General features: G+C 46.1%; 198 protein-coding genes, 1 pseudogene, 2 riboswitches and 1 other annotated feature (2 of these 202 cut by a window edge). Of the genes and pseudogenes, 182 read left to right on the top strand and 17 right to left on the bottom strand.

From position 1 onward, the window contains the following. The 12 genes from ACQE26_RS16505 to lpdA all read left to right on the top strand — a co-directional run. A protein-coding gene (locus tag ACQE26_RS16505; protein WP_500470085.1) for an SDR family NAD(P)-dependent oxidoreductase crosses the window boundary here: on the top strand, window positions 1-4,397 show its 3' portion. The gene continues 7,861 nt to the left of window position 1, outside the view; the window shows 4,397 of its 12,258 coding nt (coding positions 7,862-12,258); its start codon lies beyond the left edge, outside the window; it ends in the stop codon at window positions 4,395-4,397. Further along, complete coding sequence (locus ACQE26_RS16500; RefSeq protein WP_500470084.1) at window positions 4,397-9,160, top strand: type I polyketide synthase; 4,764 nt, start codon at window positions 4,397-4,399, stop codon at window positions 9,158-9,160. The genes ACQE26_RS16505 and ACQE26_RS16500 overlap by 1 nt, the downstream gene beginning before the upstream one ends. 47 nt (window positions 9,161-9,207) lie before the next feature. Continuing rightward, entirely contained in the window at window positions 9,208-17,916 is an 8,709-nt protein-coding gene (locus ACQE26_RS16495) for a type I polyketide synthase (protein WP_500470083.1), read from the top strand. Then, window positions 17,909-24,913: an SDR family NAD(P)-dependent oxidoreductase gene (locus tag ACQE26_RS16490; RefSeq protein WP_500470082.1), complete on the top strand. Its 7,005-nt coding sequence runs from the start codon at window positions 17,909-17,911 to the stop codon at window positions 24,911-24,913. The genes ACQE26_RS16495 and ACQE26_RS16490 overlap by 8 nt, the downstream gene beginning before the upstream one ends. Window positions 24,914-24,936: 23 nt before the next feature. Beyond that, complete coding sequence (locus tag ACQE26_RS16485) at window positions 24,937-30,648, top strand: type I polyketide synthase (protein ID WP_500470081.1); 5,712 nt, start codon at window positions 24,937-24,939, stop codon at window positions 30,646-30,648. Then, window positions 30,648-38,030 (top strand): SDR family NAD(P)-dependent oxidoreductase, encoded by a 7,383-nt coding sequence (locus ACQE26_RS16480; RefSeq protein WP_500470080.1) that lies wholly within the window; start codon window positions 30,648-30,650, stop codon window positions 38,028-38,030. The genes ACQE26_RS16485 and ACQE26_RS16480 overlap by 1 nt, the downstream gene beginning before the upstream one ends. Before the next feature lie 50 nt (window positions 38,031-38,080). After that, entirely contained in the window at window positions 38,081-41,932 is a 3,852-nt protein-coding gene (locus ACQE26_RS16475; RefSeq protein ID WP_500470079.1) for an alpha/beta fold hydrolase, read from the top strand. Between the two features lie 32 nt (window positions 41,933-41,964). Continuing rightward, window positions 41,965-43,056, top strand: coding sequence for a serine hydrolase domain-containing protein (locus ACQE26_RS16470; RefSeq protein ID WP_500470078.1), 1,092 nt, complete (start codon window positions 41,965-41,967; stop codon window positions 43,054-43,056). 467 nt (window positions 43,057-43,523) lie between these two features. Next, entirely contained in the window at window positions 43,524-44,639 is a 1,116-nt protein-coding gene (pdhA, locus tag ACQE26_RS16465) for a pyruvate dehydrogenase (acetyl-transferring) E1 component subunit alpha (RefSeq protein ID WP_060962879.1), read from the top strand. Window positions 44,640-44,642: 3 nt separating this feature from the next. Further along, window positions 44,643-45,620, top strand: coding sequence for a pyruvate dehydrogenase complex E1 component subunit beta (pdhB, locus tag ACQE26_RS16460; protein ID WP_003154528.1), 978 nt, complete (start codon window positions 44,643-44,645; stop codon window positions 45,618-45,620). Between the two features lie 124 nt (window positions 45,621-45,744). Further along, window positions 45,745-47,070: a pyruvate dehydrogenase complex dihydrolipoyllysine-residue acetyltransferase gene (gene pdhC, locus ACQE26_RS16455; RefSeq protein ID WP_438421843.1), complete on the top strand. Its 1,326-nt coding sequence runs from the start codon at window positions 45,745-45,747 to the stop codon at window positions 47,068-47,070. A gap of 4 nt (window positions 47,071-47,074) precedes the next feature. Then, window positions 47,075-48,487: a dihydrolipoyl dehydrogenase gene (lpdA, locus tag ACQE26_RS16450; RefSeq protein WP_489202368.1), complete on the top strand. Its 1,413-nt coding sequence runs from the start codon at window positions 47,075-47,077 to the stop codon at window positions 48,485-48,487. 49 nt (window positions 48,488-48,536) lie between these two features. Here lpdA and ACQE26_RS16445 read toward each other — a convergent pair whose 3' ends face one another. Next, window positions 48,537-48,911: a hypothetical protein gene (locus tag ACQE26_RS16445; RefSeq protein WP_016936259.1), complete on the bottom strand. Its 375-nt coding sequence runs from the start codon at window positions 48,909-48,911 to the stop codon at window positions 48,537-48,539. A gap of 248 nt (window positions 48,912-49,159) precedes the next feature. Between ACQE26_RS16445 and ACQE26_RS16440 the strand changes: the two genes are divergently transcribed. Next, window positions 49,160-49,963 (top strand): polysaccharide deacetylase family protein, encoded by an 804-nt coding sequence (locus tag ACQE26_RS16440; protein WP_500470077.1) that lies wholly within the window; start codon window positions 49,160-49,162, stop codon window positions 49,961-49,963. Between the two features lie 113 nt (window positions 49,964-50,076). Continuing rightward, window positions 50,077-50,196, top strand: coding sequence for a GapA-binding peptide SR1P (locus tag ACQE26_RS16435; RefSeq protein WP_076982563.1), 120 nt, complete (start codon window positions 50,077-50,079; stop codon window positions 50,194-50,196). Window positions 50,197-50,243: 47 nt separating this feature from the next. Here ACQE26_RS16435 and ACQE26_RS16430 read toward each other — a convergent pair whose 3' ends face one another. Then, window positions 50,244-51,716: an aminotransferase class I/II-fold pyridoxal phosphate-dependent enzyme gene (locus ACQE26_RS16430; protein ID WP_500470076.1), complete on the bottom strand. Its 1,473-nt coding sequence runs from the start codon at window positions 51,714-51,716 to the stop codon at window positions 50,244-50,246. 179 nt (window positions 51,717-51,895) lie between these two features. Here ACQE26_RS16430 and ACQE26_RS16425 point away from each other — a divergent pair, with 179 nt between their 5' ends. Continuing rightward, on the top strand, window positions 51,896-52,162 hold the full coding sequence (locus ACQE26_RS16425) for a UPF0223 family protein (protein WP_060962876.1): 267 nt from the start codon (window positions 51,896-51,898) through the stop codon (window positions 52,160-52,162). A gap of 34 nt (window positions 52,163-52,196) precedes the next feature. Here ACQE26_RS16425 and ACQE26_RS16420 read toward each other — a convergent pair whose 3' ends face one another. Beyond that, complete coding sequence (locus tag ACQE26_RS16420) at window positions 52,197-52,829, bottom strand: YktB family protein (RefSeq protein ID WP_060962875.1); 633 nt, start codon at window positions 52,827-52,829, stop codon at window positions 52,197-52,199. Window positions 52,830-53,067: 238 nt separating this feature from the next. Here ACQE26_RS16420 and ACQE26_RS16415 point away from each other — a divergent pair, with 238 nt between their 5' ends. The 3 genes from ACQE26_RS16415 to ACQE26_RS16405 all read left to right on the top strand — a co-directional run bounded on the left by ACQE26_RS16415 (window position 53,068) and on the right by ACQE26_RS16405 (window position 54,626). Then, the gene (locus ACQE26_RS16415) at window positions 53,068-53,256 is read left to right on the top strand and encodes a YkzI domain-containing protein (RefSeq protein ID WP_003154513.1); all 189 of its coding nucleotides are present in this window, start codon (window positions 53,068-53,070) and stop codon (window positions 53,254-53,256) included. Between the two features lie 133 nt (window positions 53,257-53,389). Further along, a complete protein-coding gene (suhB, locus tag ACQE26_RS16410; RefSeq protein ID WP_500470075.1) occupies window positions 53,390-54,187 on the top strand; it encodes an inositol-1-monophosphatase in 798 nt (265 codons plus the stop codon). Continuing rightward, window positions 54,174-54,626 carry a GNAT family N-acetyltransferase gene (locus ACQE26_RS16405; protein ID WP_500470074.1) on the top strand — a complete coding sequence of 151 codons (453 nt, stop codon included), beginning with the start codon at window positions 54,174-54,176 and terminating at the stop codon, window positions 54,624-54,626. Before suhB ends, ACQE26_RS16405 begins: the two co-directional genes overlap by 14 nt. A gap of 49 nt (window positions 54,627-54,675) precedes the next feature. On the opposite strand, the gene ACQE26_RS16400 is transcribed toward ACQE26_RS16405, so the two are convergent. After that, entirely contained in the window at window positions 54,676-56,241 is a 1,566-nt protein-coding gene (locus tag ACQE26_RS16400) for a M4 family metallopeptidase (RefSeq protein WP_500470073.1), read from the bottom strand. A gap of 370 nt (window positions 56,242-56,611) precedes the next feature. Between ACQE26_RS16400 and ACQE26_RS16395 the strand changes: the two are divergent. Further along, window positions 56,612-56,932, top strand: a pseudogene (locus ACQE26_RS16395) (sigma-70 family RNA polymerase sigma factor); the annotation flags it as partial. Beyond that, complete coding sequence (locus tag ACQE26_RS16390; RefSeq protein ID WP_500470072.1) at window positions 56,929-57,270, top strand: anti-sigma factor family protein; 342 nt, start codon at window positions 56,929-56,931, stop codon at window positions 57,268-57,270. The pseudogene ACQE26_RS16395 and the gene ACQE26_RS16390, both read left to right, overlap by 4 nt. Here ACQE26_RS16390 and ACQE26_RS16385 read toward each other — a convergent pair. Further along, window positions 57,255-57,872 carry a hypothetical protein gene (locus ACQE26_RS16385; RefSeq protein ID WP_500470071.1) on the bottom strand — a complete coding sequence of 206 codons (618 nt, stop codon included), beginning with the start codon at window positions 57,870-57,872 and terminating at the stop codon, window positions 57,255-57,257. The two genes, ACQE26_RS16390 and ACQE26_RS16385, sit on opposite strands and share 16 nt — an antisense overlap. A 308-nt stretch (window positions 57,873-58,180) precedes the next feature. Further along, window positions 58,181-58,369 (bottom strand): YlaF family protein, encoded by a 189-nt coding sequence (locus tag ACQE26_RS16380; protein ID WP_438421855.1) that lies wholly within the window; start codon window positions 58,367-58,369, stop codon window positions 58,181-58,183. Window positions 58,370-58,480: 111 nt separating this feature from the next. Between ACQE26_RS16380 and typA the strand changes: the two genes are divergently transcribed. Next, on the top strand, window positions 58,481-60,319 hold the full coding sequence (typA, locus tag ACQE26_RS16375; protein ID WP_016936244.1) for a translational GTPase TypA: 1,839 nt from the start codon (window positions 58,481-58,483) through the stop codon (window positions 60,317-60,319). A gap of 55 nt (window positions 60,320-60,374) precedes the next feature. After that, window positions 60,375-60,695 (top strand): YlaH-like family protein, encoded by a 321-nt coding sequence (locus tag ACQE26_RS16370; protein ID WP_015239793.1) that lies wholly within the window; start codon window positions 60,375-60,377, stop codon window positions 60,693-60,695. Between the two features lie 41 nt (window positions 60,696-60,736). Here the strand turns inward: ACQE26_RS16370 and ACQE26_RS16365 are convergent, their stop codons facing one another. Both ACQE26_RS16365 and ACQE26_RS16360 read right to left on the bottom strand, forming a co-directional pair. Then, the gene (locus tag ACQE26_RS16365) at window positions 60,737-60,946 is read right to left on the bottom strand and encodes a YlaI family protein (protein ID WP_016936243.1); all 210 of its coding nucleotides are present in this window, start codon (window positions 60,944-60,946) and stop codon (window positions 60,737-60,739) included. A gap of 102 nt (window positions 60,947-61,048) precedes the next feature. Continuing rightward, window positions 61,049-61,675 (bottom strand): YhcN/YlaJ family sporulation lipoprotein, encoded by a 627-nt coding sequence (locus tag ACQE26_RS16360; protein ID WP_500470070.1) that lies wholly within the window; start codon window positions 61,673-61,675, stop codon window positions 61,049-61,051. Window positions 61,676-61,831: 156 nt separating this feature from the next. On the opposite strand from ACQE26_RS16360, the gene ACQE26_RS16355 reads away from it, so the two are divergent. Next, window positions 61,832-63,160, top strand: a complete 1,329-nt coding sequence (locus ACQE26_RS16355; protein WP_438421857.1) for a PhoH family protein — start codon at window positions 61,832-61,834, stop codon at window positions 63,158-63,160. On the opposite strand, the gene ACQE26_RS16350 is transcribed toward ACQE26_RS16355, so the two are convergent. Further along, window positions 63,155-63,631 (bottom strand): peptidyl-prolyl cis-trans isomerase, encoded by a 477-nt coding sequence (locus tag ACQE26_RS16350; RefSeq protein WP_438421858.1) that lies wholly within the window; start codon window positions 63,629-63,631, stop codon window positions 63,155-63,157. The genes ACQE26_RS16355 and ACQE26_RS16350 overlap by 6 nt on opposite strands. Window positions 63,632-63,733: 102 nt before the next feature. On the opposite strand from ACQE26_RS16350, the gene glsA reads away from it, so the two are divergent. From glsA to pyc, 4 genes are all read left to right on the top strand, one after another. Further along, the gene (gene glsA / locus ACQE26_RS16345; protein ID WP_047475174.1) at window positions 63,734-64,663 is read left to right on the top strand and encodes a glutaminase A; all 930 of its coding nucleotides are present in this window, start codon (window positions 63,734-63,736) and stop codon (window positions 64,661-64,663) included. A gap of 107 nt (window positions 64,664-64,770) precedes the next feature. Next, window positions 64,771-65,052, top strand: a complete 282-nt coding sequence (locus ACQE26_RS16340; protein WP_016936238.1) for an Fpa/YlaN family protein — start codon at window positions 64,771-64,773, stop codon at window positions 65,050-65,052. A 204-nt stretch (window positions 65,053-65,256) separates the two neighbouring features. Then, window positions 65,257-66,468 carry an FtsW/RodA/SpoVE family cell cycle protein gene (locus ACQE26_RS16335; RefSeq protein WP_049628415.1) on the top strand — a complete coding sequence of 404 codons (1,212 nt, stop codon included), beginning with the start codon at window positions 65,257-65,259 and terminating at the stop codon, window positions 66,466-66,468. Between the two features lie 75 nt (window positions 66,469-66,543). Then, complete coding sequence (gene pyc / locus ACQE26_RS16330; RefSeq protein WP_500470069.1) at window positions 66,544-69,990, top strand: pyruvate carboxylase; 3,447 nt, start codon at window positions 66,544-66,546, stop codon at window positions 69,988-69,990. Between the two features lie 93 nt (window positions 69,991-70,083). Here the strand turns inward: pyc and ctaA are convergent, their stop codons facing one another. Continuing rightward, a complete protein-coding gene (ctaA, locus tag ACQE26_RS16325) occupies window positions 70,084-71,010 on the bottom strand; it encodes a heme A synthase CtaA (RefSeq protein WP_500470068.1) in 927 nt (308 codons plus the stop codon). A gap of 343 nt (window positions 71,011-71,353) precedes the next feature. Here ctaA and cyoE point away from each other — a divergent pair, with 343 nt between their 5' ends. From cyoE to ctaG, 6 genes are all read left to right on the top strand, one after another. Next, window positions 71,354-72,271: a heme o synthase gene (cyoE, locus tag ACQE26_RS16320; RefSeq protein WP_060962860.1), complete on the top strand. Its 918-nt coding sequence runs from the start codon at window positions 71,354-71,356 to the stop codon at window positions 72,269-72,271. Between the two features lie 217 nt (window positions 72,272-72,488). Continuing rightward, window positions 72,489-73,559, top strand: coding sequence for a cytochrome c oxidase subunit II (gene coxB / locus ACQE26_RS16315; RefSeq protein WP_438421863.1), 1,071 nt, complete (start codon window positions 72,489-72,491; stop codon window positions 73,557-73,559). 31 nt (window positions 73,560-73,590) lie between these two features. After that, window positions 73,591-75,459: a cytochrome c oxidase subunit I gene (gene ctaD, locus ACQE26_RS16310; RefSeq protein WP_500470067.1), complete on the top strand. Its 1,869-nt coding sequence runs from the start codon at window positions 73,591-73,593 to the stop codon at window positions 75,457-75,459. Then, a complete protein-coding gene (gene ctaE / locus ACQE26_RS16305) occupies window positions 75,459-76,082 on the top strand; it encodes a cytochrome c oxidase subunit III (RefSeq protein ID WP_013352146.1) in 624 nt (207 codons plus the stop codon). The genes ctaD and ctaE overlap by 1 nt, the downstream gene beginning before the upstream one ends. Before the next feature lie 2 nt (window positions 76,083-76,084). After that, complete coding sequence (gene ctaF, locus ACQE26_RS16300) at window positions 76,085-76,417, top strand: cytochrome c oxidase subunit IVB (protein WP_007409686.1); 333 nt, start codon at window positions 76,085-76,087, stop codon at window positions 76,415-76,417. A gap of 24 nt (window positions 76,418-76,441) precedes the next feature. After that, window positions 76,442-77,326, top strand: coding sequence for a cytochrome c oxidase assembly factor CtaG (gene ctaG / locus ACQE26_RS16295; protein ID WP_500470066.1), 885 nt, complete (start codon window positions 76,442-76,444; stop codon window positions 77,324-77,326). A 57-nt stretch (window positions 77,327-77,383) separates the two neighbouring features. Here ctaG and ACQE26_RS16290 read toward each other — a convergent pair. Together ACQE26_RS16290 and ACQE26_RS16285 are read right to left on the bottom strand one after the other, a co-directional pair. Next, window positions 77,384-78,534 (bottom strand): IS3 family transposase gene (locus tag ACQE26_RS16290; RefSeq protein WP_438420396.1). Its coding sequence is split into 2 segments (ribosomal slippage): window positions 77,384-78,261 and window positions 78,261-78,534, totalling 1,152 coding nucleotides; the frame shifts between segments, so codons are not numbered across the junction. 114 nt (window positions 78,535-78,648) lie between these two features. Further along, complete coding sequence (locus ACQE26_RS16285) at window positions 78,649-79,008, bottom strand: YugN family protein (RefSeq protein WP_016936230.1); 360 nt, start codon at window positions 79,006-79,008, stop codon at window positions 78,649-78,651. 140 nt (window positions 79,009-79,148) lie between these two features. On the opposite strand from ACQE26_RS16285, the gene ACQE26_RS16280 reads away from it, so the two are divergent. The 8 genes from ACQE26_RS16280 (at window position 79,149) to coaD (ending at window position 83,746) form a co-directional block, all read left to right on the top strand. Further along, a complete protein-coding gene (locus ACQE26_RS16280; protein ID WP_016936229.1) occupies window positions 79,149-79,592 on the top strand; it encodes a CBS domain-containing protein in 444 nt (147 codons plus the stop codon). Window positions 79,593-79,675: 83 nt separating this feature from the next. Further along, entirely contained in the window at window positions 79,676-80,716 is a 1,041-nt protein-coding gene (locus tag ACQE26_RS16275) for a CAP domain-containing protein (RefSeq protein WP_060962857.1), read from the top strand. Window positions 80,717-80,889: 173 nt separating this feature from the next. Next, window positions 80,890-81,300, top strand: a complete 411-nt coding sequence (locus ACQE26_RS16270; protein WP_047475165.1) for a YlbD family protein — start codon at window positions 80,890-80,892, stop codon at window positions 81,298-81,300. A gap of 15 nt (window positions 81,301-81,315) precedes the next feature. Then, window positions 81,316-81,555 carry a YlbE-like family protein gene (locus ACQE26_RS16265; protein ID WP_003154475.1) on the top strand — a complete coding sequence of 80 codons (240 nt, stop codon included), beginning with the start codon at window positions 81,316-81,318 and terminating at the stop codon, window positions 81,553-81,555. A 70-nt stretch (window positions 81,556-81,625) separates the two neighbouring features. Next, complete coding sequence (gene ricF / locus ACQE26_RS16260; RefSeq protein WP_016936226.1) at window positions 81,626-82,075, top strand: regulatory iron-sulfur-containing complex subunit RicF; 450 nt, start codon at window positions 81,626-81,628, stop codon at window positions 82,073-82,075. 58 nt (window positions 82,076-82,133) lie between these two features. Further along, window positions 82,134-82,406 carry a YlbG family protein gene (locus ACQE26_RS16255; RefSeq protein WP_016936225.1) on the top strand — a complete coding sequence of 91 codons (273 nt, stop codon included), beginning with the start codon at window positions 82,134-82,136 and terminating at the stop codon, window positions 82,404-82,406. 298 nt (window positions 82,407-82,704) lie between these two features. Beyond that, entirely contained in the window at window positions 82,705-83,259 is a 555-nt protein-coding gene (gene rsmD, locus ACQE26_RS16250; protein WP_045927180.1) for a 16S rRNA (guanine(966)-N(2))-methyltransferase RsmD, read from the top strand. A 4-nt stretch (window positions 83,260-83,263) separates the two neighbouring features. After that, a complete protein-coding gene (gene coaD / locus ACQE26_RS16245; RefSeq protein ID WP_016936222.1) occupies window positions 83,264-83,746 on the top strand; it encodes a pantetheine-phosphate adenylyltransferase in 483 nt (160 codons plus the stop codon). 17 nt (window positions 83,747-83,763) lie between these two features. Here coaD and spoVV read toward each other — a convergent pair whose 3' ends face one another. Beyond that, on the bottom strand, window positions 83,764-84,990 hold the full coding sequence (spoVV, locus tag ACQE26_RS16240; RefSeq protein ID WP_500470065.1) for a dipicolinic acid transporter SpoVV: 1,227 nt from the start codon (window positions 84,988-84,990) through the stop codon (window positions 83,764-83,766). Between the two features lie 178 nt (window positions 84,991-85,168). Here spoVV and ACQE26_RS16235 point away from each other — a divergent pair, with 178 nt between their 5' ends. Continuing rightward, entirely contained in the window at window positions 85,169-85,948 is a 780-nt protein-coding gene (locus ACQE26_RS16235) for a patatin family protein (RefSeq protein WP_014304961.1), read from the top strand. Window positions 85,949-85,953: 5 nt separating this feature from the next. Next, window positions 85,954-86,976, top strand: a complete 1,023-nt coding sequence (locus ACQE26_RS16230; protein WP_500470064.1) for a SepM family pheromone-processing serine protease — start codon at window positions 85,954-85,956, stop codon at window positions 86,974-86,976. A gap of 18 nt (window positions 86,977-86,994) precedes the next feature. On the opposite strand, the gene ACQE26_RS16225 is transcribed toward ACQE26_RS16230, so the two are convergent. Continuing rightward, a complete protein-coding gene (locus ACQE26_RS16225; protein ID WP_500470063.1) occupies window positions 86,995-88,242 on the bottom strand; it encodes a nucleotidyltransferase in 1,248 nt (415 codons plus the stop codon). A gap of 208 nt (window positions 88,243-88,450) precedes the next feature. Here ACQE26_RS16225 and ACQE26_RS16220 point away from each other — a divergent pair, with 208 nt between their 5' ends. The 3 genes from ACQE26_RS16220 to gerR all read left to right on the top strand — a co-directional run bounded on the left by ACQE26_RS16220 (window position 88,451) and on the right by gerR (window position 89,902). Then, window positions 88,451-88,969, top strand: a complete 519-nt coding sequence (locus ACQE26_RS16220; protein ID WP_500470062.1) for a YceD family protein — start codon at window positions 88,451-88,453, stop codon at window positions 88,967-88,969. Window positions 88,970-88,990: 21 nt separating this feature from the next. Next, on the top strand, window positions 88,991-89,170 hold the full coding sequence (gene rpmF / locus ACQE26_RS16215) for a 50S ribosomal protein L32 (RefSeq protein WP_003154457.1): 180 nt from the start codon (window positions 88,991-88,993) through the stop codon (window positions 89,168-89,170). A 156-nt stretch (window positions 89,171-89,326) separates the two neighbouring features. Next, window positions 89,327-89,902, top strand: a complete 576-nt coding sequence (gerR, locus tag ACQE26_RS16210) for a sporulation-specific transcriptional regulator GerR (protein ID WP_500470061.1) — start codon at window positions 89,327-89,329, stop codon at window positions 89,900-89,902. Window positions 89,903-89,942: 40 nt separating this feature from the next. On the opposite strand, the gene ACQE26_RS16205 is transcribed toward gerR, so the two are convergent. Beyond that, window positions 89,943-90,425 (bottom strand): N-acetyltransferase, encoded by a 483-nt coding sequence (locus ACQE26_RS16205; RefSeq protein WP_060962853.1) that lies wholly within the window; start codon window positions 90,423-90,425, stop codon window positions 89,943-89,945. A 163-nt stretch (window positions 90,426-90,588) separates the two neighbouring features. Between ACQE26_RS16205 and ACQE26_RS16200 the strand changes: the two genes are divergently transcribed. The 50 genes from ACQE26_RS16200 to ACQE26_RS15955 all read left to right on the top strand — a co-directional run bounded on the left by ACQE26_RS16200 (window position 90,589) and on the right by ACQE26_RS15955 (window position 147,652). Further along, window positions 90,589-91,470 carry a 2-dehydropantoate 2-reductase gene (locus ACQE26_RS16200; RefSeq protein ID WP_500470060.1) on the top strand — a complete coding sequence of 294 codons (882 nt, stop codon included), beginning with the start codon at window positions 90,589-90,591 and terminating at the stop codon, window positions 91,468-91,470. 86 nt (window positions 91,471-91,556) lie between these two features. Beyond that, window positions 91,557-93,176: a bacillithiol biosynthesis cysteine-adding enzyme BshC gene (bshC, locus tag ACQE26_RS16195; RefSeq protein WP_438421873.1), complete on the top strand. Its 1,620-nt coding sequence runs from the start codon at window positions 91,557-91,559 to the stop codon at window positions 93,174-93,176. Between the two features lie 125 nt (window positions 93,177-93,301). Then, on the top strand, window positions 93,302-93,733 hold the full coding sequence (gene mraZ, locus ACQE26_RS16190; RefSeq protein ID WP_013352164.1) for a division/cell wall cluster transcriptional repressor MraZ: 432 nt from the start codon (window positions 93,302-93,304) through the stop codon (window positions 93,731-93,733). Between the two features lie 66 nt (window positions 93,734-93,799). Further along, entirely contained in the window at window positions 93,800-94,735 is a 936-nt protein-coding gene (gene rsmH, locus ACQE26_RS16185; protein ID WP_500470059.1) for a 16S rRNA (cytosine(1402)-N(4))-methyltransferase RsmH, read from the top strand. Between the two features lie 38 nt (window positions 94,736-94,773). Then, complete coding sequence (ftsL, locus tag ACQE26_RS16180) at window positions 94,774-95,127, top strand: cell division protein FtsL (protein ID WP_016936212.1); 354 nt, start codon at window positions 94,774-94,776, stop codon at window positions 95,125-95,127. A 6-nt stretch (window positions 95,128-95,133) separates the two neighbouring features. Then, window positions 95,134-97,278 carry a penicillin-binding protein 2B gene (gene pbpB / locus ACQE26_RS16175; RefSeq protein ID WP_500470058.1) on the top strand — a complete coding sequence of 715 codons (2,145 nt, stop codon included), beginning with the start codon at window positions 95,134-95,136 and terminating at the stop codon, window positions 97,276-97,278. Window positions 97,279-97,390: 112 nt separating this feature from the next. Further along, the gene (locus tag ACQE26_RS16170) at window positions 97,391-99,310 is read left to right on the top strand and encodes a stage V sporulation protein D (RefSeq protein ID WP_003154438.1); all 1,920 of its coding nucleotides are present in this window, start codon (window positions 97,391-97,393) and stop codon (window positions 99,308-99,310) included. 195 nt (window positions 99,311-99,505) lie between these two features. Then, window positions 99,506-100,978, top strand: coding sequence for a UDP-N-acetylmuramoyl-L-alanyl-D-glutamate--2,6-diaminopimelate ligase (locus ACQE26_RS16165; RefSeq protein ID WP_016936209.1), 1,473 nt, complete (start codon window positions 99,506-99,508; stop codon window positions 100,976-100,978). 106 nt (window positions 100,979-101,084) lie between these two features. After that, window positions 101,085-102,059, top strand: coding sequence for a phospho-N-acetylmuramoyl-pentapeptide-transferase (mraY, locus tag ACQE26_RS16160; protein WP_007409707.1), 975 nt, complete (start codon window positions 101,085-101,087; stop codon window positions 102,057-102,059). Next, window positions 102,060-103,415, top strand: a complete 1,356-nt coding sequence (gene murD, locus ACQE26_RS16155) for a UDP-N-acetylmuramoyl-L-alanine--D-glutamate ligase (RefSeq protein ID WP_500470057.1) — start codon at window positions 102,060-102,062, stop codon at window positions 103,413-103,415. A gap of 58 nt (window positions 103,416-103,473) precedes the next feature. Beyond that, window positions 103,474-104,574, top strand: coding sequence for a stage V sporulation protein E (gene spoVE, locus ACQE26_RS16150; RefSeq protein ID WP_500470056.1), 1,101 nt, complete (start codon window positions 103,474-103,476; stop codon window positions 104,572-104,574). A gap of 116 nt (window positions 104,575-104,690) precedes the next feature. Further along, window positions 104,691-105,782 (top strand): undecaprenyldiphospho-muramoylpentapeptide beta-N-acetylglucosaminyltransferase, encoded by a 1,092-nt coding sequence (gene murG / locus ACQE26_RS16145; RefSeq protein WP_500470055.1) that lies wholly within the window; start codon window positions 104,691-104,693, stop codon window positions 105,780-105,782. Window positions 105,783-105,807: 25 nt separating this feature from the next. Continuing rightward, the gene (murB, locus tag ACQE26_RS16140) at window positions 105,808-106,719 is read left to right on the top strand and encodes a UDP-N-acetylmuramate dehydrogenase (protein ID WP_047475120.1); all 912 of its coding nucleotides are present in this window, start codon (window positions 105,808-105,810) and stop codon (window positions 106,717-106,719) included. A 129-nt stretch (window positions 106,720-106,848) separates the two neighbouring features. Continuing rightward, a complete protein-coding gene (locus ACQE26_RS16135) occupies window positions 106,849-107,640 on the top strand; it encodes a cell division protein FtsQ/DivIB (RefSeq protein WP_045926081.1) in 792 nt (263 codons plus the stop codon). A 546-nt stretch (window positions 107,641-108,186) separates the two neighbouring features. After that, window positions 108,187-109,500 (top strand): cell division protein FtsA, encoded by a 1,314-nt coding sequence (gene ftsA / locus ACQE26_RS16130; protein WP_003154425.1) that lies wholly within the window; start codon window positions 108,187-108,189, stop codon window positions 109,498-109,500. Window positions 109,501-109,535: 35 nt separating this feature from the next. Further along, window positions 109,536-110,684 carry a cell division protein FtsZ gene (ftsZ, locus tag ACQE26_RS16125; protein ID WP_060962844.1) on the top strand — a complete coding sequence of 383 codons (1,149 nt, stop codon included), beginning with the start codon at window positions 109,536-109,538 and terminating at the stop codon, window positions 110,682-110,684. Window positions 110,685-110,956: 272 nt separating this feature from the next. Next, a complete protein-coding gene (locus ACQE26_RS16120; RefSeq protein WP_500470054.1) occupies window positions 110,957-115,246 on the top strand; it encodes a S8 family serine peptidase in 4,290 nt (1,429 codons plus the stop codon). A gap of 215 nt (window positions 115,247-115,461) precedes the next feature. After that, window positions 115,462-116,391, top strand: coding sequence for a sigma-E processing peptidase SpoIIGA (gene spoIIGA, locus ACQE26_RS16115; protein ID WP_500470053.1), 930 nt, complete (start codon window positions 115,462-115,464; stop codon window positions 116,389-116,391). Window positions 116,392-116,448: 57 nt separating this feature from the next. Next, window positions 116,449-117,168: an RNA polymerase sporulation sigma factor SigE gene (gene sigE / locus ACQE26_RS16110; protein ID WP_016936200.1), complete on the top strand. Its 720-nt coding sequence runs from the start codon at window positions 116,449-116,451 to the stop codon at window positions 117,166-117,168. Between the two features lie 140 nt (window positions 117,169-117,308). Further along, the gene (gene sigG / locus ACQE26_RS16105) at window positions 117,309-118,091 is read left to right on the top strand and encodes an RNA polymerase sporulation sigma factor SigG (RefSeq protein ID WP_013352181.1); all 783 of its coding nucleotides are present in this window, start codon (window positions 117,309-117,311) and stop codon (window positions 118,089-118,091) included. A 127-nt stretch (window positions 118,092-118,218) separates the two neighbouring features. Continuing rightward, window positions 118,219-119,016 (top strand): ABC transporter ATP-binding protein, encoded by a 798-nt coding sequence (locus tag ACQE26_RS16100; RefSeq protein WP_438421882.1) that lies wholly within the window; start codon window positions 118,219-118,221, stop codon window positions 119,014-119,016. A 4-nt stretch (window positions 119,017-119,020) separates the two neighbouring features. Next, window positions 119,021-119,129, top strand: a riboswitch (TPP riboswitch). Window positions 119,130-119,201: 72 nt separating this feature from the next. Beyond that, the gene (locus ACQE26_RS16095; protein ID WP_500470052.1) at window positions 119,202-120,482 is read left to right on the top strand and encodes an acetylornithine deacetylase; all 1,281 of its coding nucleotides are present in this window, start codon (window positions 119,202-119,204) and stop codon (window positions 120,480-120,482) included. A 60-nt stretch (window positions 120,483-120,542) separates the two neighbouring features. After that, the gene (locus tag ACQE26_RS16090) at window positions 120,543-120,794 is read left to right on the top strand and encodes a YlmC/YmxH family sporulation protein (protein WP_003154415.1); all 252 of its coding nucleotides are present in this window, start codon (window positions 120,543-120,545) and stop codon (window positions 120,792-120,794) included. A gap of 152 nt (window positions 120,795-120,946) precedes the next feature. Next, window positions 120,947-121,783, top strand: coding sequence for a peptidoglycan editing factor PgeF (pgeF, locus tag ACQE26_RS16085; RefSeq protein ID WP_500470051.1), 837 nt, complete (start codon window positions 120,947-120,949; stop codon window positions 121,781-121,783). Between the two features lie 6 nt (window positions 121,784-121,789). Then, window positions 121,790-122,482, top strand: a complete 693-nt coding sequence (locus tag ACQE26_RS16080; RefSeq protein WP_500470050.1) for a YggS family pyridoxal phosphate-dependent enzyme — start codon at window positions 121,790-121,792, stop codon at window positions 122,480-122,482. Next, window positions 122,479-122,937: a cell division protein SepF gene (gene sepF / locus ACQE26_RS16075; protein ID WP_060962838.1), complete on the top strand. Its 459-nt coding sequence runs from the start codon at window positions 122,479-122,481 to the stop codon at window positions 122,935-122,937. Before ACQE26_RS16080 ends, sepF begins: the two co-directional genes overlap by 4 nt. 6 nt (window positions 122,938-122,943) lie before the next feature. After that, entirely contained in the window at window positions 122,944-123,222 is a 279-nt protein-coding gene (locus ACQE26_RS16070) for a YggT family protein (protein ID WP_016936193.1), read from the top strand. A gap of 61 nt (window positions 123,223-123,283) precedes the next feature. Beyond that, complete coding sequence (locus ACQE26_RS16065) at window positions 123,284-124,054, top strand: YlmH family RNA-binding protein (RefSeq protein ID WP_045926087.1); 771 nt, start codon at window positions 123,284-123,286, stop codon at window positions 124,052-124,054. A gap of 95 nt (window positions 124,055-124,149) precedes the next feature. Then, window positions 124,150-124,644, top strand: coding sequence for a septum site-determining protein DivIVA (gene divIVA, locus ACQE26_RS16060; RefSeq protein ID WP_500470049.1), 495 nt, complete (start codon window positions 124,150-124,152; stop codon window positions 124,642-124,644). A 61-nt stretch (window positions 124,645-124,705) separates the two neighbouring features. Next, window positions 124,706-124,933: a binding site (T-box leader), on the top strand. Window positions 124,934-124,984: 51 nt separating this feature from the next. Beyond that, complete coding sequence (ileS, locus tag ACQE26_RS16055) at window positions 124,985-127,750, top strand: isoleucine--tRNA ligase (RefSeq protein ID WP_060962837.1); 2,766 nt, start codon at window positions 124,985-124,987, stop codon at window positions 127,748-127,750. A 150-nt stretch (window positions 127,751-127,900) separates the two neighbouring features. Beyond that, on the top strand, window positions 127,901-128,272 hold the full coding sequence (locus ACQE26_RS16050; RefSeq protein ID WP_500470048.1) for a TraR/DksA family transcriptional regulator: 372 nt from the start codon (window positions 127,901-127,903) through the stop codon (window positions 128,270-128,272). 101 nt (window positions 128,273-128,373) lie between these two features. Beyond that, window positions 128,374-128,835, top strand: coding sequence for a signal peptidase II (lspA, locus tag ACQE26_RS16045; protein ID WP_060962835.1), 462 nt, complete (start codon window positions 128,374-128,376; stop codon window positions 128,833-128,835). A gap of 1 nt (window position 128,836) precedes the next feature. Then, on the top strand, window positions 128,837-129,751 hold the full coding sequence (locus ACQE26_RS16040; RefSeq protein WP_047475104.1) for an RluA family pseudouridine synthase: 915 nt from the start codon (window positions 128,837-128,839) through the stop codon (window positions 129,749-129,751). 188 nt (window positions 129,752-129,939) lie between these two features. Beyond that, window positions 129,940-130,485: a bifunctional pyrimidine operon transcriptional regulator/uracil phosphoribosyltransferase gene (pyrR, locus tag ACQE26_RS16035; RefSeq protein ID WP_003154392.1), complete on the top strand. Its 546-nt coding sequence runs from the start codon at window positions 129,940-129,942 to the stop codon at window positions 130,483-130,485. A gap of 153 nt (window positions 130,486-130,638) precedes the next feature. Next, a complete protein-coding gene (gene pyrP / locus ACQE26_RS16030; RefSeq protein WP_500470047.1) occupies window positions 130,639-131,949 on the top strand; it encodes a uracil permease PyrP in 1,311 nt (436 codons plus the stop codon). 141 nt (window positions 131,950-132,090) lie between these two features. Further along, a complete protein-coding gene (locus ACQE26_RS16025) occupies window positions 132,091-133,005 on the top strand; it encodes an aspartate carbamoyltransferase catalytic subunit (protein ID WP_500470046.1) in 915 nt (304 codons plus the stop codon). Beyond that, window positions 132,989-134,275 (top strand): dihydroorotase, encoded by a 1,287-nt coding sequence (pyrC, locus tag ACQE26_RS16020; RefSeq protein WP_500470045.1) that lies wholly within the window; start codon window positions 132,989-132,991, stop codon window positions 134,273-134,275. Before ACQE26_RS16025 ends, pyrC begins: the two co-directional genes overlap by 17 nt. Beyond that, a complete protein-coding gene (locus tag ACQE26_RS16015) occupies window positions 134,272-135,366 on the top strand; it encodes a carbamoyl phosphate synthase small subunit (RefSeq protein ID WP_500470044.1) in 1,095 nt (364 codons plus the stop codon). Before pyrC ends, ACQE26_RS16015 begins: the two co-directional genes overlap by 4 nt. Further along, window positions 135,351-138,566, top strand: a complete 3,216-nt coding sequence (carB, locus tag ACQE26_RS16010; RefSeq protein ID WP_500470043.1) for a carbamoyl-phosphate synthase (glutamine-hydrolyzing) large subunit — start codon at window positions 135,351-135,353, stop codon at window positions 138,564-138,566. Before ACQE26_RS16015 ends, carB begins: the two co-directional genes overlap by 16 nt. Beyond that, complete coding sequence (locus ACQE26_RS16005; protein ID WP_500470042.1) at window positions 138,563-139,333, top strand: dihydroorotate dehydrogenase electron transfer subunit; 771 nt, start codon at window positions 138,563-138,565, stop codon at window positions 139,331-139,333. Before carB ends, ACQE26_RS16005 begins: the two co-directional genes overlap by 4 nt. Continuing rightward, the gene (locus ACQE26_RS16000) at window positions 139,333-140,268 is read left to right on the top strand and encodes a dihydroorotate dehydrogenase (protein WP_500470041.1); all 936 of its coding nucleotides are present in this window, start codon (window positions 139,333-139,335) and stop codon (window positions 140,266-140,268) included. The genes ACQE26_RS16005 and ACQE26_RS16000 overlap by 1 nt, the downstream gene beginning before the upstream one ends. Further along, on the top strand, window positions 140,237-140,956 hold the full coding sequence (gene pyrF, locus ACQE26_RS15995; protein ID WP_047475090.1) for an orotidine-5'-phosphate decarboxylase: 720 nt from the start codon (window positions 140,237-140,239) through the stop codon (window positions 140,954-140,956). Before ACQE26_RS16000 ends, pyrF begins: the two co-directional genes overlap by 32 nt. Then, window positions 140,953-141,585, top strand: coding sequence for an orotate phosphoribosyltransferase (gene pyrE, locus ACQE26_RS15990; RefSeq protein WP_500470040.1), 633 nt, complete (start codon window positions 140,953-140,955; stop codon window positions 141,583-141,585). The genes pyrF and pyrE overlap by 4 nt, the downstream gene beginning before the upstream one ends. A 101-nt stretch (window positions 141,586-141,686) precedes the next feature. Then, a riboswitch (SAM riboswitch) is annotated at window positions 141,687-141,791 on the top strand. A gap of 126 nt (window positions 141,792-141,917) precedes the next feature. After that, window positions 141,918-142,619, top strand: a complete 702-nt coding sequence (locus ACQE26_RS15985; RefSeq protein WP_500470039.1) for a phosphoadenylyl-sulfate reductase — start codon at window positions 141,918-141,920, stop codon at window positions 142,617-142,619. 12 nt (window positions 142,620-142,631) lie between these two features. Continuing rightward, window positions 142,632-143,696: a sulfate permease gene (gene cysP / locus ACQE26_RS15980; protein ID WP_060962827.1), complete on the top strand. Its 1,065-nt coding sequence runs from the start codon at window positions 142,632-142,634 to the stop codon at window positions 143,694-143,696. 47 nt (window positions 143,697-143,743) lie between these two features. After that, window positions 143,744-144,892, top strand: coding sequence for a sulfate adenylyltransferase (gene sat / locus ACQE26_RS15975; protein ID WP_016936175.1), 1,149 nt, complete (start codon window positions 143,744-143,746; stop codon window positions 144,890-144,892). Between the two features lie 13 nt (window positions 144,893-144,905). Further along, entirely contained in the window at window positions 144,906-145,499 is a 594-nt protein-coding gene (cysC, locus tag ACQE26_RS15970) for an adenylyl-sulfate kinase (RefSeq protein ID WP_060962826.1), read from the top strand. 124 nt (window positions 145,500-145,623) lie between these two features. After that, window positions 145,624-146,397 (top strand): uroporphyrinogen-III C-methyltransferase, encoded by a 774-nt coding sequence (cobA, locus tag ACQE26_RS15965; RefSeq protein ID WP_500470038.1) that lies wholly within the window; start codon window positions 145,624-145,626, stop codon window positions 146,395-146,397. Further along, window positions 146,398-147,183, top strand: coding sequence for a sirohydrochlorin chelatase (locus tag ACQE26_RS15960; RefSeq protein WP_438421898.1), 786 nt, complete (start codon window positions 146,398-146,400; stop codon window positions 147,181-147,183). Next, window positions 147,164-147,652: a precorrin-2 dehydrogenase/sirohydrochlorin ferrochelatase family protein gene (locus ACQE26_RS15955; RefSeq protein ID WP_500470037.1), complete on the top strand. Its 489-nt coding sequence runs from the start codon at window positions 147,164-147,166 to the stop codon at window positions 147,650-147,652. The genes ACQE26_RS15960 and ACQE26_RS15955 overlap by 20 nt, the downstream gene beginning before the upstream one ends. Before the next feature lie 308 nt (window positions 147,653-147,960). On the opposite strand, the gene ACQE26_RS15950 is transcribed toward ACQE26_RS15955, so the two are convergent. Further along, a complete protein-coding gene (locus ACQE26_RS15950; protein WP_500470036.1) occupies window positions 147,961-149,667 on the bottom strand; it encodes an Rqc2 family fibronectin-binding protein in 1,707 nt (568 codons plus the stop codon). A 119-nt stretch (window positions 149,668-149,786) separates the two neighbouring features. Between ACQE26_RS15950 and ACQE26_RS15945 the strand changes: the two genes are divergently transcribed. The 17 genes from ACQE26_RS15945 to spoVM all read left to right on the top strand — a co-directional run bounded on the left by ACQE26_RS15945 (window position 149,787) and on the right by spoVM (window position 167,341). After that, window positions 149,787-152,459 carry a calcium-translocating P-type ATPase, SERCA-type gene (locus ACQE26_RS15945; protein ID WP_500470035.1) on the top strand — a complete coding sequence of 891 codons (2,673 nt, stop codon included), beginning with the start codon at window positions 149,787-149,789 and terminating at the stop codon, window positions 152,457-152,459. A gap of 81 nt (window positions 152,460-152,540) precedes the next feature. After that, the gene (locus tag ACQE26_RS15940) at window positions 152,541-153,416 is read left to right on the top strand and encodes a YicC/YloC family endoribonuclease (protein WP_500470034.1); all 876 of its coding nucleotides are present in this window, start codon (window positions 152,541-152,543) and stop codon (window positions 153,414-153,416) included. A gap of 76 nt (window positions 153,417-153,492) precedes the next feature. Further along, the gene (gene remA, locus ACQE26_RS15935) at window positions 153,493-153,762 is read left to right on the top strand and encodes an extracellular matrix/biofilm regulator RemA (RefSeq protein WP_003154355.1); all 270 of its coding nucleotides are present in this window, start codon (window positions 153,493-153,495) and stop codon (window positions 153,760-153,762) included. A 7-nt stretch (window positions 153,763-153,769) separates the two neighbouring features. Further along, window positions 153,770-154,384: a guanylate kinase gene (gene gmk, locus ACQE26_RS15930; protein WP_016936166.1), complete on the top strand. Its 615-nt coding sequence runs from the start codon at window positions 153,770-153,772 to the stop codon at window positions 154,382-154,384. A gap of 3 nt (window positions 154,385-154,387) precedes the next feature. Next, window positions 154,388-154,591, top strand: coding sequence for a DNA-directed RNA polymerase subunit omega (gene rpoZ / locus ACQE26_RS15925; protein ID WP_003154346.1), 204 nt, complete (start codon window positions 154,388-154,390; stop codon window positions 154,589-154,591). An 89-nt stretch (window positions 154,592-154,680) separates the two neighbouring features. Next, window positions 154,681-155,901, top strand: a complete 1,221-nt coding sequence (gene coaBC, locus ACQE26_RS15920; protein ID WP_500470033.1) for a bifunctional phosphopantothenoylcysteine decarboxylase/phosphopantothenate--cysteine ligase CoaBC — start codon at window positions 154,681-154,683, stop codon at window positions 155,899-155,901. Further along, the gene (priA, locus tag ACQE26_RS15915; RefSeq protein WP_500470032.1) at window positions 155,898-158,309 is read left to right on the top strand and encodes a primosomal protein N'; all 2,412 of its coding nucleotides are present in this window, start codon (window positions 155,898-155,900) and stop codon (window positions 158,307-158,309) included. Before coaBC ends, priA begins: the two co-directional genes overlap by 4 nt. Window positions 158,310-158,332: 23 nt before the next feature. After that, window positions 158,333-158,815, top strand: coding sequence for a peptide deformylase (gene def, locus ACQE26_RS15910; RefSeq protein WP_047475069.1), 483 nt, complete (start codon window positions 158,333-158,335; stop codon window positions 158,813-158,815). Between the two features lie 4 nt (window positions 158,816-158,819). After that, the gene (gene fmt / locus ACQE26_RS15905) at window positions 158,820-159,773 is read left to right on the top strand and encodes a methionyl-tRNA formyltransferase (protein WP_500470031.1); all 954 of its coding nucleotides are present in this window, start codon (window positions 158,820-158,822) and stop codon (window positions 159,771-159,773) included. Continuing rightward, window positions 159,760-161,103, top strand: a complete 1,344-nt coding sequence (gene rsmB, locus ACQE26_RS15900) for a 16S rRNA (cytosine(967)-C(5))-methyltransferase RsmB (protein WP_438421904.1) — start codon at window positions 159,760-159,762, stop codon at window positions 161,101-161,103. The genes fmt and rsmB overlap by 14 nt, the downstream gene beginning before the upstream one ends. 3 nt (window positions 161,104-161,106) lie before the next feature. Next, a complete protein-coding gene (gene rlmN / locus ACQE26_RS15895) occupies window positions 161,107-162,198 on the top strand; it encodes a dual-specificity RNA methyltransferase RlmN (RefSeq protein WP_016936160.1) in 1,092 nt (363 codons plus the stop codon). Between the two features lie 5 nt (window positions 162,199-162,203). Continuing rightward, complete coding sequence (prpC, locus tag ACQE26_RS15890) at window positions 162,204-162,965, top strand: protein-serine/threonine phosphatase PrpC (RefSeq protein ID WP_060962816.1); 762 nt, start codon at window positions 162,204-162,206, stop codon at window positions 162,963-162,965. Next, window positions 162,959-164,902 carry a Stk1 family PASTA domain-containing Ser/Thr kinase gene (pknB, locus tag ACQE26_RS15885; RefSeq protein WP_500470030.1) on the top strand — a complete coding sequence of 648 codons (1,944 nt, stop codon included), beginning with the start codon at window positions 162,959-162,961 and terminating at the stop codon, window positions 164,900-164,902. The genes prpC and pknB overlap by 7 nt, the downstream gene beginning before the upstream one ends. Window positions 164,903-164,917: 15 nt before the next feature. Next, on the top strand, window positions 164,918-165,808 hold the full coding sequence (gene rsgA / locus ACQE26_RS15880; RefSeq protein WP_500470029.1) for a ribosome small subunit-dependent GTPase A: 891 nt from the start codon (window positions 164,918-164,920) through the stop codon (window positions 165,806-165,808). A gap of 1 nt (window position 165,809) precedes the next feature. Further along, window positions 165,810-166,463 (top strand): ribulose-phosphate 3-epimerase, encoded by a 654-nt coding sequence (rpe, locus tag ACQE26_RS15875; protein WP_489202350.1) that lies wholly within the window; start codon window positions 165,810-165,812, stop codon window positions 166,461-166,463. Between the two features lie 66 nt (window positions 166,464-166,529). After that, entirely contained in the window at window positions 166,530-167,174 is a 645-nt protein-coding gene (locus ACQE26_RS15870) for a thiamine diphosphokinase (protein ID WP_045926108.1), read from the top strand. 86 nt (window positions 167,175-167,260) lie between these two features. Continuing rightward, window positions 167,261-167,341, top strand: coding sequence for a stage V sporulation protein SpoVM (spoVM, locus tag ACQE26_RS15865; RefSeq protein ID WP_003154329.1), 81 nt, complete (start codon window positions 167,261-167,263; stop codon window positions 167,339-167,341). Window positions 167,342-167,418: 77 nt separating this feature from the next. Here the strand turns inward: spoVM and rpmB are convergent, their stop codons facing one another. Then, window positions 167,419-167,607 (bottom strand): 50S ribosomal protein L28, encoded by a 189-nt coding sequence (gene rpmB / locus ACQE26_RS15860; protein ID WP_003154328.1) that lies wholly within the window; start codon window positions 167,605-167,607, stop codon window positions 167,419-167,421. Between the two features lie 258 nt (window positions 167,608-167,865). Between rpmB and ACQE26_RS15855 the strand changes: the two genes are divergently transcribed. From ACQE26_RS15855 to tsf, 69 genes are all read left to right on the top strand, one after another. Continuing rightward, complete coding sequence (locus ACQE26_RS15855) at window positions 167,866-168,228, top strand: Asp23/Gls24 family envelope stress response protein (protein WP_065521305.1); 363 nt, start codon at window positions 167,866-167,868, stop codon at window positions 168,226-168,228. A 15-nt stretch (window positions 168,229-168,243) separates the two neighbouring features. Further along, on the top strand, window positions 168,244-169,911 hold the full coding sequence (locus tag ACQE26_RS15850; protein ID WP_047475059.1) for a DAK2 domain-containing protein: 1,668 nt from the start codon (window positions 168,244-168,246) through the stop codon (window positions 169,909-169,911). Window positions 169,912-170,053: 142 nt separating this feature from the next. Next, window positions 170,054-170,716, top strand: a complete 663-nt coding sequence (gene sdaAB / locus ACQE26_RS15845) for an L-serine ammonia-lyase, iron-sulfur-dependent subunit beta (RefSeq protein ID WP_016936152.1) — start codon at window positions 170,054-170,056, stop codon at window positions 170,714-170,716. 20 nt (window positions 170,717-170,736) lie between these two features. Then, entirely contained in the window at window positions 170,737-171,639 is a 903-nt protein-coding gene (gene sdaAA, locus ACQE26_RS15840; RefSeq protein ID WP_013352227.1) for an L-serine ammonia-lyase, iron-sulfur-dependent, subunit alpha, read from the top strand. Further along, window positions 171,617-173,665, top strand: coding sequence for an ATP-dependent DNA helicase RecG (recG, locus tag ACQE26_RS15835; RefSeq protein ID WP_500470028.1), 2,049 nt, complete (start codon window positions 171,617-171,619; stop codon window positions 173,663-173,665). The genes sdaAA and recG overlap by 23 nt, the downstream gene beginning before the upstream one ends. A gap of 106 nt (window positions 173,666-173,771) precedes the next feature. After that, the gene (gene fapR, locus ACQE26_RS15830; protein WP_016936149.1) at window positions 173,772-174,338 is read left to right on the top strand and encodes a transcription factor FapR; all 567 of its coding nucleotides are present in this window, start codon (window positions 173,772-173,774) and stop codon (window positions 174,336-174,338) included. 13 nt (window positions 174,339-174,351) lie between these two features. After that, window positions 174,352-175,350, top strand: a complete 999-nt coding sequence (plsX, locus tag ACQE26_RS15825) for a phosphate acyltransferase PlsX (protein ID WP_003154319.1) — start codon at window positions 174,352-174,354, stop codon at window positions 175,348-175,350. Between the two features lie 18 nt (window positions 175,351-175,368). Continuing rightward, window positions 175,369-176,322, top strand: coding sequence for an ACP S-malonyltransferase (fabD, locus tag ACQE26_RS15820; RefSeq protein ID WP_016936147.1), 954 nt, complete (start codon window positions 175,369-175,371; stop codon window positions 176,320-176,322). Beyond that, window positions 176,315-177,055, top strand: a complete 741-nt coding sequence (gene fabG, locus ACQE26_RS15815; protein ID WP_016936146.1) for a 3-oxoacyl-[acyl-carrier-protein] reductase — start codon at window positions 176,315-176,317, stop codon at window positions 177,053-177,055. Before fabD ends, fabG begins: the two co-directional genes overlap by 8 nt. A gap of 84 nt (window positions 177,056-177,139) precedes the next feature. Beyond that, complete coding sequence (gene acpP, locus ACQE26_RS15810; protein WP_003154310.1) at window positions 177,140-177,373, top strand: acyl carrier protein; 234 nt, start codon at window positions 177,140-177,142, stop codon at window positions 177,371-177,373. Window positions 177,374-177,511: 138 nt separating this feature from the next. Continuing rightward, the gene (rncS, locus tag ACQE26_RS15805) at window positions 177,512-178,261 is read left to right on the top strand and encodes a ribonuclease III (RefSeq protein WP_003154303.1); all 750 of its coding nucleotides are present in this window, start codon (window positions 177,512-177,514) and stop codon (window positions 178,259-178,261) included. A gap of 101 nt (window positions 178,262-178,362) precedes the next feature. Next, window positions 178,363-181,923 carry a chromosome segregation protein SMC gene (gene smc / locus ACQE26_RS15800; protein ID WP_500470027.1) on the top strand — a complete coding sequence of 1,187 codons (3,561 nt, stop codon included), beginning with the start codon at window positions 178,363-178,365 and terminating at the stop codon, window positions 181,921-181,923. A 19-nt stretch (window positions 181,924-181,942) separates the two neighbouring features. After that, window positions 181,943-182,932: a signal recognition particle-docking protein FtsY gene (gene ftsY / locus ACQE26_RS15795; RefSeq protein ID WP_047475039.1), complete on the top strand. Its 990-nt coding sequence runs from the start codon at window positions 181,943-181,945 to the stop codon at window positions 182,930-182,932. Between the two features lie 81 nt (window positions 182,933-183,013). Continuing rightward, complete coding sequence (locus ACQE26_RS15790) at window positions 183,014-183,784, top strand: phosphotransferase family protein (RefSeq protein WP_500470026.1); 771 nt, start codon at window positions 183,014-183,016, stop codon at window positions 183,782-183,784. 119 nt (window positions 183,785-183,903) lie between these two features. Next, window positions 183,904-184,236, top strand: coding sequence for a putative DNA-binding protein (locus ACQE26_RS15785; protein WP_003154299.1), 333 nt, complete (start codon window positions 183,904-183,906; stop codon window positions 184,234-184,236). A 13-nt stretch (window positions 184,237-184,249) separates the two neighbouring features. Further along, window positions 184,250-185,590 carry a signal recognition particle protein gene (ffh, locus tag ACQE26_RS15780; protein WP_316100225.1) on the top strand — a complete coding sequence of 447 codons (1,341 nt, stop codon included), beginning with the start codon at window positions 184,250-184,252 and terminating at the stop codon, window positions 185,588-185,590. Between the two features lie 105 nt (window positions 185,591-185,695). Further along, the gene (gene rpsP, locus ACQE26_RS15775) at window positions 185,696-185,968 is read left to right on the top strand and encodes a 30S ribosomal protein S16 (RefSeq protein ID WP_003154296.1); all 273 of its coding nucleotides are present in this window, start codon (window positions 185,696-185,698) and stop codon (window positions 185,966-185,968) included. Beyond that, window positions 185,968-186,213, top strand: coding sequence for a KH domain-containing protein (locus ACQE26_RS15770; RefSeq protein ID WP_007611392.1), 246 nt, complete (start codon window positions 185,968-185,970; stop codon window positions 186,211-186,213). Before rpsP ends, ACQE26_RS15770 begins: the two co-directional genes overlap by 1 nt. A gap of 88 nt (window positions 186,214-186,301) precedes the next feature. Beyond that, the gene (locus tag ACQE26_RS15765) at window positions 186,302-186,688 is read left to right on the top strand and encodes a YlqD family protein (protein WP_060962806.1); all 387 of its coding nucleotides are present in this window, start codon (window positions 186,302-186,304) and stop codon (window positions 186,686-186,688) included. Between the two features lie 4 nt (window positions 186,689-186,692). Next, on the top strand, window positions 186,693-187,217 hold the full coding sequence (gene rimM, locus ACQE26_RS15760) for a ribosome maturation factor RimM (protein WP_500470025.1): 525 nt from the start codon (window positions 186,693-186,695) through the stop codon (window positions 187,215-187,217). Next, the gene (trmD, locus tag ACQE26_RS15755) at window positions 187,214-187,945 is read left to right on the top strand and encodes a tRNA (guanosine(37)-N1)-methyltransferase TrmD (RefSeq protein WP_045926117.1); all 732 of its coding nucleotides are present in this window, start codon (window positions 187,214-187,216) and stop codon (window positions 187,943-187,945) included. Before rimM ends, trmD begins: the two co-directional genes overlap by 4 nt. A 140-nt stretch (window positions 187,946-188,085) precedes the next feature. Continuing rightward, window positions 188,086-188,433, top strand: coding sequence for a 50S ribosomal protein L19 (rplS, locus tag ACQE26_RS15750; RefSeq protein ID WP_003154288.1), 348 nt, complete (start codon window positions 188,086-188,088; stop codon window positions 188,431-188,433). A 142-nt stretch (window positions 188,434-188,575) separates the two neighbouring features. Further along, window positions 188,576-189,424: a ribosome biogenesis GTPase YlqF gene (gene ylqF / locus ACQE26_RS15745; RefSeq protein ID WP_047475028.1), complete on the top strand. Its 849-nt coding sequence runs from the start codon at window positions 188,576-188,578 to the stop codon at window positions 189,422-189,424. Between the two features lie 72 nt (window positions 189,425-189,496). Continuing rightward, window positions 189,497-190,264 (top strand): ribonuclease HII, encoded by a 768-nt coding sequence (gene rnhB / locus ACQE26_RS15740; protein WP_060962804.1) that lies wholly within the window; start codon window positions 189,497-189,499, stop codon window positions 190,262-190,264. A 16-nt stretch (window positions 190,265-190,280) separates the two neighbouring features. Further along, a complete protein-coding gene (locus ACQE26_RS15735; RefSeq protein ID WP_500470024.1) occupies window positions 190,281-191,984 on the top strand; it encodes a glycosyl transferase in 1,704 nt (567 codons plus the stop codon). Then, on the top strand, window positions 191,981-192,262 hold the full coding sequence (locus ACQE26_RS15730) for a FlhB-like flagellar biosynthesis protein (protein WP_500470023.1): 282 nt from the start codon (window positions 191,981-191,983) through the stop codon (window positions 192,260-192,262). Before ACQE26_RS15735 ends, ACQE26_RS15730 begins: the two co-directional genes overlap by 4 nt. Before the next feature lie 174 nt (window positions 192,263-192,436). Continuing rightward, entirely contained in the window at window positions 192,437-193,594 is a 1,158-nt protein-coding gene (gene sucC / locus ACQE26_RS15725) for an ADP-forming succinate--CoA ligase subunit beta (protein WP_016936134.1), read from the top strand. 28 nt (window positions 193,595-193,622) lie between these two features. Continuing rightward, on the top strand, window positions 193,623-194,525 hold the full coding sequence (gene sucD, locus ACQE26_RS15720) for a succinate--CoA ligase subunit alpha (protein ID WP_060962801.1): 903 nt from the start codon (window positions 193,623-193,625) through the stop codon (window positions 194,523-194,525). Window positions 194,526-194,592: 67 nt separating this feature from the next. Then, complete coding sequence (gene dprA, locus ACQE26_RS15715) at window positions 194,593-195,492, top strand: DNA-processing protein DprA (protein WP_500470022.1); 900 nt, start codon at window positions 194,593-194,595, stop codon at window positions 195,490-195,492. Between the two features lie 181 nt (window positions 195,493-195,673). Then, complete coding sequence (topA, locus tag ACQE26_RS15710) at window positions 195,674-197,749, top strand: type I DNA topoisomerase (protein WP_489202343.1); 2,076 nt, start codon at window positions 195,674-195,676, stop codon at window positions 197,747-197,749. A 64-nt stretch (window positions 197,750-197,813) separates the two neighbouring features. Beyond that, entirely contained in the window at window positions 197,814-199,121 is a 1,308-nt protein-coding gene (gene trmFO, locus ACQE26_RS15705) for an FADH(2)-oxidizing methylenetetrahydrofolate--tRNA-(uracil(54)-C(5))-methyltransferase TrmFO (RefSeq protein WP_016936130.1), read from the top strand. Window positions 199,122-199,190: 69 nt separating this feature from the next. Continuing rightward, entirely contained in the window at window positions 199,191-200,108 is a 918-nt protein-coding gene (xerC, locus tag ACQE26_RS15700; protein WP_060962798.1) for a tyrosine recombinase XerC, read from the top strand. 15 nt (window positions 200,109-200,123) lie between these two features. Continuing rightward, complete coding sequence (gene hslV / locus ACQE26_RS15695) at window positions 200,124-200,669, top strand: ATP-dependent protease subunit HslV (protein ID WP_060962797.1); 546 nt, start codon at window positions 200,124-200,126, stop codon at window positions 200,667-200,669. Window positions 200,670-200,685: 16 nt separating this feature from the next. Continuing rightward, the gene (hslU, locus tag ACQE26_RS15690) at window positions 200,686-202,089 is read left to right on the top strand and encodes an ATP-dependent protease ATPase subunit HslU (RefSeq protein ID WP_016936127.1); all 1,404 of its coding nucleotides are present in this window, start codon (window positions 200,686-200,688) and stop codon (window positions 202,087-202,089) included. A 37-nt stretch (window positions 202,090-202,126) separates the two neighbouring features. Continuing rightward, window positions 202,127-202,906: a GTP-sensing pleiotropic transcriptional regulator CodY gene (gene codY / locus ACQE26_RS15685; RefSeq protein WP_013352252.1), complete on the top strand. Its 780-nt coding sequence runs from the start codon at window positions 202,127-202,129 to the stop codon at window positions 202,904-202,906. Window positions 202,907-203,258: 352 nt separating this feature from the next. Continuing rightward, on the top strand, window positions 203,259-203,648 hold the full coding sequence (gene flgB, locus ACQE26_RS15680; protein ID WP_016936126.1) for a flagellar basal body rod protein FlgB: 390 nt from the start codon (window positions 203,259-203,261) through the stop codon (window positions 203,646-203,648). Beyond that, window positions 203,648-204,100, top strand: coding sequence for a flagellar basal body rod protein FlgC (gene flgC, locus ACQE26_RS15675; protein ID WP_016936125.1), 453 nt, complete (start codon window positions 203,648-203,650; stop codon window positions 204,098-204,100). Before flgB ends, flgC begins: the two co-directional genes overlap by 1 nt. 10 nt (window positions 204,101-204,110) lie before the next feature. Next, window positions 204,111-204,431, top strand: coding sequence for a flagellar hook-basal body complex protein FliE (fliE, locus tag ACQE26_RS15670; RefSeq protein ID WP_060962795.1), 321 nt, complete (start codon window positions 204,111-204,113; stop codon window positions 204,429-204,431). Window positions 204,432-204,476: 45 nt separating this feature from the next. Next, window positions 204,477-206,087 (top strand): flagellar basal-body MS-ring/collar protein FliF, encoded by a 1,611-nt coding sequence (gene fliF, locus ACQE26_RS15665; protein WP_060962794.1) that lies wholly within the window; start codon window positions 204,477-204,479, stop codon window positions 206,085-206,087. A gap of 12 nt (window positions 206,088-206,099) precedes the next feature. After that, the gene (gene fliG, locus ACQE26_RS15660) at window positions 206,100-207,116 is read left to right on the top strand and encodes a flagellar motor switch protein FliG (protein ID WP_003154256.1); all 1,017 of its coding nucleotides are present in this window, start codon (window positions 206,100-206,102) and stop codon (window positions 207,114-207,116) included. Then, window positions 207,109-207,861 (top strand): flagellar assembly protein FliH, encoded by a 753-nt coding sequence (gene fliH / locus ACQE26_RS15655; RefSeq protein WP_489202340.1) that lies wholly within the window; start codon window positions 207,109-207,111, stop codon window positions 207,859-207,861. The genes fliG and fliH overlap by 8 nt, the downstream gene beginning before the upstream one ends. Further along, window positions 207,858-209,174 carry a flagellar protein export ATPase FliI gene (gene fliI, locus ACQE26_RS15650; RefSeq protein ID WP_500470021.1) on the top strand — a complete coding sequence of 439 codons (1,317 nt, stop codon included), beginning with the start codon at window positions 207,858-207,860 and terminating at the stop codon, window positions 209,172-209,174. Before fliH ends, fliI begins: the two co-directional genes overlap by 4 nt. A gap of 5 nt (window positions 209,175-209,179) precedes the next feature. Continuing rightward, on the top strand, window positions 209,180-209,623 hold the full coding sequence (gene fliJ / locus ACQE26_RS15645) for a flagellar export protein FliJ (protein ID WP_016936120.1): 444 nt from the start codon (window positions 209,180-209,182) through the stop codon (window positions 209,621-209,623). 11 nt (window positions 209,624-209,634) lie between these two features. Then, complete coding sequence (locus ACQE26_RS15640) at window positions 209,635-210,261, top strand: MotE family protein (RefSeq protein WP_500470020.1); 627 nt, start codon at window positions 209,635-209,637, stop codon at window positions 210,259-210,261. A 6-nt stretch (window positions 210,262-210,267) separates the two neighbouring features. Further along, the gene (locus ACQE26_RS15635; protein WP_500470019.1) at window positions 210,268-211,611 is read left to right on the top strand and encodes a flagellar hook-length control protein FliK; all 1,344 of its coding nucleotides are present in this window, start codon (window positions 210,268-210,270) and stop codon (window positions 211,609-211,611) included. Further along, window positions 211,612-212,043, top strand: a complete 432-nt coding sequence (gene flgD / locus ACQE26_RS15630; protein WP_047475006.1) for a flagellar hook assembly protein FlgD — start codon at window positions 211,612-211,614, stop codon at window positions 212,041-212,043. 24 nt (window positions 212,044-212,067) lie between these two features. Next, window positions 212,068-212,844 carry a flagellar basal body rod protein FlgG gene (flgG, locus tag ACQE26_RS15625; protein ID WP_016936116.1) on the top strand — a complete coding sequence of 259 codons (777 nt, stop codon included), beginning with the start codon at window positions 212,068-212,070 and terminating at the stop codon, window positions 212,842-212,844. 39 nt (window positions 212,845-212,883) lie between these two features. After that, a complete protein-coding gene (gene swrD / locus ACQE26_RS15620; protein ID WP_003154243.1) occupies window positions 212,884-213,099 on the top strand; it encodes a swarming motility protein SwrD in 216 nt (71 codons plus the stop codon). Continuing rightward, window positions 213,096-213,515 carry a flagellar basal body-associated protein FliL gene (fliL, locus tag ACQE26_RS15615; protein WP_016936115.1) on the top strand — a complete coding sequence of 140 codons (420 nt, stop codon included), beginning with the start codon at window positions 213,096-213,098 and terminating at the stop codon, window positions 213,513-213,515. Before swrD ends, fliL begins: the two co-directional genes overlap by 4 nt. A 33-nt stretch (window positions 213,516-213,548) precedes the next feature. Continuing rightward, window positions 213,549-214,547, top strand: coding sequence for a flagellar motor switch protein FliM (gene fliM / locus ACQE26_RS15610; RefSeq protein WP_047475000.1), 999 nt, complete (start codon window positions 213,549-213,551; stop codon window positions 214,545-214,547). Further along, a complete protein-coding gene (gene fliY, locus ACQE26_RS15605; protein WP_060962788.1) occupies window positions 214,537-215,673 on the top strand; it encodes a flagellar motor switch phosphatase FliY in 1,137 nt (378 codons plus the stop codon). Before fliM ends, fliY begins: the two co-directional genes overlap by 11 nt. 26 nt (window positions 215,674-215,699) lie before the next feature. Further along, on the top strand, window positions 215,700-216,062 hold the full coding sequence (gene cheY, locus ACQE26_RS15600; protein WP_003154238.1) for a chemotaxis protein CheY: 363 nt from the start codon (window positions 215,700-215,702) through the stop codon (window positions 216,060-216,062). 14 nt (window positions 216,063-216,076) lie between these two features. Then, window positions 216,077-216,730: a flagella biosynthesis regulatory protein FliZ gene (gene fliZ, locus ACQE26_RS15595; RefSeq protein WP_060962787.1), complete on the top strand. Its 654-nt coding sequence runs from the start codon at window positions 216,077-216,079 to the stop codon at window positions 216,728-216,730. Next, window positions 216,723-217,388 (top strand): flagellar type III secretion system pore protein FliP, encoded by a 666-nt coding sequence (gene fliP, locus ACQE26_RS15590; RefSeq protein WP_016936111.1) that lies wholly within the window; start codon window positions 216,723-216,725, stop codon window positions 217,386-217,388. Before fliZ ends, fliP begins: the two co-directional genes overlap by 8 nt. 14 nt (window positions 217,389-217,402) lie before the next feature. Next, complete coding sequence (fliQ, locus tag ACQE26_RS15585) at window positions 217,403-217,672, top strand: flagellar biosynthesis protein FliQ (protein ID WP_013352270.1); 270 nt, start codon at window positions 217,403-217,405, stop codon at window positions 217,670-217,672. Window positions 217,673-217,678: 6 nt separating this feature from the next. After that, window positions 217,679-218,458 (top strand): flagellar biosynthetic protein FliR, encoded by a 780-nt coding sequence (gene fliR, locus ACQE26_RS15580; RefSeq protein ID WP_016936110.1) that lies wholly within the window; start codon window positions 217,679-217,681, stop codon window positions 218,456-218,458. Next, window positions 218,458-219,537: a flagellar biosynthesis protein FlhB gene (gene flhB, locus ACQE26_RS15575; RefSeq protein ID WP_060962786.1), complete on the top strand. Its 1,080-nt coding sequence runs from the start codon at window positions 218,458-218,460 to the stop codon at window positions 219,535-219,537. The genes fliR and flhB overlap by 1 nt, the downstream gene beginning before the upstream one ends. A gap of 33 nt (window positions 219,538-219,570) precedes the next feature. Further along, window positions 219,571-221,604, top strand: coding sequence for a flagellar biosynthesis protein FlhA (gene flhA, locus ACQE26_RS15570; protein WP_500470018.1), 2,034 nt, complete (start codon window positions 219,571-219,573; stop codon window positions 221,602-221,604). Then, window positions 221,604-222,695 carry a flagellar biosynthesis GTPase FlhF gene (gene flhF / locus ACQE26_RS15565; protein WP_500470017.1) on the top strand — a complete coding sequence of 364 codons (1,092 nt, stop codon included), beginning with the start codon at window positions 221,604-221,606 and terminating at the stop codon, window positions 222,693-222,695. The genes flhA and flhF overlap by 1 nt, the downstream gene beginning before the upstream one ends. Further along, on the top strand, window positions 222,692-223,585 hold the full coding sequence (locus tag ACQE26_RS15560) for a MinD/ParA family protein (RefSeq protein WP_500470016.1): 894 nt from the start codon (window positions 222,692-222,694) through the stop codon (window positions 223,583-223,585). Before flhF ends, ACQE26_RS15560 begins: the two co-directional genes overlap by 4 nt. After that, complete coding sequence (locus tag ACQE26_RS15555) at window positions 223,582-224,649, top strand: protein-glutamate methylesterase/protein-glutamine glutaminase (RefSeq protein WP_489202334.1); 1,068 nt, start codon at window positions 223,582-223,584, stop codon at window positions 224,647-224,649. The genes ACQE26_RS15560 and ACQE26_RS15555 overlap by 4 nt, the downstream gene beginning before the upstream one ends. Before the next feature lie 5 nt (window positions 224,650-224,654). Continuing rightward, window positions 224,655-226,673: a chemotaxis protein CheA gene (gene cheA / locus ACQE26_RS15550; protein WP_500470015.1), complete on the top strand. Its 2,019-nt coding sequence runs from the start codon at window positions 224,655-224,657 to the stop codon at window positions 226,671-226,673. A 22-nt stretch (window positions 226,674-226,695) separates the two neighbouring features. Next, window positions 226,696-227,169, top strand: a complete 474-nt coding sequence (gene cheW / locus ACQE26_RS15545) for a chemotaxis protein CheW (RefSeq protein WP_016936103.1) — start codon at window positions 226,696-226,698, stop codon at window positions 227,167-227,169. Between the two features lie 15 nt (window positions 227,170-227,184). After that, window positions 227,185-227,814 (top strand): CheY-P phosphatase CheC, encoded by a 630-nt coding sequence (gene cheC / locus ACQE26_RS15540; RefSeq protein WP_014417781.1) that lies wholly within the window; start codon window positions 227,185-227,187, stop codon window positions 227,812-227,814. Continuing rightward, complete coding sequence (gene cheD, locus ACQE26_RS15535; protein WP_500470014.1) at window positions 227,811-228,311, top strand: chemoreceptor glutamine deamidase CheD; 501 nt, start codon at window positions 227,811-227,813, stop codon at window positions 228,309-228,311. The genes cheC and cheD overlap by 4 nt, the downstream gene beginning before the upstream one ends. 26 nt (window positions 228,312-228,337) lie before the next feature. Then, complete coding sequence (gene sigD, locus ACQE26_RS15530; RefSeq protein WP_003154217.1) at window positions 228,338-229,102, top strand: RNA polymerase sigma-28 factor SigD; 765 nt, start codon at window positions 228,338-228,340, stop codon at window positions 229,100-229,102. A gap of 27 nt (window positions 229,103-229,129) precedes the next feature. Further along, on the top strand, window positions 229,130-229,606 hold the full coding sequence (locus tag ACQE26_RS15525; protein ID WP_500470013.1) for a Swarming motility protein SwrB: 477 nt from the start codon (window positions 229,130-229,132) through the stop codon (window positions 229,604-229,606). A gap of 143 nt (window positions 229,607-229,749) precedes the next feature. After that, a complete protein-coding gene (gene rpsB, locus ACQE26_RS15520; RefSeq protein WP_500470012.1) occupies window positions 229,750-230,484 on the top strand; it encodes a 30S ribosomal protein S2 in 735 nt (244 codons plus the stop codon). A 99-nt stretch (window positions 230,485-230,583) separates the two neighbouring features. Continuing rightward, window positions 230,584-230,686, top strand: the 5' end (the start) of a protein-coding gene (tsf, locus tag ACQE26_RS15515; RefSeq protein ID WP_003154214.1) for a translation elongation factor Ts. The gene runs 779 nt beyond the window's last position; 103 of the gene's 882 nt are visible here — the first part of the coding sequence; it begins with the start codon at window positions 230,584-230,586; its stop codon lies beyond the right edge, outside the window.

The following is a 230,686-nucleotide window of genomic DNA, read 5'->3' as shown; positions in this document are numbered from 1 at the left end:
AAAATATTGAAATACACAGCGATGAAATTCAGTTACAGCTGAACACCGGTCTGCCTGAATTAAAAAACCTTGTGAAAGAAACAGTCACAAGCGATGATACTTCTTCAGAAATCAGATACAGAGATGGAATCAGGCAGGTGAAACACTCTGCAGAAATTGAAAGTGCAGAGCCCCCCAAAAAGATGGAAGTAAAAGAAGGGGGAGTTTACCTCATTACAGGAGGAACAGGCGGTCTGGGACTGATTTTCGCCAGACATCTTGTGCGAAAAGGGAGAATCAAGCTTGTGCTTATCGGCAGGTCAGAGCTTTCTGAGGAAGCCGTAAGCAATGTAAAAGAGCTCGAAAAAAACGGATCAGAGGTTTTTTATGTAAGAACCGATATTTCTGATAAGGAAAATGTCAACAACCTGATAAAACTCGTCAAAAGCAAATTAGGTCCTGTTAAAGGAATTATTCACAGCGCCGGTGTGATAAAAGATTCATTACTCATCAATAAGCGTGAAGAGGATCTCGATTCAGTCTTGGCCAGCAAGGTTTACGGAACGATATGGCTTGACCGGTATACAGACAGAGAACCTCTGGATTTTTTTGTTATGTTTTCATCTATCAGCGCAATAATCGGGAATGCCGGACAAACCGATTATGCTTATGCAAACCGGTTTATGGATTATTTTGCGGAAATGAGAGCGGCGGAAAATAAACCTGGAAAAACAGTCTCGATTAATTGGCCTTTATGGAAAGAAGGCGGTATGCAAATTGATATTCATTCAGAGAAGTTCCTTTATGACCGTTTCGGAATGCTGCCTCTGGAAAAACGAGAAGGCCTTGCAGCATTTGATCAAGCAATGACAGGGTGTGAACATCAAATAATGGTATTTAGCGGTAATGAATTAAAGCTGGAACGAATGATAACGATTGACAGCGGAAAAAGTGACCCGGCAATCGCCGACGAAAATCACGAACCGAAAGAGCTGTCAATAACTGAATCTTTAAAAAGCACTTTGACGCGCATCATCACCGGCGTATTAAAAATTGAAGAACGGGAATTTGATTTTGAACTGCCGATAAGTGAATACGGATTTGATTCAATTATGTTTACAATGCTGGGCAACGAATTAAACGAAACATTAGAAATATCAATGATGCCGTCAGATTTTTTCGGCCTTACTGATTTTAATGAACTTCTTGACTTTTTAAAGAGTGAGTATTCCGAAGAGCTTCATCTGTACGGCTCTTTTTCTTCGGAGGAATCTGAAGCGAAAGACCGGAGAGAAATGCTGATTGAGGGCATCGCAAAGATGATGTCAAGTATTTTAAAGATTGACAGAAAGGAAATAGAAGAAGAGACTTCATTCGGCGAGTACGGATTTGATTCTATTACGTTTACCAGACTCGGAAATGAAATCAATCAACAATATGGTACGGAATTATTGCCGTCCATTTTCTTTGAATGCAATTCACTGGCTGAATTTACTGATTATGTAATCGAGCAATACGGAGAAATCCTTTTTGCTGAGACAGAATCTTTTTCTGCAGCTGACGAAAAAACATTGTACAGCACGCCTCCGGCGGAATCCTATGAACATTCCCCTGAGCCTGAAAACAAAACCAGGCAAGAGGAAAGACATATGAATGAGCCGGTTGCAATAGTGGGAATAAGCGGCCGTTTCCCCCAAACAGATTCGCTGGAAGACTTTTGGGAAGGAATTGAAAAAGGGCGGGATATGATTACAGACATTCCTGAAGACCGTTGGAACTGGAAAGAGTTTGACGGCGATCCGATCAGGGACGTCAATAGAACAAAAATAAAAAAAGGCGGATTTATCAAAGGCGCGGACAGTTTTGATCCGTTGTTTTTCGGGATTTCTCCCGCCGAAGCAGAATTAATGGATCCCCAGCAAAGAATTTTTATGGAGACTGTATGGAAAACAATAGAAGATGCGGGCTATAAGCCGTCTGATTTGGCAGGGACGAAAACCGCGGTGTTTGCAGGGGTCGCCACAACGGATTATGCGGAACGTCTGAATGAAAATGGTGTCTCTGTTCAGGCGCAGACCGCAACCGGTTTAAATCATTGTATATTGGCAAATCGTATTTCTTACCAGCTGAATCTGACGGGTCCGAGCGAACCGATTGACACTGCCTGTTCAAGTTCGTTAGTTGCGCTTCATCGTGCGGCTGAGGGGATTCAAAGAGGCGATTTTGAAATGGCGATTGCAGGCGGTGTGCATATTATGACAAGCCCTACTCTGTTTATAGCTTTTGATAAAGCAGGTATGCTTTCCAAAGATGGAAAGTGCAAAACGTTTGATAAAAGCGCTGACGGCTATGTAAGGAGTGAAGGGGCGGCTGCAGTATTGCTTAAGCCGCTCAGCAAAGCACAGGCAGACGGTGATCATATATATGGTTTGATTAAAGGGTCAGCTGTAAATCACGGCGGCCGCGCCAATTCTTTGACAGCTCCGAATCCGAACGCACAGGCGGACTTATTAACCGAAGCTTGGCGGAAGGCGGGGGTCAGCCCTGCCACTGCGGGATATATAGAAGCGCATGGCACAGGGACAAGTCTTGGCGATCCGATTGAAGTGAACAGCATCATAAAGGCATTTAAAACGTTATATCATGAATGGGACATTCCCTTTGCGAAACAGAAATGCTGCGGAATCGGGTCTGTGAAAACAAACATCGGCCATCTCGAAACCGCTGCCGGAATAGCCGGAGTGATGAAAGTGTTACTGGCTTTTAAATATCGCAAACTACCGGGACTCGCCCATTTTTCAGAACTCAATCCATACATCAAACTGGAAAATACGCCATTTTATATCACAGAAACCGCTCAAAAGTGGAATCCGATAAAAGATGAAGAGAACAACGATCTGCCGAGGAGAGCAGGTGTCAGCTCATTCGGATTCGGCGGTGTGAACGCGCATATTGTTTTAGAGGAATATAGGGAACCTCAAAAAGAAGTGCCGGAAAACAACGGTAAAACACACATTTTTGTTTTATCTGCGAAAACCAAAGATCAATTACTTGAGTATATCCGGCTTATGGTTCAGTACTTGGATCGCGTGATTGCCGGTGACAGGACCGTTAATGCCAGTGACATGGAATTTACATTGCAAAACGGCCGGGAAGCAATGAACGAAAGAATTGCCGTATGTGCAGCGAGTCTGACTGAGCTGAGAGATAAGTACGTCAGCTTTCTTGATGACAGCAAGGTGCAAAAAGGCGTATTTATAAGCGAAAACACTGAAGAGCGTACAGCTGTTTCTGAATATATGATTCAGGAGGCTCTTCAAAGCGGAAAAGAGGAGCTGCTCGCACAATGGTGGGCCAATGGAGCCGAGTTTGAATGGAAGACAATCGGCAATCAGAAATTGAATAGAGTGCCGCTGCCAACCTATCCGTTTGCAAAAGAGAGTTATTGGTTTACTCCGAAAAAGAACAAAAGCGAGGTTAATAGCAAAAGTCTTCACCCATTAATCAGCGAGAATGTCTCAACATTAAAGAAACAAGCATTTAAAACTGTTATTTCCGGAACTGAATTTTTCGTCACTGATCATCTTGTTTCAGGAGACTATGTGTTGCCGGGAGCCGCTTCGCTTGAAATGGCTCTTGTTTGTGCGGAAATAAGCGGAGAAAGTAAAGTATATAAAATAAAAGACGTGATGTGGAACAGACCTATATTATATAAAGGAAAAACGCTGCACATTTATACCGACTTGGAAATGAAACAAGATAAGTTGAACGTAACGATATGTAAAGAGGATCCGGATGGCGTGCAGCAAATCTGCACACAAAGTGAAACAGTATTCGGAGACATAAACAGCAATCCTGAGTATGTCGATATTGATAAGTTCAAACGCAGCAGTAAGGCTGCCATAACCCGGGAAGAGTGTTATCACCGCTTCAGTCGTATGGGCCTGACATATTATAGCAGTTTTCAAACGTTGAAAGCCGTATACCGCAGTGATATGGAGTTAATGGCAGAATTGGAGCTTCCGGCTCATTTAGCGAACGGGTTTTCACATTTTACACTCCATCCTTCATTAATTGACGGCGGTTTTCAGGCGGCGGCATTTTTGTTAAGAGATAATGAGAAAGAGGGCTTATTTGTTCCATATTCACTTAGAGAGCTTCACATTAAGAGGGCGCTTACTGCCCGATGCCATGTCTCGGTGAGAGAAACCGGTTTTTATACGTATAACATTGATTTTATTAACGAGAGCGGCGAAATAGCCGTGAGCATGAAAGACTTTTCTGTCAGAAAAGTGACCGGGGGAGAATTAACCGCAGGACGTAAAAATGAAGATCAGGAAATTCTCTTCTTATTAGAACAATTGAAAAACGGTGAACTTTCTGCTGACCAAGTTTATCAGCTGCTGGAGGGAAAATAGTGCAGATCAAACAAATACTTTCCTTAATTGAAGAACAGCAAATGTCTCCTGATGCAGGACTGGAGCTAATTCGCACTTACAGAAAAGAACAAATGGAAAAAAAGGCGGAGCAAGCTCCGTCCCCAACCATTTTTTTAAAGAACGATTGGGTAAGGACAAATGACATTGATATGCCGAATCAGCAGGCACCGGGGAATATGCTGATTTTTGATCAGGATAACCGTCTTTTTCAGCATGCCGAGATGATGAATGGAGATCATAACCGTGTCATTCTCGTAACGCCCGATTCTGATTATAGAATTGAACGGAATAGATGCACAATCAATCCTTCTGATGAAAGTCATGTCGAAATGCTGCTGTCTGATTTGGATGAAAACGGATTTACACCTGATGTCGTGCTTTATTTATGGAACGGAGAAATCAGAGAATTCACTGAAAAATCCGTTAATGAAACTCTTTGCAGAGGGATAAACTCGCTCTTTTTATTATCAAAAGCTTTAATGCGGAGAAACGAACCTGTTACGTTATTGCATATTTATTGGACAAGGGGTCTGAATCAGCCGTTTCATGAAGCTGTCGGAGGTTTCATTAAAACGGTAAACATGGAAAGCTCCAAGCTTAAAGCGAAAACCATACAGATTCGCCATGAGCATTCTGACATAAATCCTCCGGTTTCTGAGATATGGGATGCTGCAATCAGTGAAATACAGCGCTTTCAATCCGATGAATGTGAGATTTTAATAGACTCACATACCCGTTTTGTGAAAGGGCTGCAGCATATTGATATTCCGGAACACAATAAAGGATCTGTAACGTATCAAAAAGGCGGCATATATATCATTACCGGAGGAGCCGGAAAACTCGGGCTGCTGTTTGCGGAACACATCGCTAAAGAAAACCAAGCCGTGATTATACTTACAGGCCGTTCTGTTTTAACAGCTGATCAAAAAGAACGGATCGGTAAGCTTAATGAGAGCGGCTCTATTGTTGAATATCAGCGGACGGACATAACAGATCGAACAGAGGCAGAGCGATTCATTTTCGGCGTTAAACAGCGGTACGGCAGCATAAACGGGATCATTCATGCTGCCGGCATCCTTCGTGACTCATTTCTTGTAAATAAAAGTCTCAGTGATTTTACGGACGTACTGAAACCGAAAGTTTACGGGACAATCTGGCTGGATGAGCTGACAAAAGACGAAGATCTTGATTTTTTTGTTCTCTTTTCTTCTTTTTCCGCTTACGGAAATGCCGGCCAAAGTGACTATGCGTACGCAAATCATTTTATGGACAGTTTTGCAATGCTTCGATCTCAGCTCTCCCGAAACGGAAAAACCCTTTCAATCAATTGGCCGTTATTGAAAGATGGCGGGATGAGTCTCGACAGCAATGGAATCATTCAAATAAAAGAAAAATACGGAATGACTCCGATGCGAACTTCCTCTGTTCTGGAAGCGTTTCTGAAAATGCTGCGGTCTTCATTTACCAGCTTAATGCCTGCAGAAGGAGAGCGGGATAAAATGATAAAAGCGCTTTCGATTCAAAGAAACACAGCTGCAGCAGATCAAGATACACTCACGGCGGAACACAATGAAGAAGAGGAATATGCTGCGAAAGAAAAAGTCAATGACTATTTAATCAAGATCATCAGCGGTGTCTTGAAAATCCAAGCTCATAAAATAAATGCGAAAGACTCTTTTGAGAAATTCGGAATCAACTCACTTATGATCATGTCACTTATTTCAAAGCTTGAAGATACTTTCGGGGATCTTCCAAAAACAATCTTTTTTGAATATCAGAACATTGAAGAGCTTTCAAACTTCTTCCTAACATCTTTTAAAGAAAAAGTGCTTAAGGCCGCAGGGGCAGCTCCGGTAACAAGAGTGCCGAAGAAAAGAGAAAATCTGAGTGAAAAACAGCACCGGCAGCATAGAGTTGCAGCTGCACCGAGCATGGTTCAGCCGGGTGAGGATATTGCCATTATCGGTGTGAGCGGAAGATATCCGAATTCCGATACTCTTGAGGAGTTCTGGGAAAACATTGCCGGAGGGAAAAACTGTATTATTGAAATCCCCGAGGAACGTTGGGATTTCAGATCGATTTACAGTCCCGACAGAATGGAGAAGGGGAAAATCAACAGTAAGTGGGGCGGTTTTATCAGCGGTGTTGATCAATTCGATCCGCTGTTTTTCCACATTTCTCATAAAGAAGCTGAGCTGATGGACCCTCAGGAGCGAATTTTTCTCGAAACCTCCTGGCATACGTTTGAAGATTCAGGATATACAAAAGAGAAGCTTAACGGTATGAAAGCCGGTGTGTTTGTCGGAGCCATGTACGGACAATATCAATTATTCGGCGCAGAAGAAACTGCGCGGGGCAATCCGATTGCGCTCAGTTCCTTCTTTTCATCTATTGCGAACAGGGTTTCATACTTTTTTAATCTCTCCGGCCCGAGCATTGCACTGGATACGATGTGTTCATCATCGCTGACGGCCATTCACTTGGCATGTGAAAGCATTAAAAGAGGGGAAAGTGAAATTGCGCTTGCGGGCGGCGTTAATGTGTCCATACACCCCAGCAAATACCTTTGGCTGAGTCAAGGTAATTTTGTTTCCACCGAAGGATTGTGCAGAAGTTTCGGAGAGGGCGGAGACGGCTATGTCCCGGGAGAAGGTTCGGGCGCCGTCCTTTTGAAACCTTTGGAAAAAGCAATTGCTGATCAGGATCATATATACGGAGTAATTAAAGGAACATCTGTAAATCATGGCGGAAAAACCAATGGATTTACGGTTCCGAATCCGAATGCACAAGCTGAGCTGATTGCTGAAAATTTCAAGAAATCGGACATCAGTCCGCGATCCGTCAGCTACTTGGAAGCACACGGAACGGGTACCTCGCTCGGAGATCCGATTGAGATCGCAGGATTGACAAAAGCTTTTGAGAAATTTACGGACGATAAACAATTTTGTGCCATAGGTTCAGTGAAGTCTAATATCGGACATTTGGAGTCTGCTGCAGGTATAGCAGCCCTTACAAAAGTTCTTTTACAATTTAAGCATCAGAAATTGGCGCCATCCATTCACTCGGAACAGCTGAACCAAAATATCCGATTTGAAAAGACGCCTTTTTACGTTCAGCAGAAAGAAGAAGAGTGGCGGAAAGAATCAGGCGCCTCCAACAGAAGAGCAGCAATCAGTTCGTTCGGAGCGGGAGGAGCAAATGCCCATGTCATTGTGGAAGAATATCAAAACCATGCGGACACACAAACAATAAGCGGTCCGTTTGCCGCAGTTCTCTCTGCCAAAAATGAAGACAGACTGAAAGAATACGCTCGGCGCCTTCTGCAATTCACAGAGCGGGAGACAAAGGCCTCGGCAGCTGATATCGCTTTTACATTGCAGACATGCAGGGAACCGATGGAAGACAGACTTGCTGTTGTAGCTTCTGATTTGCCGGAACTTAAGGAGAAGCTGAGAACTTTCTGTACTGAAGGAACAATTGGAGAGGGCGTATACAAAGGCAATGTTACGAAAGATTTTGATAAAGTCTTTATCTTTCATGATCAAAAGATGAAAGATAAATTCCTCGAGGTGATGATGGAGACAAAGGACTTGAATCTTCTTGCAAAATTATGGTCTTTCGGGGCTGATATTCAATGGAGAGAGTTATATGAAGAATATACCCCGCAAAAGGTCAAGCTTCCTTTATATCCATTTGCTGAGGAGTCTTACTGGGTGCCTGGAAACCAAAGTGCAGTATTTCCAGAAATATTGCCGCAGCAGTCTTCACTGCACCCGCTTCTGGATTCGAATGAATCTACTCTGGAACAGCAGTTTTTTAAAACGACATTAAGAGACAAAGAGATTTGGTTAAAAGACCACATTGTAAAAAACAAGAGCATTCTCCCGGCAGCTGCTTTTCTTGAAATGGCATGCGCAGCGGGAACACGGTCATATCGAAAGAAAAAGGTCACTCGTTTAAAAAACGTGATATTTGCCAGACCGGCCATGCTTTTGCAAGAGAGCCTGACCATTTACACTCACATTTCCGTAAAAGACGGCAGCATATTATTTAACATGTCACCTGACGAGGATGCTGCTGTAAGGACTGGATTTGTGACGGGTGAATTAGATTATGATCATGATTACGGTGATGATGATATAGAGAATACGGACAGACAAGAGATAATAAACAGAAGTGCTTTTGTCCGTGAACAAGATGAATGTTACGAGTATTTTCGGGAAAACGGGTTCCTGTATGGGCGCGCTTTTCAGCCGATTCAACGTTTATGGGGCGGCGGAACGGAAGCGGTTGCACACTTATTGCTGCCAAAAGAAGCCGCATATGCTCTTGAAAATTATACATTGCATCCGTCTTTAATTGATGGGGCTCTGCAATCTTTGTTCGGCATTACGGACGGAAGAGAAGAGGCATCTGTTTATGTTCCTTTTTCAATAGGAGAGATTACGATTCGGAAAAAAGTTTCAGCAGAATGCTGGGCTTATGCGCGTAAAACAGGCCAAAAAGGTCAATCCGAGCTTATTTACGATATTCAGCTGCTTAATGAACACGGAGAGAGACTTGCAGGTTTAAAGGATGTAACCATTCGTAAAAAAGAAACGTTTTCCGCGGAGACACAGAATCATGCAACAGCGGATTCCAATCGAAAGAACGAGAGAGTAAAAGAGCTCCTCAGACAATTAAAAGCGGGCGAACTGACTGCGGAGGAAGCAGATTATGCGCTGGAGCGTATGCAGGATTAGTTTATCATTTTGCGGCAGTGCCATTTGTAAAGGGGATGAAGATTTTTATGAAAGAAGCCCGTCATTTTAGAAAAAAAGTACTTTCTGACATAGAAAGCGGCATCATTTCTTTGGAAGAAGGAGTAAAGCGGATACAGCAGCTTGGTTCTCATTCCGCAGGGGGTAACGGACAGGCGATATATTATCAGATGGTCTGGCAGCGGACAGATCTCAGCATTCATGTAAAAGGCGGCCGACGTGAGGGCAGCCTTTTATTATTTGATAAAAGTGAAGATGTGAGTAAAGAACTTGCTGCATTGCATGATACAAGGGTTATTTTGGTTAAGCCGGGGAAAGAGTTTCGAAAAATCGGGGACGGTGTATTTGAAATCGATCCCCGTTCTGAAAGAGATTACATAAACCTGTTAGGATGGCTTATAGAAGAAGAGAAGTCAGATATACGGGAAGCGGTGCATTTGTGGTCAGACATGCCGTTTGAAAAGACAGAGAGAGCGATTCGTGAACAATGCGACAGCGGAGTCTATTCTTTGTTTTTACTACAACAGGCGCTCTTCAAAAATAACTGCCGCAAACCGATCAAGCTATTATATGGATATTTTTCGCATCTTTCTGGAGAACAGCCTCTTTACGCGGCGGCAAGCGGATTTTTGCGGACATTGCAGCTGGAAAATCCGTTAATCTCAGCAAAAAGCATTGAAATGGAGCAGTCAATAGCAGCCGTTCACGCAGCTGATATCATACGCAATGAGCTGAGTGATTTCCAGCCTTCAGATGTAGAGATCCGTTATAAAGACATGCAGCGTTATGTCAAACAGCTCAAAACGTATGAACCCGAAAAAAATTCCGGAAGCGGAGATGTGCCGCTGAGAGAAAATGGAGTATATATTATCGCAGGAGGCGCGGGCGGATTAGGATTTACTTTTGCGGAATATTTGGCTTTTCAAACAAAATGCTGCCTTGTTTTAACGGGGAGGTCTCCGCTCTCAGACCATATAAGAAGACAGCTGAGACGATTGGAGGATGCCGGTTCTTCAGCTGTTTATGTTCAGGCTGATATTACCAATAAGGAAGAAGCCGAATATGTAGTCAAAAAAGCCAAAACTTCTTATGGAAAAGTAAACGGGGTCATTCAGGGCGCGGGAATCATCCGTGACTCTTTCCTTCTTAACAAGTCACGAGAGGAATTCGATCAGGTAATCAGACCGAAAGTATTGGGTACGATGTGGCTGAATGATGCTGTTGAGAAAGAAAATCCTGACTTTTTCATTTGCTTCTCCTCTACTTCCGCAGTGTTGGGAAATGTCGGGCAATCTGATTACGCGTTCGGAAACAGTTATATGGATCATTTCATGAATATGCGTTCTGCCCAGGATTCTGATACGATTTCTCTCTCTCTGAACTGGCCGCTGTGGAAAGAAGTCGGCATGCAAGTGGATGAGCGAACGGTAGAGACAATGAAAAAGGCGGGTTTTTATCCTTTAGAAAAAGAAGAAGGTAAAGAAGCGTTTGCAGTCGCATTGTCCTCCGGTTTTTCGCAATTTACTGTGTTTTACGGAGATGAGCAAATTGACAATCATGTTCATCAATTATATGAACGAAAAGACAGCATTCAGGCAGATGAAGGAACAGGGAGAAATATCGAATCATTTGATTCAGAGAAACTGACAGCTGAAACATCTGATTTCATCATAAAAATGATTGCTGCAGAATTCAGGATGCCTGCGGACAAAATAGATGCAGAAGAGGCACTGGAAAAATACGGACTTGATTCCGTTATGATTATCAATATTACGAATGAGCTTGAAAAACATTTCGGCGCGCTCTCAAAAACGCTGTTATTCGAATATCAGACTGCGGCAGAATTGTCACAGTATTTCGTTGAGGAGCACAGGGATACTCTTCTTCATAAACTCCGGTTAGGAGAAAACGGGAGCAGCACCCCATCTCAGAAGAAAAAAGATAATAAACAGACAGCCGATGTTAACGGGAAACAGAAAATCCAGATGAAAAATCAGGTGCAGCAGGAGAAGTATCATGATAATGATATCGCGATTATCGGTATCAGCGGACGTTACCCGATGGCAAATGATCTTGATACTCTGTGGGAAAACTTATTGAACGGTAAAGACTGTATAACTGAGATACCTAAGGATCGGTGGGATTCGGGGCTGCACTATCAGCCCGCAGCAGGCGATGAAGTAAAAAACCAAAGCAAATGGGGGGGATTTATTGACGATGTGTATCATTTTGATCCGTTGTTCTTTAATATTTCTCCTGCCGAAGCTGAATTAATTGATCCGCAGGAGAGACTGTTTTTAGAGACGGTTTGGCACACCATAGAAGATGCGGGGTACGCAAAGAAAACGCTTGAAAGAAAAAACGTCGGTGTTTTTGCAGGGGTTATGTACGGCCAATATCAGCTGTACAGTGTCGGTCACGAAGCGGCCGTTTCTTCCTCGTATGCATCAATCGCCAACCGGGTATCCTACTTCTTTAATTTCAGCGGGCCAAGTATTGCTTTGGACACGATGTGTTCCTCATCATTAACGGCTGTTCATTTTGCCTGTGAAAGTTTAATCAGGAATGAATGTGAAATTGCAATTGCAGGAGGCGTCAATTTATCCATTCATCCTCATAAATATGAACTTCTGACCCAAGGCGGATTTTTATCCAGTGATGGCCGGTGCAGAAGCTTCGGTTCCGGAGGGGACGGCTATGTGCCGGGAGAAGGGACAGGTGCCGTGCTGCTGAAACCTGTAAAAAAGGCTATTGCGGACGGTGATCAGATTTATTCAGTTATAAAGGCAACAGCCATCAACCACGGTGCTAAGACGAATGGATATACCGTACCGAATCCCAAAGCTCAAAGTGAGGTCATTACGAGAGCCTTAAAAAAAGGGTTAATTGATCCAAAAAGCATCAGCTATATAGAAGCTCACGGAACAGGCACCGCGTTAGGAGATCCGATTGAAATCACCGGTCTGACCAGAGCATTTTCAGGTGCCGAACGCGATAAGAAAACATGCGCGATCGGGTCGATTAAATCAAATATCGGACATCTTGAGGCTGCTGCAGGCATAGCGGGCATTACGAAAGTTATTCTTCAAATGAAACATAAAACGATTGTTCCGTCACTGACTCATTCTGCTGAATTGAATGAAAATATACCGTTTCAAAAAACACCTTTTTATGTACCGGACAGTGCCGAAAAATGGGAGTCATCCGTTCCCAGGCGTGCCGGAATCAGTTCTTTCGGGGCAGGAGGAGCTAATGCCCATGTTATTTTAGAAGAATTTGCGGATCAAGCTATCTCTCCTCTCGCGGCTGAAGAACCTGAACAGCTTTTATTTGTTTTTTCTGCAAAAAATGCCGACAGGCTGGAAGAATATGCGAAACGCGCAAAAGAACATATAGCAGCCAGAGATTATCCATTAGAAACACTTAGAAATACAGCATTTACTTTACAAACCGGGAGAGAAGAAATGCCGCACAGATTGGCTGTTATCGCCTCCACAAGAGAGGAATTGCTTAAAAGACTGACAGGCTATACTCTCGGAAACGCGATGGATCATATTTTTACAAGCGGCAAAGACACAACAGAAGCTCAAAGGATGAACAAAGCTGAAATTGAAGAAGCAGCCGCAAACAGAGATCTTTTGAAGATTGCTGAATACTGGGTTGCCGGTAACGGAGTAGATTGGCCGTCACTTTATAAAGATGCCACTCTGAGACGGGTATCAGCACCCGGATATCCATTTGCCAAAGAGCTGTGCAGAATAGATGCGCAAAATATTGGAAGCCGCCGGATGAACGTTAATAACGATCTGCATCCTTACATTTCATGCAATATATCTGATTTTAAAGCACAGAAGTTTCTTATCAATGTAAGCGATACTGGTTTATATATAAAAACAAAGTATCAAGACAAGGAAATGTTTCCGTTTCTCAGCCAGATTGAAATGGCGAGAGCTGCCGGAGCGATGGCTTCAGGGAATCCGATTATTAAATTAACAGAGCTCTCCTTTAGAGAACCGATGTTACAAAGCGGAAGCAATGAGCAGATCCGGATTGTATTAACCCCGGATAATCAGGGTGCATCGTATTCTATAGAAAAACAGAGCGACTCATCCATTTATTCCTCAGGGCGGCTCGAATTAGAAGGCGGGGCGTACGAGAACGGAAATATTCATCTTGAGCCGTTTCTGTCTCAGCGCGCAGAACGCATACCGTACGAAGCGTTTTATCAGCGGCTTGCCGAATTCGGATACAGCTGCAGTGACAGTCTGAAAGCGGCAGAGCAATGTGTCAGCAGGAACGGACAGGTACTTTTAAAGATAAAAGCAAAGGCCGGGCCGAAAGGGTGCATAATCAAACCGGAAGTTATTGAGAGCGTATATCAAGCCGTCATATACCTTGCGGGGGAAAATGCCGGAGAGCTCCCGGAAAATATTAAAGAATGTACGATTTTTGATCATGAGACTGAACCCGTTTATGTATATGCAGAACAAACTGGAGAAACCGATTCGGCTTATGATGTGTATGTATTAGACAATGCCGGCGGGATTTTGATGGAACTGAGCGGGCTGGTTTTTGGCGAAAAGCCTAATAAAAATGCACGTTTTTATGAGCATAAGTGGGATCAAAAAAACCCTCTGATTGAAATCAAAGATAGGGAGCCAAAAACAATTCTGGTCTTTGCAAAAGATGAAGCACTGGCTGGAGCTCTGAAAAATCAATCAGACAGCCGTGTCATTCTCGTCACGCCGGATCAGCGGCAGACCGATCAAAATCTGCTGACATTCTGTGTAAACCCGGAAGTGACGTCAGATTACATTCGTTTATTCGAAGAATTAGAGAAAAAGGGGTTTGCTCCTGATGTCATCTTACACACGGGAGAAACATTTTACGCGGGTGACCACCTTCTCAGCGGCCTGGAATCAATTTTTTATTTATTAAAAGCTCTGAGCGCCCGCAGTGATGCCTCTCTTTATCTTCATTCTCTGCTTCTTGTTCACTCTTTTAAAGAAGGCGTGAATGATCCGTATATGGGCGCTCTTGCAGGCTGTTTAAAAACGGCAAATATGTTGGTGCCATCCGCAGAGAATGTGAAGTCAATCGGTTTTTCAGAACGTATATCAATTGAAAAAATGGCTGAATTTTGTCTTAACGAAATGGTTTCAGGCATGGAACGGCAGGCGGAAGAAGTTAAATATATAAATGACAAGAGGTATGTTAAGACATTAAAGGAGTATGTATTCAATCATACAGAGCACTCTCATCAGCTGAAACAGAAAGGGGTTTACCTCATAACGGGCGGTTTAGGCGGTCTGGGCCTGATTTTCGCAAAATATTTAGCCTCTCAGTATCAAGCAAAATTAGTATTGACGGGAAGGTCACCGTTAACAGCTGATAAACGCCATAACATTGACCGGCTGCAGGCACTTGGAGGAGATGCTGTATATTATCAAGCTGATGCCGCAGATCAAAAGACGATGGGACGGGTCATAGAAGAAACGAAACGGACTTGGGGCTCCATTCAAGGTGTTATTCATTCAGCTGGTCATGCCGATGATCGGTTATTTACAGAGATGAATCTGACTGATTTTTCAGAAGGCATGACTGCTAAAATTGAAGGAACGGTATGCTTAGATGAATTAACGAAAGATGAGCCGCTTGATTTCTTTATCGTATTTTCTTCTATTTCTTCGGTCTTCGGAGATTTTGGACAGGTTAATTATGCGTTGGGCAATTATTTTCAAGATCAATATATAAATTGGAGATCCGAACAGAGCCGCCGGCAAGAGAGACAAGGCAAGAGCATTTCGATTAACTGGCCGTTGTGGCGTAAAGGCGGAATGCATTTAAACAAAGAAGCGGAAGAAGCTTATCTTTCTGCATCCGGGTTTGATTATTTGGAAACGGAAGAAGGGATAGCGGCTTTTGAGACGATTTTGGCAAATGACTGTCCGCAAATTTCGGTTGTTACCGGGGATGCCGGAACAACACCAGCAAAAAAAGATCTGCCGCATCAAAAAGTAAATACGCTTCCGGTTCGTCAAGAGGAAATTTCTTATACAGCACCGGTGTCTGCAGACAATGTCCTGGAAGAACTGAAGCAAATGGTATCGGAATTATTGAAAATTAACATTGAACAGCTGGATACGGCAGAGAATTTCGGCAATCTCGGCTTTGATTCTATCAGTTTGAAAACATTAGCTGTCCGACTGAATAAAAAATACAAGCTTAAGCTGACACCTGCCGTTTTCTTTACTTACAGCCATATAAAATCTCTTTCAGAATTTCTAAACAGTGAACTGCGTACTGTTACAAAGGGGAATACAGATGCAGAAAAAAAAATTTCTGAAAAAAGGAAAGTAGTGCACGCTGGGAAAACCACCGGGAAAAACGTGAAGCCGCCGCGAAGTTTTCCGTTTGAAAAAAAGACAACAAGACAGGCTGACCATCATCCAGAGAAGCCGCCAGTTGCTATTATCGGGATGAGTTGTGTTTTTCCGGGAGCAAAAAATGCAGATGAGTTTTGGTTCAATTTAATCAATGAAAAAGATTTGATTCAGGAAATTCCCCCGGATCGCTGGGATTGGAAAAAATACGCCGAAGGCAAAGGAAGCAGCGAAGTACATTCGAAATGGGGCGGCTTTATCACAGATGCCGATAAATTCGATGAGGCATTTTTCAATATTAATCCGCGGGAAGCAGAACTCATGGATCCTCAGCACAGAATTTATTTACAGGAAACCTGGAAAGCGATAGAAGATGCGGGTTACAAAGCTTCAAAGCTGTCTGGCAAAAATATCGGGGTGTTTACGGGCATTCAATTTAATGATTACCGCCAGCTGCTGATGAGGCATTCGGACGGGGCGCATGCGTTTGCGGGAACCGGAAACAGTCAGGCGCTCATCAGCAACCGTGTATCCCACTATTTTAATTTCAGAGGTCCGAGTGAGTCCATTGATACAGCCTGCTCAAGCAGTCTTGTAGCAATCCACAGAGCTGTGCGCTCGATTCAAAATGGTGAAAGTGAGCTGGCGGTAGCAGGCGGGGTTTCGCTGCTCTTAGATCCAGTCACGCATATGTATACTGATAAACTCGGTATTTTGTCTAGGGACGGCCGGTGTAAGACGTTTGATAAACTTGCCGACGGTTATGTCCGCGGTGAAGGTGCAGCTGTTCTGTTATTGAAACCATTGCAAGCGGCAATGAATGACAGAGACAATATTTACGGAGTCCTGAGAGGAACCGGAGAAAATCACGGAGGAAGATCTGCTTCATTGACCGCGCCGAACCCGGAAGCTCAGGCAGAACTGTTAACGTCTGTTTACAAAAATGCCGATATTCCTGTTGATACGATATCTTATATTGAAGCACACGGAACCGGGACAGAACTGGGAGATCCGATTGAGATTGAAGGCTTGAAAAAAGCGTTTGGATCTTTTGAGCCGCATTCAGGAAAGAATCATGATCAATATTGCGGCATCGGTTCAGTAAAAACGAATATCGGTCATTTAGAGCCCGCCTCTGGAATGCCGGGGCTGATTAAAGTATTACTATCCATGAAGTATAAAACACTGCCTGCCACACTACATGTCAAGGAACTGAACCCTTATATTCAATTAAGCGGAACGCCGTTTCACATTGTCAATAAAACAATGAAGTGGGCCAGATTAATAGATCGAAAAGGAAATGAAATTCCGCGCCGTGCCGGAGTCAGTTCCTTTGGATTCGGCGGGGCAAATGCTCATGTCATCGTGGAAGAATTTGAATACGGACAAGATAAAGCAGTAACTGCCGAGCGGGAACAAATCATTGTTCTATCGGCCAAAACAAAGGAAAGGCTGATGGTTAAAGCCAAAGAGTTAACAACGTTTTTACATGAAGAACTATCAGTTCAATTCAGTCAGCAAGAGGTGCAGGAACGTGATTTGCAAGAGGCGGTTCGGGAAGCGGCAGCGGGTATCCTGCGTTTAGATACCGCAGATATAGATGCAAAGATACCTCTTTCTGAATTCGGATTTGATCCGTTGGCTTATTCCGAATTAATCTCTTATATAAACCAAATGTACGGCACAGAAATATCACTAGACATATTTCAGGAATTAATGACCCTGAGCGAGCTGTGCTGCTATATCAGCAGCGTCCGGAATCGATCAGCTGATAAACCGTATAACGGCAATTTTAGAGAAAAGTCCGGAATCCGTCTTGAAGAAATAGCATATACGCTGCAAACCGGAAGGGAACCATTTGAATGCCGCCTTGCGATCACTTGCTCGAATACTGGAGATCTTCTTGAAAAATTAAACGGTTACATCCAGGGGAGCAGGCTGCAAGGTGTTTATGAAGGAAATGTAACGGATTTTGATAGTCTGTACGCTCCTTTATTCGGCGGCCCCGAAGGTCATGCATATGTTCAATCACTGATTCAGCAAAACAAGCCGGCCAAACTGGCTCAGTTGTGGACGATCGGTTGTGAAATCAGCTGGGAAGACTTGTATGAGGAGGAACTCAAACCGGTTAAACTGTCTCTTCCTCTTTATCCTTTCAGCAAGAACAGACATTGGATTCATTTAAATAAAGATGAAGCGCAGAAGGCTGAGGCTTTCTCGGGTACTGAGCTTCACAACTCAAATAAAGATGCAGCAGATGGAACAATCATGTCACTTCTTGAAAAAGCACAAACAGGTGAGATGAATACGAAAGAGACGTCAGAGCTGATAGAGGAGTTGCTTTTCCATGAATGAAAAAACGATGCAAATTGAGCAAATCGTGAAAAAGGTGAAAGAATGCAGCCTGACGCCTGAAGAAGGGCTGGAATTAATTAAGAGCTTGGGGAAAACCCATCTATATGAAATGGTATGGGATAGACATGAATTTAAAGGCAGTGAAAAATTCCCGCATACGAAAGAGCCAATTTTATTTTTTTGCGAAGACGACAGCATGTATACCATAATGAAGAGGCAGCTTGAAGGCTATGAGGCACCTTTCATTTACGTGACTTCCGGCGAGCGTTTCGAAGATTGCCGGAACGGTCGTTTTACAATGAACTTTGCAAAAGATGAGGATTATGATGCGTTATGCGGGGTTCTGCGTTCTCAAAATATAAGACCCCGTCATATTATTCATTTTTTGGCTGCCGGGCTCTTCAAAAATACAGAAGATGCAATGAGAAAGCAGCTCAATAAAAGTCTGTATTCCTTGTTTCACATGTTTCAGGCCTTCATGGCGAACAAACTTTGTCCGAAAGCAGAAATTTTGTACCTGTATGAAAATACCGAGGGCGAGGTTCAGCCGATTTATAACGCGGTTGAAAGTTTTCTTAAGACCGTACAGACCGAAAATCCGAATTTCACATGTAAGGCTGCAGAGCTGAAATCAATGTTTGACGAGCCGTTTACAAAGCAGCATGTTGCAGATGTCATCTCTTTTGAATGGAACAATCAATGTAAGACGAACCACGTTACCTGTTATGAGCCGAGGCATTATTATAAAAGGCAGCTTCAAAGAGTAAAAAAAGAAGATGGGGAGAAACATAGTTTCAGTGTAAAAAAGAACGGTGTGTATTTAATTACGGGAGGAGCCGGCGGTCTCGGGTACCTGTTTGCGGAATATCTGGCGAAACAGGCAGAAGTCAAGCTGATATTAACCGGGCGTTCCCCGGCCTCCCGTGAAACGGCGCAAAAATTGAGCGCTCTTGAAAATCTTGGCGCTGAAGCCTTATATGTCCCGGCAGATATTTCAAAGGAAAAAGAGACGGCCGCGTTAATGAAGCACATTAAGCAGACATTCGGAGAATTAAACGGAATTTTGCACAGCGCCGGACTTGTTAAAGATGCATTTATCATAAAAAAAACAAAAGAAAGCATAGAAGAAGTTATAGCGCCTAAAGTATTCGGAACCGTTTGGCTGGATAAAGCAGCTGAAGAAGAGCCTCTTGATTTCTTCGTTATGTTTTCGTCCCTTTCGGCCGTTCTGCCTAATGCGGGTCAAAGCGACTACGCCTTCGCTAACGGATGTATGGACGGATTCACCCAGTATCGAAGCATTAAAGGACGTCCCGGGAAAACACTTTCTATTAATTGGCCGTTATGGGATGCGGGGAATATGACAGTCGGGCCGGGAGAGCTGCAGGCTTTAAGACATGCAGGGCTGGAACTTTTATCCGCTCAAGCCGGGCTTGCTGCTTTTCAGGACAGTATGAGCCGCTCTGCTTCTCAGCTGGCTGTTATCAGCGGAGACAAAGATAGAATAAATGAATTACTCTCAACGGATCATAAAGAAATAGAGACTGTGCCTGGAAACAACAGTAATCTGCTGCAATTAAATGAAAAAGATCTGAAAAAGCAAACGATCCGTCTTTTGACAGAGATCGTCGGTGCGGAAACGGGAAGACCGGCGGACAGTATTTTACCCGAGGATACGTTTGACCGTTACGGAATTGATTCTCTAACGATTTTAGGTCTTAACTCCCGTCTGGAAAAATATTTTGGAAGAGTGTCTAAGACTCTTTTCTTTGAATACAGCAGTGTTGAAGAGCTGTCAGAGTATTTTCTTGAACACTATCATCATGAGTTGAAGAAGGTGTTTTTACCGGCAGCCGAACAGCGAATTGATCATTCGGCGCCGGGGAAACGAGAGAAGCTTTCCGTTTCCCGCATACCATCCGCACCTTCCGAGGAAGATATTGCAATTATCGGTATAGCCGGCCGCTACCCGATGGCGAAGGATGTGGAACAGTTTTGGGAAAATATTTCTTCCGGAAAAGATTGTATAACGGAAATACCGAAAGAGCGCTGGGATTTTCGGAAATATTATCACACAGGTGACAATGCCCGTCATGACAGCAAATGGGGGGGGTTTATAAAAGACGCTGATAAATTCGATCCGCTGTTCTTCTCAATTTCGCCCCGTGATGCCGAGTTAATTGATCCTCAGGAACGGTTATTTTTAGAGACAGCGTGGCACACGTTTGAAGATGCGGGTTACACAAAGAAAAAGTTGAAACGGCATAAGACAGGTGTATTTGTCGGTGTCACCTACAGCCACTATCAGTTATTTGCAGCCGGTGCTTCAGATGATGAGGAACGTCAGGCGCTCCTGTCTTCTTATTCGTCTATCGCAAACCGGGTATCATATTTCTTTGACCTGCACGGACCCAGCCTTGCAATTGATACAATGTGTTCTTCTTCACTTTCTGCTGTTCATTTTGCATGTGAAAGTTTAAAAAGGGGAGAATCCACCCTCGCCATAGCCGGAGGAGTGAATTTATCCTTACACCCGGATAAATATACTTTGCTTTCACAAAATCATTTTGTTTCAAGCGATGGGCGCTGCAGAAGCTTTGGAGCGGGAGGAGACGGATATGTGCCGGGAGAAGGAGTCGGGGCCGTTCTTTTGAAATCGCTTTCTGCCGCAAAGGCTGACGGGGACAGGATTTACGGTGTAATTAAGGGAACATCTGTAAATCACGGCGGAAAAACAAACGGATACACTGTGCCAAATCCGGGCGAGCAGGCAAACGTCATCAGTGAAACTCTTGATAAGGCGGGGATTGATGCAGACAGCATAAGTTATATTGAAGCGCATGGCACCGGAACATCTTTGGGAGACCCGATTGAAATTTCAGGTTTAATCAAAGCTTTGCACAGCTCGAAAAGCGATTATCGTTGTGCAATTGGTTCGGTTAAGTCAAATATCGGACACCTAGAGGCTGCGGCGGGAATTGCTTCTATCACAAAAGTGCTGATGCAAATGAAATATAAACAGCTTGCTCCTTCCCTTCATTCCGGCAACTTAAATCCTAATATTGATTTTGAGGAAACACCGTTTTACGTGCAGTCTGAACTGACCGATTGGGAGACGCCGCAAAATCAAGCCAGAAGGTCAGGCATCAGTTCTTTCGGCGCTGGAGGATCTAATGCCCACATTATCATCGAAGAGTATAAGAATGAAGAAAAGATGGAAACGGTACAGAGCAACAAGACGCAAATTATTCTGCTTTCTGCTAAAAATGAAGAACGGCTCAGACTCTTGATTGATGCATATATAAAAGAACTGGAGCCAAAAACGTCACTAGCTGATGCTGCGTACACTTCGCAGACCGGGAGAAACGCTATGGAAGAGCGGCTCGCTGTTGAGGTTAGCAGCATTGACGATCTTCGCAATAAGCTGACGATGTATTTGCGGTCAGATCAGAAGGTAAACGGTTTATATAGGGGAAAGGCCCGCCGAGGCGCTGGTCAAAAGAATGCCCTGTCAGCCGCTCACTTTAAAAGTGCAAGAGAAATGGCCATTCACTGGGTGAACGGAGGAGACGTTGAATGGGAAGAGATGTACACTGCGGAATTACCGAAGCTTATCTCTCTTCCTGTATATCCTTTTGAACGGAACAGATATTGGGTGCCTGCCGCAAAAGCAGCACAGAAAGAGAAAAAAACAGGTGTACCGCAAAGTCTGCCCCATGCACCGATTGACTTATCATTTGATGTATTAAAAAAATCGTGGAAAAAACAAAAGGCTGCGCCTTCCGCTTTTATGAAAGGACAGGTGATGATCCTGGCTAATAGTGAAAGTGAGCGGCTTGCATTCAAATTGTTTGATTCAGATCCTCTGATTGAATCCGCTGTCATTTGCGCAGATAACTGGGATCCTTCGGATGGGGAAGCCAAAAAAACGGCTCTAGCAGTCATAGAAGAAAATCCGGAAATCATCGGCATATTTGACCTGTCAGATTTGCGGAGTGATCAAAACGGGGCACGCACCGGCACAATCGGGAAGCTGACACTGCTGCAGGAAATCATAAAGACACGTAAACAGCTTTTCGTTTTACATGTGACCAGAGGGCTGCAGACATTTCTGAATGACAAGCCGTCGTTAGCTGGAGCCGAAACAGCCGGACTATATAAAATGCTGAGTGCGGAGTATCAAAAGATAAAATCAAAAACAATAGATGTAGACGGGCATGTCGGGACTGCGGCGGAATTGAGACAGGTAATCACAGATGAAGCTTGCGCTGACGGGCTGTATAGTGAAATCTGCTACCGGAACGGTGAACGTTATATTCCATACGTCGAGAAATTACATGCAGCGGAAATAAACCGGAAACTATCCGGCCTGCCGGTATGCCGTACGGATCAAACCCTGGTTATTACAGGGGGAACAAGAGGGATCGGGGCAGAACTTGCCAGACATTATGCCGGAAAGGGAGTCAAAAAACTTGTGTTGATGGGAGTAACCGACCTTCCGGAATCTGATAAAATAGCCGGAATGTTAAAAGACACCGATGAAAAGTCACCTCTTTATTCGAAATTACAACTGCTGCATGAGTTGGATCAAAAGGGAGTTCAGGTGGAAGTGTATTCCGGGCCGCTCACGGAAAAAGAAAAATTACAACGCTTCTTTTCAGAGGTGAGACTGAAGTTCGGCAAAATCGGCGGGGTCATTCATTGCGCTGGTGCAGCCAATCATTCGAATCCGGCTTTTATTCATAAATCTGATCAAGAAATAAGAGAAGTATTTGAGCCAAAGGTGCAGGGGATGCAGGTACTCCATGACATTTTTATTGATGACAAACTTGATTTCTTCATTTTGTTTTCATCTGTTGCGAGCGCCTTTCCTTTATTAGGCGCCGGAACAAGTGACTATGCCGCAGCGAACGCTTTTATGGATTACTTTGCGGCGTATCAGCATGCAGCCGGCAGAACATATTATCAATCAATTAACTGGCCGAGCTGGAGGGACATTGGGATGGGCGAGGTGACAAGTCCATCATATCAGGCACTTGGTTTACTTTCACACTCAACAGAAACAGGTATTGCCATGCTGGATGAAATGATGACGATAAACGGATACCCCTGCCTTATACCGGCAAAGACACATCCGGAGAAATTCAAGCTGGAGCAGCTGCTTCAGACAAGAATTCAAGCTGCTAAAAATAACCCGGATGCTGAAGAAAAAGAGATCTCTGGTCAGGGAGACAATGAAGCTATGATCAGGAAGTTAATGGAGATTTTTTCCGCGGAGCTGAAAATACCTTACGAGAATTTAGATCAGGATACGTCTTTTGCGGATTACGGAGTTGATTCAATCTTACTGGTTCAGCTTGTCAAAAAAGCGGAAGATGCATTTCAAATAAAAATTGAACCATCAGCTTTTCTGGAGTATCCGAGTTTTTCACAACTGGGCGTCTATTTAAACGAATTATTTGCAAGTGAGGGGATCAGTCCTCAAATTGATTCAGAAAACATTGAGATTCGGAAAAAAGAGCAACATATAAATCAAAATGCTTCTGAAGTACGGGACAGCGGATCTCAAATACAACAAACCAGTCTGAACCAAATCGCTATTATCGGAATGGGCTGTGAGTTTCCGGATGCTCCGGACACAGAAACGTTCTGGAGAAATTTGAAGAAAGGACAAAATAGTGTCCGCGAAGTCCCGGCGTCGCGATGGGATATTTCTTCATACTACTCTGACACCTATGAAAAGGGAAAAAGTATCAGTAAGTGGGGCGGATTTCTTCAAGATATTGAGTCTTTCGATCCCGCGTTTTTTAATATGAACAAAAGTGAGGCATCAGAGCTTGATCCGTTAATCAAAAAATGCCTTGAGGTCAGCGTCCAGACATTGAGAGACGGCGGCTATACAAAAGAAGAAGTATCAAACAAAGAAGTCGGCGTCTTCATCGGTTCGCGGACCGGGACGTTTATGTCCAAAATAGGTTCCCCTTCAAAAAATACGATCGTGGGTATAGGACAAAATTTCATAGGTGCGCATATCTCACACTTTTTTAATCTGAAAGGACCGAATCTGGTTGTAGACACGGCTTGTTCTTCTTCATTGGTCAGCGTCCATCTCGCTTGTCAAAGCCTGATGTCAAAAGAGTCAGATATGGCGATTGCGGGCGGGGTTGACATTTTGCTGGATCAAAAGCCTTACGTCATGCTGAGTGAGGCTCGGGCGCTTTCACCTGAAGGAAAGTGTCATACATTTGATGAGAAGGCAGATGGATTTGTACCGGGAGAGGGATGCGGCGCAGTCCTTTTGAAAAGACTTGATGACGCCCTTGCCGAAGGTGACAGAATTTACGCGGTAATTGACTCATCCGCGGTTAATAATGACGGACAGACAATGGGAATGACAACACCTAATCCGAAAGCGCAAAGCGCAGTGATAAAAAAAGCCCTGAAAAAAGGCGGAATTGATGCAGATACTCTCAGTTATGTCGAGACGCATGGCACCGGTACGATGATAGGAGATCCGATTGAATTAAAAGCGCTGACAGAAGTGTTCCGGGAGGTTACGGAAGAAACGCAATTTTGCGGAGTGGGCAGCGTAAAAACGAATTTCGGACATTTAATGAGTGCAGCGGGGATAGCGAGTATTATAAAGGTTGCCTTATCCATAAAAAATCAGATGCTCCCGCCGACATTACATTGTAAAACGCCAAATCCGCGTTTTAAATTTGATCAGTCGCCATTCTTTCCGAACACGTCTTTAAAAGAATGGTGTCCCAGAAAAGGGGTTTTGCGAGCCGGAATCAGCTCTTTTGGATTCGGGGGCACGAACGCACATATGATATTAAGCGACAGCCATCTCACATTAGGATATGGAGAGACAAAAAGACACCCGCTTTCTCCGATTATATTCAATAAGGAACAATGCTGGATCGACAATGGAGAAACTCCAGAAAAGGAAGAGTCAGAATTGCTGATTCCTTTACTTGATTTCAAAGAATTATAAAGAAAAGAAAAGGAATGAGACAGGTGGCCAGTAATCAAAACTATCAGTTCACATTAACAATTAAACATACGGACTATATTGTCAGGGATCACCGGGTGCATGGCACCCGGATTATACCCGGTGTCACATTTTTAGATATGATATACCGTATGGCGCTGAGCAAAGGTTTGCCTATTGAAGAACTCGAGTGTCAGAATATTTTGTATTTGGAACCTGTAGCAACATCGGATACCTTTGACAGAGAAATCCGCATCCGTTTTCAGGGGTTGGAACAGGGATGGGAAATTCAGGCGAAGAGCAGAAAGGTAAAAGATGACCGCATTCTGGATGAAAGCTGGGATGAGAATATGAACTGCAGGCTCATGCCGAAAATCCCGGAAAGCATGAGTTCAATTCATATCCATGAAATCAAACATGCCTCCGTCCGTGAAGCTGATATGGAGATATGTTATGACTATTTAAAAAAGGTTGATATAGAGCATTTTGAATTTATGAAGAGTCTGGGGAAGGTTTATGCGTCTGACCATTCTGTACTTGCAGAGTTGACGCTCAGCCAAATTGCAAATCAATATACCGGCTATTTTCAATTGCATCCCACTTTTCTTGATGCGTCTACCATCATATCGATCCTTTATCAGGCATGTCCCGAATATTTTACACAAGGATCTCCGGCAAGCCGGATGAAAACGTATATTCCCATTCATATTGAATCTTTCCGTATGACGAAGCGCCTGGAAGACAGGTGTTATGTGTACATAGAGAAGCAAGACCAAAATCATGATTCAGGGGATGTCATCCAAGTAAGTTACGGTTTGTACGATGCACACGGGGAGATGATCGCTTATTTTACGCGGCTGTCTGTGAAACATATTCGCTCAAAAGATTTAATTGAAAACCTGAAGCAGACTCGTTTGGAAACTGAAGCGGCTTCTCAGCCAAAAGACAGCCTGGTCAGAAAAGATTCAATCATAAATCGAAGCGAAAGCATCGAGACACACCTTAAAGAATTAATATCCGGGGTTTCAAATATAGATCTGCGTGACATAAGGACAGACATTGGTTTTTATGAACAGGGCCTGGATTCAGCTTCTTTGCTTGCCATTGTCAAAGAACTTGAAAACAAAACAGGGGAACAGCTGTATCCTACACTCCTGTTTGAGCAGAAAACGATCCGGGAACTCGCCGCATATATTAAAGAAAATCAAAAAATGTCCGATTATTTCTTAACGCAAAATCAACCGGCTGAAAAGCCTGACATGAAAGAAAGTAAGAACGAAAATCTTTCCGCTCTTATAACAGAAGGAGACATTCAGCAGCTGATCGCAGATATCAAAGGGACTGCCCCTGAAACACTCTCTGTGGTAAAAGGTTTTTATGAACAAGGCCTCGATTCCGTAACACTTATGCAAGCCGTAAAGGCATTGGAAGAGAAAACAGGCAGGGAACTGTACCCTACTTTATTGTTTGAGTATCCGACGATTCAAAAACTTGCAAACTATTTTGCAGAGAGCGGCGAAAAAACTTCCGTTGAAAAAGACCTCCCTCTTCATCATGGAGAGAATCATACGGCTCTGACCTATTTAACGCCGCATTGGAGACAAAAGGCTGCCGCTTGGGACCCAAATTGCGGAAATAAAAAGAATAGAACATACCTGCTGTTTCAATATGACAGAGAGCTTTTTCATTTTATGCGGGAAAATGCTGAAAATGGATTCGGAAATACACAGATCATTCTCGTTTTATCAGGGAATCGTTTCTCCTATCACGGAGACGGTGTTTATGAGATAGATCACAGGGAGGAAGCTCACTTTGACAGGCTTGCAGCTGATCTGAAAAAAAGGGGGAAAATGCCCGACACCGTGGTTTACGGGTGGCCGGAAGGGGCATTTGCCGGCCCGGAAAAAATAAATGAACAGCTTTCTAAAGGGGCTTACCCGCTATTCTTTTTCAGCCGGGCATTGATGCGCAGCAAGGCGGAAAAAAAGGTTGTATCGCTTTTCCTTTATCCGGCGGACCATAAAAATGATCAGCCGCTTTACGCTTCAGTCCATGGTGCAGGGCAGTCTATTTTGCTTGAGAACCCGAAACTGGCCCTTAAGACAATCGGGATATCAGTTTCAGACAAGTCATCGTTGCCGGATCTCACAGCTGAAATCATCAGATGCGAATCAACTGAAGCGCATCCGGGAGAAACCGATCTTTATTATGAAGGAAATGTGCGCTGGGTCCGTGCCTTACGGGAAGCGGAACCGGCTCAAAACTCAGGTTTCTCCTTTAGAGAAAACGGAGTATACATGATTACAGGAGGGTCCGGCGGCTTAGGCCTTATATTTGCAGAACATATCGCAGCCCAAACAAAAGCCAATATTATTTTAGCGGGCCGTTCTGAACTTACGGAAGACAAAAAGAACAAAATCAGCCGAATGAAAGCAGGCGGTTCTTCGGTTCAATATATAAGAGGTGATTTTTCAGATAGCCGCGATGCAGAGCGAATCATAAGAACCATTAAAAGGCAATTCGGAGAAATCAACGGTGTGATACACAGTGCCGGTGTGACGCACGACGCTTTATTGATTCAAAAATCAAAAGATGAAATCAAGGAAGTGATCGCTCCGAAAATAAATGGGACGGTCTTATTGGACAGCTTGCTGCAAACCGAACCTTTGGACTTCTTTGTGATGTTTTCATCAAGCAGCTCGATGTACGGGAATATCGGACAGACGGATTACGCATTGGCCAACCGGTTCATCGATCTTTTTGCTGAGTGGCGTGAAGGAATGAGGCGGAAAAAAGAACGCTCCGGCGTCTCAGTAGCCATCGGCTGGCCGCTATGGGAAGACGGCGGCATGAAAGTGGATAAACAAACTGAAAAATGGATGAAACAAAAAATCGGTATGGTTCCTCTTAGTAAAACCAATGGGATCAAAGCTTTTCAAGATTCACTCTCTCTGAACGCATCACAGCTGATAGTGTTTGAAGGTGACAAAGAAAAACTGAAATCTGCACTTCAAGATACCTTCATGGAGGATGAAAACCGTGAGATCCAAATAAATGAAACAGCTGATACAAGGCATGAGGACATTGCCATTATCGGATTAAGCGGGAAGTATCCGATGGCTGAAGACTTACCTGAATTTTGGGAGAATTTAAAGAGCGGAAAAGATTGTATTACAGAAATCCCGCCTGACCGCTGGAATATGGATGATTTCTTCAGCGAAGACAGAGATATGAAAGGGAAGTCTTACAGCAAGTGGGGAGGTTTTATCAGCGGAGCCGATCAATTTGATCCGCTTTTCTTTCATATTTCCCCAAGGGAAGCAGAACTTATGGATCCCCAGGAAAGGCTCTTTTTAGAAACGGCCAAAAATTGTTTTGAAGACTCAGGATACCCGAGAAACATGCTGGAAAAGATGAAAGTCGGTGTATTTGTCGGTGCAATGTGGGGCCAATATCAACTATTTGAAGGAGAAGAAAATGGAGTGGCTTTCTCGCCGGCATCCGTCTATTCTTCAATTGCCAATCGGGTGTCTTATTATTTTCATTTAAAAGGTCCGAGTTTGGCTCTGGATACAATGTGCTCTTCATCACTGACCTCTATTCATTACGCATGCCAAAGCATACATTGCGGAGAGAGCGATATGGCATTAGCCGGCGGAGTGAATTTGTCAATACATCCGAATAAATATAAGTTCCTCAGCATGGGACAGTTTCTATCAAGTGACGGCAGATGCCGGAGTTTTGGAAAAGACGGAAGCGGTTATGTTCCCGGTGAGGGAGTCGGAGCCGTATTGTTAAAACCATTGAAAAAAGCAATAGAAGATCAAGATCAAATATACGGTGTGATTAAGGGAAGCGCCGTTAATCACGGAGGAAAGACGAGCGGGTATTCCATACCGAATCCGGATGCGCAGGCGGAGGTCATTTCAGAAGCGCTTCGTAAAGCTGACATTGATCCGAATACCGTCAATTATATTGAAGCGCATGGAACGGGTACGTCATTAGGCGATCCGATTGAAATTCAAGGACTGAAAGATTCCTATCAACTGAATCATCCTTGCGCCATCGGTTCGGTGAAATCAAATATCGGACATTTAGAATCTGCGGCAGGAATCGCTGCGGTAACGAAAGTGCTTCTCCAAATGAAGAATAAGCAGCTTGTTCCTTCTCTGCATTCCGATATTGTTAATCCGTTTATAGATTTTGATCAGGTTCCTTTTCAAGTGCAGCGGAAAGCGGCTGAATGGAATATTCCGCAAAACAGCAATGCTGTTCATCCTTTGAGAGCCGGGGTAAGCGCTTTTGGGGCAGGAGGGACAAACGCGCATCTTATATTGGAAGCGTATGAGCCGCCAAAAGCTTTTGATCATCAAAGCGGCCGAGTGATCTTTGTTTTATCGGCTCAAGACAAACAACGGCTGATAAAATATGCGAAGGTTATGGCTGATTTTCTATCAAAAAATGAATCGAAGGATAACAATCATAAACTGCGTCTTCAGGATATTGCCTATACACTTCAGACGGGACGCGATCATATGGAAGAACGGCTGGCGATAGTGGCAGATTCCGGGCAGGTCATTGCTGAAGAGCTCTCAGCTTATATCAGGGGAGAAAAAAGCAGCTTGAGCTATACCGGTAATACATTCGAATCAGAAGTTCACAATGAAATGCCTCACGTTTGTTCAGATTACGCCGAAGCAGCATCCAAATGGGTAAATGGAAGAAAGATAGATTGGGAGACTTTTGAGGTGAATTGGAATGCTCGCAGGATTTCTATTCCGGGACAACCGCTGATCAAACAGCGGTATTGGATAGCGGAAAAAGAGGAAACGCTTGTTTCAACAGATGTGAGTAAGCCGACTCACCCTTTCTTGGGGAGTAACACGTCCGATTTTAATCAGTTCAGTTTCACGAAAAAAATCAGCCGTAATCATCCGTTCGCACTAAGTCTGTCTGAAGGAAACGTGTCCTTTTTCCCTTATGCATCTTTGGCTGAAATGGCTATCGTCAATGCAGCGGAGGCATTTGGACAACCAGTTCATACATTAACTGATTTATTGTGGACCGAAAGCATGAACGGAATGACTGATATACGGGAACTGATGATTACGCTGACGCCTGAGCGCGACTTTGCGCGGTTTGACATATATGCAAACACAAAAAATGAGAATAAAGTACGTCTTACCAGGGGAAATGCGCATATTGTTAAGCCTGAAAGCGGTATGCTTCCTGAAGCGCTTGATATTGCTGAAGTCAAATCAGAAATGACTGAACATCCTGCTGAATCGCCTTTTGTCATTGAATCAGCGAAAAACAGTGACGGAATGCTGTCGTTTCATTCATTGCCGGATGAGCTTTATGCAAAAAGAGAGAATTTTACGATCTCTCCCGAAGCGCTTGAGTCCGCGATTGAAGCCAGTGCGTTTTTTGTCAGCGGAGAAACCTTTCCGGAATTGATCGGAATGGGAGCAGCGGATGTCTATCAGCCTCTCGCTCAAAATTTTTATGTCTATACTCAAAAAGAGAACCGGCAGAACAGCCGTGATGTAACGTGTCATATGACATTTACAGATGAAAACGGAAGCATTCTGGCAGAGTGCAGAGATGTGAGATTCAGATATGGTCATAAAAAAGGCACTGCTCAGACGGACGACGAACTCATTCGTCTCCTGCGTCAATTGGAAACCAATGATATTGATCAGAAGGCTGTATTGAAACAATTAATGGGGGAAGAATGATGAACGGAAAACGTGAACAAATCAGCGATATTCTTGATCTGATTCAATCAGGACAGATATCGGCTGACGAAGGCTATGCCCGTGTGACATCCATTCAGAATCAAAAATCACGGGCATCGAACCATCCGCTTTTTTATTACAAGCCGGAATGGACAGAATCGTTCATTCCGAATAAGAAGAGCGTACCCTTGACGGGATTGCTCCTGATTTTTGCAGAAAATGAACGGCAAATACAAGAATTGAGCGGTTTGTTTAAGGACTGTACTCTCTTGTTTGTTATCCGCGGAAAAGAATTTGCTGTTTTGCATGATGATACGATTTGTATGAATCACGTGAAAAAAGACGATTATCTAAAGCTGTTCCGGTACATTTATGATCATTATCAGCTGCCCGAAAAGATTCTTCACTTGTGGTCTGATTCTCAGGCTGACATGAGTAAGGGAGGTATACAGAAACAATTGGAAAACGGATTGTTTTCTCTTCTGTATATTACACAGGCGCTGATTGAACTGAAATGGAAAAAGATAATAAAACTGACGCATATTTTTCAAACTGAGAATAAAGAACAACTGCCGCTGCATCATGCTCTCGGCGGATTGGTGAAAACCGTTCACCAGGAACACCCCAATTTTCACTATCAGATTATCAATATCACGCAATCAGAGGGTACGGGAGCCGCTCTTCCAGCAATAGCGGATATATATCAGAGAGAGTGTGACGAAAAACGGGATATCCATTTTGAAGTGCGCTATGAAAACGGCAGACGTTTTACGAAAAGCTATTATAAAGCCGGCTCATTCGATTTAACCCAGCCGCTGAAACATCATGGGAATTATCTGATTACAGGAGGCCTGGGCGGTCTCGGTTATATATTGGCAAAACATCTGTCGGAAAAATGGAAAGCGAACCTCATATTGACGGGGCGCTCTGATTTAACTGAAGAGCAGGAGAAAAAGATCGAATATTTAAGAAGTTCAGGTTCAACAGTTGTATATATCCGATCTGATGTTTCAAAACAAAGTGATGCTGAACGGATGTTTGCTTTTGCAAAAGAGCAGTTCGGCACCTTACATGGAGTATTTCACAGTGCCGGCGTACTCCGTGACTCTTTTATCTTAAGAAAGACAAAAGAAGAAATGGATCAAGTCACAGGTTCGAAAGTTTATGGCACGTTGTGGCTGGCGGAAGAAATCAAAAAAATGAAAGTTGAATTACTTGTCTTGTTTTCATCCACATCGGCAGTCTTCGGCTCAGCCGGCCAATGTGACTATGCTTTCGCCAATGCCTGTTTGGATCAGTATGCAGCAGTTATGACTGCAAAAGAGTCTGCCGGAAGGGTAGTGTCAGTCAATTGGCCGCTATGGACTTCCGGCGGGATGAATATTGACGATGAAGGAATATCCTACATGAAACAGGAACTCGGTCTTGACCCGTTAGATGACAGTGACGGAATACAGGCTCTGGAGAACAGCTTGTGTCAATCATCTGAACAGCTGATTGCCCTGAAAGGCCGAAAAGAAAAGATTGAGGATGTGCTGATGCGTGCCGGCACAATCAACTTTCATTCAGAGCAGCAGGAAGATGCTGATTTGAAAAACGATGAATTAAGACAAAATATAATCAGTTATCTGAAAAATATAATGTCCGAAGAGTTGAAATTACCTGCCTCACTCATAGATGAAAAACAATATCTGGAGAAATACGGCATTGATTCAGTGATGATCATGCGTCTGACCAAAAAGCTGGAGCAAAGTATCGGCAGATTGTCGAAAACATTGTTTTTTGAATATCATTCAATATCGCAGTTAGCCGAATATTTCCTGAGTCATCACAGCGAACGAATGATGAAACTGCTGAACCCGGCCGGCACATCTGAACTTGTGTCGTATCAAAAAAAGCAAAAAAGAAAACCATTGGAAACAAAAGCGCCGGTACGCTCTGAAGAAGAAGATTCAAAAGAGCACATTGCGGCGGATCCCCTTTCTGCTGATATAGCCATTATCGGTGTCAGCGGCAGATACCCGGGTGCGGAAAACATCAGGGAGTTCCAAAATGTGCTGATGAATGGACAGGATTGCGTAAGCGAAATTCCCGATGACCGGAAGGAAATGCTGGAGGGAAGCTGCTATAAGTGGGGAGGTTTTCTGAAAAATCCAGACCGGTTTGATCCTTTATTTTTCCGGATATCACCGAAAGAAGCGGCTTTTCTAGATCCTCAGGAACGCCTCTTTTTAGAGACAGTGTACAATACCATAGAGGATGCGGGTTATAAACCTTCAGATCTGACCCGCAAAAAGGTCGGAGTTTTTGCAGGCGTCACATATGGAAGCTATCAATTTTTCGGCGTTGAAGAATCACTTAAAGGAAATGAACTGGCCGTCGGGTCTCCATTTTCTGCAATAGCAAACAGAATATCGTATTTCTTTAACTTTAAGGGGCCGAGTATGGCGGTTGATACAATGTGTTCCTCCTCTCTTAACGCCATTCACTTAGCCTGTGAAAGTATACGAAGAGGAGAAAGCACACTTGCTGTTGCGGGTGGGGTCAATCTTACGCTTCATGCGAATAAATATACATTATTAAATCAAAGCCGCTTCTTTGCAAGTGATGGCCGATGCCGTACATTCGGCGAGGGCGGTGACGGTTATGTACCGGGAGAAGGAGTGGGATCCGTACTTTTAAAGCCGGCGGCGGAAGCGGTAAGGGACGGAGATCATATTTATGCGCTGATTAAAGCGACAGCGGTCAATCACGGAGGGAGAACAAACGGTTTTACGGTTCCTAATCCGAATGGTCAGTCTGAACTGATACAGGACGCGCTTCAGAAAGCTTGTATTGATCCTCGTACAATTAGTTATATTGAAGCTCACGGAACGGGAACTTCTCTGGGAGACCCGATTGAGATCACCGGATTAACAAAAGCGTTTCGGGAATTTACGGAGCACACTCAATATTGTTCCATCGGTTCTGTCAAATCAAATATCGGCCATCTTGAGGCCGCAGCGGGAATTGCCGGTTTGACAAAGGTTCTTTTGCAAATGAAACTGAAAAAACTGTTTCCTTCCATACATGCGGAGACGTTGAATCCAAATATTGATTTTAAAGCATCTCCCTTTTATGTACAGCGGTCATTGCAAGACTGGAAGAAACCGAAACTGCAGGAAAACGGAAAAACAGTAACTGTTCCGAGAAGAGCGGGGATCAGCTCATTCGGAGCGGGAGGAACGAATGTTCATATCATTATAGAAGAATATGAAGAAACAAACGTCTCAACAGAACATGTTGAGAATGAACCGCGTATTGTCCTGTTATCTGCTAAAGACAATGAACGTCTTCTTGAGTATGCCGAAAACATGAGAGATTTTATTCAACGTTCACTAAGTCCTGAAGTAAAGGATAAACAGCCTGATATGAAAGAAAAGGTGAATGAAGTACTCAAACCGTTTGTTTCGGAATTGCTTCATATCCATCCGGAAGAAATTAATATTGCTGATTACCTGAGTGAATTTGGCGTAGGGCCTTTGGAATTAAGCCGGATGGCGGATTTTATTAACGAAATGTTTCATATTGAACTCACGATGTATGAATTAACTGATTGCCCCTCCATTCAAGCAGTTACTGAATACTTATTGAAGGAATATGCCGGAGCGATAAGAAACCTGTTCCCGAATGAAGTGATGGAAGCCGGCCAATCGGAAAGCGTCGTTTTACGGGATCTGGCATACACTACACAATCGGGCAGAGAAGCGATGGAGGCCAGAGCGGCGATTACCGGTACCTCTCTTAAAGAAATTAAGGATAAATTATTTGAGTTTTGCCGCGGTGACAAGCAAGTTCCAGGCGTATATGTTAATCAGCAATCAGCAGATGCATTTGCTGAAAAAATGAAGGCGTTAACGGAAGGCAGAGCAGGTGAATTGTTTGTAAAGACCATTATTGAGAACGGTGAAGCGGAAAAGCTGGCTCAATTATGGGTTTGGGGGGCGGATATCGACTGGAAATCCGTTCATCAACATTTACAGCAGCCGGGTAAACGGATCTCAATTCCGACTTATCCGTTTGCGAAAGAACGTTATTGGGTTCCGTCCAGGACTGAGAAGACAGAGATCCCTCAACATTCCTTTCAACATCACTTGCAAAAAAAATGGAGAGAGAATCCGTTTGTAAATCCATCCGAAACAAAAGAGTACGGACTGACAGTAGCATTTGTAAATCAAGACACAGAATCAATTGCCCGCACCATTTGTTCGGATATAGATCAGGAGAATCTGATTGTCATAAAACATCACTCTTCATTTATAAAACACTCTGATCAAATGTTTGAGTGTTCTTTATTAGATGAAAACCACGCATACGACGTTATCCGTGAGATCTTCTCGGGCGGTGAGCGGCAGGTCGAAAATATATTTGATTTCTCAGATATCGGAAACCAGAGTGAAAATCAGAACGGCATCCCATATGGTAAATTCTTATTTATACAAGAAATAATTAAGAGGAGTAAAAAGGAAACACCATTATCCATTTTACAAATCACCAATGGCTTGCAGGTATTTAAAGCGGAAAAACCAAAGCTGACGGGGGCAGAATCAGCGGCTTTTCTGAAAGCCCTCTCTGCGGAATACGGCTTTGTTCATGTGAAAACAATAGATATAGACAGCATGAAAGAAACGCATGAGCTGAAACAAATCTTTGAGAATGAAAGGGCGCAATGTACCGCAGAGAATGAAGTATGCTACCGCAGCGGCGTCAGATATGTTCCGTATTTTGAAGAAGAAAGAATCCATACCGGCGGGCCTGTTTCATTTCCTGCGGATAAAGCCATCGTGATTACCGGCGGGACAGGGGGCATTGGCAGAGCAATAGCTGAAGATTTGGTGAAACGGGGAGTGAAAAAACTCGTGCTGACGGGTACGCGTCCATTACCTTTGCGAAGTGAATGGGATCATTTGCTGAAAGAGGGCAGACAGGACGAAAAGACAGTCAGCAATATAAAACTGTTTCAAAGTTTTGAAGAGAAAGGTGTCAACTATCTGTATTACAGCGGTTCTCTCACAAATGAAGAGAAGCTGCGTTCATTCTTTCACCAAGTAAGCCTTGAATTTAAAGATATAAGCGGTGTCATACACTGTGCCGGACTGCATAGCGGCGGAAATCCGGCCTTTATTCATAAAAGAATGAGTGAATTTAAGACGGTGTACGGGCCGAAAGTCACTGGACTTCAGAATTTGGAGCGGATTTTTAATAATAGGCCGCTGGATTTCTTTATTCTATTTTCATCAATTGCTGCACAGTCACCCAAACTGTCGAAAGGAATGACTGATTACGCGTCTGCAAACGCATATATGGACTATTTCGCGGCTTATCATTTTCAAAAGGGGAGAACGTATTTCACGTCCATCAATTGGCCGAGCTGGAAAGAAGTCGGAATGGGTACTGTGACGAGTCCTTTATATGATGAATTGGGATTGGACTCTCTTTCCACACGGGAAGGACTGGCGATTTTGTATCATGCACTGGAGAGAAAATCGGCCAATATCATTCCTATCGTGAAAAAAGGAACAGTGTTTCATGCAGACAGTCTCCTGAACATCAATAAAACCGGCGGAGCTTCGGTGCCAGTCCGAAGACAGGAGACTCCCGACACTTTTGATCGTTCAGAAGGGCTTGTCAGTGAACTTTCTGCCGTATTTGCCGAGGAATTGAGCATTCCCCTTGAAAAGCTTAACCCACATACGGATTTTCAGGAATACGGTGTGGATTCTATACTTCTTGTCAGCATTATACATCGAATAGAAGCAATGATTCAGAAAAAAATTGACCCTACTGTGCTTCTTGAACACAACACGATTCATGGTCTTGCGGAATATATCGGTAAGACGGCGCCGCCGTTGAAAAAACAAATCGAACAGACTGATTCTCAAAGCAGCAATCAGCAAGAAATGCAGTCTGTGACGAGCCGAAATACAGAACCGCAGACGGCTTCCTCTGCAAAGATAGCTGTTATCGGAATCGGATGTAAGTTCCCTGGAGCGGCTGATAAAGAGGAATTTTGGGACAATCTGAGAAAAGGGAAGAATCATATTAAAGAAGTACCTGATTCCCGGTGGAATATAGAAGAAAATTACTCTCCGGTGCAGCAAAAGGGAAAAAGCATCAGCAAATGGGGAGGGTTTATCAATGGAATCGGCAGCTTCGATCCGGAGTATTTCCGCATGGAAGAGGAGAAAGCCATCCAAACGGATCCGCTGATAAGACATTTCTTAGAAACGAGTGTACAGACTGTACGGGATGCCGGTTATGAAGAAACGGAATTATCGGGAAAAAAAGTCGGCGTATTTGTCGGTTCCAGAATGGGCGGCTACGGTCACAAACTGCCGAAAGAAAGCAGCAGCCACATCGTCGGGCTTAGTCAAAACTTTATTGCTTCACATGTGTCGCATTTCTTTAATTTTCACGGTCCAAGCATGGTTTCTGATACCGCTTGTTCTTCTTCATTAGTCAGCATTCATTTAGCCTGCCAAAGCATAAAAAACGGTGATTCAGAGATGGCGCTGGCAGGAGGGGCGGATCTGCTTTTGGATGAAATTCCTTACATGATGTTAACAGAAGGAGGAGCTCTTTCGCCGGACGGTCAGTGTTTTACTTTTGATGAAAGGGCAAACGGCTTTGTACCCGGAGAGGGTTTTGGCGCTGTTCTGTTAAAACCGCTGGAGAAAGCGAAAGCTGACGGAGATCGGATATACGGTATCATTGAAGCATCAGCTATTAATAACGACGGTGCGACAATGGGAATTACGACCCCGAATCCTAAGCTTCAAGAGCAGGTTATTCAAGATGCATTTGAAAAAGCCGATATCACTCCCGGATCAGTCAGCTACGTCGAAACTCACGGCACAGGCACGATGATTGGAGATCCGATTGAGCTACAGGCTCTGACAAAAGTATTCCGAAGAGACACAAACAAAACGCAATTTTGCGGAGTAGGAAGTGTAAAAACCAATATCGGACACTTATTAAGCGCTGCCGGAGCGGCAAGTTTCATTAAAGTGATTTTATCAATATGGCATAAGGAAATTCCGCCTACATTGAATTGTGAAACGCCAAACCCCCGCTTTGAATTTGAAAAGTCGCCTTTTTATCCGAATACAGAGCTGAGAAGCTGGAAAGATGGAAAACGGTGGGCGGGCATCAGCGCTTTCGGTTTTGGCGGAACAAACGCCCACCTTTTGGTAAGCGGCCTGGATGATTCATATCATTCCGTCAGGACTCCGCTGCCGCCTGCCGAGTTTGTCAGAAAAGAGTACTGGCCGGATTCAAATCGGAAAAAACAAATCAAACAGAATAAAAAACGGCTTCTTGAAATTATTGATGAAACAGAGTAGCACCTGCTCTGTTTCTTTACTTTGTAAAAGAAGAAAGGTTGTCGAGTTGCATGAGGTTCAGCGTATTAGTCAAACATGACGATTATATTGTTTCAGACCATGTCCTTCATCAAGTGCGTACGATACCCGGCGTAACGTATCTGGATTTAATAACACGATTTTTAGCTGAGAAAGGGATATCACCCCGAAGTTTTGAAATCAAACATGTTTTATTCCGTGAACCTGTTGCGACGTCAGTCCATTTTGCTAAAAAAGTCACCTTCCAGTTTACGGAACAAGAAAACGGCTGGCTTGTTGAAACAACAAGCAGGAAATGGGTCGCTGAAAAGGCGGAAGGTGAAGCGTCAGTCAACTTGCAGGCGGAAATCATAAGAAAAAATGCGATAAACGAAAAGACAATTTCAATCGAAGCATTAAAGAAAGGGGCCGTCCGGATTTCGGATGCTGAAGCCGCCTATCGTAATTTGCGCAGGGGCGGCCTGATTCATAAAGATTTTATGAAATTGGAAGGTACGGTATATGAAGGTGAAAATTATATTCTGGGAGAGGTCAGTTTAAGCGGACTTTCAAAAGAATATACAGATGACTTTTACATGCATCCCGCATTTTTGGACGGGTCTCTCAGCTTGTTGGGAATCCTTACATCAGACTTGCCGGATGAAGGAACAAATGCGTTTATCCCTATATATATTGAGACATTCCGGGCACTGCATAAAACAACTGGGTCTTGTTTTGTGTATATTGATAAAAACAGTATAACGCAGCCGCCTTCTAAAGACATTTTATATGCGGACATAGAAGTATACAGACCTGATGGAGAGCTTGCTTTTTATTATGAGCGATTCGGTGTGAAAAGAGTCAGAAATGAAAAATCAATACAAAGGCTGGAGCATTCCCAAAAAGGTAAAGAGGTCGGCAGCGCAACGAACAATAATGAAATGATCAGAAATAATTTGATCCAAGAGATAGCCGGCATGATTGAAAAACCTGCTGAAACAGTGAAGAATGATATTTCCTTTTATGAGTTGGGCTTGGATTCTAAACAATTATTAGACTTATCCAAAAAAATAGAACTGATGTTAGATACAAAGCTGTACCCGACTTTATTATTTGATTACTCCACAATCGGTGAATTGACGGAATATCTGCAGGAGAAATACGGAGCCGACATTACAGACTCTATCTCTGTTACAGTTCAGCACCAAGACAGTCATAAAACATTAACAGATGAGCTGTCATCCATTATTGGAGAGGTTACAAACACACCGCCAAATAAAGCGGACAAACACCAATCTTTTTACGAACTGGGTCTTGACTCAAAACAGCTGCTGCATATATCGAAAATTCTCGAGGAAAGATTGGATACACAATTGTATCCGACATTGCTTTTTGATTATAACAATATTCATGATTTAGCGGCTTATTTAGAAGAAAAATATGATGTGCGTAATACGCCGGCGGCAGCTTTTAAAGAAAAAACGCAAACGAAAGAGCCGTCTGAAAAGCCGATGCTTGAATCTTTGTATTTACAAAAAGAATGGATAGAATCGCCATTAAAGTCCGGAGAAGTACCTAAGGAAAATACATTGATTTTCGATTTCGACAGTTCATTGAGTGATGAAATCCGAAAGTACATCGGCAGTGAAAATGTTATTTATGCGGAAGCCGCCGATGAATATGAAATGGTAAATGAAAAGCATTATAAATTTAATCCGGAGCAGTCTGCTCATTACACCAGACTGTTAGAAGATATGAAAAAGTCCGGAGCGTTTCCGGCGTCAATCATTCATTACCTGTCAAAAAAAGCTTATACTGAGGCAGCGTTAGATCTGACTCACAGCTTTTATTCAATTCTTTATTTGAGCAAAGCTTTGATCCATCAAAAAGTAAAAGAAAACATCAACATTCTGTACGTACATGACAAGGGTCAATATACAAATCCGGTTTACGCCGCGATTGGAGGCTTTTTTAAAACGCTGAATGCGGAGCAGCCGAATATAAAGTGTAAAACGGTTGAGATTTCTTCAAGACAAACCATTAAAAAAGCACCTTTGCTTCTCAATGAATTAAGTGCCGGACATCATCAGGCTGTGAAATATGACGGCGATCAAAAAAGGTGGGTGACAGCATATAAAGACGCTTCGCTGCAAACAGGACAAAAGGCCGCAAAGTTTGCAAAAAACGGGGTGTATCTCATCATCGGAGGGTTAAGCGGCATCGGCTGGATTATTTCAGCGTTTCTTTATGCAAATCACGGAGCCAGCGTTATCATTGCCGGGCGATCGAAAATGACAGCAGACATGGAAGAAAAATTAGACAGCATCCGCTATGACGGGGCAATCATTTCTTATATTCAGGCTGACATGTCAGATAAGCAGCAGGTAATCAAGTTAGCGGAAAAAATTCATGCTGATTATTCCGAAATCAACGGGGTCATTTACAGTGCAGGCGTGTTAAAAGACTCCCTTATTATGAATAAAACAGAAGCGGAAGCTCAAGCGGTGCTGCAATCAAAGGTCAATGGTGTGATTCATTTGGATGAAGCGCTCAGAGATATGCCTTTAGACTTTTTTGTTTTGTTTTCTTCCATCTCCTCAGAAATCGGAAGTCTGGGTCAAGCCGATTACGCCTACGCCAATCGTTTTCTGGAGCATTTTGCCGAGTGGAGGGAATGTATGAGAAAGGCGGGGGGAAGATCAGGAAAAACTATCGCTGTAAATTGGCCTTTCTGGAAAGACGGAGGCATGTCAGTTGATCCCGGTATTCAAGATATTATGAAAATGGAGTACGGACTTCACCCATTAGAAAATACTGCCGGAATCAAAGCATTTGAACACTCGCTTCTCGGCCAAGGCCACCAGCTGATCGTGTTATACGGGGAAAAAGAAAAAATACAAAACGATTTCAAGCCGTTATCCGCCCGTTCAGCACCGCCTCTAGTAAGAGATTCAGCGCTTGCAGCCGATTTTGATGCTTCGTCGTTCGTTACGGAAGAAGCTGAAAGTCCTTTCCGAATACTCGGCACGGCCTCCAATCGTCATCTCGACGATTATTTGCATTATTGGAGCAGACTGAAGAAAGGAGCCCTTCAGCACGATCAAAGCGATGCCGCAAAAAAACTCATCGCTTTTTACCAGACAGAAGAAACGGAAACCGTTCATTTTCTGGCAAACACAGAAAATGCCCGGCATATGGAAATATTGATGAGCGGTAAGGGCGAAACAATTTTACTGATTTGCGGTTTCGCTACCACTGCTTACATGTGGAAAGAACAAATGAAGGAGTGGGCAGATCAATTTAATGTAATTGTCATACACACACCGGGTTACGGGCTGAGTGAGGGGAGCGCCGATTTTACACTGAGCGGGCTGGCTCAGACTTTTATCGAAGTGCTGAACGAGATAGGGGTTGCTTGGCCGATCCACATTGCGGCAGCTTCTTGGGGAGGCATGATAGGACAGAGGATAGCCTATGAATACCCCGAAAAAGTAAAAACACTCATTCTTTCCGGAAGTTACACCGAATACGAAGAAGACCCTGAAAGCAGTGTCGAGGAAAAACTGAAAAATGATTTTATAGCTATAGGAAAGTCGCATGAATATGAAAGTTTATACAGTAATCAATTCTTAAATGCTTCTATTGAACGTTTTATGAAGATACATCAACAAGAAGGCTATTCTACAATCGGCTTTTTAAAAGACATTCATACAAGAACGCTTATCCTTACAGGTGAGAAGGAAAGCGTGGTTGATCAGAAAGAAACAAAAAGGCTGCGGAAACTGCTGAGCAATGCAGAATTAAAGAAAATTAAGGGAGCGGGGCATCTTCCGAACATCACACATCCGGAAGAATTTAATAAAGCGGTGTCAGAATTCATCAAGAAATCGGTAAGTAAAGGATGAAAACGATACATACAGTACAGGGGGAGAAAACAATGAAACAAACAATAAGCAATCCGGCATTTGATATGAAACAAATTAACGCTCTTAACAGCCATTATCAGACGATGATAGACAATGGAGTTCTGCAATGTGCGAGTTATATGATGTCAAGAGGAGGTGAGGTTTTTGCAGCTGAGTCGTTAGGGGAATTTACCGGCGGACAAAACGAAAAGCAAACATTTCAGCTTGATACAATCAGAGAAATCGGTTCTTTGACAAAAGTGTTTACCGCTGTAGCCGTCATGCAGCTCGTCGAAAAAGGTTTGCTCGATCTGAAAATGCCGGTCAAGCTCATTTTGCCTGCGTTTGATAAACCGGGTTTCGGAGAAATTAAAATTTTGCACCTTTTGACCCATACGGCGGGATTAAGTTTTGAGCTGGATATTCAAAAGGCTGAAGGCATTGACTTAACGAATGAGGAAGAATGGATAAACTATCTCGTCAGTACGCCTTTGGAGTACGGAGTGGATGAAGCATGGAACTATTCCAGAACCGGTTTTGTTATACTTGGCATCATTATTTCAAAAGTAACAGGCGTGTCCTACGAACAGTATGTAACAAAGCATATTATTGAAGCGCTCGGATTAGAAAGAACGTATTTTTATGTGCCTGATGCTTTAAAAAAAGAAGTTTGTGTGATCAATGAGCACGAGTGCGTACAGCTGGAAAAAAGTCATCACCCGTATTTTCCGAATAAAGCGACAAGCGGTCTGTACTCTTCGTTGCGAGATATTTGGAAGTTAGCTGAAATGTTTAGAAATAAAGGCAGATTGAAAGATAAGAAGCTGCTTGGAAGAAAAACAGTCGAAGCGATGCTGAGAAATCAAATAAAGCCTGGTCTTCCTTTTTACTTCTTCGGAGCGCCCAGAGAGGAAGGCGGCTTTGGTTTAGGCATTAATTTGTGGCCGGCCGGTGACCATTATTTCATGACAGAAGGCACCTTCTCACATCTTGGAATGGGTTGGTGCGGCATGTTTTCTGATCCAGCCGAAGATTTTACGTATGTATTTTTCACTCCGGTTTCCGAGTTTCATCCTCATGCCGTGCTGACGCCGCTGAATATCGTGTGGGCGGGTATTGAATAATTAGACAAAAGCATCGTCCCGTCTGTTCGGCAGGCGGGACGATTGCTAACTGCCCGTTTTTATCCCGAGCATCTTTTCAAAGCCCGCCCCTAAGTTAAATAACTTAATTTACTCTTTGTAATTTTTTTAAATTATAGTACAGTAGAGCATTTTTATAATACAGTTTAAAGTCTTTTATAGTACAGTTTGGCGCAATATGATCTTAAGTTTTATAAGCGGTTTCAAAATGAGGTTATAAACAATTGACGGCTTTGTTTAATTACTGTAAACTATGGTTGTTGATCATATTGTACTAATAAAAAATCTTTTTTTATTAGTACAGTTTAAACGTCATTATCTGCTTAAGCGCTATGTGAATTTCTGAATGATTAATTTTAGAATTGCAGAGCATGATAAGACTGTTTTTAATACGGATGGCTAAACGGTATCCTAACCCTGTTAAATCAAAAGAAGAGGTGGTTTAAAAAATGGCTGCAAAGACAAAAACTTCAATTGTTGATAGCAAAAAACAATTTGATGCTATTAATAAGCAGTTTGAAACGTTCCAAATTTTAAATGCTGAAGGTGAAGTCGTAAATAAAGACGCAATGCCTGATCTTTCAGATGATCAGTTAAAGGAATTAATGAGAAGAATGGTGTATATCCGCATTTTAGACCAGCGTTCAATTTCTCTTTCCCGTCAAGGACGTTTAGGTTTCTATGCACCGACAGCGGGCCAGGAAGCTTCTCAAATTGCATCACACTTCGCGCTTGAACAGGACGATTTTATCCTTCCGGGTTATCGTGACGTTCCTCAGCTGATTTGGCACGGTCTTCCTTTACATCAGGCATTCCTGTTCTCAAGAGGCCATTTTAAAGGTAATCAGATGCCTGAGGGAGTAAATGCTTTATCACCTCAAATTATTATTGGTGCTCAAATTATTCAAACCGCAGGTGTAGCTTTAGGTCTTAAAAAGCGCGGTAAAAAAGCGGTAGCTATTACTTACACTGGTGACGGGGGAGCTTCTCAAGGTGACTTCTATGAAGGAATGAACTTTGCCGGAGCATTTAAAGCGCCAGCGATCTTCGTTGTTCAGAATAACCGCTATGCGATTTCAACTCCTGTAGAAAAGCAATCATCCGCACAGACAATTGCCCAAAAAGCAGTTGCCGTCGGTATTACAGGTGTTCAAGTAGACGGAATGGATGCACTAGCCGTTTATGCTGCAACCGCAGAAGCACGCCAGCGCGCAATTAACGGTGAAGGTCCGACTCTGATTGAAACTCTTACATTCCGTTACGGACCTCATACAATGTCCGGTGACGATCCGACTAAATACCGTACGAAAGAAATAGAAAATGAATGGGAGCAAAAAGACCCGCTCGTACGTTTCCGCAAGTTCTTGGAAAACAAAGGACTATGGTCTGAAGAAGAAGAGAACAAAGTGATTGAACAGGCCAAAGAAGAAATCAAACAAGCTATCAAAAAGGCTGACGGCGAAACAAAACCGAAAGTAACAGAGCTGATTGAGAATATGTTTGAAGAGCCGACGTTCAACTTGAAAGAACAACTTGAAATTTACAAAGCGAAGGAGTCGAAGTAAGCCATGGCGCAAATGACAATGATTCAAGCAATCACTGATGCGTTACGCACAGAACTGAAAAACAATGAAAACGTTCTGCTTTTCGGGGAAGATGTAGGCGTTGCCGGAGGCGTATTCCGTGCAACTGAAGGCCTTCAAAAAGAATTCGGTGAGGACCGCGTATTTGACACGCCGCTTGCTGAATCCGGTATCGGCGGTCTCGCTCTCGGTTTAGGCCTGCAAGATTACCGTCCTGTTATGGAAATCCAATTCTTCGGATTCGTATATGAAGTAATGGATTCAATCTCAGGACAAATGGCTCGTCTCCGCTACCGTTCCGGCGGACGCTGGACTTCTCCGGTGACAATCCGTTCTCCATTCGGCGGAGGGGTTCATACACCTGAACTTCACGCTGACAGTTTGGAAGGCCTTATCGCTCAGCAGCCGGGTATTAAAGTTGTTATCCCTTCCACTCCTTACGATGCAAAAGGACTGCTGATTGCCTCTATCAGAGACAATGATCCGGTTGTTTTCTTAGAGCATATGAAACTTTACCGTTCTTTCCGTCAGGAAGTTCCAGAGGAGGAATACACAATCGAGCTTGGCAAAGCTGATGTGAAACGCGAAGGTACTGACCTTTCTATCATCACATACGGCGCGATGGTTCATGAGTCGCTTAAGGCTGCTGAAGAGCTTGAAAAAGAAGGCGTTTCTGCTGAAGTTATCGACCTTCGCACTGTAAGTCCGCTTGATATTGATACGATTATTGCTTCTGTTGAAAAAACAGGCCGCGCAATTGTCGTGCAAGAAGCTCAAAAACAAGCCGGCATCGCTGCCAACGTTGTAGCTGAAATCAATGACCGCGCGATTCTGAGCTTGGAAGCTCCGGTTCTGCGTGTTGCGGCGCCTGATACAGTATTTCCTTTCTCGCTTGCTGAGAGCGTATGGCTTCCAAACCATAAAGACGTTCTTGAAACTGCGAAAAAAGTTCTTGAATTTTAATCAGGCATCATAAAAGACGGTAAAGAGAGTCCTTTTCTCTTATTATGAAGGAGTCTGTTTACTAGGTTCAATGCTTGCGAATGCATAACTAAAATTTGCTTAATCAACTAGGAGGTCGAAAACTGTGGCATTTGAATTTAAACTTCCGGATATCGGGGAAGGTATCCACGAAGGCGAAATCGTAAAATGGTTTGTTAAGCCGAACGACGAGGTAGAAGAAGACGATGTTCTGGCTGAAGTGCAAAATGATAAAGCAGTGGTAGAAATTCCTTCACCTGTTAAAGGAAAAGTATTAGAATTAAAAGTTGAAGAGGGAACAGTTGCAACTGTTGGACAAACGATTATTACGTTTGACGCACCTGGTTACGAAGATCTTCAATTTAAAGGAAGCCATGATTCAGGAGAGGCGAAAACTGAAGCTCAAGTTCAGTCGTCTGCTGAAGCAGGGCAGGATATCTCTAAAGAAGAGACTCCTAAAGAGCCTGCAAAAGAAACAGGCGCAGGACAGCAGGACCAAGCGGAAGCTGATCCGAACAAACGCGTAATCGCGATGCCTTCCGTACGCAAATATGCCCGTGAAAAAGGCGTGGATATCCGTAAAGTAACAGGTTCAGGAAATAACGGACGTGTTGTAAAAGAAGATATCGACAGCTTTGTAAACGGCGGAGCTCAAGAAGCGGCACCGCAAGAAACAGCGGCGCCTCAGGAAACGGCTAAACCTGCAGCGGCTCAGGCTCCTGAAGGCGAGTTCCCTGAAACACGCGAAAAAATGAGCGGTATCCGTAAAGCGATCGCGAAAGCAATGGTGAACTCTAAGCATACTGCACCGCACGTAACTCTTATGGATGAAGTTGACGTAACAAATCTTGTTGCTCACCGCAAACAGTTCAAACAAGTTGCTGCTGATCAAGGCATCAAGCTGACTTACCTGCCTTACGTCGTAAAAGCCTTAACATCTGCTCTGAAAAAATTCCCTGTTTTAAATACATCTATTGATGATAAAACAGATGAAGTGATCCAAAAACATTACTTCAACATCGGAATTGCAGCGGATACTGAAAAAGGCCTGCTTGTGCCGGTAGTGAAAAATGCCGACCGTAAAGCCGTTTTCGAAATCTCTGATGAAATTAACAGCCTTGCTACAAAAGCGCGTGAAGGCAAGCTTGCACCTGCGGAAATGAAAGGCGCTTCTTGCACAATCACAAATATCGGTTCTGCCGGAGGCCAATGGTTCACACCGGTTATCAACCACCCAGAGGTTGCGATTCTCGGTATCGGCCGCATCGCTGAAAAGGCGATCGTCCGCGACGGTGAAATTGTAGCTGCTCCTGTCTTAGCTCTTTCTCTCAGCTTTGACCACCGTATGATTGACGGAGCAACTGCACAAAATGCGTTAAACCACATCAAGCGTTTACTGAACGATCCACAACTTATTTTAATGGAGGCGTAATGTTATGGTAGTAGGAGATTTCCCTATTGAAACAGATACTCTTGTGATTGGTGCGGGACCTGGCGGCTATGTAGCTGCCATCCGCGCTGCTCAGCTTGGACAAAAAGTAACAGTCGTTGAAAAAGCAACTCTTGGAGGCGTTTGTCTGAACGTCGGCTGTATTCCTTCAAAAGCGCTTATCAATGCAGGCCATCGTTACGAGAATGCAAAACACTCAGATGACATGGGAATCACTGCTGAGAACGTAAAAGTTGACTTTACAAAAGTCCAAGAATGGAAAGCTTCTGTTGTAAATAAGCTTACCGGCGGTGTTGCAGGTCTTTTAAAAGGAAATAAAGTGGACGTTATAAAAGGGGAAGCTTATTTCGTAGACAGCAACTCTGTACGTGTAATGGATGAGAACTCTGCGCAAACATACACATTTAAAAACGCGATCATTGCTACCGGTTCTCGCCCTATCGAATTGCCAAACTTCAAATATAGCGAACGTGTTCTGAACTCTACAGGCGCACTGGCGCTTAAAGAAATTCCGAAAAAACTCGTTGTTATCGGCGGCGGATATATCGGTACTGAGCTTGGAACAGCGTATGCGAACTTCGGAACTGAATTGGTTATTTTAGAAGGCGGAGATGAAATTCTTCCTGGCTTCGAAAAACAAATGAGTTCTCTCGTTACCCGCAGACTGAAGAAAAAAGGCAACGTTGAAATCCATACAAGCGCTATGGCTAAAGGCGTTGAAGAAAGACCTGACGGCGTAACAGTTACGTTCGAAGTAAAAGGCGAAGAAAAAACAGTTGATGCTGATTACGTATTAATCACTGTCGGACGCCGTCCGAACACTGATGAGCTCGGCCTTGAGCAAGTCGGTATCGAAATGACTGACCGCGGTGTCATTAAAACAGACAAGCAGTGCCGCACAAACGTACCGAACATTTACGCAATCGGTGACATCATTGACGGCCCTCCATTGGCTCACAAAGCGTCTTACGAAGGTAAAATCGCTGCGGAAGCTATTGCGGGAGAGCCTGCTGAAATCGATTACCTCGGTATTCCGGCGGTTGTATTCTCTGAGCCTGAACTGGCTTCTGTCGGTTACACTGAAGCACAGGCGAAAGAAGAAGGCATTGAAGTCGTTGCTGCTAAGTTCCCGTTTGCTGCAAACGGACGCGCGCTGTCTCTTAACGAAACTGACGGCTTCATGAAGCTGATCACTCGTAAAGAAGACGGTCTTGTGATCGGTGCGCAAATTGCCGGCGCTAGCGCTTCTGACATGATTTCTGAATTGAGCCTGGCGATCGAAGGCGGAATGACTGCTGAAGATATCGCAATGACAATTCACGCTCACCCGACATTGGGCGAAATCACAATGGAAGCTGCCGAAGTGGCAATCGGAAGCCCGATCCATATCGTAAAATAATAATTGCAAGAAAATGAACAGCCCCCGCTTTTAAAAGCGGGGGCTGTTTTTATTGTGCAAGCACATGCTGCATAGGCTTGATAATATCCTCTTTTTTCTTTACCGCGCCTTCAATCTTCATGACGACATGCCGGTGATTGACCACCATCAGTGCCGGGAATGTGTTGATTTCTTCTTCCCAGCCCTTTCTGTTATCATAAACTTTCATTTGATCAACATGATGGGGATATTTCTTTTCTAAATCAAGAATCGCATCGTAGTAGGGCACTTCTTTATCTATATGATTTTCATCGGAAAAAAACAAGATTTGAGTGTGATGAATGCTGTCGATCCGGTTATTTTTGAATGGACTGACAGTAGAAACCGAACAGCTTGACAGAACGAACAGCATCAAAAAAAAGGGAATCACCGTACGGTAGCGCATCTATCTTACTCCTCTGTTTTATATAATATATTGGTTCATCCATTTATAAGGACTATATCAAGTGTATCACGAGAGGTGAAAAACCTAAGGCTTGTTACTTAATTGTTATATAATTGAAACCGTTTTTAATGAAGAAATAATACGTGTGACAACTTGTGAAGCCGATGTGTAAAAAAGGCACATTATGTTTCGTGAGAGCGCTGTTTTTTCGTTATACTGTGGGCAAAACCATATCAGGAGGGATTGTCATGTATAAAGCCGCTGCCGCCGTCATATGGGTGTGCTTGCTTGTCGGCTGCCAATCAACTGAAAAAACGCAAACAAATAAACAACCCCACTCTCAAGCTGTGGTCAATCATGTTAAACAGGAAAACACTCATACAAAAGAGGAAAAACAGAAAAAACAGAAGACAGCTCCCCGTTACTATATCAATCCGAAAACCTTTGCCGCGGAAAAACTGGATGACCAGAAAGACAAAAAACCGATTGCATTGTTAACGATAGATGATGCACCAGATCAGCATGCCGCTGAGATTGCGGACAAACTTCATGATCTCCATGCGTCAGCGATCTTTTTTGTGAACGGCCAATTTTTGAAAAAAGATGAAAATAAGAAAGCGCTTCAGCATATTCATGAGTTAGGCTTTATGATCGGAAATCATACAATGACTCATCAAAATTTAAAAGAACTTTCCGAACAAAAACAACGGGAAGAAATCATCGGCGTCAATAAAGCCGTTGAAAAGATAACCGGGGAGAAACCGGCGTTTTTCAGGGCGCCTTTCGGAAGCAATACGGACTACAGTGACAAACTTATAAAACAAGAAGATATGGTGAAAATGAACTGGACCTTCGGCTACGATTGGGATCAGAAATATCAATCCAAAAAAGCGCTTACCGATATCACGCTGAGCAGCCCTTATTTGCGGGACGGCGCCAACATATTGATGCATGACCGGAAGTGGACGGCCGAAGCCATGCCGGACATTGTAAAAGGATTGCGTACTAAAGGATATACCGTGATTGATCCTCGAGCTATAAAAAGACCGTAAAAAATAAATGTGTTATACAATTTATCGGTTGACATATTAAATGTGACATAATAATATAATAACAACAAGTAAGAATTAAGCGTTTTCAAATTCTGAGAAATGGGGAATGAGAGATGGGTACGATTGTTTGCCAAGACTGTAACGAAGCGATTCATTACTTTGAGGATGAGAAGGTAACGACGTTATACGGAACATGCTGCGGACAATGCCGGTGTCATCTTGAAGAAGAGTAAAAAGCGTAAAAAAGCCCGAAACGATTTCGTTTCGGGCTTCTTTATGTTTATTGGATGGCTTTTTGTTCTTTGATGACTCTGATCATTTCAAGCATCGCGTCTTCAGGACCCTGCACGGGAAGGCCGGCGTCCAGGTTTTTGAAAATGTAGCTGATGTTTTCTTCAGTAATGATTTCACCCGGAATAAAGATCGGAATTCCCGGCGGATACACCATGACAAACTCTGCAATGATCCGTCCTGCGGATTCTTTTAACGGAATGACTTCCGTATTTGCATAAAACGCGTCTCTTGGCGTCATCGCTAACAGAGGAATTTCAGGAAGCAGAACTTCCGTTTGCTGATGAGCATATTCATTGGCAGCAGCCTGCTTTGAAATGTCTGTAAGCGCGTTTACAAGGCGGTCGGCATCTCCTGCTCTGTCTCCGGGGGTGAAAATACATAAAATATTATACAAATCGGACAGCTCGACTTCGATATTATATGATTCGCGCAGCCATTTTTCAATGTCATGCCCGGTCAAGCCGAGGTTTTTGACCGAAATGATTAATTTAGTCGGATCATAACTGAAGGCGGCTTTAGATCCTGTGATTTCTTCGCCGACACAGCGAATGCCTTCAATTTGATTGAGGCGTTCCCGTGTCTGATTCGCCAGCAGAATCGTATCTTCAAGAAGGCCGCGGCCTTCTGTAGCGAGCCGCTTTCTTGCGACATCCAGTGAAGCGAGAAGCAGATAGGATGTTGACGTTGTCGTCAGCATGCTTAAAATCGACTGGACTCTTTCTTTGGACACAAGGCCTTCTCTCACATTTAAAATGGAGCTCTGCGTCAGAGAGCCGCCTAATTTGTGCACGCTTGTGGCTGCCATATCAGCGCCCGCCTGCATGGCGGACAAAGGAAGCTTATCATGAAAATGAATATGCACGCCGTGCGCTTCATCGACAAGAACAGGCACATTGAAAGAATGCGCGAGCTTGACGATGCTGCTCAGGTCAGCCGCCACACCGAAATACGTCGGATTGATGACAAGCAGACCTTTTGCGTCAGGGTGCTCAGTCAAAGCCCGCTCGGCAGACTCAAGCGTGATGCCGTGAGAAATCCCGAGCTCATCGTCAATTTCCGGGTGTATAAAAATCGGCACCGCTCCGGAAAATACAATGGCCGTCATAATCGATTTATGAACGTTTCTCGGGATGATAATTTTATCTCCGGGTCCGCATACGGCCATGACCATCGTCATAATGGCGCCGCTCGTCCCTTGTACGGAAAAGAAGGTGTGGTCTGCGCCGAATGCTTCCGCGGCCAGGTCCTGCGCTTCTTTAATGATGCCCTTTGGCGCATGTAAATCATCCAAAGGTTCAATATTAATTAAATCTATGCTTAACGCGTTTTCTCCGATAAATTGTCTGAATTCCGGATCCATTCCCGCGCCTTTTTTATGGCCCGGAATGTGGAATTGGACAGGCTGTCTGTCCGCGTGCTTTTTCAGTCCGCTGTACAGGGGTGTTTCATGTTGCGGCAATTGTTTTCCCACCTTTATCATAATACCTACGGATTAGTTTGTATTACATTCAGTATGATTACCCGTTTTTTAAACGTAAAACAAATGAATTATATTATGAACTTGAAAGAAAGTAAAGAACAATTTATGATCTATGGAAGATGCTTATTTTGAGCATGATGATAAAGGAGTGAAGACATTTGGAATATCAATATCCGATGAATGAAGACTGGACGACAGAGGAGGCCGTGGATGTCATCGCGTTTTTTCAGCAGGTGGAAAACGCCTATGAAAAAGGAGCTGACCGCAACAGACTTCTGGATGCGTACCGCCGCTTTAAAGAAATCGTTCCCGGAAAGGCGGAGGAAAAGAAAATCTGCAGCCAATTTGAAGCGGACAGCACCTATTCCCCGTATCGGACTGTGAAAGAGGCGAAACAATCAGATCAAGCGGTTATCAAAATGTAAACAAAGCGAGCCGGAAACCGGCCCGCTTTTTATGTTATGAGACTTTCTGAGTCAGTGTGTATAAAAAGGAAAGCTTCTTAAAAGTATCTTCAATGGTTTGCAGGAATTCATTGTTGTTCATGTTGATCACGTCTTCTTTTTGAAGCTGGATGCCGCACAAAAGCTCTGCTTTTTTCACGGTCTGCAGACGTTCAAATAATGTTTTCAGCTGCTCCTGATCCATCTCCGACTGCTTGTACGCACCAGGCTTCGTGTGATCCGGCGACCATACAAAATGACCGGGAATCTGTTTTGTGATTTCATCCTGCTTCGCTTCCAGCAATCTGCCGTACTCCTCTTTTATCGGAGACTCATAAATGATGGCAAACCATACAAACATATGAGTGTCCCATAGTCCGATCTGAAAGTGGGGGAGCTTCTTATAGCCGCGTTTGCTGTTTGCAAAGGCAACCCAGCTGTCAGCCGGCGGGTTGACAGATCTTCTCGCGTGCTTGGCGACATGCGGGAACATTTCATCTCCCGTCAATGCCGACAATGTCGGTGCGAAATGTTCTCCTAAAAGAGTCAGCTTCGGACGCACTTGTTCTTTTAACACCTCCATGCGCGGATCTAATCCTTCTATTGTAAATGTGTCAAAGTCTTCTTTTGTAAAACGCATCTGAGTCATCTTTTTCCTCCTTATCGTAAGTATTCATATTTTACCACAGCCCCTGCCGGCCGCAAAAACATTGAGAACGTTTGAGCGGAGGGGAGTGGTGGTAAAAAATGAATAGGTAAACACACAATTTTAAGAATGTTGTTACAGCCGAATATAAGTTTCCATAGGATATAAGAAGTATCATTAATAATGAATTGGAAAATGGGATGCTTTTTTAACAAATGATCTCTGGAAGGGGCGAAAGACAATGAGGCAAGTGGTGAAGGAAGGATTCAGGGAGGAAAAAAATAACCGTGTAGCTGTCTGGAGACTAGAGGTTGATTATGAATTGGCAACCCTTTATGAGGCCATGCAAAAAGAGAATGAAGATCAAATCGATCTCAGTAAAAGAAAACTGGAACGTCTCAGAAAAGAATGGATTCGTCTTAACGGATAAAGAATAGTAAAAACGAACCGCAGGAAATGGTTCGTTTTTACGTGAGAAGGCATTTTTTTCATTTTCCTTGCTTTTTAATCGTTTTTATCAGTATGCTATAGAGTAAGCTATACATAGAAAAGAGGTACACGGTATGACAAATTGGACGGAAATTGATGATATCGCAAAACAATGGGTAAAAGAAGCCGGAACGAGAATCAGACAATCCATGCAGGAAAGCTTGACGATTGAAACAAAATCAAATCCGAATGATTTAGTCACAAATATGGATAAAGAGACGGAACGCTTTTTCATTGACCGTATACAGGGAACTTTTCCCGGACACCGCATCCTCGGCGAAGAAGGGCAGGGAGATAAGCTCCGCTCCCTTGACGGAATCGTCTGGATCATTGATCCGATTGACGGGACGATGAATTTTGTCCATCAAAAGCGGCATTTCGCAATCTCCATCGGTATTTTTGAAGACGGAAAAGGCAAAATCGGCTTAATTTATGATGTGATGCAGGACGAGCTGTATCATGCATTCAGCGGAAAAGGGGCATATCTGAACGACACGCCGCTTGCTCCTTTAAAAGAGGTTTCCATTGAAGAAGCGATTATTGCAATCAATGCCACATGGGTGACGGAAAACAGAAGAATCGACCCGAGTATTTTGGCGCCGCTCGTAAAACGGGTAAGAGGAACGCGTTCCTACGGCTCGGCTGCACTTGAGCTGGCCAGTGTTGCGGCCGGCCGCATTGACGCATACATCACAATGAGGCTCGCGCCGTGGGATTACGCTGCCGGCTGCGTGCTGCTGAACGAAGTCGGCGGCATTTACACGACAACAGACGGCGAACCGTTTACGTTTTTAGATAACCACAGCGTGCTTGCGGGAAATCCGGCGATACATAAAATCATCTTTGACGACTATTTACATGCTGACAGATAGGGAGTTTGAAGAAGAAGATCTGGAATTTCTGGAGCAGCTGGCGGCGGCACACCCGGTGTGGAGAGCCGAAGAATTCGGAACAAAAAATGCGGCGGAGTTTATGCTTGCATACTCCATGTACAATGGAACGTGGCTCGTATGGGAGCTTGACGGCGCTCCTGCCGCTGTCAGCTTTCACTTAGAATGGGCGCCCTCAAACGGAAAACCGTGGCTCGGGACTGTGGCCGTCGCTCCAGAGGCAAAAGAGAAAGGAATCGGACGGGCGGTCATTGAAGAAATTGCCGGCCGGCTGAGAGCGGCGCATAAAGCGATGTTTGCAGCCGTTCCCCTGGACAGGCAGGAATGGGTTCTGTTTTTAAGCCAATGCGGTTTTGAACAGCTGAAGCTTGAAAAAGACCATCGGGAAAAGACATATATGATCATGGTGAAGCCATTGTGAAATGTATCAGATATAAAAAAGAGACCGGACATCCGGTCTCTTTTCTTATTTACAAGCCGACTGAATTCCAGGCCGCTTCTACGCTTGCAGCATCCTGAGAGCCGTAAAGGTCCCGCGCTGATTGAATCAAAGCTGCTTTTGCATCTTTAAAGGTTGATGACGGAGTGAGGTAAACCGTCAGGGCGCGATAGTAAATCTGCTCCGCTTTGTTCACGCCGATTTTTGTAATCGTATTGTAAGCGGCTTTGTTCGGAATTCCGCTGTTTGTATGCACGCCGCCGTAGTCGCCTGCATCAGTGTTCGGAAGGTTTTTGTAATTTTTGTAGTTGTCTGGCTGTCCGTATTTTGTCGGATTTGATAAGCTGCGGAGAGCCGGCTGGCTGACCGTAATATCTTCACCGATATCCCAGTCCTCAGTATCGTTGAAGTACCCGAATACATCAGAGAAGGATTCATTTAAAGCGCCCGGCTGATTTTCATAGTTCAGGTTGGCTGTTTCCTGTGTAACGCCGTGTGTCATTTCATGGGCCGTTACGTCCATTGAACCGGAAAGAGGCGAGAAGAATGAACCGTCACCGTCTCCGTAAATCATTTGGTCGCCGATCCAGGCCGCATTATTGTATTTGCTGCCGTAATGAACGGAGGATACGATCTTGCCGCCTCTGTTGTCGTAGCTGTTGCGTTTGAACTTCTGATAGAAATAATCATACACTTTGCCGAGGTTGTAATGTGCATCAACGGCAGCGCGCTGAGAAGAAGTTGTAAACTGGTTTGTGGTGCTGGATACGAGTGTGCCCGGCAGGTTATACTCGCGGTTTTGCAGATCGTACGTAATAATTTGTGTTCCGGTAGGTTTAGAAAGATCGCGCAGCACATATTTGCCGCTTTCAGAAGAAATATTTAATGAGACCGTTTTTCCTTTAAGAGTCGTACCTGTTCCGGTTGCAGCCGCATGTTCCACTTTGTTTTGCTTTTTCAGGATTTTCCCTGTTTCCGCATCAACGGTGACTTCCCAGTTTGCAGGTTCCGGTTCGATATAGCGGATCGTTACATCATAAGCGAGGCGGTATTTTCCGTCTTTTGTAGCTGCTGCTTTGAGCTCGGCTTTATTTTTGTTTGCGACGTTTCCGTTAGAAACGGCTTCAGGTGATTTGCCGATTGCCTTAAAAGCATGGTCCAGCGCCTGATTTGCCGATAATTTTTTGCTGTTTGCCGTTTTGGCAGAAGCATCGTTGTTTAATTCACCGTTAATCGCATAGACGTTGTTGGATTTATCAACGTGAATAATGACTTGAGAGTCTTTCACAGGCACACCGTTCACAACAGGCACATAACGGAAGTGTTTATAGCCGAGATCATCGGTCGTTTGGTCAATCAGCTTCAGCCTTTCAGAAGGATTGCCTTTAAAGACTTTGCCGTTTTGTTTCAAATATTGCTTGATTGCTTTGTCACTGACAGAAGGCAATTCAGATTGCACCAAAGAATGCTTCGGCACAAAATTTGTCATGTTTTCTTTAAGCTGAGGATTCTCAGCGGCCTGAACACCCGGCAGACTAATCGTTAAACTCATAAAAGAAGCGGCGACAGCAACAGACAATTTCTTACCTAAACCCACAATAAATCCCCCTTTTTGAAAATAATGAAAACTTATATTGTTATAATAAACCAGCAATCTCTCATTCTGCAATATAAAACTAGACTCCGCAGCTGAATTGATAGAATCGTCCCGTACAGGCTCCTGGGAGGCGGTGTCAGGGGATAAGCCGAGAGGCACGTGTCGGAATAGACATGAGTCGAATGACGCGATTTCTTCTGAAAAAAATGACAGATGAAGACGGGGAAAATGATAGGGGAAAAATGTTAGGATCTTTAAAACTTTTTTTAATGCCGGTTGTCTAAACGGGTGAGGCCTTAATAAACGTAAAGGATTGTTACAGATGTCAGAGATTTTCAGTCATTTTATTCAGCATTTCGACAGATATTTCTTCATCAATTGGTACAGACGGAAGAGAAAATACCAATTTTCAGATATCACCTTGAATGAAGGGCTTCAGCAAACAACATATGAACTGCCGGAGCATTACGTTGACCGGACAGACACAAAGAACGCGCTGGCCGGGCAGATTCAGCGTCTGAAAAATGATCAGCAGACCGTTTTAATTTTAAGGGAATTTCAAGAGCTGTCATACGAAGAGATTGCTGATATTTTGGGCTGGAGCCTGCCGAAGGTGAAGAGCACCTTATACAGGGCGAGAATGCAGCTGAAACAGCACTTGGCGGAAAAAAGGAAGGACGGACACATATGACTTGCTGTTTAGTGAGAGATTTACTCCCTTTATATATTGAAGGCAATTGCGAAACAGAAACAGAGCGGTATATTTCCCGCCATCTTGATACATGCGGTGAGTGCAAAAGGGTATATCATATGATGAAGGAGCCGCTTGACTTTGGCGAAGCTGAGATGAAGGCGCCAGACGGTTATGAAGAGGAGGAGAGGCGGTTTCAGGAAAGATATTACGGGAGGCTGCTGACAAAAGCCGCCTGTATGTTCGGGGCTGTATTTCTCATCATGCTTGCGCTTAAACTGCTTAAAAAAACGCCCGGCTGGATGACCGGGCGTTTTTTCGTTTACTCAGCCGGGTGAAAGGCTGTATAAATGCCTTCAAGTAATTCCTGCGGCAGTGAATTAAAGAATCCGGCACACAGCTTTGCTTCTTTTTTACCTGCACCTGCTTTTTCAGCAAGCTCCTGATCAAACGTATACACGCCGTCTTCTTCAACCAGTGCAGATTGAAGAATATGAAGACTCTGGGAGAAAGCGGTGAACAGCTGATCAACGATAAGAGCTTCTTTTTCCGTAAAGCCGAGCTCCACTGCTTTTTCTTTATTAAATGTATATTCGCCGTCCGTTTTCTCGATACATTGGGAAAGGACGGTTAAAAATTCCGTTGAGCTGTCCCACAGCTTTTGAATGGTCTGTGCGGCTTCTTTATCTAATCCCAATTCAACCGCTTTTTCACCGTCAAAATAATAGACGCCGTCTTTTTCGTAAATGGATTGGCTGATGATGTCTAAAAGCTTTGCCGCATCTTCCGGTGTTTTCTCGGCAAAAGCTTGCAAGACAGGCGATTCATTTGCCTGAATTGTTTTTGCACCGGCAGACTCTAGCGGACTGAATGCAAGCAAGGCGGCTGAAGCAGTTGCAGCGGCAGTTACAGCGGTTTTCTTCAAAAAAGATGTTTTCATTTCGTTCTCTCCTTGTTATGTGTATTTGCTTACAGCCACAAGTATAAAAAGCCAGTGCTGGAATTGAAATAGGAAGTTTGGTATTTTCTGCATAACGATGCCGGACTAATTCCGGCTGCCTTTTCTGACGGACTCTGCTGTTGTCACTAGGATGCATGCCGCTGTTTCCGGCTTCCTGACTAGGCGGCGGGGGAGATAAGCCTTACATCCCGCCGGTTTTGAGGGTGCAAAAAAGCCTGAATTTTTCATTCAGGCTTCATCAATATTGTGCTTTTCATGTTTACGGAATTTTGCAAAGGGTCATGCTTTTAATCAAGCAGTCCCTGTTCGCGCATTTTTTTCTTTACAGTGAAACCGCTTCCCATCAAGGCGATAACGAGAACAATGCTTCCGATGACACCCCATGCGCTTTTCTCAGCGATTGATACGCCGATCAGCATCATGCTGAAGACTGCTGCGAATGCAAATAATAATAAGAGCCAATTCAATTTTTTCATATTTCCATCCCCTTTAACGTCATACTTTCAGTTTACAGAAAAACGTGACGCTTTTAAAGAGGATGTGTGGTATAATATGAAAGTTATCTAATTTTTTTAGGAGATGAAAATGTGAAACTTCGAAACGATCTTCGCAATATCGCGATTATTGCCCACGTTGACCATGGGAAAACGACTTTGGTAGACCAATTGCTTCACCAAGCCGGAACCTTCCGTGCCAACGAAAATATTGCCGAACGCGCAATGGATTCAAACGATCTTGAACGTGAACGCGGTATTACAATTCTCGCGAAAAATACTGCGATTAACTATAAAGATACACGCATTAATATTTTGGACACTCCGGGACACGCCGACTTCGGCGGAGAGGTTGAACGGATTATGAAAATGGTTGACGGCGTTCTGTTAGTCGTTGACGCATATGAAGGCTGCATGCCGCAAACCCGTTTCGTACTGAAGAAAGCCCTTGAGCAGAACTTAAATCCGGTTGTCGTCGTAAACAAAATCGACCGTGATTTCGCCCGCCCGGAAGAAGTTATCGATGAAGTGCTTGATCTGTTCATCGAGCTGGATGCAAACGAAGAACAGCTTGAGTTCCCTGTCGTCTACGCTTCTGCGATTAACGGAACGGCAAGTCTTGATCCGAAAAAGCAGGACGAAAACATGGAATCACTGTATGAAACGATTCTTGAACATGTCCCTGCACCGGTTGATAACGCCGAAGAGCCTCTTCAATTCCAAGTGGCGCTTCTTGATTACAATGACTATGTCGGCCGTATCGGTATCGGACGCGTTTTCCGCGGCACGATGAAAGTCGGCCAGCAGGTTTCATTGATGAAACTTGACGGAACGGTCAAATCATTCCGTGTAACGAAAATCTTCGGTTTCCAAGGATTGAAACGCGTGGAAATTGAAGAAGCGAGAGCGGGAGACCTTGTTGCCGTTTCCGGTATGGAAGACATCAACGTCGGTGAAACGGTCTGTCCGGCTGACCACCATGAGCCGCTGCCGGTTCTTCGTATTGATGAGCCTACACTTCAAATGACATTTGTCGTAAACAACAGCCCGTTTGCAGGCCGTGAAGGCAAATATGTCACAGCCCGTAAAATCGAAGAGCGTCTGAACGCACAGCTGCAAACAGACGTCAGTCTTCGTGTCGAACCGACGGCATCGCCTGACGCATGGGTTGTTTCAGGACGCGGTGAGCTTCACCTGTCTATTTTAATTGAAAACATGCGCCGCGAAGGCTATGAGCTTCAAGTGTCTAAACCTGAAGTTATCATTAAGGAAATCGACGGCGTAAGCTGCGAGCCTGTTGAGCGCGTGCAGATTGACGTGCCTGAAGAGCATACTGGTTCTGTTATGGAATCAATGGGTGCGAGAAAAGGCGAAATGCTTGATATGATTAATAACGGAAACGGCCAGGTCCGCCTGATCTTTACCGTACCTTCACGCGGGCTCATCGGCTATTCTACTGAGTTTCTGTCACTGACACGCGGTTTCGGTATCCTGAACCACACGTTTGACAGCTATCAGCCGATGCAAAAAGGCCAAGTCGGAGGCCGCCGTCAGGGTGTGCTCGTTTCCATGGAAAATGGAAAAGCGACATCTTACGGAATTCAAGGTATTGAAGACCGCGGCGTCATCTTCGTTGAGCCGGGCACAGAAGTATATGAAGGCATGATTGTCGGCGAACATAACCGTGACAATGACCTTGTCGTCAATGTCAGCAAAATGAAACAGCAGACAAACGTCCGTTCCGCAACGAAGGATCAAACGACTACGATTAAGAAAGCGCGCATTATGTCGCTTGAAGAATCACTCGAGTACTTAAACGATGATGAATACTGTGAAGTAACACCGGAATCCATCCGTTTAAGAAAGAAAATCCTGAACAAAAACGAACGTGAAAAAGCGGCGAAAAAGAAAAAAACAGCAGGAATGTCTTAATCACTTGCAGAATTTGAAAAGATAGAACCCGAACGGAAAAGGGGAGGGGATCTTTTTGAATGAAGTAAGTGAACGGCTGTCGTTCTTTGCTGCGCTTTACCAAGTGGATGAGCATCCGCTGACGGGAATGTGGCTGTTATACGGAACGATCGTCGTGCTCTCGGTGATTGTATTTAAACTCGGCTTTGCCAAAAGGCTGCCGGTTTTAAAGGCTGCGGCAGTTTATCTCTTTCTCGTGCTCGGCTGCACCGTGCTGACTTTTTTCGGTGTGTTTCTGCCGGTCGGAGAAGGGCTTGTTGTCGCCGCCTTGATTTTGATCATTTACAAAATCCGTCTGCACCAGTCCAAAAAAAGCCAGTCAGCTAAACCGCAATAAAAAAATGACCTTGCCTTTCGGCGGGTCATTTTTTTATTGGTTTATTTTTTCACTTTATCTTTTTTCGTTTTTTGCCCTGGATGAAAGGAGAAATGTCCGGTATTCAGCCGTGCCTCTGTTTTGACTTTGATTCGGTCATGGCACTCTTGGCACATATATGTATGAATCGGACGGTTGCGGAGGCGTTTGGCCGTCAGTGTTTCATCATCAATTTGTTCAATTTTGTCGCAAATGGAACATTTTACTCTCATTGATTTTTCACCTCTTTCACTATGACAAGCATTATATCATGGATGACGCGCCTGCCAAAGGGAAAGAAAGCAGCGCCCTTCCTTTGTAGCGGGCGCTGCTTTTTACCGGCGGTTATTCATGTGATGATCTGATTGATCATTCTGCTCGTTTTGCAGCTTGTTCTGATCTCTTTGATTCAGCTGGTCATCATTCGATTTAGTCGGTGATTCTTTTTCATTGTCGGTCACATCATTCGGAACTTCCGGCATGACACGTCCGACGATTGCGGCGAGTTCGTCCAAAATGCCTGAAACCGGACGTCCGGCCTTAATATCGCTGCCCATGCCTCTCAGGCGGGAGACTGTATCAGGATCAGCGACGACAACGGCATTGGCGCCATAAGGATCGTTTTTTAATGCTTGGGCAACGGTGTATTTAATGCTTTCCACTTTGCTCCGTTCTAAATTGTCATCCACATCGATTCCGACGACTGAGTATCGTCCGAGTACGACCGCGGTGGCGTCTGTAATGCCTGGGATTTTTTCAGTCACTTCGACTAGATGCTTTGCAATGTCCGTCCGTCCGGGATTCACAGCAGTCTCAGGAGCCGTATTTTTCACATGAATCGGTTTTGCTCCGCCCTGATCGGTTGATTCGTTTTGGATATTGCTGCGCCCGCGGCCATCCTGTACAGCTGTGCAGCCGGTCAGAATAAATAAAGCTTGTATGATAATGAAAAGAATTCGCACGTCAGATTCCCTCCTTTAATGCTTTCATTTCTTTTATTGTTGAATTAACCTTCTATCTTTATTCACCAAATCATATATTTTAGCAGGCATCCCCGTTTTTCACGAAAAGAGAAGCACACGCTGGGCTTTGATCCTTATTTTTCAGGAGGCTGAGACTTGAGTAAAATTTATGTGTTAGATACGAATGTACTTTTGCAGGATCCTAACGCCATTTTTTCTTTTGAAGAAAACGAAGTTGTCATCCCCGCCGTCGTGCTGGAAGAGGTCGATTCAAAAAAGCGGTATATGGACGAGGTCGGGAGGAATGCGAGGCACGTATCTAAGCTGATAGACGGGCTCAGGGAGAAAGGAAGGCTGCACGAAAAGGTTCCGCTTGAAAGCGGAGGAACGCTCAGAATTGAACTGAACCACCGGTCATTTCATCAGCTTCAGGAAATTTTTATCGAAAAAACAAATGATAACCGCATTTTGGCGGTGGCAAAAAATTTAAGCCTTGAGGAGGAAACGAAAGAAAACGGCCGCCCCGTCATTCTGGTCAGCAAGGATGTGCTGGTCAGGGTAAAGGCGGATGCCATCGGGCTTTTGGCGGAGGACTTTTTAAACGACAGAGTCGTTGACCATGATGAGATATACAGTGGGTACAAAGATATATTTATGAATAAAGAGCGGTTTGACTCGTTTTATAAAAACAAACAAATTTCAGTCAAGGAGCTTCAGCAGCATCAGGTTTATCCGAATCAATTTGTGCTGATGAAAGATGAATTAGGAGGATCTTCTTCTGCGGTCGGCATGACAGATAAGAAAGGGGAGACCGTAAAAAGACTCGTCTTTGATGATGAGCACGTATGGGGCATCAGGCCGAAAAACGTCCAGCAGACAATGGCGCTTGAACTCCTGCTGAGAAAAGATATCCCGCTTGTCACCCTGATCGGAAAAGCGGGGACGGGAAAAACTTTGCTTGCTCTCGCGGCGGGGCTTCTGCAGACGGAGGATCTCGGTATTTATAAAAAGCTGATCGTCGCTCGTCCCATCGTCCCGGTGGGCAAGGATATCGGATATTTGCCGGGTGAAAAAGAGGAGAAGCTCAAGCCGTGGATGCAGCCGATCTTTGATAATCTTGAATTTTTGTTCAATGCGAAAAAGCCGGGTGAACTTGAAGCGATTTTAGCGGGCATCGGATCAATTCAGGTTGAGGCGCTGACATACATTCGGGGAAGAAGCATTCCGGATCAGTTTATTATTATTGATGAGGCTCAGAATTTGACGAGGCACGAGGTCAAGACGCTTTTGACACGGGTGGGAGAAGGCAGCAAAATTGTCCTGATGGGCGACCCGGAGCAAATAGATCACCCATATTTAGACAGTTTGAATAACGGACTTGCTTATGTCGTAGAACGGTTTAAAGGACAAACCGTCTCCGGCAGCGTGAAGCTTATGAAAGGCGAAAGATCCGGCCTTGCACAGCTTGCGGCCGATTTGTTATAGAACTTCGATTTCTGTGACGCCCGTTATCGGTTTTTCAAAGTTTTCGTTCACGTAAAAATGGACCGGACCGCCGTCTTGAAGAGGCTTCCCTGACTCACAGAAATGGGCGATTGCGTCCATCGCCTTTTCAAGCGGCACCTCGGTTCTTTCAGATCCTGAAATAAATACGCAAAGGACAGCGCTTTCTTTCGGCTCGGCATTTGCTAAGACAGCACCGAGCTTCATGGCGAAGCTGCCGTTCATTAATCTTTCTTTTTCAAAACGTTTTTCGCTTTTTAAAGTCGGCGGCGAAATGCGCCCTTCTCTGATCACCCGTTCCGGATCAAGTGTATGCTCCTTAGTTTCTGCCGAGCCGTCTGAGTGAACGGGCTGATTGTTTTCAAACGGAAACTTGCGGTCATCGAAAATCCAGACACTCGGATCAATTGTAATCGGGTATGTAACATTGCCTTTAACTTGAATAACGCTCATGGTGAAGCCCCCCTTTACTTAAAGTATAAAAGTTTTCGCATGAATTGTCACTTTGCGTCGCAAATTAGACGTAACCAACGGCAGCAAAGTGAGGGGATCGAAATGGTATGCCGGCATTACCAGGAGCTGGACGCACTCGTTCAAGAAGCGAAAAAAAAGACCGGAGAAGGCAAAGTGGCAGACTATATTCCGGCTTTGGCAGAATCGGGGCAAGACAGCCTTTCAGTCACGATTTATCATGCGGAAAATACATGTCTGACGGCAGGAGACGCCGACCGGACATTTACGCTGCAGAGCATTTCGAAGGTGCTTTCTCTGGCGCTCGTACTGATGGATTACGGAAAGGAAAAGATATTCAGCTGCGTAGGGCAGGAGCCGACCGGCGACCCGTTTAATTCCATTGTGAAGCTTGAGACGGTGAACCCGGGCAAGCCTTTAAATCCGATGATTAATGCGGGCGCTCTCGTCGTTACAAGTTTTATTAAAGGGCATACGCCGAAAGACCGCCTGGATTATCTGCTCGGATTTATCAGAAGGCTTGCGAATAATCAGGAAATTACATATTGCAGACATGTCGCAGAATCAGAATTCGGTTCCTCCATGATCAATCGGGCAATGTGTTATTACATGAAGCAGTATGACATTTTTAAAGGCGATGTTGAAGAGGTCATGGATTTGTATACAAAGCAGTGCGCGATTAAGATGAGCAGTCTGGATTTAGCCAAAATCGGCTGCGTATTCGCACTTGACGGCAAGCATCCGGAGACCGGGGAACAGGTCATTAAAAAAGATGTGGCGAGAATCTGCAAGACGTTTATGGTGACATGCGGCATGTACAATGCGAGCGGGGAATTCGCGATCAAGGTCGGCATTCCCGCCAAAAGCGGGGTTTCGGGAGGAATCATGGGTATTTCGCCATACAATTTCGGAATCGGTATATTCGGCCCGGCGCTTGATGAAAAAGGCAACAGCATCGCGGGTGTGAAGCTTTTGGAAATCATGTCTGAGAAATACAGGCTGAGTATTTTTTGAAACATTTTTTATCACGACATCTGCTTAAATCCTCTTGCAATTTCACCTGATACCCTTTATGATAAATAGAAGAATTAGGTACTCGCCTGGGGAACGGAGGGATACTTTTGGCTTCAGAGATTATAGTTGACCATCAGCAGAAAGCATTCGAACTGTTGAAGTCAGATGCTGAGAAGATTTTGAAGCTGATCCGAGTACAAATGGATAACTTAACGATGCCTCAATGTCCTCTGTACGAAGAGGTCTTGGATACTCAGATGTTCGGACTGTCGAGGGAAATCGATTTTGCTGTCCGCCTGGGATTAGTTGATGAAAACGACGGAAAAGAGCTGCTGGACAGACTTGAAAGAGAACTGTCTGCTCTGCATGACGCGTTTACAGGAAAATAAATGATCAAACTCAAACTATTCAACGGTTTGGGTTTTTTTATAACCGTAAACCGTTTTTTTGCATCTTCTTTTCGTGAGACGGTCTATTAATCTGCATTTCATCCGAAAAACTATAAAGAAACTGCGTAAATTGTTTATGAATTATAGTAAAATATAATACGCAATAGGTATTAAACGTAAGCTTTAAGCAGGAAAGAGGATGTTATGTTTAAAAGAATGTTAAAATCTTACGATTATTCATTGATAAGCGCTATTATTCTGCTGTGCAGTTTCGGATTGGTAATGGTATACAGTTCAAGTATGATTACCGCCGTTATGCGTTACGGCGTGAGCAGCGACTATTTTTTTAAACGGCAGCTGTTCGCCGTCATTGCAGGGCTCGTGCTGTTTATCATCGCGGCCGTTTTTCCGTACAAAGTGCTCGCCCATCAAAAGGTCCAGAAAATATTACTGCTTGCGTCAGTGGCTGCGCTTTGCGCGCTGTTTGTTTTCGGACATGTTGCCGGAAACGCGCAAAGCTGGTTTAAAATCGGCGGAATGGCCATTCAGCCGGGGGAATTTGTCAAGCTGACCCTGATTCTGTATCTTGCCGCGGTGTACGCGAAAAAACAAAGCTATATCGATCAGCTTTTGACAGGAGTTGCTCCGCCGGTGATCGTCACCGTAGTCATTTGTGCGCTTATCGCCATTCAGCCTGACTTCGGAACGGCGATGATTATCGGTCTGATCGCGTTTTGCGTCATTATGTGTTCGGGATTCAGCGGAAAGACGCTGCTCAGGCTGGTTATCATGGCGGGAATCGTATTACTTCTTGTCAGCCCGATCATTTATCTGAAATGGGACGATATTTTGACGCCAGGGCGCATGAGCCGGTTTGAAAGCCTTGAAAATCCGTTTAAATATGCCGGCACATCAGGCCTGCAGATTATAAATTCGTATTATGCGATCGGCTCAGGCGGTTTTTTCGGCCTCGGTCTCGGAGAAAGCATTCAAAAATACGGATATCTGCCGGAATCGCATACAGACTTTATCATGGCGGTGATTTCAGAGGAGCTCGGCATTTTCGGCGTCCTGTTCGTCATTGTGCTGCTTGCTTTTGTTGTGTTAAAAGGTTTTTATATTGCGAGAAAATGTGAAGATCCGTTCGGCAGTCTCCTGGCAATCGGGATATCCAGTATGATTGCGATTCAGACCTTCATCAACCTCGGCGGTGTCAGCGGTTTAATTCCGATTACGGGTGTTCCGCTGCCGTTTATCAGCTACGGAGGCTCATCCATGTTTTTATTATTGACGAGCGCCGGTATATTGGTGAACGTCAGTATGCATGTCAAGTACTCAGAAAAGAAGAAAAAGAGGGAACCCGTTCCGTCTAAGGGGATAAAAAGACGGCAGACGGAAAAATCTGTGTATCTGTAAAAAACAAGTGTATACACAGGACGGATATTCCTTTATTATAAACTACATATTTATTAGGCCAAGGGGGAGAGAAATTTGTCACAACAATCCATCCAAAAAGTGTTAGTAGCAAACAGGGGAGAAATTGCGATCCGGATTTTCCGGGCGTGCACAGAATTGAACATCAGAACGGTAGCCGTTTATTCAAAAGAAGATTCGGGTTCCTACCACCGCTATAAAGCGGATGAAGCCTATCTTGTCGGAGAAGGCAAAAAACCGATAGACGCGTATCTTGATATTGAAGGGATTATTGGGATTGCGAAAAGAAATGGTGTTGACGCCATCCATCCGGGTTACGGATTTCTGTCTGAAAATATCCAATTTGCGAGACGCTGTGAAGAAGAGGGCATCGTATTTATCGGACCGACGTCAGCGCATTTGGATATGTTCGGAGATAAGGTCAAGGCCAGAGAGCAGGCAGAAAAAGCCGGCATCCCCGTTATCCCGGGGAGTGACGGGCCTGCTGAAACATTAAAAGATGTCGAACAATTCGCAAAAGTTCACGGGTATCCGTTTATTATTAAAGCGTCGCTCGGAGGCGGCGGCCGGGGGATGAGAATCGTCAGAAGCGAGGGCGAATTGAAAGATTCGTTTGAGCGGGCCAAATCAGAAGCGAAAGCTGCATTCGGAAACGACGAAGTGTATGTTGAAAAACTGATCGAAAATCCTAAGCATATTGAAGTTCAGGTGATCGGAGATAAAGAAGGCAATGTCGTCCATCTGTATGAGCGGGACTGTTCCGTTCAGAGACGCCATCAAAAGGTCATTGAGGTGGCGCCGAGTGTATCCTTACAGCCTGAATTAAGGGACGAGATCTGTGAAGCGGCTGTCGCCCTTGCGAAAAATGTCGGCTATATCAACGCGGGAACTGTGGAATTTCTCGTAGCGGACGGTGAGTTTTACTTTATTGAAGTGAATCCTCGCGTACAAGTGGAGCATACGATTACGGAAATGATTACGGGGGTTGATATCGTTCAGACGCAGATTCTCGTTGCGCAGGGCCACGGACTCCACAGCCGTGCCGTCAATATTCCTCAGCAAAAAGACATTTTTACAATCGGATATGCGATACAATCACGTGTGACCACTGAAGATCCGCTGAATGACTTTATGCCTGACACGGGTAAAATTATGGCTTACCGCTCAGGCGGCGGCTTCGGCGTCCGCCTTGATACAGGGAACAGCTTCCAGGGCGCGGTTATCACGCCTTATTACGATTCACTGCTCGTCAAACTGTCGACATGGGCGCTGACGTTTGAGCAGGCATCGGCAAAAATGGTCCGCAACCTGCAGGAATTCAGAATCAGGGGCATTAAGACCAATATCCCGTTTCTTGAAAACGTGGCAAAGCATGAAAAATTCCTGACCGGGCAATATGATACATCGTTTATCGACACAACGCCTGAACTGTTTGTTTTTCCTAAACAGAAGGACCGCGGAACAAAAATGCTTTCTTACATCGGCAATGTAACGGTAAACGGTTTTCCGGGAATCGGGAAAAAAGAAAAACCTGCGTTTGATAAGCCTCAGGCCATTACGTTAGGTATCGGAGAAACGCCGGTAAACGGCACGAAACAGATTCTCGATGAAAGAGGCGCTGAAGGGCTTGCTGACTGGGTGAAAGAGCAAAAGTCTGTACTCCTGACTGATACAACGTTCAGGGATGCCCATCAGTCTCTGCTTGCGACCAGAATCAGAACAAATGATTTGAAAAAAATCGCGAACCCCACGGCTGTCCTGTGGCCTGAACTGTTCAGCCTTGAAATGTGGGGAGGCGCGACATTTGATGTAGCGTACCGTTTCTTAAAAGAAGATCCTTGGAAACGCCTTGAAGATCTTCGCAAGGAAGTGCCGAACACATTGTTCCAGATGCTGCTTCGTTCATCAAATGCCGTCGGTTATACCAACTATCCGGACAATGTCATCCAAAAATTTGTCCGGCAGTCAGCAGAATCAGGTATTGATGTATTCCGGATCTTTGACAGTCTGAACTGGGTGAAAGGGATGACGCTGGCCATCGATGCCGTCCGTGAAACTGGAAAAGTGGCGGAGGCTGCGATTTGTTATACGGGAGATATTCTTGATAAGAACCGGACGAAATATGATTTGAAATATTATCTTTCCATGGCGAAAGAACTTGAGGCGTCTGGTGCGCACATTCTCGGCATTAAAGACATGGCCGGTCTTTTGAAACCGCAAGCAGCATACGAACTTGTCTCCGCGCTGAAGGAAACGATTGATATTCCCGTTCATCTTCACACGCATGATACGAGCGGCAACGGCGTCTTTCTCTATGCCAAAGCTGTTGAAGCGGGTGTGGATATCGTGGATGTCGCCGTCAGCTCAATGGCGGGGCTGACTTCACAGCCGAGCGCAAGCGGATTTTACCATGCGCTTGAAGGGAACAGCCGCCGTCCTGAAATGGATGTCCGGCAGGTTGAAAGACTGTCACAATACTGGGAATCCGTCCGTCAATATTACAGTGAATTTGAAAGCGGGATGAAGTCTCCGCACACTGAGATTTATAATCACGAAATGCCGGGCGGGCAGTACAGCAATTTGCAGCAGCAGGCAAAAGGAGTCGGCCTGGGTGACCGCTGGAATGAGGTGAAAGAGATGTACAGCGTCGTTAACCGCATGTTCGGTGACGTCGTGAAAGTAACACCTTCTTCCAAAGTCGTCGGAGATATGGCACTTTACATGGTGCAAAACAATTTAACAGAACAAGATGTTTATGATAAAGGTGAAACGCTTGATTTTCCGGATTCAGTCGTTGAGCTTTTTAAAGGGCAGATCGGCCAGCCGCACGGCGGATTTCCGGAAAAACTGCAAAAGCTCGTTCTGAAAGGGCAGACGCCGATCACGGTAAGACCGGGTGAGCTGCTTGAACCGGTATCTTTTGAAGGCATTAAAGAAGAATGGAAAGAAACGCATCAGACGGAATTGAGTGATCAGGACGCAATCGCGTATGCGCTTTATCCGAAGGTTTTCACTGAATATGTACAAACGGCTGAACGCTTCGGTGATATTTCCGTATTGGACACACCGACTTTCTTCTACGGCATGACGCTGGGTGAAGAAATCGAAGTGGAAATCGAGCGCGGAAAAACGCTGATCGTGAAGCTTGTATCTATCGGTGAACCGCAGCCTGATGCGACACGGGTCGTTTATTTCGAATTGAACGGCCAGCCGCGTGAGGTAGTCATTAAAGATGAAAGCATTAAATCATCCGTAAAGGAAAAATTAAAAGCCGATCGGACAAACCCAAGCCACATTGCAGCATCAATGCCGGGAACCGTTATTAAATTGTTAACTGAAACCGGCGCGAAGGTGAACAAAGGCGATCATCTGATGATTAATGAAGCGATGAAAATGGAGACGACGGTGCAGGCGCCGTTCTCCGGGACGATTCAGCAGATCCATGTGAAAAACGGGGAACCGATTCAGACAGGCGATTTACTGATCGAGATTGAAAAAGCGTAAAAGAATGAACATTAAAAACCTGATCCATGTGCGATCAGGTTTTTTGTATGTAAAAAGACCGAAGCTCTGATGCTTCGGTCTTTTTCATGCGCCTCAAATGTTCCGCTGTTTTGATTCATAACGGAAGCGGGCGGTTAATAATAAGAAATAGCATAGGACGCCGAACAGCCCGGCAATAAAGAGCGAATGGGCAAGTGCAAAACCGGTGGCCATTTCTGAATAAACAACCATGATTCCGGAGAGCGCCTGTAATAAAACAAAGACAAGAGCCGCCGTCCAGCCACCAAGAATCTGTTTTTGGTCTTTGTAGGAGCGCACCGCATGCACGAAAGCGATAAGGACCCATACGAACAGAAGCAGCGCTGCCGTTCTGTGGCCCATCTGCACCCACTCCTGAAATTGGGACGGAAGCCCGTGGTTCAGTCTGCTGCAAAGCGGAACATCAGGACAGGCAAGGCTTGATTGCGTATGGCGCACATAAGCCCCCGTATAAACGACGATATACGTGTAAATCGAAAGGCCGATCATATGAAACTGCATTTTCCTGCCGATTCTGAGCGGCTTGACGAGCTTTTTGTCTGATTTATCCGCTTCAAAGATGAGCAGCGTCAAAATCAGAACAGAAGCGAAAGAAATCAGCGATATGCCGAAATGAAGCGCCATAACGAGCGCATTTGATCCGAAAACAACCGCTAATGCGCCGAGAAGCGCCTGTAAAAATAAAAAGATAATGGACATAATGGCGAGAAAGGTTGTTTCACGGAAAACAGGCGTGACTTTTCTCCATGCCCAAAACGCGAGGCTCAGCACGAGAACGATTGAGACACCGCTTGCGAGTCTGTGGCTCCATTCAATGATAGAAGCGGCATTAAGCTCCGGGAAAAAGCGGCCGTGGCAAAGCGGCCATTGTCTTCCGCATCCGAGACCCGACCCTGTCTTTGTGACAAGAGCGCCGCCGATCAGCACGACGAGCATGACGAATGTCGTCAGCACACCGAGCGCTTTTAAAGCTTTATTCATTTTACATTCACCTTCTTAACAAACTGGACAAAATGATATACGTACCAAGTGTAAGCGAATATGTGTTTTGTGGCAATTCTCAATTCTGTTTGTTCACAAAAATATAATAGAATCAGGACTTCTTAGATAATGGGGTTGATTATTCCAGATGGGTCTGATAGAAATAAAGTAACCGCTTTATTATGCAATCGGCAGATTTGGTAAAATTCATAAAACGTTCACAAATAAATTCCTGTTTCTCGTTTAATATTTAAGAGGATGTTTTTTTACAGGTCATTATCTTGTATGATAGAGTTGCAGGTCTTAAAAAACCTGCTTTAGGTTTGTAAGGGAGGTTTACGTTATGGCTAATTCCAGAATTTTAAACGATACAGCTATAGACGGACAGATTGAAGAGACGACGGCATGGAAGGATTTCCTTTCGCTTATTAAAATAGGAATCGTCAATTCGAATTTAATTACGACTTTTACCGGCATGTGGCTTGCGTTACATATATCCGGTCTGAGTTTTTTAGGCAATTTAAACACCGTGCTTCTTACATTAATAGGATCTTCACTGATCATCGCCGGTTCTTGTGCGGTTAATAACTATTATGACCGTGATATTGATCATTTAATGGAACGCACGAAAGTAAGACCGACGGTTACCGGAAAGATTCAGCCGAATCAAGCGCTGTGGTCAGGAATTTTACTCATTGCTTTAGGACTTATCATGCTTTTAATGACCACCGTAATGGCGGCAGTCATCGGTTTTATCGGGGTGTTTACGTACGTTGTTCTTTATACAATGTGGACGAAACGCCGCTATACGATTAATACGGTTGTCGGAAGTGTATCGGGCGCGGTTCCGCCGTTAATCGGCTGGACAGCGGTTGAAGGGCACATCGGTGTTGTCGCATGGGTATTATTCATGATTTTATTCATCTGGCAGATTCCGCACTTTTTAGCGCTTGCGATTAAGAAGACGGAAGATTACAGAGCAGCGAATGTTCCGATGCTTCCGGTAGTGCACGGCTTTGAGGTGACGAAAAGACAGATTATCGTCTGGGTCGCATGCCTGCTGCCGCTTCCGTTTTTCCTCGGCAGTCTCGGTCTTCCGCTCGTCATTCTCGGCACTCTGCTGAATGTGGGATGGCTTGTTCTCGGACTGATGGGTTTCCGTATGAAAAACATTATGAAGTGGGCAACTCTTATGTTTGTCTATTCGCTTAATTACATGACCATTTATTTCGTAGCAATGGTGGTCTTCACGCTGTTTTAATTGAATAATGAGCTTGTTTGATCGCCAAAACAAACAATGACAACTAGTAAACGCCGCCTTGACCTTTTGTTTAATCAGGCGGCTTTGCTTTTATACATAGATGGAATTTTAAGTAAAAAATCTCATATTTTAAGAAATGAGGAAATGAAGTATTTCAGCTGGAAGCAGATTTACTGCTCGTGCATTTTGTACTGATTCAAAAAAGGGGTTGGGTGAAATGTTAAAGCGTTGGCGTCTTTTATCATTATTAGCCTTAGTGCCGCTTTTATTGAGCGGCTGTGGAAAACCGTTTCTGTCCACACTCAAGCCTGCCGGCGAAGTGGCTGATAAACAGTATGATCTGACGGTGCTCAGCACACTTATCATGGTTGTCGTCGTTGCGGTCGTAGCAGTTATTTTCTTTTACGTCATTGTGAGGTTCAGACGGTCGCGTATAGGGGAAGACACGATACCGAAACAGGTGGAGGGGAACCGTTTTTTAGAAATCACCTGGACTGTTATTCCGATCCTGCTTCTGATTATTCTTGTCATCCCGGTTGTCATCCAGACACTGGCGCTGGCGGATACGTCGCCGATGGATAAGAAAAACCGTAAAGCAGAGGATGCGCTCGTGATTAATGTAAGGGCGAATTTATACTGGTGGGAATTCGAGTATCCTGATTACGGCTTTGTGACCAGTCAGGAGCTGATCGTTCCCACAGATGAACGCGTTTATTTCAAGCTGAAGTCCTCAGATGTGAAACACTCTTTCTGGATTCCGTCAGCCGGGGGAAAAATCGATACGAATACGGATAACGACAATACTTTCTTTCTGACCTTCGATTCTAAACGCAGCAAAGAAGCGGGGAAATATTTCTTCGGGAAATGCGCGGAGCTGTGCGGCCCTTCACATGCGCTGATGGATTTCAAAGTGAAACCGCTGCCGTCAAAAGAATTTAAACAATGGACGAAAGCGATGAAAAATTATAAGCATACAACAGATTCCGATTTAGCCGCGCAAGGAGAAGAGCTGTTTAAGGAAAAAAACTGCCTGAGCTGTCATGCGGTTGAGCCTAATGATAAACGGGCTGAAGCGGCAAGAACGGCTCCGAACCTGGCTACCTTCGGCGAACGTGTCAAAGTGGCCGGCATCAAGGATGCGAATAAAGAGAATGTAAAAGCTTGGCTGAAAGATCCGGACAGCATTAAACCGGGCAATAAGATGACAGGCACTTATCCGAAGCTTTCGGACTCTGAAACAGATGCGCTGTATGAATATTTAAAAGGGCTGAAAGCGGAGAACAAGTGAGGACAGGGAGATATCAGGGGGGAGGTCGCAAATGATGAATACGCTTACAGGGCAGCAAAGAAAAGGCTCTTTGCTTTGGGACTATTTGACGACGGTTGACCATAAGAAAATCGCGATTTTATATATGATCGCCGGGGGATTTTTCTTCGTCGTCGGCGGACTTGAGGCCATGCTTATCAGGATTCAGCTCTTGAGACCGGGAAACGATTTTGTGAATGCGCAGCAGTTTAATGAAATTATGACGATGCACGGCACGACAATGATCTTCCTGGCCGCAATGCCGCTGTTATTCGGGCTGATGAACGCGGTTGTGCCGCTTCAGATCGGGGCGCGTGACGTATCATTTCCATTTCTGAATGCGCTTGGGTTCTGGCTGTTTTTCTTCGGGGGAATCTTCTTGAATCTGAGCTGGTTTTTAGGAGGCGCCCCAGATGCAGGCTGGACGTCGTATGCGTCGCTTGCGCTGAATTCGAAAGGACACGGCATTGACTTTTTCGTGCTCGGCCTGCAGATATCAGGCTTAGGGACGCTGATCGCGGGGATTAACTTTCTGGCAACCATTATTAATATGAGGGCGCCAGGTTTGACGTATATGAGACTGCCGCTGTTTACATGGACGACATTTGTGGCGTCGGCACTCATTTTATTCGCATTTCCTCCGCTCACCGCCGGTTTAGCGCTGATGATGCTGGATCGTCTGTTCGGGACGAATTTCTTTAATCCTGAATTGGGCGGAAATACGATTATCTGGGAGCACTTGTTTTGGATTTTCGGGCATCCGGAAGTATACATTTTAATTCTTCCTGCTTTCGGGATTTTTTCAGAAATCATTCCTGTGTTTGCGAGAAAGCGTCTGTTTGGTTATTCCTCTATGGTTTTTGCGATCGTGCTGATCGGCTTTCTCGGATTCATGGTATGGGTTCACCACATGTTTACGACCGGACTCGGACCGATTGCCAATGCGATATTTGCGGTTGCGACGATGGCGATCGCGGTGCCTACGGGCATTAAGATTTTCAACTGGCTTTTGACGATTTGGGGAGGAAACGTCAAATTCACGACGCCTATGCTGTATGCCGTCGCTTTTATTCCGTCTTTCGTGCTCGGAGGTGTGACGGGTGTCATGCTGGCGGCCGCAGCGGCAGATTATCAGTTCCATGATACGTATTTTGTCGTAGCGCATTTCCACTACGTCATCATCGGCGGCGTGGTGTTCGGCATTCTGGCGGGCGTGCATTTCTGGTGGCCGAAAATGTTCGGGAAGGTGCTTCATGAAACGATGGGGAAAATTTCCTTTGTCTTGTTTTTTATCGGGTTTCATCTTACCTTCTTCATTCAGCATTTCCTCGGCTTAATGGGAATGCCGCGGCGTGTTTACACATATCTGCCCGGCCAGGGGCTTGATACCGGCAACCTGATCAGTTCAATCGGCGCGTTTTTCATGGCGGGCGCGGCTGTATTGCTCGTCGTCAATATTATTTATACTTCTGTAAAAGGGAAATACGTCGGGAATGACCCGTGGCTGGACGGACGTACGCTCGAATGGGCGGTTTCTTCGCCGCCGCCTGAATATAATTTTAAACAGCTTCCGTTTGTGCGGGGACTTGACCCGCTGTGGATTGAAAAGCAGGCCGGAAATGAAGGGATGCCGCCTGCAGAGCCTGTAGAGGACATTCATATGCCGAACGGCTCCATCATGCCGTTTATCATGTCCTTCGGGCTGTTTGTCGCAGCGTTCGGATTTTTATACCACTCCGATTATTCATGGGGGCTTCCGGTTATCTTTATAGGCCTCGGCATCACATTCTTTACCATGCTGCTTCGGTCCTTGGTCGATGATTACGGCTATCATATTCACAAAGAAGATCTGCCGAATGATGATAAAGGGGTGAAGGCGTAATGCAGCTACAGGAAAAAATGACGGCTGAAACCTTTCCAGCTTCTCCTGAAAAAGCAACGCTTGAAGGGAAAAATAAGTTTTTAGGATTTTGGCTGTTTCTCGGCGGGGAAACGGTTCTGTTCGCCTCGCTTTTTGCGACATTCCTCGCGTTGCGGGAATCTAAAGCGGGCGGGCCGTCAACGGCTGACATGTTCGAGCTGCCGATCGTGTTTATCGCCACGATGCTTCTGTTAACGAGCAGCTTAACGAGTGTGTATGCAATGTATCATATGAAAAATTTCTCCTTTAAAAAAATGCAGGTGTGGCTTTTGATTACCGTTTTATTGGGAGCGGGATTTTTAGGGGTGGAAATTTATGAATTTAAGCATTACACTCACGAGTTCGGTTTCACCATTACTAGCTCTGCGCTCGGCTCGGCGTTTTACACGCTGGTCGGCACACACGGAGCACACGTGGCATTCGGGTTATTATGGATCAGCGCACTGATGATCCGGAATGCTAAAAGAGGGCTCAGCCTTTATAATGCGCCGAAATATTATGTGGCCAGTCTATATTGGCATTTCATTGATGTCGTGTGGGTCTTTATCTTTACCGTTGTATATTTGATGGGGATGGTGGGATAACGATGGACGATAACAAAAACAGAGGGACTGTCAGTACGGATCTCGAATATCGGAAAAAGAAAAATGCCGAGGAGATGAAATATCAGGTCATATCCTTCGGTTTGATGATCGGACTTACGCTTGTCGCGTTTTTGACGGTGGCTGCTGACGGCATTGCCGGATGGTTTACGATGCCGTTTCTTATCCTGCTTGCGGTCATCCAGGTCATCTTTCAGCTGTTTTACTTTATGCATATGAGCCAGAAGGGGCATGAAGCGCCGTCACTATTTCTGTATTCGGGAATATTTGTCGCGTTTATCACCGTGCTTGCATTTGTCACGATTATTTGGTGGTAATCGGGGCGGCGGGGAGTGAGAGATTTGATTAATTTGGAAATGTTCGGGTTTCGCGCCATGTGGAGCCCGTATCTGTTTTGTATAACTGCCGTGATAACAGGTGTTTACTTTTACTGGTGCAACCGGCATAAAGGACGTGTGTCGGCTAAAGAGAAGGTGCTGTTTGTGCTTTCCGCGCTGTTTTTTTACGCGGCTGCGGGAAGTCCGGTTGACTTATTGGGCCACGTGATGTTCAGCGCTCATATGGTGCAGATGGCGGTTCTGTTTTTAGTCGTGCCGCCGCTCTTGATTTCTGGAATTCCCGGCTGGGCATGGAAAAAACTGATTTTCCGTCCCGGAGTAAAGCCGCTGTTTTCATTTTTTTCACAGCCGCTTATCGCTTTGCTGCTGTTTAACGGCATTTTTTCACTGTATCACATTCCGTTTATATTTGATTTCGTCAAAACGGATTCGCTGTATCATGCGCTGATGAACGGACTCATCTTTGTAACGGCGTTTTTTATGTGGTGGCCGCTTGTCCATCAGGTGGACGGTCTGCCCCGGCTCAGCGGTTTAATGAAGCTTGGGTACATTATGGCGGACGGGATTCTGTTAACGCCGGCTTGTGCACTCATTATGTTCAGCGGGGCGCCCATGTATGCCACGTACACAGATCCGGCGGCTTGGGCCGAAGCTATGAAGCTTTGTGTCCCTTTAGACTTGGTGGAAAAGATCCCTTTATCCGGTCCGGAGATATTTAACACGCTTCCTCCTCTGGAAGATCAGCAGCTCGGGGCAGTGCTGATGAAAATCATACAAGAGATTGTCTACGGAACATATTTGGCTGTCGTCTTTTTTCAGTGGGTCAGAACGGAACGGGAAAAAGATACGCTCTCAGAGCCGCCGTATATTGAGCATACCGTCTCATAAAAAAAGTACAGCATATGGGGACTGACCCCCGTTTTTGAGACAGGGATCAAAACACCTTTAAGCAGCCAGCTGTCGGTATGTGACCGGCGGCTGGTTGTTTAGTTTCGTTTGAATACGAATGTTGTTATAATAGTGTATATAGGTTTCGACAGTTTGTTCTACGATGGTCGTCGTAGTGCTTTCCAACCTGTCGAGGTAGAACGTTTCAGACTTTAGTGAGGAATGAAACGATTCGATGGAGGCATTATCAGCGGGCGTCCCTTTGCGGGACATGCTCATGGTAATGCCTTTTGTTTTAACAGCTTTCTGATACTCATAAGATGTATAAACAGAACCTTGGTCACTATGTAACACGCAGTTCTCTGGCAGTGCGGGCAGCTGATCAAGTGTGTGTAAGACAAAGTCTGTGTCCTGTCTATCGCCAATCGTAAAAGCAATCACTTCTCCATTGTATAAATCCAATATACTGGAAAGATACAATTGTTTCTGCCCATAAGGCAAATATGTGATATCCGTTACTAGCTTTTCCAGAGGGCGATCAGACTGAAAGTTTCGATCCAATATATTCTCGGCCACGGCATATGGCTGCCCATTCTTCTTGCGCTTTTTCACCTTAACCCGGCATTGCCACTGATTCTTCTGCATAATGCGCTGAACTGTTTTATGATTCATACGCATTTCCTTTTTTAATATGGCTGTGATTTTCCGATAGCCATATCGATACTTGTGTTCTCGGCACAACGTGCCGATTTGTTTTTCTAAATGGTATTTAGGGTTATCTTTCATCAGATTCTTCTTCCAACGATAATAAGATGCTCGTGAGATACCTAAATGAATACAGATATCCTTTATGGTCATTGTGCCGCGCAATGCTTCTACAAGCTCGACTGGCGTTTCGCTATCAGCTTCCTTTCCAATTCGTTGTACTTTTTTAACACTTCATTCTGTTGTCTCAGATAACAATTTTCTGCCTGCAGTTTCTCTAATTCGGAAGAATACTCTGGACCTTTCCCATAAGAATATTGCTTTCCGACAGGTTGTTCGAATCGATGTGTATCCCCAGCTTTATACCACCTGACCCATGTCTGCACCTGCGTCTTATTCTTTATATTCAATTCCTGCATGATCTCCTTCACAGGCACGCCCGCCAATCTCATTTCTACAGCTTTCTGTTTGACTTCAACCGGATAACTCACTCTTGTCCTCATAGAAAAACACCTCCAAGTCTAATTTCGGATAACAACGATCCGTTTTCAAACTTGAAGGTGTTTTTTGTTTGTCTCATATTATGGGGTCAGTCCCTATTCTGCTGTACTTTTTTATTACATTTGCACTGTTTTTAAAGACTCTGCCAATTCAAGCAGTAATGCCTTGCTTTTTGCGACGACATGTTCCGGAAATTCTTCATCGCTGCCGTATTCTACGCCGTGCGGATAATAATGCTTTCCTAAAAGAGGGGCCTTCAGCTGAATCACGGCACGGCTGCCGCCTACATCGCCCTCTTTTGCCGTTCCTTGAATCCGCAGATAAAATGTCCCCTCAGCAACTGAAAACTTTTTGTCGTAAGTCACTCTTTCATAATCCCATTGTCCGGCCAGAATGAGCCCTTTGCTTTCCATCAGATCATTCAAGCGGCTGAGCTCCGCAGTTACCCCTTCAAGACCGCTGTTTTCAAACTTCAAACCTTCCCCCTCCTTTTAAAATTTACCTTTCCTGATAATCATAGTATGAAAGCGTTGCACATTCAATGATTCATACGGTGAAAGTATGCAAAAAGAAAAATTTGACGACAATAGTAGCAGAAAAAAGGAGGAATTCCGCAATGACAAAGATCAATAAGCTCATGACGTCAGACTTGCAATATTGTACAGTATTAGATAATGTATATGAAGCTGCGGTGAAGATGAAAGACGCGGATGTCGGCGCTATTCCGATAGTGGATGAAGACGGAGCGACCCTTGTCGGGATCGTGACAGACAGAGATCTCGTATTACGGGGAATTGCTTCTAAAAAGCCGAACTCTCAAAAAATAACCGATGCAATGACAGAGCGGGTTATCAGTGCAGAAGAAGACGCTTCTGTGGAAGAAGTGCTTCATATGATGGCTGAACATCAGCTCAGAAGAATCCCCGTCACACGGGATAAAAAACTCGTCGGCATTGTCACGCTCGGCGACCTTTCCTTGGCTGAGCAATCAAATGAGCAAGCAGGCCGGGCGCTGTCTGACATTTCTGAAGACGAAGGTCCGGAAGGGTTTATCCATTAAACATAAATGACGGACGCTGCAAATAGGCTGTACTGTATAAGAAAAACAATAATAGAACGGTTTGATTTCATGGGGGTGAGAGGTTGAAAAATATCGCCAGGGCTCTCGTTATCCTTTTGCTTATTTACGGAGCGTATGTTCTGTTTATACAATATGGATCGGCTCCTCAGAAAAAAACGAATCAGGAGGAGCCTCAGGTTTCCAATGAGGAGGCGAGCGGAAAACGACTGAAAATACCGTCATCCGGACTGCTTTCTCTTATGGGGAAATCTGCTGCCGATGTGAAAAAGAAACTCGGGGAACCGTCCCGGAAAGATCCTTCTGCCTATGATTATGAATGGTGGGTGTACAACCAGGGGAAAGACCAATATGTACAAGTCGGGATTCTGAATGATAAAGCCGTGACTTTATACGCTTCAGGAAGCGGCATCAACGCAAAACCGTTTAAGATCGGCGAATCGACGGGCGAAGTCTTTAAAACGACGCAGGTTGCTCCGTTTGTCAATGTGACGGATAAGGGTAACACGTACCGGTTTGAGTTTTCTGAAGAAGATATCAATACCCGTCCAACTGTCAAGATCGGCGGTATGTATGTTCAGCTGTACATGGACAAATTTGACGGGAATCTGTCAAGCATCAGGGCATTTGATGCGGAGACGTTAGTAAAACAAAGGCCGTACGAGGTCATGTACAGAGGAAGACTCACAGAACCCGAGCCTGTTTCCGATAAAAAATGGGACAGCATTGAACGGGCGAGCGAACAGCAGATTCTCGATATTACAAATGTCATCCGCGTGAAACACGGACTTACAAGGCTGAAATGGGACGAAGGCGCTGCAAAAGTGGCATTCGGCCACAGCCGGGACATGAAGGACAACAAGTATTTCTCCCATGTCTCAAAGAAATACGGGACTTTGAAGGACCGCTTGGAAAAAGGTGATGTGAAATACCGGGAGGCCGGTGAAAATATTGCCTACAACTATGTGGACGGTCCGGCGGCAGTGGAGGGCTGGCTGAACAGTGAAGGACACAGAAAAGCGCTGTTAAGTCCTGATTACACCCACCTCGGGGTCGGCGTGGACCGGAAATATTATACGCAAAACTTCATTAAGCCTTGGCAGTAAAAACCGCAGAGGGGCGCAGCCCCCGCGGTTTTTTTATGTTTTTTCGCGAGCGGGCTCCTGCCGGGAAAAATAATTTTTGCATATACCTGCTTTTTTTCGCAATTTAGGCGAACATTAAGGCGCCTGAACCGATACATTATAGCAGGCAAAACTTTTCGGAGGGGGTGAGAATTGTGGCGAATCAGCAATCACGGCAATCAATCGATGATTTTAAACAATTCGTAAAAAAGCATCCCAAACTGATCCAAAATGTTCGCAAGGAACAAAGAAGCTGGCAGGAAGTCTATGAAAATTGGGTTCTCCTCGGCGAGGACGATTCGATGTGGGACCCTTTTAAAGACGAGGCCGTTCAGTCTGCTTCTGAAGCGGAAACCAAACAGGAACCAGCTGAAAAGAACGATTTCGTTTCAAAAATGGTCACTGCCGTCAAAAAGATGGATATCAACCAAATGAATGAGCAGATCAATAAAATGAGCCAGTCTATTTCATCATTGCAAAGCCTTTTAAGCCAATTTTCGAGCAGCGATACAAAGCAGCCCCGGCAAGGCTCCGGACAACATCCTTTTTCGTTCAGGAAGGATTAAAGAAGGGGATCGTGTATGCGAAAAGAGGTTCAGGAATTCATATCTGCAGATGAGGAACGGAAACGGTTTATACGGCAGCGCCCCGTCTGGTACCGAAGACTCGCGAGAAAGCCGGACGATCTCAATTCATTTCAGCTGGACATGATGAATTTTTATGAAAAAACGATACCGCACCGGGTAAGCCAATTTTCAAACGGGATTCAGATGGCGCAGATGATGATGCAGATGGTTCACGCCATGCGTTCGCAGGATTAAAAAGCATTTAAACGCCGCATTTTCCAATTGGCAGGTTTCGTGGTAAACTAACAACTGGAGGTGCGTATTAATGTATGCAACAATTGAGTCCGTCCGGCTTCAAAGTGAAGCGGAGCAGCTTGCCGGCATGATTCTGCAGTCTGAGACGGCTGAAAATTACCGCGATTGTTACAAGCGTCTCCATGAAGATGAAGAGGCAGGGCGGATTATTCGTTCTTTTTTGAGCATTAAAGAGCAGTATGAGGATGTGCAGCGCTTTGGCAAATACCATCCTGATTATAGAGAAATTTCCCGCAAAATGAGAGAGTTGAAGCGGGAGCTGGATTTAAATGATAAGGTGGCCGAATTTAAAAAAGCGGAGACTGAGCTTCAGTCGCTGCTTGACGAGATCAGCATCGAACTCGGCACGGCCGTTTCGGAGCATGTAAAAGTTCCGACGGGGAATCCTTATTTTGACGGCCTGTCATCCTGCGGCGGCGGCTGCGGTTCCGGCGGCGGCTGCGGATGCAAAGTTTCCTGACGAGACGGCCGTCTCGTCTTTTACATAAAATGAACAGAGAGTCAGGCGGGTGATCATGATGGAAAGCAAGCGCCAAGGCATAATCGTATATCTGCATTCTTTAAAACACAGTAAAATGCTGAGAAAATTCGGCAACGTTCATTATGTTTCCAAGCGGCTGAAATACGCAGTGCTGTATTGCGATATGGGCCAAATCGAAAAAACGATGGAAAAGATTTCTTCTTATTCATATGTGAAGAAAGTAGAGCCTTCATATAAGCCCTTTTTAAAGCTGGAATTTGAATCAAAGCTTGATAAAGCGAAAGAGTACGATTATAAGATCGGCATATAAAAAAATCCCCGCAGAAACCTGCGGGGTCCTTCTATTCCTTAACAAGTTAAGGAGAAGGCAAAGGGAGAGGAGAAACCGGAGGAAGAACTTATGGGGAAACGTAAGTCTTCTCCGCGGTTGGCAACAACATCATTTATTGATGCTGTTACACGTAGTTTTGACAAGAATGTGAGCATGTATACATGATTTCACGCTCATTGTTTGAAAGAATGCTTTATGATAAGATAGGGATTGTTTTTGTACATAACGGCTCAGCCGATGCGAAACATCAAAGTTTTCAGAAAAAGTGGTGTGAAAAATGAGAGTAATTTCCGGTTCAAGAAAAGGACGAGCCTTAAAGGCTGTGCCGGGCACATCAACAAGGCCGACGACGGATAAAGTAAAAGAGTCTATTTTTAATATGATCGGCCCGTATTTTGACGGAGGAACGGGGCTGGATTTGTTTGCGGGGAGCGGCGGTCTCGGAATTGAAGCGCTGTCGCGCGGATTTGACCGCTGTATCTTTGTGGATCGGGATTTCAAAGCCATCCAAACGGTAAAAGCGAATATAAAAGCGTTGGATCTGCTGTCTTCAGCGGAAGTATACCGCAATGATGCAGAGCGGGCCCTCTATGCTGCGGCGAAACGGGAAAAAGGTTTTGACGGAATTTTTTTAGATCCCCCGTATAAGGAACAAAAGCTGAAAGCGCTTATCGAAATGATTGATGAAGAGAACATGCTGAATGAAGGCGGTTTTGTCGTAGCCGAGCATGATAAAGCGGTTGCGCTTCCTGAAGCCGTCGGCGCGCTTACTGTAACAAGAAGGGAAATTTACGGGCTTACAGGAGTGACGATATACCGAAATAGGGGGTAATGATGTGGCAAGTATAGCTGTATGTCCCGGAAGTTTTGATCCCGTCACCTACGGACACATGGACATTATCAGGCGGGGAGCAAACGTGTTTGAGCATGTGTACGTATGCGTGCTTAATAATTCTTCCAAGCAGCCGCTGTTTACAGTCGAAGAACGCTGTGAGCTATTGCGGGAAGTGACAAAAGACATACCGAATATTACGGTCGAGACGTCAGGGGGACTGTTGATCGACTACGCCAAAAAAAAGCAGGCGAATGCGATTATCAGGGGACTCAGAGCTGTTTCTGACTTCGAATATGAGATGCAGGGAACCTCTGTCAACCGCGTGCTTGACGAGTCAATAGAAACCTTTTTTATGATGACGAACAATCAGTACTCTTTTTTAAGTTCAAGCATTGTAAAAGAGGTCGCAAAATATAACGGGCCTGTTTCAGAGTTTGTTCCTCCGGAAGTCGAACAGGCGCTGCAGCAGAAATTTAAAGGATGAGAAGCGCGTATGGCGTCTCATCCTTTTTTTATCCGTGCTGACAGCCTGTAACAATAAATCAGTGCGTATACGGCGAGGGCAGCCAGGGTTACGGCGGGGCCGGCTTCAACAAGTGTGTTCCATCCGCTGACGGCAGCCGAGGCCGCGCCCTGATCGCGGAGCGGAAGGAATACGGACTGGTAAGGTTCGTCCAATGCAAGATAAAGCGGCTTCCACAGTAAAAGAATAAAAAGGGCGGCATAAATGCCTTGAAGGATACGCGCTGCGAAAAACGGTTTAAAGCGGATGTCTGTTTCCGATAAAATGCCGGCCACTTGGGCCTGTACGGAAAGGCCGCTGAAACCGAGAATAAAACTCACAATCATCGCTTTCGGCAGCAAGGCGGCATCCGCTTCACTGACCAGCTTGCTCCCAAGCGTAATCTCAAACATTCCGCTGATAAGAGGAATGTCCAGACTTACGGGAAGATGGAAGAGCGAAAGAAGCGCGTTTGTAAATACAGAAAGCACATCCATGACTTGTACGATTGATAATAACCGGCTGAAAACCGAAAACAATATAATAAAACCGCCCACCATCAGCAAGGTTTGTACAGAAGACGTGACGGCGTCGCTTAAAATTTTTCCGAGCGGCCGCTTTTCCGAAAGCCGCGCTTTGTGCAGCGCCAGAAATGCTTCTTTCAGTGAAGGAAGAGCGAGCGTCTTTTTCCCGGTATACGACGCTTCTTCTTTCCGTCCGTATGAACGCATCGTCAGGCCGACGGCGATGTTTCCGAGATAGTGAGCCGATGCTAAAAGAATGCCGAGAGAGGCGTTATGAAAAAAGCCGACCGCCACAGCCGCGAATATAAATAACGGATTGGATGAATTGGTAAAAGAGACGAGGCGTTCAGCCTCCACTCTGGAGATCTGTTTCTCCTGGCGCAGCCGTGCAGTCAGTTTCGCGCCGGCCGGATTTCCTGAAGCCATGCCCATAGCCAGTACAAATCCGCCGACCCCCGGCACTCTGAAAATGGGGCGCATAAAGGGTTCGAGTAAAAGGCCGACAAACCTGACAATACCGAATCCGATTAAAAGCTCAGATAAAATAAAAAACGGAAGCAGCGAAGGAAAAACTACCTCCCACCACATGGAAAGTCCGGTTTTGGAGGCTTCGAATGAGGCCTGCGGGTGTGAAATAACCGTCGCCGTCAAAAAAATAAAAAACAATGAAATCAAAAATGTATGAAACTTAGACAAGTTCATTCTTACCTCCCCAATGCTAAAATTGCACACTGACATTTATATCATGATAAAATATAGAACAGACCTTAAGGACGGCCGGGCAAGTACCTATTTGTCATCCTGTACTAATATACGAGCATAGGGGTTCAATTTAGACCATAGAATTCATGTATAGGATGTCTATAGGGGGTTCGTCGCGTTGGCCAAACCTACAATCGGGTTAGCGTTAGGTTCGGGAGGGGCAAGAGGCATTGCCCACCTCGGAGTGTTATCCAGTTTACATAAGCATCAGATTCCAATTGATATGATTGCCGGCAGCAGCATGGGAGCGTTAGTCGGAAGCTTTTATGCGGCCGGGCATGACGTGGCCACGATGAAAAAAGTTGCCAAAGCATTTAAGCGGCGGCTGTATGCAGATTATACGATGCCGCGTCTCGGATTTTTAAAAGGGGACCGCATCAGGCAGCTCGTACATGCGTATACGTACGGCAAGCCGATAGAAGAACTGCGGATCCCGCTCGGCATTGTGGCATGCGACCTCCAGACCGGAGAAAAACTCGTTTTTACAAAAGGCTCTGTATCCGAAGCCGTCCGCGCGAGCATCAGCATACCGGGCGTTTTCGTTCCGCAAAAAATGAACGGGCGCATGTTGGTGGACGGCGCGGTAGTCGACAGAATCCCGGTTTCTGCGGTAAAGGATATGGGCGCTGATATCGTCATCGCCTCCGACGTATCGCGGGTGAAAAAAACGGAAAAAGCGGCACATATTTTTGATGTAATCATGCAAAGTATGGATATACTGCAAAATGAATTGGTCCGTCACCAGACCATTGCCGCAGACGTCATGATCCGCCCTTCTCTTGAATCATTCAGTTCAAGCTCTTTTGCCAACATTGATCATATGATCACAGCAGGCGAAGAAGCCGCAGACCGAATGATCGGCCGGATTAAACAAGAAATAGAGAACTGGGAGGGCTAACTCATATGAAAGCAAAACATTTTCGCTGGGTGTTTATCATCCTGATCTTATTAATCGCTGTTACATTTATTAAGCTTCCGTATTACATCACACAGCCGGGAGAAGCATCAGAGCTGAGACCGCTGATTAAGGTGGACGGAGGCTATCCTGAAAAAGGAAGCCTTTCCTTGATGACTGTCAAAGTAGGCCCAGCCAATCCGTATACATATCTTTGGGCGAAAGTGCATCCTTACGATGAAATCGTCCCGGATGAAAGCATAAAAGAAGAGGGCGAAACAGATTCAGACTATATGAAGCGCCAGCTGCAGATGATGAAAAGCTCTCAAGAAAACGCGGTCATTGCCGCTTATCAAAAAGCCGGAAAACAGGTAAAATACTCATTTAACGGCATTTACGCCAACTCAGTCGTCTCCGGCATGCCGGCAAAAGGAAAAATAGAAGTCGGTGATAAAATCATCAGCGCGGACGGGAAAAAATACGAATCCGCTGAAAAGCTGATTGATTATATCAGCAGCAAAAAAGCGGGGGAAAAAGTCACATTTCACATTGAACGGGACACGAAAGAAAAGACCGTTGACATTGGACTGAAATCATTCCCGGACGACCCGAAAAGAGCGGGAATCGGTGTCGCGTTATATACGGACCGGAACGTGAAAGTGAAGCCCGATCTTCATTTCAGCATTGAAAACATCGGCGGGCCTTCTGCGGGTCTCATGATGTCTTTAGAAATTTACAACCAGCTGACAAAACCTGACGAAACAAAAGGCTATAATATAGCTGGAACGGGAACAATCGACGTTGACGGCAAAGTCGGGCCGATTGGCGGAATCGATCAGAAAGTCGTCGCCGCAGACAAAGCGGGGAAAGATATTTTCTTTGCGCCGAACCAAAACGGTGCTGAAAACTCTGATTATAAAAATGCGGTAAAAACGGCAAAAGCTATCAAGTCCGATATGAAGATCGTTCCGGTCGACACCATGCAGGACGCACTTGATTATTTGGATAAGCTGAAAGTAAAAAGCACCTGATACAGTCAGGTGCTTTTTTTACGCATTCAAAAAATGTTTTTCGTCTTCATCATAGCGGATCGGCGCTTGTGAAAATTCCTGTTTCTCAAACCATGTGCGTTCAGGTTCTTTTATCGGCAGGCTGTAAACCCGTCCCGCCGATATGTCCAGATCCAGAGCGGGATGGGAGAAAGAGGAGAGCTTGCTGACGAGCGGCGCGGTAAGCTCTTTTTTCTTTGCCGACAGGTATGCCTGTCCTTTTTTCGTCATTCCGAGAAGACGGATATAAGGTGCGCTTGCAGGCTTTAAAAGCCGGTGCATGTCTTCTTTTTTCGTCCGTGTCAGAATGTGCGTATTCATCCGCTGCAGCCTCGTCCACGTGTATCGTTTTGTTTTCAATAGTTCCATCATTTCCTGGTAGGAGCGGGCTTGTCTGATGGTGCGCAGAATTCTGTGCTCAAGGCCTTCTTCCACTTCATAGATTCGGCTTAATTCTTCAGCGGACAGAGTGCTGAGGCTGTATTTTACATATGAAAAATAGTCTTCTGTGCTGTGCCATAATCCGTATGAGCGTCTGTATGCGTCCAGCTCGCGCACAGACGCTTCAGGGAGAAAGCTCTTTACGGCCGCCGTTCCTTTTTCGATCAGCGCTTTTCTGATGCTTGTGGCGCTGGCTATCCGGCTGTCATCCCCGGGAAGCTCGGCGTCATGATACCCGGAAGCGATCCTGGCTGTCGTATAAGGTTTCATGGCGGAACCGGAGGCGTGTATCGCTTTGACGTAGTGAAAACCGAGAATATTGTTCGGCTTAGACAAATCAAGCATGTCCTGTCCTTTGAATATGTGTGAAAAAGCTTTTGAGGCGGCGGCCGGATAGCTGAGCCCCTTTTTTAGCTCCTCTTTCAGAATCTGGATGCAGTCAGATTCCTTTCGGCTGAACGCTTCAGCGGCTTCAATAAAGGGGTCAATCCGTCCGTTTTCACTGCCGAAAAATAAGCTGCTGCATCCTAATTGGTGAAGAAGCGAAACACTGCCGCGCGCGAATAATTCCGCTTTTTGTACGGCATACATATAAGGGAGCTCAATGACGATATCCACGCCGTTTTCCAGCGCCATTTTTGTCCGGGCCCACTTTGAGACGGCGGCCGGTTCCCCGCGCTGCAAAAAAGGGCCGCTCATCACCGCCGCCGCGACGCTGCTGTCCGTCTTGATTTTTGCTTGTTCCGCATGATAGCGGTGTCCGTTATGAAAGGGATTATATTCAACAACGAGGCCGACTGCTTTCATATTTGTTCCGCCTTTCTTGCTATGTTTTGCTTCGTATGGTACATTTGCAAATGAAGTGCATATTTTCGTCCGTTTCGTTTAGTGTATGATTAGCCTATCCGGCTGTCAACGATTGCATGACGGCGGCATTATGCTGTAAAGAAAAAATATTGACAAAAACATTCTGAAAAGCTATAATCATGTTTGTTGCTTTCCTGAGGTGATACAAATGAAATGGACGATTTATCAGCTTCATCAAATGGCGAAAAAGAGCTTTGAATTTGATGAAATAGTTGAGTTGAATGAGCTGACAAAATTGAATTCTGACATCCGCCGCATTTCTCCCGTCCGGGTGAAGGGCCGCGCGGAGATTGAATCCAAGCAGGTTTCGTTTGACTTTACGATTTCAGGCGAAATGGTTTTGCCGTGCTCAAGAACTTTAGTTGATGTGCCGTATCCATTTACAATCGCGACAAAAGAACTGTTTAGATTTCATAAGACGGATGATATAGAAGATGAGGACGTTCATATTGCTGAAGACGATACCGTCGACTTGACTCCGATCGTAAAAGAAGAGATTCTTTTAGAAATTCCTATGCAAATCTTTTGTGAAACTGAACAAAAAGAAGGGGCCGCTCCCCAAGTGGGAAAGGATTGGCAAGTGATTTCTGAGGAAGAGAAGAAAAATCAGATCGACCCCAGACTTGCGGATCTGAAAAAGCTCTTAACACAAGATGATGAATCTTAACTCTTTAAGGAGGTGGGAATAATGGCTGTACCTTTTAGAAGAACTTCTAAAATGAAAAAAAGATTGCGCCGTACACATTTCAAACTAAATGTACCTGGTATGACAGAATGCCCGTCATGCGGAGAGATGAAATTGTCTCACCGTGTATGTAAAGCATGCGGATCATACAACGGCAAAGACATAAATGTAAAAAGCAATTAATGTATGAAGAAAAGCGCGGGAATTTCGGTTCCTGCGCTTTTCTTTTTTTCTCCCTCCGGCTTGCTGCCGCCGAAAAAATTGTGAGCGCCAATAGTCTATCTAATCTATCAGCGGCATATGTATGAGGTAAATGAGCAAATATGGAGGGAGATACGATTGACGATTACGAGACAAGATGCGTGGACGCAAGATGAAGATTTGCTGCTGGCCGAAGTGGTGCTCAGGCACATACGGGAAGGCGGGACGCAGCTTTCCGCTTTTGAAGAAGTCGGCAGAGCGCTGACGAGAACGGCTGCCGCCTGCGGGTTCAGGTGGAATTCTTATGTCAGGAAACAATATCAGTCAGGGATAGAACTGGCGAAAAAACAGCGGAAGGAATTAAGAAAGCAAATCGGGGTGCATTCCGCCAATCTGCCGGGAACCGTCAAGCAGCCCCCGATCCGCAGAGCGGAAGGAGAAAAAGAGCTGTCCATTGATGATGTGATTTTGTTTCTGCAGCAATTTAAAGAGTCGCCAGCCGCAGCGGATGTGCGTCATGAAAAAGAAAAACTCACAGAACAGCTGACCGCGCTGCAAAAGGAAGTCGAGGAACTGCGTGAGGAAAACGAAAGCTTGAGAAACAAGCTGGAGATGACAGAAGAAGATTACAAAGCGTTAATTGATATTATGGACAGGGCGAGAAGGATGGTCAATTTGAAAGATGATGAAAGAAAATCGGCGCAGAGTCTGTAAAATCAACCGGCCTGAGGGCATTGTCCCGGCCGGTTTTTTATTATGCCGTTTCCCCGGCTGTCATTTCACCATCCATATCAGGATGCCAGATGTAAGGGTTTTCTCCTTTGTCGCGCGCCATATCATATTTAACGGGCTCGAAATTCATCTTATCCCAGAATTCTGCTGATTTCATGCGTGAATTCGTCCTGATCGGCATTCTGAAGGATTTTGCAAAATCGACAAGCGCTTTGCCGTATCCGTTGTTTTGATAGCCGGGAAGAACCTCCAGCTTCCATAGTTCCAAAAAGTCCTGACGCTGATCAAAATACGGATTCGCACTGCCGCTTACCTGATATAAACTCATTCTCGCCACTAGTTTATCCCCGAAGTAAATCCCGTAAAAAGGCGAGGTGCTGTCATTTTCAATGATATTATCCTGCAGATCTTCAAGCATGGACAGCTCCTGCATCCCGTATTCTTTAAACCTTTTAAATTCTTCGAGTGTCTTAAAGTTGATGAGCAGGCGCTCTATTTTCAACACAAACTCCCCCTTTGTTGTGTTCTACTTATTATTGTAAACGCTTTAATTGAAAATTCCAACTATAATATGTTCGTCTGTCATTTTGTTCAAAACGAAATTGAAGTAATTTGCGGCGGCTTCTGCTATGATAATATGGAAAAAAGCAGATATAGGGTGTGACAGTGTGAAAATCGGAATTATCGGCGGCGGAGCGGTGGGCCTTTTATGTGCTTACTACTTATCGTCCCGCCATCAGGTAACGGTCATCACGAGGCGGACGGAGCAGGCTGATGCGATTAACTCAGGCGGTATACGCCTGGTGAAAGACGGAAAAGAATTTACGGCGTCATGCAGAGCGCAAACAGGCATCACTTCCGGATTCGATCTCTTAATCGCAGCTGTTAAACAGCACCAGCTCAGCGCTGTTTTGCCGGATCTTGAGACAATAAAAGGGACGAATGTGCTGTTTTTGCAAAACGGCATGGGACACATACACGACATCAAAGATTGGCATACAGATCATTCGCTTTATGCCGGCACGGTTGAGCACGGGGCAAAAAGGATATCAGATCATGCCGTTGAACATACTGGGACCGGAGCCGTAAGATGGAGTGTATTCCGCGCATCCCGTCCGGAAACGCTCAAAACCATCTTATCCGGCATGCACCGGGATTTTCCCGTATATGATGAAAACGACTGGTATCAGCTGTTAACGGGAAAATTGATCATAAATGTATGCATCAACCCGTTAACTGCATTGCTGCGCGTGAAAAACGGAGAGCTGTTAACAAATGCCGCTTACAAAACATATATGAGAAACGTGTTTGAAGAAGCGGAGACAATACTTGGCCTCGCGGATAGAGAGGAAGCGTGGAACAGGGTTTGCGAAGTTTGCAGCCTGACGGAAAAAAATCATTCTTCCATGCTTGTCGATATCTTGGAGGGAAGACGGACGGAGGCCGATGCGATTATCGGCTACCTTGTGAAAGAAGCGGAGAGCCGGGGATTGCCGGCCGTTCATCTCCCGTTTTTATACCGCAGCATAAAAGCGTTAGAAAGAAACTGAAACAAAGTCTTTTGAGGTTTTCCGGTAACATGCTATACTCATTTCGGAAACCTAACTATTTATTGGAGAAAGGAAGTTCCAGACAGATGCAGCTAACTGAACTTTCCATCAAAAGTCAAAATACGTTTGTGCAGCACTATATAGATGGAGAAAACATGTCTTCATTTTTTGATTATGATATTCATTCTGAGGATGTATGGCAAAAGCGGCTTCAAGACCTGTCTTCAAGGCCGTTTGCCAGAGAGGAATTAGCCGATTACCTATCCTCGTATCACGAAAAATTTAACTCCGCCGCCATGCAGGCCTCCATCAAAAAACTGAGAGATCCAAAAAGCGCAGCAGTTGTAGGCGGACAGCAGGCCGGTCTTTTAACAGGACCCCTTTACACCATACATAAGATTATCTCCATTATCGTACTTGCCAGACAGCAGGAAGAGGCGCTCCGGATTCCTGTCGTTCCGATTTTCTGGGTGGCGGGTGAAGATCACGATCTGGAAGAAATCAATTATGTGCATACGTCAACAGAGAAAAAAGGCCCGGTGAAACAGAAGCTGCCGCAGTCTTACTGGAAAAAAACATCGGCAGCCAATACCTCTCTTGATCAGGAAAAATGTGCGGCGTGGATTGATGAGGTGTTCGCTTCTTTTGAGGAAACGGATCACACAAATGCACTCCTTCAAAATGTGAAGCGATGTTTACGCTCATCAGAGACATTTACGGACTTTTTTGAACTGTTAATCGCCGGCTTGTTTCAAGAAGAAGGACTTATTCTGATGAATTCCGGAGATCCCGGAATTAAAAAGCTGGAAACGGGAATGTTTCAGCAGATTTTAAAGCACAATAATGAACTTGCCGAAGCAGTGTCAAATCAGCAGCGTCTTATGCGGGAAGCCGGTTATCACCCGATTATTGAATCGGACAAAGAACAGGCCAACTTATTTTACGAGTATGAGGGAGAGCGCTTCTTAATTGAAAAAGAAAATGGCGTTTTTGTCATTAAAGAGCTTGACCTCGAGTGGACGGACGACGAGCTTCATACCCATATGGAAGAAAAACCGGAATGTTTCAGCAATAACGTTGTGACAAGGCCGCTGATGCAGGAGTTTCTCATCCCGACTCTTGCGTTTATCGCAGGGCCGGGGGAAGTCAATTATTGGGGCGAGCTGAAGCAGGCTTTCTCATTAATGGGCTTTTCTATGACTCCGGTAGTGCCGAGGTTAAACATTACGATTCTTGAGCGCCATATTGAAAAGAAGCTTTCAGAACGGAATATCCCGCTTCAAGAAGCGATCGAACACGGCACCGGGCATCTGAAGGAGACTTATTTTAACGAGCAGATTCCTGAAGAATTTTCTTCTGTGATGGAACAGGCGAAGTCACAGATTGAAGCTGCCCATAAAAAAGCAAGGGACGAAGCGCTTAAAGTCGATTCAAGCCTTGAGCCGCTCTTACAGAAGAATGCCGCCTTCATTCAAGATCAGCTCTTGTTTCTAGAACGGACGGTAACAAAAAGAATTGAAGAAAAAGAAGGTTTTGTGCTTCGTGACTATGAAAGAATCCAAAACAGCATCAGACCGCTCGGCGCTCCGCAGGAACGGATCTGGAATGTAATGTATTATTTGAACCGTTACGGTCCAAAATTCTTCACAACCTTCAAACATCTGCCATTTTCTTTTCAAAACCAACATCAGATTGTCAAACTTTGAAATAAAGTTTTAAAGAACCCTGAATAGTTCAGGGTTTTTTTTTATGTTTAAACAGTGTAAAATGAGGTTGTGGAGAGAAGTGGCGGATAGTGGTGAGTTTAGGGGAGAAAGTGGGGGTCCTTATCATGTTTATGGGTGAATACCAGCATACAATTGATGCAAAGGGCCGCATGATCGTACCCGCAAAATTCAGAGAAGGCCTCGGTGAGCAGTTTGTGCTGACAAGAGGACTTGACCAATGTCTTTTCGGCTACCCGATGAATGAATGGAAGCTGATCGAAGAAAAGCTGAAGGCGCTGCCGCTCACCAAAAAAGACGCCCGCGCATTTACCCGTTTCTTTTTTTCCGGTGCGACCGAATGCGAACTGGACAAGCAGGGAAGGGTTAATATTGCGTCATCTCTTCTGAATTACGCAAAACTGGAAAAAGAATGTGTTGTCATCGGGGTTTCCAATCGAATTGAATTGTGGAGTAAGGTAATCTGGGAACAATACACAGAAGAGCAAGAAGATTCATTCGCTGAAATTGCTGAAAACATGATTGGATTTGATATATAATGGATCTTCGTGCATCACAGCAACTGACAATTCAATTCATTCCTGATAAAGGTGGGACCGACACAAATGTTTCAGCATAAGACAGTACTTCTACGTGAAACCGTCGACGGTTTAAATATCAAACCGGACGGAACCTATGTGGACTGCACCCTGGGAGGCGCCGGGCACAGTACATATTTATTGCAGCAATTATCGGAAAAAGGGCGTTTAATCGCCTTTGACCAAGATGACACGGCGCTTGAAAACGCAAAGCAAACATTGTCTGAGTACAAAGGACAGCTCATTTTGGTGAAAAGCAACTTTCGTTATTTAAAAGAATGTTTACACGAACACGGCATTACGAGTGTCGACGGAATTTTATTTGATTTAGGAGTATCCTCACCGCAGCTTGATACACCGGAACGGGGATTCAGCTATCATCATGACGCACCGCTGGACATGAGGATGGACCAGTCGGCCGCCCTTACGGCGAAAGAGGTCGTAAATGAATGGCGGTATGAGGATCTTGTGCGGATTTTCTTTAAATACGGAGAAGAAAAATTCAGCAAGCAAATCGCCAGAAAAATTGAAGAGGCAAGAGAGAAATCGCCTATTCAAACAACCGGCCAACTGGTCGATCTAATAAAGGACGCGATACCGGCTCCGGCGAGAAGAAGCGGCGGTCATCCGGCCAAACGCGTATTTCAGGCCATTCGAATCGCCGTAAACGATGAGCTTCAAGTATTTGAAGAGGCTCTCTTGCAGGCGATAGAGATGCTGAAGCCGGGCGGAAGGGTATCTGTGATCACTTTTCACTCACTGGAAGACAGAATGTGCAAGACGACATTCAAGGAAAAATCATCACTTCCCGAACTGCCTCCGGGTCTTCCTGTGATACCGGAAGAATTTGAACCGGAATTAAAACTGATTACGAGAAAACCCATTACGGCATCAAAAGAGGAGATTGAAGAAAATAACCGCGCCCGCTCAGCGAAGCTCCGCATTGCGGAGAAACGAAAATAACGGGCAGCAAATGACAACATAAAGGAGGTCATCAGCCTATGAGCAACTTAGCTTACCAGCAGGAAAAACAACAACGGCCAGTGATAAGTCCCGAAAAAAAGGTGATTGTCAAAAAAAGGGCTTCCATTACACTCGGGGAAAAGGTGCTGCTCGTCCTGTTTGCCATTGCCGTTCTCTCCACTTCAATGTTTATCGTATCAAAGGCATACGCGGCGTACCAATCCAATATTGAGGTGCAAAAACTGGAGGAGAAAGTATCAGAGAAGAATAAGCAAATCGGTGATCTCCAAAAAACGGCGGGTGACTTAAGCCAGCCGCAGCGATTGATGGATATCGCCAAAAAGCACGGTTTGAACCTGAAAGATAAAAAAGTGAAAAACATACAGGAATGATAACCCATGCCTAAAAAAAATAAGTTTATGAACAGAGGAGCAGCGATACTGAGTATTTGTTTCGCTCTCTTTTTCTTTGTCATTCTCGGGAGAATGGCGTACATTCAATTAACCGGTAAAGCTAACGGGGTGGAACTTGCAACAAAAGCGACCGAGCAGCACGAAAAAAAGCGGACGATAGAAGCGAGCCGCGGCTCCATTCTTGACCGGAACGGCAAAGTGCTCGCTGAGGACACGGCGACTTATAAGCTCATTGCCGTGCTTGATAAAAAGATGACGACCGACAAGAAGCACCCTCAGCATGTCAAAGACAAAGAGAAGACAGCGGAAAAGCTGGCGTCCGTTATTGACCTGGACAAAAGCGAGATTCTGGACATCTTAAACAGGAATGGCGCGAAGCAGGTGGAATTCGGTTCAGCCGGCCGCGATATCTCTTATGCGAAAAAGCAAAAGATCGAAAAAATGAATCTTCCGGGTATTTCTTTCTTAAGAGATACGAAGCGCTACTATCCGAATGGCGTGTTTTTATCAAATGTTCTCGGCTATGCTGATGTAAATGAAAAAACAAACCAGATACAAGGATCTTTAGGGCTGGAAAAAATACTGAACAGCTATCTGACGGAACGCGACGGATCTGTCACGTATGAAAGTGATAAATCCGGCTGGAAACTTCCGAACAGCAAAGAAAAAATCACCGCACCTAAAAACGGTGACAATGTATATTTAACCATTGATCAGAAAATTCAAACCTTTTTAGAAGACAGCATGACGAAAGTGGCGGAAAAATATAAACCGAAAAAAATCATGGCGGCTGTCGTAGAACCGAAAACAGGCAAAGTGCTTGCGATGGGGCAGCGTCCGAGTTTTGACCCGAATCTCAGAAACGTCACCAATTATTACAACGACTTAGTGTCGTACGCGTATGAACCGGGATCGACGATGAAGATCTTTACGCTTGCCGCGGCGATTCAGGAAAACGCGTTCTCTGCAAACGAGAAATATAAATCCGGAACATATAAAGTAGGCGGAAAACCAGTTAAAGATTGGAACGATGGAGCCGGATGGGGCATGACAAGCTTCCATGACGGCCTCATGAGGTCGTCAAATGTTGCTTTCGCCAAGCTGGCAAATGAAAAACTCGGGTTTGACCGGTTTAATGAGTACCTGCACAAATTCGGGCTCTATCAAAAAACAGGGATTGATCTGCCCGGTGAAGTATCAAGTAAAATTAACTTCAAATATGATTTTGATAAAGCGTCTACGGCTTACGGCCAAGCATCGGCGATAACGCCGATTCAGCAGCTTCAGGCAGTCACGGCGATTGCCAATAACGGCAAAATGATGAAGCCTTACGTCATTGACCATATCGTCGACCCTGATACGAAAAAAGTCGTCAAGCAGACAAAGCCCGAACAAGCAGGCACGCCGATTTCGGCTGATACGGCCAAACAAGTCCGGAATCTGCTCGGAGAAGTTGTGACGTCAGACATCGGAACGGGAAAACCTTATAAAATTGAAGGTTTTGATGTTGCGGGGAAAACGGGAACCGCGCAAATCGCGGGGACGGGCGGATATTTAAAAGGAACGAGCAACTATGTGTTTTCATTCATGGGCATGGCGCCGAAAAATGATCCTAAGCTCGTCATCTATGTAGCCGTGCAGCAGCCGCAATTAAAAGCGGGCCAAAGCAGCTCCGATCCTGTCGCGGAAATCTTTAACCCGACGATGAAAAACAGTTTGCATTATTTGAACATCGAGCCGACGGAAAAGTCAGATTCCGGCCAGGAAGAAACGAAAAGCCAAAAGATGCCTGATCTGACAGACAAGACGGTTACGAATGCTGAGAAGGAAGCGAAAAATGAACATCTCACACCGATTGTCATCGGCAGTGATGTTGCCGTAAAAGAGCAGTATCCGAAAGCCGGAGAAGATGTGATCACCAATCAGAAAATCTTCTTAAAAACAGACGGAAAGATGACGATGCCGGATATGTCCGGATGGTCGAGACGGGAAGTGCTTCAATTCAGCAAGGTATCAGGCATTCACATTGATGTGAGCGGCGAAGGTTACGCTGCCAGCCAAAGTGTCAAAAAAGGCAAAGAACTGAAGGGAAATACCGTGATCAAGGTGAAATTTAAAAATCCTGATTAACGGGACAGAGAAGTCCGCGGATGCCCGCGGGCTTCTTTTTTATGCGCGCCGTTCTATGTGTCCAAGCTGAGGCATAAAATGAAACAAGCCTAAATAAGGAGTGGACGGTCCCTTGCGCGTTTCAAATGTAACGGTTCGAAAACGTTTATTACTGGTTTTGCTTTTTGGCGTGATCATTTTTTTGATCATTGACAGCAGATTAGGCTATGTCCAATTTGTAATGGGGGAAAAGCTGACTTCGCTGGCGAAGGATTCCTGGAGCCGGAATTTGCCGTTTGAGCCTGAGCGGGGAGAGATCCTTGACCGGAACGGCGTGAAGCTGGCTACTAATAAAAGCGCGCCGACCGTCTTTGTCGTACCGCGCCAGATTCAAAATCCCATAAAAACGGGCAAGCTTCTCGCGTCAGTTTTAAATATGTCAGAAGAGAAGGTCTACAAACACATTACAAAGAAAACATCCATAGAAAAAATCTCACCCGAGGGCCGGAAAATTTCAAATAAAAAAGCGAAAGAAATCAAAGCGCTCGATTTAAAAGGAGTTTATGTAGCTGAAGACAGCATCCGTCATTATCCGTACGGAAGCTTTTTGTCCCATGTTCTCGGTTTTGCCGGTATTGATAACCAGGGCCTTCTCGGACTGGAGGCTTATTATGATGATGACTTAAAAGGTGTAAAGGGCTCCGTGAAATTTTATACGGATGCCAAGGGGAAGAAAATGCCTGATGAAGCGGATGATTACACCCCTCCGAAAGACGGACTTGATATGAAATTGACGATTGACGCCAAGGTTCAGACGATTATAGAACGAGAGCTCGACAATGCAGCAGCGAAATACAACCCGGACGGAATGATTGCGGTCGCAATGAATCCGAAAAACGGAGAAGTGCTGGGCATGTCAAGCCGTCCTGATTTTGATCCGGCTGACTATCAATCAGTGGATCCGTCCGTTTACAACCGGAATCTGCCGGTATGGAGCACGTATGAACCGGGTTCGACCTTTAAGATTATTACGCTTGCGGCGGCGCTCCAAGAGCAAAAAGTAAACTTGCAAAGAGATCATTTTTATGACAAAGGATTTGCCGAGGTGGACGGCGCCCGCCTCAGATGCTGGAAAAAGGGCGGCCACGGTTCGCAGTCTTACCTTGAAGTCGTTCAAAATTCCTGCAACCCTGGGTTTGTACAGCTTGGGGAACGGCTCGGAAAACAAAAGCTGTTTCAATATATTAAGGACTTCGGATTTGGAAAGAAAACAGGCATCGATCTGCAGGGGGAAGGAACGGGAATCTTATTTCCGCTTGACAGAGTCGGCCCGGTCGAACAGGCGACAACTGCTTTCGGACAAGGGGTTTCCGTCACGCCGATTCAGCAGGTGGCAGCCGTATCCGCAGCAATAAACGGCGGAACGCTTTATACTCCGTTTATCGCCAAAGAGTGGGTTGATCCCGTCACGAAAAAAACCGTTAAGAAACAATCGCCGATTGCGAAAAGACAAGTTATTTCCCAGGAAACGTCAAAGCAGATCAGATACGCTTTAGAAAGCGTCGTCGCGCAGGGAACGGGGCGGAATGCCTTTGTAGAAGGATATCGCGTCGGGGGGAAAACTGGAACGGCTCAAAAGGTCAAAGACGGCAAATATCTCGAAAACAACCATATCGTCTCCTTTATCGGTTTTGCGCCGGCTGATGACCCGAGCCTTGTCGTATATGTCGCGGTTGATAATCCGAAAGGCACGATTCAATTCGGTGGAACCGTCGCCGCGCCGATTGTCGGAAATATGATGAGAGACAGTCTGCCGGAGCTCGGCGTTAAACCGCGAAAAAATCAAATCGAGAAAAAATATCAATGGAACGACACAAAAACAATAGAGGTTCCGAATGTTGTAGGGATGTCTGTCTCTGATCTTGAGTCGCTGCTTGTCAATTTGAATATAGACTCCTCAGGAAAAGGAAGCAAAATTGTGAAGCAATCACCTGCAGCCGGAACGAAAGTAAAAGAAGGCTCAAAGATCCGTGTTTACTTGAGTGAAGAATGAGTCTTTTTGAGGCAGCCGATTGTTTTCGGCTGCCTTTTATCATAAAGATAAAAAAAGAAGATAACTTTTAAGATTAACTGGATGTATCCTTTTATTTACGCTAAAATATGAACTGTATGTTTAAAAGCCATTCTGACTTTTACAAACAATTATCATGATAAAAGAATGAATAGAATTTCTGAGAGGTTTGATACAATGAAACTTACAAAGCTGCTTACATATTTAATGGCCGAACCTGTTCAAAATGACTTTCATGACCCTGATATAACTTCAATTGAGATGGACTCCAGGGAAGTGAGAAAAGGGAGTCTTTTTGTGTGTATAAAAGGGTATACGGTGGACGGACATGATTTCGCCCAAAAAGCCGCAGAAAACGGCGCAGCGGCCATCGTCGCCGAGAAAGAGCTTGACGTCGATATTCCTGTCATTATCGTCCGCCGGTCACAGCGGGCGCTCAGCGTTCTTTCTGATGCGTTTTACGGGCAGCCGACAAAGAAACTTCAGCTTATCGGCATCACCGGCACAAACGGCAAGACATCAACGACGCATATGGTGGATGAGATTTTTAAAAAAGCGGGAAGACAGACCGGTTTAATCGGAACGATGTACATTAAAATCGGTGATGAGACATTCCCGGTCAAAAATACAACACCCGAAAGCGTCACACTGCAAAAAACGTTCAAGAAAATGAATGACGAGCATGTTGATACAGCCATTATGGAAGTGTCTTCTCACGCTCTGTCACTCGGCAGGGTTCACGGCTGCGATTATGATATCGCCGTGTTCACGAATCTGACGCAGGACCATTTAGACTATCACAAGACGATGGAAGACTACAGACAGGCTAAAAGCCTCCTGTTTTCCCAGTTGGGCGGCTCTTTCAACCATGAAAAGCCGAAGCGGGCCGTTTTAAACGCAGATGACAAAGCCAGCGCTTATTTTGAAAGAGTGACGGCGGCGCACATCCTTACATACGGAATCGAAAATGATGCCGATGTCATGGCGAAACAAATTGAGATCTCTGCGCAAGGCACAAGCTTTGAACTCGTTACGCCAAAAGGAACAAAGCAGATCACGGTTTCACTCGTCGGCCGGTTCAACGTGTATAACGTACTGGCTGCAGCGGCGACAGCGATCGCAGCGGGTCTCCCGTTCGATACGATCACAAGCGCACTTGAAGAGCTGCAAGGTGTCAGAGGCCGGTTTGAACTGGTGAATCACAATCAGCCGTTCCCTGTCGTCGTCGATTACGCGCACACGCCTGACAGTCTGGAAAACGTCCTGAATACATGCAAAGACATGACAGAGGGCAAGCTTTTCGTCGTCGTCGGCTGCGGCGGTGACCGGGACAAAACAAAACGCCCGAAAATGGCGGAAATTGCGGTGCGGATCGCTGACGAACCGATCTTTACCTCAGATAACCCGAGAAGCGAGGACCCGCTGGCCATATTAAGAGATATGGAAAGAGGAGTAGAAGGAACTTACTATCACAGTATCGCCAACCGCGAGCAGGCCATCTTTTTTGCCATTGCCAACGCGAAAAAGGGTGATGTGGTCCTGATTGCCGGAAAAGGGCATGAAACCTATCAGCAGATCGGCAATGAAACATTCGACTTTGATGACGCCGAAGTAGCGGGAAGAGCTATTGTTGAGCTGAATAAAAAGTAAAACAGGAAAGAGTGTTGAATGAGGGAAATGAAAAGAATTACGGGGAAACAATGTGAATATGATAAATACGTATGTCGTTTGAACGAAACGGGAGGAGAAAAGAGCAATGCTTGAGCAAGTGATTTTATTTACAATAATAATGGGATTTTTAATCAGTGTTCTGATATCTCCGATTCTTATCCCGTTTTTAAGACGCTTAAAATTCGGCCAGAGCATCAGGGAAGAAGGGCCGAAATCACATATGAAAAAATCAGGGACGCCGACGATGGGCGGGGTCATGATTATCGTATCCATCGCCATTACGGCGATTGTCATGACGCAGAAATTTTCGCATTTGAGCGCGGAAATGTTTCTTCTGCTGTTTGTCACGATCGGATACGGCCTGCTCGGCTTTTTGGATGATTATATTAAAGTGGTGATGAAACGGAATCTCGGATTAACGTCGAAGCAGAAATTGATCGGCCAGATCATTATCGCCATTGTATTCTACGGAGTATATCATTACTGCCATTTTTCAACCGGCATCAGGGTGCCGGGAACACATCTGTCAATCGATCTCGGCTGGGGATACTTTATCCTCGTTCTCTTTATGCTTGTCGGAGGTTCAAACGCCGTCAACCTGACAGACGGTCTGGACGGTCTCTTGTCCGGTACTGCTGCTATCGCATTCGGCGCTTTCGCGATCCTTGCGTGGAACCAGTCACAATATGACGTTGCGATTTTCTCGGTTGCCGTTGTCGGCGCCGTTCTCGGTTTTCTTGTATTCAACGCCCATCCCGCCAAAGTATTTATGGGGGATACCGGTTCGCTTGCGCTCGGAGGAGCGATCGTGACCGTTGCCATTCTGACGAAGCTTGAAATTCTGCTCGTCATTATCGGCGGAGTTTTTGTTATTGAGACCTTATCTGTTATCTTACAAGTCATCAGCTTTAAAACGACAGGAAAACGAATCTTTAAAATGAGTCCGCTTCACCACCATTACGAATTGGTCGGATGGTCTGAATGGAGAGTTGTCGTCACATTCTGGACTGCGGGACTGCTGCTTGCCGTTTTAGGAATTTACATCGAGGTGTGGTTATAAGTGGAAAACGAACTTTTTTTGCAAAAACAAAACTTTCTGGTCCTCGGACTGGCGAAAAGCGGATATGCGGCTGCGTCAATTCTTCATGAAAAAGGCATTAACGTCGTCGTAAATGATCAAAAAGCCTTTGAAGAAAACGAACCTGCCCAAAGGCTTTCAGAAAGAGGAATTGAGGTTATATGCGGTGAACATCCGACATCACTTTTTGATCAGCATGATATTACCATTCTGATCAAAAATCCCGGAATCCCATATGAAAATATCATGGTGGAGGAAGCGCAAAGAAGAGGCATCCCGGTCTGGACGGAAATCGAGCTTGCGTATTATATCACCAATGCAAAATTCATCGGCATTACAGGCTCGAACGGGAAAACAACAACGACGACCCTGGTCTACGAAATGCTGAAGGCTGACTCGATAAAGGCGCTGATCGCGGGGAATATCGGCACTGTCGCCAGTGAAGTGGCTTATCATGCTGACGGTGATGAATGGATCGTCACGGAGCTTTCTTCGTTCCAGCTGATGGGGACTCATGCGTTCAGACCTGAAATCGGCCTGATTTTAAATGTATTTGACGCTCATTTGGATTATCACCACAGCCGTGAAAATTACGAAAAAGCCAAGCAGAAGGTGTATCTGCATCAGCTTGAGAGCGATACGGCCATCGTGAACCAAAGCGATGAAACAGTCGTGCGGCTTGCCGAAGGCGGAAAAGCCGGCACCGTTCCGTTTTCAGTTCATCAGGAACTGTCCAGCGGCGCATTCATTAAAGACGGAATGCTGATGTTCGGCGATGAAGCGATTCTGCCTGTTGATGACATCGTACTGCCGGGCGCGCACAATTTAGAAAATATTCTAGCCGCTGTAGCCGCGGCAAAAACGGCGGGCGCATCCAATAATGCTATTCAGAAGGTACTGACAAGCTTTACCGGTGTTAAACACCGTCTGCAGTATGTGACTGCGATTCAGAATCGTAAATTTTATAATGACAGCAAAGCGACGAATATTTTGGCCACAAGCAAAGCGCTTTCCGCGTTCAACGCTCCGGTTATACTGCTTGCAGGCGGACTTGACCGCGGCAACGGCTTTGACGATCTGAAACCGTATATGGACAATGTCAAAGCGGTCCTTACGTTCGGCCAGACGGCGCCGAAGATAGAAGAACTGGGCAATGAGCTGGGAATACAACATGTCAAACGTGTCGATAATGTTGAACAAGCAGTATCTGCGGCGTTTGCGCTCTCAAATGAAGGAGACGTCATCCTCTTGTCACCTGCGTGTGCAAGCTGGGATCAGTTCAAAACATTTGAAGAACGCGGTGACATGTTTATAGATGCCGTGCATATGCTTAAGTAAGGGCTTGTCTCTGTTCATCGGCAGCCCTAAATGACTTATGCTTGGGGTGTCGATTGCTTTGACTACTAAAAAAACAGCGCCTGATTTGTTATTAGTTATCATTACGTTATTGCTTTTAACAATAGGATTAATTATGGTTTACAGTGCAAGTGCGGTTTGGGCGGATTATAAATTTGACGACTCGTTTTTCTTTGCGAAACGGCAGCTGCTGTTTGCGGGAATCGGCGTCATTGCCATGTTTTTCATTATGAATGTGGATTATTGGACATGGCGGACATGGTCGAAGCTGCTTCTGATCATTTGTTTTTTCCTGCTTGTGCTTGTACTGATTCCGGGAGTCGGAATGGTGCGGAACGGTTCAAGAAGCTGGATCGGAGTGGGCGCGTTCAGCATTCAGCCTTCGGAGTTTATGAAACTCGCGATGATTGCGTTTCTGGCTAAATTTCTTTCTGAAAAACAGAAGAACATTACGTCATTCAGACGCGGATTCGTTCCCGCGCTCGGAATCGTGTTTTCTGCATTTATTATTATCATGTGCCAGCCCGACCTTGGAACGGGGACGGTGATGGTGGGCACGTGCATCGTGATGATATTTGTTTCCGGTGCGCGAATCGCTCATTTCGCGTTTCTCGGACTCATCGGTTTAAGCGGATTTGCGGCGCTTGTTCTGTCCGCTCCTTATCGGATTAAACGGATCACCTCCTACTTAAACCCGTGGGAGGATCCGCTTGGAAGCGGATTTCAGATCATTCAGTCGCTCTATGCCGTAGGTCCGGGCGGTCTGTTCGGAATGGGGCTCGGCCAAAGCCGACAAAAGTTTTTTTACCTGCCGGAGCCGCAAACCGATTTCATTTTTGCTATTTTATCTGAGGAACTCGGCTTTATCGGCGGTACGCTCATATTGCTGCTGTTCAGTATTTTATTATGGCGGGGCGTCAGGATTGCCCTCGGCGCTCCGGATTTATACGGAAGCTTTGTCGCCATCGGCATTATTTCTATGATTGCTATTCAAGTCATGATTAATATCGGCGTTGTGACGGGGCTGATCCCGGTAACAGGAATTACGCTGCCGTTTTTAAGCTACGGAGGGTCATCACTGACGCTGATGCTCGCAGCGGTCGGCGTGCTTTTAAATGTCAGCCGGTACTCGAGGTATTGATCTGTATCTTGCCTCATCACTCATGATATATTCGTCATTTATAAAAAAACAGACAACATCAATAACCCTGTCCTAAAAAACAGGGTTATCGCTGTGTGATTAAGGGGGACATACGAATGCGTATTGCAGTAAGCGGAGGCGGAACCGGAGGACATATTTATCCGGCTTTGGCCTTTATTAAAGAAGTTCAGCGCAGGCATCCTGATGTGGAATTTTTATATATCGGAACAGAGAACGGTCTTGAGAAAAAAATTGTTGAACGGGAAAATATTCCGTTTCGCGCCATTGAAATTACAGGTTTCAAACGAAAACTTTCTTTTGAAAATGTAAAAACCGTCATGCGTTTCTTAAAAGGCGTGAAGAAAAGCAAATCGTATTTAAAAGAATTTAAACCAGATGCTGTTATCGGCACAGGCGGCTATGTATGCGGTCCGGTTGTATACGCGGCGGCAAAAATGGGAATTCCGACGATCATTCATGAGCAAAACAGCCTTCCGGGCATCACGAATAAGTTTCTCTCGAAATATGTTAATAAGGTGGCGATTTGCTTTGAAGAGGCAAAATCGCATTTTCCTGCTGAAAAAGTTGTTTTTACGGGAAACCCGAGAGCCTCTGAAGTCGTCTCAATTAAGACAGGCCGCTCGTTAACTGAATTCGGGCTCAAAGAAGATCAAAAAACGGTGCTCATTTTCGGCGGAAGCAGAGGTGCGGCTCCTATTAACCGTGCCGTTATTGATATGCAGGAAGAATTGAAAACGAGACCTTACCAAGTGCTTTATATTACCGGGGAAGTGCATTATGAGAAGGTATCGGCTGAGCTGAAAGGCGGAAAAGCCGCTGATAATATGGTGACAAAACCGTTTTTGCACCAAATGCCGGAGTACTTAAAATCAATTGATGTCATTGTGGCCAGAGCCGGGGCGACAACGATTGCGGAAATCACCGCACTCGGCATTCCGAGCGTGCTCATTCCGAGCCCGTACGTGACAGCCAATCACCAGGAAGTCAATGCGAAGGCGCTCAGCCAGCATGACGCTGCAATCGTACTGAAGGAAACCGAGCTCAGCGGAGAAAAACTGATCGCTGCGCTGGACAAAATCGTAATGAATGACGAAACGTTAAAAGACATGAGTGAGCGGACAAAATCACTCGGTGTTCCCGATGCGGCAGCCAGACTGTACAGTATCATGGAAGACATTAAAAAATAGAGCAAATGGAATGCGGAGGTTTACGATGGAGAACGTAATTCAGGAATTAAGAGACCGCGAAGTCGGCAAAGTGCTGGAACAAGAACCGCTCGCGAATCATACAACGATGAAAATCGGCGGTCCGGCGGACATTTTAATCATCCCCAACCGTGTGGAAGCGGTCAAAGATATTATGGATATTGTGAAGAAACATGACCTGCCATGGACGGTTATCGGCCGCGGTTCAAATCTGCTCGTGCTTGATGAAGGCATAAGAGGAGTTGTTATTAAGCTGGGAGCGGGTCTCGATCATTTGGAGATTGACGGTGATCAGGTGACAGTCGGAGGCGGTTATTCAGTCGTCCGTCTTGCGACTTCGATGAGTAAAAAAGGAATGTCCGGACTCGAGTTTGCAGCAGGCATTCCGGGATCAATCGGCGGAGCAGTCTATATGAATGCGGGGGCGCACGGATCTGATATGAGTGAGATTCTCGTGAAAGCCCGTATCTTATTTGAAGACGGCACGATCGAATGGCTGACGAACGAAGAGATGGACTTCAGCTACAGAACATCTGTATTGCAGAAAAAACGTCCCGGCGTGTGTCTCGAGGCAGTTCTAAAGCTTGAGCAAAAGGAACGGGAAGCCATCACGGCGCAAATGCAGCAAAACAAAGATTACAGAAAAAATACTCAGCCGTACTCAAGCCCCTGCGCCGGAAGCATATTCAGAAATCCGCTGCCGGATCATGCTGGAAACCTCGTTGAAAAAGCGGGATTAAAAGGATATCAGATCGGCGGAGCGAAAGTGTCCGAAATGCACGGGAATTTTATCGTCAATGCCGGCGGGGCGACTGCCAAGGACGTCCTTGACCTGATTGAGTATGTGAAAAAGACCATCCGTGAGCAGTATGATGTTGACATGCATACAGAAGTTGAAATCATCGGCGGGAATCGCTAAAAGGTTCTCTGATTTCCGTGAGCTCATGTGATATACTTTTAACAAATGTCAAACGGCATCACAGCATGCCGTTTGTTTTTCAATCAGACGAATGTCAAGCTGTTTCATTCTTAGCGAGGTGGACAGGCAGTGAACCCGAATCATGAAAGAGAAAAAATCGTAAATATTGAAGAACGGATTCCGAAAATCAAAGAGCAGCGGAAACAAAAAGCAAACCGCCGGCTGATTTCATTCATTGTGCTCTTTTTTATGATGGTTTTAATCATCGTGTATTTGCAGATGCCGATCAGCAAAGTCTCTTCTGTCACCGTTTCCGGAAACGAAAACGTGTCTGTAAAAGAGATCAGCGCGCTTTCTGATATACATAACGGACAGACCGAGTTCTGGAGTCTGAACAAGAAAAAAACAGAAGAAAAGATTGAGCAGAATAAGCTGGTGAAAAAGGCGGAGCTTTCAAAAGCATTTCCTAACAAAGTCAGAATTCACATTGAAGAATATAAGACCATCGCGTATCTGCAACGGAATGATGTGTATTATGAAGTGCTGGAGAACGGCACCGTGCTGCCGAACGAAGTCACGCCCGATGACGCGGGTCCGATTTTGGTAGACTGGACAAACGCGAAAAAGCGGGTCAAAATGGCGGAGCAGCTTGATAAGCTTTCAGGTTCGTTAAAGCAGTCGATTTCTGAAATCTACTACACGCCGGTAAAAATGGATCAGGATCGGATTAAGCTGTATATGAACGACGGATATGTGGTGACCGCTTCAATTAAAACGTTTGCCGCCCGGATGAAGACCTATCCTTCTATCGTTTCTCAGCTGGACGGCGGAAAAAAGGGAATTATCCACTTAGAAGTCGCTACATATTTTGAAGAATTTAAAAAAGGTAAATCCGGCAAGAAAAAAGAAACTGATCAATAGTCCTAAAGAACTAATTTTATGGTGATTCAAAAGGGACTGTTACAATCAGCATGGCAGCCGATATAACCGATAGCGGAATCATTATGACTATGTTTGTTTTTTGCCGGGGATCCGGCTGCCGGACAAGCGGAAAATTCTTAATGCAATGGGCGTGTCATCTGCAGTGATCATTGCATTTGGAGTTTTCCTCCTGTTTCTTCTTTTTTCGGATGTTTCTGGCAATATCTATCGCTTTTCTGAAGGTTCATCTTAGTGTAGACTAATGGAAAGCGGGTATATTTGCATCTGGATTGCACAGGATGACCCGTGACAAGAAATCTTACGGTAAGGTGGGCCGTCTCCAAAAAAAATAAAAAAAATGCGATATAAAAGAGGATATACATAGAATATAACGAATAGTTTCATTAAACATAAATTGTGAGAAATCAGATGAAAATTTGTTGATGCTGTTGTTTTTGTTACACACTTGTAAAGCCACATCCATTGTATTGTTGTTCCGCAAATAATAGAATAGAATTTGATCGAAATGTGAGGAGGTGCCATAGAATGAACAACAATGAACTTTACGTCAGTCTTGACATCGGTACGTCCAATACAAAAGTGATCGTCGGAGAAATGACAGATGATTCCCTTAACATTATCGGAGTGGGAAATGTACCGTCTGAAGGGTTGAAAAAAGGCTCAATCGTTGATATAGATGAAACCGTTCATTCTATAAGAAAAGCGTTTGACCAAGCTGAAAGAATGGTAGGTTTTCCGCTGAAAAAAGCCATTGTCGGCGTTAATGGAAATTATATTCATATTCAAGATACGAACGGCGTTGTCGCTGTTTCCAGTGAAAACAAAGAAATTCACGTTGAAGACGTCCGCCGGGTAATGGAAGCGGCACAGGTCGTGTCAGTTCCGCACGAGCAGCTGATCGTTGACGTCGTTCCGAAACAGTTTATCGTTGACGGAAGAGACGAAATTACCGATCCGAAAAAAATGCTCGGCGTGCGCCTGGAAGTAGAAGGCACGCTGATTACCGGCTCCAAAACGATCTTACATAATTTACTTCGCTGTGTGGAGAGAGCGGGCGTCGAAATTACAGATATCTGCCTGCAGCCGCTTGCGGCCGGTTCAGCGGCTTTGTCAAAAGACGAAAAAAACCTCGGAGTCGCCATGATTGATATCGGCGGCGGCTCGACGACGGTGGCGGTATTTGAACAGGGGCACCTGAAGGAGACAGCCGTCATTCCGCTCGGAGGCGAAAACATCACGAAAGATGTATCGATCGGATTGCGCACTTCCACCGAAGAGGCTGAAAGAGTAAAAAAACAATTCGGACATGCATTCTACGATGAGGCTTCAGAAGATGAAGTATTTGAAGTCACCGTCATAGGAACGAATCAAAAGCAATCTTTTACACAGCAGGAAATTGCCAATATTATTGAAGCAAGAGTGGAAGAGATTCTTGAGATTGCCGCAGCCGAAATTGAGCATATGGGAATTACAGATCTGCCCGGCGGCTTTGTGCTGACCGGCGGACAGGCCGCAATGCCCGGAGTGCTTTCATTGGCACAGGAAGTGCTGAGGCACAATGTTAGGGTCGCAAGCCCGAATTATATCGGTGTAAGAGACCCTCAATATATGACGGGTGTCGGCTTGATACAATTTGCCTGCCGAAATGCCAGAATTCAGGGAAGAAAAATAGGCTTTCATATGCCGGAAGAAGCCGTGCAGGAAATCGCGGTCTCTCACGAAGAAGAACATCATCAGCGGCCTGAGGCGCAGCAGCGTCCAAAAGCAAAACAAAAAACACAAGCCGAACACAACAAACCGAGCAAAATGAAAAAACTATTAAGCATGTTTTGGGAATAGATTGATAGTCATTCGGCAGATTAGGAGGATTTAGCATGTTGGATTTCGAAACAAACATAGACGGCTTAGCATCAATTAAAGTAATCGGAGTAGGAGGCGGCGGTAATAACGCGGTCAACCGAATGATTGAAAACGAAGTACAGGGTGTAGAGTACATCGCGGTAAATACGGACGCGCAAGCTCTTAACCTGTCAAAAGCAGAAGTGAAAATGCAGATCGGAGAAAAGCTGACCCGCGGTCTCGGAGCGGGAGCAAATCCGGAAGTCGGCAAAAAAGCCGCTGAAGAAAGTAAAGAACAAATCGAAGAAGCGTTAAAAGGCGCTGACATGGTGTTCGTTACAGCCGGAATGGGAGGCGGTACCGGAACGGGAGCCGCACCGGTTATTGCGCAAATCGCAAAAGACTTAGGCGCCTTGACTGTCGGAGTCGTAACAAGACCGTTTACATTTGAAGGACGAAAACGTCAGCTGCAGGCTGCAGGCGGTATCACGGCGATGAAAGAAGCCGTTGACACACTGATCGTTATTCCGAATGACCGGATTTTAGAAATTGTCGATAAAAACACACCGATGCTTGAAGCATTCCGTGAAGCTGATAACGTGCTTCGCCAAGGGGTGCAAGGTATCTCAGACCTCATCGCGACGCCCGGTTTAATCAACTTGGATTTTGCCGATGTTAAAACCATCATGTCCAACAAAGGTTCAGCATTGATGGGTATCGGGATCGCAACAGGAGAAAGCCGTGCTGCCGAAGCCGCTAAAAAGGCCATCTCCAGCCCGCTCCTTGAAGCGGCAATCGACGGAGCGCAAGGTGTTTTAATGAACATTACGGGAGGTACAAATCTGAGCCTCTACGAAGTGCAGGAAGCAGCCGATATCGTCGCTTCTGCGTCTGATCCTGATGTGAATATGATTTTCGGTTCAGTTATCAATGAAAATCTGAAAGATGAAATCGTCGTTACCGTCATCGCGACCGGTTTTATCGAACAGGAGAAAGATGACTCAAAACCGCAGCGTCCGAATTTAAACCAAGGCTTGAAGTCTCAAAGCCAGCCTGCTGCGAAACGTGAGCCGAAACGAGAAGAAACACAGCATCAAAACACGGTAAACCGCCATACTTCACAGCCGGCGGATGATGCCCTTGATATTCCTACATTTTTAAGAAACCGCAACAAACGCGGCTGATGCAAAAAGGACAAAACCACATGGTTTTGTCCTTTTTCTTTTTTCGCTCAGTCTTCCTGCCCATCCCCATGATCTATACAGTGAAAATAGAAACTTTATACCTATGACCAATTGATTGTTTTCTAGTTTCGTCCGGATTTCTGACAGAATGTGACAATATCTGAATAGAAGATTGTCTACATTTAACGTACAGCATCGAAATGACAAACCATTCCAATTGAGAGGGGAGGAATACAAATTTATATTGCGTTTCCAAATAAGGGGGGATACGATTGAAGAAAAAAATGAGAAACAGATGGACAGGCTCCGTTTTAAGCGCGATTGTCGTCAGTTCACTGCTGTTTCCGGGTGCAGCCGTAGCGGAGACCACACCGGGAACAGTTTCTGCCACCAAAGATCTTTCTTCCTCTAAGAGCATTCAGCATAAGATTTCCGATTCAGTCCAGAAGCGTTTTGAGAAAAATGATAAAGTCACATTTCTCATCAAATTTAAAGAGAAAGCCGATACGAAAAAAGCGGTCAAAAAAGCAGAGAAAAATGCCAAGTCCCAATCGCTTTCCGCAGCAAAAACAGAATATCAAAAGCGGTCAGCGGTCGTCTCTTCTTTAAAAGTAGCGGCTCATAATGCCCAGCAGAATATAAAAACATATTTGGAAAAACAAAAAAAGAAAGGCAAGGCGGAGCGCATCCATTCCTATTATATTGTCAACGGAATGGCAGTCACGGCTTCGAAAGAGGTGATGGAGAAAGTTGCCTCATTTCCTGAAGTAGAAAAAGTTCTCCCGAATGAAAAGCGTCAGCTTACTCAATCGAAAGCTCCTTTTCAATTGAAGAAAAAGCAAAAAGAGATCAAGGCAAAGGGAGGCGTTGAATGGAACATCAGCCAAATTGATGCGCCGAAGGCCTGGGCCTCTGGTTACGACGGCACCGGTACGGTTGTCGCCTCGATTGATACAGGGGTTCAGTGGGATCACCCGGCGCTTAAGGAGAAATACCGGGGGTACGATCCTGAAAATCCCGCAGCGCCGAACCATGAAATGAACTGGTATGATGCCGTGTCTAAAAAAGACGCGCCCTACGATGATCTTGAACACGGCACTCATGTAACAGGAACCATGACGGGTTCAGAACCTGACGGCTCAAATCAAATCGGTGTCGCTCCGGGCGCGAAATGGATCGCAGTAAAAGCATTTTCAGATGACGGAGGAACCGATGCCGATATTTTGGATGCCGGTGAATGGGTGCTCGCGCCAAAAGATAAAAACGGCACTCCGCATCCCGAGATGGCGCCGGATGTTGTCAATAATTCCTGGGCAGGCGGTTCAGGTATGGACGAGTGGTACCGCGATATGGTGAATGCATGGAGAGCAGCCGAGATTTTTCCGGAATTCTCTGCGGGAAATGAAGACTTATTTACACCGGGAGGACCCGGTTCAATCGCAAATCCGGCCAATTATCCGGAAGCATTTGCGACAGGTGCGACTGACATCGACAAGAAACTCGCTGATTTCTCACTTCAAGGCCCCTCACCGTATCATGAAACTAAGCCGGATATTTCGGCTCCGGGAGTGAATATCCGTTCCTCTATTCCTGGGGGAACATATGAAGGCGGCTGGAACGGAACTTCAATGGCCGGGCCGCATGTGGCGGCGACGGCGGCTTTGTTAAGGCAGGCGAACGCTTCTATTACGGTTGATGAAATGGAAGACGTTTTGACGCGCACCGCTGAAAAGCTGACAGACTCCGTTTTTCCGGAATCACCGAATAACGGCTACGGCCACGGTTTAGTCAATGCTTTTGACGCCGTTTCTGCCGTAACAGACGGAATCGGAAGCGTAGAAGGCAAAGTATCTTCTGCGGGCGAAGATCACAATCCCCCCAGCTGGCAGCATGAACCCGTCCATGAAGCTTACAAAGGGGCAAATCTGCCGTTAACGGTTACAGCAGAAGATGATGTAAGCGTGACTGAGGTGTTACTTTCCTATCAATTTGATAAAGGAGAGTGGAAAACGATCGCCGCCGTTCAAAAAAGCGGTGATGAAAAAAAGGGACTTTACCAGGCAGAAATTCCGCACGTAACGGGCAGCACGGTAAGTTATAAATGGACAATAAAAGATTTCGGGGGTCATTCTGCAGAATCTGATACGTACCGGGCTGATGTAAAACCGAGCATTACGGCGGGGTACAAAGAAGATTTTGAATCACAGCCGGCCGGCTGGTCCAGTTACGGGACACATGACCAATGGGAATGGGGGATTCCGAGTTCAGGCCCCGGCGCTGCATTTTCCGGAGATAAAGTGTATGCGACGAACCTGTCCGGACCGTATGCCGATTCAGCCAATATGAATTTGGTGATGCCTCCGATCCAGGTTCCGGATTCAGGACGATTGTTTTTGCAATTTAAAAGCTGGCACAAGCTCGAAGAATTTTTTGATTACGGGTACGTGTTCGTTCTGCCGGAAGGAAAATCGAATTGGGAGCAGGCGGCTGTTTACAATGGTGACTCCGCAGGGTGGAATGATGAAGAAGCAGACTTATCCGCGTATAAAGGCCAAAATATAAGGCTTATGTTTAATATGCAGTCAGACGAAGTACTCAATGAAGACGGATGGTATATTGATGACGTCCGGCTTTCAAGCAGTCCTCTCGGCAAGGCGGCCAAAAAAAGTAAACACAATAGACAAACACCGCCCGGCCATCTGAAGAAAAAAACCGTCAGTCCGAAACTGGCCAAACCGGCGGTAAAATCATCCGGAAAACCGGTGAAACGTGAAACGAATCTCCTGCCGCTCAGAGCGCAAATCAGTGTCGCCGAGACGGGGAAATCCGTGTATTCCGACCCCGCAACCGGAAGCTACAGCCTGTCTCATAAAGCGGGAAACTATACGCTGAAAGCCGAGGCATACGGATTTAAACCCGCTGCAAAACAAGTTTCTGTTCAAGCAGACAAAACCGCACAGGCAGACTTTACACTGGAGCAAATGCCGTCCGGTACGTTAAAAGGAACCATCACCAATCAGTCGACAGGCGAACCGGTGGAAGGGGCCGCGCTTTATGTAGTGGAGGACGCTGCAATTGAGCCTGCGGTGACAAATGATAAAGGGGAATATTCGTTTCAGGCGTATGAAGGCAAATACACCATTAAAGTAGCCGCAAAAGGCTTTTACAACAGCGAATTTTCTGTTGACATCAAAGGGGATGCTGAAAAAAACGCCAAGCTTAAGCCGTATATCGGCTATGAAGGGGAAATTGCCTATGATAACGGGACTGAAGAAGCCGGCCTGTCCTATTTTAAGGCAGGCAGCAAATCTGCCGTTAAGATGACGCTTAAAGACGGAAAAGAACACGGTATGCTGACGGGAGGCCTCTTTAAATTTTGGGGCGCGGACTGGCCTGATCCGGGCGGTACCGAATTTCAGGCAGAAGTATATGATGCATCAGGCCCTGACGGGAGCCCGGGCAGCAAAATTGCCGGCCCGTTCCAAGCTGAAGCGCTTCGAAACGGAGAATGGACCAAAGTGGATCTCAGCTCAAAAGGAATCGAGGTCGGAAAGGATTTTTATCTTGTGCTCCGCCAGACGAAACCTGATCCTTATTCACCTGCCCTGTCATCTGACGACGGCAGTCCATATTCGAACAGAAACTGGCAATACCTCGACGGCAGCTGGTCAAAAGCCGATAAATCAGATGGAAACTTTATGATCAGGGCTTTAGTCGACTACGAAGCTTCCGTGCCTGACATCACGTCGCCTGATGACCGGTCATTTACAAACAAGAAGTCAATCACGGTGAAAGGAACGGCTTCACCAAGAACTGCAGTCCGCCTGACCAATAACGGTAAAACCGCCGCTGAAACGAAAGCAGATGCAGACGGCCATTTCCAGGCTGATGTCACACTGCGTAAAGATGCCAATCGGCTGACGGCGGCATCTGTGACGGACAAGGGATCAACCGATGAGTCACGCCCTGTCACGGTCATACTCGATCAGGATAAGCCGGATGTGACGATTGACAGTCCGGCAAACGGAGATAAAACAAATAAAGAAGCGGTGACTGTAAAAGGAAAAGCTTACGATAACCATCTAAAATGGGTGAAGGTGAACGGCAAAAAGGCCGAGGTGAGTGACGGCTCTTATCAAGCAAGAATCCTTTTGGAAAACGGCAGCAACGAAATCAAAGTCACGGCCTCAGACGAAGCGGGTAACAAAACAACAAAAAAGACGGTGATTGATGTCAATTATAACGCTCCCGTCATCTCCGGATTGGTTCCCGGAGCGGATAAAGAATTAAAAGCCGGAGAATCAGTGAAAATCGCTTTTTCAAGCGGGAAGAAATTAGACGCCTCATTCGTGATCCGTATGCCTCTGACAAACGCCCGGGCAGGGACTCAAAACGCGACGGAGCTTCCGCTGAGAGAAATTTCTCCGGGACGATATGAGGGTTACTGGACGGCGACTTCTTCCATCAAAGCAAGCGGAGCAAAAATTGATGTTATTGCAAGAGATGATTATGGAAATGAAACGAGACAGACAGCAAAAGGAAAACTTTATATCAATGAGTAAAACAGAGCGCTGCCGGGACACGGCAGCGCTTTTTTGGCTGAGATGGTCAATAGGAAATCAATCTCTTCGACCCTCGACAAATAAAACGGTTATCCCTTAAAAATTGTACTTTCCCCTCAACATTAATTGACAGACTTTCCCACAGAGCTTGCTTTATACTTATGAAACAAGAGAGAGAAACAGATATGTAAGACAAAAGAGGAAAGGGGTCAGATGTGAAAATCTATCTGGATGTCATTTGGCTGTTGAACTTTTGTTTTGATTCTCTTTTGCTTTTATTAACCGCCTTTATTTTAAAACGCCAGGTGAAAAAAAGAAGAGTGGCCGCCGGCGGTTGCATCGGATCAGCCATTGTGCTTCTGATGTTTACGCCTGTTTCTCCCTTTGTGGAGCATCCGGCGGGAAAAATGGCATTTTCAGTTGTCATCGTGCTTACGGCTTTTGGCTTTAAACGATTTCGGTACTTTTTTCAAAATTTGTTCGCCTTTTATTTCGCGACCTTTCTCGTCGGCGGGGGAATGATCGGCGTACATTCCCTGCTGCAGACAGAATCAATTGTAGAACACGGCGCTATGGTCACGAGCCAGACCGGCTTCGGCGACCCGATCAGCTGGATATTTGTTGTCATCGGATTTCCGGCCGTATGGTTTTTTTCGAAAAAGAGAATCGAAGACATCGAGACGAAGTCCATTCAGTACGATGAACTTGTCATGGTTCAGGCAGAATTCAGCGGGCAGACAATCCGCGCAAAAGGCCTGGTGGATTCCGGGAATCAGCTTTATGATCCGCTGACAAAAACGCCGGTCATGATCCTTCACATTGACAAATTCGCTCCGATTCTCAGTGAAAAGGAAACGGACATCATCAAATCTGCCAGTCCGCTTGAAGTGATAGAGCAGCTTGATGATTCGTTCCGTCATGCGGATAAGCTGAGGCTGATTCCATACAGGGGCGTCGGTCAGGACAATCAATTTTTACTCTGTTTAAAGCCGGATTACGTCACGATTATAACGAAAGACGAGATGATCGCATGTGAAAAATGCCTGATCGGCATCAGCGCGAAACCATTATCAGCGGATGGTGAATTTGACGGAATCGTTCACCCGAAGATGCTGACCGGGAAGGCTGTGAAGCATGTATCCTGACGAAAAGTCTGTTATTCATCATACTCAAAACGCATTGTATTTAGAAGGGGGAGGAAGATGAAAAAACTTAAGCTGCGTCTGACTTATTTATGGTATAAATGGCTGATGAAACTCGGACTGAAAAGTGATGAAGTATATTACATAGGAGGGAGCGAAGCGCTGCCGCCGCCTTTGTCTAAAGAAGAGGAGCAGGTGCTCTTATTAAAGCTGCCGAGCGGGGATCAGGCGGCGCGGGCCATCCTGATTGAGAGAAACTTACGCCTTGTCGTTTACATTGCCCGCAAATTCGAAAACACCGGCATCAATATCGAGGACTTAATCAGCATCGGCACAATCGGTTTAATCAAAGCGGTAAACACGTTTAATCCGGAAAAGAAAATCAAACTCGCAACCTACGCGTCACGATGTATTGAAAACGAAATTTTAATGTACTTGCGCCGAAACAATAAAATCCGTTCAGAGGTGTCCTTTGATGAACCGCTGAACATTGATTGGGACGGAAACGAACTGCTGCTTTCGGATGTGCTCGGCACAGATGATGATATTATTACAAAAGACATTGAAGCCAATGTGGATAAAAAACTTTTGAAAAAAGCGCTTGAGCAATTAAATGATAGAGAAAAGCAGATCATGGAACTGCGATTCGGGCTTGTCGGTGAAGAAGAAAAAACACAAAAAGATGTAGCCGACATGATGGGGATTTCACAATCTTATATCTCCCGGCTCGAAAAGCGGATTATTAAAAGACTGAGAAAAGAGTTTAACAAAATGGTGTAAAATTTTTTCCATCTGACAGTCCTTACTGCTGCAAGGATTGCCGGTGCCGGATGTTTATTTCTGTAAAATGGCGGTGCATATTTTTCCCACCCGAGGAGATACTTAACGTTGTACAGCAGCTCCTAGTGGGAGGGAAAAACGTGTCAAGAAATAAAGTCGAAATTTGCGGGGTGGATACCTCCAAATTACCGGTACTCAAGAATGAAGAGATGAGAAAGCTGTTTAAGCAATTGCAGGATGAGGGCGATGATTCAGCGAGGGAAAAGCTTGTAAACGGCAACCTGCGCCTTGTCTTAAGCGTCATTCAGAGGTTTAACAACAGAGGAGAGTATGTTGATGACTTATTTCAGGTCGGCTGCATCGGACTAATGAAATCCATTGATAATTTTGACCTAAGCCATAATGTTAAGTTTTCAACATACGCTGTACCGATGATTATCGGAGAAATCCGCAGATATTTGCGGGATAACAATCCGATCCGCGTCTCGAGGTCGCTTCGCGATATCGCATATAAAGCGCTTCAAGTAAGGGAGCGGTTAATCAGTGAGACAAGCAGGGAGCCGACAGCAGAGGAAATCGCCAAAGTTCTTGAAGTGCCCCATGAAGAAATTGTGTTTGCCCTTGACGCCATCCAAGATCCGGTATCACTGTTTGAGCCGATTTATAATGACGGCGGCGATCCGATTTACGTGATGGACCAGATCAGCGATGAGCGCAATAAGGATACACAATGGATTGAGGAGCTCGCTCTGAAAGAAGGCATGAGAAGACTGAACGAACGGGAAAAAATGATTTTGCGAAAACGCTTTTTCCAGGGGAAAACCCAAATGGAAGTCGCAGAAGAAATCGGCATATCCCAAGCTCAGGTCTCAAGGCTTGAAAAGGCAGCCATTAAACAAATGAATAAGAATATCCATCAATAACGGAGAAAGCCTTTAAACATTGTTTTAAAGGCTTTTTTCGTGCGCCGGTTTACGTTTGCGAAAAAGTGATGTATTCTAATGTGTAAAAGTTTTAAGAAAATTGAAACAAATAAACGGGGGAACTGCAATGATTTTACAGCTGGACAATGTGTCATTAAAAAGAAACGGCCAATGGATTTTGAAAGATATCAACTGGCGCGTTGAGAAAAACGAAAATTGGGTGCTGTTCGGACTGAACGGAGCCGGAAAAACAGCCTTGCTGAATATGTTATGTTCTTATTACTTTCCCACTTCAGGAGAGATGCAGGTGCTCGGCCATCAATTCGGCAAAACAGAGCTCGGTGACAGGCTCAGAAAAAAAATCGGTCTTGTTTCAGCGGGTCTTCAGCACAAATTATATGCCGCGGATTCTGCTTTTGAAATCGCCCTCAGCGGCGCGTACGCTTCAATCGGGCTTTACGAAACGCCGAGTGAACAAGTGAGGGAAAAAGCGATCGGTCTTCTGAAGGATTTAGGCGCCATCAGTTTCGCGGACAGACGGTATGAAACGTTATCTCAGGGGGAAAGGCAAAGAGCGCTGATTGCGCGGGCGCTTATGGCTGATCCGGAACTGCTGATTTTGGATGAGCCCGTGACGGGTCTCGATTTTATGGCAAGAGAGCAGCTGCTGGATACGATAACGTCGATCGCTGAAAAAGAAAATGCGCCGTCCATCCTTTATGTCACTCATCATGCTGAAGAAATTCTGCCGGTATTTGATCAGGCGCTGCTTTTAAAACAAGGCGAGGTGTTCGCTGCCGGGAAAATCAAGGACATGCTTTCTGACGAGCGGCTTACAGCGTTTTTCGATATGCCTGTCAATGTCTTATGGAACAACGGCCGTCCATTTTTAACGTGTGCAAAAGCGGCATCATCCGTCAAATAAAATCAATTCACCCTGGGGGTGCTGCTGACATGCAGCTGAGAGAGATGTTAGTCTCAACCCTTAACGGACCTGATCCGGATCATGCCGGCGGAGGGAAGCGGTGAAAAAAAGCGGAGGAAAGTCCGTTTTTACCCGTTTCATTGGATGAAACGGGTTTTTTAATACAGCAAAAGGAGAGATGTTCAATGAACCAGCTTGACATGCTGCTGCAGCAGGCGGATAAACGGCGGGGCGATTTAATACATATTGCTGAAAGGTTGATCGCCTTTCCGACACCGGCTCCGCCTGCAAGAAATACAGCAGATGCTCAGAAGTGGGTGGCCGGATTTTTAAAAGAAATGGGCTGCTCGGTCGATATGTGGGATGTGTATCCGGAAGATCCGAACGTAGTCGGTGTTTTAAAAGGGACAGATTCAAGCGGGCATCAAAGCCTGATTTTAAACGGACACATTGACGTAGCCGAAGTCAGGGATGAAGACTGGGACTCTGACCCGTTTCAGCCGCTCGTTAAAGCCGGCATGCTGATCGGAAGAGGCGCCGCTGATATGAAAGGCGGATTGGCGTGTGTTCTTTTTTCTCTGAAGCTGATCCATGATGCCGGCATTGAGCTTCCGGGCGACCTCATTGTACAGTCTGTGATCGGAGAAGAAGTCGGCGAGGCGGGGACGCTGGAATGCTGCAAACGCGGCTATCACGCGGATTTTGCGGTTGTCGCGGATACGAGCAGCCTGCATATTCAAGGGCAGGGCGGAGTCATCACCGGCTGGATAGAATTGAAAAGCAAACAAACATTTCATGACGGCATGAGGCGCAATATGATTCATGCGGGCGGAGGCACATTCGGAGCGAGCGCAATCGAAAAAATGGCGAAAATCATCACTGCCTTGGGAGAGCTGGAACGCCACTGGGCGGTAACGAAAAGCTATCCCGGCTTTTCACCAGGCACCAATACGATCAACCCCGCCGTTATTGAAGGGGGAAGGCACGCAGCGTTTGTCGCCGATGAATGCCGATTATGGATTACCGTCCACTTTTACCCGAACGAAACGCACGAACAAGCTGTGGCAGAAATCGAAGACTATATCAATCGTGTCTCTGACGGTGATCTGTGGCTCAGGGAAAACAGGCCGGTGTTCAAATGGGGCGGGTCTTCCATGATTGAAGACAGAGGAGAGGTGTTCCCGGCGCTGGAAATCGACCCGAACCATCCGGCCGTTTCTGTTCTGGCGGAATCGCACTCAGCCGTCAAACAACAGGAGCCCGTCATCGATGTTTCCCAAACCGTAACAGACGGAGGATGGCTTTATCATGCCGGGATTCCAAGCGTCATATACGGACCCGGCGATTTAAAAAACGCCCATTCCGTAAACGAAGAAGTGTCCGTCGATGAGCTGATGGACTATACGAAAATCATGCTGAGATTTATCCACACCTGGTGCAGCCGCAAAAAAGATTGCCCGATGTGACAAGGTTCAGCCCGGCCGCTCATATAATAGGAAAAAGAACGGGCAAAGGGCGTGATACAAATGATCAGCATATCTGAATTTCAAATAAAAGATGTAGTAAACGTGTCGAACGGAAAAAAACTCGGAAGCATCGGTGATATTGATATTAACGTGACAACGGGAAAAATTCAGGCGATTATTTTAGGCGGCAGCGGAAAAGTTCTCGGTTTTTTCGGAAAAGAAGAGGAAATGATCATTCCTTGGCGAAATATAGTTAAAATTGGGGAAGATGTCATCTTAGTGCGTGTAAACGAACCAAAGGGGGGAGCATAATCCTCCCTTTACTTGTAAAAAGCCGGAAATCTCAATGTTTCCGGCACATTTATTTATTTCATTTTTCAATCAGCCGCTAAACGTATGCTTAAAATTGTGTTAAAATGAGTGGGAAATTCGCTTTTTAATGTTTGTCGAAAGGTTGGATCTTCATGAATACATATCACCCGTTTAGTTTTACCACCCCCTCGGCACTCATGATAGAAGACTGGAACTGTGTGAATCAGCATAACACAAAGGTCATCGCCGGATTCACAACGAAAAACGGCGGTGTCAGCAATCCTCCGTATGAGTCATTAAATACCGGATTGCACGTCCGGGACGAAGCTCATGATGTTGTGAAAAACCGTGAAATCATAGCGTCCTTATGCGGTACTGATCTGGATTCCTGGGTATTCGCCGATCAGACACATGAAAACCGCGTCCGATGCGTGACAGCGGGAGATAAAGGAAAAGGGGCGAGAGACTATTCCTCCGCATTCCGCGGGACTGACGGGCTCTATACGAAAGATACGGATCTTTTTTTGGGCCTGTGTTTTGCAGACTGTGTGCCTTTGTATTTTTATGACCCGGTGAAATCCATAATCGGCGCTGCCCATGCCGGATGGAAGGGGACGGTCAGACAAATCGGGCGCATCATGACGGAACGCTGGGTAAACGAAGAAGGTTCCCGCTTAACAGATATTCAGGCCGTCATCGGTCCGTCCATCAGCGCGGACAGCTATACCGTCGACGACCGCGTCATCAATGAAGTCCGGGCGCTGCCGTTTTCCGCAGAATCCGCCATACGCGAAACGGAAAAAGGCCGGTATCAGCTTGATTTAAAAGAGGTCAACCGCCTTCTTCTGATACATTGCGGCATTCCGGAAGAAAACATTTCAGTCAGCGGTTTATGCACCGAACAAGAGCGTGAACTATTCTTTTCACATCGCCGCGACAAAGGAAAAACGGGACGCATGATGTCCTTTATCGGAATGAAGGAGGCATAAGTTATCTTGCGTGTTGCTGATCAATTACGACATATAAACGAAAGAATAAACGAAGCATGTAACAGATCGGGCCGAAGCCCCGAAGATGTAACCGTCATCGCGGTTACAAAATACGTATCAGCCGAAAGGGCTCAAGAGGCCGTGGATGCCGGTATTACAAGTCTGGGAGAAAACCGGGATGCCGAGCTTATCCGTAAGCAGGATGTCATCAAAGGCAGCCCCGTGTGGCACTTTATCGGCAGTCTTCAGTCCAGAAAGGTGAAGGCCGTCGTTGACCGTGTATCTTATATACATTCCTTAGACAGACTGTCATTGGCTAAAGAAATTGAAAAACGGGCGCAGCATGCGGTTCGCTGTTTTGTGCAGGTGAATACTTCGCTTGAGCCGTCTAAGCACGGTTTGAAAACAGAGGAGGTCATCCCCTTTATCAGAGAGCTTTCTGAGTTTAGAAACATTTCTGTAGAGGGCCTGATGACGATGGCTCCCCTGACAGACGATACAGAAACAATCAGAGCCTGTTTCCGGCAATTGCGTGATCTGAGGGACCAGGTGCAAAAGCTGAACCAGACAAACGCACCGTGCCGGGAACTGTCAATGGGCATGTCAAATGATTATGAAATCGCTGTTGAAGAGGGCGCTACTTTTATCAGAATCGGCTCTTCATTAGTCGGAAATGAAACGGGGGGTGTAAACAAATGAGCATGAAAAATAAACTGAAAAACTTTTTCTCAATGGATGAGGAGGAGTACGAATACGAATACATTGAAACGGAGCAGGATCGTCCGGAAGAGCATGAACAGCAAAAAGATAAACAGAGTGCCTACGCTCAGAAGCCTGCGGGCAAACAGAACGTAGTAAGCTTGCAAAGTGTTCAGAAATCCTCTAAAGTGGTGTTGAGTGAACCGCGTGTATATGCGGAAGCGCAGGAAATCGCCGATCATTTAAAGAACAGGCGGGCGGTTGTCGTCAATCTTCAGCGCATCCAGCATGATCAGGCGAAAAGAATCGTCGACTTTTTAAGCGGAACCGTCTATGCCATCGGCGGCGACATTCAAAGAATCGGTTCGGATATTTTTCTGTGCACGCCTGATAATGTCGATGTTTCCGGCACGATTTCGGAGCTTATAAATGAAGACGAACATCAGAGGTGGTAAAGCAGGATGATTCTTTATCAAATTTTTTCCGTTCTGAGTTATTTAATTTACATCTACTCGTTTGCCCTGATTATCTACATCTTTATGTCATGGGTGCCGAGTACGAGAGAAACGGCGGTCGGACGGTTTCTCGCATCGATTTGCGAACCGTATTTAGAGCCGTTCAGAAGGATCATTCCGCCCATTGCCATGCTGGATATATCCCCGATTGTAGCGATTATCGTGCTTCGGTTTGCCACGACGGGACTTTGGGGCCTATACCGCATGATCGCAATGTATACTTGAATGCGACAGTTTGATACGGGCTTGGCACCAGCCAAGCCTCTTTACATAGAAAGGAAAGAACATGAGCGATATTTACCAGCACTTCAGACACGACGAGCGGCCTTTTATCGACCAGGCGCTTGAATGGAAAGAGATTGTCCTGGACCAATATCGGATGAAGCTGACTGATTTCTTAGATCCGCGGGAACAGGTGATTGTAAAAGCCGTCATCGGCGATGCGTGCGGTCTTGCCTTTTTTGGGGGATATGACAGAGCTGAGCGCAAACGCGCGATTTTATACCCTGAATATATGGAACCTGGACAAGATGATTTTGAGCTTCAGGCCTTTGACGTTCAATACGCTGAAAAATTCGTCAGCATCGATCACCGCTCTCTTCTCGGATCATTAATGGGGATCGGCTTAAAACGGCAGAAATACGGCGACCTGATTTTCTCAGAGGAAGCCGTGCAGCTTATCGTTTCCGGTGAAATCGCCGATTTTGTCGGCACCCAGCTGACCAAAGCAGGCAAAGCGCCGGTAAAGCTTGAGAAAATCGAGCTTTCGGCCCTTCACATTCCCGCTTCAGATGTCGAAATAAGGGATGACACGGTTTCTTCATTGCGTCTCGACGCCGTCTGCGCTTCGATGAGCAGGCAATCCCGGCAGAAAGCGCAGACCCTTGTGAAAAACGGGCTCGTTAAGGTGAATTGGAAAGCCGTTGAGGATCCGTCCTATCAGGTTGCTGAAGGGGACATGCTTTCGATTCGGGGCTTCGGACGATGCAGTTTGACAAAAGTAGACGGAAAAACGAAAAAAGACAAATGGAAAGTCACATTCGAACGGCAAAAATGAGTCGTTTTTTCAGATTTTTTCTCCATCTATGGCCGTATTTGTTTTATAATGTGAACTAGATAACCGTACTGAAATGTAAAAATGGAGGTGGCAATATGCCATTAACGCCGAATGATATCCATAACAAAACGTTTACAAAAGGTTTTCGCGGATATGATGAAGATGAAGTAAATGAATTTTTAATGCAGGTCAGAAAAGACTACGAAATCGCACTCCGTAAAAAAACGGAGCTTGAGGCGAAAGTGAACGAGCTGGATGAAAAAATCGGACACTTTGCCAATATTGAAGAAACGCTGAATAAGTCAATTCTCGTAGCTCAAGAAGCGGCAGAAGACGTAAAGCGCAATTCGCAGAAAGAGGCGAAGCTGATCGTCCGTGAAGCAGAAAAAAATGCTGATCGAATCATCAATGAGTCGCTTTCCAAATCAAGAAAAATCGCAATGGAAATTGAAGAGCTGAAAAAACAGTCTAAAGTGTTCAGAACGCGTTTCCAAATGCTGATTGAGGCGCAGCTTGATCTGCTGAAAAACGATGATTGGGATCATCTGTTAGAATACGAAGTCGACGCGGTATTTGAGGAAAAAGACTAATTTTCAGATTTTCTTGACATTCTCCGGCCCGTTCGAATATAATACGTTCATAAATTCAGATGAAAAGACGATGAAAGGGACCGGCATGACTCAAAGCAGGCCATAAAGCGAACCGGGGAAGGTGAAAGCCCGGGATGGCCGGAATCATGCAGATCAGCCCTTTAGTTTCCTTTCTGAACCGAGAGTAGGAAAGGACGTTCCATCACGTTACGATGTTCGAGAGGAAAAGACGGTTGATCCGTTTTTTCTAAAAGGGTGGTACCGCGAGATAAGCTTTCTCGTCCCTTATGGGATGAGAGGGCTTTTTTTATTTTCTGAAAAATGTTGTGGAGGAATGAAAATGGATTATAAAGATACGCTGTTAATGCCGAAAACAGATTTTCCGATGCGCGGAAATCTGCCGAACCGTGAGCCTGACATGCAGAAAGAATGGGAGGAGCAGGATATTTACCGTCTTGTTCAAGAACGGACGAAAGACCGCCCGAAATTCGTACTGCATGACGGACCTCCTTATGCAAACGGAGACATCCACATGGGTCATGCCCTGAATAAAATCCTGAAAGATTTTATCGTCCGCTATAAATCAATGAGCGGCTACAACGCACCGTATGTGCCGGGATGGGACACGCACGGTCTGCCGATTGAAACGGCACTGACAAAAAACAAAAAAGTGAACCGGAAAGAAATGTCCGTAGCCGATTTCCGCAAGCTTTGCGAAGAATATGCATGGCAGCAGATCGAAAGACAGCGCGAACAATTCAAGCGTCTCGGCGTCAGAGGCGATTGGGAAAACCCTTATGTTACGCTTCAGCCTGAATTTGAAGCGCAGCAGATCCGCGTTTTCGGCGAGATGGCGAAAAGAGGCTATATTTATAAAGGCCTGAAGCCTGTCAACTGGTCGCCTTCAAGTGAATCTGCCTTAGCAGAAGCGGAAATTGAATATCAGGATAAACGTTCGGCATCCATTTATGTTGCATTTAAGGTGAAAGACGGTAAAGGCGTTCTCGAGAACGGAGAAAGCTTTATTATCTGGACGACGACGCCGTGGACGATGCCTGCCAACCTCGGAATTTCCGTTCATCCTGATCTTGAATACAATGTCATCAAGGTTGGAGACAAGCGTTATGTAGTAGCGGCTGAATTAATCGAAAGCGTAGCGGAGGCATGCGGCTTTGAAAATCCTGAAGTTGTCGCATCGTATAAAGGCAGAGAGTTAGAATACATCACTGCAGAACATCCGCTTTACGGCAGAGATTCACTCGTCATGCTCGGTGACCATGTCACAACCGATGCCGGAACAGGCTGTGTTCATACTGCTCCGGGCCACGGGGAAGATGACTTTATCGTCGGCCAAAAGTACGGCTTAGAAGTACTTTGCCCTGTCGATGAAAAAGGCAACATGACCGACGAAGCGCCGGGCTTTGAAGGAATGTTTTACGATAAAGCCAATAAACCGATCACGGAGAAGCTTGAAGAAAACGGCGCGCTCTTAAAGCTCGAGTTTATTACACACTCTTATCCGCATGACTGGAGAACAAAAAAACCGACTATCTTCAGAGCGACAGCGCAATGGTTTGCGTCAATTAAAGATTTCAGACCGGATCTGCTTGATGCCATCAAACAAACGAAGTGGGTGCCGGAGTGGGGCGAACAGCGCCTTTACAACATGGTGCGCGACCGCGGCGACTGGTGTATTTCAAGACAGCGCGTCTGGGGCGTTCCGATCCCGGTATTTTATGCTGAAAACGGTGAGCCGATCATCACCGACGAAACGATTGAACACGTTTCTGAGCTGTTCAAACAGCACGGCTCAAACGTCTGGTTTGAAAGAGAGGCAAAAGACCTTCTGCCGGAAGGATTTACACATCCGGGAAGCCCGAACGGAATCTTCACGAAAGAGCAAGACATTATGGATGTATGGTTTGATTCAGGTTCTTCTCATCAGGCCGTTCTTGAGGAACGTGATGATCTCGTCCGCCCGGCTGATTTATACCTTGAAGGCTCTGACCAATACCGCGGCTGGTTTAACTCATCTCTTTCAACTGCCGTTGCAGTCACCGGCAAAGCGCCGTATAAAGGCGTATTAAGCCACGGATTTACACTTGATGCAAACGGCCGTAAAATGAGTAAATCACTCGGCAATACGATTGAGCCGACAAAAATCGCAAAACAGCTTGGAGCTGAAATTCTGCGTTTATGGGTTTCTTCCGTAAACTATCAGGCCGATCACCCGGTTTCTGAAGATATTCTGAAGCAGGTCGCGGAAGTATACCGGAAAGTCCGCAACACGTTCCGCTTCCTTCACGGCAACCTGTTCGATTTCGATCCAAGCGTCAATGCCGTTGATGTAAAAGATCTTCGTGAAGTGGATCAATATATGCTGATCAAGCTGAATAAGCTGATCGATAAAGTGAAAAAAGCGTACGATGAATACGAATTTGCGGTTGTTTATCACAGCATTCATAATTTCTGTACGATCGAGCTCAGCTCTTTCTATCTTGATTTCGCAAAAGATGTCGTGTACATCGAGCATGCGGATCATCCGGACCGCCGCAGCATGCAGACAGTCTTTTATGAAACGCTGCTGGCGTTAGTAAAGCTGACTGCGCCGATTCTCCCTCATACGGCGGATGAAATGTGGTCTCACTTATCATTTGTTGAAGAGGCGAGCGTGCAGCTGACAGATATGCCGGAAACCATCTCTGTTCCGAACAGTCAGGCGACAGAAGAAAAATTCGACCGTTTCATGGAGCTTCGCAATGACGTGCTGAAAGCTTTGGAAATTGCCCGTAACGAAAAAATTATCGGAAGATCATTGGAAGCGAGTCTGACTTTGTATCCGAACAAAGAAAACCGCGACCTCTTATCATCCATTAAAGAAAATATCGCACAGCTGTTTATCGTCTCAGAACTGACAGTAAAAGACGAAAGCGAAGCGCCGGAAAACGCGCAAAGCTTCACAACAGGAAAAATGACCGTAGAAAAAGCGGAAGGTCAGATGTGTGAGCGGTCCCGCGTGATTTCTAAAGATGTCGGCGCCAATCCGAAGTATCCGACATTATCACTGCGCAATGCGGAAATCGTTGAAAAATATTATCAAAATTAATGAATGAGAAAGCGCCCGGCTGACAGCCGGGCGTTTTTTTACATGCCACTAATGTCATCGATTAGAACGATAGGAAAAATCTTATGGGCTTCAAATGGCGCTCTGGAGGCAACAATAAAGCTATAACATCAAGAGCAGGAGTTGTGATGAATGAATGATCAACTGACCGCAATCCACACGGAGCTTCTCATGATGAAAGAAGAACTTCAATCAAGATTATTCGAATATTCTTGCTTTCAAATGTCAGCATCTGTTGAACCTCCAATGAACGACCAGGAAGCAACTCTGATCTATCATGTAAAAGAAGAACTGCAGGATGTTCTTCTTGCCCTGTCTAAGTTTGAAAACAATACGTACGGTTATTGTGAAAAAACAGGCGCCCCCATTCCGATTGACAAGCTTGCGGTATTGCCGACGGCCAGAACCGCTGATGATTTTTATTATCCCGCTCAATTTGAAAAGAAAACCCTTCCATACTGGGTACCCGGAGATTATGCATATGATCAGGCGCTGTATGAGTGACAGCGTCTGTCTTCATGCCCTTATGATCTGCCTTTACTCCGGCATCTTTTACTGATAAAATTCATAAAGGATAAAAGTAACTGTATACTGGAGGAACGTGTGTGCTTTATTATCTTATCGCTCTTTTTATTATTATTGCCGACCAACTAACCAAATGGCTTGTCGTCAGCCATATGGAATTGGGACAAAGCATACCTGTCATCGATCAGGTGCTTTATATCACCTCTCATCGCAACACGGGAGCGGCATGGGGTATTTTAGCCGGCCAAATGTGGTTTTTCTACGTCATTACCATCGCCGTGATTATCGGAATCGTTTATTACATACAGCGTTATGCAAAAGGGCAGATGTTACTCGGAATTTCTCTCGGCTTAATGCTGGGAGGTGCAGCCGGAAATTTTATCGACCGGGCGGCACGCCAGGAAGTAGTCGATTTTATTCATATCATCATCGTGAATTATCACTATCCGATTTTTAATATCGCGGACTCCTCACTGTGCGTCGGCGTCATACTTTTATTTATTCATATGCTGTTTGACAGCGGGAAAAAGAAGGAGCAATAACATGAATCAATTTGAGATAACCGTTCAGCCTGAACAAAAAAGCGAACGGATTGATAAATTTTTGGCCGCAGCAGGAGAGAACTGGTCACGCACTCAGGTGCAGCAATGGGTGAAAGAGGGACTGGTAACCGTTAACGGCAAATCCGTCAAAGCCAACTACAAAATGCAGCCCGGCGATCAGGTAACCGTCACCATTCCTGAACCGGAAGAACTGGACGTGCTTGCAGAGCCGATGGATCTGGATATTTACTATGAGGATCAGGACGTCTTGGTTGTGAACAAACCGCGGGGCATGGTCGTACATCCGGCGCCCGGCCATGTGACAGGGACGCTCGTAAACGGACTGATGGCTCACTGCAATGATCTTTCAGGCATTAACGGCGTCATGCGCCCGGGAATCGTCCATCGTATTGATAAAGATACCTCCGGCCTGTTAATGGTCGCTAAAAACGATATGGCGCATGAATCACTCGTTAATCAGCTCGTCAATAAAACCGTGACGAGAAAGTACACCGCGGTTGTCCACGGGTTGATTTCACATGATGACGGAACGATTGACGCTCCGATCGGAAGAGATAAGAAAGACCGTCAAAGCATGACCGTAACAAGAGAAGGCAGTAAAAACGCCGTCACGCATTTCCACGTGCTTGAGCGTTTTCAAGACTTCACGCTCGTAGAGTGCCGTCTTGAAACCGGAAGAACGCATCAAATCCGCGTTCATATGAAATATATCGGGTTTCCTTTGGCAGGCGATCCGAAGTACGGACCGAGAAAAACCATTGATTTCAACGGCCAGGCGCTTCATGCCGGAATATTAGGTTTTGATCATCCGCGGACGGGCGAATACATGGAGTTTGAAGCGCCCCTTCCTGAAGATATGCAAAAACTCATTGAACATTTGAGAAATAGCCATTGACAGCGACTTTCTTTTCTGAAATAATAAAAACAAGCTGAATAGATTTTTTAACACAGTCCAGAGAGGCTGAGAAGGATAACGGAAAGGACAGAAGAGATACGTGTGTGTCTTCGTCCTGGAAAGGAACCCCTCTATGCTCTGGCAGGAGGGGTTTTTTCTTCTTATATACGAATGGAGAGGTGTCACGAGTGAATCAAAAAGCTGTTATTCTCGACGAACAGGCCATCAGAAGGGCGCTGACAAGGATAGCCCATGAAATGATCGAACGGAATAAAGGGATGAATGACTGCATTCTTGTAGGGATTAAAACAAGAGGCATTTATTTAGCAAAGCGGCTGGCTGAACGGATCGAACAGATTGAAGGAAATCCGGTCACTGTCGGAGAAATTGATATTACCCTTTACCGTGACGATCTCACAAAAAAAACGAGCAATGAAGAACCGCTTGTAAAAGGCGCGGACATTCCGGCTGATATCACAGACCAAAAGGTCATTGTGGTCGATGATGTGCTTTATACCGGCCGGACGGTGAGAGCGGCGATGGATGCACTCGTTGATGTCGGACGGCCGTCATCGATACAGCTTGCCGTGCTTGTCGACAGAGGGCACCGGGAGCTGCCGATCAGAGCGGACTATATCGGGAAAAACATCCCGACTTCAAAAGCTGAAAAAGTGATGGTTCAGCTGAGTGAAGTTGATCAGACTGATATGGTCGCCATATACGAAAATGAATAATCACCCTTTTTAAATGCATTCCAGAGAGTCTGCAAAGAGGATTTTAAAACACAAAGCCGGGCGGATCGACGCGGCCGGGTTTTGTATGCCTCTTTGCGTATAAGCAAAGAGGTTTTTTTATACCATTTGAAAGTCAACCGGGAGGAAAACGCCATGAGTAAGAAAAAAGTAAACCTGGGAGTCAGGGACGTCCCCAATCCATTGTCCTGGCTGTCATTCAGCCTGCAGCATTTATTCGCCATGTTCGGCTCAACCATACTCGTGCCGAAACTGGTCGGAATGAGCCCGGCAGTGGCGCTTGTCACGAGCGGAATCGGGACACTCGCCTATCTATTGGTGACAAAAGGCCGGATTCCCGCTTATCTCGGCTCATCATTCGCCTTTATATCACCGATTATCTTGGTGAAGGCGGCGGGAGGGCCGGGGGCTGCCATGGTCGGCGCTTTCCTGGCGGGAATTGTGTACGGCCTGATCGCACTTCTCATCAGGCAGCTTGGAACGGGGTGGCTGATGAAGCTGCTGCCGCCGGTGGTCGTCGGACCAGTCATCATCGTCATCGGCCTCGGATTGGCAAGCACAGCTGTCAATATGGCAATGTATGCCGATCCGAATGCGAAGGAACTCGTCTACAGCCTGAAACATTTTAGTGTAGCCGGCGTCACTTTGGCCATCACCATTATCTGCGCCATCTTTTTACGGGGATTTTTAAGCCTGATTCCGGTATTGATCGGCATTATAGGCGGCTATCTGTTTGCGCTGACACAGGGCATCGTCAATTTCCAGCCGGTCATTGATGCAAAATGGTTCGCCGTCCCTGAATTTATCATCCCTTTCAAAGACTATACGCCGTCAGTGACATGGGGCATTGCGGCTGCGATGGTGCCGGTCGCTTTCGTGACGATGTCAGAACATATCGGCCATCAAATGGTGCTGAGTAAAGTTGTCGGACAGGATTTCATTAAAAAGCCGGGACTGCACCGCTCCATAATGGGGGACAGTGTTGCGACAATCATCGCTTCGTTAATCGGCGGCCCGCCGACGACGACATACGGCGAGAACATCGGAGTACTTGCAATTACGAGAGTGTTCAGCGTCTTTGTCATCGGCGGCGCCGGCGTGATTGCGCTGTGCTTCGGATTTATCGGCAAAGTTTCAGCGCTGATCAGCTCTGTTCCGTCAGCGGTTATGGGAGGCGTTTCCTTCCTGCTGTTCGGAATCATCGCCTCCAGCGGCTTGAGAATGCTGATTGACAACAACATTGATTATGAAAACAAGCGAAATTTAATTATCACATCCGTCATCCTCGTGATCGGCGTCGGCGGTGCGTTCATTCAAGTATCAAAAGGCGGGTTTCAAATATCCGGCATGGCGCTTGCGGCAATCGTCGGAGTCATTCTGAACCTTGTCCTGCCGCACGCAAATGACGAAGACACAGACGTAACGGAAAAACAAAATCATATATAAACCTTTTAAAGAAAGTCCAGAGAGGCTTGGAAGGGTTATAACGGGAAGAAGCTGTACGCCGCTTCTCTCATTAACCGCACCCCGAGTCTATAGACCGGGGTGTTTTTTACGGCCTTCAAGCGGAAACGGAGGAGAAAAAACATGAATCATTTAACGGCGATGTCTGAACTGAGCGCGGCTGAAATTACAGAACTGCTGCGTGAGGCAAAAGCGATAAAAGAGGGTACAGTCCGCCCTGATCTCGCGGGAAAATTCGTTGCGAATCTGTTTTTTGAACCGAGCACGAGAACGCGGTTCAGCTTTGAAGTGGCGGAAAAGAAACTCGGAATGAACGTGCTCAGCTTAGACGGCACGAGCACAAGCGTTCAAAAAGGCGAGTCCCTATACGACACGGTCAGAACACTGGAATCAATCGGAGCGGACGCCTGCGTCATCAGGCACAGCACGGATGAATATTACAAAGATCTGACAGACAGAGTCAATATTCCGATCTTAAACGCAGGCGACGGCTGCGGCCAGCATCCGACTCAGTCATTGCTCGATTTAATGACGATTCAAGAGGAATTTGAGACCTTTCAAGGTCTGACAGTTTCCATTCATGGCGATATCAAACACAGCAGGGTGGCAAGGTCAAATGCCGAGGTGCTGACAAGGCTCGGCGCACGCGTGCTGTTTTCAGGGCCGCCGCAATGGCAGGACGAGAAAAACGCCTTCGGCACCTGTGTACAGACGGATGAAGCCATACAAGCTTCAGATGTCGTCATGCTGCTCCGCATTCAAAATGAAAGGCATCAGACAGAAGCCGACCAAAAAGGCTACCTGGAAGCATACGGGCTGACCGCAAAGCGGGCGGAAAGCATGAAGCGGCATGCCATTATCATGCATCCCGCACCGGTGAACAGAGGAGTCGAAATTGACACAACATTAGTAGAATGCAAAAAATCAAGAATTTTTAAACAAATGGAAAACGGTGTGTATATCAGAATGGCAGTCTTAAAAAGAGCACTGCAAACCAATGCGAAAAGGGGAGAAGCGGCTTATGTCTTATCTCATTAAAAACGGCTGGATGCTAAATGAACAGGGAGAAAAAGTGAAACAGGATATCCGGGTAACAGGAGAAATCATTGCGGAAACCGGCATTCTGACCGCACAAGACGGAGAAACGGTGATTGACGCTGACGGACTGTTCGTCTCACCGGGACTCGTGGACCTTCATGTGCACTTCAGAGAACCGGGCGGTGAGAAAAAAGAAACCATTGAAACTGGCTCTAAAGCTGCGGCGCGCGGCGGTTTTACCACAGTCGCCGCCATGCCGAATACAAGACCCGTGCCGGATACGAAAGAGCAGATGGAATGGCTGCAAAACCGGATCAAAGAAACCTCATCTGTCAGGGTTCTTCCTTACGCATCCATTACGATCAGACAAACCGGCCAAGAAATGACAGATTTTAAGGCGCTTCATGAAGCGGGCGCATTCGCCTTCACCGATGACGGCGTCGGGGTTCAGACGGCCGGAATGATGTATGAAGCCATGAAAAAGGCGGCTTCAATAAATAAAGCGATTGTCGCTCATTGTGAGGATAACTCACTTATTTACGGCGGAAGCGTGCATGAAGGATCGTTTTCAAAAGCGAACGGCCTGAACGGTATACCTTCCATTTGTGAAGCGGTACATATTGCCCGTGACGTGCTTCTGGCGGAAGCGGCGGGCTGCCATTACCATGTGTGTCATATCAGCACGAAAGAATCCGTCAGAGCCGTAAGAGACGCAAAAAAAGCGGGAATCCGCGTGACAGCCGAGGTGTCGCCGCACCACCTGCTGCTTTGTGACGAAGATATCCCGGGCCTTGATACCAATTTTAAAATGAATCCGCCGCTTCGCAGCAAAGAGGACAGAGCGGCGCTGATCGAAGGGCTTTTAGACGGCACGATTGATTTCATCGCCACAGACCATGCGCCGCATACAGAAGAAGAGAAAAACACGGACATGAAGCTTGCGCCTTTCGGTATCGTCGGTTTAGAAACAGCCTTTCCGCTTCTGTACACACATTTTGTGAAAAACGGGGCGTGGACGCTGAAGCAGCTGGTTGATTTCATGACAACAAAACCTTGCGAGGCGTTCGGTCTTCCGTACGGAACGCTTGCACCGGGCGCGCCGGCTGACATCACCCTGATTGATCTGGAAAAAGAAGCGGCCATTGACAAAGATACATTTTTATCTAAAGGAAAAAATACGCCATTCAACAAGATGAAGTGCTTCGGCTGGCCTGTTGCAACGATGGCTGCCGGTAAGCTTACATATGAAGAAGGGAGACTCGTCAAATGAAAAGAAGACTAGTGCTGGAAAATGGAGCGGTATTTGAGGGTGAAGCATTCGGGAGCCTGGAGCATACCGCGGGTGAAGTCGTATTCAACACGGGAATGACCGGTTATCAGGAAATTTTATCAGACCCTTCCTACTGCGGGCAGATCGTGACGCTGACGTATCCTCTGATCGGCAACTACGGGATTAACAGAGATGACTTTGAATCCATCACTCCCTTTGTAAAAGGGCTGATCGTAAAAGAACTGTGCGAGCTGCCTTCCAACTGGAGATCTGCTTACACGCTTGACGAGTATTTAAAAATGAAAAATATCCCCGGCTTACAAGGGATCGACACGCGAAAGCTCACAAGAATGATCCGCACGGCCGGTGCATTAAAAGGAACATTTGCATCTTGCGAGGAGGATGTCGAAGCGGTTCTGACACGTCTGAAAGAAACGGAACTGCCGAGAAATCAAGTCGCTCAAGTATCGGCGAAAACGGCTTATCCGAGTCCGGGCCGCGGCAAACGCATCGTACTCGTTGATTTCGGCATGAAGCACGGCATTTTAAGAGAATTAAACAAACGAAAATGTGATGTCATCGTTGTGCCGTACAATGTAACGGCGGAAGAAGTGCTCCAGCTGAAGCCGGACGGCATCATGCTATCTAACGGACCCGGAGATCCGAAAGATGTGCCGGAAGCGATTGGGATGATAAAAGGCATTCTCGGGAAGGTGCCGTTATTCGGAATCTGTCTCGGCCATCAATTATTTGCGCTGGCATCAGGAGCGGATACGGAAAAAATGAAATTCGGACACAGGGGCTCCAACCATCCGGTTAAAGAGCTTGCGACAGGGAAAGTCGCTTTAACCGCTCAAAACCACGGATATACAGTTTCTTCTATAGATGAGACGGAGCTTGAAGTGACACATATTGCGATCAATGACCAAACGATCGAAGGCCTCAAGCATAAAACATTGCCGGCATTTACGGTTCAATACCACCCTGAAGCTTCACCGGGGCCGGAAGATGCCAATCATTTATTTGACAGATTCATTGATTTGATCGAAACAACTGAGAAAGAAGGGGAAGCGGTATGCCAAAACGCGTAGATATTAAAAAGATTTTAGTGATCGGATCAGGCCCGATTATTATCGGACAGGCGGCGGAATTTGATTATGCGGGCACACAGGCGTGTCTCGCTTTAAAGGAAGAAGGCTATGAAGTCATTCTCGTCAACTCAAATCCGGCAACGATTATGACGGATACGGAAATGGCCGACCGGGTATACATCGAACCGCTGACGACGGAATTTCTCACGCGTATCATCAGAAAAGAGCGGCCGGATGCCATCCTGCCGACCCTTGGAGGGCAGACCGGACTGAATCTTGCCGTCGAGCTGTCTGAACTCGGGGTTCTTGAAGAATGCGGAGTAGAAGTGCTCGGCACAAAACTGTCCGCCATCCAGCAGGCGGAAGATCGCGACTTATTCCGTACACTGATGAATGAGCTGAATGAACCGGTGCCGGAAAGTGAGATTATCCGCACTTTGCAGGAAGCTGAGGAATTTGTCGGCCGGATCGGGTTTCCGGTTATCGTGCGCCCCGCTTACACATTAGGCGGAACGGGAGGAGGCATCTGCTCGAATGAAGCGGAGCTGAAAGAGATCGTCGAAAATGGATTAAAACTAAGCCCCGTCCATCAATGCCTATTGGAAAAAAGCATCGCCGGCTACAAAGAGATCGAATATGAAGTCATGAGAGACAGCAGAGATCACGCGATCGTCGTCTGCAATATGGAAAATATCGACCCGGTCGGCATCCATACGGGCGACAGCATCGTCGTTGCTCCGAGCCAGACGCTGAGCGACCGGGAATACCAGCTTTTGCGCAATGTTTCATTAAAGCTGATCCGCGCGCTCGGCATAGAAGGCGGCTGTAATGTTCAGCTCGCGCTCGATCCCGACAGTTTCCAATATTACATTATCGAAGTGAATCCGCGGGTGAGCCGCTCATCAGCACTCGCCTCAAAAGCGACGGGTTACCCGATCGCAAAGCTTGCGGCGAAAATCGCCGTCGGGCTTTCTCTTGATGAAATGATGAATCCCGTAACGGGAAAAACATATGCGGCTTTTGAGCCCGCGCTTGACTATGTCGTGTCAAAAATCCCGCGCTGGCCGTTTGATAAATTTGAGTCGGCAAACCGCAGACTCGGAACGCAGATGAAAGCCACCGGAGAGGTCATGGCGATCGGACGCACCCTTGAAGAATCGCTGTTAAAGGCGGTCCGCTCATTGGAAGCCGATGTCTATCACCTGGAACTGAAGGATGCGGAAGAGATTTCTGACGGACTTTTGGAAAAACGGATCAGAAAGGCCGGAGATGAACGGCTGTTTTATCTTGCAGAAGCGTTCAGAAGAGGCTACACAGTCGAACAGCTTCATGAGTTTTCCGCAATTGACGTCTTCTTTTTGCACAAGCTCTGTAAGCTGGTCGCTTTTGAAACCGAGCTGAAAGCGGAAAAAGGCAGCCTCACCGTCCTGCAGACAGCGAAGGAACTCGGTTTCTCCGACAAATACATCAGCCGGGAATGGAATATGCCGGAACAAGAGCTGTACCAAATGAGAAAAGAAGCAGCCATCAAGCCTGTGTATAAAATGGTGGATACATGCGCTGCGGAATTCGAATCAGAAACCCCGTATTTCTACAGCACATATGAGGAAGAAAATGAATCTGAAGTGACATCAAGAAAAAGCGTCGTCGTCCTCGGCTCCGGCCCGATCCGCATCGGACAGGGCGTCGAATTTGACTATGCGACCGTTCACTCTGTATGGGCGATCAAGCAGGCAGGCTATGAAGCAATTATTATCAACAACAACCCTGAGACAGTATCAACTGATTTCAGCATTTCAGACAAGCTGTATTTTGAACCGCTGACGGTTGAAGATGTCATGCATATCATTGATTTGGAACAGCCGGAAGGCGTCGTCGTTCAATTCGGCGGCCAGACAGCGATCAATCTTGCGGAAGAATTGAGCGCCCGCGGCGTCAAGATTCTCGGCACATCACTTGAGGATTTAGACCGTGCGGAAGACCGGGATAAGTTCGAGCAGGCGCTTGAGGCGCTGAACGTGCCGCAGCCGCTCGGAAAAACCGCCGTGTCGGTGAATGAAGCGGTCAAAATTGCCGCATCCATCGGCTATCCGGTACTTGTCCGCCCTTCATATGTGCTCGGCGGCCGGGCGATGGAGATCGTCTATCACGAAGAAGAGCTGCTTCACTATATGAAAAATGCGGTCAAAATCAACCCGCAGCATCCGGTGTTAATCGACCGTTATCTGACGGGGAAAGAAATCGAAGTCGACGCTGTATCTGACGGCGAAACAGTCGTCATCCCGGGAATTATGGAGCATATCGAGCGGGCCGGCGTCCATTCAGGGGATTCAATCGCCGTCTATCCGCCTCAGTCTTTAAGCGGAGACATTAAGAAAAAAATCGAACAATACACTGTAGCCTTGGCAAAAGGCCTCAACATCGTCGGTTTGCTGAACATCCAATTCGTCCTGTCGCAAGGTGAAGTGTATGTGCTTGAAGTAAATCCGCGGTCAAGCAGAACCGTGCCGTTCTTAAGCAAAATCACAAAGATTCCGATGGCGAATCTGGCGACAAAGGTCATTCTCGGCCAAAAGCTTGCTGATTTCGGCTATCAAGAGGGACTGCAGCCGGAACAGCAGGGGGTGTACGTGAAAGCGCCTGTCTTCTCATTCGCGAAGCTGAGAAGAGTGGATATTACATTAGGGCCTGAAATGAAGTCGACGGGAGAGGTCATGGGCAAAGATTCAACTCTTGAAAAAGCGCTCTATAAAGCACTGATTGCCTCTGGTATTCAAATTCCGAATTACGGCTCGGTGCTGTTGACCGTTGCTGATAAAGATAAAGAAGAAGGACTTCTGATCGCGAAGCGGTTCCATGCTATCGGCTATAACATCATGGCGACGGAAGGAACAGCCGCTTATTTGAAAGACGCTCAGATTCCGGCTCAGGTTGTCGGGAAAATCGGCGAAGAAGGGAAGAATCTCATCGACGTCATCAGAAACGGAGAAGCGCAATTTGTCATCAATACGCTGACAAAAGGAAAACAGCCGGCCAGAGACGGCTTCAGAATCCGCCGTGAATCCGTTGAGAACGGAGTCGCCTGCCTGACATCTTTAGATACGGCCGAAGCCATTTTGCGGGTGTTGGAAAGCATGACATTCCGGGCGGATCATATGCCTGCATCCAAAACCAATCAAACGGCGGCCGTTACGGTATGAAGAAAGCGCATTTGACTGTTCAATCCAACTCAGAAATTGCCGACCGGATTTATAAGATGGTGCTGAAAGGAGAGCTTGTCCGGCACTTTACCGAGCCGGGACAATTTCTTCATCTGAAGGTAAGTGACGCGGTCACGCCGCTATTAAGAAGGCCGCTCAGCATTGCGGACGTCAATTTCGCCGCGGATGAAGTATCCGTTATCTACAGAGCTGACGGTGAGGGGACGCGTCTTTTGTCTGAGAAAAAAGAGGGCGGAAGGATAGACGTTCTCGGCCCTCTCGGCAACGGATTCCCCGTCCGGCGGATAGAACCCGGAAAAACCGCGCTGTTAGTCGGAGGCGGAGTCGGGGTTCCGCCTTTGCAGGAACTGTCAAAGCGCCTGACGGAAAAAGGCGTAAACGTTATTCATGTGCTTGGGTTTCAATCAGCAAAGGATGTTTTTTACGAACAGGAATGTCTCGCGTACGGAGATACCTACGTGGCGACGGCTGACGGAACATATGGAGAAAAAGGATTTGTCACCGATGTCATCCGCGAAAAGCAGATCGAATTCGATGTCCTGCTCAGCTGCGGGCCGACACCGATGCTGAAAGCGCTGAAGCAGCAGTACGGCCATAAAGAAGTTTACCTTTCGATGGAAGAGCGGATGGGCTGCGGAATAGGGGCCTGCTTCGCCTGCGTGTGCCGTACGGGCGAAAGCGATACGTCGTATGTAAAAGTCTGCCTTGACGGGCCGGTATTTAAAGCTGAGGAGGTGGCGCTGTAATGTTAGAGGTGAATCTGCCGGGTCTCCAATTGAAAAACCCGATCATCCCCGCTTCCGGATGTTTCGGTTTCGGGAAGGAATATGCCGGATTTTACGATTTATCATGCCTCGGAGGCATCATGATTAAAGCCACCACGAACGAAGCCCGCTTCGGAAATCCGACACCGAGAGTGGCGGAGACAAGCGCGGGAATGCTGAATGCCATCGGACTGCAAAATCCCGGTCTGGAGCATGTGCTCAATCATGAGCTGCCTTGGCTCGAACAGTTTGACACGCCGATTATCGCAAACGTCGCGGGTTCTCAGGTGGAAGACTATAAAGAAGTAGCCGAACGCATCAGCCAAGCGCCGAATGTGCATGCGCTTGAGCTGAACATCTCGTGTCCGAATGTCAAAACGGGCGGGATTGCTTTTGGAACTGATCCCGCCATGGCGGCCGATCTGACAAAAGCGGTGAAAGAAGTTTCCGCAGTGCCTGTGTATGTGAAGCTTTCTCCTAATGTCGCAAACATAACCGAAATTGCGAAAGCGATTGAAGCGGCCGGTGCTGACGGGCTGACGATGATTAATACACTCGTCGGGATGAGGCTCGATCTTAAGACGGGACGGCCGATTTTAGCAAATAAAACGGGCGGACTGTCAGGCCCGGCGATCAAACCGGTCGCCATCCGGATGGTATACGAAGTCAGCCAGGCCGTTCAAATTCCGATTATCGGGATGGGCGGCGTCCAGACCGCAGAAGATGCATTAGAATTTCTTCTCGCCGGAGCAAGTGCAGTTGCCGTTGGGACGGCCAACTTCGTCAATCCGTTCGTCTGCCCGGAAATCATTGAACAGCTCCCTCGTGTGCTGCGCCAATACGGCTATCAATCTGTAAGTGAATGCATCGGAAGGAGCTGGAAACATGCAGAACAACCTGCCCATCATCGCGCTTGATTTTGCATCAGGAGAAGAAACTTTAGCGTTTCTAGATTTGTTTGAAAAGGAAAGGCTGTTTGTCAAAACGGGGATGGAACTTTTTTATCAGGAAGGCCCCGCCATCATTCATCAATTAAAAGAACGGAACTGTGATATATTTTTAGATTTGAAGCTTCATGATATTCCGACTACAGTCAATAAAGCGATGAAGCGGCTTGCGGGTCTCGGCGTTGATCTCGTCAATGTGCATGCCGCAGGGGGCGGACGCATGATGCGCGCAGCTCTTGAGGGGCTTGAAGAAGGCACGCCGGCAGGCAAAAAACGCCCGTCATTAATCGCAGTCACCCAGCTGACGAGCACTTCAGAGCAGATGGCGAAGGAAGAGCTTCTGCTGCAAAAGCCGCTGTTAGAAACGGTTGTACATTACGGCAAAATGGCTGAAGAGTGCGGGCTGGACGGAGTGGTATGTTCAGTTCATGAAACAAAAGCCATTTATGAAGCGGTCCGGCCGTCATTTCTGACAGTCACGCCGGGCATCCGCACGGCCAATGACGCAGCTGATGATCAAGTCCGGACGGCGACTCCGTCATTTGCGAAAGAAAACGGTTCGTCAGCCATTGTCGTGGGCCGTTCAATTACAAAAGCGGAAAACCCCGTTAAAGCATATGAAGCCATTAAACTGGAATGGGAGGGCGTTCGCCGATGAAACAGGCTATCGCAAAACATCTATTACACATTGAAGCTGTCTTTTTACGCCCGAATGAGCCGTTTACGTGGGCGAGCGGCATTCTATCGCCGATTTATTGTGACAACCGTCTGACATTGTCGTATCCAAAAGTGAGAAATGATGTGGCGGACGGGCTCGGCAGACTGCTGAAAGAGCATTTCCCCGAGGCGGAGATGATCGCGGGCACTGCCACGGCAGGCATTCCGCATGCTGCGCTTCTCGCAGACCGTACAGGCGCTCCGATGTGCTACGTCAGAAGCAAACCGAAAGCGCACGGCAAAGGAAATCAAATAGAAGGCGCCGTTAAAAAAGGACAAAAAACAGTCGTGATTGAAGATTTGATTTCTACCGGGGGCAGCGTGCTTGAAGCTGCGGCGGCCCTTCAAAGAGAGGGCGCGGAAGTTCTCGGCGTCATTTCAATTTTTACATACGGACTGCCGAAAGCAAGAGAAGCCTTTAAAAAAGCGGGTCTGCCGTACTACTCGTTAACAGATTATGACACGCTGATTGAAGTAGCGCTTGAAAACGGAACGATACATTCAGATGACATTGAGAAACTGAAATCATGGAAACAGAATCCCGAGTCAAAAGATTGGTTTAAAAAATAATGACAATAAAAACAGGCCTCAGGGCCTGTTTTATTATTCCTATCAAAAAACTCGGGTTGACTTCTGTTAGAATTGTGCTAAAATTTAGTACAAATCTAAAAAGCTTATCAAGAGCGGCTGAGGGACTGGACCGATGACGCCCGGCAACCTGCGTGACATGCAAGGTGCCGCATCCAGAAAAATGCACAGCATTTTGAAGATAAGGGCTATAACGGGTCACTGTCTTTCATTCCGCTGGATTGAAAGTTTTTTATATGAAAAAAGATTGAGGGATAAGACAACCGGCAGAAAACAACAGCTGTTTGATTGTCTCCGGGAGGAGGAAAGAAAAAATGCTAACGTATGACACATGGGAGGAACCGGAGATTACATTTCCGGAAGACGATTCCTATAAAGGCGCGCTGTCCGTTTTAAAATGGGCATACGGCCACTACGGAGACCAGCTTGTTTACGCGTGCAGCTTCGGGATTGAGGGAATCGTCCTGATCGATTTAATTTCTAAAGTGAAAAAAGACGCGGAAATCGTGTTTCTCGATACAGGACTTCACTTTAAAGAAACATATGAAACGATCGAAAAAGTGAAAGAACGTTACCCGGGACTGAACATCATCCTGAAAAAGCCCAGCCTTACTCTTGAGGAACAGGCCGAGGCTCACGGAGATAAACTGTGGGAAAGAGAACCGAACCAGTGCTGCTTCATCAGAAAAATTCTGCCGTTAAGAGAAGCGCTCGCCGGGCGTCCGGCATGGCTGTCCGGCCTCCGACGCGATCAAGGGCCGAGCCGGGCGAATACGAATTTCCTGAATAAAGACGATAAGTTTCAATCCATTAAAGTATGCCCGCTGATCCACTGGACGTGGAAAGACATCTGGAGATATACATCCAAGCATGAGCTGGATTATAACATTCTTCATGATCAGGGCTATCCGAGCATCGGCTGTGAACCGTGCACTTCACCTGCGTTTACCGCAGAAGACCTGCGGAGCGGCAGATGGAACGGAATGGCGAAAACAGAATGCGGACTGCATGAATAAAGGAGCTGCACAATGGAATTAGCCGCTATTTTATTCTGCCTGTTTTTCGCCATGAATATCGGAGCCAGCGGAGCCGCGGCTTCAATGGGAGTCGCTTACGGGTCCGGCGCCGTTAAAAAGAAAACGTATGCGCTGATTATCTGCGCGGCCGGCGTCCTGTCAGGGGCGGTTATCGGCGGCGGAGAAGTCGTTAAGACGATCAGCGGCGGAATCATTCCCGAACAGACCATTACGCTCACCATTGTCTGTATTATTATCGGAGCGGCGGCGTTATCGTTATTCACGGCGAATGTGCTCGGCATTCCGCTGTCGACGAGCGAGGTCACCGTCGGGGCGATTGTCGGGGTCGGCGTTGCGTACAAAGTATTGTTTCTGCAGCATCTTTTGGTCATCGTGATTTTTTGGGTCCTCGTTCCGTTTGTCGCGTTCTGTTTCACGTTTCTCGTATCGAAGGTATCCAGTTCTCTGAATATTCGAGTCATTTCGAGCCGGAAACAGAAGGTTTTGGGGGTTGTCCTGCTTATTGCGGGGTTTTGGGAAGCTTTTTCAGCCGGAATGAACAACGTCGCAAATGCGGTGGGCCCTTTAGTTGCCGCCGGCGTGCTCAGCGTGTCCAAAGGGACGCTGTACGGAGGCATCTTTGTCGCTCTCGGCGCTCTGCTTTTAGGACGCAGAGTGCTTGAAACCAACGGGAAAAAGATTACGAGATTTTCCGCCGGCGAAGGCATACTGCTTTCCGGAACCGGGGCCGGGCTTGTCATTATCAGTTCCGTGTTCGGTCTGCCGGTTCCTTTGGCGCAGGTGACATCATCATCAATCATCGGTATCGGAATGGCCAAAAACGGGCCGAACGTTTTTCATAAAGAAGTCGTGAAAACGATGCTCAAAGTATGGGTCGTTTCGCCGTTTTTGTCACTGTCGATTTCGTATCTGCTTGTCTCTCTGCTGTTAAAAGGAGATTACTATTCCATCTTTATGATGGCCAGCGTGCTTTTGGCAGCTGGCGGAGCCGCCAGTCTGATGAAAGCTATCCGAAAAGAGAAACGCTCTGTCCATGAACAAGGCGGGGGCATTTAACTATTAATCTGAGTTTATTTATCTGTTAACTGGGAGGAAAATGTACTATGAGTCTAGCACCGCACGGAGGAACATTAGTTAATCGGGTGAATGAGCAGTATGATCTAACATCCGTCCAAAAAGAAATTGAGCTGGATTTGATTTCGTTTGCTGATTTAGAGCTGATCGGAATCGGAGCCTACAGCCCGATTGAAGGATTTTTCACAGAAAAAGATTACGTGTCAGTCGTTGAAAATATGCGTCTGGCATCCGGGGCCGTCTGGTCTTTGCCGATTACGCTTCCGGTCGATTCAGAAAAAGCGGCTGAGCTTGCTGTCGGAGACACCGTAAAACTGACTTACGGCGGAGAAACATACGGCGCAGTGGACATCGAAGATATTTATACGCCGGATAAACAAAAAGAAGCCGTTCACGTATATAAAACCGATGATGACGCTCATCCAGGCGTGAAAAAACTATTTTCACGCGGCGATACGTATGTCGGCGGGCCGATCACATTAATCAAAAAAGCGTCAAAGCAGTTTCCTGAGTTTACATTTGAACCTGCTGAAACGAGACGAAGCTTTGAAGAAAAAGGCTGGAAAACCATCGTCGGTTTCCAAACGAGAAATCCGGTTCACCGCGCTCACGAATATATCCAGAAAACCGCGCTTGAGACGGTTGACGGCCTGTTTTTGAACCCGCTCGTCGGTGAAACAAAATCAGACGACATTCCGGCGGATGTCAGAATGGAAAGCTATCAGGTGCTGCTCGATCATTATTATCCGAAAGACCGCGTTTTCCTCGGCGTATTTTTGGCGGCAATGCGGTACGCGGGACCGAGAGAAGCCATTTTCCACGCGCTTGTCCGCAAAAACTACGGCTGCACGCATTTTATCGTCGGCCGCGATCATGCCGGCGTCGGTGATTACTACGGCACATACGAAGCGCAAGAGCTGTTTGATCAATTTACAGCGGATGAGCTCGGGATTACACCGATGAAATTCGAGCACAGCTTCTTCTGCCAAAAATGCGGCAACATGGGAACGGCCAAAACATGTCCGCATGACAGAGAAGACCACGTCATTCTGTCGGGAACAAAGGTCAGAGAAATGCTGCGAAGCGGCGTCATGCCGCCGGCGGAATTCAGCCGTCCTGAAGTTGTCGATGTGCTGATTAAAGGGCTGAAAACGAAAGAAGAAGCAGGCGTTTCTTAAGGAGGAAAAAAGAGTGACAAATCGTGATATCGTATGGCATGAAGCCTCAATAACGAAAGAAGAATACCAGCAGAAAAACAAGCATAAAAGCTCTATCCTCTGGCTGACGGGTTTAAGCGGTTCAGGGAAATCTACGATTGCAAACGCCGCAGCCCGCGAGCTGTTTGAACAAGGCTATCAAGTCATTGTGCTTGATGGAGATAACATCCGTCACGGCTTAAACAAGGACTTAGGATTTTCTGATGATGACCGCAAGGAAAATATACGCCGAATCGGGGAAGTGGCAAAGCTTTTCGTTCAGCAGGGCACCATCGTCATTACGGCCTTTATTTCTCCGTTCCGTGAGGACAGAGATCAGGTGAGAGAGCTCGTGGCAGAAGGCGAATTTAATGAAATCTATGTGAAATGCGACCTCGATATATGTGAAAAGCGCGATCCGAAAGGTTTGTATAAAAAAGCCAGAAACGGCGAAATTCCGTTCTTTACGGGAATCGACTCACCGTATGAAGAGCCGAATGCGCCTGAGCTCGTACTTGATTCAGGAAAATATGCACGCGAAGAATGCACCGGCAGACTGATTGATTTTGTGAAAAACAGCTTAGCATAATAAGTCCGAAAAGGCCGCGCAATCAGCCGGATACTCCCCCTAATGGCGGGATATGGTAAAATAGCTGAGGTGCGGCCTCGCGGCTGTTCTGTGAAGATGTCAAAACGGATCGGGGAGACATGCTATGGGGAAAGTATTTATCGTTGGAGCCGGTCCGGGAGATCCGGACTTATTAACGGTCAAGGCAATGAAAGCCATACAGAAAGCGGACGTTATACTATATGACAGATTGGTAAACAAAGAGATTTTACAGTATGCAAGAGAAGAAGCAGATCTGATTTACTGCGGAAAGCTCCCGGATTTTCATATTATGAAGCAGGATACGATCAACCGTTTCCTTGTGAAGTATGCGAAAAAGGGAAAAACCGTGGTCAGGCTCAAGGGGGGCGATCCGTTTGTTTTCGGCCGCGGGGGCGAAGAAGCGGAGGCTCTCGCGCAAAACGCCATTCCGTTTGAGATCGTTCCCGGCATTACAGCGGGAATCGCGGCAGCTGCTTACGCCGGCATTCCCGTGACGCACAGGGAGGCGAGCTCCAATGTCGCATTTGTTACAGGGCATTATAAACAAGAAGACGACTTTGAAGAAAAATGGAAAGCACTGGCGACGGGCATTGATACGCTGGTGATTTATATGGGGATTAAAAATATCCGGCAGATTGAAAGAATGCTGCTGGAAAACGGCAGAGACGGCGGCACCCCGGCGGCCTTTATTCATTGGGGAACGACGGACAGGCAAAAAACAGTCGTCTGCACCGTCAGCACGCTTTCAGACACAGTGATAAAAGAAGAAATCAAAAACCCGAGCTTAATCGTCATCGGTGATGTCGTTAATTATCACTGCAAGCTGGATTGGTTTGAATCTGAACTGAAAAATCTGGATCTGAGCGAGGCGTTGTAAATGAAGCAGGCGATTTTATACATCGGGCACGGAAGCCGGCTGAAAAAAGCGCAGGCAGAATCGGCGGCATTTTTAAAAGGGTGCATGCCGCACGCTGACGCTCCCATTCAGGAAATCTGTTTTTTAGAACTGCAGGAACCGTCTATTGAAGCGGGCTTTGAAGCATGTGTCAAACAAGGCGCCACTCATATCGCGGCTGTGCCGCTGCTGCTCTTGACCGCCGCCCACGCAAAACATGACATTCCCGCTGAAATCGCCCGTGCAGCGGTCCGGCATCCCGATATAAAAGTAACATACGGTGTCCCGATCGGAGTGGATGATGAAGTCGTCAAAGCGGTGCATCATCGCATTGAGGACACCGGAGTGCCGATTGAGCAGGCGAAAGTGGTGCTGATCGGCAGAGGAAGCACAGATCCGGCAGTTAAAAATGCCGTCAGTGAGATTGCCGGAAAACTGGAGGCGATCACACCTGTTAAAGAAGTCATCCCTTGTTTTTTAACAGCCTGTGATCCCCACTATAAAGAAGTGTTTACAGGTCTTGAAGAAGATGACGGAGCACCCGTTTTTATCGTCCCGTATCTTCTGTTTACAGGGCTCTTAATGACTGAAATTCAACGGGAAGTCCAAAAGCTTCAGACGGTCAATCGAAATGTGCATCTCGCTTCATACTTAGGTTTTCACCCGCATATTAAGCAGGCGTTTTTGAACCGTGTGACGGAAGCTGTTCGAAACCCCGGCGGGCAGTTTGATTTTAAGGGGGGACAGTATGCTGCCTCTTCACATTAATCTCAGCGGAAAAAGAATTGTCATCGCGGGCGGGGGCAATGTTGCCTTAAGAAGGCTCAAAACAGTGCTTCCGGAAGGCGCGGATATTACTGTAATCAGCCCCGATGCCCTGCCGGAAATTAAACAGCTTGCGGATGAAGGATGCATCCGCTGGATTGCCCGGAAAATTGAAATGAAGGATCTAACGCCCGCTTTTTTCATTATTGCCGCGACAAATGACCGAGGCGTGAATCAGAAGATAGCCGTAAGCGCTTCTGAAACGCAGCTGGTCAACTGTGTAAGCAACGCTGAACAGGGCACAGTGTATATGCCGAAGATCATCCGCAAAGGACGCATTGAAGTATCAGTATCAACAAGCGGCGCAAGCCCGGTACATACGAAAAGACTGGCTGAAAACATTGAGCCCTTGATTACTGATGATTTGGCTGAAGAAGTGGATCTATTGTTTGAGAAAAGAAGAAGACTATAAAAACTATACCTTGTCTGTCATCAGGCAGGGTATTTTTTATGATTTCCTGACTGTCTTGCTGCTTTCGAGACGAGGGGAAATGATTCGAAAAACGGAAGCGGTTTGCTTATGTGAACGCTGACACGGGAGTCACCGCCGCCCGCATACAAAGGAACAAGCCGATCAGAGCAGGCAGACATGACGGGAAACCGTTCACATCCTGTAAAGATCGGTTCTGGCGGCTGAAGGGCCTGTCTCCATTTATGTTCAGAAATCAGGTAATAAAAAAACACCACCAAGCTGAGTGCGGTATCAGCTTGATGGTGCGTTTATTTTTTCAGCCGTATGACAAGATCGGCATCAGGTGTGACAAATACGGTATGCTGGCTGTCATAGGTGACGAAGCCAGGCTTTGCGCCGTTTGGCTTTTTCACATGTCTGATTTTTGTATAATCAACCGGTACGGAGCCGGAATCTTTCGCCTTGGAAAAATAAGCGGCAATTGCAGCTGCTTCCAATATGGATTGTTCATCCGGATCGCTGCTTTTAATCACAACGTGGGAACCCGGAATGTCTTTCGTGTGGAACCATACATCATCCCTTGCGGCGGCTTTTGTCGTTAAGTACTCATTTTGTTTATTGTTTTTGCCGACAAGGATCGTCAATCCCTGCGAAGATTCATATTGCTCTAAAACAGGAACGTGCTGTTTCTGTTTTTTCTGTCCTCTTTGCTGTTTCGGACGCAAATATTTGCCTTCGACAAGCTCCTCCCTTATTTCGTGAATATCCTTTGTGGAAGCGGAGGAAAGCTGCTGGATCAGCTGATCGAAATAAGCGATTTCCTCCTCGGCCAGGCGGATCTGTTCTTTTACAACCTCAACGGAATTCTTCGCTTTTTGATATTTTGTAAAATACATCTGCGCGTTTTCGGACGGTGTTTTGTTCGGATTTAAAGGGATGGTCACCGTCGGACTCTCTTCATCATAGTAATTGATGACGTTTGCTTCTTTGTCGCCTTTTTTCAGCATATACAAATTCGCCGTCAGCAGCTCGCCATATAGCTGGAATTCTTTCGCATTCTCTGAGTAGTCAAGCGTCTTTTCCAGTTTTTTGATCTTGTTGGCATTCTTTTTCCGTTCATTTGCGACAAACCGCTCAAGATCCTGGGCCTGCTGTTTGACGCGGTCGCGCTCTGCTTTTCCGAAATAAAACCGGTCTAACAGTTCACTCAGTGAGTGAAAGGTTCGCTCTTCTCCGTTTACATGCGTGAGAGACAGGAGATAAAAGTATTCTTTTCCGCCTGCTGTCGTGATGTTCGGTGTGAACCTGCAGTCCTTCACGCTGCGGAACATCTCTGTCAGCGTCTTCGGCAGCGTTATTTTGTTAGCGAGGCCCGCTCTGTGAACGGCTTCTTTTGCAAACAGCGGAGAAACCCCGGAGAAATGTCTGACGATCTGCTGGTCGAGCCGCCCTTCCTGAAAACTGAGATGACGCAAAATGTCCTCTTCATCCGCAGTGAGCGGCGAAATTTTTTCCTGAGCGGGAGGGAGTTTGTAATCATAGCCCGGCAGAACGGTCCGGTAGCTGTTCATCGACGGAGATAAATGCTTCAGTCCGTCAATGATGGCACCTTCTCCGTCAGTGAGAATAATATTGCTGTGGCGCCCCATAATTTCAACATACAGTGTTCTGACGGTTTCGTCGCCGATTTCATTTCTGCTTTTTATGCGGAATATCATAATCCTGTCTAATCCGGCCTGTTCTATTTTCTCAATAAAGCCGCCTTCTATATGCTTTCTGAGCAGCATACAAAACATCGGGGGCTCGCTCGGATTTTCATAGGCCTGGTTTGTCACGTGCACCCGTGAATAGCTCGGATGCGCCGATAATAATAATTTATGGTTTTTTCCGTTAGCGCGGATATGGAATATCACATCGTGCTTAAAAGGCTGGTGGACTCTCGTAATCCGGCCTCCGGCGATCCGGCTGTTTAATTCATGTGTCATTCCGTATGTAAACATGCCATCAAAAGACATATAAAACACCCTTTCCTTCTTCCTGCATTCGATAATTATAGCATGAAAAGGGACGAGTCAGAATAAGCTTGTTTACAGAGTGACATCTCTAAAGCGAGGCAGGGGAGTGGACGAGAAGAATGAAGTTTCATGAAATGGGTCAAACCGATTTGCTGAAAGCAACAAATACGTCCATTAAACAGGGATTGACCGAAAAAGAGGTGAAAAAACGCCTTGAAAAGCACGGACCGAACGAGCTTCAGGAGGGCAAGAGGACACCGGCGATCGTCGTGTTTTTCGCCCAATTTAAAGATTTTATGGTGCTCGTGCTGCTTGTGGCAACCTTAATTTCCGGGTTTTTAGGCGAATATGTAGATGCCGTGGCGATTATGGCGATTGTATTTGTCAATGGGGTGCTCGGTTTTTTTCAGGAGAGACGGGCGGAGAAGTCATTAAATGCATTAAAAGAGCTGTCAACGCCGTATGTGTCAGCATTGCGGGACGGGAGCTGGAAGAAAATTCAGTCCAAGGAGCTCGTTCCCGGCGATATCGTGAAATTTTCAAGCGGCGACCGGATCGGCGCCGATGTGCGGATCGTTGAAGCGAAGAGCCTTGAAATCGAAGAATCGGCGCTGACCGGGGAATCGATCCCTGTTGTCAAACAAGCTGATAAGCTGAGAAAGCCGGATGTTTCTTTAGGCGATATCAACAATATGGCGTTTATGGGGACGATCGTAACGCGCGGCAGCGGTGTCGGCGTCGTCGTCGGTACAGGAATGAATACGGCAATGGGGAAAATCGCCGATATGCTGGAATCCGCCGGCAACCTTTCAACACCGCTGCAGCGAAGACTGGAAGAGCTCGGCAAAATTTTAATTATCGTCGCGCTGCTTTTGACGGTATTGGTCGTTGCAGTCGGCGTCTTACAGGGACATGAGCTTTACAGCATGTTTTTGGCCGGGGTGTCATTGGCCGTCGCCGCGATTCCGGAAGGGCTTCCCGCCATTGTTACGGTGGCATTATCAATCGGCGTTCAGCGCATGATCAAACAAAAATCAATTGTCAGAAAGCTCCCGGCAGTTGAAACATTGGGCTGCGCCTCTGTCATTTGTTCTGATAAAACCGGCACGCTGACACAAAACAAAATGACCGTCACCCATATGTGGTCAGGGGGAAAAACATTTAAAGTGTCAGGTATCGGCTATGAGCCGGCGGGAGTTTTTACACGCGATGAGCGGGAAATCAAGCCGAAAGATGAGAAGATGCTTGAACAGATGCTGGTTTTCGGCGCATTATGCAATACGTCCGAAATTGAACTGAAAGACGGCCATTATGTGCTTGACGGTGATCCGACAGAAGGAGCGCTGCTGACGGCCGCGAGAAAAGGCGGCTATTCAAACGACTGGCTCAGTGAACAATACCGTGTTGTTGCCGAGTTTCCGTTTGACTCCGTCCGCAAAATGATGACCGTTATCGCCGAAGATAAGGAAAATAAGCGGTTCGTCATCACCAAAGGAGCGCCTGATGTGCTGATTGACCGCTCGTCACATATGATGCACGGCGGCAGAAGTGCGCCATTTTCAGAAGAAAAGAGAGCTGAGACAGAAGCGGTCTTGAAAGAACTGGCGTCGCAAGCCCTCCGGACGATCGCGATTGCTTATAAACCGTTAAATCCGGGTGAAAAGCCGACAATGGAGCAGGCGGAAAAGAACCTGACGATACTCGGCCTGTCCGGCATGATTGATCCGCCCCGTCCGGAGGTCAGACAGGCCATTAAAGAATGCCGTGAAGCAGGCATTAAAACGGTGATGATTACCGGTGATCACGTCGAAACGGCAAAGGCGATCGCGAAAGATTTGCGGCTTCTTCCGAAAAAAGGGCGTGTGATGGACGGAAAAACGCTGAATAAGCTTTCTGAAAAAGAGCTTACGGAGACGGTCGATGATATTTACGTATTCGCACGCGTATCACCTGAACATAAATTGAAAATCGTCAAAGCGTTTCAGGAAAACGGACACGTCGTCGCCATGACAGGAGACGGAGTAAATGACGCCCCGGCCATAAAGCAGGCTGATATCGGCGTTGCTATGGGCGTGACGGGAACGGATGTGGCAAAGGAAGCGTCCTCTCTCATTCTGGTAGATGATAACTTCGCTACGATTAAATCAGCCATAAAAGAGGGGAGAAATATCTATGAAAATATAAGAAAATTCGTCCGGTATTTACTCGCCTCCAACGTCGGTGAGATTTTAGTCATGCTGTTTGCGATGCTTCTCGCTCTGCCGCTGCCGCTCGTTCCGATTCAGATATTGTGGGTGAACTTAGTCACTGACGGGCTGCCGGCTATGGCGCTCGGTATGGATCAGCCGGAAGATGACCTGATGAGGCGGAAGCCGCGGCATCCGAAAGAAGGGGTATTTGCGAGAAAACTGGGCTGGAAAGTCGTCTCAAGAGGATTTTTAATCGGAGCCGCAACTATTTTAGCGTTTATCGTCGTGTATCACCGCAATCCTGAAAATCTGCCGTATGCACAGACCGTCGCATTCGCGACTCTTGTTCTGGCTCAGCTTATACACGTATTTGACTGCCGGAGCGAAACGTCTGTTTTCTCCCGCAATCCGTTTGAAAATATCTATCTGCTAGGCGCCATCGTTTCTTCTGTTTTCCTGATGGTCATCGTCATCTATTATCCGCCGCTGCAGCCTATTTTCAAAACTGTGCCGATTACGCCGGGCGATTGGATGCTGATTCTCGGCATGTCAGGCATACCTACTTTTTTGCTGGCGGGTTCACTTTTGACAAGAAAAAAATAATTCCATATGATATAATCTTAGGGGTAATAGCATGTCTATTGCCCTTTTATTTTGATAACGGGAAAGAATTGGGTGTTTCATATGATACGGAGTATGACAGGCTTCGGCAGCGCAAGCAGAACAAAAGGCGATCTCTCGGCAACCGTTGAGTTGAAATCCGTCAATTACCGGTTCAAAGAAGTGAACGCCCGTCTGCCAAGGCCTTTGCTATATGTAGAGGATAAGCTGAAACAAATCATATTGCAGCATATACAGCGCGGAAGAGTAGAACTGTTTCTTACTGTAAACAGTGACGCGCTCATAAAAAGAAGCCTGAAAATCGATTGGGAGCTCCTTGATGAATATGTGAGCGCCGCCCGCGTCATGAAAGACCGCTACAGCCTGGCCGCTGAACCTGACGCAATGGATTTCTTTGCTTTTGAACATATTGCACAGATTCATGAAGAGCAGATGCGTGATGACAAGCTTGAGGAAGTCATCAGGGAGGCCGCTGAGCTGGCGGTAAAGGAACTTTGTGACATGAGGGAAAAAGAAGGCCGGCTTTTGGCGGAAGACTGCTTTCTGCACATTGAGCGGCTTGAGACGCTGTCCGAACGGGTGAAAGACCGCGCTTCGGCCGTTGTTACCCATTACCGCGAGCGTCTTTACGCCCGAATGAAGGAATGGACGGAGGACGCGATTGACGAAAGCAGGCTGATCACGGAATGCGCCATTTTCGCCGACCGTTCTGATATAACGGAAGAAATTACCAGATTAAAGAGCCATTTTGTTCAATTCCGTGATATATTAAAAGAAGGCGGTGCAGTCGGCCGCAAACTTGATTTCCTCGTTCAGGAACTTAACCGCGAAGCGAACACGATCGGCTCAAAAGCCAATGATCATCAAATCACAAAGCTTGTCGTGGAAATGAAAAGTTCTATTGAAAAATTGAAGGAACAAGTGCAAAATATAGAATAGCGACTGTGCGTATTGTTTACAGACGGTCTCTTCAGGTTACACTAGAGACGTCTATTTTACAGGGGGAACGTAGAAGATGACGATTAAACTGATTAATATCGGATTTGGCAATATCATCTCCGCCAATCGGATGATTTCGATTGTCAGCCCGGAGTCTGCGCCAATAAAGCGAATGATCCAGGATGCAAGAGACCGCGGAATGCTAATAGACGCTACATACGGACGAAGAACCCGTGCAGTTGTCGTCATGGATAGTGATCACATTATCTTATCTGCCGTCCAGCCTGAGACAGTTGCACACAGACTTTCTGTGAAAGAAGAAATTATGGATGAAGGGCAGGGGTAATTGCCGCATGAAAGAAAGAGGGTTATTAATCGTTCTCTCAGGTCCCTCCGGAGTTGGAAAAGGAACGGTTCGGCAAGCAATATTTTCACAAGAAGACACAAAATTTGAATACTCAATTTCAGTCACGACGAGAAACCCGAGAGAGGGAGAAGTCGACGGCGTCGATTATTTCTTTAAATCAAGAGATGAATTCGAACGCATGATTGAAAACAACAAACTGCTTGAATGGGCAGAATATGTCGGCAACTATTACGGAACGCCCGTTGATTATGTCGAACAGACGCTTCAAGAAGGAAAAGACGTCTTCTTAGAGATTGAAGTGCAGGGCGCGCTCCAAGTGCGGAATGCATTTCCGGAAGGCCTGTTTATCTTCTTAGCGCCGCCGAGTCTTTCTGAGCTGAAAAATAGAATCGTGACAAGAGGGACAGAAACAGACGATTTAATTGAAAACAGAATGAAGGCCGCCAAAGCTGAAATCGAAATGATGGACGCGTATGATTATGTCGTGGAAAACGACAATATCCAAACGGCTTGTGATAAAATTAACGCAATTGTTCTCGCCGAGCACTTAAAGCGTGAACGCGTTGCTCCGAGATATAAGAAAATGCTGGAGGTAGAATAACTTATGTTAGATCCGTCAATTGACTCTTTAATGAATAAATTAGATTCTAAATATACGCTGGTGACTGTGTCTGCAAGACGCGCGCGTGAAATGCAGATCAAAAAAGACCAGCAGATTGAACATACCATTTCTCACAAATATGTAGGCAAAGCTTTAGAAGAAATTGACGCGGGCCTGCTTTCGTTTGAAAGAGAAGACAGCGAATAACAAGCACACGTAGCAACCTATCTCTACATAGGTTGTTATTTTTTTCCGTTTGGGATTTGTCCAATGCTTTCATAAAGGAGAGAGACTTCATGAAAAACCGAAACATTCTGCTATGCGTAAGCGGAGGGATTGCCGTTTATAAAGCTTCCGCGCTCACGAGCAAGCTGGTTCAGGCCGGTGCGAACGTAAAAGTGATTATGACCGAGTCCGCGCGTGAGTTTGTTTCTCCGCTGACATTTCAGGCGCTGAGCCGGAATGAAGTGTATACAAATACTTTTAAAGAACAAAATCCGAAGGTGATTTCTCATATTGACGCCGCTGACTGGGCGGATTTAATTATCGTCGCGCCCGCTACGGCAAATGTCATAGGTAAGCTTGCCAACGGAATTGCTGACGATATGCTCACAACAACGGTGCTGGCGGCGGAGGCTCCTGTCTGGGTGGCGCCTGCGATGAATGTCCATATGTATGATCATCCGGCGGTGAAACGGAACATTTCCGTGCTTTATCAGGACGGCGTCCGCTTTATTGAGCCGAGTGAAGGCTATTTGGCATGCGGATATGTCGGCAAAGGAAGATTAGAAGAGCCGGAGCTTATTGTTGAGCGTGTCAGAGAGCATTTTAAGGAGCCTGAAGACGATGCGCCGCTGAAAGGAAAACATATTGTCATTACGGCGGGTCCGACACGCGAAGCCGTGGACCCCGTCCGCTTTTTTACAAATAAATCCACCGGCAAAATGGGCTATGCCGCTGCCGAAGCTGCCGTCCGGCTGGGTGCGCGGGTGACACTGATTTCAGGGCCGGTGTCAATAGAACCTCCTGAGGGGCTGTATCAGTTCCTTCCCGTGCAATCAGCAGCAGATATGAGAGAAGCCGTGCTATCTGTGTTTGATTCATGTGACATCGTCATTAAGACGGCGGCCGTGGCCGATTTTACGCCGGCGGCTGTTTCTGAACATAAAATGAAGAAGAAAGACGGTTCACTCGTGATCGAATTCAACCGTACGGCAGACATCCTGAAAGAACTCGGCGAACGGAAAACACACCAGATTCTGATCGGCTTCGCGGCTGAAACGCAAGACATCGAACGTTATGCGCGCAGAAAACTTGAACAGAAAAACCTTGATATGATCGTGGCGAATGACGTGAAAGCGGAAGGAGCCGGGTTTGGCACAGATACGAATCTCGTCACCTTCTATTTCCGGGACGGAAGAAAGCGGGAGCTTGCACTTATGTCTAAACTTGACGTTTCCTTTGAAATGCTGAAGGAAATGATCTCTTTGAAAGCCGAGGACCGAAAACCCGTATGAATGTAGCTGAAGTCATTGTTGATGTAAGCTCCAAAAACATTGACAGACCCTTTGATTACAAAATCCCCGATCATTTAAAGGGAATGATCGAAGTCGGTATGCGGGTGATTGTCCCGTTCGGCCCGCGCAAGCTTCAAGGGTTTGTGACCGGTTTGAAAAATTCGTCTGAATTAAACGGCGGGTCAATGAAGGAAGTCGAGAAGCTGCTGGATTTGACGCCCGTTCTGACTGAAGAACTGATGCAGCTGTCTTCATGGCTTTCTGACAAAACACTGTCGTTTAAAATCACGGCGCTTCAGGCCATGCTGCCGGCGGCGCTGAAGGCGAAGTACGAAAAAGAGCTGAAAGTCGTTGATGAAGAAGCGCTGACACCGGACATCAGACAGCTTTTCAGAAATCAGAAAAGTCTTCTGTACTCGGATATTACCGATGAACGGCTTCTTTCGTCACTTCAAAAATTCGTGCGCAAAGGAAGCATTGATGTCACGTATAAGGTCGCCCAGAAAACGAATAAAAAAATGATCCGCATGATCGAGGCGGGGGCAGACAGAGAGGAACTCGCCCGGCACGCAGATTCATTGACAAAGCAGGCTGCTAAACAGCTCGCCGTGCTTACTTATTTTATCGGCGGGGGAGAAAAGATTTCCGCGGCTGAGCTTTGCAAAAAGACCGATTCCAGTTCAGCGACGCTGAAAACGCTTCTCAAAAAGGGGCTTCTTACGGAAAGTTTTGAGGAGGTTTACCGCGATCCTTATCAGGACAGAATGTTCAAAAAAACAGAGCCGCTTGCCCTTACTGAAGAGCAGCAGGCCGCTTTTGAGCCGATTAAACAAGCCGTAGCCGATCATGTTCATCACGTCTTTCTGCTTCACGGCGTAACAGGAAGCGGCAAAACAGAAATTTACCTGCAGTCCATTGAAAAGGTGCTGGCAAAGGGAAAAGAAGCCATCGTGCTCGTTCCGGAAATCTCATTGACGCCGCAAATGGTGAACCGATTTAAAGGCCGTTTCGGCTCTCAGGTTGCGGTCATGCACAGCGGTTTATCCACAGGTGAAAAATACGATGAATGGCGGAAGATTCAGCGTAAGGAAGTCCGGCTTGTCGTCGGAGCCAGGTCGGCCATCTTTGCTCCGTTTGAAAATCTCGGTATGATCATTATTGATGAAGAGCATGAATCTTCTTATAAGCAGGAGGAAATGCCGCGGTATCATGCAAAGGACGTAGCCATCCGCCGGGCCGAGCATCACAGCTGTCCGGTCGTCCTCGGGAGCGCCACGCCGACATTGGAGTCATTTGCGCGGGCGAAAAAAGGCGTTTATGAGCTGCTTCCGTTAAAACACCGCGTAAATCGCCAGCTCATGCCGGATGTTTCTCTCGTTGATATGAGAGAAGAGCTGAGAAACGGCAACAGGTCGATGTTTTCAATAGAGCTGATGGAACAGCTGGAAGAGAAGCTTGCGAAAAAAGAGCAGGCTGTTCTCTTTCTGAATAAACGGGGGTATTCTTCGTTTGTCATGTGCCGGGACTGCGGTTATGTACCGCAATGTCCGCATTGCGACATTTCAATGACTTATCACCGCTACGGGCAAAGGCTGAAATGCCACTACTGCGGTCATGAGGAGTCTGTTCCGGGAACATGTCCGGAATGCGGCAGTGAACATATCCGCTTTTTCGGCACGGGAACGCAGCGTGTGGAGGAAGAGCTTACCAAAGTACTGCCTCAGGCGCGCGTCATCAGGATGGATGTGGACACGACTTCAAGAAAAGGCGCCCACGAAAAGCTATTGTCCGCGTTCGGTGAAGGAAAAGCGGATATTCTGCTCGGCACGCAAATGATCGCAAAAGGGCTTGATTTTCCGAACGTGACTCTCGTCGGAGTATTAAGCGCGGATACGACGCTTCACATCCCTGATTTCAGGGCGGCTGAGAAGACATTTCAGCTGTTGACCCAAGTAAGCGGACGGGCCGGGCGGCATGAAAAGCCGGGAACGGTGGTCATTCAAACGTATACACCGTCTCATTACAGCATTCAGCTGACGAAATCGCATGACTATGAAACTTTCTTTCAGCAGGAGATGGCGCACAGGCGGGCTCAGTCATATCCGCCTTATTATTACGTGGCGCTGGTGACCGTTTCTCATGAAGAAGCGGCAAAAGCCGCGGTCACCGCAGAAAAGATTACAAACTATTTAAGAGCGGGGTGCGGGCCCGACACGAAAATTCTAGGGCCGGCGGCTTCCCCGATTGCCAGGATCAAAGATAGATATCGCTATCAATGCGTGATAAAATACAGACAGGAAAACGAGTTGCAGATTCAGTTAAAAAAAATACTGGAGCACTATAAACGCGACATTGCGCAAAAGCATGTGATGATTTCAATCGATATGAATCCGTACATGCTGATGTAACATTAGTTTTGGAGGGCAAAATTTTGGCTGTGAAAAAAATCGTCACACACCCCGCGGAAGTTCTGGAAACACCCGCTGAAGAAGTGACAGTGTTTGATAAAAAATTAAAAAAACTGCTTGATGATATGTACGATACGATGCTTGAAATGGATGGCGTCGGCCTCGCCGCGCCGCAAATCGGCATTTTAAAAAGAGCTGCCGTCGTTGATATCGGTGAAGAAAGCGGCCGGATCGACCTTGTGAATCCGGTTATTCTTGAAAAGAGCGGTGAGCAGACCGGAGTTGAAGGCTGCTTAAGCTTTCCCGGGGTTTACGGCGACGTCACCCGCCCGGATTACGTAAAGGTAAAAGCTTACGACCGTAAAGGAAAACCGTTTGTTTTAGAAGCGGAAGGCTTTTTGGCCAGAGCCGTCCAGCATGAAATGGATCATTTAGACGGCATCTTATTCACGTCAAAAATTACGGCGTACTACACTGAAGAACAACTGGCAGAAATGGAAGGATGATTGGATGACAAGGATCGTTTTTATGGGAACGCCCGATTTTTCAGTTCCCGTGCTGCGCACGCTTATTGAAGACGGATATGAAGTGGTTGGGGTCGTTACGCAGCCTGACCGCCCCAAAGGCAGAAAAAAAATCATGACGCCGCCTCCCGTAAAGGCTGAAGCTGAACGTCACGGCATCCCCGTGCTTCAGCCCGAAAAAGTAAGGCTTGAAGAAGAAATAGAAAAAGTGCTCAGCCTGAAACCGGACCTGATTGTTACCGCGGCATTCGGACAGATCCTGCCCAAGCAGCTGCTTGACGGCCCGAAATACGGCTGCATTAACGTGCACGCGTCACTATTGCCTGAATTAAGAGGCGGAGCGCCGATACATTATTCGATTCTCCAAGGCAAGAAGAAAACGGGCGTGACGATCATGTATATGGTAGAAAAACTTGATGCGGGTGATATGATTTCTAAAATCGAAGTGGAAATTGATGAAACGGATAATGTCGGCACGCTTCACGACAAATTAAGCATAGCGGGGGCAAAGCTTTTGTCAGAGACCGTTCCGAACGTCATTTCCGGAAATATTAAACCGATCAGGCAGGACGAATCAAAAGCGACTTACGCGCCTAACATTAAGCGTGAGCAGGAGCGGATCGACTGGACAAAGCCCGGGGAAGAGATTTACAACCAGATCAGAGGCTTAAACCCTTGGCCTGTCGCCTATACAACATTGAACGGACAAAATATTAAAGTATGGGCGTCTGAAAAAGTTGCGGCAAAAACTGAAGCAGCGCCCGGAACAGTCATCCGCACGGAGCAAAACGGCATTGTCGTCGCATCGGGAAACGGCACCGCCCTTTTAATCACAGAGCTGCAGCCGTCAGGTAAAAAACGGATGAAGGGCGAGGATTTTGTAAGAGGAAAAAATGTTCAGTCAGGTGACGTGTTAGGAGCAGCAGATGAAAAAAATTAATGTCCGTGAGCTTGCCCTTGAAGCGCTTGAGAAGCTTGAACAAAATCAGGCATACAGCAACCTGCTTCTTACATCGGTTATCAAAACGAACACGCTCAGCGACCAGGACAGGGGACTGCTGACAGAGCTTGTCTACGGAACGCTGCAAAATAAAATCGCTCTAGACTATATACTGAAGCCTTTTATCCGCAAGCCAAATAAGGTGAAGCCATGGGTGATTCAGCTGTTGCGTCTGTCCGCATATCAAATGGAATATTTAGAAAAAATTCCGGATCGCGCCGCCATCCATGAAGCGGTTGAAATCGCCAAAAAACGCGGGCATAAGGGAATCGCGTCCTTTGTCAACGGCATCCTGCGCTCCCTGCAGCGTGAGGGCGCGCCGTCATTCGCTGAAATCGAAGACCCGATTCTCCGCCTTTCAACAGAGACGAGCCATCCCGAATGGCTCGTAAAGGAGTGGGTTGAGGCATACGGCTTTGAGGCGGCCGAAAAGATCTGCCGGATTCATCTCGTTCCGCCGAAACAGACGCTCCGTGTCAATCACATCAAGGCTGACAGGGAAAAGCTGCTGAATGAGATGGAAAATGCGGGTCTGGAAGCGGAAGCCGGAGACCTTTCTCCTGATGCGATTAAGCTTTTAAAAGGAAGCATCGCAAACACGGAATTTTTCCAAAACGGGCAAGTATCCATTCAGGATGAAAGCTCAATGCTCGTCGCGCGGGCGCTGGACCCGAAGCCGGGGGAAACCGTGTTAGACGCATGCGCCGCACCCGGAGGAAAGTCGGCTCACATCGCGGAATTAATGGAGAACGAGGGGAGCCTCACATCGCTTGATCTTCACCGCCATAAAGTGAAGCTGATTAAAGAAGGCGCGGAACGGCTCGGACTTACGATCATCGACGCGCAAACGATGGATGCCAGAAAAGCTGGGGACGCTTTTGGCGCAGAACGGTTTGACCGGGTTCTCGTCGATGCCCCGTGCTCAGGTTTCGGCGTCATCAGAAGAAAGCCTGATATGAAATATACGAAGACGCCGGATGACAGCAGACGGCTGTCAGAGATCCAGCTCGGTATTTTAAGGGAAATCGCCCCATTAGTAAAAAAAGGTGGCACACTCGTATACAGTACGTGTACAATGGACCGGACAGAAAATGATGAAGTTATGCATGCGTTTATACAAGAACACCCTGAGTTTGAACCCGATTTGTCTCTTGAAAAGCGGCTGCCTGAAAAGGCGAGACCCTTTGTTCAGGATGGAAGCCTTCAAATTCTTCCGCATTATTTCGGAACAGACGGTTTCTTTATTAGCAGCATGAGAAAGAAGGGATAAAAAATGACACAATTAAAAAAGACAAGCATACGGAAAGAGCTGCGGACTGAACAACCGTCCATTTACTCTTTTGAATTAGATGAAATCAAACAATGGCTGACCGAGAATGGCGAAAAGCCGTTCCGCGCAGCACAGATTTTTGAATGGCTTTATGAAAAACGGGTTTCTTCTTTCGAGGAAATGACAAACCTTTCAAAAAGCCTGCGTGAAAAACTCGAGAGCAATTTTGTGCTGACAACGCTGAAAACGGCTGTAAAGCAGACGTCACAAGACGGCACGATGAAATTTTTATTTGAGCTTCACGACGGTTATACAATTGAAACGGTTTTAATGAGACACGAGTATGGCAATTCTGTATGTGTAACGACACAGGTCGGCTGCCGGATCGGCTGCACATTTTGCGCGTCAACACTTGGCGGATTGAAACGGAATCTTGAAGCGGGAGAAATCGTCGCTCAAGTCGTGAAAGTGCAAAAGGCGCTTGATGAAACGGATGAACGCGTCAGCTCAGTCGTCATCATGGGAATCGGAGAGCCGTTTGATAATTTCAATGAGATGCTCGCTTTCTTAAAAATCATTAACCATGATAAAGGACTGAACATCGGAGCGCGTCATATCACGGTTTCCACAAGCGGCATCATTCCGAAGATTTACGATTTCGCCGATCAAAAAATGCAGATCAATTTCGCGATTTCTCTGCATGCCCCGAATACGGAGATCAGAAGCCGTCTGATGCCGATTAACAAAGCCTATAAGCTTCCTGACCTTATGGAAGCCGTCAAATATTACATCGAGAAAACAGGCAGACGGATCAGCTTTGAATACGGTTTGTTCGGAGGCGTAAATGATCAGGTCGAACACGCGGAAGAGCTTGCAGAACTGTTAAAAGACGTGAAATGCCATGTCAACTTAATTCCGGTAAACTATGTGCCTGAACGGGATTACGTCCGCACACCGAGAGATCAGATTTTCGCATTCGAAAAAACGTTAAAATCCCGCGGTGTAAATGTCACGATCAGAAGAGAGCAAGGCCATGACATTGACGCGGCCTGCGGTCAGCTTCGCGCGAAGGAGCGTCAAGACGAGACGAGGTGAAGAGGTTGATTACAGCCTTGAAAACAGATACAGGTAAAGTCCGCCAGCATAATGAAGATGCGGCGGGCATTTTCACAAAAGAAGAAGCGGTGCTTGCGGTTGTCGCCGACGGCATGGGCGGTCATCTTGCCGGAGATGTGGCGAGCAGGATGGCGGTTGCAGCGATGGAAGAGCAGTGGAACCGGGCCGAATCCGTTCCGTCTCTGCCGTCTGATTGTGAGGTTTGGCTCAAAGACCGGATTCATGAGGCGAATGTCAGGGTGTATGAACACGCAAAAGCGAATGAAGAATGCCGGGGAATGGGCACCACCGTTGTCTGCGCTTTATTCACGGAGAAGTTTGTCACTGTGGCCCATATCGGAGACAGCCGGTGCTACCTGCTTCAAGAGGGTGAATTCGTTCAGCTGACTGAAGACCACTCGCTTGTGAATGAGCTGGTCAAGACGGGAGAAATTTCGAAAGAGGACGCCGAGCATCATCCGCGGAAAAATGTATTGACGAGAGCGCTGGGGACAGATGAAACCATCAGCCCCGACGCCCGTTCTTTTGAGCTGTCTGACGGCGATCAGCTGCTTTTATGCTCTGACGGACTTTCAAATAAAATAGAAGATCACGAGATCAAACAAATGCTTCAAGCCGAATCTGCTCCTCAGGAAAAAGTAGACCTTCTCATCAGCAAAGCGAATCAAAACGGCGGCGAAGATAATATCACGGCTGTATTGATTGAGTTTTCCGCAGATGCAAAAGAGGGTGAAGACAAGTGCTAACCGGCAAGCGGATCAGCGGGCGTTATCATATCCTCCGGCCCATTGGCGGCGGCGGAATGGCGAACGTTTTTTTAGCTGAGGACATCATTCTCGAACGTGAAGTCGCAATTAAAATTCTGCGGTTTGACTTTGTGAATGACATTGAGTTTATCAGGCGTTTCAGAAGAGAAGCACAGTCGGCATCAAGCCTTGACCATCCGAATATCGTCAGTATTTACGATATCGGGGAGGAAGGCGATATTTATTACATTGTCATGGAATATGTGGAAGGCATGACATTAAAGGAATACATAACCGCACACGGACCGCTTCATCCGAAAGAAGCGCTGTCCGTTATGGAGCAGATCGTCTCAGCCATCGCCCATGCCCATCAAAATCATATCGTGCACCGGGATATTAAACCGCACAATATTTTGATAGATCATTCAGGGCATATTAAGGTGACGGATTTCGGCATCGCCACAGCCCTCACCTCGACGACAATCACACATACGAATTCTGTGCTGGGCTCGGTTCATTATTTGTCTCCGGAGCAGGCGAGAGGCGGTCTGGCAACGAAAAAATCAGATATTTACGCACTCGGCATCGTGCTGTTTGAGCTTTTAACAGGCAAAATCCCTTTTGACGGAGAATCAGCCGTAAGCATAGCATTAAAGCACTTGCAGACAGAAACGCCTTCCGCCAGAAAGTGGAACCCTTCGATTCCGCAGAGCGTTGAAAACATTATTTTAAAGGCAACCGCCAAAGATCCGTTTCACCGCTATGACAGCGCAGAAGACATGGAAGCGGACATCAGAACGGCTTTTGACGCCGGCAGGCTGAATGAACAAAAATTTTCCGTGCAGGATGATGAGGAAATGACGAAAGCGATTCCCGTTATTACTGACGGTGCAAAAGCCGCGCCTCATGCGGAAACGCCGGAGGAGACGGACGATAAAGAACAGCAGCCCGTCAAAAAGAAAAAACGGAAATGGCCGTGGATTCTGCTGGCCGTCTGCTTCATTTTCATTATGGCGGCTGTTCTAGCAGTCACCGTGTTCCCGTCTCTGTTTATGCCCAAAGATGTAAGCGTCCCCGACGTACGGGGCATGAAGTACGAAAAAGCGGAAGCCCTGCTGGAAAAGAACGGTCTCGAAGCCGACCCTGATATGGCGGACATTGAAGATGAAAAAATCGAAGAGGGATTAATGGTCAAAACTGATCCGAAAGCGGGATCTGCCGTTAAAGAAGGCTCTTCTGTAAAACTGTACAAAAGTATCGGGAAACCGAAAACGCAGCTGATCGACGTGAAAAGCCGGCAGATCGACGACGCGAAAAAAGCGCTGAAGGATAAAGGCTTCAAACATGTCAATATAAAAGAAGAGAATGATGACAGTGCGGCAGGCACCGTAATTGACCAGAGCCCGTCAGCCGGCACCGACATGGTCGCAAGCGATGATGAAGTCAGCTTAACGGTCAGCCTCGGGCCGGCGGATGTTACGCTGAGGGACTTAAAAACTTACAGCAAAGAAGCGGCTTCGGGGTATCTTGAAGATAATGGCCTGCAGCTTGTTGAAAAAGAAGCGCATTCAGATGACGTGCCGGTAGGACAAGTCATGAAGCAAGAGCCGTCAGCCGGCACAGCGGTTAAGCCGGGAAGTAATGTTGAAGTGACGTTTTCGCTCGGACCTGAAGAAAAACCGGCGAAAACGGTAAAAGAAAAAATCAGCATTCCCTACGAACCCGAACATGAAGGGGACGAGCTTGAAGTGCAAATCGCCATCGATGATAAAGACCACAGTATCTCTGATACGTATGACTCGTTCAAAATTAAAGAGCCGACTGAAAAAACGATTGAACTGAAGGTTGATCAAGGACAAAAAGGGTATTATCAAGTGATGGTCGATCATAAAGTCGTCAGCTATAAGACGATTGAATACCCTGAAGATAATGACTGACCAAGGAGGGACCGTATGCCTGAGGGCAAAATTATTAAAGCATTAAGCGGATTCTATTATGTCTTGGATGAATCACAGGACAAGATCATTCAATGCAGGGGCCGGGGCATTTTCAGAAAAAATAAAATAACGCCTCTGGTCGGCGATTATGCCGTTTATCAGGCTGAAAATGATAAAGAAGGCTACCTGCTGGAAATCAAAGAACGAACAAATGAGCTGATCAGGCCGCCGATTTCAAACGTCGATCAGGCCGTTCTCGTCTTTTCCGCCGTTCAGCCGGTCTTCAGCACGTCATTATTGGACCGTTTTCTCGTCCTTGTGGAAGCCAACAGCATTCATCCGATCATCTGCATAACCAAAATGGACTTAGCTTCAGACGCGGAAACGAAAGAGAAGATCCTGTCTTATGTGAAAGACTATCAGGCGATCGGTTATGACGTATATGTGACGTCATCAAAAGAAAACAGCGGTTTAACAGACATTGTGAAACACTTCGAGAACAAAACCACGGTGTTTGCCGGCCAGTCCGGAGTCGGAAAATCTTCGCTTTTAAATGCGATCAGCCCGGAGCTTGAGCTGAAAACAAACGAGATTTCCGCACATTTAGGACGCGGGAAACATACGACGCGCCATGTGGAGCTCATTCATACATCAGGCGGTCTTGTGGCGGATACTCCCGGGTTCAGTTCGCTTGAGTTTACCGATATTGAGGAAGAAGAGCTCGGCAGCACGTTCCCTGAGATCAGAGACATAAGCGCCTCGTGCAAATTCAGAGGCTGTCTGCATCTTAAGGAGCCGAAATGCGCGGTAAAGCAAGCGGTTGAAGAAGGAGACATCCGGACGTACCGCTATGAGCATTACAAAGAATTTATGCAGGAAATAAAAGAGAGAAAGCCGAGGTATTAATATGATTAAGGTTGCGCCATCAATTCTTTCCGCCGATTTTGCTTCACTGGGCGAGGAAATTAAAGACGTGGAAAAAGGAGGGGCGGACTATATCCATATTGATGTCATGGATGGCCATTTCGTCCCTAACATTACAATCGGACCGCTTATCGTTGAAGCCGTCCGTCCGGTGACTGATCTGCCGCTGGATGTCCATCTTATGATTGAAAACCCGGACCGCTACATCCCGGCATTCGCAAAAGCCGGCGCGGACATCCTTTCCGTCCACGCCGAGGCGTGTCCGCATCTTCACCGGACCATTCAATTGATAAAAGAGCAAGGGGTAAAAGCGGGAGTTGTGCTCAATCCGCATACGCCCGTTCAAATCATTGAACATGTGATCGATGAGCTGGACCTTGTGCTGTTAATGACGGTTAATCCGGGTTTTGGAGGACAGCGCTTCATTCATTCGGTCCTGCCGAAAATCCGTCAGGTCAAACAGCTGGCTGAGGAGAAAGGCCTTACTGAACTTTTAATCGAGGTGGACGGCGGCGTTAATAAAGAAACAGCTCCTTTATGCGCTGAAGCGGGCGCCAACCTGCTTGTTGCCGGGTCTGCCGTATATAATCAGCCGGATCGGAAAAAAGCCATCGCTGACATCCGAAACGCAGAATAAACATGCTGAAAAAGAGCCCGGTGAAAGCCGCCGGCTCTTTTCGTATTTAGAGAGAAAGGATAATATATGAAGACAATCAATATTGTTGCGGGCGGCCCCCGGGAGTTTATTCCCGAGCTGTCCGCGTACACAGACGGAGATACGACGTGGGTCGGAGTGGATAAAGGGACGGTCGCTCTTTTGGAGGCCGGGATCATTCCGCAGGAAGCTTTCGGTGATTTTGACAGCATTACGGAAGAAGAGCTCCTGCAGATTCAAGAAGCTGCGCCGTCCCTCCATGTGTATCAGGCAGAAAAAGATTATACCGATCTGGAACTCGCTCTTGACTGGGCTTTACAAAAAGAACCGGAGCACATTCGGATATTCGGTGTGACGGGCGGAAGAGCCGATCATTTTTTAGGGAACATTCAGCTGCTGTATAAAGCCGTAAATAAGGACACTGATGTCAAACTGATCGACAGGCAGAATGAGATTCAGATGTTCGGACCCGGCCGTTATACAATTGAAGAAAAAAGCAACAGACGCTATGTTTCTTTTATTCCGTTTGCGGAAGCGGCAGAGGGCCTGACACTCGACGGTTTTAAATATCCTCTGGATAATTGTCATATTCCCATGGGTTCCACACTATGTATTAGTAACGAACTCATTCATTCACGAGGTACTTTTTCGTTTGCAAAAGGCATATTAATAATGGTAAGGAGCGCGGATTAAAAAAGCGGCTTCTGCCATATGCGGAAAAAACCATGAATCCTAAAGTGATGAACGCAGCGGATACGGAACTTATAGGAGGGGACAAAATGAAATTTTATACCATTAAATTGCCGAAGTTTTTAGGAGGAATTGTCCGGGCGATGCTGGGCTCATTTAGAAAAGAGTAGGCCCAAGGAGCTGAAATCGCCCTCTTTGAACGCATAAAAAACGCCTGCCGCATAAAAGGGCAGGCGTTCATTTTTGCTTATACACGCTCAACTTTTCCGGATTTTAAAGCCCGGGCAGATACATATACTTTTTTAGGTTTGCCGTCAACGAGGATGCGGACCTTTTGAAGGTTGGCGCCCCAAGTACGTTTAGAAGCGTTCATTGCGTGAGAACGGTTGTTTCCGGCTTTTGTTTTTTTACCTGTAATAAAACATTTACGTGCCATTTGTTTCCCTCCTAACTGCGCGAAACATCTTTTCAAACATAGTGTCTCAGATGCTTTCGTTATACAATACTTTAAATAATTTACCACAGCTAAAAACCGTTTGCAACTATTGTTTACCTTACTTTCAAGAAAAATCACTTGACATGTAAAACCAATCACATTTCCGCGCTGAAGGCCGCTGTCTGTATCTTTTCTTTTCATAATGGGATACATATAGTAGAATAATGATAACTCTATGCACCTGAAGGAGGAACCTGTGTGTCCATTGAAATGAAGACAAAATACGGACAGATTGATATATCCAACGAAGTCATCGCAATGGTTGCCGGAGGCGCTGCCATTGACTGTTACGGAATAGTGGGGATGGCCTCTAAAAACCAGATTAAAGACGGTTTGTCTGAAATCCTCCGGAAAGAGAACTTCGCAAGAGGCGTACATGTCCGTCAGGAAGCCGAACAAATACATATCGACATGTACATTATTGTCAGCTACGGCACGAAAATATCCGAAGTAGCCCACAATGTTCAGACGAAGGTAAAATACACAGTAAATCAAACAATCGGACTTGCAGTTGATTCTGTAAATATTTATGTCCAAGGCGTACGAGTAACGAACCCGTAGTGAGGAGGATGAGTATTGTCTAGACGAAACTTAGATGGGAGAGCTTTTGCGGCAATGATTCTGGCGGGGGCTGAGACATTGTCTCAAAACGCATCCGCGGTGGATGCGCTGAACGTGTTTCCCGTGCCGGACGGCGATACCGGAACAAACATGAATTTATCGATGTCATCCGGTGCAAGAGAGGTAGAACACCTTGACTCACCTGACATCGGCAAAGTCGGCATCGCCCTGTCAAAAGGCCTGCTTATGGGAGCAAGAGGAAATTCAGGGGTGATCCTGTCCCAATTATTCAGAGGTTTCACAAAGAGCATTGAAAACAAAAAAGAAATAAACGCCCAAGAATTTGCCGCCGCACTCCAAGCGGGAGTGGATATGGCATATAAGGCAGTCATGAAACCGGTTGAAGGAACGATTTTAACCGTGGCAAAGGACGCGGCTAAAAAAGCGGTCGCCTCGGCCAAAGAAGAAACCGATATCATTGCTCTCATGGAGGCCGTTATTGAAGAAGCGGAAGCGTCGCTCAACCGCACGCCGGATCTGCTCCCTGTTTTAAAGGACGTCGGTGTCGTTGACAGCGGCGGAAAAGGTCTGCTTTGTGTATATGAAGGCTTTTTGGCTTCCTTAAAAGGAGAGTCCGTACCGAAAAAAGCGGTTCTTCCGGCACTCGATGATATGGTGAATGCCGAACATCATAAAAGCGCGCAGAGCATGCTGAGTACAGAAGACATTGAATTCGGATTTTGTACGGAAGTGATGGTAAGGCTTGACCAAGATAAACGGACGTTCAAAGAAGAGACGTTCAGAAATGAACTGAGCCGGTTCGGTGACTCATTGCTGGTCGTCGCTGATGATACGCTGGCGAAAGTTCACATTCATGCCGAAGAGCCAGGGAACGTGCTCAATCTCGCGCAGCGTTACGGCGATTTGATTAAAATCAAAATTGAAAACATGAGGGAGCAGCATACGTCCATCATCAGCCAAGAACATGATGAAAAAAAGCCGGCCGGTGTAATGAAAGAAGCTCGTAAGCCTTTTGGGATCGTGACTGTGGCAATGGGCGAAGGCATTTCTGAACTGTTTGCGAGCATCGGCGCCTCACACGTTATCGAAGGCGGCCAGACAATGAATCCGAGCACGGAAGATATTGTGGAAGCCGTTCAGTCTGTGAATGCGGAAACGGTTTTCATTCTTCCGAACAATTCCAATATTGTGATGGCTGCCAATCAGGCGGCGAGCGTGGCTGAAGAAAATGTCATTGTCATTCCGGCAAAAACGGTGCCTCAAGGCATGACCGCTCTGCTTGCGTTTAACCCTGACCAGCCGGCTGATGTAAATGAAGCCAATATGCTTGAAGCCATCCGGAATGTGAAAAGCGGACAGGTAACATATTCAGTAAGAGACACCCATATCGACGGCAAGGATATCAAAAAAGGTGATTTTATCGGCATTTTAAACAGTTCAATTATCGGCAGCGCCGAAGACCGGATAAATGCGGCGAAATTACTGCTGGATGAGATGATCGGGGAAGAAGATGAAATCGTCACCATCCTGTACGGAGAAGACGCGCCGGAAGAAGAAGCTGAGAAACTCGCTGAGTATATTACAAGCGTCTGTGAAGATATCGAAGTTGAAATCCATAACGGCAGACAGCCTCTTTATCCATATATATTTGCGGCAGAATAGAAGGGCTTATCAGGCCCTTCTATTCTTATGCCTTTATTTACCTGCGGCAGTGCGGCAGTGTGCCTGCTTGCCAATTGATAAATGTTCAATTAGTCTAAAGAAAAGCGCTGAATGAAGTGATGTTAAGGAGGAACAAACCAGCATGAAATATAGAAGCGTTTTTGATATTATCGGCCCGGTAATGATCGGCCCGTCCAGTTCACACACCGCAGGCGCAGCCCGGATCGGCAGAGTGGCCAGAAGCTTATTCAGACGGGAGCCCCGCCGGATCGTTGTGTCTTTTTACGGATCATTTGCAGAAACGTATAAGGGTCACGGCACTGATGTCGCGATTATCGGCGGCCTGCTTGATTTTGATACATTTGATGAACGGATTAAAACAGCGATTCAAATTGCTGAAGAGAAGGGCATAGATATAGAGTTCCGCACAGAGGATGCCGTACCCGTTCATCCGAATACGGCGCGTATCATCATTTCTGATGATGAGGGGGAGCTTGCCTTAACCGGTATTTCAATCGGCGGCGGGAAAATAGAAATCACGGAGCTTAACGGCTTTGAGCTGCGGCTTTCCGGAAACCACCCGGCTATTTTAGTCGTTCATAATGATAAATTCGGCACAATTGCCGGCGTTGCCAATGTGCTTGCGAAATTCTCAATCAACGTCGGACATATGGAAGTGGCGCGTAAGGACGTCGGCCAGCTTGCGCTGATGACGATTGAGGTCGATCAGAATATTGAAGAAGAAGTGCTGGATGAACTATCAACACTTCCTAATATTATACAGGTTACTAAGATAGCTGACTAAAAAGTCAGGAGGAAAATGACATGTTTCGTAATGTAAAAGAATTAATAGAAATCACTCAAGAAAAACAAATTCCGATCTCAGAAGTGATGATCACCCAAGAGATGGAAGTGACGCAAAAAACGCGGGAAGAGATCTTTCAAGGAATGGAACGCAATCTTTCCGTCATGGAAGCGGCGGTTGAAAAAGGGCTGAAGGGCGTCACGAGCCAGACCGGTTTAACAGGAGGAGATGCCGTGAAACTGCAGGCATACATCCAATCGGGAAAAAGCCTGTCAGGCAATCTGATTTTAGACGCCGTGTCTAAAGCTGTGGCCACAAATGAAGTCAATGCGGCGATGGGAACGATCTGCGCTACACCGACCGCCGGCTCTGCCGGGGTTGTGCCGGGAACGTTATTCGCCGTAAAGCATAAGCTGAACCCTACGACGGAACAAATGATCCGTTTTCTGTTTACAGCCGGCGCGTTCGGTTTTGTCGTAGCAAATAACGCGAGTATTTCGGGAGCGGCGGGAGGCTGTCAGGCGGAAGTCGGATCGGCATCCGGTATGGCTGCCGCTGCGATTGTGGAAATGGCGGGCGGAACGCCTCAGCAATCAGCGGAAGCAATGGCGATTACGCTGAAAAATATGCTCGGTCTCGTATGTGATCCGGTCGCCGGCTTGGTAGAAGTGCCGTGTGTCAAACGGAACGCAATGGGAGCCTCCAATGCGATGATCGCGGCGGATATGGCGCTGGCAGGGATTACGAGCCGCATTCCTTGCGATGAGGTAATAGACGCGATGTACAAAATCGGCCAGACGATGCCGACAGCACTGCGTGAAACGGGACAAGGCGGTTTAGCCGCGACACCGACGGGAAGAGAATTAGAGAAAAAAATTTTCGGAGGAGCGCTGAAATCAAGTGAAACACCATCAGCAAACTAGTATAGCGGAGATTAAGGGCATTGGGCCGGAAACAGAAAAAACATTACATGAACTGGGTATCTATGACATTTCTGATCTTCTGAATTATTTCCCTTACCGTTATGACGACTATGAGCTGAGGGATTTAGCAGAAGTAAAACATGAAGAAAGAGTGACGGTAGAAGGGAAGGTTCATTCAGAACCTTCTCTTACCTATTACGGCAAAAAACGAAACAGGCTGACATTCAGAGTGCTTGTCGGCAATTATTTAATTACCGCGGTTTGTTTTAACCGTCCGTACTTAAAAAAGAAACTGACGCTCGGTTCTGTCGTCACGATATCCGGTAAATGGGATAAACACAGGCAGACCGTATCCGTGCAGGAACTAAAAAACGGTCCTCATCAAGAAGATAAAAGCATTGAGCCTGTTTATTCCGTTAAAGAAAACGTCACCGTTAAAATGATGAGACGATTTATTAAGGATGCGCTGCAGCATCATTTGGACAGTGCGGCCGATCCGCTTCCTGAAAAATTGAGAATCCGCTACAAGCTGCCCGATTACAAACAAGCCCTGCAGACGATGCACCAGCCGGAGACGAGGGAATCGCTGCAGCAGGCAAGACGCCGGTTTGTGTACGAGGAATTCTTATTGTTTCAGCTGAAGATGCAGGCGTTCCGTAAAGCGGAAAGAGAACAGTCAAAAGGCATCAGCCACGTGTTTCCGGCTGAAAAGCTCGCCGCTTTCACAGACAGCCTTCCGTTTTCGCTCACGAACGCACAGATGCGCGTGCTCCGTGAAATTACCGCTGATATGACATCCCCTTACAGAATGAACCGTCTGCTGCAAGGTGATGTCGGTTCAGGAAAAACGGCGGTCGCCGCCATCGCTTTGTACGCTGCGATTCTGTCGGGGTATCAGGGGGCATTAATGGTGCCGACAGAAATTCTGGCCGAACAGCATGCTGACTCTCTCGTATCGTTGTTTGCAAATGAAGACGTGAATATCGCGCTTTTGACGAGTTCTGTAAAAGGCAAGCGGCGCAGGGAGCTTTTGGAGCGGCTTGCTCTCGGAGAGATTGATATTTTAGTAGGGACTCATGCTTTAATCCAGGATGAAGTGGAATTTAAAGCGCTGGGCCTTGTCATTACGGACGAGCAGCACCGGTTCGGGGTCGAACAGCGCAAAAAACTCAAGAATAAAGGCCAGGATCCGGACGTGCTGTTTATGACAGCCACCCCGATTCCGAGAACGCTGGCCATTACCGTCTTCGGAGAAATGGATGTTTCCGTGATAGATGAAATGCCCGCGGGACGAAAGCAAATCGAAACGTATTGGGTGAAACACGACATGCTGGAGCGGATTTTGGCTTTTGTTGAAAAAGAGCTGAAACAGGGCAGACAAGCCTATATAATCTGTCCGCTCATTGAAGAATCGGATAAGCTGGATGTGCAGAATGCGATTGACGTATATAACATGCTGTCTGATGTGTACCGCGGCAAATGGAATGTCGGTCTGATGCACGGGAAGCTCCATTCTGATGAAAAAGATCAGGTGATGAGAGAATTCAGCGCCAATCAATGTCAGGTTCTCGTGTCAACAACCGTCGTAGAAGTCGGGGTGAACGTGCCGAATGCGACGATTATGGTCATCTATGACGCCGACCGTTTCGGATTATCTCAGCTCCATCAGCTCCGCGGCCGGGTCGGACGGGGAGACCACCAATCTTTCTGCATCTTGATGGCCGATCCGAAATCCGAAACCGGGAAAGAGCGGATGAGAATCATGTCGGAGACAAATGACGGGTTTGAACTGTCTGAAAAGGATCTTGAACTGCGCGGTCCCGGCGATTTCTTCGGAAAAAAACAAAGCGGTATGCCCGAGTTCAAGGTGGCGGATATGGTTCATGACTACAGAGCTTTGGAGACGGCCCGTCAGGATGCGGCCAATCTTGTGTCTTCAGAAGCTTTTTGGAAAGATGACGAGTACAGTATGCTTCGCGCTCAATTGCTTTCAAGCGGTGTCTTAGAAGGGGAGAAATTAAGCTGATTCTGCAAAATTCGGCGGCTTTCAAAAAACAATCATTGCATTCCAATCTATGAAATTATATACTACTATTAGTACCTAGTCTTAATTGTCCGGATGGTGTTTATAGATGAGAAGAAGCAAGAAAGAACGCCAAAAATTATTGCAGCAGACGATCAAATCGACACCCTTCATCACAGATGAAGAATTAGCGGGGAAATTCGGCGTCAGCATTCAGACGATCCGTTTAGACCGCTTAGAGCTCTCAATACCGGAGCTGAGGGAAAGAATTAAAAACGTGGCAGAGCAAACGCTTGAAGATGAAGTGAAATCACTGCCTTTAGATGAAGTGATCGGTGAAATCATTGATCTGGAGCTTGACGGCCAGGCCATTTCTATATTAGAAGTAAGACGCGAACATGTTTTCAGCCGCAATCAGATTGCGCGGGGGCATCATTTGTTTGCGCAGGCGAACTCACTCGCCGTAGCCGTCATAGATGATGAGCTGGCGCTGACCGCAAGCGCAAATATCCGCTTTACAAGACAGGTGAAAGAGGGCGAGCGCGTCGTTGCGAAAGCCAAAGTGACGGCAGTCGAAAAAGAAAAAGGCAGAACGGTAGTGGAAGTAAACAGTTATGTGGGAGAAGAAGTCGTATTCTCCGGCAACTTTGACATGTACCGTTCAAAACAATCATAAAGGTGGAGCATGCATGAGAATAGCTGTAGATGCAATGGGAGGCGACAACGCACCCAAAGCTGTTATTGACGGAGTAATGAAGAGTATTGAGGCATTTGATGACCTTCATATTACGCTGGTCGGTGACAAGACAACGATAGAATCACACTTGCCAACAACATCAGACCGCATCACCGTATTGCACGCCGATGAAGTGATTGAACCGACGGATGAACCGGTCCGCGCCGTACGCAGAAAGAAAAATTCTTCTATGGTGCTGATGGCGCAGGAAGTGGCTGAAAACAGAGCGGACGCCTGCATTTCAGCAGGGAATACGGGTGCATTGATGACAGCGGGTCTGTTTATTGTCGGCAGAATTAAAGGAATCGACCGGCCGGCCCTTGCGCCGACGCTTCCGACCGTATCAGGCGACGGTTTCCTTCTTTTAGACGTGGGCGCCAATGTCGATGCCAAGCCGGAGCACCTTGTCCAGTACGGAATAATGGGGTCTGTATATGCCCGGCAGGTTCTCGGAATCAGCTCGCCGCGCGTCGGCTTGTTAAATGTCGGCACGGAAGAAAAGAAGGGAAACGACCTGACAAAAAAGACGTTTGAATTATTAAAAGAAACAAACGTGAATTTTGTCGGAAACGTAGAGGCGAGAGACTTGCTGGAAGGCGCTGCTGACGTTATCGTCACAGACGGCTTTACGGGCAACGTCACGTTGAAAACATTGGAAGGTTCAGCGTTATCAATTTTCAAAATGCTGAAAGATACACTGACTTCAAGTTTTGTTTCTAAGCTGGCAGCGGGAGTGCTGAAGCCGAAGCTGATGGAAATGAAACTGAAAATGGACTATTCTGAGTACGGCGGGGCGAGTCTTTTCGGTTTAAAGGCGCCTGTTATTAAAGCGCACGGCTCTTCTGATGCACGCGCTGTTTATCACGCGCTGCGCCAGGCGAGAGAAATGGTCAGCCAAAACGTGGCCGCATTTATAGAAGAAGAAGTAAAAGAAGAAAAAACAGATGAGTAGTCTGGAGGTTATCACACCATGAGTAAGATTGCATTTTTATTTCCCGGACAGGGATCACAATATATCGGTATGGGAAAAGACCTGTACGAACGCGAAGAAGCGTCAAAACGTATTTTTGATGAAGCGGATGAAACGCTTGAAACAAAGCTGAGCTCGCTCATTTTTGAAGGCGATGCTGAAGAATTAACCCTTACATACAATGCGCAGCCTGCGCTGTTAACAACAAGCATTGCCGTATTGGAAAAGTTTAAAGAATCCGGCATCACGCCGGATTTCACAGCCGGCCACAGCCTCGGAGAATATTCGGCGCTTGTTGCTGCGGGAGCGATGACATTTAAAGATGCCGTTTACACGGTAAGAAAACGGGGAGAATTCATGAATGAAGCCGTACCGGCGGGAGAAGGCGCAATGGCCGCTATTCTCGGAATGGATGCGGAATCCTTGAAAAAGGTGACGGATCAAGTGACGGAAAACGGCCACCTCGTACAGCTTGCTAACCTGAACTGCCCCGGCCAGATCGTGATTTCCGGAACGGCAAAAGGCGTGGAGCTTGCTTCAGAAGAAGCGAAAAACAATGGGGCAAAACGGGCGATCCCGCTAGAAGTAAGCGGACCGTTCCATTCTGAATTAATGAAGCCCGCGGCGGAAAAACTCGAAGAGGTGCTCAGCGCCTGTGAGCTGAAAAGTGCGGCTGTTCCCGTTATATCAAACGTTTCGGCTGACATCATGACAGAAAAAGACGATATCAAGAAAAAGCTGATCGAACAGCTTTATTCACCTGTACGCTTTGAAGAAACGATTAACAAACTGATTGACGAAGGAGTCACGACGTTTGTTGAAATCGGTCCCGGAAAAGTGCTTTCAGGCCTTGTGAAAAAAGTGAACCGCCGTCTGAAAACAATCGCGGTTTCTGACCATGAAACCATTGAATTGGCGATTCAAACGCTGAAGGAGGAGAATCAGGATGCTTAATGAAAAAACAGCAGTCGTAACGGGAGCGTCCCGCGGAATCGGGCGGGCGATCGCGCTTGATCTTGCGAAAAACGGATGTAACGTAGTTGTCAATTACTCCGGAAGTGAAGCGAAAGCGAACGAAGTCGTAGATGAAATCAAATCTTTGGGCCGAAATGCGATCGCGGTAAAAGCCGATGTATCAAATTCCGAAGAAGTACAAAACATGATGAAAGAGGCTGTCGCCGAATTCTCTTCAATCGACATTCTCGTGAACAATGCGGGAATCACAAAGGACAATCTCCTGATGAGAATGAAAGAAAATGAATGGGATGACGTCATCAACATTAACCTGAAAGGTGTTTTCAACTGCACGAAAGCCGTGACAAGACAGATGATGAAACAGCGCTCCGGCCGGATTATCAACGTATCATCAATCGTCGGCGTCAGCGGAAACCCGGGCCAGGCGAACTATGTGGCGGCAAAAGCCGGTGTGATCGGCTTGACAAAGTCCTCTGCCAAAGAGCTTGCGAGCCGTAATATTACGGTCAACGCCATCGCTCCGGGCTTTATTTCCACGGATATGACGGACAAGCTTTCTAAAGAAGTCCAAGATGAAATGCTGAAGCAGATTCCGCTCGCGCGTTTCGGTGATCCTTCCGATATCAGCAGCGTTGTCACGTTCCTTGCTTCTGAAGGATCGCGTTATATGACGGGCCAGACCCTCCATATTGACGGCGGAATGGTGATGTAAAGATTTGTTTTTAAAATTTCATCCTAGTTTCTCTAGTTTTTTAAAAACGAATCCTCTATAATACTTGAGGGGAGGTGAATTGCTATGGCAGATACATTAGAGCGTGTAACGAAAATCATCGTAGACCGCCTTGGCGTTGATGAAGCTGACGTCAAACTTGAAGCTTCTTTCAAGGAAGACTTAGGTGCTGATTCCCTAGATGTAGTTGAGCTTGTTATGGAACTTGAAGACGAGTTTGATATGGAGATTTCTGACGAAGATGCTGAAAAGATTGCAACAGTCGGCGACGCTGTGAACTACATACAAAACCAGCAATAAGCTGATGCTAAAAGTCCCGCCTGACAGCGGGGCTTTAGCCCTTTAACCGTTCGGTTACCGGCGTCTGACGCTGAACGCGCTGCCGATTCCGTTTACGGCGGGAAGCGCGGTGAACCTGATGTGCCTATGGAGGTTACTATGTCAAAACACTCACATTTTAAAGATAAAAAAAAGTTCTATAAAAAAATAGAGCAATTTAAAGAGTTCCAAGAACGGATTTCGGTTCATTTTCAAAACGAGAAACTTTTGTATCAAGCATTTACACATTCATCTTATGTGAATGAGCATCGGAAAAAGCCGTATGAAGACAATGAAAGGCTTGAATTTTTAGGTGACGCTGTTTTGGAACTGACGATCTCCCAATTCTTATTTGCCAAATATCCGGCCATGAGTGAAGGAGATTTGACGAAGCTGAGAGCCGCTATCGTATGCGAGCCGTCACTCGTCTCCCTTGCCCACGAATTGTCATTCGGCGATCTTGTTCTTTTGGGTAAAGGAGAAGAAATGACGGGCGGCAGAAAGCGTCCTGCGCTTTTAGCGGATGTGTTTGAAGCGTTTATCGGCGCACTGTATCTGGATCAGGGCCTTGAGCCGGTTCAGCAATTCCTGAAAGAGTACGTGTTCCCTAAAATAAACGATGGTGCTTTTTCTCATGTGATGGATTTCAAAAGCCAGCTTCAAGAATTTGTGCAGAGGGACGGAAAAGGATCGCTTGAGTACAAAATTCTCAATGAAAAAGGACCTGCCCACAACCGGGAATTCGAGGCGCTTGTCTCTCTTAAAGGTGAGGCGCTCGGCATCGGGAACGGACGTTCCAAAAAAGAAGCCGAGCAGCATGCAGCACAGGAAGCTCTTGCAAAATTGCAAAAACACCATACGAAACAATAAAATCCCCCTGTACCCCTAGGGGGATTTCAATATGTCTGCGCCTGATATAAGCGGGGGATTATGATAATATTGAGATACTTATACGATAAGGAGGATCTGGGATGTTCCTCAAACGTTTAGACGTTATAGGATTTAAATCATTTGCAGAACGGATATCCGTTGACTTTGTAAAAGGCGTCACGGCCGTTGTCGGTCCAAACGGCAGCGGAAAGAGCAACATTACCGAAGCCATCCGCTGGGTGCTCGGCGAACAATCAGCCCGCTCGCTTCGGGGCGGAAAAATGGAAGATATCATTTTTGCCGGAAGTGATTCACGCAAGCGGCTTAACCTTGCGGAAGTCACGTTAACGCTTGATAATGAAGATCATTTTCTCCCGATCGATTATCACGAAGTCAGCGTGACGAGACGGGTTTACCGTTCCGGAGAAAGTGAATTTCTCATCAACAATCAGCAGTGCCGCCTGAAAGACATCATTGACTTATTTATGGACTCCGGGCTCGGGAAAGAAGCGTTTTCCATTATCAGCCAGGGGAAAGTCGAAGAGATTTTAAGCAGCAAAGCGGAAGACCGACGCAGTATTTTTGAAGAAGCGGCCGGCGTGCTGAAATATAAAACACGAAAGAAAAAAGCGGAAAACAAACTGTTTGAGACGCAGGATAACTTAAACAGGGTGGAAGATATTCTTCACGAGCTCGAAGATCAGGTCGAACCGCTGAAAATCCAGGCATCAATCGCCAAAGACTACTTAGAAAAAAAGAAAGAGCTTGAGCACGTCGAAATCGCCCTAACAGCCTTTGATATCGAAGAACTGCATGGCAAATGGTCGGGTTTAAAAGACAAGGTGCAGGCTGCTAAAGAAGAAGAATTGGCGGAATCGTCGGCGATCTCCGCTAAAGAAGCGGCGATAGAAGAGACGAGAGATAAAATCCACGCGCTCGACGAATCCGTCAACGAGCTGCAGCAGGTTCTGCTCGTGACAAGTGAAGAGCTTGAAAAGCTGGAAGGCCGGAAAGAAGTGCTGAAAGAGCGCAAAAAAAACGCCGCGCAAAACCGGGAACAGCTTGAGGAATCGGTCACACATTACACAAAGAAAGAAGCAGAACTGAAATCGGCTATTGAAAAACAGTCTGCCGTCTTTGATAAGCTGCGTGCCGAAGTGAAGCGGTTAAATGCCCAGGTGAAAGAAAAGCAGCAGGCGCTCAGCCTTCATAATGAAAACGTCGAAGAGAAAATCGAACAATTAAAAAGCGATTACTTCGAATTGTTAAACAGCCAGGCGTCGATCCGCAACGAGCTGCAGCTTTTAGATGATCAGATGTCCCAATCTGCCGTCCAGCAGGCGAGACTGACCGCAAACAATGAAAAATATCTTCAGGAACGAAATGATATTTCCGTCCGCAAAGCGGCATGCGAAGAAGAACTTGCCGCAGTTGAAGCGGATATTGACAATCAGGTCGGCCGCTTTCGCGAAGTCCAGACCGCATATGAACAGAAAAAACGCCAGTATGAAAAGAAAGAATCAGCCCTGTATCAGGCGTATCAATTTGTACAGCAGGCCAGATCTAAAAAAGATATGCTTGAAACGATGCAAGGCGATTTTTCAGGGTTTTACCAAGGCGTAAAAGAAGTACTGAAGCAGAAGGAGCAGCTTGGCGGCATCCGCGGCGCCGTTCTCGAACTGATTTCCACTGAACAAAAATATGAAACGGCGATCGAGATTGCACTCGGCGCGGCGGCGCAGCACGTTGTCACAGACGATGAGCAGGCGGCGCGGAAAGCGATTCAATATTTAAAACAGAATTCCTTCGGCCGCGCGACGTTTCTGCCGCTTACGGTCATGAAACCGCGCCAGCTCCAAACCCGTGATGAACAGACGGCTTCGAAGCATCCTTCTTTCCTTGGTGCAGCGAGCGGGCTTGTCACGTATGATGCGGCGTATCGGAATGTCATTGAAAACCTTCTCGGCACCGTGCTGATCACTGAAGATTTAAAAGGTGCGAATGAACTCGCCAAGCTTGTCGGGCACCGCTACCGCATCGTGACGCTTGAAGGCGATGTCGTCAATCCCGGCGGATCAATGACAGGCGGCGCAGTTAAAAAGAAAAACAATTCTCTGCTCGGCAGAAGCCGTGAGCTTGAGACGGTGACTGCACGGCTCGCCGAAATGGAAGAAAAAACAGCTAGCCTCGAAAAAGAGGTCAAATCGCTGAAACTAGCCATTCAAGAGCTTGAACATACGCTGAACGGTCTCCGTGAAGACGGTGAGGCTTTCAGAACAAAGCAGCAGGATGTAAAAGGCAGGCTGTATGAACTCGAAGTCGCTGAAAAGAACATCAATACCCATCTGGAGCTTTACGATCAGGAGAAAGCATCGCTGACGGAAAGCAGCCGGGAAAAAGAGGCGCGGAAATCAGCATTGGAAGAACAGCTGAGTGAGGCATCCGGCCAGCTGAAAGAGCTTGAGGAAGAGATGGACAGGCTGACAAAACAAAAGCAGACCCTATCCTCAACAAAAGAAACGCTCTCTCATGAACTGACGGAATGTAAAGTGGCCGCGGCGAAAAAAGAACAGGCGTGCTCGAGTGAGGAAGACAACCTCAAAAGGCTGAAAAAAGAGCTTGAAGAAACGCAGCTCGCCCTGAAAGAAACACGGGAAGATTTAAGCCTCCTGACCTCAGAGATGACGTCCAGCACAAGCGGTGAGGAGCAGCTTGAAGAAGCAGCCCAACATAAGCTTCACGATAAAACGAGAACGATCGAATTGATCGCCAGCCGGCGCGATCAGCGTGTGAAACTTCAGAGGGCGCTTGATACGAACGAGCTTGAACTGAAAGAGATGAAGCGTCTGTACAGGCAAAAAACAGACTTTCTGAAAGATGAAGAGGTAAAACTCGGCCGGATGGAAGTTGAGCTTGATAACCTCTTGCAATATTTACGTGAGGAGTACAGCTTATCCTTTGAAGGGGCAAAAAAACAATATCAGCTCGAACTCGAGCCTGAAGAGGCGAGAAAACGGGTCAAACTGATCAAGCTTTCAATTGAAGAGCTCGGAACGGTCAATCTCGGCAGCATCGATGAGTTTGAAAGAGTGAACGAACGGTATCAGTTTTTAACGGAGCAGAAGAATGATCTGACGGATGCGAAAAATACACTGTTCCAAGTCATTGAAGAAATGGATTCCGAAATGACGAAGCGGTTCCATGAAACGTTTATCCAGATCCGTTCTCAATTCAACGACGTGTTCCGTTCCTTGTTCGGAGGAGGGCGCGCTGAACTGAAGCTGACCGATCCGAATGACCTTCTCAACTCAGGGGTGGACATTATCGCCCAGCCTCCGGGCAAAAAACTGCAAAACTTAAATCTTTTGTCAGGGGGAGAACGGGCGCTGACCGCCATTGCCCTTTTATTCTCCATTTTGAAAGTAAGGCCCGTTCCGTTCTGCGTGCTTGATGAAGTGGAAGCCGCGCTTGATGAAGCCAATGTATTCAGGTTTGCGCAATACTTAAAAAAATACAGCAGCGACAGCCAGTTTATCGTCATCACCCACAGAAAAGGCACCATGGAAGAAGCGGATGTCCTCTACGGTGTGACGATGCAGGAATCCGGTGTTTCCCGAATGGTTTCGGTCAAACTGGAAGAAACAAAAGAATTCGTTCAGTAACGAGGAAAGAGGTTGAAAGATGAGCTTTTTTAAAAAATTAAAAGAGAAAATCACGAAACAGACAGACTCTGTCTCTGAAAAATTTAAAGATGGTCTCGAAAAAACAAGAAATTCCTTCTCAAATAAAGTGAACGAGCTCGTCTCTCGCTACCGGAAAGTCGACGAAGATTTCTTCGAAGAGCTTGAGGAAGTGCTGATTAGCGCTGACGTCGGTTTCACAACGGTTATGGAACTGATCGACGAGCTCAAAAAAGAAGTGAAGCTGAAAAACATCCAGGACCCTCAGGAGGTGCAGTCCGTCATTTCTGAAAAGCTCGTCGACATTTATAATAGCGGCGACGAACAGATTTCTGAACTGAATATTCAGGACGGGCGCTTAAATGTTATTCTGCTTGTCGGCGTAAACGGCGTCGGAAAAACGACAACGATCGGAAAGCTGGCCCACAAGCTGAAGAATGAAGGCAAATCCGTTGTGCTTGCTGCCGGAGACACCTTCAGAGCCGGGGCGATTGAACAGCTTGAAGTGTGGGGGGAGCGTACTGGCGTGCCTGTCATTAAGCAGGCTGCCGGGAGCGACCCTGCAGCGGTTATTTACGATGCCGTACACGCGGCTAAAGCAAGAGGCGCGGATGTGCTGATTTGTGATACGGCCGGCCGCCTTCAGAATAAAGTAAACTTAATGAAAGAGCTTGAAAAAGTCAAACGCGTCATCGAACGAGAAGTGCCTGAGGCTCCGCATGAGGTTCTGCTCGCGCTTGATGCGACGACAGGTCAGAATGCGATGGCGCAGGCGAAAGAATTCTCCAAAGCGACGAATGTGACGGGTATCGCGTTAACGAAGCTTGACGGCACCGCAAAAGGCGGTATCGTCCTGGCGATCCGCAATGAGCTTCACATCCCCGTGAAATTGGTCGGCCTCGGAGAAAAGGTTGACGATCTCCAGCGGTTTGATGCAGAATCTTACGTATACGGTCTCTTTTCTGATTTAGTTGAAAAAGCCGAGGATTAATGAATAAAAAACGAGTATAAAACCGTCCATTTTATACTCGTTTTTTTATACGCATTGATACTCGGAATGGAGGGGCAGTTGTTGGACAAATGGCTGAAAGCTGAATTGGAAAGGAAGATCGGCGCGATAAAACATATGTCGCTGCTGGATGAACAGGGAGGCACTTCAACCGTTCGAAAAATAGTGACCGGCCAAGGCGCATTTCTGCTGAAAAGTTCTTTTCAACAGAGGTATCGGGAATGGTTAAGGAGAGAAGCCTTTGTTTTGCAGAAGCTCACAAAAACTCATCATCTGCCTGTTCCCGTTTATTATGGATTTATACAGGAACGGCACGCCAGCCATATCGTCATGTCATTTGAGGATGGAATCACCTTGACTTCTGCTTTAAGAAAAGCAAAAGGGGATACTGAAAAGAAAAAGCTGATCAAAAGTTTCGGCCAGTTTCTGCAACGGCTGCATGAAACCGAAATGGTACCTGGTTTACAGCCGGAAACAGACTGGCTCGATCTGCAAATCAAACGAGCCGGGGAATATGTCAAAAAAGGACAGGCTGAAGGAAGTGCAGAGCTTTTGAAAGCATTGGACCGGTACAGACCTGTTCCTGTTCAGCAGACAATGATTCACGGTGACTGCACGGCTGATAATGTGCTGGTGAAAGACGGAGAGGTCTGTCTGTTTATCGATGCTGCGGGAATATCGGCGGGAGATCCGCGATATGATGAATCATTAGCGATCCGTCATTTTGTCACAAAGGAAGCATACCTCAATGCTTTTTACGAAGGTTATTGCCGCTATCGTGTATCAAAACAAGAATTCGAGTATTTTAACGGCGGTCTATATGAATTTTTTTAAAAACTTATTATGTAAAAAGAGCCTCATGCTTTGACAAGATAAAAACTTGACACACGCTCTGAAACCATGTAAACTATGTTTTTGTAAAGGGATTTGACTTAACAAAGGGGAGAGCTCAAATGTCGCTCGAAAAAACGACGAGAATGAACTATTTGTTTGACTTCTATCAGTCGTTGCTGACGTCAAAACAAAAGAGCTATATGTCGCTTTATTATCTGGACGATTTCTCCCTTGGTGAAATAGCCGAAGAGTATGACGTTTCAAGGCAAGCTGTTTACGATAACATCAAACGGACTGAAGCGATGCTTGAACAATATGAAGAAAAACTGCTCCTTTTTAAAAAGTTTCAGGAGCGTAAAGAAATGTTTACAAAGCTGAAAGAGCTTGCTTCCGGCTTGCAGGAAGAGGAAAAAATGACGGCTCTGATTGAAGCGCTTGAGAAATTAGATTAGGAGGCGGCAAACAATGGCATTTGAAGGATTAGCCGACCGACTGCAAAAGACGATTTCAAAAATCCGCGGAAAAGGAAAAGTCAGCGAACAAGACGTAAAAGAGATGATGCGTGAAGTTCGTCTTGCGCTTCTTGAGGCTGACGTTAACTTTAAAGTCGTAAAGGATTTTGTGAAAAAAGTAAGTGAACGGGCTGTCGGACAGGAAGTCATGAAAAGTCTGACACCCGGTCAGCAGGTTATTAAAGTCGTAAAAGAAGAGCTTACCGAGCTGATGGGCGGCGAAGAAAGCAAAATTGCCGTCGCCAAACGCCCGCCGACCGTTATTATGATGGTCGGGCTCCAAGGTGCCGGTAAAACGACAACCACGGGGAAGCTCGCCAACCTGCTGCGCAAAAAACATAACCGCAAACCGCTGCTCGTGGCTGCAGATATTTACCGTCCCGCTGCGATTAAGCAGCTGGAAACACTGGGGAAACAGCTTGATATGCCGGTCTTTTCGCTTGGCGATCAGGTCAGCCCGGTGGAAATTGCCAGACAGGCGATTGAAAAAGCGAAGGAAGAGCATCATGATTATGTGATTTTAGATACCGCCGGACGGCTGCACATCGATCACGAACTGATGGATGAGCTCTCCGGCGTAAAGGAAGTCGCAAACCCTGAAGAAATTTTCCTTGTCGTCGATTCAATGACCGGTCAGGATGCGGTGAACGTCGCCAAAAGCTTTAATGACCAGCTCGGTTTAACGGGCGTCGTTTTAACAAAGCTTGACGGGGATACCCGCGGAGGTGCGGCGCTTTCTATCCGCGCAGTCACTGAAACGCCGATTAAATTCGCCGGAATGGGAGAAAAACTCGACGCTTTAGAAGCGTTCCATCCCGAGCGTATGGCATCCCGGATTCTCGGAATGGGTGACGTTTTAACCCTGATTGAAAAAGCTCAGGCGACCGTTGATGAAGACAAAGCCAAAGAGCTTGAGCAGAAAATGAGAACGATGAGCTTCACATTGGATGATTTTCTTGAGCAGCTCGGCCAGGTCCGAAACATGGGGCCTCTTGACGAACTGCTGCAAATGATGCCCGGCGCAGGCAAAATGAAAGGCTTAAAAAACATCCAAGTCGATGAAAAACAGCTGAATCATGTGGAAGCGATCATTAAATCAATGACTGTTCTTGAAAAAGAACAGCCGGATATCATTAACGCCAGCCGGCGGAAGCGGATTGCCAAAGGAAGCGGAACATCCGTTCAGGAAGTCAACCGTCTTTTAAAGCAGTTTGAGGAAATGAAAAAAATGATGAAGCAGATGACCAACATGACAAAAGGGAAGAAAAAAGGCTTTAAATTACCTTTTATGTAATCGGTTATACATGATAAAACCGTTGTTAAGAAAAAACACTTTACAAACACTTTTATCATTGTTAATATACTATCTTGTTGAAATATTTTCGGAGGTGCTAGTAAAATGGCAGTAAAAATTCGTTTAAAACGTATGGGAGCAAAAAAATCTCCTTTCTATCGTATTGTTGTAGCAGATTCTCGTTCACCGCGTGACGGCCGTTTCATCGAAACAGTCGGAACATACAACCCGGTTGCAAAGCCGGCTGAAGTGAAAATCAACGAAGAGCTTGCTCTTAAATGGCTGCAAACAGGAGCTAAACCTTCTGATACAGTCCGCAACTTGTTCTCAAGCCAAGGAATTATGGAAAAATTCCACAACGCTAAACAAGGCAAGTAATGACTGATCAGAACTTGGAAGATTTGATTGTCAGCATTGTGGCTCCGCTTGTCGACCATCCGGAAGACATAACGGTCACAAAAGAAGAGACCGATCAAAAGATTGCGCTGCGCTTATCTGTCAATAAGTCAGATACCGGTAAAATTATCGGAAAGCAAGGCCGGACTGCAAGAGCGATTCGAACCGTCGTTTTTGCAGCTGGCGCACAGTCTTCTAAGAAAGTTCAATTTGAAATATTTGACTGAAAGGGAGAGGGCCGGCACCTCCCCTTTTTTTACACGTAAAAAAGGCAAATGAACAGAAATATGTTGGAAGAGTGGGGAGTCTGGTCCTATGCAGATTATTCACAGGGTAACCGTTATGCAAGTTCTGACCGAGCAAAGCAAGGAAAAGCTTTTGGCCTCTTTTGCAGAAAAAAAGCAAACGCTTGAACGAGAATGCAGCCAGCTCTATTTTCAGCTTAGAAAACATGAAAAAGATCCGCAGAATCCCGATGTGGCGGAATCTTTTAAAAAAGCCATTGAAAAAAGACAAGACAAAATCAAAATGATCGATTTCCAAATAAGCCAGACACATTCGCTCCCGCTCGGAAGCGAAGTGAAGGAAAAGGAGATCGATGCGCTGCTTTCAATCAACGTCGGTGATAACTGGCATGAAAAAACAGCGGCAAATACCATCGTCATAAAAGACGGGGTAGTAATTGAAATTCGCCCGAGGTGATAATATGACAAACAGATGGTTTAATGTAGGCAAAATTGTAAATACCCACGGCATTAAAGGCGAAGTGCGGGTCATTTCTAAAACGGACTTTGCCGAAGAACGGTACAAGCCCGGCAATACGCTCTATTTGTTTGCGGAAGGGGCTGCGGAGCCAATCAAGGTAACGGTCAGCACCCACAGGCTTCACAAGCAGTTTCACCTGCTGCAATTCAAAGAAATGCCGAGTCTTAATGAAGTCGAACACCTAAGAAACATGGTGATCAAAGTCCCTGAAGAAGACTTGGGAGAGCTTGAAGAAGATGAATTTTATTTTCATGAAATCATCGGCTGCGAAGTGGTATCAGAGAACGGGGAACTGATCGGCACAGTGAAGGAAATCTTGACGCCCGGGGCTAATGACGTATGGGTAGTTGCAAGAAAAGGGAAAAAAGATGCGCTCATTCCGTATATCGCTTCTGTGGTCAAGGATATTAATATAAATGAGAAGACAATTAAGATTCATGTAATGGAAGGGTTAATAGACGAATGAAAATCGACTTTTTAACACTGTTTCCCGAGATGTTTCAAGGGGTTCTCGGCTCATCCATCCTGCAAAAAGCACAGGAAAAAGAGGCTGTCCGTTTTGACGTCATCAATTTCCGGGCTTTTTCGGATAATAAACACCAAACGGTTGATGATTACCCGTACGGCGGGGGAGCCGGGATGGTGTTAAAGCCGCAGCCTGTGTTTGACGCCGTTGAAAAGCTGACAGCCGGTACGGACGCCAAGCCGCGCATTATTCTCGTCTGCCCGCAAGGTGAACGTTATACGCAGAAGAAAGCCGAGGAGCTGGCGGAAGAGGAACATCTGATGTTTATTTGCGGACATTATGAAGGGTATGATGAACGTATCCGGGAACACCTTGTCACGGATGAAATCTCCATCGGGGATTTTGTGCTGACAGGCGGAGAGCTCCCGGCCATGATGATTGCCGACAGCGTTGTCAGGCTTTTGCCGGGTGTCCTCGGAAAAGAAGCATCCCACGTGGAGGATTCCTTCAGCACGGGGCTTTTAGAGCATCCGCATTATACAAGGCCTGCAGATTATAAAGGCTTAAAAGTGCCTGAGACGCTTCTGTCCGGCAACCATGCCAAAATAAAAGAATGGCGCAATAAAGAATCAATCAGAAGAACCTTTTTAAGACGTCCGGACCTTCTTGAAAACTATCCTCTCACCGATGAGCAAAGAAAATGGATTTCCGAGTGGGAAAACGAATAGATTCTATTGCGCAGGCAATGAAGATATGATAAGATACTACTTGTGGCTTAAGAAGGCTTATCCTTCAAAAGCTTGAAAACGATGTTCCGCTGTGCCTTGCAGTTGTGGCTAAGAGCATCTGTTGGAAGGAGTTGAAAACGATGCAAAAACTAATTCAAGATATCACAAAAGAACAGCTTCGCACTGATCTTCCTGCGTTCCGTCCTGGTGACACTTTACGTGTACACGTAAAAGTTGTTGAGGGTAACCGTGAGCGTATCCAGATCTTCGAAGGTGTTGTGATCAAGCGTCGTGGTGGTGGAATCAGCGAAACGTTCACAGTTCGTAAGATTTCTTACGGTGTTGGCGTTGAACGTACATTCCCTGTACACACACCAAAAATCGCGAAAATCGAAGTTGTACGTTACGGTAAAGTACGTCGCGCTAAGCTTTACTACCTGCGTGAACTTCGCGGAAAAGCGGCTCGTATTAAAGAAATCAGACGATAATGATAACGAACGAAAAGAGCTTGTTACCCGTAACAGGCTCTTTTTTTATATGACATTTGTAAAAGCGGAACAAGCAACGTAAAATACATAAGAGATCACCGGGACATTCAGTTCCGGCAAATAAGGCAGGTGTCGAAGTCACATGACCATTCAATGGTTCCCGGGCCATATGGCTAAAGCGAGACGGGAAGTAACAGAAAAGCTGAAATTAATTGATATCGTCTACGAATTGGTGGATGCGAGAATACCGATGTCATCGAGAAATCCGATGATTGAGGAAATTTTAAAAAATAAGCCGCGCATTATGCTTTTAAATAAAGCCGATAAGGCCGATGCGGCTGTAACGGCCCAATGGAAGGATCACTTTCAGGGACAGGGGATTCCCTCTCTTTCAATAAATTCCGTTAACGGACAGGGGCTGCATCAAATCGTGCCGTCCTCGAAAGAACTGCTGAAAGATAAGTTCGATAAAATGAAAGCAAAAGGCATTAAGCCAAGAGCGATCCGCGCATTAATCATCGGCATTCCGAACGTCGGGAAATCGACGCTCATCAACCGTCTGGCCAAAAAAAATATTGCCAAGACGGGAGACAGGCCCGGCATTACCACTTCCCAGCAGTGGGTAAAGGTAGGGAAAGAATTAGAGCTGCTCGATACACCGGGGATTTTATGGCCTAAATTTGAAGACGAGCTTGTCGGTTTGCGCCTGGCGATCACCGGGGCGATTAAAGATTCCATTATCAACCTGCAGGATGTGGCCGTTTTCGGGCTGCGCTTTCTGGAAGAGCATTATCCAGACCGCTTAAAGGAGCGTTACGGACTTCAGGAAATCCCTGAGGATATCGCCGCTCTTTTTGACGCGATCGGTGAAAAACGCGGCTGTTTAATGGGCGGCGGACTGATTGACTACGATAAAACGACAGAAGTCATCATCCGGGACATCCGGACGGAAAAGTTCGGCAGGCTTTCATTTGAAACGCCATCAGAATAAAGACGCGCAGCGATGCGGGTCTTTATTTTTTCCGCAGAATACCGATATACATAATGTAAGGGAGAAGAGCACGTGAATACATTAACCGTAAAAAGCGTAAAAGAACGCCTGCAAGAGGTCAAAGATGAAAGAGACCCATTCCTTGCCCAATGTGAAAAAGATCCGAGAAAAAGCGTACAGACGCTTTTAGAGCAATGGCTGAAAAAACACGCGAAGGAAAAAGCCCTTAAAGAGCAGTGGCTGAACATGACGGCATACGAAAGGCTGTCATACAAAAAGGGCTTCCGCCTGATTGCAGGCGTTGACGAAGCGGGAAGAGGGCCGCTTGCCGGACCGGTTGTCGCCGGTGCTGTCATTTTGCCGGCAGAATGCGAGATTCTCGGGCTCACGGACTCGAAGAAACTGTCGGAAAAGAAGCTCGGGGAGTATTACGATCGGATTACGGAAGAAGCCGCAGCGATAGGAGTAGGCATTGTCCATGCGGATGTCATTGACCGGATCAACATTTATGAGGCCGCGAGACTCGCGATGGTAAAAGCGGTCAATGCTTTATCGGAAACACCTGATTATCTGCTTGCAGATGCCATGACGCTTCCGCTTGACATTCCGCAGTCATCTGTTATAAAAGGGGATGCCAAAAGCGTGTCAATTGCCGCCGGAGCCTGCATTGCTAAAGTAACGCGGGACCGTCTCATGGCGGAGTACGCCAAAACCTATCCCATGTACGGCTTTGAAAAAAATAAAGGCTACGGAACGAAAGAACATCTTGAAGCTCTTCAGGCATACGGACCGACAAATATTCACCGAAAAACATTCGCTCCCGTTCAATCTTATTGTTAGAAAAGAGGCTTAAGACATGAACATAAGCGGCGAAATCCAAGCGGCTTTCAGACAGCTGACGTCGGAAATCTCTCAGGATCGGCAAGACGGCGGTAAGGACAGCGGCGAAAAAAGACTGCTGTTAGGGAAGGTTCTCCGTTTGCTGGACGATCAAAGCGCGCTTATCCAAATCGGCGGCCGGACGATGCAGGGAAAGCTTGAAACCGCCCTCCGTCCTCAGGCGTATTACTGGTTTTCTTATGACAGACAGCCGGCGGAAAAAATGGGCCGGCTTCATGTTGTTGACCAATTTGAAGGAAGCCCGAAAACCGTTCAGGAAGCGGCGGGAAGACTGTTAAACGCTCTTTCCGTCAAACCGAACCCGGTATCTCTGCAGATTGCCGAAACGTTTATGCAGCAGAAGCTGCCGATGACGGAAAACAGCCTCAAAGCCTGCATCCGCTGGGCTGAATCGCTTCCGGCCGCCGAATTGAAAAAGGCGGCAGAAACAATCGTATTTGCGCTGAAACAGGAACTGCCCGCGCATGCGGAAGTCTTGTCAGCCATTCATGCCGTTAAATATCCGGTTCCGACCCGCCGCCTTCTATCCGGACTGCTTCAGGCAATCAACCAGGCTCCGCAATCGGCAAAAGAGCTGTCCGCGCTTCAAGAGGCGGTTTCTGACGTGTTAGACGCGGAAACGGATCTTCATGCAGAGCGCCTCTTGAAGAAGCTTGCCGAGGCCGCACGCACGCCGATTTCAGAAACCGGGCCGATGGATAAAGGAGAACAGACGGAATTAAAACAATCACCAATTGTCCGAGAGACTCGTGAAAACGTAAAGGCAGTCTCAAGCCGCCCTTCTCCTCCGCATGCCCGGACAGATACGGAGCTGCCTGAAAAAGCGGCAAGACAGCTTATCGAAAAATTAATGACATCGGCAGAAAAGAATGAAAACCGTCCCGTAAAAGAAACAGCGGACATCATCAAGGCTTTCATTTCTCAAGAAAAAACATTTAAAACAGCACCTGTTCTCCAAAACGTACATCTGACAGAACAGGAGGCGGCTGTTTTCCAAAAAGCCGTTCAGCTTACTGAACTGAAATATGCGGAAAAACATGACGTATTAAGCCTTTTGCAAAGAATCAAAAAAGGGCTGGGCACCCGTGATGAATTATCATTCATTACAGCGCTTGAAAAAGGCGTGACTCCGCAGCCGGAGAAACAAGCGCTGAAAACGGCTCTCCAAGCCGTCCGGACGCTTCAAGACGCGCCCCAATCCGTTAAACAAGAGGCGGAACCACTCATTCATAAATTAAACGGACAGCTGTTTATTGAGCAGCAGAATCCATCTTTTACACAGATGGTGCTGTCATTTCCGCTGGGAGCGTCCGCATATGAGAATGACATCACAGTTCTCTTTAAAGGACGAAAGAAGCCGGACGGAAAACTCGATCCGTCACATTGCAGGCTTCTGTTTTTGCTGCACCTTGAAACGCTGCAAGAAACTGTCGTAGACTGCATGATTCAGCAAAATGTAATGACCATTACGGTTGAAACCGATTTTGAGCTTCAGGCGGCCATCGACCCTCTCGTACCGGCTTTAAAAGAGGCTGTAAAAGAAACGGGGTTCAGCCTGTCGGGCGTTACGGCTAAAAAGCGGCGACCGAAAGACCAGAGCGCTCTTGTGGAAGAGTTTATAGAAAAAGACGGCGGACGAAAAGTGGATGTGAAAATATGAAAGAGCAAACACCGTTAAGAAGAGCTGTCGCCCTGCATTACGACCGGCAGAAAGACCAAGCTCCGAAGGTTATCGCGACAGGCAGGGGGCATGTCGCGGATAATATCATAAAAGAAGCTGAGAAGGCGGGGGTTCCCATTCAGGAAGACAGAACCCTTGTCGAATTAATGCGCCATTTGACGGTTGACGATCAGATACCGGAAGCGCTTTATGAGACCGTTGCTGAAATTTTTTCATTTGTTTACCGACTGGATGAAAGCCTGAAAAACGAAAAATAAGGAACATTCATTTCCCGGACTCCGTATAAATTTATATTTTCAATAAAATAAAAGTTAGAATGTTCGGAAGGATATAAAGATTTTGTTTTGAACCCTAGACAATTCTTCCAGTATTATATAGAATGAAAGCGCAGTCTATTTTTAGTTTTGCTACATAAGTTAGGAGGATGGGAAATGAATATCCATGAGTACCAGGGAAAAGAAGTCCTCAGAAAATACGGGGTGTCTGTTCCTGAAGGTAAAGTGGCTTTTACAGCAGAGGAAGCAGTTGAAAAAGCAGAGAGCCTGTCAAGCTCGGTTTATGTCGTAAAGGCGCAAATCCATGCTGGCGGCCGCGGCAAAGCTGGTGGGGTAAAGATTGCAAAAACAATAGATGAAGTGAAGGGGTATGCCGAAGAACTGTTAGGCAAGACGCTCGTCACCCATCAAACGGGTCCGGACGGACAAGTAATAAAACGCTTACTTATTGAAGAAGGCTGCGATATTAAAAAGGAATACTATGTCGGGCTTGTGCTTGACCGCGCCACTTCAAGAATCGTTTTAATGGCGTCTGAAGAAGGCGGAACGGAGATTGAAGAAGTAGCGGAAAAAACACCTGAAAAAATTAAAAAAGCGGTTATTGATCCGGCTGTCGGCCTTCAAGGCTATCAGGCAAGGGAAATTGCATTCGCAATTAACATCCCGAAAGAGCTTGTCGGCAAAGCCGCTAAATTTATGCTCGGTTTATATAAAGCATTTGTTGAGAAGGACTGCTCTATCGCAGAGATCAACCCTCTCGTCGTCACGGGAGACGGAAACGTCATGGCGCTCGATGCTAAGCTGAACTTTGACAGCAATGCGTTATACAGACAAAAAGATATTATGGAATACAGAGATTTAGATGAAGAAGATCCGAAAGAAATCGAAGCGTCAAAATACGATCTGAGCTACATTTCCCTTGATGGAAATATCGGCTGTATGGTAAACGGCGCGGGTCTTGCAATGTCTACAATGGATATCATTAAACACTACGGCGGAGAACCTGCAAACTTCCTGGATGTCGGGGGCGGCGCAACCGCTGAAAAAGTAACGGAAGCTTTTAAAATCATTCTTTCCGATCAAAACGTAAAAGGAATTTTCGTCAATATTTTCGGAGGCATCATGAAGTGTGATGTCATCGCCGAGGGCGTTGTTGAAGCGACGAGACAAGTCGGATTGACATTGCCGCTGGTCGTGCGCCTTGAAGGGACAAACGTAGATTTAGGAAAGAAAATCCTGAATGAATCAGGCTTAAACATTACATCTGCGGAATCAATGGCAGACGGCGCGCAGAAAATCGTATCCTTAGTTTAGGAAAGAATGAAAGGCAGGGGACCAGATAATGAGTGTTTTTATCAATAAAGATACGAGAGTTATTGTACAGGGGATTACAGGTTCTACCGCTTTATTTCATACAAAGCAGATGCTGGAATACGGCACGAATATCGTTGGCGGTGTAACACCTGGCAAAGGCGGAACGGAGGCAGAAGGCGTACCGGTATTCAATACGGTCGCAGAAGCAGTTCATACAACAGGCGCTGATGCGTCAGTCATTTACGTGCCGGCTCCGTTTGCGGCGGACGCAATTATGGAAGCGGTTGACGCGGAAATTGATCTTGTCATTTGTATCACTGAGCACATTCCGGTTTTGGACATGGTGAAAGTGAAGCGCTTTATGGAAGGCAAGAAAACGAGATTAATAGGGCCGAACTGCCCGGGTGTTATTACGCCTGAAGAATGCAAAATCGGCATTATGCCGGGATACATTCATAAGAAGGGGCATGTAGGCGTTGTATCCCGTTCGGGTACATTGACATACGAGGCCGTCCATCAGCTTTCAGAAGCCGGCTTAGGCCAATCTACCGCTGTAGGAATCGGCGGTGATCCGGTCAACGGCACGAACTTTATTGACGTGTTAAAAGCGTTCAATGAAGATCCTGAAACACATGCCGTCATCATGATCGGAGAAATCGGCGGCACGGCTGAAGAGGAAGCGGCTGAGTGGGTGAAAGCAAACATGACGAAGCCCGTTGTCGGCTTTATCGGCGGTAAAACCGCTCCTCCGGGAAAACGCATGGGCCATGCGGGCGCCATCATCTCCGGAGGAAAAGGCACGGCAGAAGAAAAAGTCAAAACGATGAACGCCTGCGGGATTGAAGTGGCGGAAACCCCTTCTGTAATGGGTGAAACGCTGATTAAGGTGTTAAAAGAAAAAGGCTTATTTGAAACGTGCAAAACTCACTGAACGAAGCAGGGGCAGCCGTAACGGCTGTTCCTGTTTTTACTGTGAAAAAAAGAGGAGGTTGCCAGATTTGGATCAAGCATCGCGCTGTTTAATGGTCTGCAGTATCAATCAAATTATTTCCCCGTCTCTTCTATTAAAATGGTGGAAAGCTGATCACTCCCTGTCTTTTTTACGGGACCCGCATCCATTAACCGTTTTATCAGAAGGGAAAACAGCTCCGAAAGCCATTTTTCGAGAAATAGAGCGCAAGGATCCGGAACTCGATGAAGTTCTGTCCGAATACCGCCGCGAAGGCATTACTGTCATCCCGATTTCATCAAGCCGCTATCCTTCATGGCTTAAAACGATTTATGATCCGCCCGTCGTCTTGTTTGCAAAAGGGAACACGCAGCTTCTTGAAAATGGCCGAAAAATTGGGATTGTAGGCACGCGGAAACCGACGGAGGACGGAATAAAAGCGGTTGGGCATCTTACCGCCGAACTCTCAAAAAAAGGCTGGGTCATCGTAAGCGGGCTTGCATCCGGCATAGACGGATTGTCTCATAAGGCGAGCATCAGGGCAAAAGGGCTTACGATCGGCGTGATAGCCGGCGGCTTCCATCACATTTATCCCCGGGAAAATCTCCTGTTAGCAGAATACATGGCTGAACACCACCTCCTACTCTCAGAACATCCTCCTGAAACAAAGCCGAAAAAGTGGCACTTTCCGATGAGAAACCGTATAATCAGCGGATTAAGTGAAGGAATTGTAGTCGTGCAGGGAAAAGAAAAAAGCGGTTCATTAATCACAGCTTACCAGGCCCTCGATCAAGGGAGAGAGGTATTTGCCGTTCCCGGTTCCATATTTAATCCATATTCCGGAGGACCTATAAAACTCATTCAAGAAGGGGCGAAAGCTGTATTGTGCGCAGAGGATATTGACGGAGAGCTGACCGCCCGATGCGTTCAGTATACGGAACCCTTTTGAAATATCGTTTGACAAACGGTATTGTAATATTTAATAATAGTGAGGATTTAAAGTTGCATATTATTTTCATGTATAAAATGACGTTCATCATAAAGAATGAAATGTTGAAAGCCATAAAAAGGCAGCTCTAAAATGAATTGATACTTGAAAAGAGAGAGAACACCTCTTGAGGGGGATGAAAATGTCTGATTATCTAGTCATCGTCGAATCGCCGGCAAAGGCGAAAACGATTGAACGTTATTTAGGAAAGAAATATAAAGTCAAAGCTTCAATGGGACATGTCCGGGATCTTCCAAAAAGTCAAATGGGAGTTGACATCGAACAGAACTTTGAACCGAAATATATTACGATCCGCGGAAAAGGCCCTGTTTTAAAAGAATTAAAAACAGCGGCAAAGAAAGCAAAAAAAGTCTATCTCGCGGCCGACCCCGACAGAGAAGGGGAAGCGATTGCATGGCATCTCGCGCACAGTCTTGATCTGGATCTCAGCTCTGACTGCCGGGTCGTCTTTAATGAAATAACAAAAGACGCCATTAAGGAATCATTTAAACATCCGCGCATGATTAACATGGATCTTGTCGATGCGCAGCAGGCGCGCCGTATATTAGACCGGCTCGTCGGATACAAAATCAGCCCGATTCTTTGGAAAAAAGTAAAAAAAGGCCTCAGTGCGGGCCGCGTGCAATCCGTTGCGCTCCGGATTATCATTGACCGGGAAAAGGAAATCAACGACTTTAAACCTGAAGAGTACTGGACGATTACCGGCTCATTTCTAAAAGGAAAAGAGACGTTTGAAGCCGGCTTTTTCGGAAAAAACGGCAAAAAGCTTCCTTTAAAAAGCGAAGAAGACGTAAAAGCCGTTCTTGCTGAGCTGAAAGGCAATAAGTATACAGTAGACAAGGTTACGAAAAAAGAGCGGAAACGAAATCCCGCTCTGCCGTTTACAACGTCCACCCTGCAGCAGGAGGCTGCAAGAAAGCTGAATTTCAGAGCGAAGAAAACGATGATGATCGCTCAGCAATTATATGAAGGAATTGATCTCGGCAAAGAAGGTACAGTCGGACTCATCACGTATATGAGAACGGACTCAACGAGGATTTCCAACACAGCCGTTGAAGAGGCGTCAGCTTTTATTGATCAGGCGTACGGAAAAGAGTACTTAGCGGGAAAACGGAAACCGGCAAAGAAAAATGAAAACGCTCAAGATGCCCACGAAGCGATCCGCCCGACTTCAGTACTCAGAAAACCTGCTGATTTAAAAGCGGTGCTTGGCAGAGACCAGCTCAGATTATACAAGCTGATTTGGGAGCGCTTTGTTGCAAGTCAGATGGCGCCAGCCGTTCTGGATACGATGAGTGTCGATCTCAGCAATAACGGATTGACATTCCGGGCAAACGGAAGTAAAGTCAAATTCGCCGGCTTCATGAAAGTCTATGTAGAGGGTAAAGACGATCAGCTGGAAGAAAAAGACCGCATGCTTCCAGACCTTAAAGAGGGAGACACGGTTTTGTCGAAAGATATTGAGCCAGAGCAGCACTTTACTCAGCCGCCGCCGCGTTACACAGAGGCGCGCTTGGTTAAAACGCTTGAAGAACTCGGTATCGGCCGTCCTTCCACATATGCGCCGACTCTTGACACGATCCAGCGGCGCGGTTACGTGGCATTAGACAATAAACGGTTTGTGCCGACTGAGCTCGGACAGATTGTACTGGATCTCATCATGGAGTTTTTCCCGGAAATCATTAACGTTGAATTCACGGCAAAAATGGAAAGAGACCTTGACCATGTTGAAGACGGTCAGACAGAATGGGTTCAAATCATTGACAGCTTCTATTCCGATTTCGAAAAGCGTGTGAAAAAAGCGGAAGCCGAAATGAAAGAAGTGGAAATTGAACCTGAATACGCCGACGAAGATTGTGAGTTATGCGGCTCCCGGATGGTTTATAAAATGGGCCGGTACGGCAAATTCATGGCGTGCTCCAACTTCCCTGACTGCCGGAATACTAAACCGATTGTTAAACAAATCGGCGTGAAATGTCCTAAGTGTCATGAAGGAAACATTGTCGAACGAAAATCAAAAAAGAAACGCGTCTTTTACGGTTGTGACCGTTATCCTGACTGTGACTTCGTATCTTGGGACAAACCGATTGAACGAAAATGCCCGAAATGTGAAAATATGCTCGTAGAGAAAAAGCTTAAAAAAGGCATACAAGTCCAATGCGTCGAATGCGATTATAAGGAAGAACCACAGAAGTAGCGGTGAGCAGAGCCTTGCTCACCTTCTTTGTGTGGAAGTAACAAACAACAGGAGATGAAAAGAAATGAACCAGCAAACAGTTAATGTAATCGGAGCAGGTCTTGCCGGAAGTGAAGCGGCATGGCAGCTTGCAAAACGAGGAATTCAAGTAAAACTATATGAAATGCGGCCCGTAAAGCAGACGGCAGCCCATCATACTGATAAATTTGCCGAACTGGTATGCAGCAACTCCCTCCGTTCAAATACGCTTGCCAATGCGGTAGGCGTATTAAAGGAAGAAATGCGGGCGCTTGACTCAGCAATCATTCAATCTGCTGATAAATGTTCGGTTCCGGCAGGGGGAGCGCTTGCCGTTGACCGTCATGAATTTGCGCAAAGCGTGACGGATCTCGTGAAAAACCATCCGAACGTAACGGTGCTTACTGAGGAAGTAACAGAAATTCCGGAAGGTCCGACAGTTATTGCGACCGGACCGCTTACGTCAGAATCGCTTTCACAGCAGCTGAAAGAACTCACCGGAGAAGAGTACCTGTATTTTTATGACGCGGCGGCGCCGATTGTTGAAAAAGACAGCCTTGATATGGATAAAGTGTACTTAAAATCCCGTTATGACAAGGGAGAAGCGGCATACTTAAACTGCCCGATGACAGAAGAAGAGTTTGACCGTTTCTATGAAGCGCTGACGACGGCTGAGACGGTTCCGTTAAAAGAATTCGAAAAAGAAATTTTCTTTGAAGGCTGCATGCCGATTGAGGTCATGGCGAAAAGAGGCAAGAAAACGATGCTGTTCGGGCCGATGAAACCGGTCGGACTGGAAGATCCTAAAACAGGCAAGCGGCCTTATGCAGTCGTGCAGCTCAGACAGGATGACGCGGCGGGAACGCTATATAATATTGTAGGTTTTCAGACACATTTAAAATGGGGAGACCAAAAAGAAGTGCTTAAACTGATCCCCGGACTTGAAAATGTTGACATTGTCAGATACGGCGTCATGCACAGAAACACATTTATCAACTCGCCTAGTCTCTTGAACCCGACATATCAATTTAAACAGCGGAACGACCTGTTTTTCGCGGGCCAAATGACCGGCGTAGAAGGTTATGTTGAATCTGCAGCTTCAGGCCTTGTGGCGGGAATCAATGCGGCCAAACTTGTGCTCGGTCAGGACCTTGTGACATTCCCTCAGGAGACGGCGATCGGAAGCATGGCTCATTACATTACGACGACGAACCAGAAGAACTTCCAGCCGATGAACGCAAACTTCGGTCTGTTAAAAGAACTGCCTGTTAAAATTAAAAACAAAAAAGAACGAAATGAAGAATACGCTAAACGCGCAATTGAGACTATTCAAACTATTTCGAAAACGATATAGCTTTTCATTGCAACTTCAATGCATTATATGATACCATTTAAAAGCCCTTCGGAGAGGGAGGTCATAATAATGGCGGAGAATGTTAACTTTTTTTTAAAGTTATTCGTTGAATATTTACAAATTGAAAAAAATTATTCACAATATACTATTGTGAATTATGTTAATTCGATTGAAGAATTTGGGATGTTTCTGCATGCTCAAAATATAAATGGATTGAAAGAAGCTGCATATCATGATGTGAGAATATTTTTGACAGAAGCTTATGAAAAAGGCCTGTCAAGAAAAACAATCAGCAAGAAGATTTCAGCTTTGAGAAGCTTCTATAAATTTTTGATGAGGGAAAAGCTTGTTGAAGAGAATCCGTTTCAGCTTGTTCATCTGCCGAAACAAGAGAAACGGATTCCGAAGTTTCTTTATGAAAAAGAACTTGAGGAACTATTCGCTGTTTCAGACAGAAGCAAGCCGTCAGGGATGCGCGATCAGGCCTTGCTTGAGCTTCTATATGCGACCGGAATGAGGGTCAGTGAGTGCTGTACGCTCACTGTCGGCGATCTTGACTTATCTATGGATACGGTGCTCGTTCACGGGAAAGGCAGGAAGCAGCGCTACATCCCGTTCGGCTCATATGCCCGTGATGCGCTGGAGCTGTATATCAATAGCGGAAGGCCGTGCCTGCTTGAAAAAGCAAAAGAGCCTCATGATTTGCTGTTTGTCAATCAAAGAGGCGGTCAACTTACCGCCAGAGGCATCCGGTATATTTTAAGCGGGCTTGTAAAAAAGGCATCCGGCACTTTACATATACACCCGCATATGCTTCGGCATACGTTTGCGACCCATCTGCTGAATGAAGGGGCTGACTTAAGAAGCGTCCAGGAGCTTTTGGGCCATTCTAATCTGTCTTCCACGCAGATATACACGCATGTATCGAAGGAAATGCTGAGAAACACATATATGTCCCACCATCCGAGAGCTTTTAAAGAAAATTAAAAGGAGGCCCTTCTCATGTCATCTTTTCATGCGACAACGATTTTTGCCGTCCAGCATAAAGGAAAAAGCGCTATGTCAGGAGACGGCCAGGTCACATTCGGTCAGGCTGTAGTCATGAAACATACTGCGAGAAAAGTGAGAAAGCTGTTTAACGGAAAGGTTCTGGCCGGCTTCGCGGGATCTGTTGCAGACGCTTTCACACTTTTTGAAATGTTTGAGGCGAAGCTTGAAGAATACAACGGCAATTTAAAACGTGCGTCGGTTGAGCTTGCGAAAGAATGGCGCAGCGATAAAGTGCTGCGCAAGCTGGAAGCCATGCTGATTGTCATGAACCAGGATACCTTGCTTCTCGTATCGGGAACAGGTGAAGTGATTGAGCCGGATGACGGCATTTTGGCAATCGGCTCCGGCGGAAACTACGCCCTGTCAGCAGGAAGAGCGCTGAAAACTTATGCCGGAGAAAACCTGTCCGCCAAAGAAATTGCAAAAGCCGCTTTGAAAATCGCAGGCGAGATTTGTGTGTACACAAACGATCAGATCATTTTGGAAGAACTTGAATAGAAAGGACTTGAGGCTCATGGAAAACAAACCGTTAACACCGAGACAAATCGTAGATCGGTTGGATCAATACATTGTAGGACAGCAGGATGCAAAAAAAGCTGTCGCCGTGGCATTAAGAAACCGCTATCGCAGAAGTCTTCTTGATGAAAAACTGAGAGATGAGATCGTTCCCAAAAACATCCTGATGATGGGTCCGACAGGGGTGGGGAAAACAGAAATCGCCAGACGGATCGCCAAGCTTACCGGTGCGCCATTTATAAAAATTGAAGCGACAAAATTTACAGAAGTCGGCTATGTAGGCAGAGATGTCGAATCAATGGTCAGAGACCTTGTTGAGACATCCGTGCGGCTTATTAAAGAAGAAAAAATCAGCGAAGTGAAAGAACAGGCTGAAGAAAATGCAAACAAACGCATTGTGCGGCTTCTCGTACCGGGAAAGAAAAAACAAGCGGGTGTGAAAAATCCGTTTGAAATGCTTTTCGGAGGAAGCCAGCCGTCAAGCGATGATGAAAGCGATCAGCAGGAAGAAGCGAGCCTTGAAGAGAAAAGAAAGCGCATGGCGCATCAGCTCGCATTAGGAGAGCTCGAAGACCATTACGTCTCCGTAGAGGTGGAAGAGCAGCAGCCGTCGATGTTTGACATGCTGCAAGGCTCCGGCATGGAGCAGATGGGCATGAATATGCAGGATGCGCTGAGCAATCTGATGCCTAAAAAGAAGAAACGCCGCAAAATGACGGTCAGAGAGGCAAGAAAGGTTCTGACCAATGAAGAGGCAAGCAAATTAATCGATATGGATGAAGTCAGCCAAGAGGCCGTGTTAAGAGCGGAAGAGGGCGGCATCATTTTTATTGACGAAATAGATAAAATCGCAAAAAACGGAGGAGCTTCTTCCTCAGCCGATGTCTCGAGAGAGGGCGTCCAAAGGGATATCCTTCCGATTGTCGAGGGCTCGACCGTCGTCACGAAATACGGCTCCGTCAAAACCGACCACGTGCTGTTTATAGCCGCCGGGGCATTCCATATGGCCAAACCGTCTGATCTGATTCCGGAGCTGCAGGGGCGCTTTCCGATTCGTGTAGAACTGAGCAAGCTGACGGTGGATGATTTTGTGAAAATTCTCGTCGAACCTGATAATGCGCTGTTAAAACAATATCAGGCTTTATTGCAGACAGAAGGTATATCTCTTGAATTTTCTGACGAAGCTATTCGTAAGATCGCCGAAGTGGCTTATCATGTGAATCAGGATACGGACAACATCGGAGCAAGAAGGCTTCACACGATATTGGAACGTCTCTTGGAGGACCTGTCGTTTGAAGCGCCGGACGTGACGATGGAAAAAGTCGCCATCACGCCGCAATACGTTGAAGAAAAGCTCGGATCGATTGCAAACAACAAAGATCTAAGTCAATTTATATTGTGAAAATTTAATAAGAGGAATTCTAGGAGGATTATTTAACATGGCTTTACTACAAAAAACACGAATTATTAACAGCATGCTGCAGGCTGCGGCAGGCAAACCCGTAAACTTTAAAGAAATGGCAGAAACGCTTCGCGACGTCATTGATTCTAATATTTTCGTCGTCAGCCGCAGAGGAAAGCTTTTGGGCTACTCTATTAATCAGCAGATCGAAAATGACCGCATGAAAAAAATGCTTGAAGACCGCCAGTTCCCGGAAGAGTACACGAAAAACCTTTTCAACGTTCCGGAGACGTCTTCAAACCTTGATATCAACAGCGAATATACGGCTTTCCCTGTGGAAAACAGAGACCTGTTCCAAGCAGGCTTAACGACGATTGTGCCGATTATCGGCGGAGGAGAGCGCCTGGGCACATTGATCCTGTCCCGTCTGCAGGACCAATTTGAAGATGATGATCTCATTCTTGCTGAATACGGAGCAACCGTTGTAGGAATGGAGATTTTAAGAGAAAAAGCAGAAGAGATCGAAGAAGAAGCGCGAAGCAAAGCAGTTGTTCAAATGGCGATCAGTTCTTTGTCTTACAGTGAACTTGAAGCGATTGAGCATATCTTTGAAGAGCTTGACGGAAACGAAGGCTTACTTGTGGCAAGTAAGATTGCCGACCGTGTAGGCATTACCCGTTCAGTTATCGTTAACGCGCTGAGAAAGCTCGAAAGCGCCGGCGTTATTGAATCCAGATCACTGGGAATGAAGGGGACTTACATTAAAGTTCTGAACAACAAATTCCTTATTGAATTGGAAAACCTAAAATCTCATTAATCCAAAAGCAGGATCCCTAAAAGCGGGGGTCCTGCTTTTTTTATGGACAATAGGTGAAAAGTTGCAGTTTAAAGTTGATTATTGGTATCTGATTTGAGATAATCCATCTTGCTGTGTGAAAAATGGGGAAGATACAGAAATTCGGCTATTTTCAGTCTTATATTAATCAAATGCTTGTAGTCCAAATACTCTAGGACTTAATACCTATGTACAAAATAGATACAAATGAGCACTTTTTTTTAGCCCAACTTCATAGACTTTAAGCCTGTTATTTCTTACAATAAGCATATGGTTTTACAATTCTCGACAAGGATTTTTAGGAGAAAAATATCTGAAATGGAGGTAAGTGGATTTGGACTTATTTTCTGGAACTATACAAAATCTTGAGAATGCCTTGGGGAGAGCGGACATTAAGCAAAAAGTCTTAACTAATAATATCGCCAATATAGATACACCGAACTATAAGGCAAAAAAAGTCTCTTTCCGAAATTTGTTAGATCAGGAAACATCCAATCTTGAGGCTGTAAAAACCGACTATCGACACGTTGACTTTACGGATTCGGGGGACGATTATTCCATCGTGTCCAGCGGTGATACATCGTACCAGCAAAACGGAAACAATGTCGATATCGACAAAGAAATGACAGATTTAGCCGAAAACCAAATTAATTATCAGGCTTTGGTTGAAAGAATGAGCGGCAAATTCAATTCCCTGAAAACAGTCTTGACAGGAGGAAAATAATGAGTGGCTTTCAAAGCTTAAATATTTCTGGGTCTGCTTTAACTGCACAGCGTGTCCGGATGGACGTCGTATCGTCCAACCTGGCCAATATGGACACAACGAGAGCGAAGCAGGTCAATGGCGAGTGGGTGCCTTACAGAAGAAAGCTGGTTTCTCTCCAATCCGGAGGCGAATCATTTTCGTCCCTTTTAAATTCCAAGATGAACGGAATCGGAAACGCCGGAAATGGCGTAAAGGTATCTTCGATTACGGAAGACCCATCCGCTTTTAATCTCGTTTACGATCCGGAAAATCCCGATGCGAATAAAGACGGATATGTACAAAAACCCAATGTAGACCCATTAAAGGAAATGGTGGATCTTGTCAGCAGCACGAGATCATATGAAGCAAACGTGACGGCATTGAACGCCTCCAAAGGCATGCTTTTAAAGGCTTTAGAAATCGGAAAGTAAGGTGATGTAAGTGGTTAACGCTATTACTCCTTTTCAGCTTCAACAAACCCAAAACACTCAAAACGTAACGAATCAATTAAATCAAGCTCAAAAAACTGATTCTTCAAATCAAACAAGCTTTTCGGAGCTTTTAAAAAACTCGATTGATTCGTTAAATGAGTCGCAAGTGCAATCTGACCAAATAACGAACGAACTGGCTGCAGGAAAGGATGTAAACCTTGACGAGGTCATGATCGCTGCCCAAAAAGCAAATATTTCTCTGACGGCCGCTACCGAATTCCGCAATAAAGCCGTGGAAGCCTATCAGGAAATCATGAGAATGCAGATGTAGTGGTGGTCAGATGAAAGAGAATGACTGGAATGACCGGGGGTTAACATGAATCGTACTCTAACGCAAATGAAAACCAAAACGGCAGCGTTTTGGAATAACAGATCAAAAACACAGAAGATACTCATGGTAAGCGGCTTGGCCGCATTCATTATTTTACTCATCGTCGTTATTATTTTTACTTCGTCTGAAAAGATGGTGCCTCTTTATAAAGACTTGTCCGCGGAAGAAGCGGGGAAGATTAAAGAAGAGCTCGATACGAAAAAGGTGTCTTCTGAACTTGCTGACGGCGGCACGGTCATTAAGGTTCCTGAGAGCCAAGTGGATTCGCTTAAAGTCCAGCTTGCCGCGGAAGGCCTGCCGAAAACGGGATCAATTGATTATTCGTTTTTCGGACAGAATGCGGGCTTCGGCCTGACAGATAATGAGTTTGACGTTTTAAAGGTTGAGGCGACTCAGACTGAATTGTCAAACCTGATAAATGAAATGGACGGTATTAAAAGCTCGAAGGTCATGATCAATATGCCGAAAGAAGCCGTGTTTGTCGGTGAAGATCAGCCGGAAGCATCCGCATCGATCGTTTTGCAGATTAAACCGGGCTACTCGCTTGATCAAAGCCAGATCAACGGGCTGTACCATCTCGTTTCTAAAAGCGTCCCGAACTTAAAAGAAGATAATATCGTCATAATGGATCAAAATTCTACATATTATGACAAAAGTGACAGCGGCGCAGGGTCCGTTTCTGACAGTTATGCTTCTCAGCAAGGGATTAAGTCGCAGGTCGAAAAGGATATTCAAAAACATGTCCAGTCCCTGCTCGGCACAATGATGGGGCAGGATAAAGTCGTGGTTTCCGTTACGGCAGATGTTGACTTCACGAAAGAAAAACGCACTGAAGACATTGTCGAGCCTGTCGATAAAGATAACATGGAAGGCATAGCGGTAAGCGCCGAAAAAGTTGCGGAAACGTATAAAGGCGATGGCGCGGCCAACGGCGGAACAGCCGGAACGGGCAGCAATGACACCGCCAACTATAAACAGGCAAATGACGGTTCAAACAGCGGAGACTACGAAAAAAGCAGCAATAAAATCAACTATGAAGTCAACCGCATTCATAAAGAAATCGCAGAAAGCCCGTATAAAGTGCGTGATTTAGGCATTCAGGTCATGGTGGAACCGCCGAATCCGAAAAATGCCGCCTCATTATCAGCGCAGAGACAGGCTGATATACAGAAGATTTTAGGAACGGTTGTCAGAACGTCCCTTGATAAAAATGAAACGCAAAATCAAAACCTGACAGCCAATGATATCAACAATAAAATCGTTGTATCCGTACAGCCGTTTGACGGAAAAACAAGCCTGAACACAAATTCGGCACAATCTTCAGGTCTCCCGATCTGGGTATACATTACAGGCGGGGTGCTGCTTGCAGCCATTATTCTGCTTATTATTCTCCTCATCAGAAAGAAACGCTCTCAAGAGGATGAGTATGAAGAATACGAATATGAAACGGCGCCGGAGCCGGTTCGACTGCCTGATATCAACGAAGAGAAAAATGAAACGGAAGAAACAGTCAGACGAAAACAGCTTGAAAAAATGGCTAAAGAAAAACCGGAAGACTTTGCAAAATTACTTCGAAGCTGGCTGGACGAGGATTAGGGGGAATGGAAAATGGCGAAACGTGATCAGAACAAGCTTACAGGAAAACAAAAAGCAGCCATCCTCATGATTTCCTTAGGTCTTGATGTATCAGCCTCTGTGTACAAGCATTTGTCTGAAGAAGAAATTGAAAGATTGACTCTCGAGATTTCGGGAGTCAGAAGCGTCGATCATCAGAGAAAAGATGAAATCATTGAAGAATTTCATAATATCGCAATCGCTCAGGATTATATTTCTCAAGGCGGTTTAAATTACGCCCGCCAAGTGCTTGAAAAAGCGCTCGGAGAAGACAAAGCGGTAAGCATTTTAAACAGGCTGACCTCTTCATTGCAGGTAAAGCCGTTTGACTTCGCAAGAAAAGCGGAGCCCGAACAGATTTTGAATTTCATTCAGCAGGAACATCCGCAAACGATGGCGCTGATTTTATCCTACCTTGACCCGGTGCAGGCCGGACAGATTTTGTCTGAGCTGAACCCGGACGTTCAGGCTGAGGTGGCGAGAAGGATTGCGGTTATGGACAGGACGTCTCCTGAAATCATAAATGAAGTGGAGCGGGTCCTTGAACAAAAGCTGTCCTCCTCCTTTACGCAGGATTATACGCAGACAGGCGGCATAGAAGCCGTTGTTGAAGTGTTAAACGGCGTAGACAGAGGAACTGAAAAAACGATCCTTGATTCATTAGAAATACAAGACCCTGAATTGGCGGATGAAATCAAAAAACGGATGTTTGTCTTTGAAGATATTGTCACCCTTGATAACCGTGCGATTCAGCGCGTGATCAGAGACGTTGAAAATGACGACCTCCTGCTGTCATTGAAGGTTGCGAGCGAGGAAGTCAAAGAGATCGTCTTCAGCAATATGTCACAGCGTATGGTTGAAACGTTTAAAGAAGAAATGGAAATTATGGGGCCTGTGCGTTTGCGTGATGTGGAAGAGGCGCAATCAAGAATCGTGGGCGTCGTCCGTAAGCTTGAAGAAGCCGGTGAAATTGTAATCGCGCGAGGCGGAGGAGACGATATTATTGTCTAATATCATTAAACAGCAATCATCATTTTCTCCTGAACAAAAACGGCGCAAGCTTTCCTTGCAGGAAGTCAGGAAAACGCATCCCCAGCTCGGCCTGGAGGAAGAAAATCCTGAGGTTCTCATGGCTTTTGCCAAAGCAGAAGCCGACAGGGTATCTGAAGAAGCGAAAAATCAGCTGGAGTACACCCTCCGGCAGATTGAGGAAGAGAAAAGCCGCTGGGCGGATGAAAAACAAAGACTGATAGAAGAGGCAAAGGCAGAAGGATATAACGAAGGCATGGCATTGGGAAAAGCTGAGGCTCAGGCCGAATACGCAGACCTCATCAGCCGGGCCAATGCCGTTATGGAAATGGCCAGACAGTCAGTCGAGGAAAAGCTGGAAAGCGCTGAGGAAGAAATCATTGAGCTTTCCGTTGCGCTCGCTAAAAAAGTTTGGCGGCAAAAAAGTGATGATAAAGAAGCTTTTCTTCTGTTAGTCAAACAGGTAATAGCCGAAGTGAAAGATTATGATGACATTTCCATTTATGTGGACCCGGAATATTATGAGACGGTTCATCAGCATATGGATGAAATTCAGCAGCTGTTGTACAAAGAATGCAGGTTAAGCTTGTATGCCGATGAAAAAGCTGCAAAGGGAACGTGCTCCATAGAAACACCGTTCGGACGGGTGGATGCAGGAATAGACACCCAGCTGATGCAATTAAAGCAAAAGCTTTTAACGGCGCTTGAGGCAGGAGCGGAGCAATGAAGACACAGTATTTAATAGACTCGATTGAAACAGCGGATCCGTACAAACGCTACGGTAAGGTTAAACGTGTTATCGGGCTGATGATTGAATCAAAAGGGCCCGAAAGCTCGATCGGAGATGTTTGTCTCATTTATCCGAAAGGTCATTCAAAAAAAGCGATTAAAGCTGAGGTTGTAGGCTTCCAGGATGAAAACATACTGTTAATGCCTTATCTGGAAGCGGCAAGCATTGCCCCGGGCAGCATTGTGGAGGCTACCGGCGAGTCTCTCCGTATCAAAGTAGGCGCAGGTTTAATCGGACAGGTTGTTGATGCGTTCGGTGAGCCTCTTGACGGCAGGGCGCTTCCTAAAGGATTGTCTCCCGTTTCGACGGAACAGCCGCCGCCAAACCCGATGAAACGGCCGCCGATAAGGGAAAAGATGGGTGTCGGTGTCAGGTCGATTGACAGTCTGCTGACAGTAGGAAAAGGGCAGAGAATCGGAATTTTTGCCGGAAGCGGAGTCGGAAAAAGCACTTTGATGGGAATGATCGCAAAGCAGACCGAAGCAGATCTAAACATCATCGCACTCGTCGGTGAACGAGGGCGCGAGGTGCGGGAATTCATTGAGAAGGATTTAGGCGAAGAAGGCTTGAAACGCTCGATTGTCGTAGTCGCGACTTCTGATCAGCCTGCATTAATGCGTTTGAAAGCGGCATATACAGCGACCGCCATTGCGGAATATTTCCGTGATAAAGGCCGGAATGTCATGTTCATGATGGACTCCGTCACGAGGGTTGCGATGGCTCAGCGTGAAATCGGGCTGGCAGCGGGGGAACCGCCGACAACAAAAGGATATACACCTTCCGTGTTCGCTATTCTGCCCCGTTTGCTGGAAAGAACGGGTGCGAATGAACAAGGGACGATAACCGCTTTTTATACGGTTCTCGTTGACGGAGACGACATGAATGAACCGATTGCCGATACGGTGCGCGGTATATTAGACGGGCATATCGTTCTCGATCGGGCGCTTGCCAACAAAGGGCAGTTCCCGGCGGTGAATATCCTGAAGAGCATCAGCAGGGTTATGTCTAATATTTCAGACACCGCGCATATAGAGGCGGCCAACAAATTCCGCGATCTTCTGTCAACTTATCAAAACTCTGAAGACCTCATTAATATCGGGGCTTACAAAAGAGGGTCATCGAGAGAAATTGATGAAGCGATTCAGTTTTATCCGCAGCTCATTCAATTTTTAAAACAAGGAACTGAAGAACCTGCTCAATTGGAAGACAGTATTGCGGTATTGACGAGTATGACAGGAAAAGAGGAATAAACATCGTGGCGTACCAATTCAGATTTCAAAAGCTGCTGGAATTAAAAGAGAATGAAAAAGACCAAACATTGTCTGAATACAGACAATCGGTTTCTGAATTTGAAACAGTGGCTGAAAAACTATATGAAAATATGAGCAAAAAAGAATCGCTCGAAAAAGACAAAGAATCAAAGCTGAAATGCGGGATGAGCGTTCAGGAAATGAGACATTATCAGCAATTCGTCTCCAATCTTGAGAATACCATCTATCATTATCAAAAACTTGTCATTATGAAACGAAATGAAATGAATGAGAAGCAGGAACAGCTCACCGAAAAAAACATTGAAGTAAAGAAATTTGAAAAAATGCGGGAAAAACAATTTAATATGTTTGCTCTTGAAGACAAAGCTGCAGAAATGAGGGAAATGGACGATATTTCAATCAAGCAGTTTATGATTCAGGGGCATTAGGAGCGAATAAAATGGCCGATAAAGAAAAGGGATCTGGAAAGTTCGGTTCAATCCTGCTTTTTATCATTATCCCGCTGATTTTTCTGATCATCGTTGCAAGCATAGTCCTTTGGGCTGCCGGCGTAGATGTGATGAAGCCGATTCAGGAAACAGCCGCAAAAACGCCTGTTTTAAAAGAATTGGTTCCCGAAACGAAAGAAACAAAAAGCACAGCGGAAAAGCAGAAGGAAGACCGAACGGCTTCTCTTGAAAAGACCATAAAGGAACAAAAAAGTGAAATCAACATTTTAAATAAAGATTTGGACACAAGCAAATCCGAAATCGACAATCTGAACCAGAAAATCCGTTCATTGAAACAGGAAGCTGAACAGCAGCAGAAAACGGAACAGCAGCAGAAAACGGATGAAACGAAAAAAGACGCTTCAGGTTCAGCGGGAAAAGATAAAATGATCAATATCTATAAAAGTATGGACAGCGGTAAAGCGGCAAGCATTATCGTAAAGCTGAAAGAAAAAGAAGCCCTCGATATTTTAAACGGACTAAGTAAAAAGCAGCTTGCTGAAATCTTGACGAAAATGACTCCTGAACAAGCGGCTAAATATACAGAAAAACTATCCGCTGACGGAAATAAGGAGTGATGTAAGTTGAAGCTGCTTGAAATAACGGGGAATCGCACGCAGACTGCGCAAAACAGCAATGTGAAGATGAATGTAAACAGCTTAGGCCTATTTCAGAACCGGCTTCTGTCGGAAATCACTTCTCAACAGAAGCCCGGAGATGAGGCGAAAACAAGTGATGCAGAGCTGAATGATGCTCTCTCGAAAATCGGTGATTGGCTGAAAGCCGGCCCGGAAGATAAAGAACTTCAGCTGAAACAGCTGCTTGAGGCGGTCAAAGCCCTTGAAGGAAAGCAACCGGCTGAAACCGCTCTTCCTTTATTGAAGCAGCTTGCTGAATCTGTTGAAGCCATGTTAGCCGGCAAACGGCATGGGGTGAAGCCTGAAAGGATTGAGCCGGGTTCTCCCGCTAATGAAGGGGATTCCGGGCGAGACGCGCTTGAAACGGGCCTCCTTTTCATTCAAGAAGCCGCAGCCCAGCTATTTGCGCACCAAGAGAATCAGCCGGACAGCGCACAGGCAAAGGCGGTTTATCAGGAAGGTGACCGTTTATTAGCGGCGTTGAAAAAACAAGGCGTACCGGACCGCGTGATTCAAGACCTGCGGCAGACGCTATTTCCGAAAAATGAATCTGCATCTAAGCTTTATTCTATGTCTACCGCTGAGCTGAAGAGCTTTCAAAGCGTCGCTGAGCAGCTTGCGGGCCTTTCTCAAAAAGGAACAAAGGAATGGAATATGGCTGAAACTGAGCTGAAAGCTTTTGTGTTATCTCAATCATCTGAATCGTCCCAAGAGTCAGCCGGGAAAACGGAACAGCAAAACGGCGGCACGATTTCTCACGTGAAACCATCTGACAGCAAATTGTCCGAGCATATACTGTTTTCGGGAACGAGAAGTCTTGCCGGCATTCAGCAAGCGTCCGCAGGAGCTGAACAGCAGCCGGCAGAAAACAAACCGTTAACAGACCAGGTCATCAGCGGCTGGAAACAGATGAAATACACGCCTTTCGGGAAAACGACCGGAAGCTTTACGATTCGTCTTAATCCTGAGAACCTCGGTTTTGTCACGATTAAGGTGACAAACGAAAACGGGATGTTTCAAAGCAAAATAATCGCATCAAGCCAGTCTGCGAAAGAGCTGCTGGAACAGCATCTTCCTCAGCTGAAACAGTCGCTTCCGAATATGTCGGTCCAAATCGACCGTTTTACCGTCCCGCTTCAAAGCGGGGATCAGCAGCCGGTTTACGGTCAGACAGCCGATCACAATAAACAGCAGCAGCAGGGACAGAGAGAGCAGAAAAACCAGCAGCAGTCAGGTGATTTCGGAGATATGCTGGAGGAGCTTTCTCTCAATGAAATGGAGGAAGAATAGTTGACTTCTGTAAACTCGGATTATGCCGCAGCGGGCGCTTCTAATACGAAGAGCACCGCCGCCGTAAACAGCAGCACGAATTTAGGGAAAGACGAATTTCTAAAGATCTTAATGACGCAGGTTCAGAACCAGGACCCGCTCAATCCGGTTGATGACAAAGAATTCATCAGTCAGATGGCGACATTTTCTTCATTGGAGCAAATGATGAATATGAATACGACGATGACTAAATTTGTAGAAAATCAAGATCCGTTTACGATGTATGTGAACTGGATCGGCAAAAATGTCACATTCAGCGACAGCGACGGGAAGGATCAGACAAGCCCAGTCAATTCAGTCAAGCATTCAAACGGCAATTACGTGCTCGTGCTTGAAAATGGCAAAGAGGTCAGTCCGTGGAATGTCACGGCCGTCAGCGAAACATCTAAATAAAAAGAAACCCAGGGGGAATTTAACATGTTACGTTCATTATATTCCGGTATCAGCGGCATGAAAAACTTTCAGACAAAACTAGATGTAATCGGCAATAACATCGCCAACGTCAACACAGTGGGATTTAAGAAAAGCCGCGTTACGTTTAAAGATTTGATCAGCCAGACAGTCGCCGGCGGTTCAAACGTGACCAATTCAAAACAAATCGGCTTGGGTGCCGCGACTTCTTCCATTGATGTCGTTCATTCAACCGGCGCCCCGCAGGCTACACAGAATAAAACCGACCTAGCCATTGACGGAGACGGCTACTTTCAGATTAATACAGGTGCGGGAATCGTTTACACACGTGCGGGGAATTTTGGGAAGGACAATAAAGGCAACCTTGTTACGACTGACGGCTACTACCTTGAAAAAATCGGCGGGGGCAAAATCAATATTCCGACTGACGCGAAAGATTACAGTATCGGTGCAGACGGAACCGTTACATACACTGATGCAGGGGATGCGGTTCATGATGCCGGACAAATCGGTCTGGTCACGTTCCCTAACAGCGCCGGTCTGGAAAAAATCGGAGGAAACCTTTACAGACAATCATTAAGTTCAGGAGCTGCGAGTGCTGTCACCGCTCCGGGCGAAAACGGCTCAGGTAAGCTTTTGGCAGGCTATCTTGAAATGTCAAACGTTGATCTGACAGATGAATTTACCGAAATGATCGTTGCTCAGCGCGGTTTCCAATCAAACTCAAAAATCATTACGACTTCAGATGAAATCCTTCAGGAGCTGGTTAATCTGAAACGGTAAGGAGGGAGGGGAGGCGGTAAGGCCGCTTCTCCGGATTGAATGATTCAAGTCACCCGTTTAAACGGCCAGCCTTTTACGCTGAACGCGCTGTTTATCGAACAGATTGAGTGCTTCCCCGACACGACGATTACGCTGTCCAACGGCAAAAAGTTCGTAGTGAAAGAACCGGAAGAAGCAGTTCTTAAAAAAGTCATTTCGTTTTACCATAGCATACAAATATTTTCACTGGATCAGGGAATAGAGGAAGAAGAATGAAAAAAAAATTAGTCATTATTATGCTGATTATTTTAATTGTCGTTGCCGGCCTCGGAACGGCAGCATATTTTGTCGTCAGCGGACATTCAGACAAAGACAAAAAGCCTACAATCGATGAAGTCGTTGCAGCTACTGTGTCTGTCGATGATATCACGACGAACTTAAAGTCCGACAGCATCATCCGCATCGGCATCAAGCTTGAAACTGACTCGGAAAAAGCGAAGGAAGAACTAGAAAAACGCGATTTTCAGGTGAAAGACAACATCATTTCCATTTTAGCCGATACAAGCGCCGGAGAGATTGAGGGAGATAAAGGAAGAGAAGCGTTTAAACAATCCTTAAAAGAAAAAGTAAACAGCTATCTCCAAGAAGGAAAAGTTCAGAAAGTGTACATTACCTCCTTTAATCTGCAATAAAAACAAATTTGACAGAATACGGAGGTGAAGAAAATGTCAGGAGAAGTTCTCTCTCAAAATGAAATAGACGCACTGCTTTCAGCCATTTCGACGGGTGAGGCGGATGCGGAAGAGCTGAAAAAGGAAGTTAAAGAGAAAAAAGTAAAAGTATATGATTTTAAACGGGCGCTCAGGTTTTCGAAAGATCAGATACGGAGTTTAACCCGGATACATGATAACTTTGCGAGGCTTCTCACAACACACTTTTCCGCCAAGCTCAGAACGTATATCCATATATCTGTCAGCTCAGTTGACCAGGTGCCGTATGAAGAATTTATCCGCTCCATACCGAACATGACGATCCTGAATTTGTTCGATGTTCATCCGATGGAAGGCAGGATCATGATGGAGGTTAATCCCACCATCGCATACGCCATGCTTGACCGCGTCATGGGAGGCATCGGCATCACCCATAACAAAGCTGACAATCTTACGGAAATAGAAACGAACATTATTTCTAATTTATTTGAAAATGCACTGGGCAACTACAAAGAAGCTTGGCAATCCATTGCTGATATTGATCCTGAAATGACTGAATTTGAAGTGAATCCTCAGTTTGTACAGATGGTTTCGCCAAATGAAACCGTCGTGGTCATTTCTCTCAATACGCAGATCGGTGAAATCAGCGGTGTCATTAATCTTTGTATTCCCCATGTCGTGCTTGAGCCGATAATCCCTAAGCTTTCCGTACATTATTGGATGCAATCAGATCGGAATGAAGCGAAGCCCGAAGAAACAAAGTTGCTTGAAAAGCGCATCATGACGGCACAAATTCCCGTAGTAGCTCTCTTGGGAGCTTCTGAACTGACAATAGAAGAATTTTTAAGTTTGGAAGCCGGGGACTGTATAACTCTGGACAAATCAGTGACTGATCCTCTTACTGTATTGGTCGGAAACAAACCGAAGTTTTTAGGGCAGGCCGGCCGGGTGAATCGAAGACAGGCAGTGCAAATTTTAGATCACGACATAAGAGGTGAACAAGATGAACAATAGATTATCTCAAGATGAAATCGATGCTCTTCTTAATGGCACAGGAAGTCAAGAGGATACAGAACAGCCTCAAAAGGCGAACTTGTCTGAACTTGAGCGCGATGCGATCGGAGAAATCGGGAATATTTCATTCGGCAGCTCGGCTACGGCGCTGTCCACTCTTTTAAATCAAAAAGTGGACATTACGACACCGAGTGTGACCGTCATTTCAAAAAGCAAAATCAGTGATGAATTTCCTCATCCGTATGTTGCCATTGAAGTGAACTACACAGAAGGATTTGACGGCAGCAATTTGCTCGTCGTAGAACAAAGCGACGCAGCCATCATCGCGGATTTGATGATCGGCGGAGACGGCCAAGGCGCCGATCCGTCACTCGGGGAAATCCACCTGAGCGCCGTGCAGGAAGCAATGAATCAAATGATGGGCTCGGCTGCTACGTCGATGTCGACCGTATTCAGTAAAAAGATCGACATTTCTCCGCCGCGGGTTGAACTTCTGGATGTGACGGAAGAAAAAGGGACGGACAGAATACCGGAGGATGACCTGCTTGTAAAAGTTTCATTCCGCCTGAAAGTCGGTGAATTAATCGATTCGAGCATCATGCAGCTTTATCCGCTTACGTTTGCGAAGGATCTGATCGCGGAGCTGATGAATACAGATCAGCCTGTGGCAGAAGCCGCAGAAACCGTGTCAGAACCGCAGGAAACATACGAAACGCCACAGCAGGAACCGGCCGTTCAGCAGGAACCGCAGGCAAAACCCGAGCTTCCGAAGAGACAGGGAACCGCTAAAAAAGCTGCTCCCGTTCAAGTCGCTCCGGTGGAATTCCAGGCGTTTGATCAAAATGCAGCGGCGGCGCACGGTTCAAGAAACAACCTTGATATGCTGATGGATATCCCGCTTTCCGTTACGGTCGAGCTCGGCAGAACGAAGAGAAGCGTCAAAGAAATCCTTGAACTTTCTGCGGGAAGCATAATTGAGCTTGATAAGCTGGCGGGTGAACCCGTTGACATCCTGGTCAATCAGCGGATCGTAGCAAAGGGCGAGGTCGTTGTCATAGAAGAAAACTTCGGCGTGAGAGTTACTGACATTTTAAGTCAGGCTGACCGCCTTAACAATTTAAAATAAGCGAACATAGAGGAGAGAAACAGATTATGGCACACAGAATTTTAATTGTAGACGATGCAGCATTTATGAGAATGATGATCAAGGATATTTTGGTGAAGAACGGTTTTGACGTTGTAGCTGAAGCTTCAGACGGAGCACAGGCGGTCGAAAAATTCAAAGAGCATTCACCCGACCTTGTGACAATGGATATTACAATGCCTGAAATGGACGGGATTACCGCATTAAAGGAAATTAAACAAATCGATCCGCAGGCGAAAATCATCATGTGTTCGGCAATGGGCCAGCAGTCAATGGTCATTGACGCGATTCAAGCCGGCGCAAAAGACTTTATCGTGAAGCCGTTCCAAGCGGACCGCGTGCTTGAAGCCATTAATAAAACATTAAGCTAAAGGGTGTACGACTGTTGAAAAAGAGTCATGGTTTACTAGCTTTGATTTGTTGTTTCGTTTTACTCAATGTACATCCGTTCCCTGCTTTTGCGGCGGAGTCTGATAATTCCACCGTCAACGAATGGTTTGACAAACAATCAACAAACAAAACAGAGAAAAAAAACGATACATCGAAACAAACGGCTGATCAAGAGATAGGGGATGCTTCTGCATCTTCTGTCTCCGCTTTTGATTTTGTAAAGATGATTGGGGCGTTATTATTTGTCATTCTGCTGATCTATGGATTTGTCAAACTGATGAATAAAAGAAACCGTCTGCTGAAGCCGTTTCAATATGTAGAAAATATCGGCGGAACGTCAGTCGGCCAAAACCGTTCCGTGCAGCTGATTAAAGTGGGAAACAGCGTACTTGTGGTCGGTGTCGGCGAGACGATACAGCTTTTAAAAGAAATTGAAGATGAAAAAGAGCGCGAGGCGATTCTGAGCCAATACGAAGAGGCGATGTCCTCAAAAGTGGAATGGAACAAACTCGTAAAGCCGCGTAAGGATGGAGAAAAAAAGCCGCAAACGATGCTTCCGTCGTTTTCAAAAGCGCTGAAAGAACAGCTGAGCGAGCTGAAACAAAGCCGTTCTGAAGGAAAAAAGAAAGGCCCGTATCATCATGAATGAATTTATTAATCTTTTTAATTCAAGCAGTCCGACCGAAGTCAGTTCTACTGTTAAGTTACTGCTGCTTTTGACCGTCTTTTCAGTGGCTCCGGGTATTTTGATTTTGATGACCTGCTTTACGAGAATCGTCATCGTCCTGTCTTTTGTGAGAACCTCACTGGCGACGCAGAACATGCCTCCGAATCAGGTATTAATCGGTCTTGCGCTGTTCTTGACGTTTTTTATTATGGCTCCGACTTTTTCAGAGATTAATAAGGATGCCTTAACGCCGCTGATGAACAACAAAATCAGTCTCGATGAAGCATATACAAAAGCCGAGAAGCCGATTAAAGAATACATGAGCAAGCATACAAGGCAAAAGGATCTGGCGCTGTTTATGAACTACGCCAAAATGAAAAAGCCCGAATCGATTCAGGATATTCCTTTGACGACGATGGTGCCCGCTTATGCGATCTCGGAACTCAAGACCGCTTTTCAGATGGGCTTTATGATTTTCATTCCGTTTTTAATTATCGATATGGTCGTGGCGAGCGTCTTAATGTCAATGGGAATGATGATGCTTCCGCCGGTCATGATCTCTCTGCCCTTTAAAATATTGCTTTTCGTTTTGGTCGATGGATGGTATTTAATCGTGAAATCTTTGCTTGACAGCTTTTAGGGTAGGTGCTAATTGTGAGTTCAGAATTTGTAATTTCCATGGCGGAAAAAGCCGTATACGTAACATTGATGATCTGCGGGCCGCTGCTAGCGATCGCGCTGATCGTCGGTTTGCTCGTCAGTATCTTTCAAGCGACAACTCAAATCCAGGAACAGACGCTTGCGTTCATTCCGAAAATCGTGGCGGTAATGCTCGGACTGATCTTTTTCGGTCCTTGGATGCTGTCGACGATTCTTTCGTTTACAACTGATCTGTTCTCTCATCTGAACCGATTTGCAGGGTAGAATCAAATGAATTCCATCATTGATTTATTTCCCGCTTTTTTATTGGTTTTTATTAGAATTTCTGCTTTTTTTGTAACGGTGCCGATCTTCGGGCACCGGAATCTGCCGGCGGTTCACCGAATCGGTTTTGCTTTCTTTCTTTCGGTGATCTGCTTCAGTACGCTGAAACATGCGCCGTCAGTTGACATAGGGGAACAGTATATGCTGCTTGTTATAAAAGAGGCCGTTGTGGGCTTGAGCCTCGGGCTGATTGCTTTCATGATGCTGGCAGCCATTCAGATCGCGGGTTCCTTTATTGATTTTCAGATGGGTTTTTCCATCGCGAATGTCATTGATCCGCAATCAGGAACGCAAAGCCCGCTGATCGGCCAATTCGTTTATACGCTGGCGCTGTTATTTATGCTCAGCGTAAACGCCCATTATCTATTATTGGACGGGATTTATTACAGCTTTCAGTATATTCCGCTTGATCAGGCATTTCCGTCGTTTGGAAATGAGCACTTTGGACTTTTTATCGCAAAAAGCTTCAATGCCATGTTTATTATCGCTTTTCAAATGTCTGCGCCGGTTGTAGCCAGTCTGTTTTTAGTTGATTTGGCGCTTGGCATTGTGGCGAGAACGGTGCCGCAGCTGAACGTTTTCGTTGTCGGGCTTCCTCTTAAAATAGCCGTGAGTTTTATTATGCTGATCGTTTGTATGGCGGTGATGTTTGTCCTCGTCCGCAATATCTTCAGCCTTACCGTTGAAACAATGCGAAATTTATTGGCATTGGTCGGTGTGACGTGATGAGACTCAGACTGAATCTGCAATTCTTTGCCGGTGAAAAAACGGAGAAAGCCACCCCGAAAAAACGAAAAGATACAAGAAAGAAAGGTCAGGTCCCGAAAAGTACGGATGTGAATACAGCCGTTTCTTTACTGATTATCTTTCTTTCGCTGATCGCGCTCGGCCCTTACATGCGGGACAGGCTGCTGTCCTTTATTAAAACGTTTTATACGAAATCGATAGCATTAGATCTGTCAGCGTCTAACGTACATGAGCTTTTTGTGGATACAGTGAAAGATATCAGCCTCATCCTTGCGCCGATTATGCTGGTCGCGCTTGTGGCGGGTGTCGTGAGCAACTACATGCAGGTGGGTTTTCTGTTTTCTGCGGAAGTTCTCAAACCTGACCTGAACAAGCTCAGCCCGCTGAAAGGATTTAAGCGGATATACAGCATGAGGGCGATTGTTGAACTGGTTAAATCGATTTTGAAGATTGCCGTAGTCGGTTTTGCCGCCTTTATGGTGCTCTGGCTGCATTATGGCGATATTCTCCGCCTTCCGCTTTTAACGCCTGCGGAAGTGCTCACATTCGTATCTAAGCTCACTCTTTGGATGGGGCTTGCGGGTTCAGGGGCTTTAATGCTGCTGGCCGGGCTCGATTACTTATATCAGCGTTTTGACTATGAGAAAAACATCAGAATGTCAAAGCAGGATATAAAAGATGAATACAAAAAATCGGAGGGCGACCCGATTATCAAGTCCAAAATTAAGCAGAAGCAGCGGGAAATGGCGATGAGGCGAATGATGCAGGAAGTGCCGAAAGCTGACGTCATCATTACCAACCCGACCCACTATGCGATCGCTCTAAAATATGATGAAAAGAAAATGGATGCCCCTTACATTGTTGCCAAAGGGGTCGATCATCTCGCATTAAAAATCAGGCAGATCGCCAAAGAACATGAGGTCATGACGATTGAAAACAGGCCGCTCGCGCGTGCGTTATATGATCAGGTTGACATCGACCAGGCCGTACCGGAAGAGTTTTTCAAAGTCATTGCGGAAATTTTGGCTTATGTCTATAAAACAAAACAAAAAGTATAGTGAATTTCAGATTCAAAAGGAGAGAAAAACAGCATGTCAACAAGAGATTTATCGGTTTTAATAAGTGTTGTCCTCATTGTGGCAATGCTGGTGATTCCATTCCCTCCATGGTTGTTAAGTATATTGATCATCATTAATATCTCTCTTGCGTTGATCGTGCTTCTCACCACAATGAATATGCAAGAACCGCTGCAATTTTCGATATTCCCGTCATTGCTGTTGTTATTGACACTGTTTCGGCTTGCGCTCAATGTGTCGACGACTCGTTCGATCCTTTCTCACGGAGAAGGGGGAAAGGTTGTTGAGACATTCGGGAATTTCGTTGTCGGCGGAAATGTGCTGGTAGGGCTTGTTGTCTTCATAATCTTGATTATTATTCAGTTTATCGTCATTACAAAAGGCGCCGAGCGGGTATCGGAAGTGGCGGCGAGATTTACGCTCGATGCGATGCCCGGAAAACAAATGAGTATTGACGCCGATTTAAACGCCGGCATGATTACGGAGCAGGACGCGAAACACAGACGTGAAAAAGTCGCCCGGGAAGCGGATTTTTACGGCGCGATGGACGGTGCGAGCAAATTTGTCAAAGGGGATGCGATCGCGGGTATCATCATCGTGATGATCAATATTATTTTCGGGATCGTAATCGGCATGCTGCAGCAGGGGATGAGCATACAAGAAGCTGCTTCTCACTTTACAATGCTGACGGTCGGTGACGGTATCGTTTCTCAAATGCCGGCCTTGCTTATTTCAACGGCTACGGGGATTGTCGTGACGAGAGCGGCATCTGAAGGGAACCTCGGTCATGATATTACAGGCCAGCTGTTCGCTTATCCGAAGCTCTTATATGTAGCCGCGGGAACTGTTCTTTTGCTTGGTCTTCTCACGCCGATCGGCATTCTGCTGACGGGGCCGATTGCCGGTCTGCTTGCATTCGGCGCTTATAAGCTGTCCAAAACGGATAAGCCGAGCGAAGAAGAGGAAGAAATTCTTGAAGAAGAGGCTCAGGCGGATGAACTGAAAAGCCCGGAAAGCGTTGTGCAGCTTTTACATATTGATCCGATTGAATTTGAGTTCGGATACGGCCTGGTACCGCTCGCAGACGCTGGTCAGGGCGGTGATCTTCTTGACCGCATTGTCATGATCAGACGACAGCTGGCGCTTGAATTAGGGCTTGTCATTCCGGTTGTGCGCATCAGGGATAATATCGCGCTTCAGCCGAATGAATACAGATTGAAAATTAAAGGCAATGAAGTCGCTAAAGGAGAGCTCCTGCTTGATCATTACTTAGCGATGTCACCGACGCCTGAAGATGACATGATTGAAGGAATTGAAACGATTGAACCGTCATTCGGGCTTCCCGCAAAATGGATCAGCGAAGCTGCGAAAGATGAAGCGGACATGCTGGGGTATACAGTTGTTGATCCGGCGTCAGTCGTATCTACGCATATTACGGAAAAAATTAAGCAGCATGCCCATGAACTGGTCGGCAGACAGGAAACAAAGCAGCTGATCGATCATCTGAAGGAAAATTATCCTGTGCTTGTTGAGGAAGTCACGCCAAATCCTCTTTCTGTCGGCGATATTCAAAAGGTGCTTGCTAAATTGCTGAGAGAAAAAGTTTCAATCAGAAACTTGGTGACCATTTTTGAAACACTTGCCGATTACGGAAGATTAACGACTGATTCAGATCTTTTGACGGAATACGCGAGACAGTCGCTTGCCAAACAAATCACGGCCCAATATGCGAGAGAGCATGAAACGCTGAAAGTCATCACATGCTCAGGCCGGGTCGAAAAAGCAATTGCAGACGGCGTGCAGCAGACTGAACAGGGCAATTACTTGTCGCTTGATCCTGAGGTTTCAGATAGTATCATCCGTTCTGTCGCTAAAGAGGCCGAGCAGCTTTCCATCCGGCAGGAGACGGCGATTCTTCTCTGTTCGCCTGCTGTCAGAATGTATGTAAAACAGCTGTTAGAACGCTATTTCCCTGATCTTCCGGTTCTTTCTTATAATGAGCTGGAAGCAAACGTTGAAGTACAGAGCATTGGAGTGGTGGATATTTAATGAAAATAAAAAAATTTACAGCCGCTTCAATGCAGGATGCCGCGAAGCAAATTAAAAAGGAACTCGGCAACGATGCCGTCATTTTACATTCCAAACAAGTAAAGAAGCGAAAATGGCTTGGGCTGCGGTCACAGCCGGCTGTTGAAGTGGTCGCTGTTTTAGATCGTGACGTCAGAGAAACGAGAAAAACGCCGCCGGCTGCCGATGAAGACATGAAAAAGACGGAAACGGCGAAAAAAGCCGAGCCTGTTCAGCCGCCGCGTCTTCCGGATCATGCTGCATCCGGTGATCTGGCGCGTTATAAAGAAGTGCTCCCCGAACCAATAAAAAAAGCCGAGAGACTACTGAAGCAAGCAGGTCTTCCTGATTACACGCAAAACGCCGTTTTGAGTGAATTGCTGCGTTCTTCGATTGCCACCGGTGATTTAACTGAAGACAATGTCAGCCCGAAACTGCAGGATTTGTTAGTGAAAAAACTCCCCTCAGCAGACAGGTGGCAGGAAGGGATTCAATCAAAATACGTCGTGCTTTTCGGTTCAACCGGGGCCGGCAAAACGACCACACTTGCAAAACTTGCAGCCGCATCAACGCTGACAGAGCACAAAAAAATTGCATTTATGACGACGGATACTTACCGGATTGCCGCAGTCGAACAGCTGAAGACATATGCGGAGCTGCTTCAGGCTCCTCTTGAAGTATGTTATTCAAAAGAAGACTGTCTGAAGGCGCAGGAAAAATTCGCTGAATATGACCATGTTTTCATTGATACAGCCGGAAGAAACTTTAAAGAAGAGCAGTATATTACGGAATTGCAAGAGATGATTCCGTTTGAAGCAGGCTTACAATCTTTTCTCGTATTATCTTCATCTGCAAAATATGAAGATATGAAACAGGTGCTGAAACAATTTTCCGGTGTGCCGGTCAATCAATTCATTTTTACGAAAACGGATGAAACCGCCTCACTCGGCTCCGTGTTTCAAGTGCTTTCTGAATCGAGAATCGGGGCCGCCTATTTGACAAATGGACAAGATGTGCCTGAAGACATCCTGTCGGCTTCACCAGAAGAATTTGTCAGGATGCTTTTGACATGAAACCCGATCAGGCAGAGTCATTAAGAAGAAAAATGAGACAGCGGCAAATGGCCAAGCCGGAGCTGTATGAAAAAAAAGCGAAGACATTAGCCGTCATCAGCGGCAAAGGCGGCGTCGGAAAATCTAATTTAACATTAAACATGGCCGTTGCCCTGCAGGAAAAAGGAAAAAAAGCACTCATCATTGATCTTGACATCGGGATGGGCAACATTGATGTGCTGATCGGTGCGGCATCTGCACGCACTATTATTGATGTGATGGAGAATCGGTACGCGTTGGCTCAATCACTGTCCTCCGGTCCGAAAGGCCTTCACTACATATCCGGAGGATCAGGGCTTGAGGCGATTTATCAAGCTGACAGAGAGAAGTGGTCAGCATTTATGAATGGTCTTTCCGCTGTATTAAGCGATTTTGATTACGTTCTGTTTGATATGGGAGCGGGACTTTCAAAAGAACAGCTGCCGTTTATTTTATCGGCAGAAGATATTCTCGCCGTGACAACGCCTGAGCCGACGGCAATTATGGATGCCTACAGCGCGATCAAACATCTCACCCTCGCGGATGAGCGGCTGACCGTAAATATTGCCGTCAATCGCGCCCGGACCCAAAAACAGGCGCTGGACACGTACAGCCGTCTTTCTTACGCGATTCACACGTTTTTAGGCGCGGAGGTGCGTTTCGCCGGCTCCATCCCGGATGATCCGCTGGTAAGTCAAGCTGTCATTGACCAGGTGCCTTTTTTAATAAAAAGTCCTCAAGCAAAAGCCAGCAAGTCCGTCCGTCTTTTGACGGATGTCTTGTTTCAAACGGAAGAAAACAAACCAAGAGAAGAGAAACCGGCATTTATTGAGAGATTATCTTCTTTTTTAATGAGGAGGACTTTACAGTGATTCGTGTGCTTGTCGTTGATGACTCAGCTTTTATGAGAAAAATGATTACCGATTTTCTGGCTGCGGAAGTGCAGATAGAAGTCATCGGGACAGCCAGAAACGGGGAAGAAGCGCTGAAAAAAATAGAGCTTCTCAAGCCGGATGTTGTCACGCTTGATATTGAAATGCCGGTCATGAACGGAACGGATACATTGCGGAAAATCATCAGCATATACAAACTTCCCGTAATCATGGTATCAAGTCAGACGCAGCAAGGAAAAGACCGAACGATCAACTGCTTGGAAATGGGTGCCTTTGATTTTATCACCAAGCCTTCCGGAGCGATTTCACTTGATCTTTATAAAATTAAAGAACAGCTGATTGAAAGGGTGATTGCCGCGGGACTGTCCCTCGCAAAAGAAACTGAGCCGGCGGTGAAAGAGCCCCTCACCCCGGAACGTCCGGCTGCTGTGGGATTTGAGAGGCCGAAAGCAAAATCTGCTAAGCAGGCCGTATTCATTGCGACCTCTACAGGCGGACCGCGGGCTTTGCAAAAGGTGATTCCGAAGCTGCCGAAGGATTTACAGGCGCCTGTATTTGTCGTGCAGCACATGCCTGAAGGCTTTACCGCTTCACTTGCAGACAGGCTGAACCATTTGTCAGATATTCAGGTGAAGGAAGCGGAAAACGGTGAAGAGGCTAAAGATGGATGGGTGTACATCGCGCCCGGCGGAAAAAATATGACGGTTGCCGAGGAAGGCGGAAGGCTCCGCATCATTCTTGACGTTCATGATACGGAAAGCCGGCATAAACCGTCGGCCGATTATTTGTTTCGTTCGGCAAGCCGATTGTCCGATTATGAAAAGGTAGCCGTCATTATGACCGGCATGGGCAGCGACGGAACCGAAGGCGTAAAAGAAATGCTCAGAACAGGCGGCGTTAAAACGATTGCGGAATCCGACGAATCCTGTGTTGTGTTCGGGATGCCGAAGTCAGCGATAAAAGCGGGCCTCATTCATGAAATTAAACATGTGGAAGAAATCGCGGCATCCATCACCGGATGTGTGAAAAAAGAGAGGGTGTGAATCAATTGGATATGAATCAATATTTAGATGTCTTTATTGATGAAAGTAAAGAGCACTTACAGACATGTAACGAAAAGCTGCTGCTGTTGGAAAAAGATCCGTCAGACCTTCAGATTGTGCATGACATCTTCAGAGCTGCCCATACGCTGAAAGGCATGAGCGCAACGATGGGATATACTGATCTGGCGCATTTAACTCACTTGATGGAAAATGTGCTGGACGCTATCCGCAACGGAGAGATGCCGGTCACATCAGATTGGCTGGATGTGCTGTTTGAAGCGCTGGATCATCTTGAAGAGATGGTGCAGTCCATTATTGACGGAGGAGACGGCAAACGTGATATTTCTGAAGTGAGCGCAAAACTCGATGTAAACGCGGTGCATGAGACTGCCGCTTCAGCTGAAACAGCAGAACCGCCGGCTTCAACGAAACAGGCTTCAGCTGAATGGAATTATGATGAGTTCGAACGGACTGTCATCGAAGAGGCAGAAGAGCAAGGATTCAGCCGCTATGAAATAACGGTTTCCCTGAATGAAAACTGCATGCTCAAAGCCGTGCGCGTGTACATGATATTTGAAAAGCTGAATGAAGCGGGGGAAGTCGCAAAAACGATACCCGCCGCGGAAGTGCTTGAGACGGAAGATTTCGGAACGGATTTTCAGGTGTGCTTCTTGACAAAGCAGCCTGCTGAGGAAATTAAAGACCTCATCAGCGGCATTTCAGAAGTGGAGAACGTCGAAATTTCTGTCGGCGCGCCGTTAAAAACGGCCGAAAAACCGCAAGCAGCTGAACCGGTGAAGGACGTTCCGGTTAAAAAGACTGACAAGCAGCCGAACCCGCAAGCGAAAACGGAAGAACAGCCGAAGCATCACAGCGGATCGAAAACGATTCGTGTCAACATTGAAAGACTGGATTCTTCAATGAACCTTTTTGAAGAGCTTGTCATTGACCGCGGACGTCTTGAGCAGATCGCCAAAGAGCTAGATCACAATGAATTGACTGAAACCGTCGAACGCCTGACCAGAATCTCAGGAGACCTTCAATCTATTATTCTGAATATGCGGATGGTTCCGGTAGAAACCGTCTTTAACCGTTTCCCGAGAATGATCCGCCAGCTTCAAAAGGAATTAAATAAGAAAATTGAATTGTCCATCATCGGCGCTGAAACAGAGCTTGACCGCACGGTGATTGATGAAATCGGCGATCCGCTTGTCCATTTAATCAGAAACAGCATCGATCATGGCATCGAAGCGCCTGAAGTGCGGGTGAATAAAGGAAAACCGGAATCAGGCCATGTCGTGCTTAAAGCATATCACAGCGGCAACCACGTCTTTATTGAGGTTGAAGATGACGGGGCCGGCCTGAACAGAAAGAAAATTCTCGAAAAAGCGCTCGAACGGAATGTCATCACTGAACGTGATGCCGAAACGCTTGAAGATAATGAGATTTACGAGCTTATTTTTGCTCCGGGCTTCTCGACTGCCGATCAAATTTCTGATATTTCAGGCCGGGGTGTCGGCCTGGACGTTGTGAAAAACAAACTTGAATCACTCGGCGGCTCGGTCAGTGTCAAATCCGCGGAAGGCCAAGGCTCTCTTTTCAGTATTCAGCTTCCGCTGACACTTTCAATTATATCCGTCCTTCTCATTAAACTTGAAGAAGAGACGTTTGCGATACCGATTTCTTCTATTATAGAGACGGCTGTGATTGAAAAGAAAGATATCCTGCAGACGCATGACAGAGAAGTGATTGATTTCAGAGGACAGATTGTTCCGATTGTCTACCTGAAAAAAGAATTCGGCATTACGGATTCAAAACAGGATGCGGATCAGTTCCATGTGATCGTCGTGAAAAAGGGCGATAAATCTACCGCTTTTGTCGTGGACTCTTTTATCGGCCAGCAGGAAGTCGTACTGAAATCACTCGGAGACTATTTAACGAACGTCTTTGCGATTTCCGGCGCTACGATTCTCGGAAACGGAGAAGTGGCGCTGATTATTGATTGCAATGCGCTGATCTACTAAAACGACACGAGGAGGTGCCCTTATGACTGCTGAAATCAAAACAGGTGAAAAAATGATTGTGTTTATGATAAACGGGAAAGAATACGCTATCTCAGTTTCCCAGGTGAAATCAATTGAAAAGTGGCAAAAACCGACGAGAGTCCCGGGTGTGGAACCTTATATCCGCGGTGTTATCAATCTGCGCGGGGTGATTACGCCGGTTCTTGATTTAAGAAAACGTCTGAACCAGCCTGAACAGGACATCACAGAAGAGACGCGGATTATCATTATTTCTTACCGCGACGCCGATGTCGGGTGGGTTGTGGATGAGGCTAATGATGTCATCACCGTGCATGAAAATGAAATTGAATCCGCGCCTGAAAGCCAGACAAAGGAAGCGGATGTGTGGATTAAACAGATCGTCAAGCAAGATAACAGGCTCCTCAATATTATTGATGCGCATGCGGTGCTGGATAAAGGTGCTTCTGCATCTGCATCCGGAGAGCCGAATGCTTAAAGGGGATAAGACAACATGAGTAAGTTTGAAGCGATCAAAGAAGAGCAGATGGATATTTTGCGGGAAGTCGGAAATATCGGAGCGGGTCACTCAGCCTCTGCCATGGCTCAGCTGCTGAACAGAAAGATAGATATGGAAGTGCCGTTTGCGACCTTATTGACATTTGATGAGCTCGCTGATTTTTTCGGAGGTGCCGAAACGCCGGTCGCCAGTATCTTTTTAAGAATGGAAGGCGACATGACCGGTTCTATCTTTCTCATCATGCCTTTTGATCAAGCGGAACAGTTTATCAGAGAACTGATCGGAAATCCGGATTTTGATATTGACCAGTTGGGTGAAGATCATTTGAGTTCTTCTGCTTTACATGAGTTCGGCAATATTTTAGCAGGTTCCTATTTAACGGCATTGGCTGATTTGACGAAGCTTGAGATTTATCCGAGTGTGCCGGAAATCTCACTGGATATGTTCGGTGCGGTTATCAGTGAAGGACTCATGGAGCTCAGCCAAGTCGGGGAACATGCCATTGTCGTGGATACTTCTATTTTTGACCAAGGCAGCCGGCAGGAGCTCAAAGCCCATATGTTTATGCTCCCGGACTATGATTCTTTTGAAAAGCTCTTCGTCTCATTGGGTGCGGCTTTATGAGTCGTGCGGAATCTGCAGTCGTTAAAGTGGGGATTGCGGATGTTCAAATCGCGCGTTATCCGGATAAAATCCGGACTTCGGGACTCGGTTCATGCGTGGGACTGGTTTTATACGATAAAGACAAACAAACGGCGGGACTCGTTCACGTGATGCTGCCGGACTCCGGTTTATCGAAAACAGCGGAACTGAACCGCGCAAAATATGCGGACACCGCCGTAAAGACGACGATTGACATGCTTTTGAAAGCCGGATGCCGCAAGTTTGCCCTGAAGGCAAAGCTCGCAGGGGGAGCGGAGATGTTTAAGTTTAAAATGACAAACGATCTGATGAAAATCGGCCCAAGGAACGTAGCGGCCATTAAAGAACAGCTTTCATTGTATAACATTCCGGTCATCAGTGAAGATACCGGCGGCTCAAGCGGCCGGACGATTGAATTTGAGCCAAAGTCCTGCATGCTGCACATCCGAACTGTTAAACAAGGTGAAACAACGATTTAATTAAGGTATGAGGTAGGGGGATAACAATGCAATCCTTGAATTATGAAGATCAGGTGCTTTGGTCGCGCTGGAAAGAGTGGAAAGATCCTAAAGCCGGTGATGATTTAATGCGCCGTTACATGCCGCTGGTCACATATCATGTCGGCAGAATTTCCGTCGGACTGCCGAAGTCGGTGCATAAAGACGATCTAATGAGCCTTGGTATGCTTGGTTTATATGATGCCCTAGAAAAATTTGACCCCGGCCGGGATTTAAAATTTGATACCTATGCCTCGTTTAGAATTCGCGGTGCAATCATCGACGGGCTGCGCAAAGAAGATTGGCTGCCCAGAACTTCACGGGAGAAGACAAAAAAAGTCGAAGCGGCGATCGAAAAACTTGAACAGCGCTACCTTCGGAATGTGACGCCTTCAGAGATCGCAGAAGAACTGGGGATGACGGAGCAAGACGTAGTATCAACGATGAATGAAGGGTTTTTTGCCAATCTCTTATCAATTGATGAAAAGCTTCACGACCAGGATGACGGTGAGAATATTCAAGTGATGATCAGAGATGACAAAAATGTGCCGCCGGAAGAAAAAATCATGAAGGACGAGCTGATCGCCCAGCTTGCAGGCAAAATTCACGAGCTCTCTGAAAAAGAACAGCTTGTCGTCAGCTTATTTTATAAAGAAGAACTGACACTGACCGAAATCGGACAAGTCCTGAACCTTTCGACCTCCCGGATTTCGCAGATTCATTCAAAGGCGCTGTTTAAATTAAAGCATCTGCTTGAAAAAGTAATTCAATAATGAACTCATGGTTAGCGAGTGAAAAACATGTCAACACTATTATGGCTTTTAAGCTTTATGCTTCACGGCATACTGCTTTATGCCGTCATTATTCTGTATACGAGGTTTTCAGCCCTCAAGGAGACGGAGCGCCAGCAGAAGAAGATTCTTGAAGAGACGGAAAACACCCTTGCTGCGTTTCTGCTTGAGTTAAAAGAAGAAAATGAAAGACTCGAAGACGCCAAAAACCGAGCTGATCAAGCGCCGGACGCAGAAGACGCGGAATCCCGGCCTGTCAAACCGCAAAAAGAGCCTGATATTCCGGATCACATGGAAAAGCTCATCAGTGCCACGGAACAGGCCGAAAGTGAGGAAAACAGCGGCGCGTATTCGTTTGAAGAGCGCGTTTCAGAATTATATGAACAGGGGCTCACTCCCGCGGAAATTGCCAAACGGATGAAGAGCGGAAAGACAGAAATCGAGCTGTTTTTAAAATTTCGCGGCAAAGCTGTAAAGGATTCTTGATTGTCGCATAAAGCTGTGTTATATTATGTCTTGGTGTTAAATACACACGCTTAACGATTTATGCAGAGGGTGCTGCAGGCGGCAGTTCTGCACAAAAATGACCTAAGCGGAGGAAAAAAACCATTTTATTAGGAGGAAATCACATGTCAGTTATTTCTATGAAACAATTGCTTGAAGCTGGTGTTCACTTCGGCCACCAAACACGCCGCTGGAACCCAAAAATGAAGCGTTACATTTTCACGGAGCGTAACGGAATCTACATCATTGACCTTCAAAAAACAGTGAAAAAAGTAGAGGAAGCTTACAACTTCACGAAAAACCTTGCTGCTGAAGGCGGAAAAATCCTTTTCGTCGGCACAAAAAAACAAGCTCAGGATTCTGTTAAAGAAGAAGCTGTACGCTCTGGCATGTACTATGTCAACCAACGCTGGTTGGGCGGTACACTGACAAACTTCGAAACAATCCAAAAACGCATTAAGCGTCTGAAAGACATCGAAAAAATGCAAGAAAACGGTACGTTTGAAGTACTTCCGAAAAAAGAAGTTGTTCAATTGAAAAAAGAATTAGAGCGTCTTGAAAAATTCCTCGGCGGAATTAAAGACATGAAGGATCTTCCTGATGCATTATTCATCATCGATCCTCGCAAAGAGCGCATCGCTGTTGCGGAAGCTCACAAATTGAACATTCCTATCATCGGAATCGTAGATACAAACTGTGATCCTGATGAAATTGATGTCGTAATCCCTGCAAACGATGACGCAATCCGCGCTGTCAAACTTCTTACTTCTAAAATGGCAGATGCAATCTTAGAAGCGAAGCAAGGCGAAGAAGAAGCGGAAGCTGCTGAAGAGACTGCACCTGAAACGACAACTGCGTAACCTAATCAAAAGGTGATAAGAGGGACTGCCTTTTATCACCTTTTTTCAAGAAAAATGTATCTATACATATCTTGTTTACACATATAAGGAGGAATTTAAATGGCTATTACTGCACAGCAGGTAAAAGAACTGCGTCAAAAAACAGGCGCTGGTATGATGGACTGTAAAAAAGCGTTGACTGAAACTGACGGAGATATGGACA

The organism is Bacillus sp. 5RYD7K, from assembly GCF_059831465.1.
This window is presented reverse-complemented; position numbering and strand designations above follow the sequence as displayed.

Coding starts and splice junctions, on each gene's coding strand:
- ACQE26_RS16495 (WP_500470083.1), top strand. CDS start 9,208: ATGAAAGAAGCCCGTCATTTTAGAAAAAAAGTACTTTCTGACATAGAA.
- ACQE26_RS16490 (WP_500470082.1), top strand. CDS start 17,909: ATGAATGAAAAAACGATGCAAATTGAGCAAATCGTGAAAAAGGTGAAA.
- ACQE26_RS16480 (WP_500470080.1), top strand. CDS start 30,648: ATGAACGGAAAACGTGAACAAATCAGCGATATTCTTGATCTGATTCAA.
- ACQE26_RS16475 (WP_500470079.1), top strand. CDS start 38,081: ATGAGGTTCAGCGTATTAGTCAAACATGACGATTATATTGTTTCAGAC.
- ACQE26_RS16470 (WP_500470078.1), top strand. CDS start 41,965: ATGAAACAAACAATAAGCAATCCGGCATTTGATATGAAACAAATTAAC.
- pdhA (WP_060962879.1), top strand. CDS start 43,524: ATGGCTGCAAAGACAAAAACTTCAATTGTTGATAGCAAAAAACAATTT.
- pdhB (WP_003154528.1), top strand. CDS start 44,643: ATGGCGCAAATGACAATGATTCAAGCAATCACTGATGCGTTACGCACA.
- lpdA (WP_489202368.1), top strand. CDS start 47,075: ATGGTAGTAGGAGATTTCCCTATTGAAACAGATACTCTTGTGATTGGT.
- ACQE26_RS16445 (WP_016936259.1), bottom strand. CDS start 48,911: ATGCGCTACCGTACGGTGATTCCCTTTTTTTTGATGCTGTTCGTTCTG.
- ACQE26_RS16440 (WP_500470077.1), top strand. CDS start 49,160: ATGTATAAAGCCGCTGCCGCCGTCATATGGGTGTGCTTGCTTGTCGGC.
- ACQE26_RS16435 (WP_076982563.1), top strand. CDS start 50,077: ATGGGTACGATTGTTTGCCAAGACTGTAACGAAGCGATTCATTACTTT.
- ACQE26_RS16420 (WP_060962875.1), bottom strand. CDS start 52,829: ATGACTCAGATGCGTTTTACAAAAGAAGACTTTGACACATTTACAATA.
- ACQE26_RS16415 (WP_003154513.1), top strand. CDS start 53,068: ATGAGGCAAGTGGTGAAGGAAGGATTCAGGGAGGAAAAAAATAACCGT.
- suhB (WP_500470075.1), top strand. CDS start 53,390: ATGACAAATTGGACGGAAATTGATGATATCGCAAAACAATGGGTAAAA.
- ACQE26_RS16405 (WP_500470074.1), top strand. CDS start 54,174: ATGCTGACAGATAGGGAGTTTGAAGAAGAAGATCTGGAATTTCTGGAG.
- ACQE26_RS16390 (WP_500470072.1), top strand. CDS start 56,929: ATGACTTGCTGTTTAGTGAGAGATTTACTCCCTTTATATATTGAAGGC.
- ACQE26_RS16385 (WP_500470071.1), bottom strand. CDS start 57,872: ATGAAAACATCTTTTTTGAAGAAAACCGCTGTAACTGCCGCTGCAACT.
- ACQE26_RS16380 (WP_438421855.1), bottom strand. CDS start 58,369: ATGAAAAAATTGAATTGGCTCTTATTATTATTTGCATTCGCAGCAGTC.
- ACQE26_RS16365 (WP_016936243.1), bottom strand. CDS start 60,946: ATGAGAGTAAAATGTTCCATTTGCGACAAAATTGAACAAATTGATGAT.
- ACQE26_RS16350 (WP_438421858.1), bottom strand. CDS start 63,631: ATGAGCGTTATTCAAGTTAAAGGCAATGTTACATACCCGATTACAATT.
- glsA (WP_047475174.1), top strand. CDS start 63,734: ATGGTATGCCGGCATTACCAGGAGCTGGACGCACTCGTTCAAGAAGCG.
- ACQE26_RS16335 (WP_049628415.1), top strand. CDS start 65,257: ATGTTTAAAAGAATGTTAAAATCTTACGATTATTCATTGATAAGCGCT.
- ctaA (WP_500470068.1), bottom strand. CDS start 71,010: ATGAATAAAGCTTTAAAAGCGCTCGGTGTGCTGACGACATTCGTCATG.
- cyoE (WP_060962860.1), top strand. CDS start 71,354: ATGGCTAATTCCAGAATTTTAAACGATACAGCTATAGACGGACAGATT.
- coxB (WP_438421863.1), top strand. CDS start 72,489: ATGTTAAAGCGTTGGCGTCTTTTATCATTATTAGCCTTAGTGCCGCTT.
- ctaD (WP_500470067.1), top strand. CDS start 73,591: ATGATGAATACGCTTACAGGGCAGCAAAGAAAAGGCTCTTTGCTTTGG.
- ctaE (WP_013352146.1), top strand. CDS start 75,459: ATGCAGCTACAGGAAAAAATGACGGCTGAAACCTTTCCAGCTTCTCCT.
- ctaF (WP_007409686.1), top strand. CDS start 76,085: ATGGACGATAACAAAAACAGAGGGACTGTCAGTACGGATCTCGAATAT.
- ACQE26_RS16280 (WP_016936229.1), top strand. CDS start 79,149: ATGACAAAGATCAATAAGCTCATGACGTCAGACTTGCAATATTGTACA.
- ACQE26_RS16265 (WP_003154475.1), top strand. CDS start 81,316: ATGCGAAAAGAGGTTCAGGAATTCATATCTGCAGATGAGGAACGGAAA.
- ricF (WP_016936226.1), top strand. CDS start 81,626: ATGTATGCAACAATTGAGTCCGTCCGGCTTCAAAGTGAAGCGGAGCAG.
- ACQE26_RS16255 (WP_016936225.1), top strand. CDS start 82,134: ATGGAAAGCAAGCGCCAAGGCATAATCGTATATCTGCATTCTTTAAAA.
- rsmD (WP_045927180.1), top strand. CDS start 82,705: ATGAGAGTAATTTCCGGTTCAAGAAAAGGACGAGCCTTAAAGGCTGTG.
- spoVV (WP_500470065.1), bottom strand. CDS start 84,990: ATGAACTTGTCTAAGTTTCATACATTTTTGATTTCATTGTTTTTTATT.
- ACQE26_RS16230 (WP_500470064.1), top strand. CDS start 85,954: ATGAAAGCAAAACATTTTCGCTGGGTGTTTATCATCCTGATCTTATTA.
- ACQE26_RS16225 (WP_500470063.1), bottom strand. CDS start 88,242: ATGAAAGCAGTCGGCCTCGTTGTTGAATATAATCCCTTTCATAACGGA.
- ACQE26_RS16220 (WP_500470062.1), top strand. CDS start 88,451: ATGAAATGGACGATTTATCAGCTTCATCAAATGGCGAAAAAGAGCTTT.
- rpmF (WP_003154457.1), top strand. CDS start 88,991: ATGGCTGTACCTTTTAGAAGAACTTCTAAAATGAAAAAAAGATTGCGC.
- bshC (WP_438421873.1), top strand. CDS start 91,557: ATGCAGCTAACTGAACTTTCCATCAAAAGTCAAAATACGTTTGTGCAG.
- mraZ (WP_013352164.1), top strand. CDS start 93,302: ATGTTTATGGGTGAATACCAGCATACAATTGATGCAAAGGGCCGCATG.
- rsmH (WP_500470059.1), top strand. CDS start 93,800: ATGTTTCAGCATAAGACAGTACTTCTACGTGAAACCGTCGACGGTTTA.
- ftsL (WP_016936212.1), top strand. CDS start 94,774: ATGAGCAACTTAGCTTACCAGCAGGAAAAACAACAACGGCCAGTGATA.
- pbpB (WP_500470058.1), top strand. CDS start 95,134: ATGCCTAAAAAAAATAAGTTTATGAACAGAGGAGCAGCGATACTGAGT.
- ACQE26_RS16165 (WP_016936209.1), top strand. CDS start 99,506: ATGAAACTTACAAAGCTGCTTACATATTTAATGGCCGAACCTGTTCAA.
- mraY (WP_007409707.1), top strand. CDS start 101,085: ATGCTTGAGCAAGTGATTTTATTTACAATAATAATGGGATTTTTAATC.
- murG (WP_500470055.1), top strand. CDS start 104,691: ATGCGTATTGCAGTAAGCGGAGGCGGAACCGGAGGACATATTTATCCG.
- murB (WP_047475120.1), top strand. CDS start 105,808: ATGGAGAACGTAATTCAGGAATTAAGAGACCGCGAAGTCGGCAAAGTG.
- ftsA (WP_003154425.1), top strand. CDS start 108,187: ATGAACAACAATGAACTTTACGTCAGTCTTGACATCGGTACGTCCAAT.
- ftsZ (WP_060962844.1), top strand. CDS start 109,536: ATGTTGGATTTCGAAACAAACATAGACGGCTTAGCATCAATTAAAGTA.
- sigE (WP_016936200.1), top strand. CDS start 116,449: ATGAAAAAACTTAAGCTGCGTCTGACTTATTTATGGTATAAATGGCTG.
- ACQE26_RS16100 (WP_438421882.1), top strand. CDS start 118,219: ATGATTTTACAGCTGGACAATGTGTCATTAAAAAGAAACGGCCAATGG.
- ACQE26_RS16095 (WP_500470052.1), top strand. CDS start 119,202: ATGAACCAGCTTGACATGCTGCTGCAGCAGGCGGATAAACGGCGGGGC.
- ACQE26_RS16090 (WP_003154415.1), top strand. CDS start 120,543: ATGATCAGCATATCTGAATTTCAAATAAAAGATGTAGTAAACGTGTCG.
- pgeF (WP_500470051.1), top strand. CDS start 120,947: ATGAATACATATCACCCGTTTAGTTTTACCACCCCCTCGGCACTCATG.
- sepF (WP_060962838.1), top strand. CDS start 122,479: ATGAGCATGAAAAATAAACTGAAAAACTTTTTCTCAATGGATGAGGAG.
- ACQE26_RS16070 (WP_016936193.1), top strand. CDS start 122,944: ATGATTCTTTATCAAATTTTTTCCGTTCTGAGTTATTTAATTTACATC.
- ACQE26_RS16065 (WP_045926087.1), top strand. CDS start 123,284: ATGAGCGATATTTACCAGCACTTCAGACACGACGAGCGGCCTTTTATC.
- divIVA (WP_500470049.1), top strand. CDS start 124,150: ATGCCATTAACGCCGAATGATATCCATAACAAAACGTTTACAAAAGGT.
- ileS (WP_060962837.1), top strand. CDS start 124,985: ATGGATTATAAAGATACGCTGTTAATGCCGAAAACAGATTTTCCGATG.
- ACQE26_RS16050 (WP_500470048.1), top strand. CDS start 127,901: ATGAATGATCAACTGACCGCAATCCACACGGAGCTTCTCATGATGAAA.
- ACQE26_RS16040 (WP_047475104.1), top strand. CDS start 128,837: ATGAATCAATTTGAGATAACCGTTCAGCCTGAACAAAAAAGCGAACGG.
- pyrP (WP_500470047.1), top strand. CDS start 130,639: ATGAGTAAGAAAAAAGTAAACCTGGGAGTCAGGGACGTCCCCAATCCA.
- ACQE26_RS16025 (WP_500470046.1), top strand. CDS start 132,091: ATGAATCATTTAACGGCGATGTCTGAACTGAGCGCGGCTGAAATTACA.
- pyrC (WP_500470045.1), top strand. CDS start 132,989: ATGTCTTATCTCATTAAAAACGGCTGGATGCTAAATGAACAGGGAGAA.
- ACQE26_RS16015 (WP_500470044.1), top strand. CDS start 134,272: ATGAAAAGAAGACTAGTGCTGGAAAATGGAGCGGTATTTGAGGGTGAA.
- carB (WP_500470043.1), top strand. CDS start 135,351: ATGCCAAAACGCGTAGATATTAAAAAGATTTTAGTGATCGGATCAGGC.
- ACQE26_RS16005 (WP_500470042.1), top strand. CDS start 138,563: ATGAAGAAAGCGCATTTGACTGTTCAATCCAACTCAGAAATTGCCGAC.
- ACQE26_RS16000 (WP_500470041.1), top strand. CDS start 139,333: ATGTTAGAGGTGAATCTGCCGGGTCTCCAATTGAAAAACCCGATCATC.
- pyrF (WP_047475090.1), top strand. CDS start 140,237: ATGCAGAACAACCTGCCCATCATCGCGCTTGATTTTGCATCAGGAGAA.
- pyrE (WP_500470040.1), top strand. CDS start 140,953: ATGAAACAGGCTATCGCAAAACATCTATTACACATTGAAGCTGTCTTT.
- ACQE26_RS15985 (WP_500470039.1), top strand. CDS start 141,918: ATGCTAACGTATGACACATGGGAGGAACCGGAGATTACATTTCCGGAA.
- cysP (WP_060962827.1), top strand. CDS start 142,632: ATGGAATTAGCCGCTATTTTATTCTGCCTGTTTTTCGCCATGAATATC.
- sat (WP_016936175.1), top strand. CDS start 143,744: ATGAGTCTAGCACCGCACGGAGGAACATTAGTTAATCGGGTGAATGAG.
- cobA (WP_500470038.1), top strand. CDS start 145,624: ATGGGGAAAGTATTTATCGTTGGAGCCGGTCCGGGAGATCCGGACTTA.
- ACQE26_RS15960 (WP_438421898.1), top strand. CDS start 146,398: ATGAAGCAGGCGATTTTATACATCGGGCACGGAAGCCGGCTGAAAAAA.
- ACQE26_RS15955 (WP_500470037.1), top strand. CDS start 147,164: ATGCTGCCTCTTCACATTAATCTCAGCGGAAAAAGAATTGTCATCGCG.
- ACQE26_RS15950 (WP_500470036.1), bottom strand. CDS start 149,667: ATGTCTTTTGATGGCATGTTTACATACGGAATGACACATGAATTAAAC.
- ACQE26_RS15945 (WP_500470035.1), top strand. CDS start 149,787: ATGAAGTTTCATGAAATGGGTCAAACCGATTTGCTGAAAGCAACAAAT.
- ACQE26_RS15940 (WP_500470034.1), top strand. CDS start 152,541: ATGATACGGAGTATGACAGGCTTCGGCAGCGCAAGCAGAACAAAAGGC.
- remA (WP_003154355.1), top strand. CDS start 153,493: ATGACGATTAAACTGATTAATATCGGATTTGGCAATATCATCTCCGCC.
- gmk (WP_016936166.1), top strand. CDS start 153,770: ATGAAAGAAAGAGGGTTATTAATCGTTCTCTCAGGTCCCTCCGGAGTT.
- rpoZ (WP_003154346.1), top strand. CDS start 154,388: ATGTTAGATCCGTCAATTGACTCTTTAATGAATAAATTAGATTCTAAA.
- coaBC (WP_500470033.1), top strand. CDS start 154,681: ATGAAAAACCGAAACATTCTGCTATGCGTAAGCGGAGGGATTGCCGTT.
- priA (WP_500470032.1), top strand. CDS start 155,898: ATGAATGTAGCTGAAGTCATTGTTGATGTAAGCTCCAAAAACATTGAC.
- fmt (WP_500470031.1), top strand. CDS start 158,820: ATGACAAGGATCGTTTTTATGGGAACGCCCGATTTTTCAGTTCCCGTG.
- rsmB (WP_438421904.1), top strand. CDS start 159,760: ATGAAAAAAATTAATGTCCGTGAGCTTGCCCTTGAAGCGCTTGAGAAG.
- rlmN (WP_016936160.1), top strand. CDS start 161,107: ATGACACAATTAAAAAAGACAAGCATACGGAAAGAGCTGCGGACTGAA.
- rsgA (WP_500470029.1), top strand. CDS start 164,918: ATGCCTGAGGGCAAAATTATTAAAGCATTAAGCGGATTCTATTATGTC.
- rpe (WP_489202350.1), top strand. CDS start 165,810: ATGATTAAGGTTGCGCCATCAATTCTTTCCGCCGATTTTGCTTCACTG.
- ACQE26_RS15870 (WP_045926108.1), top strand. CDS start 166,530: ATGAAGACAATCAATATTGTTGCGGGCGGCCCCCGGGAGTTTATTCCC.
- spoVM (WP_003154329.1), top strand. CDS start 167,261: ATGAAATTTTATACCATTAAATTGCCGAAGTTTTTAGGAGGAATTGTC.
- rpmB (WP_003154328.1), bottom strand. CDS start 167,607: ATGGCACGTAAATGTTTTATTACAGGTAAAAAAACAAAAGCCGGAAAC.
- sdaAB (WP_016936152.1), top strand. CDS start 170,054: ATGAAATATAGAAGCGTTTTTGATATTATCGGCCCGGTAATGATCGGC.
- sdaAA (WP_013352227.1), top strand. CDS start 170,737: ATGTTTCGTAATGTAAAAGAATTAATAGAAATCACTCAAGAAAAACAA.
- fapR (WP_016936149.1), top strand. CDS start 173,772: ATGAGAAGAAGCAAGAAAGAACGCCAAAAATTATTGCAGCAGACGATC.
- plsX (WP_003154319.1), top strand. CDS start 174,352: ATGAGAATAGCTGTAGATGCAATGGGAGGCGACAACGCACCCAAAGCT.
- fabD (WP_016936147.1), top strand. CDS start 175,369: ATGAGTAAGATTGCATTTTTATTTCCCGGACAGGGATCACAATATATC.
- fabG (WP_016936146.1), top strand. CDS start 176,315: ATGCTTAATGAAAAAACAGCAGTCGTAACGGGAGCGTCCCGCGGAATC.
- acpP (WP_003154310.1), top strand. CDS start 177,140: ATGGCAGATACATTAGAGCGTGTAACGAAAATCATCGTAGACCGCCTT.
- rncS (WP_003154303.1), top strand. CDS start 177,512: ATGTCAAAACACTCACATTTTAAAGATAAAAAAAAGTTCTATAAAAAA.
- smc (WP_500470027.1), top strand. CDS start 178,363: ATGTTCCTCAAACGTTTAGACGTTATAGGATTTAAATCATTTGCAGAA.
- ftsY (WP_047475039.1), top strand. CDS start 181,943: ATGAGCTTTTTTAAAAAATTAAAAGAGAAAATCACGAAACAGACAGAC.
- ACQE26_RS15785 (WP_003154299.1), top strand. CDS start 183,904: ATGTCGCTCGAAAAAACGACGAGAATGAACTATTTGTTTGACTTCTAT.
- ffh (WP_316100225.1), top strand. CDS start 184,250: ATGGCATTTGAAGGATTAGCCGACCGACTGCAAAAGACGATTTCAAAA.
- rpsP (WP_003154296.1), top strand. CDS start 185,696: ATGGCAGTAAAAATTCGTTTAAAACGTATGGGAGCAAAAAAATCTCCT.
- ACQE26_RS15770 (WP_007611392.1), top strand. CDS start 185,968: ATGACTGATCAGAACTTGGAAGATTTGATTGTCAGCATTGTGGCTCCG.
- ACQE26_RS15765 (WP_060962806.1), top strand. CDS start 186,302: ATGCAGATTATTCACAGGGTAACCGTTATGCAAGTTCTGACCGAGCAA.
- rimM (WP_500470025.1), top strand. CDS start 186,693: ATGACAAACAGATGGTTTAATGTAGGCAAAATTGTAAATACCCACGGC.
- trmD (WP_045926117.1), top strand. CDS start 187,214: ATGAAAATCGACTTTTTAACACTGTTTCCCGAGATGTTTCAAGGGGTT.
- rplS (WP_003154288.1), top strand. CDS start 188,086: ATGCAAAAACTAATTCAAGATATCACAAAAGAACAGCTTCGCACTGAT.
- ylqF (WP_047475028.1), top strand. CDS start 188,576: ATGACCATTCAATGGTTCCCGGGCCATATGGCTAAAGCGAGACGGGAA.
- ACQE26_RS15735 (WP_500470024.1), top strand. CDS start 190,281: ATGAACATAAGCGGCGAAATCCAAGCGGCTTTCAGACAGCTGACGTCG.
- ACQE26_RS15730 (WP_500470023.1), top strand. CDS start 191,981: ATGAAAGAGCAAACACCGTTAAGAAGAGCTGTCGCCCTGCATTACGAC.
- sucC (WP_016936134.1), top strand. CDS start 192,437: ATGAATATCCATGAGTACCAGGGAAAAGAAGTCCTCAGAAAATACGGG.
- sucD (WP_060962801.1), top strand. CDS start 193,623: ATGAGTGTTTTTATCAATAAAGATACGAGAGTTATTGTACAGGGGATT.
- topA (WP_489202343.1), top strand. CDS start 195,674: ATGTCTGATTATCTAGTCATCGTCGAATCGCCGGCAAAGGCGAAAACG.
- trmFO (WP_016936130.1), top strand. CDS start 197,814: ATGAACCAGCAAACAGTTAATGTAATCGGAGCAGGTCTTGCCGGAAGT.
- xerC (WP_060962798.1), top strand. CDS start 199,191: ATGGCGGAGAATGTTAACTTTTTTTTAAAGTTATTCGTTGAATATTTA.
- hslV (WP_060962797.1), top strand. CDS start 200,124: ATGTCATCTTTTCATGCGACAACGATTTTTGCCGTCCAGCATAAAGGA.
- hslU (WP_016936127.1), top strand. CDS start 200,686: ATGGAAAACAAACCGTTAACACCGAGACAAATCGTAGATCGGTTGGAT.
- codY (WP_013352252.1), top strand. CDS start 202,127: ATGGCTTTACTACAAAAAACACGAATTATTAACAGCATGCTGCAGGCT.
- flgC (WP_016936125.1), top strand. CDS start 203,648: ATGAGTGGCTTTCAAAGCTTAAATATTTCTGGGTCTGCTTTAACTGCA.
- fliF (WP_060962794.1), top strand. CDS start 204,477: ATGAATCGTACTCTAACGCAAATGAAAACCAAAACGGCAGCGTTTTGG.
- fliG (WP_003154256.1), top strand. CDS start 206,100: ATGGCGAAACGTGATCAGAACAAGCTTACAGGAAAACAAAAAGCAGCC.
- fliI (WP_500470021.1), top strand. CDS start 207,858: ATGAAGACACAGTATTTAATAGACTCGATTGAAACAGCGGATCCGTAC.
- ACQE26_RS15640 (WP_500470020.1), top strand. CDS start 209,635: ATGGCCGATAAAGAAAAGGGATCTGGAAAGTTCGGTTCAATCCTGCTT.
- flgG (WP_016936116.1), top strand. CDS start 212,068: ATGTTACGTTCATTATATTCCGGTATCAGCGGCATGAAAAACTTTCAG.
- swrD (WP_003154243.1), top strand. CDS start 212,884: ATGATTCAAGTCACCCGTTTAAACGGCCAGCCTTTTACGCTGAACGCG.
- fliL (WP_016936115.1), top strand. CDS start 213,096: ATGAAAAAAAAATTAGTCATTATTATGCTGATTATTTTAATTGTCGTT.
- fliM (WP_047475000.1), top strand. CDS start 213,549: ATGTCAGGAGAAGTTCTCTCTCAAAATGAAATAGACGCACTGCTTTCA.
- fliY (WP_060962788.1), top strand. CDS start 214,537: ATGAACAATAGATTATCTCAAGATGAAATCGATGCTCTTCTTAATGGC.
- cheY (WP_003154238.1), top strand. CDS start 215,700: ATGGCACACAGAATTTTAATTGTAGACGATGCAGCATTTATGAGAATG.
- fliP (WP_016936111.1), top strand. CDS start 216,723: ATGAATGAATTTATTAATCTTTTTAATTCAAGCAGTCCGACCGAAGTC.
- fliR (WP_016936110.1), top strand. CDS start 217,679: ATGAATTCCATCATTGATTTATTTCCCGCTTTTTTATTGGTTTTTATT.
- flhB (WP_060962786.1), top strand. CDS start 218,458: ATGAGACTCAGACTGAATCTGCAATTCTTTGCCGGTGAAAAAACGGAG.
- flhA (WP_500470018.1), top strand. CDS start 219,571: ATGTCAACAAGAGATTTATCGGTTTTAATAAGTGTTGTCCTCATTGTG.
- flhF (WP_500470017.1), top strand. CDS start 221,604: ATGAAAATAAAAAAATTTACAGCCGCTTCAATGCAGGATGCCGCGAAG.
- ACQE26_RS15560 (WP_500470016.1), top strand. CDS start 222,692: ATGAAACCCGATCAGGCAGAGTCATTAAGAAGAAAAATGAGACAGCGG.
- cheW (WP_016936103.1), top strand. CDS start 226,696: ATGACTGCTGAAATCAAAACAGGTGAAAAAATGATTGTGTTTATGATA.
- cheC (WP_014417781.1), top strand. CDS start 227,185: ATGAGTAAGTTTGAAGCGATCAAAGAAGAGCAGATGGATATTTTGCGG.
- cheD (WP_500470014.1), top strand. CDS start 227,811: ATGAGTCGTGCGGAATCTGCAGTCGTTAAAGTGGGGATTGCGGATGTT.
- sigD (WP_003154217.1), top strand. CDS start 228,338: ATGCAATCCTTGAATTATGAAGATCAGGTGCTTTGGTCGCGCTGGAAA.
- ACQE26_RS15525 (WP_500470013.1), top strand. CDS start 229,130: ATGTCAACACTATTATGGCTTTTAAGCTTTATGCTTCACGGCATACTG.
- rpsB (WP_500470012.1), top strand. CDS start 229,750: ATGTCAGTTATTTCTATGAAACAATTGCTTGAAGCTGGTGTTCACTTC.